This is a genomic window from Hymenobacter terrigena (assembly GCF_054776515.1).
On record NZ_BAAHBU010000004.1, the window covers coordinates 1 to 230,686 of the forward strand.

At 59.5% G+C, this 230,686-nt stretch carries 186 protein-coding genes, 3 tRNA genes and 1 rRNA gene (1 of these 190 cut by a window edge); 82 read left to right on the forward strand and 108 right to left on the reverse strand.

Features of this window, described 5'->3' with window-relative positions:
* The 10 genes from ACYU7Q_RS16615 to rpmH form a co-directional block, all read right to left on the reverse strand.
* A 16S ribosomal RNA gene (locus tag ACYU7Q_RS16615) occupies positions 1-83 on the reverse strand; the annotation flags it as partial.
* 659 nt (positions 84-742) lie between these two features.
* The gene (locus ACYU7Q_RS16620; protein WP_460610566.1) at positions 743-1,945 is read right to left on the reverse strand and encodes a serine hydrolase; all 1,203 of its coding nucleotides are present in this window, start codon (positions 1,943-1,945) and stop codon (positions 743-745) included.
* A 203-nt stretch (positions 1,946-2,148) separates the two neighbouring features.
* Positions 2,149-3,417 (reverse strand): hypothetical protein, encoded by a 1,269-nt coding sequence (locus ACYU7Q_RS16625; RefSeq protein WP_460610567.1) that lies wholly within the window; start codon positions 3,415-3,417, stop codon positions 2,149-2,151.
* Between the two features lie 69 nt (positions 3,418-3,486).
* Entirely contained in the window at positions 3,487-4,818 is a 1,332-nt protein-coding gene (locus ACYU7Q_RS16630; protein WP_460610568.1) for an APC family permease, read from the reverse strand.
* A 275-nt stretch (positions 4,819-5,093) separates the two neighbouring features.
* Positions 5,094-5,621: a DUF2480 family protein gene (locus ACYU7Q_RS16635; RefSeq protein ID WP_460610569.1), complete on the reverse strand. Its 528-nt coding sequence runs from the start codon at positions 5,619-5,621 to the stop codon at positions 5,094-5,096.
* Between the two features lie 81 nt (positions 5,622-5,702).
* A complete protein-coding gene (gene tsaB, locus ACYU7Q_RS16640) occupies positions 5,703-6,395 on the reverse strand; it encodes a tRNA threonylcarbamoyladenosine biosynthesis protein TsaB (protein WP_460610570.1) in 693 nt (230 codons plus the stop codon).
* Positions 6,396-6,400: 5 nt separating this feature from the next.
* On the reverse strand, positions 6,401-7,006 hold the full coding sequence (locus ACYU7Q_RS16645; RefSeq protein ID WP_460610571.1) for a hypothetical protein: 606 nt from the start codon (positions 7,004-7,006) through the stop codon (positions 6,401-6,403).
* Positions 7,007-7,081: 75 nt separating this feature from the next.
* Positions 7,082-8,776, reverse strand: a complete 1,695-nt coding sequence (locus ACYU7Q_RS16650) for a S41 family peptidase (protein ID WP_460610572.1) — start codon at positions 8,774-8,776, stop codon at positions 7,082-7,084.
* A gap of 30 nt (positions 8,777-8,806) precedes the next feature.
* Complete coding sequence (locus ACYU7Q_RS16655) at positions 8,807-9,256, reverse strand: ribonuclease P protein component (RefSeq protein WP_460610573.1); 450 nt, start codon at positions 9,254-9,256, stop codon at positions 8,807-8,809.
* Between the two features lie 158 nt (positions 9,257-9,414).
* Entirely contained in the window at positions 9,415-9,573 is a 159-nt protein-coding gene (gene rpmH, locus ACYU7Q_RS16660) for a 50S ribosomal protein L34 (RefSeq protein WP_046246180.1), read from the reverse strand.
* 143 nt (positions 9,574-9,716) lie between these two features.
* Between rpmH and ACYU7Q_RS16665 the strand changes: the two genes are divergently transcribed.
* On the forward strand, positions 9,717-11,450 hold the full coding sequence (locus ACYU7Q_RS16665; RefSeq protein WP_460610574.1) for a M61 family metallopeptidase: 1,734 nt from the start codon (positions 9,717-9,719) through the stop codon (positions 11,448-11,450).
* Between the two features lie 75 nt (positions 11,451-11,525).
* Here the strand turns inward: ACYU7Q_RS16665 and ACYU7Q_RS16670 are convergent, their stop codons facing one another.
* The 3 genes from ACYU7Q_RS16670 to ACYU7Q_RS16680 form a co-directional block, all read right to left on the reverse strand.
* The gene (locus ACYU7Q_RS16670; RefSeq protein WP_460610575.1) at positions 11,526-11,876 is read right to left on the reverse strand and encodes a hypothetical protein; all 351 of its coding nucleotides are present in this window, start codon (positions 11,874-11,876) and stop codon (positions 11,526-11,528) included.
* 37 nt (positions 11,877-11,913) lie between these two features.
* Positions 11,914-12,855 carry a carbohydrate kinase family protein gene (locus ACYU7Q_RS16675; protein WP_460610576.1) on the reverse strand — a complete coding sequence of 314 codons (942 nt, stop codon included), beginning with the start codon at positions 12,853-12,855 and terminating at the stop codon, positions 11,914-11,916.
* A gap of 110 nt (positions 12,856-12,965) precedes the next feature.
* Positions 12,966-13,039 (reverse strand) — tRNA-His (locus tag ACYU7Q_RS16680).
* 235 nt (positions 13,040-13,274) lie between these two features.
* On the opposite strand from ACYU7Q_RS16680, the gene ACYU7Q_RS16685 reads away from it, so the two are divergent.
* Complete coding sequence (locus ACYU7Q_RS16685) at positions 13,275-14,684, forward strand: DEAD/DEAH box helicase (protein WP_460610577.1); 1,410 nt, start codon at positions 13,275-13,277, stop codon at positions 14,682-14,684.
* Between the two features lie 87 nt (positions 14,685-14,771).
* On the opposite strand, the gene ACYU7Q_RS16690 is transcribed toward ACYU7Q_RS16685, so the two are convergent.
* Both ACYU7Q_RS16690 and upp read right to left on the reverse strand, forming a co-directional pair.
* Positions 14,772-15,224: a hypothetical protein gene (locus tag ACYU7Q_RS16690; protein WP_460610578.1), complete on the reverse strand. Its 453-nt coding sequence runs from the start codon at positions 15,222-15,224 to the stop codon at positions 14,772-14,774.
* 127 nt (positions 15,225-15,351) lie between these two features.
* Entirely contained in the window at positions 15,352-16,062 is a 711-nt protein-coding gene (gene upp / locus ACYU7Q_RS16695) for a uracil phosphoribosyltransferase (protein ID WP_460610579.1), read from the reverse strand.
* Positions 16,063-16,330: 268 nt separating this feature from the next.
* On the opposite strand from upp, the gene ACYU7Q_RS16700 reads away from it, so the two are divergent.
* The 9 genes from ACYU7Q_RS16700 (at position 16,331) to ACYU7Q_RS16740 (ending at position 25,361) form a co-directional block, all read left to right on the forward strand.
* Positions 16,331-18,343: a capsule assembly Wzi family protein gene (locus tag ACYU7Q_RS16700; RefSeq protein WP_460610580.1), complete on the forward strand. Its 2,013-nt coding sequence runs from the start codon at positions 16,331-16,333 to the stop codon at positions 18,341-18,343.
* Positions 18,344-18,486: 143 nt separating this feature from the next.
* On the forward strand, positions 18,487-18,753 hold the full coding sequence (locus ACYU7Q_RS16705; RefSeq protein WP_460610581.1) for a four helix bundle protein: 267 nt from the start codon (positions 18,487-18,489) through the stop codon (positions 18,751-18,753).
* Between the two features lie 57 nt (positions 18,754-18,810).
* Complete coding sequence (locus ACYU7Q_RS16710) at positions 18,811-20,655, forward strand: ABC transporter ATP-binding protein (RefSeq protein WP_460610582.1); 1,845 nt, start codon at positions 18,811-18,813, stop codon at positions 20,653-20,655.
* Between the two features lie 39 nt (positions 20,656-20,694).
* Positions 20,695-21,204 carry a hypothetical protein gene (locus ACYU7Q_RS16715; protein ID WP_460610583.1) on the forward strand — a complete coding sequence of 170 codons (510 nt, stop codon included), beginning with the start codon at positions 20,695-20,697 and terminating at the stop codon, positions 21,202-21,204.
* 65 nt (positions 21,205-21,269) lie between these two features.
* Positions 21,270-21,860, forward strand: a complete 591-nt coding sequence (lpcA, locus tag ACYU7Q_RS16720) for a D-sedoheptulose 7-phosphate isomerase (RefSeq protein ID WP_460610584.1) — start codon at positions 21,270-21,272, stop codon at positions 21,858-21,860.
* 200 nt (positions 21,861-22,060) lie between these two features.
* Positions 22,061-23,596, forward strand: coding sequence for a YifB family Mg chelatase-like AAA ATPase (locus ACYU7Q_RS16725; RefSeq protein WP_460610585.1), 1,536 nt, complete (start codon positions 22,061-22,063; stop codon positions 23,594-23,596).
* Positions 23,597-23,667: 71 nt separating this feature from the next.
* Positions 23,668-23,979, forward strand: coding sequence for a nucleotidyltransferase family protein (locus ACYU7Q_RS16730; RefSeq protein ID WP_460610586.1), 312 nt, complete (start codon positions 23,668-23,670; stop codon positions 23,977-23,979).
* A complete protein-coding gene (locus ACYU7Q_RS16735; protein ID WP_460610587.1) occupies positions 23,951-24,334 on the forward strand; it encodes a HepT-like ribonuclease domain-containing protein in 384 nt (127 codons plus the stop codon). The genes ACYU7Q_RS16730 and ACYU7Q_RS16735 overlap by 29 nt, the downstream gene beginning before the upstream one ends.
* Positions 24,327-25,361, forward strand: coding sequence for a quinone-dependent dihydroorotate dehydrogenase (locus tag ACYU7Q_RS16740; protein WP_460610588.1), 1,035 nt, complete (start codon positions 24,327-24,329; stop codon positions 25,359-25,361). Before ACYU7Q_RS16735 ends, ACYU7Q_RS16740 begins: the two co-directional genes overlap by 8 nt.
* Here ACYU7Q_RS16740 and ACYU7Q_RS16745 read toward each other — a convergent pair.
* Complete coding sequence (locus ACYU7Q_RS16745) at positions 25,303-25,989, reverse strand: DUF2306 domain-containing protein (protein ID WP_460610589.1); 687 nt, start codon at positions 25,987-25,989, stop codon at positions 25,303-25,305. The genes ACYU7Q_RS16740 and ACYU7Q_RS16745 overlap by 59 nt on opposite strands.
* 130 nt (positions 25,990-26,119) lie before the next feature.
* Positions 26,120-27,244, reverse strand: coding sequence for an acyloxyacyl hydrolase (locus tag ACYU7Q_RS16750; RefSeq protein ID WP_460610590.1), 1,125 nt, complete (start codon positions 27,242-27,244; stop codon positions 26,120-26,122).
* Between the two features lie 228 nt (positions 27,245-27,472).
* Between ACYU7Q_RS16750 and ACYU7Q_RS16755 the strand changes: the two genes are divergently transcribed.
* From ACYU7Q_RS16755 to ACYU7Q_RS16765, 3 genes are all read left to right on the forward strand, one after another.
* A complete protein-coding gene (locus ACYU7Q_RS16755) occupies positions 27,473-28,126 on the forward strand; it encodes a porin family protein (RefSeq protein WP_460610591.1) in 654 nt (217 codons plus the stop codon).
* Between the two features lie 205 nt (positions 28,127-28,331).
* On the forward strand, positions 28,332-28,931 hold the full coding sequence (locus tag ACYU7Q_RS16760) for a porin family protein (RefSeq protein WP_460610592.1): 600 nt from the start codon (positions 28,332-28,334) through the stop codon (positions 28,929-28,931).
* A gap of 135 nt (positions 28,932-29,066) precedes the next feature.
* The gene (locus tag ACYU7Q_RS16765; RefSeq protein ID WP_460610593.1) at positions 29,067-29,675 is read left to right on the forward strand and encodes a porin family protein; all 609 of its coding nucleotides are present in this window, start codon (positions 29,067-29,069) and stop codon (positions 29,673-29,675) included.
* A gap of 79 nt (positions 29,676-29,754) precedes the next feature.
* Here ACYU7Q_RS16765 and ACYU7Q_RS16770 read toward each other — a convergent pair whose 3' ends face one another.
* Complete coding sequence (locus tag ACYU7Q_RS16770) at positions 29,755-31,122, reverse strand: M20 family dipeptidase (RefSeq protein WP_460610594.1); 1,368 nt, start codon at positions 31,120-31,122, stop codon at positions 29,755-29,757.
* Positions 31,123-31,180: 58 nt separating this feature from the next.
* Entirely contained in the window at positions 31,181-31,759 is a 579-nt protein-coding gene (locus ACYU7Q_RS16775) for a hypothetical protein (protein WP_460610595.1), read from the reverse strand.
* Between the two features lie 483 nt (positions 31,760-32,242).
* Here ACYU7Q_RS16775 and ACYU7Q_RS16780 point away from each other — a divergent pair, with 483 nt between their 5' ends.
* Positions 32,243-35,761: a T9SS type A sorting domain-containing protein gene (locus ACYU7Q_RS16780; RefSeq protein ID WP_460610596.1), complete on the forward strand. Its 3,519-nt coding sequence runs from the start codon at positions 32,243-32,245 to the stop codon at positions 35,759-35,761.
* A gap of 202 nt (positions 35,762-35,963) precedes the next feature.
* Here ACYU7Q_RS16780 and plsY read toward each other — a convergent pair whose 3' ends face one another.
* The gene (plsY, locus tag ACYU7Q_RS16785) at positions 35,964-36,608 is read right to left on the reverse strand and encodes a glycerol-3-phosphate acyltransferase (RefSeq protein WP_460610597.1); all 645 of its coding nucleotides are present in this window, start codon (positions 36,606-36,608) and stop codon (positions 35,964-35,966) included.
* Positions 36,609-36,659: 51 nt separating this feature from the next.
* The gene (locus ACYU7Q_RS16790; RefSeq protein WP_460610598.1) at positions 36,660-42,266 is read right to left on the reverse strand and encodes a hypothetical protein; all 5,607 of its coding nucleotides are present in this window, start codon (positions 42,264-42,266) and stop codon (positions 36,660-36,662) included.
* A 287-nt stretch (positions 42,267-42,553) separates the two neighbouring features.
* Between ACYU7Q_RS16790 and ACYU7Q_RS16795 the strand changes: the two genes are divergently transcribed.
* Positions 42,554-43,585 carry an oxidoreductase gene (locus ACYU7Q_RS16795; RefSeq protein WP_460610599.1) on the forward strand — a complete coding sequence of 344 codons (1,032 nt, stop codon included), beginning with the start codon at positions 42,554-42,556 and terminating at the stop codon, positions 43,583-43,585.
* A 75-nt stretch (positions 43,586-43,660) separates the two neighbouring features.
* On the opposite strand, the gene ACYU7Q_RS16800 is transcribed toward ACYU7Q_RS16795, so the two are convergent.
* The 18 genes from ACYU7Q_RS16800 to ACYU7Q_RS16885 form a co-directional block, all read right to left on the reverse strand.
* On the reverse strand, positions 43,661-45,676 hold the full coding sequence (locus tag ACYU7Q_RS16800; RefSeq protein ID WP_460610600.1) for an alpha/beta hydrolase family protein: 2,016 nt from the start codon (positions 45,674-45,676) through the stop codon (positions 43,661-43,663).
* Between the two features lie 3 nt (positions 45,677-45,679).
* The gene (fbp, locus tag ACYU7Q_RS16805) at positions 45,680-46,690 is read right to left on the reverse strand and encodes a class 1 fructose-bisphosphatase (RefSeq protein WP_460610601.1); all 1,011 of its coding nucleotides are present in this window, start codon (positions 46,688-46,690) and stop codon (positions 45,680-45,682) included.
* Positions 46,691-46,792: 102 nt separating this feature from the next.
* Positions 46,793-47,179 (reverse strand): nuclear transport factor 2 family protein, encoded by a 387-nt coding sequence (locus ACYU7Q_RS16810; protein ID WP_460610602.1) that lies wholly within the window; start codon positions 47,177-47,179, stop codon positions 46,793-46,795.
* Positions 47,180-47,341: 162 nt separating this feature from the next.
* Positions 47,342-48,706, reverse strand: coding sequence for an MFS transporter (locus ACYU7Q_RS16815; protein ID WP_460610603.1), 1,365 nt, complete (start codon positions 48,704-48,706; stop codon positions 47,342-47,344).
* 70 nt (positions 48,707-48,776) lie between these two features.
* The gene (locus tag ACYU7Q_RS16820; RefSeq protein WP_460610604.1) at positions 48,777-49,433 is read right to left on the reverse strand and encodes a beta/alpha barrel domain-containing protein; all 657 of its coding nucleotides are present in this window, start codon (positions 49,431-49,433) and stop codon (positions 48,777-48,779) included.
* A 12-nt stretch (positions 49,434-49,445) separates the two neighbouring features.
* Complete coding sequence (locus tag ACYU7Q_RS16825; protein ID WP_460610605.1) at positions 49,446-50,456, reverse strand: PfkB family carbohydrate kinase; 1,011 nt, start codon at positions 50,454-50,456, stop codon at positions 49,446-49,448.
* A gap of 146 nt (positions 50,457-50,602) precedes the next feature.
* A complete protein-coding gene (gene uxaC / locus ACYU7Q_RS16830; RefSeq protein WP_460610606.1) occupies positions 50,603-52,036 on the reverse strand; it encodes a glucuronate isomerase in 1,434 nt (477 codons plus the stop codon).
* A gap of 148 nt (positions 52,037-52,184) precedes the next feature.
* Complete coding sequence (locus ACYU7Q_RS16835) at positions 52,185-53,837, reverse strand: UxaA family hydrolase (RefSeq protein ID WP_460610607.1); 1,653 nt, start codon at positions 53,835-53,837, stop codon at positions 52,185-52,187.
* 140 nt (positions 53,838-53,977) lie between these two features.
* Complete coding sequence (locus ACYU7Q_RS16840) at positions 53,978-55,513, reverse strand: tagaturonate reductase (protein WP_460610608.1); 1,536 nt, start codon at positions 55,511-55,513, stop codon at positions 53,978-53,980.
* 55 nt (positions 55,514-55,568) lie between these two features.
* Positions 55,569-56,681, reverse strand: a complete 1,113-nt coding sequence (pelA, locus tag ACYU7Q_RS16845; protein WP_460610609.1) for a pectate lyase — start codon at positions 56,679-56,681, stop codon at positions 55,569-55,571.
* A 73-nt stretch (positions 56,682-56,754) separates the two neighbouring features.
* Positions 56,755-58,557: a RagB/SusD family nutrient uptake outer membrane protein gene (locus ACYU7Q_RS16850; RefSeq protein WP_460610610.1), complete on the reverse strand. Its 1,803-nt coding sequence runs from the start codon at positions 58,555-58,557 to the stop codon at positions 56,755-56,757.
* 18 nt (positions 58,558-58,575) lie between these two features.
* Positions 58,576-61,797 (reverse strand): SusC/RagA family TonB-linked outer membrane protein, encoded by a 3,222-nt coding sequence (locus tag ACYU7Q_RS16855; protein ID WP_460610611.1) that lies wholly within the window; start codon positions 61,795-61,797, stop codon positions 58,576-58,578.
* Between the two features lie 44 nt (positions 61,798-61,841).
* A complete protein-coding gene (gene kduI, locus ACYU7Q_RS16860; RefSeq protein WP_460610612.1) occupies positions 61,842-62,684 on the reverse strand; it encodes a 5-dehydro-4-deoxy-D-glucuronate isomerase in 843 nt (280 codons plus the stop codon).
* Between the two features lie 72 nt (positions 62,685-62,756).
* Positions 62,757-63,527 carry an SDR family oxidoreductase gene (locus ACYU7Q_RS16865; protein WP_460610613.1) on the reverse strand — a complete coding sequence of 257 codons (771 nt, stop codon included), beginning with the start codon at positions 63,525-63,527 and terminating at the stop codon, positions 62,757-62,759.
* Positions 63,528-63,942: 415 nt separating this feature from the next.
* The gene (locus tag ACYU7Q_RS16870; RefSeq protein WP_460610614.1) at positions 63,943-64,896 is read right to left on the reverse strand and encodes a pectinesterase; all 954 of its coding nucleotides are present in this window, start codon (positions 64,894-64,896) and stop codon (positions 63,943-63,945) included.
* A gap of 408 nt (positions 64,897-65,304) precedes the next feature.
* On the reverse strand, positions 65,305-66,996 hold the full coding sequence (locus tag ACYU7Q_RS16875) for a sodium/sugar symporter (RefSeq protein WP_460610615.1): 1,692 nt from the start codon (positions 66,994-66,996) through the stop codon (positions 65,305-65,307).
* Positions 66,997-67,250: 254 nt separating this feature from the next.
* Positions 67,251-69,173, reverse strand: a complete 1,923-nt coding sequence (locus ACYU7Q_RS16880; RefSeq protein ID WP_460610616.1) for a glycoside hydrolase family 88 protein — start codon at positions 69,171-69,173, stop codon at positions 67,251-67,253.
* A 169-nt stretch (positions 69,174-69,342) separates the two neighbouring features.
* Positions 69,343-71,706 carry a glycosyl hydrolase family 28 protein gene (locus ACYU7Q_RS16885; RefSeq protein ID WP_460610617.1) on the reverse strand — a complete coding sequence of 788 codons (2,364 nt, stop codon included), beginning with the start codon at positions 71,704-71,706 and terminating at the stop codon, positions 69,343-69,345.
* Between the two features lie 399 nt (positions 71,707-72,105).
* Between ACYU7Q_RS16885 and ACYU7Q_RS16890 the strand changes: the two genes are divergently transcribed.
* The 3 genes from ACYU7Q_RS16890 to ACYU7Q_RS16900 all read left to right on the forward strand — a co-directional run bounded on the left by ACYU7Q_RS16890 (position 72,106) and on the right by ACYU7Q_RS16900 (position 80,008).
* Positions 72,106-73,152, forward strand: a complete 1,047-nt coding sequence (locus ACYU7Q_RS16890) for a T9SS type A sorting domain-containing protein (protein ID WP_460610618.1) — start codon at positions 72,106-72,108, stop codon at positions 73,150-73,152.
* A 270-nt stretch (positions 73,153-73,422) separates the two neighbouring features.
* A complete protein-coding gene (locus ACYU7Q_RS16895) occupies positions 73,423-77,211 on the forward strand; it encodes a beta strand repeat-containing protein (protein WP_460610619.1) in 3,789 nt (1,262 codons plus the stop codon).
* A gap of 187 nt (positions 77,212-77,398) precedes the next feature.
* Complete coding sequence (locus ACYU7Q_RS16900) at positions 77,399-80,008, forward strand: pectinesterase family protein (protein WP_460610620.1); 2,610 nt, start codon at positions 77,399-77,401, stop codon at positions 80,006-80,008.
* A 125-nt stretch (positions 80,009-80,133) separates the two neighbouring features.
* Here the strand turns inward: ACYU7Q_RS16900 and ACYU7Q_RS16905 are convergent, their stop codons facing one another.
* Positions 80,134-82,650 carry a TonB-dependent receptor gene (locus tag ACYU7Q_RS16905; RefSeq protein WP_460610621.1) on the reverse strand — a complete coding sequence of 839 codons (2,517 nt, stop codon included), beginning with the start codon at positions 82,648-82,650 and terminating at the stop codon, positions 80,134-80,136.
* 397 nt (positions 82,651-83,047) lie between these two features.
* Here ACYU7Q_RS16905 and ACYU7Q_RS16910 point away from each other — a divergent pair, with 397 nt between their 5' ends.
* Positions 83,048-84,079, forward strand: coding sequence for a LacI family DNA-binding transcriptional regulator (locus tag ACYU7Q_RS16910; RefSeq protein WP_460610622.1), 1,032 nt, complete (start codon positions 83,048-83,050; stop codon positions 84,077-84,079).
* Positions 84,080-84,149: 70 nt separating this feature from the next.
* On the opposite strand, the gene ACYU7Q_RS16915 is transcribed toward ACYU7Q_RS16910, so the two are convergent.
* From ACYU7Q_RS16915 to uvrA, 6 genes are all read right to left on the reverse strand, one after another.
* Complete coding sequence (locus tag ACYU7Q_RS16915) at positions 84,150-85,922, reverse strand: T9SS type A sorting domain-containing protein (protein ID WP_460610623.1); 1,773 nt, start codon at positions 85,920-85,922, stop codon at positions 84,150-84,152.
* Between the two features lie 234 nt (positions 85,923-86,156).
* Positions 86,157-86,987 carry a 50S ribosomal protein L11 methyltransferase gene (gene prmA / locus ACYU7Q_RS16920; protein WP_460610624.1) on the reverse strand — a complete coding sequence of 277 codons (831 nt, stop codon included), beginning with the start codon at positions 86,985-86,987 and terminating at the stop codon, positions 86,157-86,159.
* Positions 86,988-87,037: 50 nt separating this feature from the next.
* Positions 87,038-87,388, reverse strand: a complete 351-nt coding sequence (locus tag ACYU7Q_RS16925; protein ID WP_460610625.1) for a DUF6150 family protein — start codon at positions 87,386-87,388, stop codon at positions 87,038-87,040.
* Positions 87,389-87,494: 106 nt separating this feature from the next.
* Entirely contained in the window at positions 87,495-88,259 is a 765-nt protein-coding gene (tpiA, locus tag ACYU7Q_RS16930) for a triose-phosphate isomerase family protein (RefSeq protein ID WP_460610626.1), read from the reverse strand.
* Between the two features lie 87 nt (positions 88,260-88,346).
* Positions 88,347-89,228 (reverse strand): hypothetical protein, encoded by an 882-nt coding sequence (locus tag ACYU7Q_RS16935; RefSeq protein WP_460610627.1) that lies wholly within the window; start codon positions 89,226-89,228, stop codon positions 88,347-88,349.
* A gap of 190 nt (positions 89,229-89,418) precedes the next feature.
* Entirely contained in the window at positions 89,419-92,262 is a 2,844-nt protein-coding gene (gene uvrA, locus ACYU7Q_RS16940; protein WP_460610628.1) for an excinuclease ABC subunit UvrA, read from the reverse strand.
* Between the two features lie 168 nt (positions 92,263-92,430).
* On the opposite strand from uvrA, the gene ACYU7Q_RS16945 reads away from it, so the two are divergent.
* The 7 genes from ACYU7Q_RS16945 (at position 92,431) to ACYU7Q_RS16975 (ending at position 101,441) form a co-directional block, all read left to right on the forward strand.
* On the forward strand, positions 92,431-93,828 hold the full coding sequence (locus ACYU7Q_RS16945; protein WP_460610629.1) for an alpha/beta hydrolase family protein: 1,398 nt from the start codon (positions 92,431-92,433) through the stop codon (positions 93,826-93,828).
* 180 nt (positions 93,829-94,008) lie between these two features.
* On the forward strand, positions 94,009-95,493 hold the full coding sequence (locus ACYU7Q_RS16950; RefSeq protein ID WP_460610630.1) for an alpha/beta hydrolase family protein: 1,485 nt from the start codon (positions 94,009-94,011) through the stop codon (positions 95,491-95,493).
* Positions 95,494-95,603: 110 nt separating this feature from the next.
* Positions 95,604-96,656, forward strand: a complete 1,053-nt coding sequence (locus ACYU7Q_RS16955; protein ID WP_460610631.1) for a ComEA family DNA-binding protein — start codon at positions 95,604-95,606, stop codon at positions 96,654-96,656.
* A 158-nt stretch (positions 96,657-96,814) separates the two neighbouring features.
* The gene (locus ACYU7Q_RS16960; RefSeq protein ID WP_460610632.1) at positions 96,815-97,456 is read left to right on the forward strand and encodes a (2Fe-2S)-binding protein; all 642 of its coding nucleotides are present in this window, start codon (positions 96,815-96,817) and stop codon (positions 97,454-97,456) included.
* Between the two features lie 9 nt (positions 97,457-97,465).
* The gene (locus ACYU7Q_RS16965; protein ID WP_460610633.1) at positions 97,466-98,452 is read left to right on the forward strand and encodes an FAD binding domain-containing protein; all 987 of its coding nucleotides are present in this window, start codon (positions 97,466-97,468) and stop codon (positions 98,450-98,452) included.
* A gap of 13 nt (positions 98,453-98,465) precedes the next feature.
* Positions 98,466-100,802, forward strand: coding sequence for a xanthine dehydrogenase family protein molybdopterin-binding subunit (locus ACYU7Q_RS16970; protein WP_460610634.1), 2,337 nt, complete (start codon positions 98,466-98,468; stop codon positions 100,800-100,802).
* A 3-nt stretch (positions 100,803-100,805) separates the two neighbouring features.
* Positions 100,806-101,441, forward strand: a complete 636-nt coding sequence (locus ACYU7Q_RS16975; RefSeq protein ID WP_460610635.1) for a nucleotidyltransferase family protein — start codon at positions 100,806-100,808, stop codon at positions 101,439-101,441.
* A 6-nt stretch (positions 101,442-101,447) separates the two neighbouring features.
* Here ACYU7Q_RS16975 and ACYU7Q_RS16980 read toward each other — a convergent pair whose 3' ends face one another.
* A complete protein-coding gene (locus tag ACYU7Q_RS16980) occupies positions 101,448-102,722 on the reverse strand; it encodes an MFS transporter (protein ID WP_460610636.1) in 1,275 nt (424 codons plus the stop codon).
* Between the two features lie 131 nt (positions 102,723-102,853).
* On the opposite strand from ACYU7Q_RS16980, the gene ACYU7Q_RS16985 reads away from it, so the two are divergent.
* The 3 genes from ACYU7Q_RS16985 to nth all read left to right on the forward strand — a co-directional run bounded on the left by ACYU7Q_RS16985 (position 102,854) and on the right by nth (position 105,006).
* Positions 102,854-103,012: a hypothetical protein gene (locus ACYU7Q_RS16985; protein ID WP_460610637.1), complete on the forward strand. Its 159-nt coding sequence runs from the start codon at positions 102,854-102,856 to the stop codon at positions 103,010-103,012.
* Between the two features lie 298 nt (positions 103,013-103,310).
* Positions 103,311-103,949 carry an RNA polymerase sigma factor gene (locus tag ACYU7Q_RS16990; RefSeq protein ID WP_198069106.1) on the forward strand — a complete coding sequence of 213 codons (639 nt, stop codon included), beginning with the start codon at positions 103,311-103,313 and terminating at the stop codon, positions 103,947-103,949.
* Between the two features lie 379 nt (positions 103,950-104,328).
* Positions 104,329-105,006: an endonuclease III domain-containing protein gene (gene nth / locus ACYU7Q_RS16995; RefSeq protein WP_460610638.1), complete on the forward strand. Its 678-nt coding sequence runs from the start codon at positions 104,329-104,331 to the stop codon at positions 105,004-105,006.
* A 99-nt stretch (positions 105,007-105,105) separates the two neighbouring features.
* Here nth and ACYU7Q_RS17000 read toward each other — a convergent pair whose 3' ends face one another.
* Together ACYU7Q_RS17000 and gldB are read right to left on the reverse strand one after the other, a co-directional pair.
* Positions 105,106-106,308, reverse strand: a complete 1,203-nt coding sequence (locus ACYU7Q_RS17000; RefSeq protein ID WP_460610639.1) for a glycosyltransferase family 4 protein — start codon at positions 106,306-106,308, stop codon at positions 105,106-105,108.
* Positions 106,309-106,400: 92 nt separating this feature from the next.
* A complete protein-coding gene (gene gldB / locus ACYU7Q_RS17005; protein WP_460610640.1) occupies positions 106,401-107,423 on the reverse strand; it encodes a gliding motility lipoprotein GldB in 1,023 nt (340 codons plus the stop codon).
* 79 nt (positions 107,424-107,502) lie between these two features.
* Here gldB and ACYU7Q_RS17010 point away from each other — a divergent pair, with 79 nt between their 5' ends.
* Entirely contained in the window at positions 107,503-108,195 is a 693-nt protein-coding gene (locus tag ACYU7Q_RS17010) for a porin family protein (RefSeq protein ID WP_460610641.1), read from the forward strand.
* Between the two features lie 85 nt (positions 108,196-108,280).
* Here the strand turns inward: ACYU7Q_RS17010 and ACYU7Q_RS17015 are convergent, their stop codons facing one another.
* The 3 genes from ACYU7Q_RS17015 to ACYU7Q_RS17025 form a co-directional block, all read right to left on the reverse strand.
* Complete coding sequence (locus tag ACYU7Q_RS17015) at positions 108,281-109,888, reverse strand: Rne/Rng family ribonuclease (RefSeq protein ID WP_460610642.1); 1,608 nt, start codon at positions 109,886-109,888, stop codon at positions 108,281-108,283.
* A gap of 343 nt (positions 109,889-110,231) precedes the next feature.
* The gene (locus tag ACYU7Q_RS17020; protein WP_460610643.1) at positions 110,232-111,152 is read right to left on the reverse strand and encodes a tetratricopeptide repeat protein; all 921 of its coding nucleotides are present in this window, start codon (positions 111,150-111,152) and stop codon (positions 110,232-110,234) included.
* Between the two features lie 127 nt (positions 111,153-111,279).
* Entirely contained in the window at positions 111,280-111,621 is a 342-nt protein-coding gene (locus tag ACYU7Q_RS17025) for an HU family DNA-binding protein (protein ID WP_460611079.1), read from the reverse strand.
* 157 nt (positions 111,622-111,778) lie between these two features.
* Between ACYU7Q_RS17025 and mutY the strand changes: the two genes are divergently transcribed.
* From mutY to recG, 4 genes are all read left to right on the forward strand, one after another.
* Entirely contained in the window at positions 111,779-112,861 is a 1,083-nt protein-coding gene (gene mutY, locus ACYU7Q_RS17030; RefSeq protein ID WP_460610644.1) for an A/G-specific adenine glycosylase, read from the forward strand.
* Between the two features lie 141 nt (positions 112,862-113,002).
* Positions 113,003-113,437: a single-stranded DNA-binding protein gene (locus ACYU7Q_RS17035; protein ID WP_460610645.1), complete on the forward strand. Its 435-nt coding sequence runs from the start codon at positions 113,003-113,005 to the stop codon at positions 113,435-113,437.
* Positions 113,438-113,593: 156 nt separating this feature from the next.
* Positions 113,594-114,178: a gliding motility lipoprotein GldD gene (gene gldD, locus ACYU7Q_RS17040; protein WP_460610646.1), complete on the forward strand. Its 585-nt coding sequence runs from the start codon at positions 113,594-113,596 to the stop codon at positions 114,176-114,178.
* Between the two features lie 110 nt (positions 114,179-114,288).
* Positions 114,289-116,388, forward strand: coding sequence for an ATP-dependent DNA helicase RecG (gene recG / locus ACYU7Q_RS17045; protein WP_460610647.1), 2,100 nt, complete (start codon positions 114,289-114,291; stop codon positions 116,386-116,388).
* Between the two features lie 63 nt (positions 116,389-116,451).
* Here recG and ACYU7Q_RS17050 read toward each other — a convergent pair whose 3' ends face one another.
* Positions 116,452-116,679, reverse strand: coding sequence for a hypothetical protein (locus ACYU7Q_RS17050; RefSeq protein WP_460610648.1), 228 nt, complete (start codon positions 116,677-116,679; stop codon positions 116,452-116,454).
* A 361-nt stretch (positions 116,680-117,040) separates the two neighbouring features.
* Here ACYU7Q_RS17050 and ACYU7Q_RS17055 point away from each other — a divergent pair, with 361 nt between their 5' ends.
* Positions 117,041-118,495, forward strand: a complete 1,455-nt coding sequence (locus tag ACYU7Q_RS17055; RefSeq protein ID WP_460610649.1) for a hypothetical protein — start codon at positions 117,041-117,043, stop codon at positions 118,493-118,495.
* Between the two features lie 214 nt (positions 118,496-118,709).
* Positions 118,710-123,272, forward strand: coding sequence for a fibronectin type III domain-containing protein (locus tag ACYU7Q_RS17060; RefSeq protein ID WP_460610650.1), 4,563 nt, complete (start codon positions 118,710-118,712; stop codon positions 123,270-123,272).
* Positions 123,273-123,367: 95 nt separating this feature from the next.
* Here the strand turns inward: ACYU7Q_RS17060 and ACYU7Q_RS17065 are convergent, their stop codons facing one another.
* From ACYU7Q_RS17065 to ACYU7Q_RS17100, 8 genes are all read right to left on the reverse strand, one after another.
* Entirely contained in the window at positions 123,368-125,158 is a 1,791-nt protein-coding gene (locus ACYU7Q_RS17065) for an acyl-CoA dehydrogenase family protein (protein WP_460610651.1), read from the reverse strand.
* 173 nt (positions 125,159-125,331) lie between these two features.
* On the reverse strand, positions 125,332-125,466 hold the full coding sequence (locus ACYU7Q_RS17070; protein ID WP_460611080.1) for a 50S ribosome-binding protein YggL: 135 nt from the start codon (positions 125,464-125,466) through the stop codon (positions 125,332-125,334).
* Positions 125,467-125,476: 10 nt separating this feature from the next.
* A complete protein-coding gene (locus ACYU7Q_RS17075; protein WP_460610652.1) occupies positions 125,477-125,632 on the reverse strand; it encodes a 50S ribosome-binding protein YggL in 156 nt (51 codons plus the stop codon).
* 140 nt (positions 125,633-125,772) lie between these two features.
* On the reverse strand, positions 125,773-126,957 hold the full coding sequence (locus ACYU7Q_RS17080) for an acetyl-CoA C-acetyltransferase (protein WP_460610653.1): 1,185 nt from the start codon (positions 126,955-126,957) through the stop codon (positions 125,773-125,775).
* Between the two features lie 23 nt (positions 126,958-126,980).
* Positions 126,981-129,386, reverse strand: a complete 2,406-nt coding sequence (locus ACYU7Q_RS17085; RefSeq protein WP_460610654.1) for a 3-hydroxyacyl-CoA dehydrogenase/enoyl-CoA hydratase family protein — start codon at positions 129,384-129,386, stop codon at positions 126,981-126,983.
* Between the two features lie 107 nt (positions 129,387-129,493).
* Entirely contained in the window at positions 129,494-129,973 is a 480-nt protein-coding gene (locus ACYU7Q_RS17090) for a MarR family winged helix-turn-helix transcriptional regulator (protein WP_460610655.1), read from the reverse strand.
* 117 nt (positions 129,974-130,090) lie between these two features.
* The gene (locus tag ACYU7Q_RS17095; protein ID WP_460610656.1) at positions 130,091-130,975 is read right to left on the reverse strand and encodes a carboxypeptidase-like regulatory domain-containing protein; all 885 of its coding nucleotides are present in this window, start codon (positions 130,973-130,975) and stop codon (positions 130,091-130,093) included.
* 24 nt (positions 130,976-130,999) lie between these two features.
* Positions 131,000-132,799, reverse strand: coding sequence for an AMP-dependent synthetase/ligase (locus tag ACYU7Q_RS17100; protein WP_460610657.1), 1,800 nt, complete (start codon positions 132,797-132,799; stop codon positions 131,000-131,002).
* A 197-nt stretch (positions 132,800-132,996) separates the two neighbouring features.
* On the opposite strand from ACYU7Q_RS17100, the gene ACYU7Q_RS17105 reads away from it, so the two are divergent.
* From ACYU7Q_RS17105 to ACYU7Q_RS17120, 4 genes are all read left to right on the forward strand, one after another.
* Positions 132,997-134,154 (forward strand): formimidoylglutamase, encoded by a 1,158-nt coding sequence (locus ACYU7Q_RS17105; protein ID WP_460610658.1) that lies wholly within the window; start codon positions 132,997-132,999, stop codon positions 134,152-134,154.
* A gap of 7 nt (positions 134,155-134,161) precedes the next feature.
* On the forward strand, positions 134,162-134,407 hold the full coding sequence (locus ACYU7Q_RS17110) for a cytochrome b5-like heme/steroid binding domain-containing protein (protein WP_460610659.1): 246 nt from the start codon (positions 134,162-134,164) through the stop codon (positions 134,405-134,407).
* Positions 134,408-134,475: 68 nt separating this feature from the next.
* On the forward strand, positions 134,476-135,276 hold the full coding sequence (gene murQ / locus ACYU7Q_RS17115; RefSeq protein WP_460611081.1) for an N-acetylmuramic acid 6-phosphate etherase: 801 nt from the start codon (positions 134,476-134,478) through the stop codon (positions 135,274-135,276).
* Between the two features lie 105 nt (positions 135,277-135,381).
* Complete coding sequence (locus tag ACYU7Q_RS17120; protein ID WP_460610660.1) at positions 135,382-135,966, forward strand: hypothetical protein; 585 nt, start codon at positions 135,382-135,384, stop codon at positions 135,964-135,966.
* 113 nt (positions 135,967-136,079) lie between these two features.
* On the opposite strand, the gene ACYU7Q_RS17125 is transcribed toward ACYU7Q_RS17120, so the two are convergent.
* The 3 genes from ACYU7Q_RS17125 to era all read right to left on the reverse strand — a co-directional run bounded on the left by ACYU7Q_RS17125 (position 136,080) and on the right by era (position 138,926).
* Complete coding sequence (locus ACYU7Q_RS17125) at positions 136,080-136,349, reverse strand: hypothetical protein (RefSeq protein WP_460610661.1); 270 nt, start codon at positions 136,347-136,349, stop codon at positions 136,080-136,082.
* A 201-nt stretch (positions 136,350-136,550) separates the two neighbouring features.
* On the reverse strand, positions 136,551-137,879 hold the full coding sequence (gene der / locus ACYU7Q_RS17130; RefSeq protein WP_460610662.1) for a ribosome biogenesis GTPase Der: 1,329 nt from the start codon (positions 137,877-137,879) through the stop codon (positions 136,551-136,553).
* Positions 137,880-138,029: 150 nt separating this feature from the next.
* Positions 138,030-138,926: a GTPase Era gene (gene era / locus ACYU7Q_RS17135; RefSeq protein ID WP_460610663.1), complete on the reverse strand. Its 897-nt coding sequence runs from the start codon at positions 138,924-138,926 to the stop codon at positions 138,030-138,032.
* A 229-nt stretch (positions 138,927-139,155) separates the two neighbouring features.
* Here era and hemH point away from each other — a divergent pair, with 229 nt between their 5' ends.
* Both hemH and ACYU7Q_RS17145 read left to right on the forward strand, forming a co-directional pair.
* Positions 139,156-140,202 (forward strand): ferrochelatase, encoded by a 1,047-nt coding sequence (gene hemH, locus ACYU7Q_RS17140; protein WP_460610664.1) that lies wholly within the window; start codon positions 139,156-139,158, stop codon positions 140,200-140,202.
* 131 nt (positions 140,203-140,333) lie between these two features.
* Positions 140,334-141,527 (forward strand): T9SS type A sorting domain-containing protein, encoded by a 1,194-nt coding sequence (locus ACYU7Q_RS17145; RefSeq protein WP_460610665.1) that lies wholly within the window; start codon positions 140,334-140,336, stop codon positions 141,525-141,527.
* 12 nt (positions 141,528-141,539) lie between these two features.
* Here the strand turns inward: ACYU7Q_RS17145 and ACYU7Q_RS17150 are convergent, their stop codons facing one another.
* From ACYU7Q_RS17150 to glmM, 4 genes are all read right to left on the reverse strand, one after another.
* Positions 141,540-141,992 (reverse strand): YlmC/YmxH family sporulation protein, encoded by a 453-nt coding sequence (locus ACYU7Q_RS17150; protein WP_460610666.1) that lies wholly within the window; start codon positions 141,990-141,992, stop codon positions 141,540-141,542.
* Between the two features lie 86 nt (positions 141,993-142,078).
* Positions 142,079-142,768, reverse strand: a complete 690-nt coding sequence (locus ACYU7Q_RS17155; RefSeq protein WP_460610667.1) for a hypothetical protein — start codon at positions 142,766-142,768, stop codon at positions 142,079-142,081.
* Positions 142,769-142,943: 175 nt separating this feature from the next.
* Complete coding sequence (locus ACYU7Q_RS17160) at positions 142,944-144,113, reverse strand: cysteine desulfurase family protein (protein ID WP_460610668.1); 1,170 nt, start codon at positions 144,111-144,113, stop codon at positions 142,944-142,946.
* Positions 144,114-144,243: 130 nt separating this feature from the next.
* Positions 144,244-145,641 carry a phosphohexomutase domain-containing protein gene (glmM, locus tag ACYU7Q_RS17165; RefSeq protein ID WP_460610669.1) on the reverse strand — a complete coding sequence of 466 codons (1,398 nt, stop codon included), beginning with the start codon at positions 145,639-145,641 and terminating at the stop codon, positions 144,244-144,246.
* Between the two features lie 75 nt (positions 145,642-145,716).
* On the opposite strand from glmM, the gene mazG reads away from it, so the two are divergent.
* From mazG to ACYU7Q_RS17200, 7 genes are all read left to right on the forward strand, one after another.
* Positions 145,717-146,574 (forward strand): nucleoside triphosphate pyrophosphohydrolase, encoded by an 858-nt coding sequence (gene mazG / locus ACYU7Q_RS17170; RefSeq protein WP_460610670.1) that lies wholly within the window; start codon positions 145,717-145,719, stop codon positions 146,572-146,574.
* 285 nt (positions 146,575-146,859) lie between these two features.
* On the forward strand, positions 146,860-147,723 hold the full coding sequence (locus tag ACYU7Q_RS17175) for a MotA/TolQ/ExbB proton channel family protein (RefSeq protein ID WP_460610671.1): 864 nt from the start codon (positions 146,860-146,862) through the stop codon (positions 147,721-147,723).
* Positions 147,724-147,812: 89 nt separating this feature from the next.
* Entirely contained in the window at positions 147,813-148,445 is a 633-nt protein-coding gene (locus ACYU7Q_RS17180) for an ExbD/TolR family protein (protein WP_460610672.1), read from the forward strand.
* Between the two features lie 53 nt (positions 148,446-148,498).
* Positions 148,499-149,035 carry an ExbD/TolR family protein gene (locus ACYU7Q_RS17185; RefSeq protein ID WP_198069143.1) on the forward strand — a complete coding sequence of 179 codons (537 nt, stop codon included), beginning with the start codon at positions 148,499-148,501 and terminating at the stop codon, positions 149,033-149,035.
* Positions 149,032-149,859 (forward strand): energy transducer TonB, encoded by an 828-nt coding sequence (locus tag ACYU7Q_RS17190; RefSeq protein ID WP_460610673.1) that lies wholly within the window; start codon positions 149,032-149,034, stop codon positions 149,857-149,859. The genes ACYU7Q_RS17185 and ACYU7Q_RS17190 overlap by 4 nt, the downstream gene beginning before the upstream one ends.
* A 638-nt stretch (positions 149,860-150,497) precedes the next feature.
* The gene (locus tag ACYU7Q_RS17195; protein WP_460610674.1) at positions 150,498-151,490 is read left to right on the forward strand and encodes a PstS family phosphate ABC transporter substrate-binding protein; all 993 of its coding nucleotides are present in this window, start codon (positions 150,498-150,500) and stop codon (positions 151,488-151,490) included.
* Positions 151,491-151,544: 54 nt separating this feature from the next.
* A complete protein-coding gene (locus ACYU7Q_RS17200) occupies positions 151,545-153,179 on the forward strand; it encodes a tetratricopeptide repeat protein (RefSeq protein ID WP_460610675.1) in 1,635 nt (544 codons plus the stop codon).
* A 74-nt stretch (positions 153,180-153,253) separates the two neighbouring features.
* Here ACYU7Q_RS17200 and ACYU7Q_RS17205 read toward each other — a convergent pair whose 3' ends face one another.
* The 14 genes from ACYU7Q_RS17205 to ACYU7Q_RS17270 form a co-directional block, all read right to left on the reverse strand.
* Positions 153,254-154,306: an RluA family pseudouridine synthase gene (locus tag ACYU7Q_RS17205; protein WP_460610676.1), complete on the reverse strand. Its 1,053-nt coding sequence runs from the start codon at positions 154,304-154,306 to the stop codon at positions 153,254-153,256.
* Positions 154,307-154,379: 73 nt separating this feature from the next.
* Positions 154,380-155,021 carry an OmpH/Skp family outer membrane protein gene (locus tag ACYU7Q_RS17210; protein ID WP_460610677.1) on the reverse strand — a complete coding sequence of 214 codons (642 nt, stop codon included), beginning with the start codon at positions 155,019-155,021 and terminating at the stop codon, positions 154,380-154,382.
* Between the two features lie 41 nt (positions 155,022-155,062).
* Complete coding sequence (locus tag ACYU7Q_RS17215) at positions 155,063-155,743, reverse strand: OmpH/Skp family outer membrane protein (protein ID WP_460610678.1); 681 nt, start codon at positions 155,741-155,743, stop codon at positions 155,063-155,065.
* Between the two features lie 38 nt (positions 155,744-155,781).
* Positions 155,782-158,304 (reverse strand): outer membrane protein assembly factor BamA, encoded by a 2,523-nt coding sequence (gene bamA, locus ACYU7Q_RS17220; protein ID WP_460610679.1) that lies wholly within the window; start codon positions 158,302-158,304, stop codon positions 155,782-155,784.
* A gap of 18 nt (positions 158,305-158,322) precedes the next feature.
* The gene (locus tag ACYU7Q_RS17225) at positions 158,323-159,069 is read right to left on the reverse strand and encodes an undecaprenyl diphosphate synthase family protein (protein ID WP_460610680.1); all 747 of its coding nucleotides are present in this window, start codon (positions 159,067-159,069) and stop codon (positions 158,323-158,325) included.
* A gap of 132 nt (positions 159,070-159,201) precedes the next feature.
* Positions 159,202-159,957 carry a type IX secretion system protein PorG gene (gene porG / locus ACYU7Q_RS17230; protein ID WP_460610681.1) on the reverse strand — a complete coding sequence of 252 codons (756 nt, stop codon included), beginning with the start codon at positions 159,955-159,957 and terminating at the stop codon, positions 159,202-159,204.
* Between the two features lie 48 nt (positions 159,958-160,005).
* Positions 160,006-160,902, reverse strand: a complete 897-nt coding sequence (locus tag ACYU7Q_RS17235; protein WP_460610682.1) for a DUF6089 family protein — start codon at positions 160,900-160,902, stop codon at positions 160,006-160,008.
* Positions 160,903-161,041: 139 nt separating this feature from the next.
* Positions 161,042-161,935, reverse strand: a complete 894-nt coding sequence (locus ACYU7Q_RS17240; RefSeq protein WP_342297074.1) for an NAD kinase — start codon at positions 161,933-161,935, stop codon at positions 161,042-161,044.
* Between the two features lie 81 nt (positions 161,936-162,016).
* On the reverse strand, positions 162,017-163,471 hold the full coding sequence (locus ACYU7Q_RS17245) for a BamA/TamA family outer membrane protein (protein WP_460610683.1): 1,455 nt from the start codon (positions 163,469-163,471) through the stop codon (positions 162,017-162,019).
* A gap of 6 nt (positions 163,472-163,477) precedes the next feature.
* Positions 163,478-164,152 carry a CBS domain-containing protein gene (locus ACYU7Q_RS17250; protein ID WP_460610684.1) on the reverse strand — a complete coding sequence of 225 codons (675 nt, stop codon included), beginning with the start codon at positions 164,150-164,152 and terminating at the stop codon, positions 163,478-163,480.
* A 136-nt stretch (positions 164,153-164,288) separates the two neighbouring features.
* On the reverse strand, positions 164,289-165,071 hold the full coding sequence (locus ACYU7Q_RS17255; RefSeq protein WP_460611082.1) for an alpha/beta fold hydrolase: 783 nt from the start codon (positions 165,069-165,071) through the stop codon (positions 164,289-164,291).
* Positions 165,072-165,082: 11 nt separating this feature from the next.
* Entirely contained in the window at positions 165,083-165,679 is a 597-nt protein-coding gene (locus ACYU7Q_RS17260; protein ID WP_460610685.1) for an anthranilate synthase component II, read from the reverse strand.
* Between the two features lie 2 nt (positions 165,680-165,681).
* Positions 165,682-166,212 carry a CvpA family protein gene (locus ACYU7Q_RS17265; protein WP_460610686.1) on the reverse strand — a complete coding sequence of 177 codons (531 nt, stop codon included), beginning with the start codon at positions 166,210-166,212 and terminating at the stop codon, positions 165,682-165,684.
* A gap of 92 nt (positions 166,213-166,304) precedes the next feature.
* The gene (locus ACYU7Q_RS17270) at positions 166,305-166,766 is read right to left on the reverse strand and encodes a GatB/YqeY domain-containing protein (protein ID WP_460610687.1); all 462 of its coding nucleotides are present in this window, start codon (positions 166,764-166,766) and stop codon (positions 166,305-166,307) included.
* 134 nt (positions 166,767-166,900) lie between these two features.
* On the opposite strand from ACYU7Q_RS17270, the gene ACYU7Q_RS17275 reads away from it, so the two are divergent.
* The 3 genes from ACYU7Q_RS17275 to ACYU7Q_RS17285 all read left to right on the forward strand — a co-directional run bounded on the left by ACYU7Q_RS17275 (position 166,901) and on the right by ACYU7Q_RS17285 (position 170,836).
* The gene (locus ACYU7Q_RS17275; protein WP_460610688.1) at positions 166,901-167,614 is read left to right on the forward strand and encodes a pyridoxine 5'-phosphate synthase; all 714 of its coding nucleotides are present in this window, start codon (positions 166,901-166,903) and stop codon (positions 167,612-167,614) included.
* Between the two features lie 105 nt (positions 167,615-167,719).
* A complete protein-coding gene (mnmH, locus tag ACYU7Q_RS17280; RefSeq protein ID WP_460610689.1) occupies positions 167,720-168,748 on the forward strand; it encodes a tRNA 2-selenouridine(34) synthase MnmH in 1,029 nt (342 codons plus the stop codon).
* 165 nt (positions 168,749-168,913) lie between these two features.
* A complete protein-coding gene (locus tag ACYU7Q_RS17285) occupies positions 168,914-170,836 on the forward strand; it encodes a T9SS type A sorting domain-containing protein (RefSeq protein ID WP_460610690.1) in 1,923 nt (640 codons plus the stop codon).
* A gap of 72 nt (positions 170,837-170,908) precedes the next feature.
* Here ACYU7Q_RS17285 and ACYU7Q_RS17290 read toward each other — a convergent pair whose 3' ends face one another.
* Complete coding sequence (locus ACYU7Q_RS17290) at positions 170,909-171,904, reverse strand: AAA family ATPase (RefSeq protein WP_460610691.1); 996 nt, start codon at positions 171,902-171,904, stop codon at positions 170,909-170,911.
* A 309-nt stretch (positions 171,905-172,213) separates the two neighbouring features.
* Between ACYU7Q_RS17290 and ACYU7Q_RS17295 the strand changes: the two genes are divergently transcribed.
* The 3 genes from ACYU7Q_RS17295 to ACYU7Q_RS17305 all read left to right on the forward strand — a co-directional run bounded on the left by ACYU7Q_RS17295 (position 172,214) and on the right by ACYU7Q_RS17305 (position 173,588).
* Entirely contained in the window at positions 172,214-172,429 is a 216-nt protein-coding gene (locus tag ACYU7Q_RS17295) for a PID-CTERM protein-sorting domain-containing protein (RefSeq protein ID WP_460610692.1), read from the forward strand.
* An 84-nt stretch (positions 172,430-172,513) separates the two neighbouring features.
* Positions 172,514-173,089 (forward strand): exosortase X, encoded by a 576-nt coding sequence (xrtX, locus tag ACYU7Q_RS17300; protein WP_460610693.1) that lies wholly within the window; start codon positions 172,514-172,516, stop codon positions 173,087-173,089.
* Positions 173,082-173,588, forward strand: coding sequence for an XrtX-associated membrane protein (locus ACYU7Q_RS17305; protein WP_460610694.1), 507 nt, complete (start codon positions 173,082-173,084; stop codon positions 173,586-173,588). The genes xrtX and ACYU7Q_RS17305 overlap by 8 nt, the downstream gene beginning before the upstream one ends.
* On the opposite strand, the gene ACYU7Q_RS17310 is transcribed toward ACYU7Q_RS17305, so the two are convergent.
* Positions 173,585-173,857, reverse strand: coding sequence for a hypothetical protein (locus ACYU7Q_RS17310; protein WP_460610695.1), 273 nt, complete (start codon positions 173,855-173,857; stop codon positions 173,585-173,587). The genes ACYU7Q_RS17305 and ACYU7Q_RS17310 overlap by 4 nt on opposite strands.
* Before the next feature lie 158 nt (positions 173,858-174,015).
* Here ACYU7Q_RS17310 and ACYU7Q_RS17315 point away from each other — a divergent pair, with 158 nt between their 5' ends.
* The 4 genes from ACYU7Q_RS17315 to ACYU7Q_RS17330 all read left to right on the forward strand — a co-directional run bounded on the left by ACYU7Q_RS17315 (position 174,016) and on the right by ACYU7Q_RS17330 (position 179,035).
* Entirely contained in the window at positions 174,016-175,275 is a 1,260-nt protein-coding gene (locus ACYU7Q_RS17315; protein ID WP_460610696.1) for a site-specific integrase, read from the forward strand.
* A 22-nt stretch (positions 175,276-175,297) separates the two neighbouring features.
* Entirely contained in the window at positions 175,298-176,161 is an 864-nt protein-coding gene (locus ACYU7Q_RS17320) for a hypothetical protein (protein WP_198076012.1), read from the forward strand.
* A 130-nt stretch (positions 176,162-176,291) separates the two neighbouring features.
* On the forward strand, positions 176,292-176,717 hold the full coding sequence (locus tag ACYU7Q_RS17325; protein ID WP_460610697.1) for a helix-turn-helix domain-containing protein: 426 nt from the start codon (positions 176,292-176,294) through the stop codon (positions 176,715-176,717).
* Complete coding sequence (locus ACYU7Q_RS17330) at positions 176,711-179,035, forward strand: DUF3987 domain-containing protein (RefSeq protein WP_460610698.1); 2,325 nt, start codon at positions 176,711-176,713, stop codon at positions 179,033-179,035. Before ACYU7Q_RS17325 ends, ACYU7Q_RS17330 begins: the two co-directional genes overlap by 7 nt.
* Positions 179,036-179,293: 258 nt before the next feature.
* Here ACYU7Q_RS17330 and ACYU7Q_RS17335 read toward each other — a convergent pair whose 3' ends face one another.
* Together ACYU7Q_RS17335 and ACYU7Q_RS17340 are read right to left on the reverse strand one after the other, a co-directional pair.
* Positions 179,294-179,710, reverse strand: a complete 417-nt coding sequence (locus tag ACYU7Q_RS17335) for a hypothetical protein (RefSeq protein WP_198076015.1) — start codon at positions 179,708-179,710, stop codon at positions 179,294-179,296.
* On the reverse strand, positions 179,710-180,144 hold the full coding sequence (locus ACYU7Q_RS17340) for a hypothetical protein (protein WP_198076016.1): 435 nt from the start codon (positions 180,142-180,144) through the stop codon (positions 179,710-179,712). Before ACYU7Q_RS17340 ends, ACYU7Q_RS17335 begins: the two co-directional genes overlap by 1 nt.
* Positions 180,145-180,249: 105 nt before the next feature.
* Here ACYU7Q_RS17340 and ACYU7Q_RS17345 point away from each other — a divergent pair, with 105 nt between their 5' ends.
* A complete protein-coding gene (locus ACYU7Q_RS17345) occupies positions 180,250-180,495 on the forward strand; it encodes a helix-turn-helix transcriptional regulator (protein ID WP_198076017.1) in 246 nt (81 codons plus the stop codon).
* A gap of 806 nt (positions 180,496-181,301) precedes the next feature.
* On the opposite strand, the gene ACYU7Q_RS17350 is transcribed toward ACYU7Q_RS17345, so the two are convergent.
* On the reverse strand, positions 181,302-182,147 hold the full coding sequence (locus ACYU7Q_RS17350) for a hypothetical protein (protein WP_198076018.1): 846 nt from the start codon (positions 182,145-182,147) through the stop codon (positions 181,302-181,304).
* Positions 182,148-182,592: 445 nt separating this feature from the next.
* Here ACYU7Q_RS17350 and ACYU7Q_RS17355 point away from each other — a divergent pair, with 445 nt between their 5' ends.
* The 4 genes from ACYU7Q_RS17355 (at position 182,593) to ACYU7Q_RS17370 (ending at position 186,815) form a co-directional block, all read left to right on the forward strand.
* A complete protein-coding gene (locus tag ACYU7Q_RS17355) occupies positions 182,593-183,645 on the forward strand; it encodes a sensor histidine kinase (protein WP_198076019.1) in 1,053 nt (350 codons plus the stop codon).
* A gap of 9 nt (positions 183,646-183,654) precedes the next feature.
* Positions 183,655-184,422 (forward strand): LytR/AlgR family response regulator transcription factor, encoded by a 768-nt coding sequence (locus ACYU7Q_RS17360; RefSeq protein WP_198076020.1) that lies wholly within the window; start codon positions 183,655-183,657, stop codon positions 184,420-184,422.
* 154 nt (positions 184,423-184,576) lie between these two features.
* Positions 184,577-185,152 carry an RNA polymerase sigma factor gene (locus ACYU7Q_RS17365; RefSeq protein WP_198076021.1) on the forward strand — a complete coding sequence of 192 codons (576 nt, stop codon included), beginning with the start codon at positions 184,577-184,579 and terminating at the stop codon, positions 185,150-185,152.
* 85 nt (positions 185,153-185,237) lie between these two features.
* On the forward strand, positions 185,238-186,815 hold the full coding sequence (locus tag ACYU7Q_RS17370; RefSeq protein ID WP_198076022.1) for a c-type cytochrome: 1,578 nt from the start codon (positions 185,238-185,240) through the stop codon (positions 186,813-186,815).
* 196 nt (positions 186,816-187,011) lie between these two features.
* Here ACYU7Q_RS17370 and ACYU7Q_RS17375 read toward each other — a convergent pair whose 3' ends face one another.
* The 10 genes from ACYU7Q_RS17375 to mutS form a co-directional block, all read right to left on the reverse strand.
* The gene (locus ACYU7Q_RS17375; RefSeq protein WP_198076023.1) at positions 187,012-187,956 is read right to left on the reverse strand and encodes an alpha/beta fold hydrolase; all 945 of its coding nucleotides are present in this window, start codon (positions 187,954-187,956) and stop codon (positions 187,012-187,014) included.
* A gap of 385 nt (positions 187,957-188,341) precedes the next feature.
* A complete protein-coding gene (locus ACYU7Q_RS17380) occupies positions 188,342-188,743 on the reverse strand; it encodes a hypothetical protein (protein ID WP_198076024.1) in 402 nt (133 codons plus the stop codon).
* Between the two features lie 331 nt (positions 188,744-189,074).
* Entirely contained in the window at positions 189,075-190,652 is a 1,578-nt protein-coding gene (locus tag ACYU7Q_RS17385) for a hypothetical protein (RefSeq protein WP_198076025.1), read from the reverse strand.
* 64 nt (positions 190,653-190,716) lie between these two features.
* Positions 190,717-190,887: a hypothetical protein gene (locus ACYU7Q_RS17390; protein WP_198076026.1), complete on the reverse strand. Its 171-nt coding sequence runs from the start codon at positions 190,885-190,887 to the stop codon at positions 190,717-190,719.
* Between the two features lie 224 nt (positions 190,888-191,111).
* Positions 191,112-191,834 carry a hypothetical protein gene (locus ACYU7Q_RS17395; protein ID WP_198076027.1) on the reverse strand — a complete coding sequence of 241 codons (723 nt, stop codon included), beginning with the start codon at positions 191,832-191,834 and terminating at the stop codon, positions 191,112-191,114.
* A gap of 15 nt (positions 191,835-191,849) precedes the next feature.
* Complete coding sequence (locus ACYU7Q_RS17400; protein WP_198076028.1) at positions 191,850-194,393, reverse strand: N-6 DNA methylase; 2,544 nt, start codon at positions 194,391-194,393, stop codon at positions 191,850-191,852.
* A gap of 38 nt (positions 194,394-194,431) precedes the next feature.
* Complete coding sequence (locus ACYU7Q_RS17405) at positions 194,432-196,978, reverse strand: DEAD/DEAH box helicase family protein (protein ID WP_198076029.1); 2,547 nt, start codon at positions 196,976-196,978, stop codon at positions 194,432-194,434.
* Positions 196,979-197,519: 541 nt separating this feature from the next.
* A tRNA-Leu gene (locus ACYU7Q_RS17410) sits at positions 197,520-197,602 on the reverse strand.
* 90 nt (positions 197,603-197,692) lie between these two features.
* Positions 197,693-197,768, reverse strand: a tRNA-Gly gene (locus ACYU7Q_RS17415).
* A 131-nt stretch (positions 197,769-197,899) separates the two neighbouring features.
* On the reverse strand, positions 197,900-200,593 hold the full coding sequence (mutS, locus tag ACYU7Q_RS17420; protein ID WP_460611083.1) for a DNA mismatch repair protein MutS: 2,694 nt from the start codon (positions 200,591-200,593) through the stop codon (positions 197,900-197,902).
* 250 nt (positions 200,594-200,843) lie between these two features.
* On the opposite strand from mutS, the gene ACYU7Q_RS17425 reads away from it, so the two are divergent.
* The gene (locus ACYU7Q_RS17425; RefSeq protein WP_460610699.1) at positions 200,844-201,377 is read left to right on the forward strand and encodes an RNA methyltransferase; all 534 of its coding nucleotides are present in this window, start codon (positions 200,844-200,846) and stop codon (positions 201,375-201,377) included.
* Between the two features lie 46 nt (positions 201,378-201,423).
* A complete protein-coding gene (locus tag ACYU7Q_RS17430) occupies positions 201,424-201,834 on the forward strand; it encodes a hypothetical protein (RefSeq protein ID WP_460610700.1) in 411 nt (136 codons plus the stop codon).
* 74 nt (positions 201,835-201,908) lie between these two features.
* Here ACYU7Q_RS17430 and ACYU7Q_RS17435 read toward each other — a convergent pair whose 3' ends face one another.
* Entirely contained in the window at positions 201,909-202,679 is a 771-nt protein-coding gene (locus ACYU7Q_RS17435) for a TerC family protein (protein WP_460610701.1), read from the reverse strand.
* Between the two features lie 94 nt (positions 202,680-202,773).
* Positions 202,774-203,265 carry a YajQ family cyclic di-GMP-binding protein gene (locus ACYU7Q_RS17440; protein WP_241938204.1) on the reverse strand — a complete coding sequence of 164 codons (492 nt, stop codon included), beginning with the start codon at positions 203,263-203,265 and terminating at the stop codon, positions 202,774-202,776.
* Between the two features lie 104 nt (positions 203,266-203,369).
* Here ACYU7Q_RS17440 and ACYU7Q_RS17445 point away from each other — a divergent pair, with 104 nt between their 5' ends.
* Positions 203,370-203,828, forward strand: a complete 459-nt coding sequence (locus ACYU7Q_RS17445) for a GNAT family N-acetyltransferase (RefSeq protein WP_460610702.1) — start codon at positions 203,370-203,372, stop codon at positions 203,826-203,828.
* Here ACYU7Q_RS17445 and ACYU7Q_RS17450 read toward each other — a convergent pair.
* A complete protein-coding gene (locus ACYU7Q_RS17450) occupies positions 203,825-204,130 on the reverse strand; it encodes an Mpo1-like protein (RefSeq protein WP_460610703.1) in 306 nt (101 codons plus the stop codon). The genes ACYU7Q_RS17445 and ACYU7Q_RS17450 overlap by 4 nt on opposite strands.
* 111 nt (positions 204,131-204,241) lie before the next feature.
* Between ACYU7Q_RS17450 and ACYU7Q_RS17455 the strand changes: the two genes are divergently transcribed.
* Positions 204,242-204,721: a PaaI family thioesterase gene (locus ACYU7Q_RS17455; protein ID WP_460610704.1), complete on the forward strand. Its 480-nt coding sequence runs from the start codon at positions 204,242-204,244 to the stop codon at positions 204,719-204,721.
* Between the two features lie 192 nt (positions 204,722-204,913).
* On the opposite strand, the gene ACYU7Q_RS17460 is transcribed toward ACYU7Q_RS17455, so the two are convergent.
* Together ACYU7Q_RS17460 and ACYU7Q_RS17465 are read right to left on the reverse strand one after the other, a co-directional pair.
* Positions 204,914-205,921 carry an NYN domain-containing protein gene (locus tag ACYU7Q_RS17460; protein ID WP_198069175.1) on the reverse strand — a complete coding sequence of 336 codons (1,008 nt, stop codon included), beginning with the start codon at positions 205,919-205,921 and terminating at the stop codon, positions 204,914-204,916.
* A gap of 387 nt (positions 205,922-206,308) precedes the next feature.
* The gene (locus ACYU7Q_RS17465) at positions 206,309-207,049 is read right to left on the reverse strand and encodes a metal-dependent hydrolase (protein ID WP_460610705.1); all 741 of its coding nucleotides are present in this window, start codon (positions 207,047-207,049) and stop codon (positions 206,309-206,311) included.
* A 257-nt stretch (positions 207,050-207,306) separates the two neighbouring features.
* Between ACYU7Q_RS17465 and mfd the strand changes: the two genes are divergently transcribed.
* Genes mfd through ACYU7Q_RS17485 form a run of 4 tightly spaced genes read left to right on the forward strand, consistent with a single transcriptional unit; the run spans position 207,307 to position 213,419 of the window.
* On the forward strand, positions 207,307-210,726 hold the full coding sequence (gene mfd / locus ACYU7Q_RS17470) for a transcription-repair coupling factor (RefSeq protein ID WP_460610706.1): 3,420 nt from the start codon (positions 207,307-207,309) through the stop codon (positions 210,724-210,726).
* A gap of 9 nt (positions 210,727-210,735) precedes the next feature.
* Positions 210,736-211,422 (forward strand): DUF6624 domain-containing protein, encoded by a 687-nt coding sequence (locus ACYU7Q_RS17475; protein WP_460610707.1) that lies wholly within the window; start codon positions 210,736-210,738, stop codon positions 211,420-211,422.
* A gap of 8 nt (positions 211,423-211,430) precedes the next feature.
* The gene (locus tag ACYU7Q_RS17480; protein ID WP_460610708.1) at positions 211,431-211,883 is read left to right on the forward strand and encodes a GNAT family N-acetyltransferase; all 453 of its coding nucleotides are present in this window, start codon (positions 211,431-211,433) and stop codon (positions 211,881-211,883) included.
* Positions 211,884-211,940: 57 nt separating this feature from the next.
* Complete coding sequence (locus ACYU7Q_RS17485; RefSeq protein ID WP_460610709.1) at positions 211,941-213,419, forward strand: PAS domain-containing protein; 1,479 nt, start codon at positions 211,941-211,943, stop codon at positions 213,417-213,419.
* A gap of 73 nt (positions 213,420-213,492) precedes the next feature.
* Here ACYU7Q_RS17485 and ACYU7Q_RS17490 read toward each other — a convergent pair whose 3' ends face one another.
* Positions 213,493-214,197 carry a DsbA family oxidoreductase gene (locus ACYU7Q_RS17490; protein WP_460610710.1) on the reverse strand — a complete coding sequence of 235 codons (705 nt, stop codon included), beginning with the start codon at positions 214,195-214,197 and terminating at the stop codon, positions 213,493-213,495.
* Between the two features lie 312 nt (positions 214,198-214,509).
* Between ACYU7Q_RS17490 and ACYU7Q_RS17495 the strand changes: the two genes are divergently transcribed.
* The 4 genes from ACYU7Q_RS17495 (at position 214,510) to ACYU7Q_RS17510 (ending at position 218,566) form a co-directional block, all read left to right on the forward strand.
* Complete coding sequence (locus ACYU7Q_RS17495; RefSeq protein WP_460610711.1) at positions 214,510-215,508, forward strand: aldo/keto reductase; 999 nt, start codon at positions 214,510-214,512, stop codon at positions 215,506-215,508.
* A gap of 159 nt (positions 215,509-215,667) precedes the next feature.
* The gene (proB, locus tag ACYU7Q_RS17500; RefSeq protein ID WP_460610712.1) at positions 215,668-216,759 is read left to right on the forward strand and encodes a glutamate 5-kinase; all 1,092 of its coding nucleotides are present in this window, start codon (positions 215,668-215,670) and stop codon (positions 216,757-216,759) included.
* A gap of 1 nt (position 216,760) precedes the next feature.
* Positions 216,761-218,011: a glutamate-5-semialdehyde dehydrogenase gene (locus ACYU7Q_RS17505; protein WP_460611084.1), complete on the forward strand. Its 1,251-nt coding sequence runs from the start codon at positions 216,761-216,763 to the stop codon at positions 218,009-218,011.
* Between the two features lie 69 nt (positions 218,012-218,080).
* Positions 218,081-218,566 carry a YdeI/OmpD-associated family protein gene (locus ACYU7Q_RS17510; protein WP_460610713.1) on the forward strand — a complete coding sequence of 162 codons (486 nt, stop codon included), beginning with the start codon at positions 218,081-218,083 and terminating at the stop codon, positions 218,564-218,566.
* Between the two features lie 8 nt (positions 218,567-218,574).
* On the opposite strand, the gene ACYU7Q_RS17515 is transcribed toward ACYU7Q_RS17510, so the two are convergent.
* Together ACYU7Q_RS17515 and ACYU7Q_RS17520 are read right to left on the reverse strand one after the other, a co-directional pair.
* The gene (locus ACYU7Q_RS17515; protein WP_460610714.1) at positions 218,575-220,254 is read right to left on the reverse strand and encodes a T9SS type A sorting domain-containing protein; all 1,680 of its coding nucleotides are present in this window, start codon (positions 220,252-220,254) and stop codon (positions 218,575-218,577) included.
* A gap of 210 nt (positions 220,255-220,464) precedes the next feature.
* On the reverse strand, positions 220,465-220,911 hold the full coding sequence (locus tag ACYU7Q_RS17520; protein ID WP_460610715.1) for a DUF2141 domain-containing protein: 447 nt from the start codon (positions 220,909-220,911) through the stop codon (positions 220,465-220,467).
* A gap of 196 nt (positions 220,912-221,107) precedes the next feature.
* On the opposite strand from ACYU7Q_RS17520, the gene ACYU7Q_RS17525 reads away from it, so the two are divergent.
* The 3 genes from ACYU7Q_RS17525 (at position 221,108) to ACYU7Q_RS17535 (ending at position 223,557) form a co-directional block, all read left to right on the forward strand.
* On the forward strand, positions 221,108-221,560 hold the full coding sequence (locus tag ACYU7Q_RS17525) for an META domain-containing protein (protein ID WP_460610716.1): 453 nt from the start codon (positions 221,108-221,110) through the stop codon (positions 221,558-221,560).
* Between the two features lie 76 nt (positions 221,561-221,636).
* Positions 221,637-222,968: an NAD(P)/FAD-dependent oxidoreductase gene (locus ACYU7Q_RS17530; protein WP_460610717.1), complete on the forward strand. Its 1,332-nt coding sequence runs from the start codon at positions 221,637-221,639 to the stop codon at positions 222,966-222,968.
* 121 nt (positions 222,969-223,089) lie between these two features.
* Positions 223,090-223,557, forward strand: coding sequence for a DUF2721 domain-containing protein (locus ACYU7Q_RS17535; protein WP_460610718.1), 468 nt, complete (start codon positions 223,090-223,092; stop codon positions 223,555-223,557).
* Between the two features lie 159 nt (positions 223,558-223,716).
* Here the strand turns inward: ACYU7Q_RS17535 and ACYU7Q_RS17540 are convergent, their stop codons facing one another.
* Positions 223,717-225,237 (reverse strand): reverse transcriptase domain-containing protein, encoded by a 1,521-nt coding sequence (locus ACYU7Q_RS17540; RefSeq protein ID WP_460610719.1) that lies wholly within the window; start codon positions 225,235-225,237, stop codon positions 223,717-223,719.
* 639 nt (positions 225,238-225,876) lie between these two features.
* Between ACYU7Q_RS17540 and ACYU7Q_RS17545 the strand changes: the two genes are divergently transcribed.
* Positions 225,877-226,563: a hypothetical protein gene (locus ACYU7Q_RS17545; RefSeq protein ID WP_460610720.1), complete on the forward strand. Its 687-nt coding sequence runs from the start codon at positions 225,877-225,879 to the stop codon at positions 226,561-226,563.
* An 88-nt stretch (positions 226,564-226,651) separates the two neighbouring features.
* On the opposite strand, the gene ACYU7Q_RS17550 is transcribed toward ACYU7Q_RS17545, so the two are convergent.
* The gene (locus tag ACYU7Q_RS17550) at positions 226,652-227,245 is read right to left on the reverse strand and encodes a DUF4136 domain-containing protein (protein WP_460610721.1); all 594 of its coding nucleotides are present in this window, start codon (positions 227,243-227,245) and stop codon (positions 226,652-226,654) included.
* 196 nt (positions 227,246-227,441) lie between these two features.
* Here ACYU7Q_RS17550 and ACYU7Q_RS17555 point away from each other — a divergent pair, with 196 nt between their 5' ends.
* On the forward strand, positions 227,442-228,224 hold the full coding sequence (locus ACYU7Q_RS17555; protein ID WP_460610722.1) for a nitrilase family protein: 783 nt from the start codon (positions 227,442-227,444) through the stop codon (positions 228,222-228,224).
* 214 nt (positions 228,225-228,438) lie between these two features.
* Here the strand turns inward: ACYU7Q_RS17555 and ACYU7Q_RS17560 are convergent, their stop codons facing one another.
* A protein-coding gene (locus ACYU7Q_RS17560) for a T9SS type A sorting domain-containing protein (RefSeq protein ID WP_460610723.1) crosses the window boundary here: on the reverse strand, positions 228,439-230,686 show its 3' portion. The gene runs 59 nt beyond the window's last position; the window shows 2,248 of its 2,307 coding nt (coding positions 60-2,307); its start codon lies off the right edge, out of view — the gene reads right to left on this strand; its stop codon occupies positions 228,439-228,441.

A 230,686-nucleotide genomic window follows, 5' to 3' on the forward strand; every position in this document is an offset into this window, starting at 1 on the left:
TGGTATTGCTACCACCGTTCGACTTGCATGTATTAGGCCTGCCGCTAGCGTTCATCCTGAGCCAAGATCAAACTCTCCATTGTAAAATGTTTCTACACCATGCCGAAGCATGGCTGATGTCGAGTGCGAATCCGACTCGTATTGACGAGTTCATGTTTCGTGTTACGCTTGTAATTGCTGCTACTTGCCTTGCGACTTGTAGCCCTTACTATTTGTCTTTTCCAACCATTCAAAGAACGTGTGTCACTTCCAATTGAGGTGACCGTGTGGCCGTTACCAGCCTGTATTTCTCGCTTCGCTTTCCCCTCTCTTGCAATTGGGAGTGCAAAGGTAAGAAGAAGTTTTGAATTGGCAAGCGACGCAGTGAAAAAATTTATTTTCTCATTTCGCTTTTCAATCCGTTTCCGCCTCCTATCGAAGCGGGGTGCAAAGGTAAGGCACTTTTTTCGGCTTTCACAAGGCTTTCGAAAGTTAATTTTCTAGGGCTTTTGCGAAGCAGCACGGGTGGCAATACAAGTATGGCGCACGTGAAGTTCCTGACCTGTCAATTTTTCTGTGAAGCAGTTGCTGTGGCAGAACCCGATGCCCTGTTGGCGATTGGGAGTGCAAAAGTAGGAGGAATTTTTGGGGTAGCAAGGGGTAGTGAGCAACTTTTTCTGGGAGCAGACGTAGCGAGGACGATTTTGACGTGACGGAGCATTTGGAATCAGAGACTTATGGAGCGGCGGGATTTTAGAAAATTTTAGCGGATTAGCTCGGGGGCAAAGAATTCGGTGAGGTTGGGACGGTATTGGCGGGGGCGTTGGGACTCGTATTGCTGGATTTGGCGACCTAATTGGGCGAGGAATGGGAGGCCGATGCTGTCGTATTCGTAGGCGCCGTCGTTGATAATGCCGTCTTTATTGACGTAGAGGACGGCGCTGAGGAGGAATTCGGACTGGTGGAGGGAGTCGGCAAAGTAGGCGACATCGGCGAGGTAGCCGTGCGACATGCCGACAATGTTGTAGATGCGGAGGGCGGATTGGTGGGGGATTACGGGGTTGCGGCCGTAGTAGAGGTATTTTTTGTAGGCGTCGAAGTAGCGGGCGGGAGCATAGAGATGGAAGCCGGACTCGTGCGGGGCGGCGTGGAGGTAGCGGCGGAGGAAGGCGTAATCGGCGGGGATGAGGCGGAGGCGTTGGGCGGCGGGGACGGATTCTGGGAAGAGAATGCTTTGGAGGAGGGCGGTAATGTCGGGGAGCGGGAGGTGGTTGGCGGTGGTGAAATCGTACGGTTCGGGGATGACACGGCGGCCGGCCTGATGGGCGCGGCCTTTGAGGACGCGGCCGAGGGGGCTGGTGTAGGGCGTGGGATTGTACTGGGCGGGCTGCTTATATAAGGTATCGCCTTGGGGGGTATGGAAGCTGACGGGGTTGGTGTGGCGGTTAGCGGCGGTGTCGCAGGGGGCGAAGCGGCGGGTGATGCGGGCGTTGGGGTAGCCTAACTCTTGGAGGCGCTGGTTGAGGGGGCGCTGGCCGAGGAATTCGTAGAGACGGTTGTAGGCGACGTTGTCGCTTACTAGGAGCATGCGTTTGATGTAGTTGCCGACGGTGGCGGTGCGGTCGGAATCAGCGGGGGCAGCGAAGGGGACGGGAGTTTGGCAGCGATAGGCGGTGCCGGTGGCCATGATGGTGCGGCGAGTAACGTTGGGGTTGTGGAGGTCGTTGAGCTTTTCGAGGGAGAGAGCTACGACGGGGAGTTTAACCAGACTTGCGGGGTTGAAATATTGCTGGGGATTGAGGTGGTAGGTGTGGGGCGTGAAGGTGGGACGGTTTTGGGCGTCGCGATTGATTTGGGTGTAGATGATTTGGAGCTCGTATTGGGGGTTGGTGGCGACGCGGGATAATTGGGGGCTGGATTTTATCAGGGAGTCTAAGAGTGGGGAGTCGACGGGCGCTAAACTCACCCCCCGGCCCCCTCTTCCGTGGAGAGGGGGAGCCAGACGGCTGCTTGCAGCTAGGGTGATTAGGGTGGTTATTGATAGCAGAAAGGCTACTCCTATTATATAGTATAGGGAGGGGTAGGATTTATGGGGTGCCTTCATAGGATATAGAAATAAAAAGGGCCGTGATGTTGCCACCACGGCCCTGTGGGGCAGTTTTGAATTGCTTAATCGGCCAGGGGGACCAGGCGTTTGGCGAGGAGGAGGTTGGAATCCGTTTGGCGCCAGTTGTAACCAGTGCCGAAGGGGAGCGGTTTGGGTTTATTCACCGTGTCGCGGTAGGCGGCGGTAAGCTCGGGCTGGTATTGCTTGGCGAAGAGGTTGATGGGGCGGCGGTAGGTACCGTAGTAGTTGAACTGCCAGGCGCCTTTCTGGAAGTACTTCATGGCGATGCCGGAATCGTCTTGCAGGATGTAGCGGCTGCGGCGGAGGACGGTTCGGCGGACTTTATTGAAGTAGGACTTATGCATGAGGTAGGTGGCCGACTTCACGTAGGTGGTCAGGGGGCCGAGGTGGCGCACAAATTCCAGGGGGGCACTTTTGGCAGTGAGCTTCCAGTCGCTGAGGTCGGCAGAGAAGTAGTAGACGGTTTTGGGCTGGCCGTCAGGGCCGCGGAGCTTCATTTCGACTCCGGGGATGGATTTGGGGTCGGGGGTTTGGGTGGTGTCTTTGGGGGCGTCCTGGAGCTGGCCGGCAGCATCGAGCTGCACGGGGCGAATGGCAGTGATTTGGTTGCCGGTGCGGGCAGCGAAGAGCATCATCAATGGCAGGGCGCCGTCGAGCTCAACTGATTTCAGGTCCACGGCCATGTCGTTGGTGCGGAAGAAGCTGAAATTGAGCACCGACCAGAGCGAGGTTTTGACGGTGGGGAGCAGCTTGGGGTTTTCGAGGGAGGCGCGGGCGGGGACGCTGCCGACGGGCTCGAGGCCCATCAGGACGTAGGTTTGGCTGGTGGGGAACATCGTGAAGACGTTCAGGAAATCGGGGCCGCTGAAAGGGTAGAAGATGGTGGGGCTGTTGGCGTGCACCGAATCGAGTTCGGTGTTGGCCCACTTGGTCATGCGGGTGGTGTGGGTGGCGCGGTATTTCTCCCAGCTTTTATCCTGGTCTTTGGCGAAAGCCTGCCAGGCGGGGGTAGCGGCCAGCGTGGTGAGGTCGCTGTGCTGGCTGGGTTGCAGGCCGCCGAGGAAAAGGGCCACATCCTGAGCGTAGGCGGTATCCGGGGCGGTGAGGCGGTTGGGGCGTGGGGTGGCCTTGGTAGCCGAGGCGACCGGTGGTGCTGATGTGGTAGAATCGATGGCATCGGCCGTGGTGGCCATAGTTTCTTCCTTAGCAGCGGAAGCGGCGGTTTCGGTTTTGGTGTTCGACTCGGAGCAAGCTGAGAGCAAGAGCAAGGCGGCGGGCAGGAGCCGAAGCGCGGCGGTGCGGAGGGACATTATAGATGGTATGATGAAAAACGGTGGGCTGCTGAAGTGCCCAATGAAGCTGCAAGTTACAGAAGTGCCTTAGCCTTGGGCAGCGGCGGAAGAAACGGGCAGGCGCGCAGTGAGGAAATAGACCAGCGCGCCAATGGCCAAGGTGACCAAGCCATAGAGCGACTCCCAAGGCTTGTCGCGCAGAATAAAGAACAAGGTCCAGCCGCTAAGCGCAAGGAAAATAAGGGGGGTGATGGGGTATCCCCAGGCGCGGTAAGGGCGCGGCAAATCGGGCTGGCGGAAGCGGAGCACGAACAAACCCAGCACTGTGAGGAAGGTGAACAGGTTCAATACAAAGCCCGCGTAAACCAGCACGCCCTGGAAACTCGGCTTCAGAATAAAGGCCAGGGTGATTACAGTTTGCAATAAAAGAGCCCGCAGAGGAATGCCGGCGCGGCTTTTGGGAGCCAGGAAACGAAGGGCGGAGATGTCCTCCCCCATCGTTTGGACGATACGGGGGCCGGCAAAAACCATCGAGCTAATGGTGGAAACCAGTAGCGCCGCAATAACGCCGCCCATCAATCGGCCGCCGAGTGGGCCGAAAAGCGAAGTAGCCGCTACAAAACCGACTTCGACCTGGCCTTTTAAACCATCTATTGAAGTGGACCGCAAAAACACATAATTCAACCCCACATATAATAGGAGGACGACGGCGGTGCCGGCCAGCAGGATGCGGGAGAGGTTACGCCTGGGATTTTCGATTTCGCCGGTGACGTACACGGCGGCGTTCCAACCGGAGTAGGCGTAGCTTACATACACCAAGCTCACGGCAAAAGCGGGGCTGAGCAGGGACTGCCAACCGGCAGCATCGGGCAAGAAGCTAATGGTCTGTCCTTCTCCTACCACCATGCCTGCCCCGATAAAAACAACCAGTACACCAACTTTGAGGGCGGTAATGATGATTTGCAGACGGCTGCCGACGCGGGTGCTGCTGCCGTGAACGAAGGTGAGCACCAGCACCACGGCCACTGAAAGCCACTGCGGATGCAGGCCCGGCCATACGCTTTTGGCGTATTCGCCCAGGGCCAGCGCGGCCAAAGCCGTAGGGGCCGCAAAGCCCACCGTGGCCGACACCCATCCGGAGAGGAACCCCAACGCGGGGTGGTAAATCTGGCTTAGATAATGGTATTCGCCCCCCGAACGGGGCATAGCCGCCGCCAACTCAGCGTAGCTCACGGCCCCGCAGAGGGCAATGAGGCCGCCCACCAGCCACAGCATCAGCAGCGCGAAGCCGCTTTGGATGCCCATTACCTGAAACCCAAGGCTGGTGAAAACGCCCGTGCCCACCATGTTGGCAATGACGATGGCCGCGCCGGTGAGAAAGGTGATTTTGTAGGGACTAACCGGAGAGGAAGTGGGCATAAAGCAAGGTTGGCGGAAACCCAAAAGTACAGCCCGCTACCCTGTTCAAACAGCTTGCCCGCTCCTTCAAACACTCTGCCCGTGCTCTCAAACCCCTCCCCGCCCCTTCAAACACTGTTCCCGGCGTTACGAACACTCTTCCCGCTCCTTCAAACCCCCTCCCCGACCTTACGAACACTCTTTCCGCCCCTACAAACACTGTTCCCGGCATTGCGAACACTCTTCCCGAGGTCGGGGAGAGTGTTCGCAATGCCGGGAACAGTGTTTGAGATGCCTTATTCCACCACGCTGGCGGCTTTTGGCTTTTTGTAGAGCGGCACGGTGCTGCACGGCTCGCCGTACATGATGCTGCTGGTGACGGGGAGCAGCTTTTGCATGATGGCGACATAGGCGAAGGTGGGCACGGGCACGTTGCCGCAGCCTTTCACCACCACTTTAGCGTCGCGGTATTCTTCGGTATCAATGGCGGCAATGGCTTCTTCGAACAGCGACTGCTCCAGGGCGTTGAGGTTGCCGAAGACGTAGCGGTGGGCGTGGCCCTGGAGTTTGGTGGCGAGCAGCATGTAGGCCCAGGTGGGCACAATGGCATCGGCCGAGCAGATGATGGCGACGTTTTTGCCGTCGTACTGCGTCCAGTCGTTGGTTTTCACGAACTCGCGGAAGTCCTTTTCGCGCAGCATCAGGCCGTGGAAGAGGTTGTCTTTGATGTCGTACACCACCCGCTCGCCGGGGTGGAGCATTTCTTCCAGGTTGAGGGTAACAAGGCCGGAATTGGCAACGCGATTGACGAAGAGGGGTTCCATAATGTAGCGCGGACTTTTAGTCCGCGATGTGAGGATTGATGAAGGCGCCGTTGGCTCTGACTCGCGGGCTAAAAGTCCGCGCTACTTTGCTTTCGGTGTGGTCGTGTACACTTCTTTCAGATAAAACGGCTCGTAATACGCCACGTCCTGAAATTCCTGCCGGTGATACGCGGCGACGGCCAACGCCCCCACCGCTACCGCCGACGGCTCGATGCCCGTCAGGAAACCGGCCTGCGCCGAATCTCCCAACAGCGCCTGAAACTTCGCCGCACCGTGACCGAAGAATAACACGGAATGGTGGGCCAATTGTTCGGCCAGCGTATCGGCGTCGAGAATAAGGGGCGTAGGTGCGAGCACCTCCTGGCCATCGTGGGTGTAGAGCGCGGCGTAAACTTCCTGCCGCCGGGCATCCAGCATGGGACAGAACAGGTAATTCTCGGGACGGGCGGTGCCGGCGGCCACCTGTGCGGCCAGTGCCCGCAACGTACTCACGGCCACCAGCGGAATATTAAGCGCGAAGCACAGCCCCTTGGCGGCGGCGGCCCCAATGCGCAGGCCGGTGTAGGAACCGGGTCCGTCGCTCACGGCCACAGCGGCGAGGTCGGCCAGCTGGTGACCGGTGTTTTCGAGCAGCTGCTCGATGAGCACGGTAAGATGGGTGGAGTGCGACTTATCGAGCCGCAGCTCGGATTGGCCGACCAAGGAGCCGTCTTCGAGGCGGTGCAGGGCCACCGAGCAGACGGGCGAGGAAGTTTCGAGGGAGAGAAGAAGCATTTTGTTTACTCAGCGCTAAAATTCGGATTCTGACTGATGTAGTCTTCTATAACTTCGTCCAATGAGTAGTCTTCATCATCTTCAGAAAAATTATCGATGTATTGCGCTAACTCTTCCTTGGAAAAAGCCGGACTGATTAGGACTTCATAAATATGCTCCGCTAAAAGCTGTTCAAGAATTGATTTATAATTACCAATGAGAACAAAATCTACTTTCTCAGGCCCTTCGTCACAATTCCAAAACTCATAACGAATGACACTTCTGGCTTCTAGTGAAGTGTAGAACCATGCATCAGCATGCTGATTATGGCTCCAAGAAGTTGTGTGAGCCCGGAATCTCCAGAGAAACCCATTCTTGAAATCATCGATTCCAACTAGCTCCTCTGAAAAATCGGGTATTCCCCAAGCTTCCCGGTTGGCTTTAAAATTCTCCGCATTCTGATTCCGAATAAAAGCCGCTCTGCTTTTAGAAACTTCAGTTTCTAAAGTTTCTAATTGTTGCGCAAGCTTTAATCTCAATTTATTAAATTCGCCAACATTCTCTAACTCTGTTGGTGACTCAACAACAGATGCCAAAATGCTCGGCTGCTTAACAAGCTCTTCAATTGACATTTCTCAATTACTCATAGGAGACAAAAAAAGCAGGCACCTTTCGGCGCCTGCTTTTCTACTTAACGCAGCTCAAAATTACTTCGTCCCCGCCGATTTGCGGGCGCTGGCGGCCTGGCCCGTGGGTTTCAGCAGCGCGGCGTAGCGATTTGGGTCATTCAGGACGGCGATGGCGGCGATGATATTGGGGTCGTCGTCGAAGCCAGCTTCCGTCCGGCCTTTTTCGAAGTAGTAGCGCGACACGATTTCCTGCTCCAGCAGCTCCTTGATTTCGGGCTTGAAGCGCTGCAGGTCGTTGGCCTTGTTCACGGTCACTTTCTTGCGGATGGCTTCGAGCTCCAGCTTCACGTCGTCGTAGTGCTTTTCCTCTTTCACCTTCTTGCTGAGGTCGGTGAGGGCCTTTTCGGCGTCGGTGCTGTAGCTGATGTTCTTGCCCTGCAGGTAGGTTACGAACTTCTGGTAATCCACGTCCGAGAGCTTGAACTGACGGGCGGGCACGATGGTAGGGTGCTCGGCGCGGTAGCGGGTGGCGTAGTCGAAGAGGTAGCTTTTCTGGAGCAGAATGCGGGTAATGTCGGCGATTTCGCGGTCCTGCACTTCAATGTCGGGAGCCACGCCGCCGCCGTCGTACACGGTGCGGCCGGCGGTGGTTTTGAAGGCCGTGCGCAGCGAATCGGGGAATTTGCCCAGCGTGCCGTCGTCGGCGCGGTGCGCGTAGTCGATTTCCTGAATGCAGCGGCCGCTCGGGATGTAGTATTTAGCGGTCGTCACCTTCAGCTGCGAGTTGTAGCTGAGGGGGCGGGTGGCCTGCACGAGGCCCTTGCCGAAGGTGCGCTCGCCCACGAGCACGGCGCGGTCGTAGTCCTGCAACACACCCGACACGATTTCCGACGCCGACGCCGAACGGTTGCTCGTGATGATGGCAATCGGAATCTGGGTGTCGAGCGGCACGTCGAGGGCCTTGTAGGTCTTGTTCCACTCCGTCACCTTGCCCTTGGTGCTCACCACGTCGAGGCCCTTGTCGATGAAGAGGTTGGAGATATTCACGGCTTCATTCAGCAGGCCGCCGGGGTTGTCGCGGATGTCGAACACGATTTTCTTCGCGCCCTGTTCCTTGAGCTTGGTCACGGCGGCGCGCACTTCCTTGCCCGCATCTACGGTGAAACCGCCGAGCTGGAAGTAGCCCACGTCGCCGGAAATCATGCCCACGTAGGGCACGTTGTCGACCTGAATCTTATCGCGGGTAATGTCGATTTCGATGGGCTTGTCCTGACCGTAGCGCGTCACCATGAGCTTCACCATGGAATTGGCCTGGCCCTTGAGGAGCTTACTAATGTCGGAATTCGACTTTTTATCAACCACTACCCCGTTGATGTCGAGGATTTCGTCGCCGGGGAGCAGGCCGGCTTTCTGGGCCGGGTAGCCTTCGTAGGCACTTTGCACCACGGTTTTGCCGTTGCGCTTCACCACCGAAGCGCCGATGCCGCCGTACTGCCCGGTAGTCATGGTGCGGAAGTCCTCGATGTCGTCCTCCGGAATGTAGTTGGTGTAGGGGTCGAGCGAGCGCAGCATGGCGTCGATGCCCGTTTTCACCAGCTTGGCGGGCGTGACCTCGTCAACGTAATAAGTGTTGACTTCCTTGAAGAGCGTGGCGAAAATGTCCAGGTTCTTGGCAATCTCGAAGTACCGCTCATTATCGGAAGCGGCGCGGAACGATACCAAACCCAGCGTGCCCACGGCCAGGGTAGCGAGTAGCTTTTTACGGATAGTCATACAGAATACGGGTAGCGGGTCAACACGAATCTAAGGAGCCGGCGGTGAAGCGGGTGCTGCTTCAGTGGTCGTGCCCAGCAAACGATGGAAAGCGGAAATTAATTTTTTTTCCACCAACGTTAGCGGACTTTTTTCCTTCCCCGTGAAGATAATACCCAGCAGAGCGATTTCGTGCCCATTAGGTTGCTCCGTAAGCCGATATTTATTGAGCCGATACGCCTCACGAATGAGCCGCTTGAGCCGGTTGCGGTCGACGGCCCGCTTGAATGTGCGCTTGCTCACGCTGATGAGCACCTGCGGCGGGGCCGTGGTGGGCGCGGCCGCTTTTATCCAGACGATGCGCAGCGGGTAAACGCCGAAAGAGGAACTCTGCTTGCTAAAAAGCTCTTCGATGAGCTTCTTGCGGCACAGGTGCTCCTCTTTCGGGAAGGTATATTTTCGGGCCGCCAGCGGGCCACTGGTAGCGGTTGGCTCGTTCACGTTGCTTACCTGTTGGGCCGCTGTGGCGGCAGCAAAGCCCCATTATGGAAATGCCTAAAATAGCGAAGCCGCATTGCAGCGACAGAAATAACGCTGTCTCAGCAATGCGGCAATCTGCTAACCAGGCGCTCAGCGCGCTTGGCTAACGGCTATGAATACTAGCGCTTGTGCTTGCCTTCGTCGGATACGGTGAGGCGCTTGCGGCCTTTGGCACGACGACGGGCCAGCACGTTGCGACCGTTGGCGGTTTCCATACGGAGACGGAAGCCGTGCTTGTTAACGCGCTTGCGCTTCGAGGGCTGATAGGTACGTTTCATATCAAAAAATCTTAAAAAGACGAGTTTCGAGTTGGGCCGGCAAAGGTACGGGCTTTGTCTGGAAAAGACAAGGGCCTCAGCCACTTTTACGCGGGGCACGTTAGCGGGCAGTAGCTTTAGGCCCGTTTAACCCCGTTTTGGCGATGATTCACTACCGCGTTTCCTACGAAAATCCGCTCACGTTTTACCTGCAAATCCAGCTCACGCTGGACGTAGCCGCCGATGCCACCGCCCCGCTGGAGCTGCAGTTGCCCGCTTGGCGCCCCGGCCGCTACGAGCTGCAAAACTTCGCCCAGAAGATTCAAAAAGTGGTAGTTGAGGACGCCACTACCAGCCAGTCCCTCCCCTACCGCAAGCTCACCAAAGACCGGTGGGAGGTGCCCAACGCGGCCGGCCGCACCATTCGGGTGCGCTACAACTTCTACGCCCACCAGATGGATGCCGGCGGCTCCTGGCTCGATGAGACGCAGCTGTACCTGAACCCCGTGCAGGCGCTGATGTACGCCGAGGGCCGACAGCTGGAGGAATGTGAATTGGCGCTGGCGCTGCCGGAGAGCTGGCAGGTAGCGTGCGGCCTGAAGCAAACCGCGCCGAACGTGCTTTCCGCGCAGAATTTCGACCAGCTGGCCGACTCGCCGCTGATTGCCAGCCCCACGCTCACGCACGAGGAATACGAGGCCGGCGGGCTGCCTTTCCACGTCTGGGTGCAAGGCGAGGCGCTGGTGAACTGGCCGAAACTGCTGGCTGATTTCAAGGCATTTTCGGAAGAGCAGCTGACGATGTTCGGCGGCTTTCCGGTGGCGGATTATCACTTCCTGAACCAGTTTCTGCCCTACAAGCACTACCACGGCGTGGAGCACCACAACTCCACGGTAATTACGCTGGGGCCGGCCGAGCTGATTATGAGCGAGGGCCTGTACAAGGAATTGCTGGGCGTGAGCTGCCACGAGTTGTTCCACACCTGGAACATTAAGAGCATCCGGCCCGCCGAGATGCAGCCCTACGACTACAGCCGCGAGAACTACTTCCGCACCTGCTTCATCGCGGAGGGCATCACGACCTATTACGGCGAGTACCTGCTGGCCCGTAGCCACGTCCGCACGCCCGCGCAGTATTTTGAGGAGTTGAATATTGTGCTCCGCAAGCACTACGACGATGCCGGCGGCGAAAACCTCTCGCTGGCCGACGCCAGCATGGACCTCTGGCTCGACGGCTACAAGCCCGGGGTGCCCGACCGTAAAGTGTCGGTGTACCACAAAGGCGCACTGGCTGCTTTAATTCTGGATTTAACCATCCGACAGCTTTCCGGCCACACCCGCAGCCTTGATGACGTGATGCGGCGACTGTACGACGAATTCGGCAAAACCGGCATCGGCTACACCGAGGCCGACTACGTACGTATTGTGAACGAAGTGGCCGGGCGCGACATGCACGCTTATTTCGACAAGTTTATCTACGGTACCGCACCACTACAGGAACCGCTCGACCGGGTGCTGCACACCGTGGGCTGCCAGCTGCTGGTCGGCGAAAACGCATCCGCCTCGGAAGGCAGCTTCGGTTTCCGCACGGTGGTGAAGAACGAGCGGACGGAGGTAACCGCCATCTGGCCCAACTCGCCTGCCGCCACTGCTCTGACTGTGGATGATGAAATCGTAGCCGTGAACGGCCGCCGCGTGGACATGAACCTGCAATGCCTGCTCAGCAGCGGTGCGCCGGCCTATGAGGTAACGGTATTCCGCCAGAACCGGCTGCTGACGGTGACGCTGGCCGCTACGCCGGGCGTCAGCTTCGGGCAGCGCTACATGATTGATAAGCTGGAAACGGCCGATGCGGCGCAGCAGCGCGGGTTTCAGCAGTGGCTGGGGTGGGAGTTTTAGCCTGAATCCAAGACGCAGAAAAGCCCCGCTGGACGAATCCAGCGGGGCTTTTTCAATGCTCAGGAAAATGCTGACTTAGTGCTTTGAGTCGCCGCCTTTACCCACTTTGCCTTTGTCGACGGACATCGGTTTGTTGCCTTGCGGGTTGTTGCGGATATTATCTACGCCTTTGCCAGCGGTGTTGCCGTCGGTGGTGTTGCCGTGAGCCGATACTTTGGTTGTGTTCGGCGATTGCACTTGGGTGCTCTTCCGTTTCGTATTGGCCGCTGGGTTAACGGACGTTTTTTCGTTCTGAAGGTCGGTGTCTTTCTTAGCGAGTCCCATGGCGAGTTCAAGGTTAGGTGGACGATAGAAAGGTGTACCCTTCTGCGGTAAAAAAGTTGCGCCCCAAGGCAACGCGTTATTACGCATTTCCTTGGGGCGCATTTTTCAAAATCACGCGGCCGGAGCCGTGTCAGGTAGGCTAAGCCGGCACGTTGGCAATGGCCGAAGCGGGCACCACTTTCACCAACTCAGCAAACTGAGCTTCGCGGGCCTCCACTTCCTCGGCGCTCAGATTCAGCAAACGCTCGGTGCCGAATTTCTCGACGCAGAACGAGGCCATGGCCGAACCGTGGATGACGGCGCGCTTCATGTTTTCGAAGCTGATATCGTCCGTGGCGGCGAGGTGGCCGATGAAGCCGCCCGCGAACGTGTCGCCGGCACCGGTTGGGTCAAATACTTCTTCCAGCGGCAGCGCCGGGGCGTAGAACACCTTGTTCTTGTGGAAGAGCAATGCGCCGTGCTCGCCTTTCTTAATGATGAGGAATTTCGGGCCCATGGCCAGAATTTTCTTGGCGGCCTTCACCAGCGAGTATTCGCCGGAAAGCTGGCGGGCTTCTTCGTCGTTGATGCTCAGCACGTCCACCATTTCAATGGTGGCGATGAGCTCTTCGAGGGCAATGTCCATCCAGAAGTTCATCGTGTCCATCACAATCAGCTTGGGACGGTTCACGAGGCGCTGAATGACGAGGCGCTGCACCTGCGGGGCCAGGTTGCCCAGCATGAGGTACTTGCAATCCTGGTAAGCATCCGGGATGATGGGGTCGAAATCGGCCAGCACGTTGAGCTCGGTCACGAGGGTTTCGCGCGAGTTCAGGTCTTTGGAGTAAATGCCCGACCAGAAGAACGACTTCTCGCCTTCCTTGATTTGCAGGCCTTCCACGTCCACGCCGTGTTCTTCGAGCAGCAGAATATCGGACTGTGGAAAGTCATCGCCTACCACGGCCACCAGCTTCACCGGTTTCAGCGAGTAGGACGCCGAAAGGCTGATGTAAGTGGCGGCGCCGCCGATGATTTTATCGGTTTTGCCGAAAGGCGTTTCCAGGGCGTCGAATGCGACGCTGCCGATGACGAGCAGGCTCATGCAGGTAAAATGTGGTGAATAAAAACGGTTGGATTAAAGCCGCATTAAAACGGATTCAAAGCAAGCAACAAAAAAGTCCCCGGAAAATTCTCCGGGGACTTTTTCTGATGGGTAAATAATGGGGCTCGAACCCACGACCTTCGGAATCACAATCCGACGCTCTAACCAGCTGAGCTATATCTACCAGGTTTGTTTTGGTGGTGCAAAGATAGAAAAAGAAGCGGGAAGTGGCAAAAAAAGTTCTGGGAAGCCGCTGTGTTTTGTTTAGGAACGTCAGGCGGAGCGCCGCCGACGCATCTCGCTCGCGTCGTTCAACGGGCTGGGGTACTGCCGCCCGCGAGATGCATCGGCGGCGCTCCGCATAACGTTCTTTTATAACTGTGAAGGAAAACGCGCCGCAAAATCCCGACCTTTGCCGGATGGAACCCAATACCACCCCGTCGTTCAACGATTTCAAACTCAACAAACAACTGCTCACCGCCGTGGCCGAGGCGGGCTTTACCGAGCCTACGCCGGTACAGGTTCAGACCATTCCGCTGCTGCTGGCCGGGCACGATGTGCTGGGCATTGCCCAAACGGGTACCGGCAAAACGGCCGCCTTCGGCCTGCCGCTGCTAATGAAGGTAAAATACGCCCAAGGCAACAACCCGCGGGCCCTGGTGCTGGCCCCCACCCGCGAGCTGGCCATGCAGATTGAGAAGCACCTTAAGGCGCTGGCGGTGAACACTGACCTGCGCATTTTCGCCATTTACGGCGGCCTGGGGCCGAAAACCCAGATTGAAACCATCGCCGAAGGCCTCGACATACTGGTGGCCACACCGGGCCGGCTACTCGAAATTTACCTGAAAGGCGCCGTCCGGCTCACCGACCTGAAAACGCTGGTGATGGACGAGGCCGACAAGATGATGGACATGGGCTTCATGCCCCAGATTCGGCGCATCCTGGAAATCATCCCGCGCAAACGGCAGAATGCGCTGTTCTCGGCCACCATGCCCGACCGGGTGACCACGCTAAGCGAGGAATTCCTGGAATTCCCGGTGCGGGTAGAAGTGAGCCCGCCGGCCAAAACGGCGTCCACGGTATCGCAGGTGCTATACGAGGCGCCCAACCTGCTCACCAAAATCAACCTGCTGCATTATCTACTCTACCGCGACATCGACACGATGACGCGGGTGCTGCTCTTCTGCCGCACCAAGCAGCACGCCGACCAGGTGGCCCACTTTCTGGAGCGCAAGGCCCCGGCCGGCGAGGTGCGCGTGATTCATGGCAACAAGGGCCAGAATGCGCGCATGAACAGCATGGATTCGTTTAAGGCCGGGGAGGTACGCTACATGGTGGCGACGGACGTGGCCGCGCGCGGCATCGACGTGCCGCAGGTGACGCACGTTATCAACTTCGACGTGCCGATTGTGCACGACGACTACGTGCACCGCATTGGGCGCACGGGCCGAGCACAGCACATCGGGGCGGCCATCACCTTCGCCAACGAGGCGGAGATGGTGCACATCGGCGAAATTGAGCAGCTTATCAACCAGAAAATTGAACTGCTGCCGCTGCCCGAAGAAGTGGTGGTAGAGGAAACGCCCTTCGAGGAGCAGCAGAAAATGGGCCGCGAGCTCGACGACCGCCGCAAGAAGCTCGACCCGACCTTCAAAGGCGCTTTCCACGAGAAAAAGGAATGGATTAAGCCCGGCGTGACGATTGACAAGCGCACCGGCAAGCCCTTTGTGGAAGGCCAGAAAAAGAGCACCAAGGGCTCGAAGGCTTTTGTAGGCAAGAAGGGCGGCTCGAACCCCGGCGTGAAGGCACTGAAGCGGCGCGGAAGATAGAAGAGTTGAGTTTTGAGGGTTGAATGTTGAGTTAAATCGTTTCTTAGCTCAGCATTCAGCCCTCAGCCCTCAAAACTCAACCCTTTTCTAATGCCCGTGGTGAATCAAATGTCCGAAGTGGATGCTGGCGAAGGTGAGGGCCGAGCCCCAGAACACCGCGCTCAGGAACATGTGCAGCAGAATGCGCTGCCGCGGCACGCCCAGCAGTGTGGCGATGACCGTGCCACCAATGGGTGACAGCAGAATGGGCGTGAGGAAGGCAATGCCGCCCATCCCAAACTTGCGGAACACCTTGATGATATTGCGCGATTTCTTCGAAAAAATGGGTTCGCGGCGCAGGCGGCGCTGCTTCTGGCGGTGTTGCATCCAGACGCGGCCCACGCCGGAAAAGATGAACACACTGGTCATCATGCCGGCCACGGTGAGGGCCAGCGTGGGCCAGAAGTGCAGGCCCATGGAAGTACCGGCCAGTGGGCCGCCCAAAAACTTGACCGTGCTCAACAGGAACACGGACGCGCATTTAATGGCGGGGTGAAGCACGACGAAACGAAAAGGCAGGCGGCGGGTGAGAGGGAAACAACAACGCGGGGTGGGCGCATTGCAAAGATACCCCGTTTGGCGGGGCAGGGTTCCATTCTAGTGGTGCGAAGCGGCGCTTCGCACCACATCACAGCTTGCTGCCATAGGAAAGGTCGCCGGCATCGCCCAGGCCTGGCACGATGTAGGCGTGCTCATTGAGCTTTTCGTCGATGGCGGCTACCCACAAATTGGCTTCGGGGATTTCGCGGGCCACGTAGGCCAGGCCCTCGGGCGAGGCGATGACGGCGGCGATGTGCACCTGGCGCGGCATGCCGAAACGCAGCATGGCGCGGTAGGTTTGCACGAGGCTTTTGCCAGTGGCCAGCATGGGGTCGGCCAGGATGAGCACCCGCTCGTCGAGGCTGGGGGCGGATAAGTAATCGACCTGCACCTGTACCTGGGCGGTGCCTTCGATGCGATAAGCCGCCACGAAGGCACTGGGCGACTGGTCGAAATAATTCAGAAAACCTTGATGAAATGGTAACCCGGCGCGCAGCACGGTGGCCAGAACCGGGAAGTCGTGGAGCAGCTTGCCGGTGGTTTCGGCCAAGGGCGTCTGGATGGCTTTGTCGGTGTAGCTGAGGTGGGCGCTGATGCGGTAGGCGATGATTTCGCCCAGGCGCTGGAGGTTGCGGCGGAAGCGGAGGCTGTCCTTTTGCACGTCTTTGTCGCGCAGTTCGGCCAGGAAATGGTTGGCAATGCTGGGTTCGGCGCAGACAACGTGGATGTTGGCCAGGGCTTCGGTCGCATCGTGAGCGGCGGTGGCCGAAGCGGCGGAGGAAGGAAGCGGCGTGGCCATACAAACGGGATTTTGGTGAAGCATGCCAGGCAAACGGCTCGACCGGCAGCCCGAAGTTGGCACAAAAACGGGCGGTAGGCAAGAAAGCGGGCCGGAATTCGTCTTCGTCGCTACGGTCCTGCTACCGATTCGGGCAGGAACAGAGGCAGCGCCGTATTAGTCCTTTTCCACCCGCCAACGGCTTGCTGCGTAGGTTTGTTAAAAAATGGTGACGCCCGGCTTTTATCACGAAAGCAGAGCGTTGGTTTTATTCGGATTATCTGATTTTATGCATAAATCTCTGCTACTAACGGCTATTACGACGCTGCTGGCTGGTGCAGCGGTGGCCCAGACGCCGGCGGCCACTCCCGCTGGTGCCCCCGCACCCGCCGCGCCCACCGAAAAGTCGCCCTGGCTGATTTTCGACCAGCCGCTGGATACGGTAGCTACCCCAAGTACCAAGCGCCAACCCCGGGCAAAAACGGGGCGCAGCGCCTCCGCGCCCCGCGCCCCGCGTGCTACTGCGCCGCGCCCGGCCCAGGTTTCGCGCAACGGTTTTGAGGCCACGCAGGGCACGACTTACGTGCCGCTCGACCAAGATACTTACCGACTGATTGACCGCTACGCCATCAAGTTTGGCTCCGACTCGCTGCGCGACCCGCATACCAGCGTGCGGCCCTACACCCGAGCCGGGGTGGCCCATCTCGGCGAGCGCATCCTGAGCCCGGACAGCGCACAGGCCTACCGCGCCGGCAGCCTCTCCCGCGCCGACCGCTTCAACGCCCAATACCTGCTGAAAGACAACTGGGCCAACTCGGCCCAAGGCGCCGACCTCAACCAGAGTGCCCGGCCGTTCCTCAACTATTTCTACCGCGACCAGACCGATTTCTACCACGTTGACAACCCCGATTTCACGCTGCGCGTGAACCCGGTGGCGCTGCTGGCCATCGGCAAAGACAACAAGAACACCGACGGCGCGACCTACGTGAACACCCGTGGCGTGCAGGTTGAAGGCACGATTGACCAGCGCCTGGGTTTTTATGCTTTCCTGGCCGATAACCAGGAGGGTGTGCCGCAGTACGTGCGCAACCGCGTGGAGCGCGACACCATAGTCCCGCACGAGGGCTACTTCAAGCCCTACAAAGTGGCCGTGCTGGGCCAAAACAACCAGTATGACTTCTTTTCGGCGCGGGGCTACGTGACTTACGCGGCCACTAAGCACATTAATGTGCAGCTCGGGCACGACCGGAATTTCATCGGCAACGGCTACCGTTCGCTGATTTTATCGGACTACAGCGCGCCGTATTTCTTCCTGAAATTGAATACCCGCATCTGGAAATTCAACTACCAGAACCTGTTCGCGGAGCTGGCGGCCGAGAAGCGCAACGCCGACCAGGTGTACCCCAAGAAATACCTGGCGCTACACCACCTGAGCCTGGACGTGACCGACAATTTCAACATTGGCGTGTTTGAGTCGGTGATAGCCGGCTCGGCCAGCAACCGCTTCGAGCTACAGTATCTGAACCCGGTTATCTTCTACCGGGCCATCGAGCAGAACGTGGGTTCGCCGGATAATGCCATGCTGGGCCTCGATTTCAAATGGAATATCCTGCACACCGCCCAACTCTACGGGCAGGTAGTGCTCGACGAGTTCAAGCTGAGCGAAATCCGCGCCGGCAACGGTTGGTGGTCGAACAAGCAGGCCGTGCAGGTGGGCGCTAAATACATCGACGTGGCCGGGATTCGCAACCTCGATTTGCAGGCGGAGGTCAACTACATCCGGCCCTATACCTACCAGCACGTGTCGTATTACACGGCGTATACCAACTACCAGCAGCCCCTCGCCCACCCCATGGGCGCCAACCTGACCGAGGTACTGGGCGTGCTCAGCTACCAGCCCCTGCCCCGCCTGAACTTGGTGGCCAAGGCCATTTACACCGAGCAAGGGTTGGATTATGGGTACGATGCCGCGGGCAATATCATCACCGTTGGCCCACTGAGCAACGATGTTCCCGGAAGCGCCCTCACCACGGGCCGCCTGGCCAACTTCGGCGGCAACCCGCTCGTGCCCTACAACTCGCACCCGATGGACTACAACAACCGCACCGGCCAGGGCAATAAGAGTCGCCTGCTTCACACCGATTTCACGGCCACCTACCAGCCCCGCCTGAACCTGTTTCTGGACGCCAAGTTCATTGCCCGGCACCAGACCTACTCCCTCACCCCAGCGGCCAACGTGAACGAGGTGTACGCCTCGCTGGCCGTGCGCTGGAACATTGCCCAGCGCCTGCACGAATTTTAGTCATTTAACAATTATCATTTAACAGTTAACAGTTATTCTGATGATTGGCGGCAAGGCAAATGTGTTATATGAGAAGGCTTATGCCTTTGCCGTGCGGGTGGTGAAGGCTTACCAATTTCTCTCAACGGAGAAGCGAGTATGTTTTGTCGAAACAACTGCTGCGCTGTGGCACCAGTATCGGCGCAAATGTGACGGAGGCAAACGGTGCCATTTCAGACGCTGACTTTTCCGCCAAAATATCCATCGCCTACAAAGAATGTCTGGAAACCAAGTACTGGCTGAACCTGCTGCACGACACCGATTTTATTACCCCCAAAATGTTTGAAAGCATGTTCATCGATGCCGACGAGTTGGGCAAAATGCTTTTTACCACCCTGCGCTCTACCCGCCAGCTACGCAATGCCATTTAATCATTTACGTCGCTGAAACGACTGTTAAATGTTAAATGATAATTGTTAAATGAAAACATGAAGACTTATTTAAGAATCCTCCAGTACGCCCGGCCGCTGCTGGCCTTTCTGCCGCAGTACCTGCTGTACACGGTGCTCACCATCTTCTTCAGCATCGGCAACTTCACGCTGATTATCCCGCTGCTGAGCGTGCTGTTCGATAAAACAGACAAGGTGCCCATGCGCGCGCCCGACCACTTGCCGGCCTTTAAGCCCACCATTCAGTGGGTGACGGACACGTTCAACTACTTCTTTGCCGATGTGCTCACGGCCCACGGCAAAATGGGCGCGTTGGCCTTCGTGTGCGGCGTGGTGGTGGTGTCGGTGCTGCTGAGCAACGTGTTTCGCTACATGAGCCTGCGCCTGCTGGCCAAAGTGCGCGCCCGCGTCATCCGCAACCTGCGGCGCGACTTGTACCACCGCATCATCAGCCTGCAGTTGGGCTTTTTCGCGGGCGAGCGCAAGGGCGATTTGATGTCGCGCTTCACCGCTGACGTGCAGGAAGTGGAAACGTCGGTCGTGAACACCTTCACGGCCGTCATCAAGGAGCCGCTCACCATCATTGCCTATTTTCTGGTGCTGTTCCACATGTCGGTGCCGCTCACGCTGTTTACGCTGGTACTGCTGCCGGTTTCGGGGGGTATTATCGCTACCATCGCCAAGCGGCTGCGCACCCAAGCCAAACAGAGCCAGAAAACGCTGGGCTCGATGCTCTCCGTGATTGATGAGACGCTGGGCGGCATCCGGGTTATCAAGGCCTTTAATGCGCAGGAGTACATCAAGGGCAAGTTTGAGGAGCAGAACGACCAGTACGCCCGCACCTCACGCAACATCGACAACACCCGGGACTTGGCCTCGCCGTTTTCGGAGTTTGCAGGGGTTTCGGTGGTGGCCGGGTTGCTGTATTTCGGCGGCACGCTGATTCTGGGCGGGCAGTCGGCGCTCGACGGGGAGACATTTATTGGCTACGTGATTCTGTTTTCGCAGGTATTGACTCCCGCCAAAGCCCTGTCCAGCTCCTTTGGCAACATCCAGCGCGGACTGGTGGCCGGCGAGCGGGTGCTGAGCATCATCGACACTGAGCCCGCCATCCGCGACCGGCCCGATGCCACCGTGCTGCCGCCCTTCGAGCGCGAAATTGAATTCCACGACCTGAGCTTCAGCTACGGCGAAACGCCCGTACTCTACGACATCAACCTCCGCATCAAAAAAGGCCAGACCGTGGCCTTGGTGGGCGGCAGCGGCGGCGGCAAAAGCACCCTGGCCGACCTCCTCCCCCGCTTCTACGACCCCAGCGCCGGCCAGATTCTCATCGACGGCCACGACCTGCGCACCTGCTCCCTGCACTCGGTGCGCGACCAGATGGGCATCGTAACCCAGGAAAGCATCCTGTTCAACGACACCATTTTCAACAACATTCGCTTCAACACCGCCGCCACCGAGGCCGAGGTGATGGAAGCCGCCCGCATCGCCAACGCCCACGAATTCATTGTGGCCAGCCCCGAAGGCTACCAGACCGTCATCGGCGACCGGGGTTCGCGCCTTTCGGGCGGGCAGCGGCAACGCCTGAGCATTGCCCGCGCCATTCTGCGCAACCCGCCCATCCTCATTCTCGATGAAGCTACCTCGGCCCTCGACACCGAGAGCGAAAAACTCGTACAAGAAGCCTTGCAGCGCCTGATGCAGAACCGCACCTCGCTCGTCATCGCCCACCGCCTGAGCACCGTGCAGCACGCCGATGAAATCGTGGTGTTGCAGCACGGCCGCATCGTGGAGCGCGGCACGCACGATGAGCTGCTGCGGCGCGAGGGCGGCGTGTACCAGCGCCTGAGCTCGATGCAGACCAACGCCGCGCTGGTTTAAGAAACCCCTATCTTTCGTCCCAAACCAACTTTTTCCGCCATGCTCGCCCTCAAACGCATTGTCACCGTCGCCGTCATGATTTACCTGCTGCTGGCGCTGCTGTTCATTCTCGTTCCCGCCGTGCGCACCTCGGTGGCGGATATGGGCGCGGGCCTGTCGGTACCGGAAAAGGAACGGCAGTTTTTCTACGTCATGTTCGTGATTGGCACTGTAATTATGGCCCTGCACCTGCTCACCGAAAACCTCGACAGCGTGATGTTGCGCCGCACCGTGACCCAGCACGAAGGCAAAATAAACGAGCTGAAGGCCAAGCTCTACGACCAGCAGCAGCGCACCAGCATCACGCCTCCAGCCACCGGCCCGCGCACCATCGACGGCCGCAACCTCGATGCGCCCGTGGTGCGCGAGCAGCCCACGCAAAGCCAGGCGGCCGGCACCGTTAGCACCACGGAGAACCGGACACCTGACCACTTGCCCCAGCCTACTTTCCCCCAAACAGACCCCAGCCTGAGCAATACCCCGCCGGCCGACCGGCCGCCGCTGGCCTAATGCCTTATCTGTCATCCACTGCGCTCAGGATGACAGCCGATTTTTGTTATCCGATTACCCAAAAAGTGCCTGACGCCACCCTCCCCGACCTCATCCGCGCCGAGCTCACCGAAGCTCGCGCCGTACTCGACCGTTTCCTGGCCGACCCAGCTCACGTCGCCAGCATCGCCGCTGCCGCCGAGTTCATCGCCGCCAGCTTAAAAAATGGTGGCAAAGTCCTGACCTGCGGCAACGGCGGCAGCCTCTGCGACGCCCAACACTTCGCCGAGGAGCTCTCGGGCCGCTACCGCCAGAACCGCCGTGCCCTGGCTGCCATTGCCCTCACCGAAGCCTCGCACATGACCTGCGTGGCCAATGATTTCGGCTTCGAGTTCGTCTTCAGCCGCTTCGTGGAAGCCCTGGGCCGGCCTGGCGATGTACTGCTGGCCATTAGCACCAGCGGCAACTCGCCCAACATTTTGCGCGCCGCCGAGGCTGCCCGCGAGTTGGGCATGACCGTGGTTTCCCTCACCGGCAAAGATGGCGGCCAGCTCGCCGGGCTCAGCGATGTTGAGATTCGCGCGCCACACTCCGGTTACGCCGACCGGATTCAGGAAATCCATATCAAGGCCATTCACATCATGATTCTGATGATTGAGAAGCTGGTAATTGGCTAAAATCGATGCTGGCAAGCCCCAGCGGGGCGGCACTCATTCGCGCAAGTGTCGCCCCGCTGGGGCTTAACTGTTTGAAACAGCATAGCTGCTACCAAATATGCCGCCTCTCCGAGGCTTTGCAACGGATAGTTGCGGCTGTTTCCTAGCTTTACAGTCCAGTTGCTTTCCATCATCGCCATTCTATACTTCTACCCAACTCCATGCTTACCAAAACCTTCGGCTCGGCCGTGCAGGGCGTGAATGCCTACACCATCATCATCGAAGTGGTGGTTTCGGCAGGAACGGGGTTCAATGTGGTGGGCTTGCCGGATAACGCCATCAAGGAGAGCCAGCAGCGGATTGAGGCGGCGCTGAAGTTTCGGGGGTATCGCATGCCGCGCACCAAAACCGTGGTGAACATGGCCCCGGCCGACATTCGCAAGGAAGGCGCGGCTTACGATTTACCGATTGCGCTGGGCATTTTGCACGCCTCGCAGCAGCTGATGACGGAGCGTCTGCCGGAGTACGTGATAATGGGCGAAATGGCGCTGGATGGCGAGTTGAGGCCCATTAAAGGCGTGCTGCCCATTGCCATTCAGGCCCGCAAGGAAGGCTTCAAAGGCATCATCCTGCCCAAGGAAAACGCCGAGGAAGCAGCCATCGTCAACAACCTCGACGTGATTGCCGTGAGCAGCATGCAGGAGGCCATCGATTTCTTCGAGGGCCGGCTGGAAATCACGCCCACCGTGGTCGATACCCGCGACCTGTTTCAGCACACGGTGAACAAGTACACGGCCGACTTTGCCGACGTACAGGGTCAGGAAAACATCAAACGGGCGCTGGAAATAGCGGCCGCCGGTGGCCACAACGTGATTATGATTGGCCCACCCGGCGCGGGTAAAACCATGCTGGCCAAGCGCCTGCCCAGCATCCTGCCGCCCCTGAGCATGCAGGAGGCCCTGGAAACCACCAAAATCCACTCGGTAGCCGGCAAGCTGGCGGGCGGCGGCTTGCTGAGCACACGGCCCTTCCGCGCGCCGCACCACACCATTTCGGATGTGGCGCTGGTGGGCGGGGGCGGCAACCCGCAACCCGGCGAAATCTCGCTTTCGCACAACGGCGTGCTGTTTCTGGACGAGCTTCCCGAGTTCAAGCGCACGGTGCTGGAGGTGATGCGCCAGCCGCTGGAAGAGCGCCGCGTCACGATTTCCCGAGCGAAAATCAGCATTGAGTTTCCGGCAAATTTCATGTTAATTGCCAGCATGAACCCTTGCCCGTGTGGCTATTATAATCACCCTGAGAAGGAATGCGTGTGCGGCCCCGGCGTGGTGCAGAAATATCTGAACAAGGTGAGTGGTCCGCTGCTCGACCGGATTGATTTGCACGTCGAAGTCACGCCCGTGACGTTTGACCAGATGACGGAATCGCGCAAGTCCGAAACCAGCGCCGACATCCAGACGCGGGTAGACAAGGCCCGCCAAGTGCAGGAAAAGCGGTTTACGGATTACGTCGACATCCACTCCAACGCCATGATGCCGCCGCAGATGGTAAAGGACATCTGCCAAATCAGCGAAGACGGCCGCCAGCTACTGAAAACGGCTATGGAACGCCTCGGCCTCTCGGCCCGGGCTTACGACCGCATCCTGAAAGTGGCCCGCACTATTGCTGACCTGGCCGGGACTGACGAAATCGAAATTAACCACTTGGCCGAAGCCATTCAGTACCGCAGCCTCGATAGGGAAGGTTGGGCGGGTTAATCGGGTAATTACTCCGGGCTAATTCATTTAATTATTTCCGCTAATAATTCGGCAAGTGCGTAATTTGTGGCATGGCGCAATTACCCCATTCGCTGGAGCATATCAAGCAGGTATTAACTGCCTATTTTGCGGATAAACCTGTGCGCCGGGTGCAGGTATTCGGGTCGTATGCGCGAGGCGAAGCAACAGCGGAATCGGATTTAGATTTGATTGTGGAAATGGCTGCTCCGGCGGGTTGGGCTTACTTCAGCTACGCTGATGATTTGCAGGAGAAGCTGGGAATTAAAGTCGACTTGGGCAGTGGAGTATCCGATTACATCTACCGCTATATCGCCAATGACCTAAAAACGCTGTATGAGTCCAAAGAAAGACAGGCCGCGTGACCCCGACCGCGCCCGCCACATGGTGGAGGCCGCTAAATTGATTCTGGCATTCACGGCCGGTCGAACGTTTAATGACTTGCTGACAGATTTGCTTTTCCGCTCAGCAGTTGAGCGGCAATTTGAAATTTTGGGAGAAGCCAGTTCCCATATTTCCAGTGCGACGCAAGTTCTATGGCCATCCATCGAGTGGGTCCGTATCAAAAACTTTCGCAACCTACTAGCGCACGAATATTTTCGCACCGATTATGCGGAAGTGTGGAACATAGTGCAGAATCTGTTGCCAGCCTTACTGCCTACGCTGGAACAACTATTCGCCGACCTCGACCGGCAGTTTGGCCCCGATGCCCGTGTATAAATCCCTTGTAAAACCCCTCCTCTTCAATCTTGACGCCGAGCGCGCCCACCACCTCGTTTTCGACAATCTGCGCCGGGCGGCACGGGTGCCGGGCACCACGGCCCTGCTGCGGGCGCTGTATGACTTCCAGCATCCTAGTCTGGAACGCGAGGTTTTCGGGCTGAAATTCCCCAACCCGGTGGGGCTGGCGGCGGGGTTTGACAAGAACGCGGCGCTGACGGATGAACTGGCCACGCTGGGCTTCGGCTTCGTGGAAATTGGGACGGTGACGCCCCGGCCGCAGCCCGGCAACCCCGCGCCGCGCCTGTTCCGGCTGCCGCAGGACGAGGCGCTGGTGAACCGCATGGGTTTCAATAACGACGGGGCGGCCGTGGTGGCGGCGCGGCTGGCCCGGCGGCGCAATCGCCAACTCATCATCGGCGGCAACATTGGCAAGAACAAGGACACGCCCAACGAGCGCGCCGCCGAGGACTACGTGGCCGGCTTCGAGGCCCTGGCCGAGGAAGTCGACTATTTTGTGGTGAACGTGAGTTCGCCCAACACGCCCAATCTGCGTCAGCTGCAGGAAAAAAAGCCGCTGATTGAGCTATTGCAGCAGGTACAGCAGTGTAATCAGGCCCGCGCCACCCCGCGCCCGCTGCTCCTCAAAATTGCGCCCGACCTGACGGATTCACAGCTCGACGACATTCTGGAAATAGCCCGTGAAACCCGCCTGAGTGGCCTCGTAGCCACCAACACCACCATCAGCCGCGAAAACCTCAGCACCGAACCGGGCTACGTGGCCTCGCTGGGCGCGGGCGGTTTGAGCGGCAAACCACTGCGGGCGCGGGCCACGGAAGTCATTCGCTACCTGCACCGAAAATCGGATGGCGGGCTGCCAATTATCGGCGCCGGCGGCATCCACTCGGCGGCCGATGCGCAGGAAAAACTGGATGCTGGCGCTTCGCTGATTCAACTGTATACCGGCTTTATTTATGAAGGGCCGGCGCTGGTGAGCCGGATAAATCGGAGCCTGATACAAGGCTAGTCCGCTGCGTCTGCACGCGCTGGTGCCAGTAGCGGATGAGCGGCACCCCTAGCACCGTAGGCCAGAGGAAATTGTAGGGAAACGGGATGAAGTGCAGGCTGGTGACCGAAAACGCCGATACCGCCGCGATGTACGAGGCCAGAAATCCCGAAATGTGGTTCAGTAGCCACTGGTTTTTGGTCCAGCGGCCGGCATGGGCGTAGCCGCGCAGCTGGCGGAAGGCCGTGCCCGCGCCGAGGAAGCCGAACACGCCAACCGGAACATTGCGGGCGAAGATTGCATACCCCATCGTGCCCAGGAAAACCACCAGTCCCACGCCCGCCACAGCCCAATCAAACGCCGCCACGCGGGCATCCCAGGCCAGCTGTTTTAGAAACAAGGAGCGGTAGCCAAAGCCGGCCATATACAGGCTGAACACCGCCGTAAGCAGCAAAAACAGGCTGTGAATGTGCTGCGCGCCCGCTAGGGCCGTGCAGCCCGCCACCGCCATGGCCCAGAAAAACACCCGCCCCCAGCGCCGGTGCGCCGCCCCGCCCTTGCGCACGGCCAGCGCCACCGGGGCCACAAAAAAGCCCGTGAAGCCGGCGGCAATGTGTATCCAGCGGTTGATTTCGAAGAAGGTTTCCATGGCGCAGTCGGCAGGTGATGAATACTGTCGAAAGATGGCACACCACCCAACGTTGGTCGCGCAATAGGTACCCGAAGTGTCATCGATGGCTTCCGAAGCGGCGAAATACCTTTCCGAAAGCCTCCCTTCGTTAGCGTAAATCGATGGCCGGCTCGGGTCGGTGGCCGGGCAGCCGGGCTCCCACTTTAAACTCAATCACATCGGCCGCGCCGCGGTGGATTTTCAAATCAATGGCCCCGAATACGGCATCGGTGAAGTGGTACTTCAGTCCCAGCCGCTCGTAGTAGGCCGTGCTCGATTTGTAGGGCGCATACACGTAGAAACCCAGATGCGACACGAACGCCAGCCGGCCAAACAGCAGTTCGTGGCCGACGAATACACCCACCTTTTTCACGTCGGGCTGCTTGCCACCGGCGCGGGTGGTGTCTTCCAGGGTGGCCTTCAGGCTGCGGTCGTTGAAGCCTTCCACGCCCAGCAGCAGGTTCGATTTGCGGTTGACGCGACGGCCCACGGCCAGCGTCAGCGAGTTTACGAGGTATTTGTGCTTGTCGCCTTCGGTGCGCTGCTTGAAGCCCAAGCTGGTGCTCACGTTGATGAAATTGGTGCCGATTTCGGCCGGCAGCGGCCCGCCGGCATTGAACGTGGGGGCCGGCCGCAGCTCGTGGTAGTTCAGGCCCAGCACCACCGAGGGCAGGTTTACGCCGAAGTTGGGCTTGGTGGTGGCCCCGTTGGAGTAGTGGTTCAGGCCGGCGCCCACCAGCAGGCCCAGGTGCGGCGTGAGGGCGTAGTCGTACTCGAACCGGAACTGCAGCGTGGCGTTTAGGGCCGAGCTGGCGATGGTGTTTTTGTGGTTGGTTTCCTGATTATAGGGGTTGGTAAGGTAGGCCAGGCCCGCCCCTAGCCGGAAGCTGAAATCATGCTTCGGCCCGCGCGAAAACGTCTTGCTGATGTAGGGACTGGCCGCGAAAGCGTAACCCAGCACGGGGTTGTGAAAGTCGTAATACGTGAGCGCCAAGCCAATTTTCGGAAACTTGTACCAGGCGTGCCAGGGGGCGGCGCCGGTGGTCTGGCGCTGCAAATTGATTTCGAAGCCGGTGGGGTGCGACGCCACCAGATGTCGGATGGCATAGGTGTGCGCCATGATGATGCTGCCCTGGGCATAGGCACCCACTACAAAGGGCGCGTGCGGGGGGGCCGATGCCCCAGCAGTGTCGGGGGCTTGGGCAACAGCCTTGGGCGCGGCTAAGCTCCACATTAGCAGCGGCATTAGTGTCTTACTCACCTTTAAAATAGCGTCACCCATCATTCTTCTATACTGGACCGACGTCAAAAATAAGCCTCTGTAATGCTGATTGATAGATTCCAGACGAAAAAATAACCCTCGTTTTCCACAACCCCTGCTCCTTCGGGACCGGTATACACCCTGATTTTGAGTTGTGGCAACAGATTGTCTTCAGAATTCCTCTTATCATTTTTATCCCTCATGAAAAAAACAATCCTATCGCTGGCGTTGCTGGCTGGGCTAACCAGCGCGGCGCAAGCCCAAACCGGCCTCAAACTTGGCCTCAAAGGCGGCTTCAATGGCGCCACGTTCTCCGGAACCGACTCGAAAGGCTCGGAATACAAGGCAGGTTTCGCCGCCGGTGGCCTGCTTAACTACGGCTTCTCTGACCTGATTGCGGTGCAGGGTGAACTACTGTATTCGCAGAAGGGCGCTTCGATTGACGCGGCCAACAATACAACGTTCAAATCCACGCTGGGCTACATCGATGTGCCCATTCTCCTCAAGGTGACGGCCGGCAATGATGGCAAAGGGCTTTTCTTCGAGCTTGGCCCGCAGGGCAGCTTTGTGATTCACAACCGTGACTTTTACCAGGTAGGCAGCAACCAGACCACCGACAATACCAGCACCGATGCACTCAACAAAGCCGCAATCGGCTATGTGGCCGGCATTGGCTACCAGCTCACGAGCGGCCTCGGCCTCGGCATTCGCTACACCGGCGACGCGTCGCAGGTGTACAAGGATGGCGCTACCATCCCCTCCACCCTGGCTGGGATAACCAGCACCAACAAGGCTCCCAACGTGCACAATTCGGTATTCCAGTTCCAGGTGCATTACATGTTCGGCGGCAACTAGCCTTCGTTTTATCAGCCCGAAAGAGGTCCGGTTTCCACGTGAAGCCGGACCTCTTTTTTGTGCCGGTCCGGCAGGTTGGGTCTTTTCTATGGGCCCGGCGCTGCCACACCAGCAACTTATTTCCGGTGCGGTCGGTATATGCCCTCAACTCCATTTATGCAGCAGGCTTCCACCTGACTATCACTATCTTCACCATTTCTTCATAATGAAAAGAATCATTCTTCCCATCGCGCTGCTGGCCAGTACCATGGGGGTGGCGCAGGCGCAGCAGCCCGCCAATAGCATTGGTATCAAGGTCGGCTACGGCATCACCAGCCTGTCGGGTAGCAGCGGCAGCTACTCGTCGGTGACTCACTCGGCTTATCAGGCCGGCCTCATGGGCGACGTGTATTTTGGGGAAGTCCTTTCCTTTCACCCCGAAGCACTGTACACCAAGCAGTATTTCGACGCCAAGGACTTGCTCAACCAGAGCCGCGATATAGACTACATCAATGTGCCGCTGCTGGCCCGCTACCACGCCGACGGCCTGTTTTTTGAAGCCGGCCCGGAGGTCAACTTTGCGCTGTCGGGCAAAGACGAAGGCGGTGCCGACATCAAAAGCCGCGACGTAACGCCGGTGGCCCTCGACTACGTGGTGGGCCTGGGCTACGAGCTGCCGGTGGGCCTCTCGCTGGGCGTGCGCTACGACGGCGGCATCAGCCACACCTACAAGGATGCGGCGTCCAATGGTTTGGGCACCGGCAATCTGCGCTCCAGCACGTTCTGGTTTAATCTGGGCTACGCCTTTGGAGGTACAGGGCGCTAGGGAGCAACCTGCGACAACGCAAAAGCCCGGTTTCCGCAATGGAAACCGGGCTTTTGCGTTACGGACGGTGCGCGGGCTACCGGGCCGGCTGGCCGCCTGCCCGTAGCTTTGCGGCCTCATCCATCTACTTCGCTTATGAAAAAGACTCTTTTTACCCTCGCGCTGCTGGCCGGGCTCACGGGCGCGGCGCAGGCCCAGAACGTTTCGCTGGGTTTGAAGGCGGGCGCTACTTACTCCAACTTTGTGGGGGCCGATGCCAATGACTTAGGCTATAAGGACATTTTTGGCTTTCACGGCGGCATATTTGCCAATATTGGCATCACGGATATGTTTGCCTTTCAGCCCGAACTGCTGTACTCGCAAAAAGGGGCCAAGTCGCCTGCTCTCGCGGGGGGCGATGTTACCCGGCGCTTGCATTACCTGGATGTGCCGCTGGCCTTCCACGTCAATGCCGACGGGCTATTCTTTGAAGCGGGTCCGCAGGTAGGCTTTCTGCTGGCGGCCCAGGACAAGTATAACAGTTCCTCAACCACTCTCACCCGCTCCAACTTCAATACTCTCGACCTAGGCTACCTGGCTGGCTTGGGCTACCAGCGCAAAACCGGACCGGGCATTGGGCTGCGCTACAACGGTGCGTTCACCAACTACCGTCAGGCCGTCACGCTGGGCAATACCACCTACCAGAGCCGCATCCGCAACAGCGCGTTTCAGCTGTACCTCACGTATTCTTTCGGCGGGCGCTGAGCAGCAGCGCCTCCACAAAAAAGCCCGGCCTTCACGATGGAAGCCGGGCTTTTTTGATAATTATTCAACTTGCCAGCTGCTACTTGGCTGCCGCGTAGTTGCGGTAGAAGTGCGGGATGGTTTCGATGCCTTTCAGGAAATTGAAAACGCCGAAATGCTCATTGGGCGAGTGGATGGCGTCCGAGTCGAGCCCGAAGCCGAGCAGGACGGTATCCAACCCCAGTTCCGACTTGAACATGGCCACGATGGGGATGGAGCCGCCGCCGCGCGTGGGCACCGGGCGCTTGCCAAAGGTGGTTTCCATGGCATCGGCCGCAGCTTTATATGCCACCGAGTTGGTGGGCGTCACTACGGGCTCGCCGCCGTGGTGAGGGCGCACTTCCACCGTCACGCCCTGGGGCGCGATGCTTTCGAAGTGACGCTTGAATTTCTCGGTGATTTCGGCCGAAGTCTGGTGGGGCACGAGGCGCATCGAGATTTTGGCGTGAGCCTGCGAGGCAATGACGGTTTTGGCGCCCTCGCCGGTGTAGCCGCCCCAGATGCCGTTCACGTCCAGCGTGGGCCGGATGCTCGTGCGCTCCATGCTGCTGTAGCCTTTCTCGCCGTAGCTGTCGGGCAGGCCAATGCTCTTTTTGAATTCTTCTTCCGAGAACGGGGCTTTGGCCATTTCGGCGCGTTCGTCGGCGCTCAGCTCGTCCACGTTGTCGTAGAAGCCGGGGATGGTGATGTGGCCGTTGGCGTCGTGCAGGCTGGCAATCATCTCGCACAGGGCGTTGATGGGGTTTTGCACGGCGCCGCCGTAGAGACCGGAGTGCAGGTCGCGGTTGGGGCCGGTCACGGTTACTTCGTGGTAGCTCAGGCCGCGCAGGCCCACTTCAATGCTGGGCACGTCGTTGGCCAGGATGCCGGTATCGGAGATGAGAATGACGTCGGCTTTCAGCTTCTGCTTGTTGGCCTTCACGAAGATTTCGAGGTTATTGGAGCCGATTTCCTCCTCGCCCTCAAACATAAATTTGATGTTGCAGGGCACGCCGCCCTGGCCGTCGCGCATCATCATCTCGAAGGCTTTGACGTGCATATACACCTGGCCTTTGTCGTCGCAGGCGCCACGGGCGTAGATTTTCTCGTCCTTGATGACGGGTTCAAAGGGCGGCGAGGTCCACAGCTCGTAAGGGTCGGCGGGCTGCACGTCGTAGTGGCCGTACACCAGCACGGTTTTGGCCCCGGGCCCGGCCGCGAGGTATTCGCCGTACACAATGGGGTTGCCGGCCGTGGGGCAGATTTCCACGTTTTGCACGCCGGCTTCTTCGAGGCGGGTTTTGAGGTAGTCGGCGGCCTTAAGCACGTCGGCATGGAACTTAGGGTCGGCCGACACGGACGGGATGCGGAGCCAGTCCATCAGCTCATCGAGGAAGCGGGTTTGGTTATCGGCGAGGTAATTGGCCATGCGGAGCGAAGTTTGGGATGGGGTTGGGAATGCGGCGGTAAAAGTAGCGGGCTGGCAACTATTGCCGGGCATCCAGCACCAATTCCCGCACCATTACCTCGCCCAGCGCCCAGGCTGCGGCCCAGTCTTTCTCGGGGCTTTCGAAGGTGAGCAGGTAGAGCGTGTCGGTTTTGGCGTTGGCCAAGGCCAGCTGGTACACGATGCGCGGGTCGGCATCGGGCGGGGCGTCGCGGTAGCGCACCGTCCACTTGTGCCAAATGCCTTCGGTAGCAGCGGCCTTTTCCAGCACCTGCTGGCCCCGGCTGAAACCGGTGCGCATCATCAACAGCTCGGCGTACTCACTGGCGGAGCGCTTGGTATGGGCCGTGGCCTTGCGCACTATTTGCAGCGAAAGCCCGGTCTGAAACTCGCCGCTTTCGCCGATTTGCTCCTGGGTGAGGTAGTAGGTGGGCGCGCCCTTCTGGCCTTCGGCGCGGTAGTACCAGCCAGCGGGCAGCAGCGCGGCGGCCTTGCCATCGGGCAGCGCCTGCCAGGCAAAGCCGGCGGGCGGGGTGGCCAGCGGCGCATTGTAGCGCTGCGCGGCGGCCGGCCAGCATGCCAACGGCCCCATTAGCAGCAGGATTATCAGAAAGCGCATCCCTTAAAGGTAGTTGCTGTTTTCCCAAACGGACCTACAACAGCTGGCTTATATCTGGTTACCGCACGAAAGCCATATAACTACCTAACAGCCTAGCACATATGCAGCTATTCATCTTACTAAAATTAATTTTCAACGAGCAAACACCCTATTTCACCGTGCCAATCAATGCATTTAACGAGAATAAAACTGTACTTATTTAGGTCAGTCTAAATTTGTATGATTTGGCTGTTGCTGTTTTTTACCCAATTAAGTGAAACGTTCATATAAGCTTTAAGGTGGAAACAACCATTGGCTTAATTATCAAAATCTTATTCCCTTTTTGGGTCAGTACTAGCGAGTAGCACCGACCAACGTCAGCGGCCTTTTCGCGCAGTTTCTACATTCTTACTTATCACCCTCCTTTTCATGCAAAAAACACTACATTTCCACACCCATCAAATTCGCTTCTCAAGGCTTCGGCAGCAACCGCTGCTCGTGCTCTTGGGCTTACTTCTGTTCAGCACCGGGCTGTTTGCACCCGGCGCGTGGGCCCAAACGCCTACGCCGGGCCTCATTTTTAAGCCCGCCACGGCGGGCACGCCGGGCAGCGCGGTACTTGACCCCGACAACGACGGCTACGTATCATCCTCGGGTAAGGGATTTACAGTAGCCGACGGCGACGTCGGCAACGAAAGCGAGATTCCCTACCGCTACCTGCCGCAAGCCGTCACCAACGAGCCCAACGCCGACCTGCGCGTGGGCCCCAGCAACAAGTTCACTGACTTCGCCGACGTACCGGGCGGCGGCGGCTCGGTCGGCTTTTTTGTGGATGCCAAGGGCAACTATATGTTCCGCTTCCGGCTGGGCGGCGCGGCTCCCAACTCCAAGGGCTACAGCATTGCCATCGATACCGACAACAAGTTTGGCTTCAGTGGCCCCGAGGCCGACCCCAACGCCGTGGCCGGCAACCCCGGCTTCGAAATGGAAATTCTGCTGGCCTCCAACTTCGGCGTGCGACTGTACAACCTCGATGGCACGGCCAGCCCCACCGGCCCGGGCCCCGACAACTCCCTGCTGGAGCTGCCCTACGCGAGCTACGCCCAAAAGTCCGTGGCGGTGACCCGCAACAACGGCGACCTGGACGTTTTTTATGACTTTTACATTCCGCTGGCCACCATTCAGAATGCCTTTGGACCGCGCACGTTCTTCAACGGGGGCGGCACGGCCGCTCAGTTCTCGCTCAGCACGCCGCTGCGCATGGTGGCCAATACCATCATTGCGCCGCACAGCGTGACGCACTACCAGAACATCTCCGACATCTCCGGCGTGAACGACGCCTCCTACCCCACCGCCGACCTGGCCTTCATTCAGCTCATTGGCGGCGCCACGCCCACCAGCGGCACTGGCGTGCCCAACACGCCGGGCACCAGCCTGCCCGCCCGCACGGCCCCGCCGGTGGTGAAATCGCCGCTGCTGCAGGGTGCCACCGCGGTTAGCGGCACCTCCACCGAGGCGGGCGGCACGGCCATTACCGTGTATGTGAACGGCAACGCCCTGGGCACTACGGCCACGGTGCAGGCCGACGGCACCTGGACCCTGACGGGCGTGCCCGCGCTGGCTACCGGCGATTTGGTGAAAGCCACGGCCAAGGCCCCCAGCAAGTCGGCTTCGGCATTTTCCAGCGATGTGCGGGTGGGCAATACCCCGGCCTGCGCCACGGCGGCCCCGGCCGTCACCTGCTCCAGCGACCGTGGCGTTTACGGCACTGCGGCCCCCGGGGCCACGGTGTACCTGCGCTACCCCAACGGAGACTTGGTGCCTTTCGGCGGCAACAAGCAAGTCACGACCAACCCCGTGACGGCCAACAGCAGCGGCAACTTCTACTTCACCACCGGCGGCGGCAACCTCACCGACTGCAACAACGGCCAGTCCAACTCCCTGCTCGGCACCTACCTGGTGACGCAAGTAGCCAGCGGCACGAGCTGCGAGTCGTCGGCCACGACGGTGTGCGTGGGCGCGGTAACGGCGGCGGCTACGCCGGTGGTTACCACGGCCCGGCCCATCACGCCCAGCACCACCAGCCTGGTGGGCACGGCCACTTCCGGGGCCATCGTCACGCTGTTTGTGGATGGCAGCCGCTTTGGCAGCGTTACGGCCACCGGGGGCAACTTCACTTTTTCGGGCACGGCGCTGCCCACGCTCACCGCCGGCCGCGTGCTCACGCTGAACGCCACCATGAACGGCGCGTCGTGCGCGTCGGGGAATGTGACGCTGAACGTGGTGGTCCCCCGTACCGTGACCCCGCCCGTGGTAAACGCCCCGCTGAGCACCGGTGCCACCAGCGTAACCGGCACCTCGGTGGAAGCCCCCGGCTCCACCATCACCCTCACTACTTACTTGACTACGGACGGCACGGGCACCGCCACGGCCACGTATACCACCACCGTACAAGCCAACGGCACCTGGACCGTGACCGTGCCGGCCCGGGCGGTGAACACCAGCGTGAAGGCCACCGTGACCCCGGTGGACTACGGCACCAGCGGCTTTTCCAACGTGGTGCCGGTGCTCGACCGCACCACGAGCGCGCCCGTCATTAGCGGCAGCTACAACGAGAAGGACACTTCGGTATCGGGCACTTCGGGCGCGGCCGTGGGCAGCGTCATTACGGTGTACATCGATGGCGGCTTTCCCATTGGCACCACCACGGTACAGGCCGGCGGCACCTGGACCCTCACGGGCCTGAGCGACGGCAGCGGTACGGGCTCCAACACGGTCTACCCGACGCTCTACGCCGGCGGTCTGCTCACGGCCACCGCCACCGAAACCAACAAGTTGCCCAGCGCCCTCTCCACGGCCGTGCAGGTGGGCTGCGCCACGCTGGCCAGCAAAACCATCTCGGCGGCTCCTATTTGCGTGAATAACGTGGCCACGTTCACCGTTCCAAACGTGGAGCCCGGCATCGTGTACTCGCTGCAAAACGCCGCCACGGGCTCCGACCTGCCCACCGGCCTGTCGCGCTTGGCCACTGGCACCGGCACCAGCTCGCTGGCCCTCGTCACCGAAGTATTCGGCACCGACGGCACGTTCCCCATCAAGCTGAACGCCTTTTCGATTGGGGCCGTGAACTGCTCCACTACGTCCCCGGCGTTCTCGCTCACGGTAAACCCGCTGCCGCTGGCCCGGACCGTGTCGGCCCAGAACGCAAACATTGCCACCTACCAGGCCGCCCGCCCCGGCACCAACATCATCGTGCAGAGCTCGCAAACGGGCGTATCGTACCAGCTGGTCAACATCAGCGCGACGCCCAATGCCAACGTGGGCGCGCCCCAGAACGGCACGAACGGCAACCTGAACCTGCCCACCGGCCCCGTGCCGACGCAGGCCACCAGCACGACGTATGCCGTGGTGGCCACCACCACGCCGGGCTGCTCGCAGCGCGTGGGCACGCAAACCATCACCTACAGCGGCCCCCTGCCCGTGGTGCTGACGGCCTTTGAAGCCCAGGCCGTGGGCAACGATGTGCAGCTGACGTGGCGCACGGCCCAGGAAGAAAACAACGACCATTTCGAAGTGGAGCGCTCGGCCGACGGCCAACGTTTCGCCACGGTGGCCCTGGTGGCTGGGGAAGGCACCCGCAACCAGCCGCAGAGCTACCAGACCACCGATGCCCAAAGCAGCCGTTTTGGCCAGCAGCTCTACTACCGCCTGCGCCAGGTAGACATCGACGGCACCCAGTCGTTCTCGCCGGTGCGGTCGGTGCGTTTTGCCGCCGATGCCGCCGCCACGGCCGTGCTCACTCCCAACCCCACTTCGCAGGATGCCCGGCTCGACCTGCTGGCCCTGCCGGCCGGCCAGTACACCGTGAGCGTGTTGGCCGCCACCGGCCAAACGCTGCTCACCCAGCAGCTGGCCGCCGGGCAGGTGCACACGCTGCCGGTGGCCGCCCTGCCCGCCGGCATCTACCTGGTCCGCATCACGGGGCCGGCCTTTCAGAAGGCCGTCCGTCTGGTGAAGGAATAAGCAGTTACCACGCCCTGTTACGGCGTAAAAAGCCCCGCCTGCTTTGCTGCAGACGGGGCTTTCCGTTTGTGAATACCGGTTGCCAGGGGCTGATGGGGCGTTAATTCCAATATCAGGCCGACCATCATGAACCTGACCGCAGCAGTGGCATAAGAAACTCCTAGGAATAGGAAGTTTTAAATAGGCATTGGTAGCATCAATTCTACTTCGCCCACGGCAGCGGCACGCGGCTCTCGGTGCCGCTCCTGAGCCGGCCGATGTTAGCCCGGTGGGTGTAGATGAGCAGGGCCGCCAATAAGAACCCCACGTACACCAGAAACGGCTGCGCTGGCCGGAACTGGGGCAGCAGTTGCAGCAACGCGAAGCTGACGCCCGCCGTCATGCTGGCCAGGCTCACGTAGCGGAACAGCAGCAGCATCACAATAAACACCAGCATACACACGCCCACCGTGGCTGGGGCCACGCCCAGCATCATGCCTAGGATGGTGGCCACGCCCTTGCCGCCCCGGAACTGCGCAAACACCGGGTATATGTGCCCCACCACGGCCAGCGCACCGCAGGCCAGTCGGTAGTACAGCTCGTGCTCGGGCGCGATGGCACCCTGCGCCACCAGCCACTGTGGCAGAAAATAAGCCGCCACGAAGCCCTTGAGGGCATCAATGAGCAACACGAAAGACCCAGCCTTGGGGCCGAGCACGCGGAAGGTATTGGTGGCGCCCGCATTGCCCGAGCCGTGCTCGCGGATATCGGCCAGATTAAAGAAGCGCCGCCCCACCCACAGCGCTGTGGGAATGGAACCGAGCAGATAGGCGGCCAGGAGCGCCAGGGCAATGTAGAGGAAGTTCATGGACATAAAAGTAGCGTGGACTCTGCGAGTCCACGCTACTTCGAAAAGGCCCTAGCTGTCGCCGAAGGGGTCGTCCTCTTTTTTCTTTTTCTGCTTCTCTTCCTCCTTCTTCTTTTTCTCCTCCTCTTTTTTCGCTTTCTCCTCTTCCTTTTTCAGCTTTTCAGCTTCCTTGGCTTGGCGGTCGGCTTCTTTTTTAGCGTCGGCGGGGTTAGGAGTTGCATCGGCGGCCGGGGTGGCGGGCGGAGTAGTTGCGGCCGGGGCAGCACCAGCCGCCGGGGTGGTGGTGGCAGCAGGTGTAGTAGCGGCGGGCGTTGTGGCAGAAGGTGCGGCCGCAGCCGGAGCATCGGCCGTTTTCTCTTTGGCTTTTTCCTTTTTCGCGGGGGCAGCCACCGGCTCCTCCATCACGCCATCGCCGAAGGGGTCATTGTCCTTGGCTTTTTTCTTCTTCTTGGAAACCGGCTCAGCGGCAGCCTCGGCGGGGGCACTGCCGGGGTTAGCATTGGCATCAGCCTCGCCGAAAGCATCGTCGTTCTTGCCCTTTTTCTTCTTCTTCTTGTCGTCTACGGTATCAAACTTCTCGGCAGGCGGCGGAGCCGATGGGCGCGCGGCCAGCTTGCCGCTCTTGCCCAGGAAATCGCGCTGGAAGTGCGAGCGGAAGGCATCCACATCGGAGTAATCGCCCAGGAAGGCGCCGTAGCTGGTGGCCGTCTGGTAGTCGCCTTTGGCCTTGCCGCCCACTTCGGAATCGAAGGTTTCGTTCTGCGACTTGGCCAGCAGCAGGTTGTTGGCGTAGCGCAGGTAATACCAGCTCTGGGGCTCGGGCTCCAGGTAAATCTCGACGAGGTCGGTGCCGTTTTCGCGGCGGATTTCAATCAGGCCGTCAATCAGCGCATTCAGCGGCTGCTTGCCCACGCCGGCGATGCCAATCTGGCCCACCGAGTACCAGGCGCGCTTTTTCTCGTTCCAGCGCAGGTTCACCTTGCTCAGCAGCAGCGTGTGCATGAATTTGGGCGAGAGCTTCATGAGCGGGTCGGCGGTGCCTTTGCGCATGGTGTAGGCTTCTACGCCTTTGTCGCCGATGAACTGACCGATTTTGTAGAGCTCGTTGGTGGAGCCGTCCTGGGCCTCGGGCGAGTTTTTGGTGATTTTGGCAATCTCCGCGCCCATCGCATCAATGGCTTTTTGCGGCATGTTGATGTCGATGCCCAGCAGCGCGTCGATGGTGTAGCGGGAGCTGTCGGGGTTGGCCGTGCCCACGCCGCTGCCCATCATCTTGTAGTCCTTGCTGGAATTGATGAAGGACATCGGCCCGCGGAAGCTGAGCGTGTTGGTGGAGTCGGCGTAGGTGAGCGACGCACCCTCGTAGGCGTTTACGTCGGTGGGGTCGTTGCGCGAGATGCTGTACTGGCCCTTGCGGTCGTCGTAGCGCAGCTTGCCATCCACTTTAAAGATGGGCACGTCGGTGGTATTGGGCACCGTGGAGGCGTAGAGCGGGTACACTTTGTTGCTCTGGTCCGACATGAACAGGCCGGTCACGAGCGGGCTACCGTCCTCAGCCTTGATGTCTTTCAGGTTGAGGCTAAAGTTTTTCGGGTCAATGGAATCCTTCACCGGAATCCACTCGGCCGAAGCCCGGTCCTTGCCGAACTGCAGCTGCACCTGCCCATCAAACACGAAGCCGCGCCGCTGCGAGTTCAACTGCACCGCGCCCCGGTAGCCGATGCGTGGCGTGAGCTTGAACTTGGCGTTGGCCTCCACGTTGGCGCTGGCCACGGTAGCCGGGCCGGCAGGCGCGTCGGCGTTGTCGTCGGCTTTTTTGCGGCCCAGCAGGCCCTTGCTGCCTTTGCCGGTGCTGGCCAGCACGGCATTGGGGTCAGGCTCGAAGTTGGTGAAGCGCAGGGCCACCGAATCGCGGGCCGTTTTGAAGCTGTAGAGCGCATTGCCGGTGAAAGCCACTTTCGACAATACTTCGATGCTGCCCTTGTAAAGCTTGTGGAACTTAGCCAGCGAATCGAGCTCAATGCCCGCGTTTTTGAAACGCTGCAGGCGGCCGTTGGCCAGAATGTTCACTTTGCCCGAATCGGGGATTACCCAAGCATCGGCGGCGGCAATGTGGGGCACGCCGCCCACTTTCATCTGGTACTTGGCCAAGTCGTATACCCCGGAGGAAGCCTTGAATTTCAGGCCCTGCTGCTCGGGGTTGGTGGAGTAGAACGACGACTTGGTGGAGTCGGCGCCGGGCGCCACGCGCAACTGCACCAGCTTCTTCTTGAAGTCCCAGTGCCCGCCGCTGAGCGTGGTTTTGAATTTCGAGTAGGGCAGGTCGATACTAGCCTTGCTGCCTTCTTCGCGCTTGAAATCGGCAAAGCCGCGCTTCAGGTCGTAGTCGAAGGCCACGTCGTTGGCTGTGAGGGCCGGCTTGTTGGTTTCGCCCGATTTGACGCTGAGGGTGGCTTTTTTGCCCGAGTAGCTGTCCGATTTAAACGTGAACTCCGGTGACTTAATGAACGACTGTGGACCATCCAGACGGCCGTTGCCGCCGGCATTGTGCGGCGTGAGCAGGGCTGTGCCCTTGAAACTGTAGCCGCCGGCAGTGGGCGTTTTGCTCTTGGGGTCGGCCGCAGCCGAGTACAGCCGTATGGCCTCGCCCGAGCGTGGCGTGGTGAGGTACATCGAGTCCTGACGCACGTTCCAGTTCATGAGGTAGCCGGGCGGCAGGCTCATTTTCGGAATGTCGACGCCCTCGGCCTTCTTGGCAGCAATGGCCCCGGTCTTGCCCACGGTCACCACCGAGTCGCGGTAAAGTACGAACTGGTCGGAGGTAAACGTGCCGGTCTGGTACGTGATGGTGCCGTTGGCCTGCAGGCCCTTGCCGTCCATCTTCACCTTGTTAAACACGCGGCCCCGGCCCTTGTAGAGCGGGAAACCGTCTTTCGGCACGTCGTACACGAAGCCCAGTGAGCCGTCTTCCTGCACGGTGAGCTTGGTTTTGATGTCGGGGATAATACCGCCGCTGCGGAACGTGCCATCGAACCCCGATGCCGACTTGCCGATGCCGTTGAGCGAATCGAGCTTGAACGGCGGGATGTCGAACACCAGCGTCGAGTCGTAGGCCCCGCCCAGTACGTCCTGCTTGCCGAAGTACACGTTGGCCCCACTCTTGGAGTCAAAGGATGGGTACTGGCCCTTCTTTTTGCGGCCCGATTTGTTTTTGGGGTCGTTCAGGTAAAGGCGGCCGGTGGAGAATTTGCCCTTGTTGGTGAGGGCAAAGTCGGCGTGCTTACCGGTGGGCTTGCCCTTCGCATTCTTGGCCTCGCTTCGAATGACGATGGAGTCAATCTTGGCCATATCGACGTAAAAACCGTCGTAATCAAACTTAAAATCGCGCCCCTTGAAGCGCATGGCCGAGGCTACTACCGCGCCACCGAAATTGATGTTCCGGTTCTTGCCGATGCGGATAATGGCGCTGTCCGGCTTCACGTATACCGTGGCCGAGTCGTCGGAAAAGTTGAAGCGCTCCACGCCGCGCACCAGCAGCTCGTTGGTGTTCAGGTTGAGCGTGGCATTGCGGCCCGAGCCCGACAGCGACTTGATAGCGATGTGGTCGTAGTCCTTTTTGTCGCGGGCCGAGGCCACGTAGTGCGCGCCCTTGGGCAGGATGGTCACGTCGCCGGTCTGGGAATTCCAGGCCACGTAGCCGTCGCGGGCCAGGCCGGCCATGTCGGAGCGCATGTTGGGCACCGAGGTTTTCAGGTTGTCGGCCAGCTCGCTTACGTTGATGGTTTTTACGTCGCCGTGGGCCTGGCTATAGCCCACCAGCATCTGCAGCGGGTGCAGCCGGTTGATGCTTTTGAGCTGCTGGTAGCGGTTGTTGGTGAAAAACTCCTTGCTCTCGAAATCGGCCGAGCTCTGGTTTTTCGACGACAGCACCGCGAAGTCGATGGTGGGCTGGCGCAGGTTCCAGGTCAGGGCCTCCGTGCGGATGTCCATCTGGTGGTAGGAGTCGCTGTAGGGCGTGTTTTTGTACAGGCCTTCCTCGCGCGAAAGCTTGAGCTGCTGCTTGCCTTTCAGGTACTTGAGCTGCGCGCCGGGATGCGTGAGTGAGTCTTTGGCCCCTTCGTAAATGGTGACAGCGGCCCGGCTGGCCGTAATCACCGAGTCGCCGAGCACGTAGGCCCGCGAGGCCGCCTTGAACTTGGGCTTGCCGTCGAGGCTCACCGTGAGATTGGCCAGCGAGCCGTCGAGGGCTGCGCTGAGCACCTTGCCACCGGCCATTGAAATACCGCCTCGGTACTGAATATTCTCGCCCAGGTTTTTGATGCGGGCATCGTTGGTGAGCGAGATAAAGCGCGGGTAGCCGGTATCGGGCGCGCCGGGCTTACGCCGCACGCTCTTGTAGCTGAGGGCGCCTTTCACGGGCGCTTCCAGCACGGCGGGGTAAGTCAGGGTCACGGGCTGGGCCGTGAACTCGGGCTTGGTCATGTCGAAGTCGAAGCCCGCCAGCTCGGCCGTCACCAGGTTGGTTTTGATGGACCACACAAACTGCCCACCCGTGGCAATAAAGCGGTTGGAATTGGGCACGGCGGTGCCGCTCACCTTTTTTATAAACACCGAGTCGCCGCCGGTAGCCATAAACAGGTCGGCATCCTTCACCACGATTACCGCGCCCCGGGCGGGCGGCGGCGCATAGGCATCGTACACCGCCGAAGGCGTGAACGACGGGGCCGGCGCATCAAAATCAGAGGAAGCGGGCGTGGTTGCGGCAGCAGCGGGCTTGGCGGCGGCCGTGGCCGGAGTGGCTTTGGTGGCGGGCTTGGCCGCAGCGGTGGCTTTCTTGGCGGGCGCTTTTTTTACGGGCGCGCCCCAGCCGTCGTCATCGCCCCAGCCCCCGCCCGAAGGCGACGACCACATATCGGCCGTGTCCCAGCCGCTGCTCGATTTTTTCTTGGGCGCAGGCTTAGCGGCGGCTTTCGCAACGGGCTTGGCCGCCGCCGGCTTTTTGGCGGCCGGCTTGGGCGCGGCGGGCAGCGGCTCTTCCTTGGGAGTGGGCGTAGGCGCGCCAAATTCCAGGTTCGACTCGGGCGCCGCGATGGGCGAGTAAGCGAACGAAACGGTGCCGCCCACGGCGCGCAGCGTGTTGTAGCCCGAGCGGTAGAGGTAGCCGCCGGTGAGGAAGCGGTTGGTGCTGACGAGGAATTTCTCGGTTTCCTGCGGGGCTTCCTTATCCAGGGTCTGGTTCAGCACGTCGAGGTACTGGTCCATCTGCTGGTCGTTGAGCTTGGCCAGGTTTTTCCCGTTCACGATGCTGGCAAACAGCATCTCGAAGTGCGGCCGGGGTTTGAATTTCTTGGCCAGCATGGTTTGCGACAGCGCCACGATGCGGGCCTGCTGCGAGCTGGTGAGGCTGTTGGAGGCCCACAATTCTTTCAGACGGGCGGCCGTCACGCGGGCCGCCGCGTTGTTGGTGCTGGCCATCATGCCCTGCACGTCGTTGATGTACTGCGCGGGGTCGGTCGAAAGCTTGCCGGCCTGGTAGCGCGGCGCAGCCGCCGGAACCGCGCCGGCGGGCGCGGCCGGTTTGGTTTGCGCCAGCGCCGGCGCGGCAGCACCCAGCCAAAGCCCCAGCCACGCGGTAAAAACACCAATTGCTTGCTTCATAAAGTCAGTTAGTTCAATAACAATGCCCCGGTGGACCGGCTTTGGGCTACGGCGGGCCGCCCAGCCACACGCTGCAACTCAACGGGTAGTTTTTCAACGCAAACGCCTGGCCCGAAGGATAGTGCCCGGCGTAGCACATAAAAACCCGGTACAAGTTAGGCACAATCAAAAAAGCAATTTGCCAACGGCCGGGCTTAACGTGCTTTGCCTATTGATTATCACGTTTTTTCCCGTCAGTGTCCTCTTCCTTTTCTTCGCGCTAGCCCATCGGGTTTTACATTTGACGCATGACTTCCGCCTCCCCTATTCGCACCGCTTTGCTGGCCTACGGCATGTCGGGCAAGCTTTTTCAGGCCCCGTTTCTGGCGGCCCACCCCGGCTTCGAGCTCTACGGCGTGGCCGAGCGCACCGAGCAGCGCATGCACCACGACTATCCCGGCATTCGCAGCTACCCCAGCGTAGCCGAGGTGCTGGCCGACCCTACCATCGAGCTGGTGGTAGTAAACACGCCCAGCAACACCCACTTCGACCTGGCCAGCCAGGCCCTGCGCGCGGGCAAGCACGTCTTATTGGAGAAGCCCGTGGCCACGTCCGTCGCCCAGCTCCGGGAATTGCAGGAGCTGGCAAAGCAGCAAGACCGTCACCTGCTGGCCTACCAGAACCGCCGCTGGGACAGCGACTTCCAGGCCGTGCGCCGGGTGGTGGAAAGCGGCCAGTTGGGCCAGCTCTTCGAAGTACACATTCGCTACGACCGGTACAAGCCGGCGCTGCATTTCAAGAAATTCAAGGAGGAACCCGGCCCCGGCGCGGGCCTGCTCTACGACCTCGGCCCGCACATCATCGACCAGGCCATAAGCCTGTTTGGGAAGCCCCTCAGTGCGCAAAAAACCCTGGGCAGCTACCGCCCTGGCACGCAGGTCGACGACTTTTTCTCGCTGCACCTGCGCTACCCGGCCGGCCTGAATGTGTGGGTCAGCTCGGGCCTGCTCATCGCCGACCCGGTGCCGGCCTACGTGCTGCACGGCACCCAGGGCAGCTACCAGAAAGGCCGCACCGATGGCCAGGAAGCCCAATTACTGCAAGGCATCTCGCCCCTGGCCCCCGAATACGGCCATGAAAAGCCCGGTCAGGAAGGCCGCCTCACTCTGGCCGCGCCGGACGGCACCCTCACCACCACGCCCGACCCAGCCGTGCCCGGCGACTACATGGGGCTATTTGAGGCCGTGTTCCAGGCCATTCGAAATAAGGTCCCCTACCCTATCCGCAACGAGCAGCTGCTGTGGCAGAACGAGCTATTGGAACAGCCTGCTATGCCGTAAAGACGCATAATTGCGTCTCGTCGATGAACGGTAATGGCGCGGATGCTACGGACGACGAGACGCAATTATGCGTCTCTACTGGTTTTTCCCCACTACTAACCTGTCCCCCAGCGCACGCTGCAAATCCGGCAAATCGTAGTGCCGCAGCAGGCCCGGCAGCACTTCCGAATACACGTTTTTACTCGCCGGCTGTGTCAGCAACTGCTGGTATGAGGGCGGCATTTTATCTACCGTCAAACGCGTGATGGCGGGCCCTAGCACAGCGGCATGCAGCGCCGGCACCACGGCCCGGCCGCTGGCGCGCAGCTCCACGGGCGCGCCGGCCACGGGGTCAGTGTTGCGCACGAACATTTGCAGCATGTCGATATCGGCCAGGCGCTGGATGGGCAGCGGGCGGCCTTCGTGCAAGGCCAGCATGGCGTTGCGGTACTCGCGGTTGTAATACTTGGGGTCGATGGCAGCGGTGGGGTCGGCGGTTTCGCCCAGGCCGCGCAGGTCGGCCAACACCATGGCCGTGCCTTGTTGAAGGTAAGCCTGCACCTGGGCCGCACTGCTGTCGAGCACGGCCGCCTTGCCGCCATCGGCCAGCCAGATGAGGACTTTGGTAGGCCGCGCTACGCCGCCGGGCAGGGCCAGCAGCAACGGCAGCGGGGGCTCGCCCGGCCGGCGCAGCACGAACTTTTGCAAAGTCAAGCCTGCGCGGCGTAGGGTATCCAGCGGCCGGATTTCTACCCGCGGGGGCTGACTGTCATTGGCGATTGCCGGGGCGTAACTGCGCTGCTCCTGCCTTACTGCGGCCAGTATTTCGGTGGGCGCAGTCGGGCGGTGGGCGGCTAGTCGTTGGGCTTCGGTCAGATGTTGCGTATTCAGTGGGGCCTCATCCCGAAAGGCGGTATTGACCTGGCCAGTGGCCGTGCATTGCAGCTCTTTGGTGGTTGAAACAGGTAAGTTCCCCTCCCGGACCGGCGCGGCATCGCCGTAAAACCAGCGCCGGAACCACGCCACCGCCACCTCCCGCTTGGGCTGCGAAATGCCATGGCCGTCGTCATACGTGAATAAATCGAGCTGCTCCGGCTTGCCCAAAGCCTGATAGATACGATGGGTTTCGGCCGTAGCCGCTTCGATTTGGGTGTAGTCCACAAAATCGTAGCGGCCGGCCAGCACCAGCAGCGGCTTGGGGGCGAACATAATGGGCCAGTCGGCGATGTCGAGGCGGACGCGACCGGCGCCGGGCAGTTGCACGCAGCCGTCGGCGGGACCGGTTAGCTCCAGGTTTTTCTCGCCGCTGGCCACGTAGCTGCACAGCGCGGCCACTTTCATGCGTGGCTCCAGGGCCATGAAATAGGCGGTTTGGGTAGCACCGCCCGAGTTGCCGAGGCATCCCAGCCGGGCAGTATCCACCTCTGGGCGCGTGAGCAAATAATCGAGGCTACGGGCGTTGTCCCAGAACTGTTCACCGGGCGTGGTCTGGCCCAGCAGGGCGGCATCGGCATTCATAAGCGTGTGCTCAGTGGTGCCGCCCCGGGTGAGCGCCTTGCCGGCCGCATCGGTCAGCTGCATGCGCTCGCCCTGCGAGATGGGGTCAATGACCAGCACCACAAACCCATGCTGCGCGAGCAGAATAGCCGTCTTCTGGTACGAAACCGTGGCTTTCGATTCCTGCTCGTGCCCGCAAAACAGCAGCACGCCGGGCTTCTTCCCCTTGCCGGCCGGCACGTACAAATTGGCCGTGACGTGGTGGTGCGGCGTGCTTTCGTAGATGATTTTCTCAATCTGAAAGCCCGGCCGCTGCAGCTTGCCCGTCACCTGGGCCCGCAGTGGCGTGCGCGCCGGCAGCGGCCCCAGCACCCGCCGGAAACGCGCCCGCACGCTGTCGCGGTACTGCATTGCGCCGGCCGCCGATTGCGCGGCGTGGTCCAGCTCGGCCGCGCGGGGCGCGTACTGCGTGTGCAACTGCTGGTACAAGTAGGTGCTGAGAGTGGTCGGGGCTTTCCAGTCGAGCACGTTGGGGCCGGGTTGCTGGGCCTGCGCCGAATGCACAGCCAACACCGTCAGCCAGATGAGCAGCCCGATTTTCGCCCGCGCCGCCATGGCTCAGGAGGCAGCTACGGCCTGTAGTTCCTTCACCAAATCGGCGGAGCCCACGAAAAGCGGGGCGCGCTGGTGCAGGTCGGCGGTGGGTGGCACATCAAGCACGACATCGGCCCCGGTCACGGCCAGGCCGCCGGCCTGCTCGATGAGGAAGGCCAGCGGGTAGCATTCGTAGAGCAGGCGCAGCTTGCCGCCGGGCTTGTCCACGGTGGGCGGGTAGAGGTAAATGCCGCCCGTGAAGAGGTTGCGGTGATAATCGGCCACCAGCGAGCCCACGTAGCGGGCCGTGAGGCGGCGCTCCTTGCAGGTGGTGAGGTAAGTCCGCACAAACTCGGGGTAGTCGAACCAGTTGCCCTCGTTGCAGCTGAACACCGGTCCGTGCTGCGGAATCTTGATATCGGGGTGCGAGAGGAAGAATTCACCCAACGAATTTTCGTAGGTGAATCCCGTCACGCCGTGCCCTGTGGTGTACACCAGCATGGTGCTGGAGCCATACAGAATGTAGCCCGCCGCTACCTGCGCCCGTCCGCCCTGCAAGAAGTCCTCCTTACGGGCCGGCCCGCCGATGCGCGACACCCGGCGGTAAATGCCGAAAATGGTGCCGATGCTCACGTTCACGTCGATGTTGGACGAGCCGTCGAGCGGGTCGATGGCCACCACGTATTTGCCGTTGTCGTTGCCAGTCGAGATGATTTCCTCGTTTTCCTCCGAGAGCACCGCGCAGGCCTCGCCGCCGTTGGTCAGGGCGCGGATGAAGCGGATGTTGGCTTCCACGTCGAGCTTTTGCTGAGCCTCGCCCTGCACGTTCTGCCCACCCATGGCCCCGGTGATGCGCGAAAGACCAGCGCGGTTTACCTCGCGGTTCACGATTTTACCGGCCAGGGCAATGTCGCGCAGCAACTGGCTTAGCTCGCCCGTGGCGTACGGAAACTCAGCCTGCTTACGCATAATGTAGCGCTCCAGAGTGGTGCCAACGGGCGTGGCAAGGGCGTTTTCGGTAGTGGTCTGGGACATGGGGTGGGGCATGTGGCACGGACTCACAGAGTCCGCGTGTGGAAGGTTTGAAAGGAATAATGCTCGGGCGATGCGCGGACTCACAGAGTCCACGCTACAGCTCTAAGAGGCTTGCTTCTGGGCTTGCCAGAGCACTACCTGCCAGCCTTTTTTCTTGTCTTTGATTTGGACCACCACGTACTTGATGCGGGCCACACTGGTGCTGCCATCGGGCTTGGGCGGCGAGGTGATGCGGATGGTGCCGTTCACGACGGCCGTTTTGTCGCCGTTGTAGGCGCGCACGTTCAGGGCGTCTATTTCAATTTTGCCGTACTGGCTTTTGCCGTCTTTGATGCTCTGGATGTACTCGGCTTTGGTGTTTTCGTGGCCGTCGCCGTGGGTGTACACCAAGTCATCGCCCAGCACTTTTTCGAGCACGGCGTAGTCTTTCTTCACCTGAGCTTCAAAGCGCTGACGTTCGAGGGCTTCAATCTCCTTGACAATAGCCATATTTTGGGTCTTAGATACCTGAGAAAAGGCAAAGAGAGGCAAGGCCAGCAAAAAAGCCAGCAGCAACGACCTGGTTTTCATACAAGAAGAAATTGAGAATACTCGAACGGCGCGGCCTTCGCAGCCAATAGCAGGAAAGGTCGCGTCGTTTCGGAAGCGTGGTTATTCGTCGTCGAGCTTGATGGGCTCCATGCGCGGCACCAGCGTGAACATCAGCACCCAAGCCAGCAAATAAGCCGCGCCGCAGATGAAGAACATGATGTAGTACGCCTTGTCAATCTGGCCGATGCTTTCGAAGTGCACGAACATGCGCTTCTGCACCAGTGCCGTGAGGGCAATGCCGCCCAAACCGCCCGCCATGCCGCCAATACCCGTTACCGAGCCCACCGCCCGCTTCGGGAACATGTCCGACACGGTGGTGAAAATATTGGCGCTCCAAGCCTGGTGCGCCGCCGCCGCCACGCCGATAACCAGTACCGCCAGCCACATATTCATGCCGCCCAGCCACTGCGCAAATACAATGGGGAACACGCAGCAGGCAATGAGCAACATAGACGTTTTGCGAGCCTGAAAAGCCGGCATGCCGCGCTTGATGAAACCCAGCGGCAGGTAGCCGCCGCCCACGCTCCCGATGCTCGACAGGATGTACACTGCCGCTACCGGCAGGGCAATGGCCGTCCCCTTGAGGTGGTACTGCTTGCCCAGAAAGTCGGGCAACCAGAACAGGTAGAACCACCAGATGGGGTCGGTCAGGAACTTGCCCATCACGAAGGCCCAGGTTTGGCGGAAGCCCAGCAAGGTGGCCCAGGAAGCTTTGGGCTTTTCTTCCGTTACGCCTTCGGCCGGCAGGCCCACGGGAATGTCGGCATTGATGTAGTCGAACTCTGCCTTACTCAGGCGGGCGTGTTTGGCGGGCGTCTCATAATAAATCATCCACAGCACCAGCCAGATAAAGCCCAGCGCACCCGTGATGATGAAGGCCCACTTCCAGCCAATGGTTTCGGCGATGAGCGGCACGGTGAGCGGCGCCACAATGGCCCCCACGTTGGAACCCGAGTTGAAGATGCCCGTGGCCAGGGCCCGCTCCCGTTGCGGAAACCACTCGGCCGTGGTTTTGATGGCGGCCGGGAAGTTGCCGGCCTCCGTGATGCCCAGAAAGCCGCGCGCAATGCCGAAGCCGAATGTGCTGCTCACCAGCGCGTGCCCCATGGCCGCGATGCTCCACAGGGCCGTGGAGAGGGCGTAGCCCAGCTTCGTGCCCAGCTTGTCGATGATGCGGCCCGCGCCCACCATGCCCACCGCGTAGGCCAGCTTGAAGGCAATTTCGATGTTGGCGTAGTCGCCCGCGTTCCAGTGGAACTCGGCCTCCAGATAAGGTTTCAGCAGCGAAATAACTGCCCGGTCGAGGTAGTTAATGGTCGTAGCAAAAAATACCAGGCCGCAGATGGTCCAGCGGAATTTGCCCATGACGGCGTTGGCCGTAGCCAGCGGGGAATCAGGCGGGGCCTGAGCGGAAGATGTCATCATCGAGTTCGGGAATTTGAAACCAGGCACTACTCGGAATCAACCAATGGCGCGCATTGCGCACCATCGGGCACTATTTTTTCAGGGTTCTGACCACCTGCATCAGCTGGCCAATGCTGGCAGCCAGCGCGTCGGTATCGTCGGCATTTTTGAAGAGTTGCGAGCCCATGCCCACGGCGTTCACGCCCGCGCCAAACCAGGCCGAAAGGCTGGCCTCGGTGGGCTCCACACCGCCGGTCACCATGAGCTTGGTGTGGGGCATGGGGCCGCGCAGGGCCTTCACGTAGTCGGGGCCGACGAGATTGCCGGGGAAGATTTTCACCACGGCCGCGCCCAGTTCGCTGGCGTTGTAAATCTCGGTAGGCGTCATAGCGCCGGGCAGCCACGGAATGTCGTGGACACGGCACACCTCAGCCACCTCGGCGGTAGCCAAAGGCTGCACCACAAACTCGGCTCCGGCGGCAATGAACTGCTCGGCCTCGGCAGCTTTATAAATCGTGCCGATGCCCAGAATCATGTCCGGGCACTGCTGGGCCACGAAATCCTGCAGCTCGGTGAACACGGCCAGGGCGCGTTCGCCCCGATTCACGAACTCGAACACACGAATGCCGCCCGTGTAGCAGGCCTGCAGAATGCGCTGCGTATAAGCCGTGTCAGCGTGGTAAAACACCGGCACCACCGGGTAGAGGAGCAGCGCGGCAAGAGTTTCGGCAGGAGTATGGCGGGGCATGGTTGGTTGAATTTAGCGCAGTAGGCGGCCGCTGGTGTTGCCCTTCATGATTTCTTCCACTTCGGCGACGGTCACTAAGTTAACATCGCCGTGAATGGTATGCTTAAGGGCCGAAGCCGCCACGCCGAAGGTGAGGGCTTGCTGCGGATTGTTGTAAGCCAGCGAGCCGTAGATGAAGCCAGCCATGAAGGCATCGCCGCCGCCAATGCGGTCCACGATGGGGTTGATGTCGTAGGTGACGGTTTCCAGGAACTGCTGGCCGTCGTAGAAAATGCCTTTCAGGCCGTTGTGCGAGGCGCTGTGGGTTTTGCGGCGCGTGGTCACCACCTGCTTGATTTGCGGGAACCGCGCCATCACCTGCCGGGCTACGGACACGAATTTGTTGTCGGTACCGGGCTCGGGCACGATGTCGAACAGGTCCTCGGCGTCGTTCTCGGAGCATACCACGATATCGCAGCCCGCCACCAATTCCGACATCACGCTCTGGGCCGTTTGGCCGTACTGCCACAGGTTGCGGCGGTAGTTCACGTCGGCCGATACGGTGATGCCCAGACGGCGCGCGGCGGCAATGGCCTGGCGCGTGGCCTCGGCCGTGGCGGCCGAAATGGCGGGCGTGATGCCCGTCCAGTGCAGCCAGCCGGCATCTTTCAGGATTTCATCCCAGTTGAATTTGGCCGGGTCGAGGTGGGCGAAGGCCGAGTTGGCGCGGTCGTACACCACTTTGCTGGGGCGCATCCCCGCTCCTACTTCCAGGAAATACAGGCCGAGGCGGTCGCCTTCGTACACGGTGGCGTCCATGTTCACGCCCAGGGCGCGGAACTGCTGGGCGGCGGCGTGTCCAAAATCGTTAGCGGGGAAGCAGGTGACGTGGGCGGCAGGCACGCCCAGCCCGGCCAGCGAAGCGCCCACGTTGGCGTCGCCGCCGCCGTAGGTAATTTCGAGGTGCTGGGTTTGCGCGAACCGGTAATTCAGCGGCGGCGACAGCCGCATCATTATTTCGCCGAACGTGACAACTTGCTTCATTCTGGGGGTAATTGGGGACTTAAGAACTTGGTTGAACGTCATGCAGAGCGCAGCGAAGCATCTTTACTGCTCAACTAATCCTAATATTCGGCGAAGCGGTAAAGATGCTTCGCTGCGCTCTGCCTGACGTTCTTTTAACTCAGTAGCTACACAACTACGGCAGCGGCTTCCACCACTTTGCCAAAGCCGAAATACTCCTTGGCGTTGCCATAGCAGATGTTTTGCACGGTGCGGCCCAGCAATTCCATATCGGCCGGCAGCTCGCCGTTTTCCACGTCGTTGCCGAGCAGGTTGCAGAGCACGCGGCGGAAATACTCGTGGCGCGGATACGAAAGGAAGCTGCGCGAATCCGTGAGCATGCCCACGAAGCGCGGCAGCAGGCCCATGTTGCTCAGGGCGTTGAGCTGCTTCTCCATGCCGTCCTTCTGGTCGAGGAACCACCAGCCGGAGCCGAACTGCATCTTGCCGGCCACCGAGCCGTCGTTGAAGTTGCCAATCATCGTCGCAATCAGGTCGTTGTCGGCCGGGTTGAGGTTGTAGATGATGGTTTTCGCCAGCTTGTCCTGGCCGTCGAGGCGGTCGAGGAAAGTGGAGAGGGCGCGGCCCTGCGGGAAGTCGCCGATGCTGTCCCAGCCCGTATCGGGGCCGAGTTCGCGGAGCATGCGCGAGTTGTTGTTGCGCAGCGCGCCGATGTGGTACTGCTGCGTCCAGCCTTTTTCCCAGTCCATCTCGGCCAGCAAAACCAGCATGGCCGCCTTGAACTGATGGTTCTCGGCGAGCGTCAGCTCGCTCCCACCCCGGATTTTTAGGAAGATAGCGGCGGCTTCGTCAGCGGTGTATTCGGCAGCGTAGATGTGCTCCAGGCCGTGGTCCGACAAGCGGCAGCCCACGGTGGCGAAAAAATCGTGGCGGCGGCGCAGGGCCGTTTCCAGGTCGGCAAAGGTGTTAATTTCGACTTCGGCCGCGGCGGCCAGTTTGTCGAGGTAAGCGTTGTAGCTGCGGGCATCGTCTACGGCCATCGCCTTATCGGCGCGGAAGGTGGGCAGCACGTTCACGCCGAAACCGGCGGAGGCAATGGTCTGGTGGTGCTCCAGCGAATCGGCCGGGTCGTCGGTGGTGCAGAGGGTTTCGACCTGCATCTTTTTGAGCAGGTTTTGCACCGAATATTCGGGGGTCTGGAGCTTGGCGCTGCACTCGTCGTAGATGCGGCGGGCACTGTCCTTGTTCAGCAATTCGGTGATGCCGAAATAGCGCTGCAACTCCAGGTGCGTCCAGTGGTAGAGCGGGTTACGCAGCGTGTAGGGCACGGTTTCGGCCCATTTCTCAAACTTTTCCCAGTCCGAAGCATCGCCGGTGATGTAGCGCTCGGGCACGCCGTTGGCCCGCATGGCGCGCCACTTGTAGTGGTCGCCGTAGAGCCAGATTTGGGTGATGTTCTCGAACTGCTTGTCCTCGGCAATCTGGTCGGGCAGCAGGTGGTTGTGGTAGTCGATGATGGGCATCTGCTTCGCATACTCGTGGTAGAGCGTGCTGGCCGTGGCGGTCTGGAGCAGGAAATCGTCGTTGAGAAAAGGCTTCATAATCAATCAGGAAGGCAGAACCAAGGTTCCGATAAATTCGAATGATTTCAGGAGTCGAAGGTAGCCCGGGCCGGGGCGCGTTGCCCTCATGGACTGTCCTGATTCCGGTATTTATTAGCGAAAACGGTTGCGTAAATAGTTGGTGAGGCTACAGTGACACGCCGCGTTTCCACGGAATAAAATCGGTCTGGTCGTGGCGCACAGCGGCTACTTCCTCCCCGCTGGCCACGCGAATGACGTAGTCGAGAATGCGCTCGCCGGCCTGCTCAATGGTTTCCTCGCCGTCAATCACGGTGCCCGTGTTCAGGTCGATGATGTCGGGCATGCGCTTGGCCAGGGCCGTGTTGCTGGCGATTTTTACCACCGGCGCAATGGGGTTGCCGGTAGGCGTGCCCAGGCCGGTGGTGAAGAGGACGATATTCGCCCCCGACCCTACTTCGGCTGTGGTCGATTCCACGTCGTTGCCGGGCGTGCAGAGCAGGTTCAAACCCGGCTTGGTCACCAATTCGGGATAGTCGAGCACGGCTACTACAGGCGAGGAACCGCCCTTGCGGGCCGCGCCAGCCGATTTCATGGCATCGGTAATCAAGCCGTCGCGGATGTTGCCGGGCGAAGGATTCATATCGAAACCCGAGCCCACGGCCACCGCCGAGTCGCCGTAAGCCTTCATCAGGCTGCTGAAACGTTCGGCGGTTTCCTGGTTCACGCTGCGGTCCACCAATTCCTGCTCCACGCCGCACAGCTCCGGGAATTCGGCCAGGATAACCGAGCCGCCCAGGGCCACCAGCATGTCGGAAACGTGGCCCAGGGCCGGGTTGGCCGAGATGCCGGAGAAGCCGTCGGAGCCGCCGCATTCCAGGCCGATGTTCAAAGCCTTTAATGGCGCAGGCTCGCGGCGGGCCTGGTTGGCAATCATCAAACCAGCAAACGTCTGGCGCAGGGCGGTGCTGATGAGGGTTTCCTCGGTGCCAAGCTTCTGCTGGTCGAGGATGTAGAGCGGCTTGCTGAAGTTGGGGTCACGCTTCGCAATTTCATCTTGCAGCATGCTGGCCTGCGCGTTCTGGCAGCCGAGGCTGAGCACGGTGGCACCGGCCACGTTGGGGTGCGTGATGTAGCCAGCCAGCAGGCCGCACAGCGTCTGGGCATCCTGGCGGATGCCGCCGCAGCCGCCCTCGTGCGAGAGGAAGCGGATGCCGTCCACGTTCGGAAACGGGCGCGCATTGCGGGCCGCGTCTTCACTGGCTTCGAGGTCGGCGCTGAGGATTTCCTCCACCGTTTTGCCGGCCTGCATCAGTTCCACCAGCTTGCGGGTTTCGGGCTGGTAGCTTTTGCGGCGGCCGTAGCCGAGGTCGGTAATCAGGGCATCCTGCAACACTTGGATGTTGCGGTTTTCGCAGAACACCAGCGGAATAACCAGCCAGTAGTTGGCGGTGCCCACGCGGCCATCGGCGCGGTGGTAGCCCTGGAAGGTGCGGTCCTGCCAAGCGGTTACGTCGGGCGCGGTCCAGGCGGCGCGCTGGTGGGCGTGCTCGTCGTAGCTGTTGGTGGCGTGCTGAATATTGGCGGTGGTGAGGCGGCCGCCGGGGCGGATGGCCTCGCGGGCGGTGCCGACGAGCACGCCGTACATGGTCACGGGCTGGCCGGCCGTCAGGCCCAGGGGTGCCAGCTTGTGCTTGGCCGGAATGGCTTCGGCGGTGGTCACAAAGCCGTTTTCCCACGGCACTTCGGTGCCGATGGGCAGGTCGACGAGGGCGACCAGCACGTTATCGGCGGGGTGAATGCGGGCAACTTGGTGTTTCATATCAGCGGGTAATTATCGGAAAAATCGGGGGGCCAAGCGCAGCCGCAGCATCTCTGCCGCTTCGTTGCAGCGAAGGAGTTAATCTCAGGGCAGAGATGCTTTGGCTCACTCACTCAGCATCACGTTTTTCTTTGACTCAATCAGGAATTAACAACCGCAGCTTTCTTGGTAAAAAACCCGGCCAGCGTGGCCGGCACGCCTTCTTCTAACAGCTGCGTCAGGTAATAGCTTACTTTATCGGCAAAGCCCGGCAGGCGGGTAAGGTCGTGGCCCCAGAGGGCGGTATTGCTCAAAGCAGCAGCGGTCAGCTCTGCGGGCGAGGACTTGGCCCACAGCTCGGCGAAGTAGCCGGCGCGGTCGTCCTGAATGGTGTAGGGCTGGCCGTTGGCTTCGCCCTGGCCAGTGCTGGCCCCCGTGGGGGTGTTGCGCATAAACAGCAGGTAGGCCGCGAAGCCCAGCGCCATGTAGTGCGGCACGGCATTGTGCGTCTGGTAGTAGTGCAGCAGCGTGGGCACGTTGCGCATCTGCATTTTGGCGGTGCCCTGCATGGCGATGGCCAGCCAGCGGTGCTCCAGGTAGGGGTTGCGGAAACGGTCGAGGACCTGCATGCCGAAGCGCTGGCCCACTTTTTCATCCACCGAAACGGGAATGCCGGGCAGCAAATCGGCCAGCATCAGGTTGTGGATGAAGCGCGCCAGGTCTTCGTTTTCCAACGACTCGCGCACCGTGGTGCAGCCGGCCAGGTGGGCCAGTGCGTAGCTGAGCGTGTGCGTGCCATTGAGCAGGCGCAGCTTCAGCTCGCGGAACAGCGTGATGTCGGGCCGAATGACCACGCCGGCCGCGGCCGTGTGGAACGACAGCACCTCGCGCACCCGCTCGCCGCCTTCGATGGCCCAGAGCGAATAGGCTTCGGCCATGGTCAGCAGGTCGTCTTGGTAGCCCAGTTCAGCCTGCATGGCTTCGTAGGCGGCGGGCTCGGGGCGGCCGGGCACGATGCGGTCGACCAGCGTATTGCAGAAATCGTTGGCCACTTCGAGCCAGTCAATGAAGGCGCTGCCGAGGTCGTTGCGGTGGGCCAGCTCCAGCACAATGGCTTCGAGTTTACGGCCGTTGTCGGGTATTAGCTCGGTGGGTACGATAACCAGGCCACGGTTCACATCACCTTCGAAAGCTTTGAAACGAGCATACAGCACGGCCAGCAGCTTGCCGGGGAAAGACGTAGGCGGCGTGAGGTGAATGTCCTCGTTCACCAGCTGAATGCCGACTTCGGTAGTGTTCGAAATCACCACTTGCAGGTCGGGGCTGGCGGCAAATTTCAGTACTTCGGCCCACTGGCTTTTGGCCGAGAGCACGCGGCTGATGCTGGCGCACACCACATTTTCTTCTACCGGGTGGCCGTCGTCCACGCCGCGCACGCACACGGTGTAGAGGTTGTTCTGGCGCTCGAAGGCCGTGGCGTCGCCGCCGTCGGTGCTTTTCACCACCACAATGCGGCCGTTGAAGACGCCTTTGCGGTTGGCCTCGTCAATCATGAAATCGGGCAGGCCGCGCAGCAGCACGCCGGTGCCAAATTGCAGCACCTTTTCGGGCAGGGCAAACAACGCCGGAGTGGGCCAGGACACGGCAGCCGAAGTATGAGGAGTGGCCAGGGCCAGTTGTTGGGTGAGCGTGTCCATATCGATGGGGCTGGAAATAGGGTTGGTTGCTGAACGAAGCTAGAATTCGGGGCGGCTAGCGCCCTCCCGTACTCACCCGCTTCTGCCAGGCCGGATAGTCTTTTTTTAATAATTTTTCGGGCCAAACCCCGGCGTACAGGTAGCCGGCGCGGCGCTCGTTTTCAATCTCGGTGAGCTGGTAATGCACTTGGCTGTCGCGTCCCACGTAGATGGGCCGGTCGGTATCAAGCTCATAGAAGCGTGCCCACAGCACCGCGCCCGGCGTGGGCACGATGACGCGGTCAAGCACTTTTTTGGAAGATGGCAGCGTGACTTCCTGCACGGCGTAGCCCTCTATTTTCACTTTCTCGAACCACGCCACGGCGCTATCAATGGCCTTGCGCACGTCGGCCGAGGGTTTTTCAATGCCCATCAGAAACCGGACAATGTCCACCGATTCATCCCCGCTCAGCGAGGCCAGCTCGAAGGCGCGGGCCTTGGCCGGCTGCAGGGTTTTCTCGTCGTACTGGGCACACCAGGCCGTAAGCTGGCCCTTGCGTACATACTGCGTTTTCAGAATGCAACTGATGCCGCGCTCCTCGGCCTTGGCAGCCTGGGGCACCAGCTTGGCATCGAGGCCGGTGAAGGGGGCTTGCTGGCGGGCTACTTTGCGCAGCACCTCCAACACCCGCACCATGGCGTTGTCGTTGTAGGTAATCTGGTGGCGGTAGTTGCTGAAATCGGGGTAATACTGCGGGAAGCCGCCGTTGGCGTACTGCATTTTCAGCAGGTAGCGGATGCCGTTTTCAGCGGCCTGGCGGTAGGCGGGGTTGTTGGTTTTCTGGTACGCTTCGGCCAGGTAGCTAATTTCGCGGGTTGTGGCGTTGTTGTCGATGGTGGCGTCGTTGCGGTTTTTATCGCGCAGCGTGGCGGCCCGTTCATCGGCACTCAACGGGTAGCGGTAGTCCACCTTGTGGGTGCCTACGGCCTTGGGCCAGCCGCCCACGGCCCGCTGGAATACCAGCATCTTTTCGGCGATGGTATCCTGCACGACGGCTTGCAACGGCGCTGCCTGGGCGGCCCGGAAATGCTCCGAACCGCCCGTGGCTACCGCTTCCTGTTGGGTCGGCGTAGTTCCAAGTCCCACCTTGCCCAGCCCCGCCAGCAGGAGCAGTATTTGCAGCGTCATCATGCGTTGGAATGTGAAGGCAGGGCCTTCGTTGAGTTTAGTTGCGGCTTTTGCCTCAGGTTGGGGCCGCTGGTTAGTTGTAGCCCGGGTTCTGCGTCAGGTTCGGGTCGTTGTCGCGGGCAATCTGCGGAATGGGCAGCAGCTGCTTCGTAGGCGTGTAGCCGGCGGCCCAGTTGGTGGTCACGAAAGCCGCCGTGATGCTGGCCCGCCAGTCGATAACCGACGCACCAACCGGGGCGGCGCTCGAGCTGGGCGAAGGCCGGTAGAACGACCGCACCCAGCGCAGGCCCGTGGTGGAGCCCGGCGTGACGGTGTAGTACATTTTCAGGGGCACGTAGGCGAAGCGGCTGGCCGCCGTCTGGTCGGCCATGGACAGCACATCGGCCCGAGTCTGCGTGATTTTAGCGGTCAGCAAATTCCAACGCACCAGGTCGAACTTGCGGATGCCTTCGCCCCCAAATTCCAACAGCCGCTCATTCACAATGGCATCAAAGAAAACCTGCTTCGACGTGGCTGGTACCGTGGGGATATTGGCGTTGTTGTAGCCGCGGCGGCGCACTTCCATCAGGGCATTCACGGCCGACGTGGTGGGGCCGTTCAGTTCGTTTTCGGCTTCGGCGTACATCAGCAGCACGTCGGCGAAGCGCATCAGCACCCAATCGAAGCTCAAAGATTGGAGCGTGACGCTGGACAGGGCCGGCGAGCGCCAGTCGCGCCGGTATTTGCCATCGGTGGTGGCCGAAAGCTTGGCCGCGCTCTGCGTGTCGGTAGCGTCGATGACGTAGGGCGTGATGGTTACATCGCGGCGGGTATCCGTCGAGTCGAAGGCGTAGAAGTAGGTGGGCACGATGGTGATGGCCCCGCTCGACTGCCCGTAGGTGGGCGAAGCCGTCAGGCGCGGGCCATTGTAGTAACCCAGCTTGGTATCGGCGGCACTGGCGCCACCGGCACCCACGGCAAACATGATTTCGCGGTTGACGTCGGCGGCGTTCACCGCAGCCCCGTCCACGTTGGCGAGGCTGCGGAAGGCGGCGTCGAACTTGGGGTTGAGGTTGTGCTGGGTGCGGTTGTTCATCAGGTCCAGGCACTCAGCCCGCGCAATGCGGTAGTAGTCGAGGTAGTCGGCAGCGCGGCGCTCCTGGCCGTTCATGCCCATCGACCAGCCGCCCCGGAACAGCGCAGCCTTGGCCCGCAGGCCCTTCACCGCGCCTTTGGTGATGCGCTCGTTGTTCGGCGTGATTTCGGTACGCCAGGGCACCAGGTTTTCGGCCACGGCCAAGTCTTTGATGATGTGCGTGTACACCGAGTCCCGGTCGGTACGATAGAGTTTAAAATCTTGACCGGTAACCGAAGCCGTGCGGGGCTCGGGCACGTCGCCCCAGTTGCGCACCAGCTCAAAATAATACTGCGCGCGCAGCGTCAGTGCTTCACCGTAGAGACGCTTCAACGAGGCCTGCTCGGTGGCGGTGCCGCCGGTGTACTGCTTCATCTGGGGGATGAACTTGAGGCAGATATTGGCCCGCTCAATGCCTTGGTACAGGTTCACCCAGGGAGTGTACACTTCCTGGTTGGAAGGAATAGCCGAATAGCGGGTGATGCCGCGCCGGGTGGCATCGGATGCGCCAATGGCGCCCACCATTTCGTCGGTGTCATAGGGGTAGTAGCAGCTCAGGCGGTTGCCGTAGCCAGCATCGCCGGCCAGCATGCTATAGGCCCCCAGCACGGCACTGGTAGCCCCATCTACGGTGCTGAAGGTTTCGGCCGACGTGTTGTAGGCCGTGGGCGTCACTTCGAGATAGTCCTTGCACGAAATCAGGCTGACTCCGCTGGCGAGCAGCACGGCAGCGGTCAGCGGCCGGATAATTGCGTTTTTCATCAGATAATGCGGTGGGAATTAGAAGGAGATATTGACGCCGAGTAGGTAGGCTTTGCTGCGCGGGTAGCCGGCGTAGTCCACGCCGGGCGTCAGGGCGGTACCGCGACGGGTGTTCACCTCGGGGTCGAAGCCCGTATACTTGGTCCAGGTGTAGATATTATTGAGGGTGCCGTAGATGCGGAACTGGCTCATCTTAGCGCGCTGAATAATCGACTTGGGCAGCGAGTAGCCCACCGTAATGTTGCTCAGGCGCAGGAACGAACCATCTTCCACGGCCCACGAGTGCGGGATGAGCTGGCGCGGCGCAGCCCAGATGTTGGCATCCTTGTTCAGCGCATCCAGCGTGGCCACATCGGTGATGGCCTGACCCGTGTTCAGGTCGATGGTGCGGTAGCGGTTTTTCATCAGCTCCAAGCCGTTGGCGAACTGCCCGTTGGTGAGGTAGGTGGTGTACTCGATTTTGTTGTCGTTCCAGATTTTGTTGCCGTAGCTCCAGTTCATGAAGATGCTGGCATCAAAACCTTTGTAGGAAAACTGCTGGTTGATACCACCCGTGTTCAGGGGGTTGGCATTGCCGATAACCTGACGGTCGGCGTCGTTCACCGAGCCGCTGCCGTCCACGTCCTTCAGCTTCAGCTGGCCCGGCGATACGGCCGTGCCGATGATGGTGGCATCCGACGCCACGCCGTCCTTCAGAATCCAGGTTTTGGTGGCGGCGTCGTAGCTTTTGAAGTCGGCGGTGGTGTAGAAGCCATCGGTCACGTAGCCGTACATCAGGCCCACGGGCTGGCCCACCAGCAGGGCGTAGTCGGCCGGGATGGCCGTGCTGGCCCAGCCGGAGTATTGCAACGGGAACACCGCGCCGCCCAGGCTTTCCACCCGGTTGCGGTTGAAGGCGATGTTGGCGTTGGCCGTCCAGGAAAAATCGGGGGTGCGAATCACCGTGCCCGACACTTGCAGTTCGATGCCGCGGTTGGACGTAGCGCCCACGTTGGCCAGCTGCCGGGTGTAGCCCGAAGTAGATGGAATGGCCAGCGGCAGCAGCAGGTCGGTGGTCTTGTTATAGTACGCGTCGGCGGTCAGCTGCAGGCGGTTGTCAAACAGGCTCACGTCCAGGCCCAGGTTGCTCGAAGCCGTGGTTTCCCACTTCAGGTCGGGGTTGGCCAGGGCCACGGCCGAGGTAGCATTAGTTACCACGTGGTTCAGGGCGTACTGTGCACCTGAGCCGAAGTAAGTGTCGTACTGGAAGTCGTCGATGCGGTTGTTGCCCGACAGGCCGTAGCTGCCGCGCAGCTTCAGGTCCGTGATTTTGGTGAACTGCTTCATAAACTCCTCGCTCGAAATGCGCCAAGCCACCGAGGCGGCCGGGAAGTAGCCCCACTGCCGGCCCGGAGCAAACTTGGAAGAGCCGTCGGCTCGGAACGTAGCCGTCAGCAGGTATTTGTCGCCGTAGGAGTAGTTCAGGCGGCCAAAGCCGGAGAGCAAGCGCGAGTCGACGGGCCGGCCGGTGGTGGGAGCCGGCTGCAGGGCCGTGGCCGAGGGCAGCACGCCTTGGTTGATGTTGTTGAGTGCCTTCTCGGCCGTGATGGCGTCGGGCAGGAAGTTGGTCTGAATGGTGAGCGACTGCGTGTTCTGGATGTAGAGCTCGTGGCCAATCACACCGTCGATTTTGTGCTCACCCTTCTTGAAGGTGTAAGTCAGCACGTTCGAGTTGTTGAACGTGATGGGCTGCGCCGTGGCAATGGCTGCCGAGGGCTTGCCGGCCAGCGCACCGCGCACGTTGGGCGACTGCAGGCCGTAGAAGGTTTCGACGCGGTTGTTGTTGTTGTCGAAGCCCACCGTAGAACGGAAGGTCAGGTTTTTGGTGAAGCTGTAGCTGCCGTAGCCGCTGATGTTGAACAACCGGCGACGGTCGCGCTTGTACTCGTTATCAATGGCAATTAGCGGGTTGATGAGCTGCGTATTGGTGAAGAACGTTTCGTCCACCACTTCATCGCCGGGGGCAATGCCGTTGGCCAGCACCGCATCGATGGGCAGGTACTGAATGGCGCTGCGCAAACGCGAGGTAGTAGTAGAGCCCACGCTGGACGTCCCGTTGCCGCTGATAACTTGGTCGTTGAAACGCGTATTGAAGCCAAAGCGGAAATTATCGGTGGCTTTGGTGTCGAAGCGGAAGCTCACCAGGTTACGCACGTAGGCCGAGCCTACCTGAATGCCGTTTTCCTGGTTGTTGGTCAGGCTCAGGTTGTAAGTTGTACCCTTGTTGCCGCCCGATACCGATACGTTGTGGGTCTGGTAGAGCGCGTTGCGGCCAAACACCCGGTCCTGCCAGTCGATGAACGGCGCGTTTTTATATTGCGTCAGCGTATCGCTGTTGTAGCGCGAGCTGCCATAGCGCGACTTAAACGAGCTCAGGCCCGCACTGCCCGCCTGCGCGGCGCGCTCGAAGGAGTACTCCAGATAGTCGGCTGGCTTGAGCACGTCCAGCGTCCGCGTGATTTGGCGGATGCCCATGAAGCCGTTGTAAGCGGCCGTGGTTTTGCCTTCGCGGCCGTTTTTGGTGGTGATGATAACCACGCCGTTGGCGCCGCGGGCACCGTAGATGGCCGTCGAAGAGGCATCTTTCAGCACATCAATCGACTGAATATCCTGAGGCGAAAGCACCGACAGCGCGTTTTCTACCTGCACCCCGTCCACTACGTACAGCGGCGAGTTATCCTGCGTCACCGAGCCACCGCCCCGCACGCGGATGCGAATGTCGGCCCCAGGGGCACCTTCCGAAGCCGTTACTTGCACACCAGCCAAGCGGCCAGCCAGGGCCTCGGCGGCCGAGTTTACCGGCACGTCCTTGATTTGCTGGGCATTCACTGACGACACCGAGCCGGTAACATCTTTGCGGTCAACGGCCTGAAAGCCGATAACAACGACATCGTCCAGCTGCTTGCTGTCCGCCGCCAGCGTCACGTTGATGGTAGATTGGTCGCCCACGGTTACCTGCTTCGATACGTAGCCGACGTAGCTAAACCGCAGCTTGGCGCTGCCTTTGGGCAGGGTGATGGAATAATCACCGTTAACGCCCGTTGATGCTCCGTTGGTGGTGCCTTCTACCAGCACGGTCACGCCCGGCAGGGTTTCACCGTCGGCCGACTTCACAACGCCCTGAACCTGGCGGCTTTGCGCCGTCGCCAGCCCGATGCTCCCCAAGAGCAACAGCCAGAGCAGGAGAAGATGTTTTTTCATTACACTAAATAAATTTGGGTGGGAGTTTTTTATTAATCAGCTGTTTAGCGCAGCGTGTCGAGGGGCACGGCGTCCATGTCGGTGTACTCGCGGTTTTCGCCGGCCATGCCCCAGATGAAGGCGTAGTTGCTGGAGCCACAGCCGGTGTGGATGGACCACGGCGGCGAGAGAATGGCTTGTTCGTTGCTCACCCACAGCGGGCGGGTTTCGGTGGGCTCGCCCAGCAGGTGCAGCACCCGCTGGCCCTGGGGCATGTTGAAGTAGAGGTAAGCCTCCATGCGCCGGTCGTGGGTGTGCGAGGGCATGGTGTTCCACACGTTGCCAGGCTTAAGTTGCGTCAGGCCCATCACCAGCTGGCAGCTCTGGATGCCTTCCTGGTAGATGTATTTGTAGATGGTGCGCTCGTTGGCCGTTTCCATCGCGCCCATCTCCACCGGCGTGGCTTCGGCCTGGGTGCGGCGGGCGGTGGGGTGCACGGCATGGGCCGGGGCCGAAAGCAGGTAAAACTTCGCCGGGTTGGCCGCGTCGGCGCTGGCGAAGGTCACTTCCTTGCTGCCCATGCCCACGTAGAGGCAGTCCTGATTGCCCAGCTCGTACACCGTGCCATCCACGGTGATGGTGCCGGCGCCGCCCACGTTGAGGGCGCCCAACTCGCGGCGCTCCAGGAAAAAGTTGGCCTTCAGCGACTCCGGGCAGGGCAGCGTCAGCGCGGCCGACGTGGGCTGTGCGCCGCCCACAATCATGCGGTCGTAGTGCGTGTAGGTCAGCTCAATCTGGCCGGTCGTGAAGATGTTTTCAATCAGGAAATGCTCCCGGATACCGCTCGTGTTGAGGGTGGCAGTTTCGCGGGGGCCAATGGCAAAGCGCTGAGTCATCTGGGTAATCATGGGGTATGAATGTTGAGTGTTGAGTTATTCAGGGTTGAGTTTTGAATTCAACCCACAAAGCTCAACATTTCATTAGCGTCCCATCCAGCCGCCGTCGACGGTGAGGATGGTGCCGTGCACGTAGTCGCTGGCAGCTGAGGCCAGGAACACGGCCGGGCCGGCGTAGTCCGTTGGCAAAGCCCAGCGGCCGGCCGGAATGCGCGCGAGGATGGCAGCGCTCCGCTCCTCGTCCTGGCGCAGGGCGGCGGTGTTGTCGGTGGCCACGTAGCCGGGCGCGATGGCGTTCACGTTCACGCCGCGGCCGGCCCACTCGTTGGCGAGGGCTTTCACCAGGCTGCCCACGCCGCCTTTACTGGCCGCGTAGCCGGGCACGTTGATTCCGCCCTGGAAGGTGAGCAGCGAGGCCGTGAAGATGATTTTGCCGCTGCCGTTTTTCAGCATCTGGCCGCCAATGGCGCGGGCCAGGCGGAACGGCGCGTCGAGGTTGATGCTGAGCACGGCATCCCAGTCCTCGTCGGAATGCTCGGCGGCGGGGGCGCGGCGGATAATGCCGGCGTTGTTGAACAGAATGTCGATAACCGGAAAGTCGGCCTGCACTTCCTTGATGAAGCCCTGCAACTCGTCGAGCTTGCCGAAATCAGCCTCGTAGCCGCGGTACTCGCGGCCCAGGGCCTGCACGGCCACTTCGGTTTCGCCGCCGGCAGGCATGTGCATGGATACGCCGATGATGTCGGCGCCCGCCTCGGCCAACCCGAGGGCGATGGCTTGCCCGATACCCCGGTCGCAACCCGTAACGAGGGCGCGCTTGCCGGCTAAGCTAAATGCAGAAGAAAATGCAGTCATAAAAGGGACGATGTTGAGACGATAAAGCAGGACCAATAGGCCCAGAAATGCAGTTGGGGCCGGTCCTGCTTCTTAAAGGTTTGATGATGCCTCAGCCAAAAGCAAGAGTTGGACAATATTTTTTTGTGCAATCGTTGCCGGGAACGATGCCATGTACCTCTACCCTACCTATACCGCTGCCTGAAATTGCCTCAGCTCCTAAAAAACCAACAAAGTGCATTCGGCATATCCTCCCCATGCCAACGAGGTCGCAAATTGAACTTTACCAAGAAAACCGACTTGCTTGAGGTTCACCAATATTTCCCGTAAAATTCCCCAGTTCCGTCATCCCAAAGCAAGAAAAAGCCCCGGGAGCAAGCCGCTTTGGTGCGGCCCGACTCCCGGGGCTACCGGCAAGAAAATGCCAAAATGCGGCTTACTGCGGCACGCTGGGCACCCAGCCGCCGAGCACGGTTTCGCGGGTGTAGAAGGCGGCCTGCTGCGGCGTGAGTTGGTGCGACCACAGGATGCGCGCCTTGGGCGCGGCGCCGGGACCGATGGACTTAAACTCGCCGAAAAAGGCGTCCTGCTTGTTGCTTTCCTTGCCCCAGTGGTCCCAGCCTTTGGGGGTGATGAGGTTGCTCAGCTCGCAGTTGAGCAGCACGGCTTTGGCAGCGGGCTTCCAGGGGCGGGCTATGAAGAGAGAGCCGGGCGTACCGTCGCCCACAATCTTGCAGCGCTGCAGCACGAAGCCGTAGCGGATGCTATCGGGCGTGGACGGGGCCATGATAACGGTGCCGCCCGCCTTGCAAAACAGGGTGCAATCCTCGAACCAGGCCGTGGCCGAACCCAGGATGAAATCGGTGGTGCCTTCGATGTAGCAGTTCTTATAATACTGCCGGCTGCCGTAGCCATACGGGTACAGCGTGTCGCGGAAGCCCAGGAAGCGGCAGTTTTCGAACTGAGCTTTGTCGCCGTACACCCACATGGCCGGTCCCTGGCCCACGGTGCCAGCCGTGTTCTCGAAGGTGAGGTTGGCAGCCGAAAAGTCGTTGCCGAACACCCGGAAGCTGGCGGCTTCGGACGTGCCCAGGGGCTCGCCGTTGGCGGGGGTGCGGCCGTTGTAGTCGTCGTAGGTGAGCACGGTGGTGTTCACTTCCTCGCCCACCAGGCGCACGAAATTCTGTTTTTTAGCCAGGTTCAGCTTCTCTTTGTAAACGCCCTTGCGGATGAATATGGTGATGGGCGTGGTGTTATTTTTAGGCACCGCGTCGAGGGCGGCCTGAACGGTACGGTAGGCGCCGCTACCGTCCTGTGCTACTAGGAATTGCTTTTGAGCAAAGCCGGAAAAGCTCAGCAGTAACAGAGAAAAGAGGAAAAGTGCGCGCATAGGTAGTGGGTGGGAATTGAGAGAAGGGGCTAACGGCGCGGGCTGCGCGTCCGGACCCTGCTAATTTATGGAGTTATTCCCCACCAGTCCAAATCAACACCCCTTCAATCATTGTTCTTGCCTATTTGACTACAGAATAAGTCAATTTACTCCCCCTTCCATTTCTATTCCCGCGCTTGGGCTGTGGCCCTGTCGGGCTTGGACTCCTGCCCTTACCCGACGCGTCCCACCGCGGGGGCCGGGTAATCAACATAGAACACCGGGCATTTTTGTGGGCACCGCTGCTATCTCACCAATGAATAAAAAACACCGTGTCCCGCAGTGTTGCTCTATTATTGGAGCACTGCGGGACACGGTGTTTTTTGAAACCTGCGAGACACTATGTGCACCTCGCAAGCGGCTACTTCACTACCAGTAGATGGTATAGAGCGTGGTGAGAATGACCAGAATAACGGCCGTGCCGATGGCAAAGCTGGGCTGCGGCCTGAACATGCTGCGGTCGACTTCCAGGCCGTTGGTTTTCACGCCGCGGCTGGCCTCGTATAGGCTGATGATAATCATCCCAATAACGCAGAAGAGGAACACGAAACCCATCCGGTCGAGGAAAGGGATTTCATACACGCCGGTGGCGTTTTTGACAGCGAAGCCGAAGGGCGCGAGGAACGACAGGTTCATCATGCCGGGCAGGAACTTGAGCAGAATCGAAAGCAGGAAGCCGCCGATGGTGGCAAACAGCGCCGCGCTCGACGTCGTTTTCTTCCAGAAGAAGCCCAGGATGAACATGGCAAAAATACCCGGCGACACGAAGCCCGTGTACTCCTGAATGTACTGGAAACCGCCTTTTTTGTCGATGCCGAGGTGCGGCGCGATGAGCACGCCCAGAATCATGGCTACCACCACGGCGATTTTGCCGGTGCTCACCAGCGTCTTCTCGGAGGCTTCGGGGTTGATGATTTTCTTGTAAACGTCGAGGGTGAAAATGGTGGCGATGGAGTTGGCTTTGCCAGCCAGCGAGGCCACCACGGCGGCCGTGAGGGCGGCGAAGGACAGGCCCTTCAGGCCCACGGGCAGGATGTTGAGCAGCACCGGGTAGGCGCGGTCGGGGTTCAGCTCGCCGCCCGATACCATGGCCTTGCCGAATTCGCCAAAGATGTCCTGCTTGTAAAGCACGTAGGCCGCAATGCCAGGCAGCACCACAATCACGGGCATCAGCAGTTTGAGGAAGGCGGCGAACAGGATGCCGGCGCGGGCCGTGGGCAAATCGGCCCCGAGGGCGCGCTGGGTGATGTATTGGTTGCAGCCCCAGTAGTTCAGGTTCACAATCCACATGCCCCCGATGAGCACCGTAAGGCCCGGCAAGTCCATGTAGTTTTCGTTATCGCGCTTGAAAATCATCTGGAAATGGTCGCCGGCGTGCTGCGTCATCATGTTAAAGCCGTTGAGGACGCCCGAGGTGCCGTAGTGCTCTGCCACCAGGTTCAGGGCCAGGTAGGTGGTGGCCAAGCCGCCGAGAATCAGGAAGAACACCTGAATAACGTCGGTGAAGCCAATCACCTTCATGCCGCCGAGGGTGATGACGACCGCAAAACCGGCCAGCATGTACATGCAGAACGTCAGGTTGAGGCCGGCGATGCTGCTGATGGCAATGGCCCCGAGGTAGAGAATCGAGGTCAGGTTGACCACAATGTAGAGCGCCAACCAGAACAGGGCCATAATCATGGCCACCGTGCTGTTGTAGCGCTGGCTCAGGAATTGGGGCATCGTGGCAATATTGTTCTTCAGGTAAACTGGGATGAAGAACACGGCCACCACGACCAGCGTGATGGCGGCCATCCACTCGTAGGTGGCAATGGCCAGGCCCATTTTGAAGCCCGAGCCCGACATGCCCACGAACTGCTCGGCCGAGATGTTGGAGGCGATGAGCGAGGAGCCGATGGCCCACCACGTCAGCGAGCCTTCGGCGAGGAAGTAGTCTTTGGAATCGCCTTCAATGGTGCCGTCGTGGCCGGTTTTGCGCCGGTAAATCCAGATGCCGTAGCTGGACACGATGATGAAGTAGACGAAGAAAACGATGTAATCAATCGTAGCGAGCTGGTTCATTGAACGAGGAATGGGATTTAGAGCGACGTGACTTCCAGCCCCGACGGGCGCAGCGTGGCGAGGCTATGGTAAAGTAATGTTCCGGCAAAAAAACCGCTTCTGAAAGGAAAATCTTTGCTTTAGCTGCGTAATCGTTTTCGAAACCGGTGCCGATAGCCTCTCGGCTAGTGAGCCCTCACCGGAGCTGACTGCCCAAAACAAAGCCGGCCGGGAATTTCCCGGCCGGCTTTGCTAATCATATTTAACGGACTGCTTTACTTACCCAGCAACCACGTGGCCAAGTCCTTTCCGGCCTGGAAATTCTCGAACGAAGCCGGGATTTTGCGGCCGTCGGTGTATTCGTTGTACAACCACGGGTCGCCGAGGATAAAAACTTTGCCCTTGCCCAGGCGGGCCGTGGCCATAATCACCTTGCCGTTGTTGGTAACCAGCGGCTGGGCCGGCGCGGCCACCGATAGCACCGAAAGCTCCTTGATATAGGCCGTGGTGGCATTTTTGAACACGGCTTTGCCGGGGGTCAAATCCACTTTACCTTGCTCGAACTGCGAGCCCTGCACCATGTTCACGCTTTGGTCGGTGAATTGCACGCCGAAGTTCTTGGCCAGCTCGTTGAAGTGCTTGATTTCGCAGTTGGCCGTGTCGTTGGCGAGGAGCACGAGGGTGCCGCCGCCCTTCACCCATTCGGTGATGGCCTTGCTGTCGGCGGGCTGCACGTAGTTGGGCTTGGGCGACTCCTTGCGCGAGTCCGGGTCGACGATGATGTACACGCTCAGGGGCTTGAGGCTGGCGGCGGTGGGCGCCGTGGGCACGGCTACCGTTTTGGCGCCCAGCTCGCGGAACTCGTTGCCCCACAGCCAGAAGCCGCCGTGCGTGCGCTCCTCCCAGGTGTAGTGCCACTGCTCCTGTTCGCCGGTGAGCGGGTTTTTGCGCATCTCGTGGTTGAAATAGTAGTCCAGGCCCACGGTTTTGCCCTGGCCGATGGCATTTTCGGCGGCAATTTCCATCTCGGTGCTGGCCAAGATGAATGGGCCCACGCCTTTGTAGTCGTTTTTGCGCAGCGGCTCGGTGAGGTAGTAGTCGAACGAGCCGTCGCGGTAGGGCTTGCCGCCCAAGCCGCCCACGCTCACCGTGCCGTTGAAGGCCAGCGCGCCGCCGGCTTCGGTGGCCACGAAGGTTTTCAGGATGCCGTCGTAGCCTTTTTTGGCCACGGCTGCGTACTTTTTATCGAGGTAGCCCAGCCGCACGCCCTTGGCCAGCGCATACACGAACATGCTGCTGCCGGAGGCTTCGGCATAGTTGCCTTTGCGGCCCTCCTGGCCCATCACGAGGCTCCAGGTGCCGGTTTTGGGGTCCTGGTACTTGGCCAGGGCCGGAGCTAGGCGTTGCAGGGCCTTGATGAGTTCGGGCCGCTGCGGGTGGTTTTGGGGGAAATAATCGAGCACATCAACCAGGGCCATGGCGTACCAGCCAATGGCGCGGTCCCAGAAGCTGGGGCTTTGGCCGGTGGCTTTGTTGGCCCAGGGCTGCTCGCGGCTTTCGTCGTAGCCGTGGTAGAGCAGGCCGGTTTTGGGGTCAACCAAGTGCTTTTCAATCTGCGCAAACTGCTTGGCTACATCATCGAGCCCGGCGGGCTGGTTGAATACGCGGCTGTACTCGGCGTAGAACGGCGCGGCCATGTATAGGCCGTCGAGCCACATTTGGTTGGGGTAGGTTTTCTTGTGCCAGAAGCCGCCTTCCTTGGTGCGGGGCTGGGCATCGAGCTGCTTGCGCAGCAACTGCGCCGCCTTGATGTACTTGTCCTGCTCGGGCACCGACGACAGCTGGCTGAGCAGCAACAGCCCGCGGCCGGGCGTCACGTTGTCGAGCTGAAACTCCTCGGCTTTGTAGGTGCGGATGCTACCGTCCTTCTGCACGAAGCGGTTGAGGTCTTTCTGAATGTAGGTGTAGTAGCGCGCGTTGCCGGTGCGCTCCCACACCCGCTCCAGGGCGGTGTACATCAGGCCCTGCTCGTAGTTCCAGCGGCTCACCTTGCTGTTGCCGACGACGATGGAATCGGGATTCCACGAGATAAAGGCATCGGCCATGCGCTGGGAATAGGGCGCGGTTTGGGCATTGCCGGTTTCACTCAGCAGCGCCAGGCCCAGCAGCGGCAACAGGAGGCGGGTGGTTGGTTTCATTGGGGTGGGTATTTGGTATTCGATAATACAAGTAGAACGTCATGCTGAGCGGAGTCGAAGCATCTCTACCGCAATAGTAACTGAATACTTACACGGTAGAGATGCTTCGACAAGCTCAGCATGACGTTCTCAATTTGACGTTTTTTGACGTTCGAATTAGTTAAAAGACTTAGCGCTGCGCGACGCTGACCGTTTTCTTGGCCACTTTGTCGCCCAGCTGCACGTCTTTCTTCGCCAGCTTGGTGTTGGTGTTCACCAAGCGAATATCCTTGCTGCGGTCGCCGGTCACGCGCAGGAGCAGCTCCGCGCCGTTGGTGTAGCGGATGCCGTCGAGGGTGATGTTGCGGCTGTTCTGCACTTCCATCACGGGCGAGGTTTCGGTCGAGAGCAGGGTCACGTTTTTCAGGCGAATGTTCTCGGCTTCCTGGCATAGCAGGCCTTTTTTGCTTTCCAGCACCGCGTTTTCAATGCTGATGTCCTTGATGCTCATCTCGGGCAAGCCGCGCACCAGGATGCCAGTGGTGGCACCCTTGCAGGTGATGTTGCGGATGCGGAAGTTTTTGAACTGCGGCGTGCCTTCGTTCAGCGGCTTGGCGGCGATAACGGGCGGGGCGGTGCTTTCGCCGGCCAGCGGCACGGGGTCTTTGGCGGCGTAGTACATGTCGAACAGCACGGCCTCGCCGGCAATGTCGGTCATGTCCACGCCGTCCACGAAGATGTTCTCAACCACGCCGCCGCGGCCCCGGGCCGTTTTAAAGCGCAGGCCCACATCGGTGCCGATGAAGGTGCAGTTGCTCACATACATATTGCGCACGCCGCCCGACATCTCCGAGCCAATCACGAAGCCGCCGTGGGCGTGGTACACCTTGCAGTCGCGGATGATAAAGTTCTCCGTCGGCACGCCGCGCTTGCGGCCTTCCTCGTCGCGGCCCGATTTGATGCACAGGCCGTCGTCGCCCACGTCAAACGTGCAGCCTTCCACCAAGCCGTTGCGGCACGATTCGAGGTCGATGGCGTCGGTATTCTGGCCGTACCAAGGGTTGCGGGCCGTCACGTTGCGCACCGTAATATCCTCGCACAGCAGCGGGTGAATGGTCCAGGCCGGCGAGTTCTGAATGGTGAAGCTCTCCAGCAGCACCTGCTTGCAGCGCGTGAGGCTGAGCATGTTGGGCCGCAGGAAATCCCGGATATCGTCGAAATCGGCCGGGTTGAGGCTCTTGCGCGGCGTACCGGCCGCGGCCAGCATGTTGCCCTTCAGCGAAGCGGCCGAAGGGTACCAGTAGTCCTTCTTGTCGTTGAGCACGCCGCCCGAGGCCACCAGTTTCTGCCACTGCGTTTCGTTGAGCTTATTCTTTTTCACGGGCCGCCAGGCATCGCCCGCGCCGTCAAACGTGCCGTTGCCGGTGACGGCAATGTTGGTCAAATCCACGCCCGAAATCGGGGCCTGGCTGCGGATGGCCTCCTCCCCTTCCCAGGTGGTTTTGATGAGCGGGTACTGGCTGCGGTCGGCCGTGAACTGCACGAGCGCGCCGGTGGCGAGGTGCAGATTCACGTTGCTTTTCAGCACGATGGGGCCGGTCAGCCACAGGCCGCGCGGCACCAGCACGGTGCCGCCGCTCACGGCGCAGGCGTCAATGGCCTTGCGAAAGGCCTCGGTGTTCAGAGTCTGGCCGTCGGCTACCGCACCGTATTTGGCCAGGTTGAAGGTGTCCTTTTTAAATGCGGTTTGCAGCACTACGGGTAGGTCGGCGGCGAGCTTGCCATCGAACGCGGTGCGGGCGAGGTGGCTGGCCAGCGCCAGGTGCTGGGCCTGCACGTCTTCGGCCACAATCTGGGCCACGCGGGTCGCGCCGTACTCCGAGAAGTGCGTGTTGTCGTTCTTGGCGGGCGGCACGGGGTTGGGCTGGTAGTAGCCATTGAGGTAGCTCCAGAACAGCGGGCGGGTGCCGGTTTCGCCCATGGCCGAGTACATGGCCCAGCTTTTTTCGTGCAGGTCGATGAGCGGCACTTTCTGGGTTTTGGCCACTTCACGCACCACGCCGGGGTATTCGCCGTGGTCGTCCTTGCGCTTGCCGGCATCGTCGAAATAGCGGCGGCCAACGGGCGTGAGTAATACCGGGTTCGCGCCTTTGGCCTTGGCCTCCTGCACGAACTTGGTGAGGAGCTGGCGGTACAGCGTCTGGGCCGGGGCCGAACGGACGCTGTCCTCCGCCTTCGAGTCGTTGTGGCCAAACTGGATGAATACCCAGTCGCCGGGCTTGAGGTCCTGCACCACCTTGGCCCAGCGGCCTTCGCGCAGGAAGCTTTTGGTGCTGCGGCCGTTCATGGCGGTGTTGCGGACGACCACGCCGCCGTCGAAATACTGGCCGAACTCCATGCCCCAGCCGCGCTCGGGCTTGGTCAGGTCGGGCTTGTCGGCCATGGTGGAATCGCCAACCAGAAAAATCTGCGTTTTAGGGGCATCGACCGGGCGGAAGGCTGCCGTGAGGCAGGTGCCCAGCCCGGCCAGCAACGCGACCAAAGTTGATTTCATCGGAGAAAAAGAGAGAGTGGTACCGACCCGAAACAGGCCACGCAGGCAGTATCGCCCTATACAATATTAGGCCGCTTACCGACCGTTGCCCCCCTGTTCTCACCCGCTCGGGTGCTTTTTTTTGCGCAATCGTTGCCGGGAACGTTCTCGCATCGGCCCCATCTGGCAGCCGCCAAGTTCTCGCTGCTGCATTAACCGATGAATATTTTTTACTCAAGTGCTGCTGTCGCATTTGGCGCCAACGTTCCCGGCAACGATTGCGCAACTAAAGCCTAGCAGTTGCTTGTGTTTTACCGTATAAGTGGCCAGCTTGCACGAGAAATGGCCTGCTAAATCAAATTTTGGCCTGTTTCGGCCTCATTAAATCTCAACTTCTTAGTTTACTTAATTCCAATCCACATGAAAAACACGTTACTCTCCACTTTATGCTTACTGGGCGGCTTAGGACTGGCCGAATCGGCCAGCGCCCAAACGGCGGTATTTGTGCAGTACCCTTTCACGACTAACAACAGTGACAATGCCGCTGTGCGCTCCACTGGTGTTACGGCTAACACGCCGGTGCTGCACCGCCTCGTGCTCTCCGATGGTGGCTCGGCCGGTGGCTCAGTGGCCCCTTACTCCATCAAAGGCCAGGCCTTTGGCGCAGCGGCCGATGGCTCCGGTTTTAGTACGCTGGCTAGCTCGCCCAAAGGCATTGCCTACGAGCAATTCTCCATCACGGCCACGGCGGCTTTGCGCGTCGATTCGCTCGGCTTCAACATCCGCACGGCCCAAACCACCAACGGCCGTTTGTCGTTGCTGTGGTCATTGAACGGCTTCACCACGGACTCCACTGAGTTCAGCTACGCCAAAGGTCCTGCTACCAACTCCGGCAGCAGCACCAGCGTGTCGTCTACCCCCGGCGGCACGCTGCCGGCTGCACACAATGGCTCGTTCGGCGCGGGCATCACGGGCACCAGCGCTTCTACGGCTTATGCTTACCTGCCGCAAGACAACGCCCTCAACCCCAAGGATGATTTTCACTTTGCGTTCAACAACAGCGCCACGGGCCTGACCCTGGCCGCTGGCCAGACCCTGACGGTACGCATCTACCCCGCCATCGGCAGCAACACGGCTGGTCGGTACGCGCTGCTCCGCAATGTGACCTTCAAGAGCCGTCAGGCTTACGTGCCCATGTTCCTCGCTACCCGTCCCGGCTTGGTTTCTACTAATCTGGCTGCCTACCCCAACCCCGTGCAAAACCGCTTGAGCGTGCCCCACACGGCCGCCAGCCGTGATGCCCGCGTGACGGTATTCAGCACCACCGGGGCTCGCGTGGCCAGCTTCAGCGCGCAGCCCGGCACCACCGAAACGGCCGTGGACCTGAGCAACCTGAGCCGCGGCCTCTACCTGGTAGAGTACGCCGACGGTGCCCAGCGCAGCAGCGCCCGCATCACGAAAGAATAGCACGCAACTGCTTCGGTATTGCAAAGCGTCCCCGGGTTGACTGGGGGCGCTTTTGCTTTTGGGGACACGTGGCAGCCCCGCAACCGCCGATTGCAGACAACAAACTATCAATCAAGTCATATCAAGCATTATTGCCCCTCCCCGGCGTCGTTCCCGGGAACGATTGCACAAGTATTAGTCCGGGCTTCCTTTTTTTACGACCTGATAATTTGATACTTCGCTGTTGCTTTACTTTTCCACTTCATTTCAACCATTCAATTCCCACCGTACATGATACAACAAATACCCGTTTCCGTTCGGACCAAAGCGCCCGGCGGGTTTGGCTTTTTCCGGCGAGCTACTCCCCGGGTGCTCGCCTGCCTTTCACTCCTGCTGCCCGCGCTGGCCTGGGGCCAGGTCCAGAACCCCACCACCATTTCGCCCATTAGCCTGGGCACCGCGGCCTACACGCAGGATTTTAACACGCTGGCCAATACGGGCACCAGCTCGACGGTACCGGCAGGCTTCGGCTTTGCTGAAACCAACGTTGGCACCGGCACGACTGCCAACAACACGTACACGGCCATCACTATCACCTCCACGGGCTCAGGCAGCTCCGGCACCGGCGACACGTACAGCTACGGAAGCGGCACCACGGCCGCTACCGACCGGGCTTTTGGCAGTGTGCGCAGCGGTAGTTTGGCTGCTCAGTTTGGCTTTGCGTTCACCAACAACACGGGCGCTACCATCACCAGCCTGGCGGTGAGCTACACCGGCGAGACGTACCGCCTGGCGGGCTCAACCCCCGCCCGTGGGGCTTCCGACCGCCTGGATTTTCAGTACAGCACCGATGCCACTTCCCTCACCACCGGCACTTTCACAGATGTGAATACGCTGGACTACGTGGGGCCGGTAAACAACGTGACCAGCAGCACGGGCTACGATGGCAACGACCCAGCCAACCGCAGCGCCGTGACCGGTACCATCACGGGGCTGAGCATTCCGGCGGGGGCGACCTTCTACATTCGCTTCGTTGACTTCGATGCGTCCGGTGCCGATGATGGCCTGGCCATTGACGATTTTTCGATAACAGCTTCTTCCGCCGTTGCCTGCAACGCTGCGTTCAGCTACAGCAATGCCTCGTACTGCGCCAGCGGCAGCAACCCCACCCCAACGGTGACGGGCACCGCCGGCGGCACGTTCTCTTCGACCACGGGCCTCACCATTGATGCGACCACGGGCACCATCACGCTCAGCAGCAGCACGCCCGGCACCTACACCGTGACCTACACGGTAAGCCCCACTTGCAGCAGCACGGCAACCGTTTCGGTATCGGGCTCGCAGTCGGCCGCTTTCAGCTACGGGGCCACGGCCTACTGCCGCACGGTGACGGCCAGCCAGCCGGTGGTACTAGCCACCGGCAGCAGCGCCGGCACCTTTAGCTCCACTACGGGCCTGACCATTGATGCCGTCACCGGTGCTATCACGCCCTCGACCTCTACGGCCGGGACCTACACGGTGACCAATACCGTAGCGGCGGCGGGTAGCTGCGCTGCGGCTACGGCTACCACCACGGTAACCATCACGGCTCAGCCGACGGCCAACATCGGCTACGGGGCCAGCAGCTACTGCACCACTACCACGGGGAGCGTGGCGCTGGGCATCGGCACGGGCAGCACGCGTGGCACCATCACGGTGAACCCCACCACGGGCCTCACCATCGACGCCACCGGGGCTATTACGCCCTCGACCTCCACGCCCGGCACCTACTTCGTCACCAACACGGTGGCCGCCAGCGGCGGCTGTGCGGCGGCTACCGGCGGCACCACCGTCACCATCACCGCCCCGCAGACGGCCGGCTTCAGCTATCCAGCTACGGCTTACTGCACCAGTGCCACGGGGGCGGTTGCCGCCACGCTGGCTACGGGCGCTACGGCCGGCACTTTCAGCTCCGCTACGGGCCTGACTTTGAACGCTACTACGGGGGCCATCACGCCTTCGACTTCCACGGCCGGCACTTATACCGTGACCAACACGGTGGCCGCCAGCGGCGGCTGCGCGGCCACAACCTCCACGGCTACCGTTACCATCAACCCGGGCACTTCGGCGGCGTTTGCCTATAACGGCTCCACTTTCTGCCTCAGCGGCTCGAACCCTACGGCCACGGTGACGGGAACGACGGGCGGCACGTTCTCTTCGACTACGGGCCTCGCTATTAATGCGACCACGGGCACCATCACGCTCAGCGGCAGCACGCCCGGCACCTACACCGTGACCTACAGTGTGGCCGGGGCCTGCGCCAGCACCGGCACCGCCACGGTTACGCTGACCAATGCTCCTTCGGCAACTTTCAGCTACCCGACTGCTTCGTATTGCACCTCGGGTACGACTGCTCCGGTGCCGACTTTCCCGACGGGTAGCAGCGCCGGCACGTTCTCCTCCACCACGGGCCTGACGATTAATGCCGCCACCGGGGCCATTACGCTGGCTTCCTCCACGCCCGGCACCTACACCGTGACCAACGCCATTGCGGCTGCCAATGGCTGCTCGGCCGCTACGGCTACGGCTACCGTCACCATCACGGCACCGGCCACGGCCGGCTTCAGCTACGGGGCCGCCAGCTACTGCACTTCCGCTACGGGCACGGTGGCGGTGAACCTCGGCACCGGCAGCACGGCCGGCGCTTTCACGTCGACCACCGGCCTGACGCTGAACGCCACGACGGGCGCGATTACGCCCTCGACCTCGACGCCCGGCACCTACACGGTGACCAACACCGTGGCCGCCAGCGGCGGCTGCGCCGCCGTAACCGGCACGGCTACGGTCACCATCACAGCTCCTGCGCTGGCTAACATCGGCTACGGGGCCAGCAGCTACTGCACCACCACCGCGGGCAGCGTGGCGCTGGGCATCGGCACGGGCAGCACGCTGGGCACCATCACGGTGAACCCCACCACCGGCCTGACCATCGCGGCCAACGGAGCCATCACGCCCTCGACCTCCACGCCCGGCACCTACTTCGTCACCAACACGGTGGCGGCCAGCGGCGGCTGCGCGGCGGCCACCGGCGGCACCACCGTCACCATCACCGCCCCGCAAACGGCTGGCTTCAGCTACGGCGCTACGCCCACCTTCTGCGTGAGCAGCACCACCAACCCCAGCCCTACGCTGGCCACGGGCGCTACGGCCGGCACCTTTAGCTCGACCACGGGCCTGAGCATTGCTGCCAACGGTACCATCACGCTCTCGACCTCCACGCCTGGCACCTATACGGTAACCAACACCGTGGCCGCCAGCGGCGGCTGCGCCGCCGTGACCAGCACGGCCACCGTAACCATCGCCCCGGTGCCGTCAGCGGCCTTCAGCTACGCCAACGCGGCTTATTGCGCCAACGCCACGGCCGCCACGCCTACCGTGACGGGCGCTACGGGCGGCACGTTCACGTCCACCACAGGCCTGACGATTAACGCCAGCACTGGCGCCATCACGCCTTCGACCTCCACTGCCGGCACCTACACCGTGACGTACACGGTGGCCGGTACCTGCTCGGCGAGCAGCACCCGCTCGGTAACGATAAACGCGGTGCCGGCTACGCCCACTATCACGGTTTCGGGCACGCCGGCTACGGGCATCACGCTCACGTCGAGCGCGGCCACGGGCAACCAGTTTTATCTGAACAACGTGCTGATACCCGGCGCTACGGGCCAGACTTACCTCGTCAACTCCGGCACCAAAAATGGCTCCTATACCGTGACCACGACCAATGCCGCCGGCTGCACCTCGGCCTTCTCGGCCGTGACGACGGTAACGGTGACGGCCACCCGCTCGGCCGCCAACGGCCCGGAGCTTAGCCTCTACCCCAACCCCACCACCGGCCTGCTGCAGGTAGCGCTCACGGCCCCTACCAAGGCGCTGGAGTTGTCGGTACTCAACGCCCTCGGGCAGCGGGTGCTGGTGCGGAACGTGGCTGCCGGCGACCAGCACGCGGTGCTCGACCTGACGGCGCTGCCCACGGGCGTGTATGTGCTGCAAGGCCGCACGGCCGATGGTACGACCACGCAACGCTTCGTGCGGGAGTAAGCTCACCCGTAACTCATTGAAAAAGGCTCGCCTACCCGGCGGGCCTTTTTTTTGTGGCGCGGGCCAGACGTTTCGGGAACGTTGCCGGCAACGATTGCATAAATAAAGCCGCTGGTGCCAGCGTCTATTGGGCCGGGCCGTGGGTAATATTTGATAGAATTCTCACCCAACACCACACCCTGTTCCTATGTCCAACTTTTTCTCTACGCGCCTCTCCTGGCGTGGCTCGGTGGGCCGCTTCTGGATGCTGCTGGGCTTTCTGGTGCTGGCCGCGGCCGGGCGCGCGGCGGCCTACGACGTGACCGTGGCCGCCGATGGCACCGGCAACTTTACCACCGTGCAGGCCGCCATCAACGCGGCCCCCACGGCCCGCACCACGGTCTACACCATCTTCATCAAGAATGGTCGCTACCGCGAAAAAATCAACATTCCCGCTACCAAGCCCTTCCTGCAGCTGGTGGGCGAGAGCGTGGCCAACACCATTCTGACCTACGACGATGGGGCCAGCACGCTGGTGGGCGGCGTGGCCCTGGGCACCCAGAACTCGGCTAGCTTTTCGGTGAATGCCACCGACTTTTCGGCCCTGAACATCACCTTCGAGAACGCCTTCGGCGATGGCTCGCAGGCCGTGGCGGTGCTGGTGAACGCCGACCGCGCCGTGTTTAAGAACTGCCGCTTCCTGGGCAACCAGGACACGCTGTACGTGAAGGGCTCGGGCACGCCGCAGCACTACTTCCGCGACTGCTACATTGACGGCAACGTAGACTTCATCTTCGGTAGCTCGGTGGATATTTTTGATAACTGCGTGATTTACGCTAAATCCCGTACTACCAACGGCGCGTCGTACATCACGGCGGCCAACACGCCTCCCGGCCAGGCCTTCGGCTTTATCTTTCACAACGCCAAGATTCCGTCCAACACCGGCGCCACGCTCTATTATCTGGGTCGTCCTTGGCAGAACTCGACCGGCAGCGTGCCCCTGACGCAGAACAAGGTTGTGTTTATTAAGCCGGTGATGGGTTTCAACCAGATTCAGCCGGCCGGTTGGACTGTGTGGGATGCCGGCACCGACACCAACATCATCACCTACGGCGAGTTTCGACCCCGCTACTTCGGTGGCCGCAACGTGAACACCAGCCAGCGCGTGAGCTGGTCGCGCCAGCTGGCCGTGGCCGACACCGCCCAGTACCAGGCCAGCAGCGTGTTCAGCGCCTGGAACTACTGCGGCGTGGCCGCCAACATCTGCACCACCACCGCGCCCGACATCGCGGTATCGAACTTCCGCGCCACCAAAGGCGCTACCCAAACCACCCTGGACTGGAACATCAGCTGGGCCATGACGGGTATCAAGTACGACCTGCTGCGCTCGTCGGATAACGTGACGTTCAGCCAGATTAACACGGTGACGGCCGCCAACGACTCGACCTACAACTTTCAGATGACCGATGCGCTGCCCGCCGCCGGCAACGTGTACTACTACAAGCTGGTGGCTTCCAAGGCCGGCATGGCCAGCCACACCGCGCCCGTGGCCGTAGTGTCGAGCGTTGCCACCATCAGCACCAGCTCTAGCGCGCTGGGCACTTTCGCCCAGTACCAAACCGGCACCTCGGCGGTGCAGACCTACTCGCTCTCGGCCACCAACCTCACCGCTAACCTGACGGTGACGCCCCCGGCCGGCTATGAGATTTCGGCCAACGGCGGCGCCACCTGGTACGGCAGCACCGCGCCGCTCGTGCTCACGCCTACGGCCAATACCGTGGCCTCTACCACCATCAGCGTGCGCCTGAATGCGGCCACGGCCGGTACCTACGCCGGCAACATTACGCACACCAGCACGGCCGCCACTACGGTGAACGTGGCCGTGACCGGCTCGAAAGTGAACACGGCCGCTCCCATTTCCGACCCGCTGAAGTGGTGGTCGCTGAAAGTGAGCGACACCGACAGCGCGGCCATCCGCTCGGCGGCCACGTCGGCCAGCACGCCGGTATTCAAGCGCCTGGTGCTCTCCAATGGCACCACCGTGACGGCCTACCCGGCCCGTTCCACGCGCTACGGCCAGGCCTTTGCCGCCACGGCCGACGGCCTGTGGAGCACCACCTCCGGCGGCCCCGGCAGCGCCGTCGACCGCAAGTTTTATGAGCAGTTCACCATCACGGCCGGTGCCAACCGCGCCGTGCGCATCGACTCGGTGCTGCTGTGGTCGTCCTTCTACAACACCACCGGCAAACTGGCGGTCGTGTATTCGAAGAGCAATTTCACCACCGATTCGACCGACGTGACCGGCGGGCGCGGCCCCGGCGGCGTGCTGCCCGCCACGGCCAACGGCGCATTCGGGACGCCCATCGCGCTGGCCAACCAGAACACCGGCGCCAACCAGACCTACCGTTTCGCCCTCAACAACGCCCTGGGCACCACCCTGGCCGCCGGCCAGACGCTAACCGTACGCCTGTACTTTGCCTGCGCCAGCTCCAGCTCGGGCCGCTACGCCCTGCTGAAAGACGTGGTGTTGAAAGGCCAGGCCACCGTAGTAACCGCCACTCAGTCGGCCAAAAACGGCATGAGCTTGAGCGTGTACCCCAACCCTGCTGCCGCTAGCGCCACTGTGGCCCTGGCAGGCTTCCAGCACGCGGCCACGCTTACCGTCCTCAACGCCCTGGGCCAGGTGGTGCACCGCCAGGCCGTGGCCACCCCCGCCGCTCCGGTAGCCCTCGACCTGGCCAAGCTGGCCCCGGGTGTCTACCTGCTGCGCGTGAGCAACGCCGACGCCACCCTGACCGAGCGTCTGGTGCGCGAGTAGCTCGCCCCTCGGTTTCAGTATAGAAAAGCCCTGCCGGAAACTCCGACAGGGCTTTTTGTTTGCATTGAAGCTGGTGAGCTTGGGCAGATGCTGCCGCAACTCAACGGCGTGCCCCCGACCTCGGCTTATTTCCCTTTCACGGTGAGTGTGCCGCTGCCCAGAGCGGGCGCGCCGTCGAGGCTCAGGCCCTCGGCCGTGGCTTGGAAGGTGCCGCTGCCGTCGGCGGTGAAGAAGTGCAGCTCGGCCTCGCCTTTGGCGTTGGTGCGCACGATGGGGTTCCAGTAAAGGGTGCTGGTGCGTGGGTCGGCGGGCGGGTTGGTGAGCAGCGCATTGTAGCGGGGCTGGTAAAACTCGCGCGCCTCGGCAAAGCCGGGCATCTTCACAATGGCAATGCCCGGCGCGGGGCCTTTATCGGCACCTTTATAGTTGGGGTCGGCGCGCTTGGTATAAATGGCAATGACGCCGCCGCTGCTGCCAAAGATGGCCCCTTCCGCTCCCTTGAATATTTCGACCGACTCGACATCCGTAGCTGGAATGGAGGAGATGACGTCAATGTCAACCTTCATCCCATCCAAGATAAACTGCGGTGAGCCGGAACCCCGGATTTGCGCCGTCATATCCGGTGGGTTGCCGCTGATGACGAGGCCCGCCACCCGGCCCTGCAGCACTTGCAGTAGGTTCTGGGCCGATTGCGCCGAGGGTATTTCGCTAAAGTCGACCACCGTGCCGCCCGTGGCCCCGTAGAGGCGGCGTGGGTCATCGGCGGGCACTTTCAGGCGCTTGGCCGTCACGGCCACGTTGCCCAGGTTGATGTTGCGAATGGCCTTGTCGGGGTGCAGGTCGAGGTCGGCGGCCTGGGCCTGGCGGCTACGGCGCACAAAGGCCGCCACGCCCGCCGGGGCCGCCGCCAGCGAGGGCAATGGCGGCAGCACCTGGGCGGGCACGGCAGGGCCATCATCGGGCCGGATTAGCACGTTGCTACCGCCCTGCGCCCGCCGTGCCTGGAGGGTGATGATGGCCGTATCGCGCACCGGAAAGCCGGTGAAGCTGAAGCGGCCCGTGCCGTCGGTGGTGGCGGTGGTGATGTTTTTGGAAGGCCGTGTTTGCAGGAAAGTAAGCTGGCTGTTGGGCACGGGCCGGTTGCCGTGTTCGCTCACCACCTGGCCCACCAGCGTAAGGTCGTGCTCGGGCGGGAAGCGCACCACCGGTGGCTGGCCGGCCAGCACCTGCTTCCACACAAAGCGCCGCCAGCCCTGGGTTAGCAGCAGGTCGTCGAGGGCCTGATTGGTGCCGGCCGAGGGGCTGCGGAAGTAGTAGCCTGGGTTCTCCACGTAGCCCACCAGGTCGGAGGTCAGCAGCAGGTTCGAGGCGATGGTTTCGGCGTTGGGGTCGAGGGCGCTGAGCCCGGCATCGCTCACGCCAAGCGAGAAGTTGGCGGCCACCGGCTGGCCGGCGGCATCGGTCACGCGCACGGCCAGCTGCACCGGCGCGTGCGGCCCGTAGCTGGGCTGGTCGGGGGTAATGGCAATGCGCAGCCCGGCCGCCCCGTTCTGGGCAAAAGCCAGCCGCTCGCACTGCGGCGTGCCCTGCGCATCAAACAAGGTGAAGTGCACGATGCCGTTCGGGTAGCTCTTCTTGGGCATCCGCCAGGAGGCGGGCGCATCGGCGGCTAGGGTGCGGGCACCCGGGTAGGCCACCACGCCGCGCGCCTGGGTCATGAGCAGCACGGGGCCGGGGGCGGGCGCGCCGCCCGGGCCCCGGTAGCGGGCCTCTACCAGGAAGTTTTCGCCGCCGTCCACTACGTGCAGGGTGTAGCCGCTGGACTGCACGGCGGGCAGCGGGTAGTCGGCGGTACTGCCGTCGGGCAGGGTGAGGTGGGCGTGGTAGCGCTGGCCGGTGCCGGGCACAAAGGCAAAGCGCCCCATGCCCGCGTGCCGGCTGCTGAAGGACGGCACCACCACAGCATTCTTCTCATTCAGAATCTGGCCGCGCACATCGAGGCCCCGGCCGCTGGCATCGGTGGCTTTGCAGGCCACCACGGCGGGCAGCCCCTCCACGAGGTAGCCGCCCTCGGGCAGAAACTGCACGTCGGGGCGGGCGGCAGCAGCCGCCCGGGCGCGGGCAAAGGCAGTGGTGGGCGCGGCGACCGTGCGGGGTTCCTGCGGGCCAATGGGCGAGGCCGGCCACACGCTCAGCCGGCGGCTGTACACGAACTCGTCGCCGGCGTTACGCATCCAGTTGGTGTAGGCGCGCAGCACGTAGGTGCCGGCAGCCAGGGTGTCGGCAATGTCGAGGTCACCGGCGGCGCGGCCGCCCTGCAGGCGCAGGGTGCGGCGGGCCACCACCTGGCGCTCGGGCGAGAGCAAATCGACGTGCAGTACCTGGTTGAGCGAGTCGAGCCGATGGGCCGAGGCATCCACCACGTAGGCGCTGAACCAAATGGTTTCGCCGGTGCCGTACACCGGCCGGTCGAGGTGCAGGTATACTTTTTCCTGCCGGGCCACCGTATAGAACTCGGCCAGCTGCCGGGCAATGCGTGGCAGCAACCCGTCCTCGGGCGGGCGCAGCCGAAACGCGGTGAGGCCAATGGCTGCGGCCAGCCCGGCGGCCAGCACTCCTTTTTGCACACGCACTACTCTCATGGTTGAATTCAGTCGAAAAACTACCGGCCCCCACTCCCGGGCCGGGCGCTAGATTACCGCACAAAGATGGCGACGGCATGAAGCGCAGCCTACTTTTCGGGCTGGTTTTGGGCAGAGCCTTCCGCATCAGGCGCATTACGACCGGGCTTTTCACAGCACCTTAGCCGGAAATTTGGTACGCTTGTTATAGATTTGACCTGCTGAAGATTTCCTGAGTGCCTCCCGGCGGCGGCCACCACGCCCATTCGTTGGCAGCCAAGGCAGGGGCGGGCAGGTGGGCAAGCCCTGTGCTGGCCCAATCAGGGAACCATTCGGTCCCCCAATCCGGTAGTTAGCCCAGGGCCAATGGCCCCGGCGGCTGCGACCGATACTTGAACTTCCTTACCACCCTACGCGCTTGGACCCCGTCACCATCAAGGATATTGCGCACGCCCTGAACCTGTCGACTTCGACGGTATCGCGGGCCTTGCGCGACAGCTACGAAATCAGCCCCGAAACCAAGCGGCTGGTGATGGAATACGCCGAGCGCCTCAACTACCGTCCCAACCCCATTGCCCTCAGCCTGAAGGGCAGCAGCAGCAAGGCCATCGCCGTCATCGTGCCCCAGATTGCGAACAACTTCTTTTCGCAGGCCATCAACGGCATTGAGGCCATTGCCTACAACCGCGGCTACCACGTCATCATTTTCCAGACCCACGAAAGCTACGAGCGCGAGGTGGCCAACGTGCAGCAGGCCGTATCGCGCCGCGTCGATGGGCTCTTGCTTTCGCTTTCCAGTGAAACCTCCGACGTGAAGCACCTCAAGGCGCTGGTCGACCAGGGCATGCCGCTGGTGCTGTTCGACCGCGTGGCGGCCGGGCTCGACGTGACCCAGGTAGTAGCCGACAACTTTGGCGGGGCCTACGCCGCCACCTCGCACCTGCTGCAAACCGGCCGGCGGCGCATTGCCCACCTCACCATTCCGCTCTACCTCAGCATTGCGCAGGAGCGGCTGGCCGGCTACCGCGCCGCCCTGGAGCAGTACGGCGTGCCCTTCGATGAAAATCTGGTGCGCTACGGCACCTTCGGCCCCGACGAGGCCGGCACCCTTGTCGACGAGTTGCTGGCGCTGTCGTCACCCCCCGATGCCTTTTTCACGGCCAGCGACCGGCTGGCTCTGGGCTGCCTGGGTGCCCTGCGCCAGCGCGGCATCGACGTACCCGGCGAGGTAGCCCTGCTCAGCTTCACCAACTCGCAGTCGGCCCATCTCCTGAACCCGCCGCTGAGCACCGTGACCCAGCCGGCTCAGGAAATCGGCCAGCTCGCCGCCGAGCGCCTCATCGAGCTCATCGAGCGCAAGCACAAAAGCACCGGCCCCAGCGTGATGAAGCTGCCCACCACGCTGGTGGTGCGCGAGTCGTCGAGGCCGCTGCCCAAGCTGGTAAAATAGAAATCCAACACCATAGAAAAGGCCTGCTGAATATTCAGCAGGCCTTTTCTATATCAATTTTATGCAGCGCCTACTCGTGCGCGCATTTGGCGGTGAGGCTCACGTTGGCATCGGTGTACACCAGCAGGTAGTTGCCTTTGGCCAGATTGCCGAGGCTCACCGGTGTGGAAACACCGCCCACGGCGGGCGTGAGCGTGGCCACGCGCTGGCCCACGAAGTTGTAGACCGTGAGGCGGGCTGCCGCGCCGGCACGGGGGTGCTCCACGGTCAACTGCTCGGCGGCGGGATTCGGGAACACGTGCAGAGGCTCCAGCACCGCGCCGGTGGGCTTGGTAGCCGTTGCCACGGCCACGAGGCCGTTGAGGTAGTTTTCGAGGTTGGTGTAGCCGTTGGCGGCAATGGCCTGGCGGTCGGCGGCGTTGTTGGGGTTCAGGCCGTGGGTGGTTTCGTAGTCGTCGGTCATGCCGTCGTGGTCCGAGTCGGCGGGCGCAGGGCCGCAGGTGAGCGTGGGCCAGGCCCCCTGCGAGGTAGCGATGGGCGTGTGGGCCGGGAAGCCACCCTGCACGTCAATCAGGCCGCCGGTGCGGTTCTGCACCTCCGTGATGATGCGCTGGTCAACGGCATCGCGCACGGGCAGAATGCAGCCCACGCCTTGCAGCACCGAAGCGTAGGCATCGGTAGCCGACTGCGTATTGAGGGGTGCGACGTTGAACGGCACGTTGACTTTTGATTGCACGGTATCGGCCAGGGTGCCGCCCTGCATGGTGGCCCCACGCCAGTTGCGGGCGGTCACGAGGGCACTGCCATCCACGTAGTTGCCCGTCATGTAAATCTGGGCATAGGGCAGCAGCGGCGCGGTGGTTTGCTTGTAGGGGTTCACCGTTTTGGAGTGGCTGCTGGTCGAAGGCCCCCACTTGTAGTAGTTGTTCACGATGTTGTAGTTGCCCCCCTCGCCGCCGTACACGTTGTTCGAGCCCCAGTCGTAGATGACGTTGTTGCGAAAATCGCAGTTCTCGGAGCCGATGGCCGCGCCGTAGCGGGTGCCGTTCCAGCGCGGCGCGCGGCTGTTGACGTGGGCAAACAAATTATGGTGAAACGAGGCCCGCCGCCCGCCCCAGATGCCGCCGTAGCCGTGGTTCTCGTAGTCCGGGTCGCCGGTTTCGAAGTGGTAAGAGTAATTCAGCGGCTCCGAAATGAGGTTCCATTGCAGGGTCATCGAATCGGTGGCCGCACCGTAGAAGGTGAAGGCTTCGTCCTCGCTCCAGCTCATCGTGCAGTGGTCCACCACAATATTCTTGTGGTCGATGCTATCGAACGCATCCTCGTCGCCGTTGCCATTCGCTTTCCCAATGCCCGTCTGTTGCGGGTACCGGTCACCGAGGCGGAAGCGCACGAACCGCACGATGACGTTGTCGCCGGTCACCTGCACCTGACGGTCGGCCAGGCAGATGCCGTCGCCGGGCGCGGTCTGGCCCGCGATGGTGGTGTTGCGCGGAATGCTCAGGCGCGCCGTGAGGTGAATGGTGCCGCACACCCGAAATACAACGGTGCGGTACGGAGCCGCGGTGGCCGGCTGGCTCAGCGCGTAGCGCAGCGTGCCCGGCGTGTTGGTATCGGCCAGGCTCGTCACCTCATACACCGTGGTGGGCGTGGCTGCCCGGCCCCGGCCGCCGCTCGTGAACCGCCCTGCCCCTTCCACGCCGGGAAAGGACAGCTGCTGGGCCTGCGCCGGCGCACTAGCGGCCAGGCCGGCCACCGTGCCCACAAGGCCCAGGCCAACCCGCGCCACTGACCGGCCGGCGGCAAAACGAAGCGAAGAAAATGGAGCGGAGAATAAAGTCATTGCGGGAAATTTGGGGTCCGGTGGAGGAATAGCTTAGGCCGCGCCGCGCCGCAACAGAAGCGGCAGCCCGGCAATTCGGTATGATAATATTACGCCCGCAATGGCCCGTAATATGCCGCCAAGGCCCTTTTTATTCGCGCAATCGTTGCCGGGAACGATGTCGCCCGCCCCGCCCAAACGCAGCACGTCCTGCTTCGGGACCGAAGCAGGACGTGCCTTCATTCTACCCTCATGCTATTCCTTCTCAAACACCGCCGACACCCAGCTGCGCAGCGTGCGGTGGCGCTGGTAGCGCAGGCCATGCTTGCTAGCCTCGGCCTGGATTTTGGGCAGGTCTTCCTCGTAGAAGCCGCTGAACAGGATGGGCCGGCCGCTGGGCAGCAGGCGGGCGTACTCGTGCATGTCTTCCAGCAGCACGTTGCGGTTGATGTTGGCCAAGATGAGGTCGAAGGGCTCCTCGTTGGCGAGGGTTTCCACGCCGCCCAGGCGGCATTCAATGCCGTGGCAGTTGTTTTCGGCGGCATTGTCGCGGGCGTTTTCCACGGTCCAGGGCTCGGTGTCCACGGCCAGGACCTGGCGGGCGCCCAGCATTTCGGCCATGATGGCCAGAATACCGGTGCCGGTGCCCATGTCCAGCACACGCAGGCCTTTATGGTCCACATCAAGCTGGTTCTCAATCATCAGGGCCGTGGTTTCGTGGTGGCCCGTGCCGAACGACATACGCGGCATTATCACAATGTCGTAGTCGACGCCGGCCGGCTCGGGGTGGAATGGCGCGCGCACTGATACCCGCTCGGCAATGATGAGGGGTTGGAAATTCTTCTCCCACTCGGCATTCCAGTTCTGGCGGGTGATGACGCGGTGCGAATGGTTCAGTTCGCCCTGGCCCTCGTAGCGGCTCATGATTTCGGCCACCGCGTCGGGGTTGAAAATGTCTTCGGTGGTGTAGGCCTTGAAGCCGTCGTCGGTGTCCTCAAAGGTGTCAAAGCCCACTTCGGCCAGCTCGGCCACCAGAATGTCGGCCAGCTCGCGCGGAGCTTCAACGGTCAGTTCAATAAAATCCACTTGGTTGAATTAGGAGTTATAAATCATAGGGGGTTAACCCGTAACCTTCTTTAGTTGGTTTTGCAGCCCGCAAAGGAGCGCACCGTGGTGTAGTGAATACTGAAATCGGCGCGGCTGCGGTCCGTCACCACCAGCAGCACGTAGTCGGCAAAGTCGCGGGCGGGCGCATCGGCCCACAGGCCGGCTTTATCGGCAAACAGCTTGTTGTTCTCCTTGAAAACCAGCACATCGGCAAAGGCTTCTTCCGGCTCTACGTACACCGTGCCATAGCAGTAGCTGCGCCGGCCGGGGTCGGTTTCGAGGTACACCGAGCCGAAGATTTTGCAGGGCTCCAGCGGTCCGGCGGCCGGGCTTTCGGCAGGCAACAAGGCCAGTAAGAGGGTGAGAATGAAGGAGAGCATTCGGGAAGGGTTGAGTTTTGAAGGTTGAGGGTTGAGCGTGGGATGTCAAATGCAATGCCGCGTTGCGCGTTCAACCCAACACTCAACCCTAAAATTTCAACCCTGCTTAAAACGACTGAATAATCGTGGTGAAGTCCGCGGCTTTCAGGGCCGCGCCGCCGATGAGGCCGCCGTCCACATCAGGCTGCGAGAACAGTTCCTTCGCATTCTGCGCGTTGGCCGAGCCGCCGTAGAGAATGGTGGTACCGAGGGCGGCCTGGGCGTCGTAGGCGCGGGCAATCTGCTCGCGGATGAAGGCGTGCACTTCCTGCGCCTGGGCGCTGGTGGCGGTGCGGCCCGTGCCGATGGCCCAGATGGGCTCGTAGGCAATGACAACCTGGGCAAACTCCTCGTTGCTGAGGTGGAACAGGCCATCAGTGAGCTGCTTGCCGATGTAGTTGAACGTCTCGTCGGCCTCGCGGGTGTCCAACGACTCGCCCACGCAGAAGATGGGCTTGAGGCCGGCGGCCAGGGCGGCTTTCAGCTTCTGGCCCAGCAACTCGTCGTCCTCGCGGAAATACTGGCGGCGCTCCGAGTGACCCAGAATCACGTATTCGCAGCCCACCGAGGCCAGCATTTTGGCCGAAACTTCGCCGGTGAAGGCCCCGCTTTCTTTCTGGTGGCAGTTCTGGGCCCCGAGGTGGAAATTGGAAGCCTTGGGCAGCTGCTGCCCCACGCCGTGCAGGAACGGGAACGGCGGGCAAATCACGACCGTGGGCGCATTGGCCGCGCCAGTTTCGCCGGCCAGGCGGGTGATGTCTCCTACCAGGGCCAGGGCCTCGGGGTAGGTCAGGTTCATTTTCCAGTTGCCGGCAACAAGTTTTTGGCGCATAATCGAGCGGGTCAGGTAAGGGGGTTGGGACTAGCCACAAAGCTACGGGCCAAACCGCCGGCTGCGTACCCGCCCCGCGCCATGCAGCTACTCGGTGGCGCGCATGGCGTTGCGGGCGGCAATTTCGGCCTCGGCGGCGGCGGCGGCTTCGTCGCGCAGCTGCCAGGGCGTTTTGCGGCCGCCCAGCCGCGAAAGCACGAAGCCCGCAATGGCCACCAACGCAGCGCCAATCAGCGCGGCCCAACCCAGTTCGGGCACCTCGCGCAGCCGCACCACCCACACGGCCACCAGCGCCCAGGCCACCACCAGCGGAAACACCATGTCGCGGAACACCCGGCTCATAATCAACCCCAACGCCACTACTACCACAATCAGCCCCAGCGTAAGCGTCACCGAAGCGCCTTCGGCCGTTTGCCAGCCCAACTGGCGCAGCCCGATGGTGATGTTAATGACCGAGGCCACCGAAATCCAGCCCAGGTACAGCGACAGCGGCACGCCCGCCAGCGCCGGGGCCGCATCGACAAAAATGCGCCGCCGCGCCCGTCCGTACGCCACTATCAGGCAGGCGAGAATGAGCAGCATCACGCCCAAACTGGGCAGAATCAGCTCATAAGCAAACAAAACCACCCAGGCACCGGTGGCAATGCTGGCCAGCGTGAGCGGCTTGGCCAGGGCATCGGGCAGCGAGATGTGCCGCTGCGCGGGCAGCAATTGCCACACCGAATAGATGATGAGGGCCAGAAAAATCAGCCCCCAGATGCTGAATGCATAGCCCGCCGGCGTGAGCAGCGTGGGGTATTTGGCCGAAACCATGCCCATCGTTTGCCCGGCAAACGGGTGGGTATTGGAATAATAGTTGAGGGCAATGTTGCCGGCGATGGCCAAAGCCGTTAGCCAGCGCCACAGCCGGCCCGTGCCCGACCGATTAGCGGCAGCGTAGTGGTCCGGGGGCGTTGTAGCGGTGGGCATAAATCATGGGGGTGGGGTGAGGCGGGCGGCGAACTTACGTATTATTCCTTACGCAGGGTTCTACGTTTTTTAGCCCACTCCGACTCATGCCCGCCAGTTAGCAGCCAGCGCCTTGCCGACCAACGCGTTGGCAGGCATTTGCCTAATAATATGGCCCAACTGTTAAATACAGTTGGGCCATATTAGTGCCTCAGGACACCTTTTCCGCCAGGAAGCGGGCCGTGTGGTTGGTATCCTTCAGCTTCACCATGTCTTCGGGGGTGCCCTCGAAGAGCAGGTGGCCGCCGTTGAGGCCGCCTTCGGGGCCGAGGTCAATAATCCAGTCGGCACACTTGATGATGTCGACGTTGTGCTCGATGATGAGGACCGAGTTGCCCTGCTCGATGAGCGCATTCAGCGCGCCCAGCAGCTTGGCAATGTCGTGGAAGTGCAGGCCGGTGCTGGGCTCATCGAAAATGAACAGAATTTTATCCTGCTGCAGCGTCGCGCCTTTGGTGAGGAACGAGGCCAGTTTCACGCGCTGGGCCTCGCCGCCGCTCAGCGTGTTGGCCGACTGCCCGAGGCGGATGTAGCCCAGGCCCACGTCTTCGAGCGGCTTGAGGCGCTCGGCCACTTTGGGCTGAGTTTTGAAAAATTGTACGGCATCGGAAACCGTCATTTCCAGCACCTCGTCAATGCCTTTGTCCTGGAATTTGATTTCCAGAATGTCCTGCTTGAACTTGTGACCGCCGCAGCCTTCGCAGGTGAGGTAAATGTCGGCCATGAACTGCATCTCGATTTTCACCTGGCCTTCGCCCTGGCATACTTCGCAGCGCCCGCCTTCTACGTTAAACGAAAAGTGCGACGGCTTTAAGCCCCGCGCCTTGGCCAGCGGCTGTTCCGAAAACAGCGTCCGGATGGCATCGTAGGCCTTCACGTAGGTGACGGGGTTGGAGCGCGACGACTTGCCGATGGGGTTCTGGTCCACAAACTCGACGTGCGACACCTGCCCGTTCACGCCCGTCAGGCGGTCGAACTTGCCGGTGCTTTCGCCCGCGCCACCGCCCAACATTTTCATCAGGGCCGGGGCCAGGATGCGCTTGATGAGCGTGGACTTGCCCGAGCCCGACACGCCCGTTACCACCGTCATCACGCCCAGCGGCAGCTTCACGCTCACGTTTTTGAGGTTGTTTTCGCGGGCTCCGGTCAGCTCCAGGGCGTTGCGCCAGGGGCGGCGCACTTTGGGCACGGGCACTTCCATGCGGCCGCTCAGGTATTGGCCGGTGTAGGTTTCGGTATCCTGGAGCAATTTCTCCATGGTGCCCTGGAACATCAGGTTGCCGCCGCCGCTGCCGGCCTCGGGGCCGATGTCGATAATCTGGTCGGCGGCCTCCATCATCTTCTCCTCGTGCTCCACCACCACCACGGTGTTGCCCAGCTGCTGCAACGAGCGCAGAACGCCGATAAGCTGCTCGGCATCCTTGGGGTGCAGGCCGATTGAGGGTTCATCCAACACGTACATCGAGCCCACCAGCGCCGAGCCCAGCGAGGTAGCCAGCGAAATGCGCTGGCTCTCGCCGCCGCTCAGCGTATTGCTCAAGCGGTTCAGAGTCAGATACCCCAGCCCTACGCGGTTGAGGTAGCCGAGTCGGTTGGTAATTTCCGTCACCAGCCGTTCGGCCACTTTGGCGTCGTGTTCGCTCAGGCTCATGTTCTCAAAGAACTTTAACGCTTCCGAGATGGGCAGCAGCACGATGTCGGCAATATTCTTCCCGTCAATTCGCACGTACTGAGCGTCTTTGCGCAGGCGGGTACCACGGCAGTCGGGACAGGTGGTTCGGCCCCGGTAGCGGCTTTGCAGCACGCGGTACTGGATTTTGTGGGTCTGCTCGCTCACCCATTTGAAGTAGGAATCGAGGCCTTGGAAGTACTTGTTGCCGGTCCAGAGCAGGCGCTGCTCGGCCTGGCTGAGGTCATTATAGGGGCGGTGAATGGGGAAGTCGAAGCGGATGCCGTTTTTCAGCAGCGGCTTCAGCCACTCGCCCTGCTTCTCGGTGCGCCAGGGCGCGATGGCGCCTTCGTACACCGTCAGGCTCTTGTCCGGAATCACCAAATCCTCGTCGATGCCCAGCACCGAGCCGAAGCCCTCGCAGGTCTGGCACGCGCCGTAAGGGTTGTTGAAGGAAAAGAAGTTGACGCTGGGCTCCTCGAAGGTGATGCCGTCCAGCTCGAATTTGTCGGAGAAAGTCCGAACGTCGTCGCCGTTTAAATGCACCACGCAGGTGCCGTGGCCCTCGAAAAATGCGGTTTGCACCGAGTCCGACAGGCGGAACAGCAGGTCCTCATCATCCGGCCGCAGCACAGCGCGGTCCACCATGATGTACACCTCGCCTTTCACCTCGGGCTGGCCCTCCCCTATCAGGTCCTCAATCTGGGAAGTCACGCCATCAACCACCACGCGGCTGTAGCCTTTTTGCAGCAGCAAATCCAGCTCCTTGCTCATGGCGCGGGTCTTGTCGGGGCGGTGCAGCGGGGCCAGAATCATGGCCCGGGTCCCCTCGGGCTGGGCAGCCAGAAAATCGACCACATCGGCCACATTATCCTTGCGCACCTGCTCGCCGCTCACCGGCGAAAACGTCTTGCCCACCCGCGCAAACAGCAGTTTGAGGTAGTCGTAAATCTCGGTGCTGGTGCCCACCGTTGAGCGGTTGTTCTTGATGCTGACCTTCTGCTCGATGGCAATGGCCGGCGAAATGCCCCGGATGTAGTCCACGTCGGGCTTGTCCATGCGGCCCAGAAACTGGCGGGCGTAGCTGCTCAGGCTTTCCACGTACATCCGCTGGCCCTCAGCATAAAGCGTATCGAAGGCAAGGCTGGATTTGCCCGAGCCCGAGAGGCCCGTGACAACGATGAACTGGTTGCGCGGCAGGGCCACGCTGAGGTTTTTGAGGTTGTGAACCCGGGCGTTTTTGATGAGAATAAATTCGCGGGGGTCGAGATTATCAATGGCGTTGTCGGCGGGGGCCGAAACCTGCAAAGCGTCTTTTTTGGGCATAAACGAACTAACAGCGGAGAGGGGCCGGAAGGTTTCGGCCCAAAGCAATTGCTTGCTGCTACGAAGGTACGGGCGGGCACGAAGGCAGGAATAAATTGTTTTTCCATAATTAGAAATTTGTCTAATTATCTTCGTAACATTGCGTCATCACTCTTCAGCCCGCTTGTCATGCCCACGCTTACCCGCTTTTTCCTCGGCACGGCCTCTGCCGCGCTGCTCACTGCCACCAGCGCCTGCGCCCAGGCCGCCCGGCCCAGCCTTACCGGCGACTGGGCGGGCACGCTCGGGCCGCTGGAATTCACCGCCCACCTCACCGACCCGGCCGGTGGGCCACGCACGGCCACGCTGGATATTCCGGCCCAGCACGCCAATGGGCTGGTAATGCAGTTCACCGCGCCAGCCGACAGCGTATACCTGCGCCTGCGCCAGCCGGCCGCGCAGTTCGCTGGCCGCCGCTCGGCCGACGGCCAGCGACTAGAAGGTGAGTGGCAGCAGGGCCTGCGCTCGTTTCCGCTCACGCTCAGCCGCGCCGCCGCTGGCACGGCCAAGCCCGCTGTCGCCCCGCGTCCCCAAACGCCGCAACCGCCTTTCCCCTACCAGTCGGCCGAGGTAACCTTTAAGAATGAGAAGGCCGGCATCACGCTGGCCGGCACCTATACCGTGCCCGCCGACAAAGGCCCGTTTCCGGCCGTGGTGCTGCTCACCGGCTCCGGGCCGGAGGACCGCAACGAAACCATCCTCGGCCACCAGCCCTTCGCCGTTCTGGCCGACTACCTCACCCGCCACGGCATCGCCGTACTCCGCTTCGACGACCGCGGCGTGGGCCAGAGCGGCGGCACGCTGGCCGGCACCACCAGCGCCGACTACACCACCGATGCCCAGGCCGCGCTGGCGTGGTTGCGTGCCCAGCCCGGCATCTGCAAAAACCAGGTGGGTTTGATTGGCCACAGCCAGGGCGGCACGGCGGCCATTGGGGCCGCAATTCAGCCCGCGGGGCCGGATTTTCTGGTGCTGCTGGCCTCACCGGCGCTGCCGGGCGATGAGCTGATTGTGCAGCAGTCGCTGGCCCTGGCGCGCCTGCAAACCTCGGACGCGGCCCAGCTGGCTACCACTGAAAAGCTCCAGCGCGCCATGACGCAGATTGTGCAGCAGAACCCCGACAATACCCAAGCCCGCACCAAGCTGCTGGCTTATTATAATGGCATCAATCCGCAGCTGGCCGTCCAGGCCGAGCCGCAGTTGGCCATGCTGACCTCGCCCGACTACCGCCACCTGCTGGCCGACCGCCCCGCCCAAACGCTGGCCAAGGTCAAGTGCCCCGTGCTGGCCCTCGGCGGCAGCAAGGACCAGCAGGTGCCCGCGCCCGCCAACCTGGCCGCCACCGCCGCCGGCCTGAAAACCGCCGGCAACCGCGACGTGACCACCAAAGAATTGCCCGGCCTCAACCACCTGTTTCAGACCGCGCCCACCGGCAGCCCGGCCGAGTACGGCACCATCGAAGAGACGTTTTCGCCGAGTGCGCTGGCCGTGATGGGCGACTGGATTACGCTGCATACCAAGAAATAACATCTCCGCTACCTTCTGCTTATCCCCTTACCCAACGGCCGCTTCGCAAGAGCGGCCGTTGGCATTAGCGCCCGAGCCAATAAGTAGAAAATGGCAATTGCGATAAAAAACATTTGTTGTACTTTTCAACCCTCATTTGCCTTCTAACTGCCGCATCTGCCTTTTTTATATTCTGATTCCATGATAAGATTATTATTCACTACGCTGGTTTTTCTGGGTTTAATAATACAGGCCCCGGCCGACGCAACGGCTGCGGTGCCGGTACCCACCCCGCTCAACGGCCAATGGAAAGGCCCGTTGAAGCTGCTCGGCGGCGAAATTTCCATCATCATCACCATCGTGCCGCTCACCAATGGCACTTATTACGCCGCCCTCGATGCGCCCCAGCAGCGCATCAGCCGCATGCCAGTGGATGTGCAGCTAAAGGACGACAACCTGACCCTGCGCATCGAGCAGGCCGGCAGCAGCTTTGTGGGCAAGGTGCTGGAGGACGGGGCCACCCTGAGTGGAACCTGGAAGCAGCCCGGCCTGACGGCTCCCATGGTGCTCACGCGGGCGGCAGCCTCCACGCAGGCCGTCACCAAGTTCAAGGCCACGCCGCCCTACCGCGAATCCGACGTCACGTTCACCAACCCCGTTACCAAAAACCGACTGGGCGGCACGCTCACCATTCCGGCCGGCGAGGGGCCGTTTGCGGGCGTGGTGCTGCTGTCCGACTCCGGCCCGCAAACCCGCGACGTGGAGGTGAACGGCTACCGCATGTTTGGCCAGCTGGCCGACTACCTCACCCGCCACGGCATCGCCGTGCTGCGCTTCGACGACCGCGGCGTGGGCAAATCGACTGGCAGCTACGCCAGCGCCACCACCGCCGATTTCGTGACCGATGCGCAGGCGGCCATGGCTTTTCTGCGCACTCAGCCGTTGGTGGCCGCCCACCGCGTGGGCCTGCTCGGCCACGGCGAAGGGGCCAACGTGGCCCTGCTGGCCGCTGCTGCGCCGGGCCGGGCGCCGGCTTTTGTGGTTTCGCTGGCTGGCTATGGGCAGCTGGGAAATGAGGTGCTGCGCCGCCAGCAGGGCGAAATCATGCGCCTGATTGGGGCCGACCCGTCGCAGGTGAAGGCCGCCCAGGACGTGTACCAGCGCACGGTGGACGTCATCCGGCAGACGCCCGACAACGCGGTAGCCCGGCCCAAAGTGGCTTCGCTGCTGCTGGGGGCCAACATGGGCATCGACGCCAACATGGCCCGTGCCCGCGCCGTGCAGCTCACCTCGCCGTGGTCGCGCTACTTCTTCGATTTCGACCCGCAGGCTAAGCTATCCAACGTGCAATGCGCGGTGCTGCTGCTCAACGGTACTGCCGATTTGCAGGTCTCGGCTAAGCGCAACATGGTGCCGCTCTACAAGGCGCTGCGCCACGCCAAGCGCACGGTGGCCGAATACAAGCTCGACGGCATTAACCACTTATTCCAGCCCGCCCCGGCCCAGTGGCCGATGATAAACGGCGTACAGCAAGCTGTTTTCTCGCCCGAAGGCCTGAAAATCATCTACGCCTGGGTGGCCCAGGAAACCCGCCCGCCCGGCGGGCCGCTGCCCGTGACGGTGAAGCGGCCCGCCACCCAGCGCAAGGCCACCCGCACACCCAGCCTCAGCCGGGCCCGCAGCTAACTGGCTCGATATTTCGGCGTTAGCGCCCTTTTGCCTATACTTGCCCTCGCAAGCCAGGCTGCCTTTCCGTGTCCGGTGGTTTGCGACTCTTTCGCTCGCTCTTCTACCCAATGGCTGCTCTACCCCCGCCGCGCCCGGACCGGTCCTGGCTCAATTCACGTCCCATTCGCTGGGTTCGCCACTATTTTGGCTATTCGCGGGGCGAAGCACGCGGCATGGTGAGCATTTTGCTCCTGATGCTGGGCTTCATCATCGCGCCCATGCTCCTGCGCCCGGAGCTGCCGCAGTACCTGCCCGATGCCGACCAAAAAGGCCTGAACGAGTTGGCCGCGCAACTCAAGGAGCACCGCGCCACCGACCAGAGCTACGCCAGCCGCTACCCCAAGCGCGAATACAAGAAGTTTGAGCGCAGCAGCTCGCGCTACCCCATCGTGCCGCGGGTGCGGCTCACGCCCTTCGACCCCAACGCCCTCACGGCCGAAGGCTGGGAAGCACGCGGGGTGCCGCACTTCGTGGCCGCGCGAATTGAGAAATACCGCGCGGCGTCCGGCGGCTTCAAGGCGAAAGCCCAAATCAGAAAAATGTATGGGCTGGAAGATTCCGTGTACCAGCGGCTGGCCCCGTTCATGCAACTGCCCGACGAAGCGCCCAAGCGCGACTATGCCGCCAACAAGCCCGGCCCGGATGGTAAATTCCCGCCTTTCGCCAGCGCCGACGGCGCGCCCACCAAGTTCGCCCGCAAGCCGCGCAGCCTGCAGCCCTTCGACCTGAACACGGCCGATACCACGCAGCTGATGCAGATTCGCGGCATCGGCGCGGGCCGCGCCAAGTGGGTGGTGAAGTACCGCAACCAGCTCGGCGGCTACCTGCGCGAAGACCAGCTGGACGAGGTTTTTGTATTGAAAGACGCTCCGGATTTACGCGACAGCCTGAAGAAATACACCTTCGTCGCACCCGGCTACGCCCCCAAGACGGTGAATGTGAACACCGCCAGCTTCGATGAAATGTACCTGCAGCCCTACATCGGCAAGCCCCGGGCGCGCCTCATCGTGGCCTACCGGCAGCAGCACGGCCCCTTCAAAACAGTGGATGAGTTGAAGCAGATTCCCATTCTGAAGCCCGCCGATTGGGAGAAGATGCGGCCCTACCTGCGTTGCGAGTAAGCCCCGTTTCCACTATAATATTAGTGAGGTAATAAGTAACTTTAGGAATGAGATGTAACGTACTATTCGGTTGAGCCAACCAATAGGACGCCCACGCCGCCAGCCTAACCAATAGCTGCCGAAGCGGTTAGCAACACATTCCTCTTACTTCCCTTGCCATGACGGATAATTTCACGCCCGATGCGGCCGCGCTGCCCGACGGCCCGGCCCCGAACGACGGCCGCCGCTCGTTTATCAAACAGGCCACCGGCCTGCTGGGCCTGGCGCTGGCCCCGCCCCTCGTCAGCCAGGCCGAGCGGCTCACCGCCATGTCTAAGAAAGTGGAGGGTGTGAGCGAGATGCGCCTCAAGGTGAACGGCACGCTGCGTACCATTCAGGCCGAGCCGCGGGTGACGTTGCTCGACGCCCTGCGCGAGCGCCTCGACCTTACCGGCTCCAAAAAAGGCTGCGACCACGGCCAGTGCGGCGCCTGCACCGTGCTGGTGGACGGCCGCCGCGTGAACAGCTGCCTCACCCTGGCCGTGATGGTGCAGGGCAAGGAAATCACCACCGTGGAGGGCCTCGCCAAGGGCGAAGAGTTGCACCCGCTGCAGGCTGCTTTCATCGAGCACGACGGCTTCCAATGCGGCTACTGCACGCCGGGCCAGCTCATGTCGGGCGTGGCCTGCCTGAAAGAAGGCCACGCCAAAACCGACGCCGACGTGCGCGAATGGATGAGCGGCAACCTCTGCCGTTGCGGGGCTTACCCCAACATTGTGGCCGCCATCCGGCAGGTCGAGCAAAGCGGTTTCAAGTCTTAGGGTTTCGCTATGAATAACTTCACCTACCTCCAGGCCACGCAGGCGAAAGACGCCACCGCGGCCGTGCGCGACGATAAGAATGCCGCCTTCATCGCCGGCGGCACCACGCTGCTCGATTTGATGAAGCTGAATGTGGAAAACCACGACCAGCTGGTGGATATCAACATGCTCGCCTTCAAAGGCATCGAGCAAACGGCCGACGGCCTGCGCATTGGCGCGCTGGAGCGCATGAGCGACGTGGGCGAACACCCGCTGGTGGTGCAAAACTACCCGGTGGTGTCGCAGTCGTTGCTACTGGCGGCCTCGCCGCAGCTACGCAACATGGCCAGCATCGGCGGCAATCTGTTGCAACGCACGCGTTGCGGCTACTTCCGCGACACGGCCTTTCCATGCAACAAGCGCGAGCCCGGCTCCGGCTGCCCGGCGCAGGATGGCGAAAACCGCAACCTCGCCATCCTCGGCACCAGCAAATCCTGCATTGCCACCTTCCCCGGCGACCTCGCCGTGGCCCTCGCCGCCCTCGACGCCGTGCTGCTGCTCGAAAACGCCAAGGGCAAACAGCGCCGCGTGCCGCTGGTCGATTTCCACCTGATGCCCGGCAATACGCCCCAGAAGGAAACCGTGCTGGAACCCGGCGAGTTGATTGTTTCGGTGACGATTCCGGCCGCCGCGCACGCCCGCAAGTCGCTGTACCTGAAAGTGCGCGGCCGGACTTCCTACGCCTACGCACTGGCCTCGGCCGCTGTGGGGCTCGATGTGCAATCTGGCACCATTCGCTCGGCGCGGGTGGCGCTGGGCGGCGTGGGCACCAAGCCCTGGCGCTCGGTGGCGGCTGAGAAAATCCTGACCGGTGCACCGGCCACCGAAGCCACGTTCCGGGCCGCGGCGGCCGCCGCCGTGCGCGACGCCCAGCCGCGCGAGCAAAACCGCTTCAAAGTAGAGCTGGCCCAGAATACGCTGGTGCGCGCCCTTACCGATGTGGCCGCCAAATCCTAATCTTCCCCGAGCCATGTACGAGAACGAACCAGCTTTCTTCGAAACCTCCCCCACGCCCGGCGTGGTGGGCCAGCCGCTCAACCGCGTGGATGGACGCGACAAGGTGATGGGCCGGGCCAAATATTCGGCCGAATACCCGTTGCCCGGCCTCACCTACGGCGTGCTCAAAACCAGCGACATCGCCAAGGGCCGCATCCAAAATATTGACACCAGCGCCGCCGCTAAGGAGCCCGGCGTACTGGCCATCTACACCCACCTGAACCTGCCGAAACTGGCCAAAACGCCCAACGACCCGGAGGGCAAAAAAGCCATTGGCGCGCCCATGGGTTTCCTGCCGATGACCTCGGATGTGATTCATTACGCCGGCCAGCCGGTGGCGGTGGTGGTGGCTGACACTTTTGAGCGCGCCACCCACGCCGCCCGCCTGGTGCGCGTGACCTACGCCGCCGAGCAGCCCATCGCGGCCTACACCGACCCCAAAGCCCAGCTTTTCAACCCCGAGAAAATTCAGGACGGCAAGGCCGACGGCTACACCCAGCGCGGCGATGCCCGCGCCGCTATGGCCGGCGCCCCAGTGAAGCTCACAGCTGTGTACACCCACGCCATCAACCATCACAACCCGATGGAGCCGGGCTCCACCACCGCCATCTGGGAAGCGCCCGACCGCCTCACGGTGTACGAATCGACCCAGGGCGTGACGCGCACGCAGAAGTCGCTGTCGGCCTATTTGGGCCTGCCGCAGGACCAGGTGCGGGTTATCACGAAGTATTTGGGTGGGGGCTTTGGCTGCAAGGGCTCGTGCTGGCCACACACCGTGCTCACGGTGCAGGCCGCCAAGGCCCTGGGCCGGCCGGTGAAGCTGGTGCTCACCCGCCAGCAGCAGTTCACGAGCATGGGCCACCGCGAAGACCAGACCCAGACGCTAACCGCCGGGGCCACCAAGGAAGGCAAGCTGCTGGCCCTGATTCACGAAAAAACCTCCACCACGTCGCCGTGGGACAACTACGCCGAGGCCAACAGCAAAATCATCAATATGCTGTATGAGTGCCCCACGTTTGAGTCGCACTACGAGCTGGGCCGCGCCAACGTGATGACGTCCACCTTCACGCGCGCGCCTGGCGAGGCTCCCGGCTCATTCGCCATCGAGTGCCTGATGGACGATTTGGCCTACCAATTGGGCATTGACCCCATTGAAATCCGGCTGCGGAACTATGCCGAGAAAGACCCCAGCACCGGCCAGCCGTGGAGCAGTAAGGGCCTACGCGAGTGTTATGCCCGCGGGGCCGAGCTCTTCGGCTGGAGCAAGCGCAACCCCAAGGCGGGCGTCACGCGCGACGGCCGCACCCTGGTGGGCTGGGGCATGGCCACGGCCAGCTACCCGGTGCACAACTCGCAGGGCACCGCCCGCGTGCGCCTCTACGCCGACGGCCACGCCGTGGTGCAAAGCGGCGCCACCGACCTCGGCACCGGCACCTACACCGTGATGACGCAGGTAGCGGCCGACTCACTGGGTTTGCCGCCGGATAAAATTCGCTTCGAGCTGGGCGATACCAAGCTGCCCACCGCGCCCAACTCGGGCGGCTCGGTGGCGGCGGGCACGGTGTCGTCGTCGGTCTACATGGCGGCGCAGGACCTGTGGGAGCGGCTCACCAAAGTGGCCGTGAAGGACCCGAAGTCGCCCGTTTTCAAGGCCAGACCCGAAGACGTGGTGGCAGAAAAAGGCCGCCTACAATTGAAAACTAACCCAGCTAAGGGCGAGGATTTCATGGCCCTGATGAAACGAGCCGGCCTGGACGACATCGAAGGCACCGGGCAGGGCAAGTACGGCGCGGGCTACGAAACCGGCCGCCCCAGCAACCCCGCCGGCCCCCAGAACAACACGGAATCAGAAGCCAAGCACTCCATGCACTCCTTCGGGGCGCACTTCTGCGAGGTGCACGTCGACCCCGATTTGGGCACCGTGCGCGTCACGCGCTGGGTGAGCGTGCACGCCGCCGGCCGCATCCTCAACGCCAAAACTGCCCGCAGCCAGATTATCGGCGGCAGCATCTTCGGCATCGGCGCGGCCCTGATGGAAGCCACTGCCCGCGACCCGCACTACGCCCGCTACACCAACGCCGACCTGGCCGACTACCACATCCCCGTCAACGCCGACATCCCGGAGATGACCGTGGAATTCATCGACGAGCACGACCCCTACATCAACGCCATGGGCGTGAAGGGCATCGGCGAAATCTCAATGGTGGGCGTATCGGCCGCCGTGGCCAACGCCGTGTTTCACGCCACTGGCAAGCGCGTGCGCGACCTGCCCATCACCCCCGACAAAATCCTGGGCACGAAGGCCGTTTAAGCCATGATATCCGATTCAGAATCCCGCGCCACCGCGCCCGCTTTGGCCGGGTCGGTGGCGTTGCTGTTGCTGGCCGCCGGGGCCTCCACTCGCATGGGCCGGCCCAAGCAGCTCCTGCCCTACCACGGCCGCACCCTCCTACGCCACGCCGCCGAAACGGCTGTAGCCAGTGGTTGCGCGCCCATTGTGCTGGTGACTGGTGCGCTGCAGGAGGAGCTATTAACCGAAGTTTCGGGCCTGCCTATCCAATCCATTCACAACCCCGAATGGGAAACCGGCATGGCCTCCTCCATCCGCGCCGGCCTGAAGGCGGTGGCCGAAACCTCGCCCACCGCCGTGCTCATCATGCTCACCGACCAGCCCCTGGTGACGCCTGAATTGCTACAGGAATTGATAGCCCGGCAGCAGCAATCGCAAGCGCCCATCGTAGCCGCTGCCTATGGTGATACGCTGGGCGTCCCCGCCGTTTTTTCCTATACCCTGCTGCCCCAGCTGCATCAGTTGCAAGGGCGGCAGGGGGCCGGGCGGCTCATTGCCAGCCTAGGCGCGGCCGTGGGCCAAGTGCCCTTCCCCGCCGGCTTGCTTGATGTGGATACACCGGAGCAGTACGCAGCTCTGCTGAAAGGCCTCCCTAATTAGGCCAGCTTACTTCGTGCCCGATTCCAGCTTGCGCAGCTTATCGGCCCGCCAGGTGGTGATGGCCACCACCAGCAGCGTCATCAGTCCGCCGAACACCACCGAACGCACCGTACCCAGCAGCCGCGCCGCCGTGCCGCTTTCAAAGGCCCCGATTTCGTTGCTGGAACCGATGAAAATGTTGTTCACCGCCGATACCCGGCCCTTCATGTACTCCGGGGTGTAGATGTGGATGAGCGTGGAGCGCACAATCACCGACACGGAATCGAACACGCCCGTCAGGAACAACAGGAACAGCGACAGCCAGAAATTAGTCGAAAGCGCAAACGCGATGGTGGCCAGTCCGAAGCCCGCCACCGCCCACAGCAGCTTGCGCCCGGCCCGCCGCCGCAGCGGGAAATACGTCAGGAAGATGGCCATCAAGACCGAGCCAATGGCCGGTGCCGCTTCCAGCTGCCCAAAGCCCTTGGCCCCCACCTTCAGAATATCCGACGCGAACACCGGCAGCAGCGCCACTGCCCCGCCAAACAGCACCGCAAACATATCCAGCGACAGCGCCGCCAGCACCAGCTGGTTGCCGAAAATAAAGCGCAACCCGCTCAGTACACTGTCTTTCAGGTTGAGGCGCTCGCCTTCCATGGGCGGCAGCGGCCGGTTGGCGATACGCGCAAACTGAAACAGCGCCAGCGCCAGCAGCACCGTGCTCACCACGTAGGAATTGGTGATGCCCACGGCCGCAATCAGGTAGCCCCCAATGGCCGGCCCCAGCACCGACGAGCCCTGGTAGGTGGTGCTATTCCAGGTGATGGCGTTGGGCAGCAGTGCACGGTCGGGCAGCAGCTGCGGCATAAAGGAAAACAGCGCCGGCCCCATAAAGCCCCGCGCCAGCCCGCTCACAAAAATCACCCCGTACAGCGGCAGCGTGTACAGCGAATCCTTGGCCAACAGGTGAATGCCATAGGGGCTGGCGAATGCGGCCAGCGCCGCCGCGCACAGCACCAGCACCGCCAGCGCCACCACCACAATGTTTTTGCGACGCATCGAGTCGGCCACGTAGCCAGCGTAGAGCGACACCACAATGCTCGGAATGGCTTCTGACAATCCAATCAGTCCCAGCGCCAACGGATTGTTGGTGAGGTGGTAAATCTGCCAGCTCACCACCAGCCCCTGAATGCGCGTGGCCACCGTGAGCAAGGTGCGGGCCGACACCAGCCGGCGAAAATCGGGCACGCGCAGGGCCGCGTACGGGTCGTGAGCCGGCGAAGAATCAGCAGTAGGCAGCATAAGCACACAAAAACCGCCTGTACGGCGGCCAGCCACAAAGGTAGGCCCGCCCCAGTCTTGGCGGGTTGATTCGGCCGTCGCGTTTCGTCTACCTTGCCAGCTGACATTCACCGCGCTTTCAGTTCCCGCTCATGCAACATTCCGGCCTGGAAATAACGCCCCGCCCCGACTTGCCGGCCACTGTGGCCCGCTGCGCCGCCGCTATCAGTGCCACTTCCCACCCCGAGCAAGGCTACCAAACCGCCCTCTTTACCGACGAAGCCACTGCCTGCCACTGGCTCGCCCAATGAGCAGCACTACAGGCGGCCCAAATTTTTTACCTGCTTCGGAAACTTTTTTTCAAAAAAATACCTAGAGATTTTTCCTCAAAAATGCCCTAGATGAAGTTTTGAGGAAGGTTGCTCGAAATTTTCAAAAAGATTGTGGCATTTTTCCACCAATACCTCTTGCGTAATTAGATTGCCTTTCTCTACATTTGGTCTGATTCTAGCGGGGTAAATCCTACCGCCGCCCGGCGCTCCCAATTTTTTTCTCGGTAACTGCATACTATGGCCTAAAGCTCTACGTTCTCCTATTCCGTAGCCCTTTATGGACCTCATGCAACCGAGCGACTCCGCGCTCATCTCGCTCTACCTGGCCGGCCAGGAATCCGCCTTCGCTATCCTGCTGGAGCGGCACCGCAGTCGTGTGTTCACGACCATCCTCCTCATCGTGCGCGACGAGGACGTGGCCGAGGACCTGTTGCAGGACACGTTCATCAAAGCCATCCACACCATGAAAAGTGGCCGCTACAACGAGGAGGGCAAATTTGCGCCCTGGATTTGCCGCATCGCGCACAACCTCGCCATCGACTCGTTCCGCCGTGGCAAGCGCGTGCCCCACATCAGCCTTACCGATAACGAACGTTTAAACAACACCCTGACCATTGCCGATGACGGCCCGGACGATATTCTCGCCCGCGAAGAAACCCATACCCGCCTTCGGGCGTTAATCCAAGAACTGCCCGCTGCCCAAAAGGAGGTGCTGCTCATGCGCCATTACGGCGATATGAGCTTCCAGGAGATTGCCGACGCCACCGGCGTGAGCATTAACACGGCGCTGGGCCGGATGCGCTATGCGCTGATAAACCTGCGGAAGAAAATGACCGCGAATTCCCTGCATCACTATGATTCAAACCTTACCCCATTCGACACTGCTCCAGTATGTGTACAACGAATTGCCGGCTGAAAGGCAGCGCGAGGTAGAGGAGGCACTGCAGCACGACCCGGACTTGGCCGCGACCTGCGCCGACCTCCTTTTGGCCCAGCGGGCACTCGACGGCGTCCGTCGCGAACCCCGGCCCGAAACCTCCGAGGCCATTTTGCGCTACTCGCGCACTTTCTTGAGCAAGTCCTGAGCCCCTTCAATTTTTTGTGGCGGCCGCTCCACACCCCGCGCTGGCGCGGGTAAGAGGCTAGCCAACTCAGTATGTACGGTCATGCTGAGCGCCGCCGAAACAACTCTCCCGCAGCAGTAATCCTGTCAATTGGATTTACTATTGCGGACGAGATGCTTCGGCGGCGCTCAGCATGACCGTTTTATTTTTGCCCGTTCCTTATCTTTTGCCATGCGTCGCGCCGACCGTTTCCAGTATTTCCTCGACTACTTCACCACCAATTTCCCGGAGCCCAAAACGGAGTTGGTCTACAGCAACCCGTATGAGCTAATTGTGGCCGTAGTGCTCAGCGCACAGTGCACCGACAAGCGCGTGAACCTGGTGATGCCCGCGCTACTGGGTCAATTCCCTACTGCCGCGCACCTCGGCGCCGCTTCGGCCGATGACATTTTTCCCTTCATCCGCAGCGTTTCCTATCCCAACAACAAGGCCAAGCACCTGGCCGGCCTGGGCCGGATGCTCACCGAAGATTTCGGCGGCGAAGTTCCCAGCCAGATTGACGAGTTGCAGCGCCTGCCCGGCGTGGGCCGCAAAACGGCCAACGTGGTGGCTTCCGTGATTTACAACCTCCCCGCCATGGCGGTAGATACTCACGTTTTTCGGGTGTCGCACCGCATTGGCCTCGTGCCCAAAACGGCCACCACGCCCTTGGCTGTGGAAAAAGCGCTGGTGCGCTACATCCCGGAAGAACTAATCAATAAAGCCCACCACTGGCTGATTTTGCATGGCCGCTACATTTGCGTAGCACGCTCACCAAAATGCAGCATTTGCCCGTTGGCTCCCAGCTGCGCTTATTTTGAAAAGCATTTTGGCAAAGCGCTGTCTTATGTGCCCATCCCGGAGGCCTAAAGCTGAACAGCTACAACCGAGGTTTCAGCAGCCTTTTTAGTACACGAAGTTCAATTCTGGGTTCTAGAAAGCACAAACAGCTTTAGGCTTAGCACAAAATCAGGTGCTGGCTGCTTCCAGTAGCAGCTGCACTTGGGCGGCCATACGTTGACGGTCAAATTCTCGCGCCGCCAAAACGCGGCCATTAGCACCCACTTGGCTTAGCATTTCGGGCTGGTGCAGCAGATGCTGCAGTTGCGCGGCCAAGGCGCTGGCATCACCAGCCGGCACGTACCAGCCGCAGGCGTGCTCCTCGACCAATGTTTTAGTCCAGCCCGCGTTGGTCACCACTACCGGCGTGCCCACGGCCAGCGAGTCGTACAGCTTCGCCGGGGAGTTGGAATCCAGCACCGGTAATCCCAGAAACGAAACCACCGACACATCGGCCAGCGCAAACCAGCTGAACACCTCATGCCGCGCCTGCCCCCGCACCAGCCGGATGCGCCCCGGCCAGCGCGCCGCTGCCGCCGCAATCAGCGGCTCAAAAAATCCATGGCCCAGAAACAGCCATACCACCTCAGCATCGGCAGCGACCATCGCCTCTGCCGCTGCTACCAGCGTCGGGATATCATTGGCCCGCCCAAAGGTACCGGCATACAACACCACCCGCTTGCCGGCCAGGCCCTGCTCCCGCCGAAGCTTTTCTACGGCAGCGGGCGTGGCGCGGGCCGCTAGTTCCAGGTCGGTGCCATTGAGCACGGTAGTGACTTTTGCAGCCGGAATGCCCAAATCCGTTACGTAATGTGCCATATCGGGCGAGAGCGGCAGAATGTGCCGGGCACTTTTATACAGCCGTTTCTCCAACTGATAAAGCTGCTGACGGGCCAGCGCCGTGGGCACGGCCCCCATCGCAATGGGAAATGCCGGCCATAAATCCTGCACCTCAAACACCCAGGGCACCCGCCGCCAGCGTGCCACCTGCGCCGCTGCCCAGGCCGCAGTCAGTGGCGTGCTGATTCCCCAAATCACGTCCGGCTTATTAATCCGCAGCCCCTCACGCACGGCCCAACCCGCGTATTGTACGAAAGCCAGCGCCCGCCGCGCTGGCCCCATCTTGTTATCATAGCGCACATCGGCTTCGCGGATTTCTACCCCTTCCGGCACCCACGGAAACTCGTGCGTCAGACGCTGGCTCTTCCAGGCGGGCGTGGTCAGCAACGTCACCCGATGCGTTTTGGCGATGTGGGCCAGCAGCGTGTAATGCCGGCTGGTGGCCGGGCAGTCGGGGTTGGTGTGGTACTGGCTGAAAACGGCAATGTGCATACTACAATGGGTGAATGAGCGAGTGGGCGAATGCGCGAATCGGTGAACATCTATTCACTCATTCGCCCACTCGCTCATTCACCCATTGAGTGCTACCGTTTGGGCCGGTAGTGCGAGTCGTTGAGAATGCGCTGGGCATTCTTTTCAGCCATCAGGCGGCCCAGCGTCACGTCGGGATGCTCGGCCACGTACTTGCGGATGATTTGTAGCCCCACCCACTGGCCTACGCGGCCGGGGCAGGTTTTGTCGATTTCGGGCACGTTGGGCCGCTCACCCACATATTTCTGGAGCAGGAAAGGCGTGGTGTTGTACAGCAGGTTTTTCTCCAGGAAATGCCCCCACACCCGGCCTTCGTTGGCATTGAGGCCCACCATTTCGCGCCGGGTATAGCCCATTAGTACCGAATCGGGAGTGCAGGGCAGCACCAGACTGGCGAAATACAGCGACTTGCCGGCGTGCACCATGGCATCGAGCATGGTGTTGGCCGTCAGCTCGTGCTTGTTGTACTTGCTGGCCACATCCTGGGCCAGCAGCGGCATAAGACCGGCCGGCGTATAGCGGCGCAGCATATACTGCGGCAGGTCGGGCCGCTTGCTGGCCTTGGGGCCGATGAACCAGTCCAGGCTCATCACCAGTAGACTGTCATTCACGTAGATATCCTTAGCCAGAAAGCCACTCACGTAGGTCACCGTCGGCGGCACCCGGAAATCGGGGAAGTAGTAATGCACCCGCCGGAACATCTCGCCCAGGTTATGGCGTAGCGCGGCGCTATCTGGGAAGGCCGCAGCCGTTTCCCGGCCCACTTGCTGCAATGCCGGGTTGGTAGCCAGATGCACCAGAGTGCTATCCAATTGCTTTTCGGTAGCGGGCTGGCGCTGCAAATAGTAGCGGGCAAATGCCGGATTGGCATCCATAAACTGCTGCGCCTGCGCCGGCGTTTTCAGCTGAAAAAAGGCTGACTCCAGGCGCTTTACCCGCACGGGTACGGCAGCGGCATCTTCGGCCGCGTCGGGCCGGCAGCCTTCGGCCGGGCCGCTTTTGCAGCCCCCAAAGCCGAAGCTGATTCCTAAAAACAGGGGCAGCCACCGCCGCCAAGCAAAATTATTCGTATTCACGCACGTTACTTTGAAGTAAAATTAGCCAAAACCTGTTGGCCGCCGGCTGTTGCCGACGGCAATCGAACGATAAACTCGTATGAAAAAACTACTGCTCGCGCTTTTCACACTCGCCGCCACCATTGGCAGTGCTTCGGCCCAGGTCGAAATCGGTCTGAAGGTTTCGCCGTCCATTACCAGCTTGCGGGCCGAATCCACGTCTAAAAACAGCTTTGCCAGCGATGGCAGTCAGTTTGGCCTAAGCGGCGGGTTGGTAGTCGATTACTTTTTCGGCGAAAACTATGCTTTCAGCACGGGCTTGGAACTAGCGGGCAAAGGAGGCAGCATCCGCTACACCGACTACCTGAATAATGGCGTCGGCAACGGAAACCCCGTTCCCGTTTCGATGAAAATCAGCACACAATACTTGCAACTGCCACTTACGGTAAAGCTTTTTACTAACGAAATTGCGCCCGCTACGCGGCTTTACTTCCAGGTGGGCGGCTCGCTCAACGTGCCCATTGGCACGCGCATCAACAGCAACAAGTTTTATACCGACCCGGTCACCGGCACTGAAAACAAAGCTGGCGACTACATCTACTTCTTCGATGCCGATGCCCTCATAGCAGCGGGAGCCGAGTATACCGTGGGGAAAAGCACCAAGCTTTTTGCTGGTCTCGGCTACCATCGGGGCTTGGTTGATATCGACCATTATTTTGAAAGCAAACGCAACTTTTCAGACGTAACCATCAAAAACAGCTCGTTCGGCCTCGATTTAGGCATCAAATTCTAGGCCCTGCGCACGCCGCCAGCAAAAAGCCCCAGCTTCTGATGAAGCTGGGGCTTTTTGTTAGAACAGGCCATTGCCAAGCCCGACCTTAATCTACAATCTCAACCTCACGGTCCTGCAAACGGCTCATGGCGGCAGCCGACGAGCGCAGTTGGATTTCCTCACCCCGCTCATCTTCAATGCGGTAGTCGGTAAGGCCCAGGCTGCTGTCATTCACCACTTTCACCCATTTGTAGTACTTGAGGTACCACTTCATCTGGCGCGAAATCAGGCCTTTGGTGTAGTAAGCGTACAGGAACGGGTGCACCGACAGTGTGATGCCCGACTGGTTCTGGTTCACCAGCAGGTCGTCGATGCTATTATCAATGTCATCCGTCACCTGGATGGAGGCCGAAATCTTGCCCGTGCCGCCGCAGGTGGGGCACACCTCGCCAGTCACGATGTTCTCAGCCGGTCGCACCCGCTGGCGGGTAATTTGCAGCAGACCAAACTTGGTGATGGGCAGCACAGTGTACTTCGCCTTGTCGAGCTTCATCACGTCGCGTACGGCGTCCTCCACTTTCTTACGGCTTTCGGCCGAGCGCATATCAATAAAGTCGACCACGATAATGCCGCCCATGTCACGCAGGCGCAGTTGACGAGCCACTTCTTTGGCCGCCAGCATATTAATCATCAGCGCGGTAGCTTCCTGGTCGTTTTCCTGGTTGCTCTTGCTACCCGAGTTCACGTCGATGACGTGCAGAGCTTCGGTGTGCTCAATTACGAGGTAGCCGCCGCCGGGCACAGTCACGGTTTTGCCAAACAGCGTTTTTAGCTGCTTCTCAATCCCGGTTTGCTCGAAAATCTTAATTTTCGAGTTGTGCAGCTTCAGCAGCCCCAACTTGTCCGGCGCGATTTTTTGCAGGTAATCCCGCATCTCGTCATACATCGCCGGAGCATCCACGGTGATGCTGTCGAACGACTCATTCAGCATGTCCCGCACCATTGATGAGGTACGGCCCAGTTCGCCGAGCACCTTATCATTGGGCTTGGCGGTGCGCAACGTGGAGTAAAGTTGCTCCCACTTCGCCACCATGTCCTGCATGTCCTTGTCAAGCTCGGCCACTTCCCGGCCCTCCGCCACAGTGCGGATGATAACGCCAAAGTTCTCGGGCTTGATGCTGGCGATGAGCCGTTTGAGGCGGTCACGCTCGCCCTTGCTCACAATTTTTTTGCTGACGCTGATGGTGTTCGAAAACGGCATCAGCACGAGGTAGCGCCCGGCCATCGAAATGTCGGTGCTCACGCGGGGGCCTTTGGTCGAAATCGGCTCCTTGATGATTTGAACAACAATCTGCTGTCCCTTTTTGAATACGTTTTCCGCCTTCCCCACTTTGTCGAGGACGGGCTCAAACGTAAATTTTTCCAGCCCGGCGCTGGACGCCCGGCCGCTCTGTACCGTGCGTGCCCATTTCGTGAGGGAATGGTATTGCTCGCCGAGGTCGCCGTAGTGCAAAAACGCGTCCTTTTCGTAGCCAATGTCTACGAACGCTGCGTTCAGGCCGGGCATCACCTTTTTCACGGTGCCCAGGAAGATGTCGCCTACTGAGTAGTTGGTGTCGTTGCGGTCGAAGTGGTATTCAATCAGCCGCTTGTCCTGCAACAACGCTATTCGCTCGCCTTCCTGAGTAGAATTAATGACTAATTCATTACTCAAAGCCTTGATTTAGTTAAAGTAACCTGCCGGTAATGCCGTTGAAGGCCTACCCCGAAACCGGCAAAGGGAAGCCAGAACCTGATGGCTCTGGCTTCCCTCGCGAGCCACGGGAAAAGCATCTGGCGCGGCCCCACTCGGGAGGCTACGTGAGAGATAGGCGGCTGGCTCCCTTCCCGTTAGGAAAACTGCCGGCCGCCGCTACGCCCCGTGAGGCTTACTTCTTCTTGTGGCGGTTCTTGCGCAGGCGCTTCTTGCGCTTGTGGGTGGCAATCTTATGACGCTTTCTTTTTTTACCGCAGGGCATGATGCTTGGGGGTTAAGTTGGTGATTGGTTGTGTCGTAGCTATTTCAATTTGGCGATTTGCTCTTCTACCGAAGCGGCCAGCGCGGGGTCGTTGCTGAGGCTTTTGGCGGTGAGGAAAGCCTGCCTGGCTTCTTCCTTGGCGCCGGTGCGGGCCAAAGTTACGCCGAGGTAAAACTGTCCGTTCACATTTTTCGGATTGACTTTCACCAAATCCTGAAAACGCTTCACGGCTTTGTCGAACTGGTTGCTCTGCACCGCGAGTATCCCCATGTTATACAGGGCTTTCTCGTTGCGGGGGTCAGCTTCTAGCACTTCGCGCAGATAGGTTACGCCCTGCACGGGGTTCTCAGAGGCCATGTAGGCCATCCCGAGGTTAGTTTTGGCATCGAGGTTGCCAGGCTGTTCCTTCAGCACCTTGGTGTAGAGTTCCCGCGCCTTACCACCGAGCAGTTTCACCCGCTCGTCGGTAGCCGCAAAGCTAAACGCCTGAAAGTAGGCATCGGCGGCCTGTTGCCAGTGTTGGGCGCTGGGCTTAGCCAGGGCCACTTGCTCCAGGTAGTAGCCAGCACTGTCGAAACGCTCCACGTCGTTGTAGCGGCGGGCCAGGGTGGTGGCCACCGTGGCTTTGGCATCGGGCGTGGCAGCAGCCTTGTACTCGCCCAGCAACCGGGCCAGTTCCTGCCGTTGGGCGGGGCTGGTGGTGGTGTGCGGAGCGGCATTGGGGCCGTTGTTTTCGGTAGCAGTGGCGGGTACCGGCCCCGAGGAGGCCTCGGTTTTGGAGCCGTTGGTGGCCATGCCGCCACCGTCACGGTTGGCCGTGGCGGCCGCATCCCTGCTCAGTTCCGACTTGCTTTCTTTCGGCTTCATGATGCCCTTGGGCAACACGTATAAGCCGCCAACCAGCGCGAGCGCGGCGGCGACGATTACCAATTGATGCGGAGCGGTGCGAGTAGTAGCCATTAGCTGAAAAAAGCCGGCCGCCGGGCTTTCCCTTGCGGAAAAGACACCGGCGGCGCGGCCGGCAATTCATTGTTGTTAATAAACTGGCCAGAGGTTAATCCGCCGGCGAGTTTATTAACAAACAAAATTAGGCTTTGGCCGCAACGGCTTTCACCTTCTTGCTGTTTTTAATCTTAGCCACGAAGGTTTTCGACGGCTTGAAGCTCGGGATGTAGTGCTCCTCGATGATGAGGGACGTGTTTTTCGAGATGTTACGGGCTACTTTACGGGCGCGCTTCTTGTTTACGAACGAGCCAAAGCCGCGCACGTAAATGTTGTTGCCCTCGGTCATCGAATCTTTCACGACTTTGAAGAAGGCTTCAACAGTCATCAATACATCAGCTTTCTCGATGCCGGTCTTCGTGGAGATTTCGGCGATTACCTCAGCTTTAGTCACGTTGGTATGGTACTTAGAGTGGTTGGAAAAAATACAGTTTTAGGCAAAAAAGTCCCAAATTCCAGCGTAAGCCCTTGCCCGGTAAGCGGTTCGCCCTTGAATTGGGGCCACAAAGGTAACCCCATTTTTTTGTTTTACCAATCAACCTTCTCAAACTAGGTGTTGGCCCAAATTATTCGCTTTCAAAATTTTGACCGCAAAAACTCCTCAGCCTTCCTTCCTGGCCTCTGCCTTGCTGGCCTGGTATCCGCGCCACCACCGCGACCTGCCATGGCGCCATACCCGCGACCCGTACGCCATCTGGCTATCGGAAGTTATTCTGCAACAAACCCGTGTGGCGCAAGGCCTTCCCTACTACGAAACCTTCCTGGCAGCCTACCCTACCGTGCAGGATTTGGCCGCCGCGCCCGAGGCCGAAGTGCTGCGCTACTGGCAGGGCTTGGGCTACTATTCCCGGGCTCGCAACATGCACCGCACGGCCCAGCAGGTAGTGACGGAATACGCCGGAAAGTTTCCCGGCACCTACGCCGAATTGCTAAAGCTGCGCGGCATTGGCCCCTACACGGCGGCGGCCATTGCGTCGTTTGCCTTCGATGAAGCGGTGGCCGTGCTCGATGGCAACGTGTACCGGGTGCTGGCCCGCATTTTTGGACTGCACTCCGATATTGCGGCGCCCAGCTCGCGCAAGGAATTCCAAGCCGTGGCCGACCAGCACATCCCCGCCAGCACACCGGCCGATTTTAATCAGGCCATTATGGAGTTTGGGGCGATTCAGTGCACGCCGGCCAAGCCCGACTGCTTATTTTGCCCCATGCAACACCAGTGCTGGGCGTTTCAGCACGGGCAGGTGGCGCTGCTGCCGGTGAAAAGCAAGGCGAAGGCCTCACGCACGCGCTATTTCCACTACTTCGTGCTGCGCCACGGCGAGCAGACGTACCTGCGGGAACGCCGCGAAAAAGACATTTGGCAAGGGCTGTATGATTTTGCCCTGGCAGAAACGACGGTGCCCGAGTTGCCGCCGACTGAGCTGGCACGGCATCTGGATGCATTGGGCGCTACCCTGGACACCAGCCAAGCGGCCGAGCCCAGCGCCGCCTACCGCCACGTATTGAGCCATCAGAAGCTGGAGGCCCGCTTTCATCCTTTGGAATTGGTGCAGCCGCTCCCGGCTACTACGCTTCGGGACTTGGGCCTGCGGGCGTACTCGCTGGCGGAGATTGACGCCCTGCCCAAGCCCAAGCTGATTGCTAATTATATTGAGCAGAAGCTGTAATTCAGATACTCCTAATATTTTTAGATTTTTCAGCAAAAATTATTAGCAACAAGCATTGCTAATCCATTTTAAGCGCTTATCTTTGAAGCAAGAACAAGCCGGGTGGCTTTTTCGATTCTGTATTTCCTAACGTGCAATAATATGGCCGGAGTGAACAAGGTGATTTTGGTAGGCAACCTGGGCAAAGACCCCGAAGTGCGCCATTTGGAAGGCGGTGTGAGCGTGGCTCACTTTACCCTCGCCACCAACGACTATTACAAGGACAAGCAAGGCAACCGCGTGGAGCGCACCGAATGGCACAACATTTCGGCGTGGCGCGGCTTGGCCGATATGGCTGATAAATTCCTCAAAAAGGGCCAGCAAGTGTACATCGAGGGCAAGCTGCGCACCCGCCAATATCAGGATAAGGACCAGCAGACGCGCTACATCACCGAAATCATTGCCGATGAGATTTCGATGCTGGGCGGCCGGCCGCAAGGCGCCGCTCCGGCAGCGGGCGAGGCCAACGGCTCTGCCGCTACGGAGCCGCAGCACAGCTTCCGGCAGGAGCCGGAGTTGGACCAGCTTCCCTTCTGACTCCCGAATGGCGGACTGAGTGGCCTGTGGCTGCAACTGTCCAGAGTGATGATTGAGATGAAGCCCTGGCACTGTGCCGGGGCTTTTTTCGTTGCGGTGGCAGTTACCTTTGAAACTACGAAGGCTGGGCCGTTTGGGGCCGGGGCCGCTTTTTGCATGAAATACCTTTCAACCTTGCCGGTGCTGACCGGGCTGGTACTGCTGGCGGGCTGCTCGTCGGCTCCGGATTTTACGCCCAAGCCCAAGGGGTACAACCGCATTGACCTGCCGGCGCACCGCTACCGGCTGCTGCCGGCCGGCCACCCCTACGAGTTCGAATACTCGACGCAGGCCGTGATTAAGCGGGATTCGTCGTACATGGCGCAGCCGCACTGGCTGAACGTGTACTACCCCAAGCTGCACGCCAACGTGCAGATTACCTACATGGACGTGCAGCGCGACCGTCGCCTCTACAACAAGATGATGGAAGATGCCCGCAAGCTCACGGGTAAGCACGAAATCAAGGCCACGGCCATTGATGAGCGCATTTTGAAGACGCCGAGCGGGATGCGAGCCTCGGTGTTTGAGTTGCAGGGCGAGGTGCCGAGCCAGTTCCAGTTTTACACTACGGACAGCACCAAGCACTTCTTTCGGGGGGCGCTGTACTTCCGCACGGCCACGGCGAACGACTCGCTGGCCCCGGTGATTGAGTACGTGAAGACGGATATGGTGCGGATGCTTAACACATTGCGCTATAAATAATTATCAGACTGTTGCATTGCTTAATTGGTGAATTGACTTGGAAGAAATTGGCATTTTCGCAAACCGCCATTCAACCATGAGACAGTTCGGCCATTCAGCCATTTTTTCCCTTGAGTAATTTCTTCAATACCCGGCTCGAATTTTTGCGCTCGGTAGGCAGCCTCCAGCGGGCGCAGCTGCTGGGCAAAGAGTTGAACCTGTTCACTTACGGCGACCTGATTCAGCGCTACCCGTTCCGGTACCTGGACCGGACGCAGGTGTACAAGGTGGCTGACCTGAACGACGACCTGCCCTACGTGCAGGTGCGCGGCATGCTGCGCGGCAAGGAGCTGGTGGGCGAAGGGCCGAAGCAGCGCCTGACCGCGAAGGTGGGCGACGGCACCGGCGAGCTGGAGCTGGTGTGGTTTAAGGGCGTGAAATGGGTGCAGCAGTACACCAAGAACAACCAGGAATACATCGTTTTTGGCAAGCCGACGATGTTTAACGGCCGGCCGCAGATGGCGCACCCGGAGCTGGAGGAAGTGAGCGAAGCCAAGCCGGGGCAGAGCTTTCTGCAGCCGGTTTATAATACTTCGGAAAAGCTCAAGAACTACCACCGCGTTGACAGCAAAGCCATTATGCGGATGGTAGCGGAGCTGCTGCGGCTGGCCGTACCACACATTACAGAGTCGTTGTCGCCGGCTTTAATTGAGCGGTATGGGCTGATGAGCAAGGCGCAGGCTTTGCAGCAGATTCACTTTCCGCAGAACGCGGAGCTGCTGGCGGCGGCGCAGTTCCGGCTCAAGTTTGAGGAGCTGTTTTATGTGCAGCTCAAGCTGTTGCGGCAGCGCGACCAGCGCAAGGTGACGCTGGCGGGCCAGATTTTCAATCAGGTACCGACGCTGGTGGACTTTTATAAAAACCACCTCACGTTTGATTTGACGGGCGCGCAGAAGCGCGTTATCCACGACATTTACAAGGACTTCTGCACCGGGCGGCAGATGAACCGGCTGCTGCAGGGCGACGTAGGCTCGGGCAAAACCATCGTGGCCTTCATCGCCATGCTGATGGCGGCCGACAACGGCGCGCAAAGCTGCATCATGGCCCCGACCGAGATTCTGGCCGACCAGCACTACGTGGGCCTGAAAGTGTACGCCGATGCGCTGGGCATCAAGATTGGCAAGCTCACGGGCAGTACCCGCACGGCCGAGCGCCGCGTGCTGCACGAGGAGCTGCGCGCCGGCACCATGCACATGCTGGTGGGCACCCACGCGCTGCTCGAAGACGTGGTGCAGTTCCGCAACCTGGGGCTGACCATTATGGATGAGCAGCACCGCTTCGGAGTAGCGCAGCGCTCGAAATTGTGGCAGAAAAACCCGCACGTTATTCCGCACGTGCTGGTAATGACGGCCACGCCCATCCCGCGCACGCTGGCCATGACGTTGTACGGCGACCTGGACGTGAGTGTGATTGACGAGCTTCCGGCCGGCCGGAAGCCCATTGTAACGGTGCACCGCTTTGATGCCAACCGGCTGAAAGTGTTTGAGTTTATCCGCGACCAAGTAAAAATCGGGCGGCAGGTGTACATCGTGTATCCGCTGATTGAGGAATCGGAAACGATGGACTACAAGGACCTGACCGATGGCTACGAAAGCGTGGCGCGGGCTTTTCCGGAGTTCCAAATCAGCATCGTGCACGGGCGCATGAAGGCCGAGGAAAAGGACTACGAGATGCAGCGCTTCATCAAGCGGGAAACCCAGATAATGGTGGCCACCACCGTGATTGAGGTGGGCGTGAACGTGCCCAACGCCTCGGTGATGGTGATTGAGAGCGCCGAGCGGTTCGGGCTGTCGCAGCTGCACCAGCTGCGCGGGCGGGTGGGCCGCGGGGCCGACCAAAGCTACTGCATCCTGATGTCGGGCTTCAAGCTGAGCAAGGACGCCCGCACCCGCCTCGAAACAATGGTGCGGACCAACAACGGCTTCGAAATTGCCGACATTGACCTAAAGCTGCGCGGCCCCGGCGACCTGATGGGCACTCAGCAAAGCGGCGTGCTGGATTTGTTGATTGCCGACCTGGCCAAGGATGGCCGCATTCTGAGCGAAAGCCGGGCCGCAGCCCAGACTTTGCTCAGCGAAGACCCGAACCTGACCAATCCGGAGAATGCCAACATCCGCCACCACATCGAAAGTCTGCCGGCCACGGCCGTGAACTGGAGCCGGATTAGTTAAACGTTTGTGCTGAGCAGTGGGCAAAAAAAAACGACTTTATAAAAAGTCGTTGGGGTGTTCTGCCTAGAACATCTCAGCAATGAGTCCGCTACCGCTCTGCTGCGGCTGGGCCTGCTGTCGGGCGGGTTGGACAGGCTCGGAAGTAAGCACCTGATGAACCATGATAACCGAGGAGTCGGGTTTGGTAGTAGGTTCAACTGTTTTGGCTACGGTAACTGGAGTTGACTCCTTAACAAGCCTGCCGCCAATGATGAGGGCCGATAACAGCGTGAACTTGAGTAGTGACTTCATAGAGATAGTAGATAATTGCGTTTACAAAGGTAAACCAAAACTGAGGTTTGTTAAAAAAAAACGTTAAAAAGGCCAAATACCTCGGCTAAACAGCGCTATTATCTGTTGAAACCGAGCCGGGTACAGAAGTACGCTGTTTGGTTCCAATTGAACCCTGGAAGCGAACACGAAGTAAACGGTGTCCCTGTACGGAAGTGACGACGGGAGTGTTATGCTTGAAATAATTTTTTATTAACCACTCCCCCTATTTGCTAAGGTCTCAACTCGTAAAAAGCAAAGTCAAAAGGTAAAAGCCGGTACTTTTGGGCACACCTGACCGTTGAAATCCACTTTCCTTATGTTTCCAATACGCCAAAATTTTATGTTGCAGCGCGCAGTAATAATCGGGTTGATGAGCGGAGTCCTGCTGGGCAATGCGACATCGGCTGTGGCCCAGAAGGTAAAGTCGGCGCCCTTCAGCTACCTGCCGGAGCAGGGCACCGACCGCTACGACATGCGCGTGCCAAACAAGACGCTAACGCTGGCCGATGGCTCAGGGTTTGTGATTCTGGCCCACCAGAGTGCGGGCGGCTACGCGGTGGAGCGCTACGACGCCGACCTCAAAAAGCAATGGAGCACCACCATTCCGGTGGGCCCGGGCGAGACATTGGAAGCCTTCGGGCGCGGCTCGCAGCAGGCGCTGGTGGTGCTCCACCACAAGGATGACAATAGCCAGAACCTGACCGTAGTGCCCGTGAGCCTGCAAAGCGGCCAGAAGGGCGCGACCAAGCTGGTGATAAGCGCCCCAGCCCGCGACCGCCGCCCGGGCGTGAGCATCTCCCCCGATGGCAGCCGGCTGCTGGCCTTCCGCTACCTCACCAGCAACCAGCAGGTGAAGAGCATCGCGGCCACGCTTTTCGACCAGAGCTTGGCGCAGCTGGAAGAGAAAACGTACGATTTCCGGACGTTGAGCGACTTTTTCTCGCCGGCCGTGCACGTGGCGAATGATGGCACGCAGTACGTGACCCTCATCAGCGAGGGCATGAAAAAGCTGACCGTGCGCCGCTACCCGGCCGGGCCTTCCACCGAAGTGAAGGTGCTGGGCGTGCCGGTGGGCGGCGTGTTTGGCGGCCGGCCGGTGACGGTGCGCGATGCCAAATTCACGGTTTTGAACGATGGCAGCCTGTATGCCGCTGCGCTGTGCGCCGACTACCAGACCGGCGAGTACTACAGCCTGAAGGTGGTGAAATACGATTTCAGCGGCAGCGGCGACATGAAGTTTTCGCCGGAATTCCGCTTCACGCCGGCCTATCTGACGGAGGTGAGCAAAGCCAGCGGGCAAGAAGTGAAACGCCTCGATGACATATACCTGGGTGAGCTATTGCTGACGCCGGAAAAGCAGCTAGTGGTAGTGGCCGAAAAGCATTTTGAGGAAGGCGGCAGCGAGTCTCCGGTGCACGCCCGCGAGCTGCATCTGTTTGGCTACAACGAGTTTGGCGCGCCCACCTGGCACAGCATCGTAGCCAAAGACCAAGTGGCCCCGGCCGTAGATGCCTATACAGGCATTGGCTTTCGGGCGGCGGTGTTCGGCAGCACGGTGCAGCTGCTCACGCTGGAAAACATCAACAAGAAATCGGACCTCTACCTGCGCCGCGTGAATGCGCAGACCGGTATTGTGAGTGCCCCTGAGCGCCTCAAGCTGAACGTGGCCGACGACCAGCAGCTGGCTTACGTAAAGGATTTTACGGCCTGGTTAAACGAGAAAACCATCATCGGCGTGAGCCGGCCCAGCAAGAAATCGGCGGCCTTGCAGCTGGAGAAAATTGTGGTGAAATAAAGACGAGGGTATGCCATTGTAAAGCCTGAAAAACAGGGAGTCAGGCAAATTCACAATTGAGGTAGAATGGTGCAATCGTTCCCGACATCGTTCCCGGCATCGATTGCGAGAATATAGTTGAACAGAGGTATTGGGCTACGGTCGAGTTCGGTTGACCTTGCCGGGAAGTCTTCTTTGCTGAAGATGCATTATCCCACCCTCCGTTCTTCTTTACATGCTTAAATTTTTACTTGCTGCTGGCAGCGTCGCCATCCGGACGCGCCGCCTTGGTTTACATGTCGTCCTGCTCCTGCTGGCGGGCTTCGGACTGCTGCCTTCCGGCGCGTGGGCCCAGTCGGTACCCGTGGCGCAGTGGGCGCTCACCAGCAACAACGCGTCGACTTACACTGCGCCGGGCCTCAGCGCTGGTACTTCCACGCTGAAGCGGATGGCGGTTTCGAGTGGCCTGGCTACTACTCAGCCGGCGGTGCCGGCCTATTCCGCTGCCGGGCAAGCCACTGCCCCCACGGCCGATGGCCTGTGGTCGGCCGTGGGCGGAACCCTAAACCGCAAGTATTATCAGCAGTTCACTATTACAGCAGGCACGGCCAGCACGGTGCGGCTCGATACGCTGGTGTTTGCCGAATCCTATACCTACACGGCCAGCAATACCAAGCTGGCTATCGTGTACTCGAAAACGGGTTTTACGACCAACGACTCGACGGAAATATCGGGCACGGGCACGCTCAACAAAGGCGCGCTGACAGTGGCGGCCAGCGGCGGCTTTTCTAAAGGCATCGCCGTACTACAGAGCAATACCGGGCCCGTCAACCCTACTAATACCTACCGCCTGACCCTTAATGGAGCCACCGGCGTGACGCTAACGGCGGGCCAGACGTTGACTTTCCGCCTCTACAATGCCTGTGGCAGCGGCAGCAACGGCAAGTACGTGCAGCTACGAAACCTGGCTGCCGTGGGTCAGGTGCTGTCGGTGGCCGGTATCACGACCACCACGGCTCAAGTATCGTTTGCCACCCTGGCGGCTGGGGGCTACACCTACGCCATCGGCACCAGCCCGGCCGGGGGGACGGCCACGCAAACAACCGCGCCCAACGCCGCCAACAATTACGTGGCCACCTACACGATAAGCGGGCTTACGTCGGCCACGGCCTACACGGCCACCGTGACGGCCACCCCGGCGGGCTCGCCGGCCGGCCCGGCCGTGCCAACCATCACCAGTCCCACCTTCACCACCGCCAATGCCAGCTGCCCCGACGTGAGCAATGTGGCGGCGGGCGGCATCACCCAGACCGGGGCCAGCGTGAGCTTTACGCCGGGCAGCGGCAATACTTCGTTTGTGGTTACCTACACGCCTTCGGGCGGCAGCGCCACCACCGTTAGCCCCAACCCCATTGCCTCGCCGGTGGCGCTGAGCGGACTCACAGGCAGCACCGCTTACACTGTGACGGTGCAGAGCGTGTGTGCCAGCGGCTCGGGCACGGGGCAGGCCATCACGTTCACCACCCTCACCTGTGCCGACCCCAGCGGGCTGGCGGTGAGCGGCATTACCAATAATTCGGCCAGTGTGAGCTTCACGCCCGGCAGCAGCAACAGCAACTACGCGCTCAGCTACTATCCTACCGGCTCGCCCGGCGCGGCCGTCACGCTCAACCCCACGGGCTCGCCGGTGCCGCTGAGCGGCCTCGCGGCGGCCACCCCCTACACCGTGACGCTGCAAAGTACCTGCGCCAACGGTGCGGTAAGCAACGTGCTCACCCGCACCTTCACCACGCGCCTGGCCAGCTCGCCGGTGTTGCAGCAGTGGCCCCTGACGGCCAGCGCCAGCGACGACCCGGCTGCCCGCGCCGCCGGCGTGACGCCCAGCACGGCAGCGCTGTCTAACCTGGTGGTGTCGGATGGCAGCTCGAAAGACGGCGAATCCACTTTCCTGCCGGCGTATTCGTCGCTGGGCCAAGGCATTGCCCCCAACGCCGACGGCACCGGCTGGAACGGCACCGTGAACCTGACCCGCTACGAGGAATTTGCGGTGACAGCTGCCCCCGGCGGCAGCGTGCGCGCCGACTCGCTGGTGTTCAGCGCAGGCGGCTACGGCTCGACCATGAACGTGAGCGTGGCGTACTCGACCGACGGCTTTGCCACGGCCGGCACCTTCATCGCGGGTTCGCAGGCCACCCCGGTGGCCCTCAACAAAGTGAGCAGCACTGGCTACTCGGTACTGCGCCTGCCCCTGACCGGGCCGGCCGGAGTGACCATCGCAGCGGGTGCTACTATTTCGTTCCGCCTCTACTACGCCCTGGGCACCAGCAGCGCCCGCCACGCCCTCACCAAAAACCTGTACGTGACCGGAGTAGCCACGGCGGCCTGCCCGGCGGCTACGGCAGTTAGCGTTAGCAACGTGACGGCCGTCAGCGCCCAGCTCAACTTCACGCCGGGCGCAGGCAACACCAGCTACACCGTGGCCCTGACGCCGCAGGGCGGCAGCAGCACCACGGTGACGCCCGCGCCAACGGCCTCGCCGGTGATGCTTACGGGCCTCGACGCCTCGACTACCTACACGGCCACGCTGCAAACCAACTGCGGCGGCACGCCCGGCTACGTGCAAAGCGTGAGCTTCACTACGCCGGCCGCCAACTCGGGCGTGCTGCAACAGTGGCTCCTCACGGCTGATAACGCCGACAACACCGCCGTACGCTCGTACGCCGTAACGGCCAGCACGCCCACCTTCACCGGCCTGGTGGCCTCTACTAACACCACCAGCAGCTCGCCACCCATTCCGGCCAACTCCACGACCTACGGCCAAGCGTTTGCGCCAGCCGGCAACGGCGGCGGCTGGTCGGGTTCCGTCAGCTCCGGCACGCTCGGGGGTGCGCTGTATGAAGACTTTACCCTGACGGCGGCCAGCGGTAGCAACCTGCGGGCCGATACGCTGGTGTTTTCGGCCGCTTACTATAACACGAATGCCGGCTACGTGGCCGCCGCGTATTCTACCGACAACTTCGCTACCAGCACCTTCGTGCTGGGCACGCTGGCCGCGCCCGTGGCTGCCACCAACTACAATACTGCCAGCAGCATGGCTACCTATCGGGTGGTACTGGGCGGCATTACCCGCGCCAGTGGCCAGACCTTGAAGGTGCGCCTCTACTTCGGGGCGGGCACCAGCAGCAGCGGCCGCTACGCACTGCTGCGCAACGCGTACTTCTCGGGCGAAGGCTTCGTCAATAACCTGCCGAATCTGACCATTGGCGACACCCGTAGTGTGGTCAGCGGCACTACCTATGGCAACGTGACGGTGCTGCCTGGCGGTGCGGCCACCCTCACCGGCCTGCTCGTGGCCCAGGGCAACATCCTGGTGCAAAACGGCGGCGTGCTCAACACGGCCTGCCAGCCCATCGCCGGTACCAACTTCACGCTGGCGGCCGGCGGCGAGCTGCAAATCTGCGACCCGGCCGGCATTGCCGCCAGCGGCAGCACCGGCGCGGTGCAGGTCACGGGCACCCGCTCGTTCAGCCCCGATGGCATCTATACCTACACCGGCACCTTTACCAACGGAGCCAACCCGCAGTCGGGCTCCGGCCTGCCGGCCACGGTGCGCTCCCTCAAAATCAACCTGGCCGCAGCTTCCGACACGCTCCAGCTCAACAGCGACGCGACCGTAAATACTGGCCTCGTACTCAGCCGGGGCGTGCTCAAAGGCTACCTGCCCGATGGCTCGGGCGCGCACTTGCTCACGCTGGGCCGCAACGCTACCATCAGCGAAACTGCTACCAGCTTCGTGCTGGGCCAGGTGCAGTCGGCTACGCTCAGCTTCGTGGCCGATGGCAATTCCACCGGTTTCGGTGGACTCGGGCTTAGCCTCACGGCGCACACGGCAGGTAGCGCGGCCCTGCCCGGCAACACGTACGTGGTGCGCACTACGGGCACGCCGGTCTACGGCGTCACGCCCACTATGGGGGTCAATGCGGGCATCACCAGCCGCAGCATCCGTCGCCAGTACCGTGTGGTGCCTACTGTCGAAACCGGCCTCAACATGGACTTGGTGTTTGGCTACTCGCCCAGCACCGCCGAGTTGAACGGCATTCCCGCCGCCAACCTGCAACTCTTCAGCCGGCCCATTGCCGGCGGCCTGTGGAGGCCCGAAGGCGGTAGCGCCAGCGCCAACACTATCACACTCACCGGCCTCACCCACCTCTCCGACTGGACGCTGGGCAACAAGGCCGCGCCGCTGCCCGTCACCCTCACCCTCTTTGATGCCGAACGCCAGGGCCAGCAAATTGTACTTACCTGGGCCACCGCCACCGAGCAGAATAGCAAGGGCTTCAATGTGCAGGTGTCGACCGATGGCCACGAGTTCCGCACCGTCGGTTTCGTGGCCAGCATCAACGCTAATAGCACCCAACCGCAGGCCTACCGCTTCGTGAATGCCCCGGCCAATCCCACCGGCACGCGCTACTACCGCCTGCAGCAGGTTGATATGGATGGCAGCAGCACCTACACTGCGCCCAAAGTGGTAGTATTTGCCCCCGCGGCCGTGCTGGAGGCCAGCCCCAACCCCTTCACCGACGTGCTCTACCTGAACACCCACGCGACGGAGGCCAGCCGCACTACCGCCGTCTTCACCGATGGCGTGGGCCGCACAGTGCTCAAGCAGGTGCTTGAGGTACCGGCGGGCGCGGCTCAGCTCACGCTCGGCGGCCTGGGCCAGTTACCGCAGGGCCTTTACATACTGCGCTTCACTCTCGACAAGCAGCTGCGCTACCTCAAAGTGGTGAAAGAGTAACCACCCTTAGCGCTGAAACAAAAAGGCCGCTCCTGAATCCAGGAGCGGCCTTTTTACTTTCTCAAATTCCTCGCTTTGCTCGGAATGACCGATGCTTAAACAGCGTACTCATTGGCCGTAATCAGCTTGGCAGCGATACGGCGACGGGCTTCTTTCACGTTCAGCAGCTCCGTTTTAGTGAAGCGCTTGAGGCCCATGAGCAACAGGCGCTGCTCGTCGCCTTCGGCCATGCTGCCGATGGCGTCTTTGCCAGCTTTCTCCACGATGTCCACGGCATCGGCCAGGTACACGCGGGCGATGTCGGCTTCCACCGCCATGGCTTCTTCGCCCTTAGCGGCGGCTTCCTTTTCCACACGGAGTAGGGTGCTCTCGGCGATGTAGGTTTTGATGGCCATATCAGCGATGTTCATCAGCAGCTCCTGCTCTTTGGCGAGGGTGGCGGTGAACTTCTGCACGGCCGAGCCAGCCACCATTAGGACGGCCTTTTTCAGGTTGGCGATGGTTTTCAGCTCCTTGCTGAACAGGCCGGTTTCCTCGTCCTGGCTCATGCTCGGGATGCTCAGCAGCTCCTGCTGCACGGCTTGGGCAGGGCCCATCAGGTCGATTTCGCCTTTCAGACCCTTCTTCAGAATCATGTCAACGGCCAGCAGGCGGTTGATTTCGTTGGTGCCCTCGAAGATGCGGTTGATGCGCGAATCCCGGTAGGCGCGGTCCATCGGGTAGTCGGCCGAGAAGCCGTAGCCGCCGTAAATCTGCACGCCCTCATCCACCACGTAGTCGAGCACTTCCGAGCCTTCTACTTTCAGAATCGCGCACTCCACGGCAAACTCGCGGGCTGCGCCCAGCAGGGCCTCGTTGGCACCTTTGCCTTCGGCGATGAGTTGCTGCTCCATGCGGTAGATGTCGGAACCCGCGCGGTAAATGGCCGATTCCACGGCGTAGATGCGGATGGCTTGCTGCGCCAGCTTGTAGCGAATGGCGCCAAACTTCGAAATCGGCATCTTGAACTGCACCCGCTCGTTGGCGTATTTCACGCTCAGGTCAGCAGCCATTTTGGTAGCGCCCAGGCAAGCCGCGGCCAGCTTGATGCGGCCAATGTTCAGCACGTTGAAGGCGATGAGGTGGCCTTTGCCAATCTCACCCAGCACGTTTTCCTTCGGCACCTGCGCATCGGTCAGGAACACCTGCCGGGTCGAAGAACCCTTGATGCCCATCTTGTGCTCCTCGTTGCCGAGGCTCAGACCGGGCGTGTTTTTCTCCACGATGAAGCCGGTGAACTTGTCACCGTCAATCTGGGCAAACACAATGAACACGTCGGCAAAGCCGGCGTTCGTAATCCACATTTTCTGGCCGTTCAGCACGTAGTGCGTGCCTTCGGCGTTTAGCACGGCCTTGGTTTTGGCACCCAACGCATCGGAACCGGAGCCGGGTTCGGTGAGGCAATACGCGCCCATCAGGGTGCCGTCGGTAAGGCCAGGCAGGTATTTGGCCTTCTGCTCATCGTTGCCAAAGTACAGAATGGGCAGCATGGCGATGCCCGTGTGGGCCGCAAACGCCACCGGGAACGAGTGGCCGCCGCCCACACCTTCCGTCACTCGCAGGGCCGTGGTGAAGTCCATGTCCAGCCCGCCGTACTGCTCCGGAATGCTCACGCCAAACAGGCCGAGTTGGCCGGCTTTCTCCATCAGGCCGCGCATGAGGCCCTCCTCGTGGTTGTCGAGGCGCTCGAGCAGCGGCTGCACCTCGGCGGCCACAAAATCCAGACAGGTCTGGTGCATCATGACCTGCTCTTCGGTAAAGTCGGCCGGGGTAAATACGCTCTGGGCATCGGTCGGCTTGATAATGAATTCGCCGCCCTTCAGGCTGGCTTGCTGCGTTACTTCCATGACGGTTTGGGGTGGGGTGTGGAGTTGAAAAGTGTTAGGCTAGCCTACTAGTTAGATAAACAAAAAGGCCTGCGGTTTAGTGTTGCAAGATAAGAAAAAATGTTAGGCACGCCTACTATATCAGCGAAAGAAAACCCCGGTTGCGCGGGGTATTTCTTGATGTGGGTAGCGGCCTAGTTGAAGAAACCGTACCAAGCATCTACTAACGGACCAATATTTATGGCTGCGACCTCGGGTTGCTGCCGAAGCCAGGTTTCTACGGCTTGGCGGTCAGTTTCCGACGTTTTCCGTCTTGAATCAGATTGCACGAAAAAATCATTAAGCCCACCACCCGTTTGATTCAATTGTATCGATTAGCCGGGCGCCAAAATCATCCTCCGCTTTGCTGTCAGGCAATTTCAAATCGAACTTTACAGAGAAGCCCATTTCCTGAAACTCCCGAAGCCGAAGCTTCTTTCGTAGTCGCTTTTTCATGCTATCTATTTGTCGTCTATTATTCTATCTGTCATCCTGAACGCAGTGAAGGACCTTATGATGATTGACTGGTTCGCAGTAACTCAACTAACAGCAACGCGATAAGGTCCTTCGCTGCGCTCAGGATGACGAATGGAAAGTTACTTCAGCAACTCGTAGATGCCGGCGACGCCCTGGCCGCCGCCCACGCAAGCCGTGACCATGCCGTACTTCTTGCCGCGCTCGCGCAGCTCGTCGAAGAGCTGGATGCTGAGCTTGGCACCGGAGCAGCCCAGCGGATGGCCGAGGGCAATGGCGCCGCCGTTCACGTTCAGCTTCTCGGGGTCGATGCCGAGCTCGCGCACCACAGCCAGCGACTGCGAGGCGAAGGCTTCGTTCAGCTCAATCAGGTCGATGTCGTCGAGCTTGAGGCCGGCTTGCTTGAGCACTTTCGGCACGGCTTTGATGGGGCCCATGCCCATGATGCGCGGGTCGACGCCTTCGGTGGCATAGTTCACCATGCGGGCGATGGGCTCAAGGTTCAGCTCCTTCACCATGCGCTCCGACATCACGAGCACGAAGGCCGCACCGTCGGAAGTCTGGGACGAGTTGCCGGCCGTGACGGTGCCATTGGCGGCAAACACGGGGCGTAACTTGCCCAAAGCTTCTATCGAGGTATCGGCGCGGGGGCCTTCGTCGGTATCCACCACGTAGGAGCGGTTTTTCTTCTTACCGGTGGCCTGGTCCACGTAGGTTTCCTCTACCGTGATGGGCACGATTTGCTTCTTGAACTTGCCGCCTTCGATGGCTTTGATGGCCTTCTGGTGCGAGTTGTAGGAGAATTCGTCCTGGTCCTGGCGGCTGATTTTGTAGTCGTTGGCCACGGCTTCGGCGGTGAGGCCCATGCCCATGTAGTAGTCGGGATGCGCCATCGCCAACTTGTAGTTGGGCACGGTTTTCCAGCCCACGGTGGGCACCATGCTCATGCTCTCGGTGCCGCCTGCGATGATGCAGTCGGCCATGCCCGAAGAGATTTTGCTCACTGCCATGGCGATGGTCTCCACGCCGGAGCCGCAGTAGCGGTTAACGATGAGGCCGGACACGTTGATGGGCAGGGCCAGTAGCGAAATCAGGCGGCCCATTTGCAGGCCTTGCTCCGCCTCGGGCACGGCATTGCCGACGATTACGTCGTCGATGCGCGTAGGGTCGAGGGCCGGAACCTGGGCCACCAGGTGTTTGATAACGGCAGCGGCGAGGTCGTCGGGCCGGGTGAAACGGAGGCCGCCACGGGGGGCTTTGCCCACGGCCGTACGGTAGCCTGCTACGATATATGCGGTGTTAGACATGGTCTTTATCGAATCAGAATGAATTAATTGCGCAGCGGCTTGCCCGTGGTCAGAATACTCTGAATCCGCTCCAGCGTTTTGCGCTCGCCGCACAGCGACAGGAACGCCTCACGCTCCAAATCCAGCAGGTACTGCTCGCTCACTTCGGTGGGCGACGACAAATCACCGCCGCACATCACATAAGCCAGTTTATCGGCAATGAGCTGGTCGTGGGTCGAGATGTAGTTGCCCTGCTGCATGGCGTACACGCCGGTTTTGAACATGGCCAGCGCGCCTTTGCCGTGCACCTTGATGTTGGTTTTCTGCATCGGCTGGGTGTAGCCGGCATCGGCCAGGTCGAGGGCGGCCGATTTCGCGGCGGCGATAACGCGGTTGCTATTCAGCACTACTTCGTCGCCCCGGCGCAGGAAGCCCAGGTCAAACGCTTCGGCGGCGGAGGTTGAAACCTTGGCCGTGCTGATGGTCATGTAGGTGTTGCGCAGCAGGTTGAATTCGGGCTCGCCTTCTTCGTACTTAGCTGCGGTGCGCAGGGTCATTTCCTTGGTGCCGCCGCCGCCGGGAATCAGGCCCACGCCGAATTCCACGAGGCCGATGTAGGATTCGGCCGCCGCTACTACACGGTCGCAGTGCAGGTTCAGCTCGCAGCCGCCGCCCAACGTGAGGCCGTGCGGAGTGCCCACCACCGGAATGCTGCTGTAGCGCATCCGCATCATGGCCTGCTGGAACTGCTGAATCATCATGTTCAGCTCGTCAAAATCCTGGTCGAGCGCCTGCATGTACACGAGGCCTAGGTTGGCACCGGCCGAGAAGTTCGGCGCGTCGTTGCCGACCACAAGGCCACGGTAGCCGGCTTCGGCCATTTCCACCCCTTTCAGCAGGCCCTGGATAACATCGGTACCCAAGGAGTTCATTTTGGAGTGGAACTCCACGTTCAGGATGCCGTCGCCGAGGTCGATAACCGAAGCGCCCGAGTTTTTCCACAGCACTTTGCCGCTGGCCCGCAGGTTGTCGAGAATAATGAAGTTCTCCACGCCCGGAATGACCTGGTAGCTCCGGCTGGCTTGGTCGTAGAACTTGCGCACGCCGTCTTCTACCTTATAAAAGGTTGCATTGCCGGCGGCCAGCATCTCCTCCACCCACGGGGCGACGGTGCGGCCGGCTGCTTTGGCCAGGTCCACCCCAGCTTGCACGCCCAGCGCGTCCCAGGTTTCGAACGGGCCCAGCTCCCAGCCGAAACCGGCGCGTAGGGCGTCGTCAATCTTATAAAGCTGGTCGGAAATTTCCGGCACCCGGTTGCTCACATAGGCAAACAAACCGCCGAAGCTCAGGCGGTAAAACTCGCCGGCTTTGTCCTTGCCGCTCACCAATACCTTGAAGCGGTCGGCCAGCTTCTCGATGGTTTTGGTCATTTCCAGCGTGGCGAACTTCACCTTCTGGCTCGGCTTGTATTCCAAGGTATTCAGGTCCAGCGCGTGGATTTCCGACTTGCCGCCCTCCCCTTTCACTTTCTTGTAGAAGCCCTGGCCGGTTTTATCGCCCAGCCACTTGCTCTCGCCCATCTTCTTCACGAAATCAGGCAGCACGAATACGTCTTTGGCCTCGTCATCCGGCAGGCCCTGGGCCAGGCCGTTGGCCACGTTGATGGTCGTATCTAAGCCCACCACGTCGGACGTGCGCAGTGTGGCCGATTTCGCGTGACCGATTACCGGGCCGGTCAGCTTATCGGTTTCTTCCACGGTCAGGCCCAACTTCTGCATGGTCTGCATGGCGTCGAGCAGGGCCCATACGCCCACGCGGTTGGCAATGAAGCCGGGCGTGTCCTTGGCCAACACCACCGTTTTGCCCAGGTACAGGTCGCCGTAGTGTTCCAGGAAATCCAGCACCTCCGGCTTGGTGCCCGGCGTCGGGATGATTTCCAGCAGCTTCAAATAGCGCGGCGGGTTGAAGAAGTGCGTGCCCGCGAAGTGCTGCTTGAAATCTTCTGAGCGGCCCTCGGCTAGCAGGTGAATCGGGATGCCCGAGGTATTGCTGGTAATCAGCGTACCTTTTTTGCGGAACTGCTCCACCCGCTCATAAAGGCTCTTTTTGATATCAAGCCGCTCAATAACCACCTCAATTGTCCAATCGCAGGTGGCAATGTCTTTCAGGTTATCATCGAAGTTGCCGGTCTTGATGCGGCTGGCATCGGCCTTGCGATAGAGCGGCGACGGATTGGCAACGATTGCGGCCTGCAACGCGGCATTCACAATGCGGTTGCGCACGACCGGAGCCTCCAGTTTTAGGCCTTTTTTCTCTTCGTCGGGCAGCAGCTCTTTGGGGGCGATGTCGAGCAGCAGCACCTGCACGCCGATGTTGGCGAAGTGGCAGGCAATGCGCGAGCCCATAACGCCGGAGCCGAGCACGGCCACTTTCTTAATGGTTCGATTCATCCTCTTTTGGGGTGATGAGGTGGGTGGTAATGAATTTCTGGCAAGAGTAAGAAACCGTCATGCCGGGCTTGTCGAAGCATGACGTTCCATTCCATGGATTGCGAGGCTTAAGAAGCCGAAGACTCGGTGCGCAACGGCTTCAGCACGAACTCTTCGAAGAGGGTTTTGCCCTCAATCATGCTCGTAATCTGAGCCGAGACTTTGAAGAAAACATCGAGCTGGCTCTGCGGGATTTTCTCGCGGATTTTCAGGTTGAAGTGGCGCACCGTCTGGCGCGAAACCTCCTTTTTCTCCAGGCCCAAATCGGTCAGAAAAATGCGAACCGAGCGTTTATCCACCGAGTCGGCCTGCTTATAAATCAGCCCTTTTTCCTCCATACTGCGCAGGATGCGGGTGAGGCTGCGGGTTTCAAGCCCCAGCAGCGGGGCGATTTTGGTGGCCGGCGTGCCGCGCTCCTGGTCGATATTGAGCAGCACAAAGCCAATGCTGGTCGTGATATCGTTTTGCGCAGCCTGGGTGTTGTACATCCGCGAAATCGCGTGCCAGGCCACTTTAATGTTGTAATCGACGGTTTCTTCGGGTTTCATGGGCGGGCTGATAGTGCGGTAAACTTACGAAAAACTTGTTAGGCTTGCATACTATATTACAAAAAAAGAGGCACTCTTGGGGAGTGCCTCTGTCAGACGTCCTATACACCGCGCCAGCTACGGCACAATAAACGCAACCTGATTGGTTGAAGCGGCCGTCAGGCCATTGTAAACGATGCGTCCGGTGAGTGGGTCGACGTAAGACGTCAGGACGGACGGCGCGCCATACGCTACAACGTATACTGCTGTTCCACTCGCAAAGCCGGCGCTGTTGAAGGTAGCTTTTGAAAAACTAAAGCTCAATGGGCTAGCAGTCGTCGAAACAGCAGTCAACAACGTGCCGTTGGCGGCCGTGGTACCAGGACTGCTGCTGGCGTATATTGCCAAACGAACAAAAGCGCCTTGAGCACCGGGGTTAGAGAACGGGATGTTCAGGGTTACCGAAGTGGTGGTCGGGTTGCTGACCGAAAGGGTGCCAAGCGTGGTAGTAGAAGGGGCCGAAATACTGCTGGTGCCGAGAAAAGTCGGCTGGTCGCCGCCTACGTGGCCGACCCCGAGGCGACGCACGGTACCCAGGCCCGTGCGGCTGTAGCTTATATTATAGGTGCCATTGCGCAGGTTAGTAAACTCGTAGCGTCCATCAGCATTGGTTGTGGCAGTGGCAGCCGGCGTCACGCCTTCCAGCGTAACCGTGACCCCATTTTTAGGAAGTGCAAAGCCGTATTCATCGACGGGGGCTACGAAGCCATAGAGCGTACCCGTCAGGTTTTGGCCGGAAGTGCCGGCAGCCCCGGTAGCACCAGTGGCACCGGTAGCACCTGTTGCGCCGGCGGGGCCTGGGTCGCCGTCCTTGCCTTTGCAACCATTGAGTAGAAGTGCTGCACTTAGGGCGAGGCAAGCAAATTTGGAAAGGTTTAACATTAAAAAATGAAAAAAGGGTGAATAATAAACCGTAAAGTTATGAAACAGCAACGCCCATCCAAAATTGAACGGGCGTTGCATGACGCAAGCAGCACTACCAGTTGCTTAGTGGGCTGCCCGCTCGTGCGGCTCCTTCTCGGCCCGCGCATACATCCCCTCAATCACCTCCTTATGGTTTTCGGTGATGACCTTGCGCTTCACCTTCATGGTAGGCGTCATCTCGCCGCTTTCTACCGTCCATTGCTCGGGCAGAAGGGTGATTTTTTTCACCTGCTCCCACTGGGCAAAGCTTTGGTTGTATTTCTTCACCAAGCCCTCGTAGAGGTCCACGATTTTGGGATTTTTCACCAGTTCCTCGGGCGAGCCATCGGGCACGCCGTTGCGCTTGCACCAGCCTTTGAGGTCGGAGAAAGACGGAATAATCAGTGCGGAGGCATACTTCTGGTCGGCCCCCACCACCATGGCCTGCTCAATGAGCGGGTCTTCCTTGAGTTTGCCTTCGATGACCTGCGGGGCAATGTACTTGCCGCCCGAGGTCTTGAACATCTCCTTCTTACGGTCAGTGATTTTCAGAAATTTGCCGTTCACTAACTCGCCAATATCGCCGGTGTGGAACCAGCCTTCCTCGTCGAATTCCTTAGCCGTGAGCTCGGGCTGGTTGTAATAGCCCTTCATCACGGAGGCCGATTTGGTTAAAATCTCGCCGTCGGCGGCGATTTTAACCTGCACATTGTCGATGAGCGGGCCGACGGTGCCAATCATGTTGTTCTCCGGCTCGTAGCCACCCACGGCAATCACGGGCGAGGTTTCGGTGAGGCCGTAGCCCTCCATCACCCGAATACCTGCCGCCCAGAACACGCGGGCCAACCGCGGCTGCAACGCCCCGCCGCCACTCACGATACAGCGCAGATTACCGCCCAAGGCCTCACGCCATTTATTAAAAATGAGCTTATTGGCCAACGCCAGTTGAGCATTATATAGGAAGCCCTGGTCCTTTTGAGTATCGTATCTCAACCCCAAATCCAGGGCCCAGAAGAACAGGCTTTTCTTGATGCCTTCCAGTTCGTGGCCCTTCTGCACGATTTTATCATACACTTTCTCCAATAGACGGGGCACGGTAGTGAAAATTTCGGGCTTCACCTCGCGTAGGTTGTCGGCGATGACATCCATGTTTTCGGCGTAGTAGATGCTCACGCCGTTTATCATGTAGAGGTAGGTCACCATGCGCTCGAAAATGTGGCAGAGCGGCAGGAAGCTGAGGGCCTTGTCGTTTTTAGTGACGGGCACGAAGCGCTGCGAATTGCGGCAGTTGCTCAGGATGTTATCGTGCGTGAGCATTACGCCCTTGGGCTTGCCGGTGGTGCCGCTGGTGTAGATGAGGGTAAGCAAATCGTCGGGCTCGACGGCAGCTTTCAGCGAATCCAGGTCGGCGGCGTTGCCCTTTTTGCCCAGTTCCAACAGCTCGCTAAAGTGGCGGGCGCCTTCGATTTTGTCGAAAGTGAAGATGTTTTCGGCGGGGATATCCAAGCCCTGCGTGGCTTCCTTCACTTTGTCGAACAGCTTCTTATCGGCCACAAACACGGCCCGCACACCCGCATCGGTGAAGATGTACTTGTAGTCCTCAACGGTAATACTGGGATACATCGGCACGCTGGTGGCGCCAATTTGGGAGATGCCAAAATCGGCCATCATCCACTCCGGACGGTTCATGCTGATAATGGCCACTTTATCGCCGCGCTTGAGGCCGAGCGACACAAGGCCGAGCGACACCAGATTGACCTGGTCCTGAAGCTGCTGGCTGCTGATGGGCACCCATTTACCGTCGATTTTGGAGGCCAGGGCGTCGGACTTGGGCGACTCGGCAATTTGGTGAGTTAGGATATCAAAGGCGCGACGAACGTCCATGGGTGGGGCGGATAAGGCGTATGGCGTGAAATTCAGCTTAAATAAAGCGCTTTTTTTGGGGCTGCGCGATGGCGCCCTAACCACATCCGTGGCCTTGCACTTACGGCTAAAAACCAAATTGACCGCGAAAACGCTCAAAAAGCCCCAAAATCCGGCTTTTTTCGGTGTAATTTTGGGCTCTAGCATTCCCGCTCCCAATGAATCTGGCCCTGTTTTTTGACCCGCTGCCGGAAACGCTCACCGAAGCCTCGCCCGCGCCTACCACGCTGGCCGCCTACGCCACCCGCTTCACCGAAACGTTCCCCGACTGGCGCACCGCCGACCTGGCCCTCATCGGCCTCGATGAGTGGCGCGGCAGCGCGGCCGGCCCGCCCAACGCCCGCCGCCACGGCCCCAACGAAGTACGCCAGCGCTTCTACCAGCTGCAAAAAGGCTCGGGCATGCTGCGCCTGGTCGACCTCGGCAACCTGCGCCCCGGCCTCACGCTGGAAGACACCTACCAGCGTCTGCGCGAAATCATCGGGGCGCTGCTGGAGGAAAACACGGTGCCCATCCTGCTCGGCGGCAGCCACGATTTGGACTACGGCCAGTTTCTGGCCTATGAGGCCCAAGACCGCACCATCAACGTGACGATGGTGGACTCGCGGCCCGACATGGCCGAGCCCGGCCCCGGCACCCCGCCCGAGGAAAGCCACCTGCGCCGCCTGCTGGTGCACGAGCCCAACATCGTGTTCAGTCTGGCCCACCTCGGCCACCAGCAGTACCTCACCCCGCCCGAGGTAATGGTAGCCCTCGAAAAGCTGCATTTCGACACCATGAGCGTGGGCGAGGTGCGCGCCGACCGCCGCCTGGCCGAGCCGCTGGTGCGCCAGGCCGATTTTATGAGCGTGGACATTGCCGCCATCCGCTGGCAGGATTCGCCGGGCTATTACCCGGCCAACCCCTTCGGGCTGGGCAATGAGGAAGCCACGCAGCTGTGCTGGTACGCCGGCCACAACGAGCAGCTTAGCTCCTTCGGCCTCTACGGCTACCGTGCCGACGTGGACCCCAATGGCCTGGCCGCCGCCACCATTGCCACCATGCTCTGGTACTTTGTGGAAGGCTTTTACCACCGCAAGCCCGAAACCGGCTTCGGCACCTTCCGCTTCCTCACCTACACGGTGGTGCTGCCCGGCAACCCCGACAAGCTGGTATTCTACAAATCGCGCCGCGCCGAAAAATGGTGGATGGAAGTGGAGCGCCTCGGCGACAATGCTACCAAGCGCGTGGTGCCCTGCACGTACGAGGATTACCTGAACGCCTCGCAGGGCGACCTGCCGCAGCGCTGGATTCGCCTGCAGGCGTTGCTAAGCTAGATTTTTGATGGAAACAGTGCCCTTGCCCACTTACACAAATCGCCAGCTGGCCCTGCGCAACGGCCAGGACCGCGACGAAATCTGGGTGGCGTACCAGGGGCAGATTTACGACGTGAGCCGCTCGCGGCTGTGGCGGCGCGGCAACCACTACGAGCACTGGGCCGGCCAGGACCTCACCGCCGAGCTCGACAAAGACGCCCCGCACACGGCCAACGTATTCGACAACTTCCCTGTTGTGGGGCAATTGCTGTAGAACATGCGCTTGCGTGTTCGCTGCCTTAACTTCTTTTTTGAACAAGCCAACGCATGTTCTATCCTATGATGACCACCGAAGCACCCTCCGAATTCAACCACCTCGAAACCCTCTCCACCACCGAGCTGCTGGCCGGCATGAACCGCCTCGACCACACCGTGCCCGATACAGTGGCCAAGGCATTGCCCCAGATTGAGCGGCTGGTAGAGGCCATCGTGGCGCGGCTGGGCGCGGGCGGGCGGCTGTTCTACATTGGGGCAGGCACCAGTGGGCGGCTGGGCGTGGTCGATGCCTCGGAGTGCCCGCCCACGTTTGGCGTGCCGGCCGGGCTGGTGGTGGGCATTATGGCGGGCGGCGACGGCGCCATTCGCCAGGCCGTGGAAGGCGCGGAAGATGATGCCGAACAGGCCTGGATTGACTTGCAGCAGCACAACGTAAACTCCAAAGATGTGCTGGTGGGCATCGCCGCCTCGGGCCGCACCCCCTACGTTATTGGCGGGCTCAATCAGGCGCGGGCGGCCGGGCTGGCCACCGGCTGCGTGGTTTGCAACGCCGACTCTGGGGTGGCCGCCGCCGCCGAGTTTCCGGTGGAAGTGGTGACTGGGCCGGAATTCCTCACCGGCAGCACGCGCCTTAAGGCAGGCACGGCGCAGAAGCTGGTGCTGAACATGCTCACCACGGCCACCTTTATCCGTTTGGGCCGCGTGAAAGGCAATAAGATGGTGGATATGCAGCTTTCCAACGAAAAGCTGGTGCACCGCGGCGAAAAGATGCTGATGGACGAATTGGGCATTGCCGAGGCCGAGGCCGCGCAACTGCTGAAGCAACACGGCAGCGTGCGCGCTGCGCTGGAGGCGGCCAAGCAGTAGCAAATGCTTCAGCTTGGGCCTCACAAGCTTAATTGTTTCGGGCGAACGATTCGGGCTTTTCGGCGTTTCTAGGAACGCACAGGCTCCAGCGTGTGCAATACGCCTATGCACACCATTGAGCCTCATTACAACTGGATTGAGCAATACTCGGCTTCCGACGACCCGCGCTCTCCGCTCTTCGAAGCCGAAAACAGCCTCGACACCTACACCAATACCATCTACGGCTACTACATCCACCCGCAGTGGGACAGCCTGGGGTCGGACACGCTGTTCTTCAAAATCCTCTTTGCTGATTACGAGCTAGGCATTGCCGTGCTCGAATTCATCGGCGAGTGGAACGATGCCATCGAAAACGACATCATGGAATTAAAGCGGAATATCATCGATATTCTGACCCACGAGGGCATCCGCAAGTTTATTCTCATCGGCGAGAACGTGTTCAACTTCCACGGCTCCGACGATTCGTACTACGAGGAGTGGTACGAGGACGTGGAAGACGGCTGGATTGCGGGCGTGAACTTCCAGGAGCACGTGCAGCGGGAGATGAAGCAATACAACGTCGATAATTATGTCAATTTCGGCGGCCAGCTCGACGATTTGCCTTGGCGCACCTACGAGCCGCGCCGCCTTTTTGAAGTCGTGGATAACCTGCTGAATCGCCGGCTGGGAATGCCCGAAACCGAGTTGTAGCACCGTAGCACAAGCCATACCGTTCGCAAAGCACGCGCCACCAGTGCGCAGCATAAACGCAAAAAAGCCTCTCCGTTGCCGGAGAGGCTTTTTTTACGCTAAAGCAGCAAAAATTACTTCTTAACTTCTTCGGTCGTGGTCGTGGTGGTGCCGGCAGCGGGAGCAGCAGCGTCCATTTTGTCAGCGTTGTCCTGGATGGCTTCGCCTTTGGCATCAGCCGAGTCACGTACGGCGTCAGCCTTGTCTTCCATGGCATCAGCTTTGGCTTCGCCAGCTTCTTTCACGTTTTCACCAACCTGCTCCTGAGCATCTTCTTTCTTGCTGTCGCACGACGAGAAGGTGAACGAACCGAGGGCCAGGGCGAGGAACAATACTTTTTTCATCTTGGGGTTTGTTTTAAATGTGGTTGATTTTCAAGCAACTTTTGAGGCTTTAGCCGAAGCTTAACTTCAAATTCGGAGCTTTATACTCCTGCTTAAAAAAAGGTAACCCGAGAAGCCAAGATTTTATGAAGTATTTATGAGGAGCAGCCTTTGGCCGCACTCTGCTCTGCTTACTTCTTGCGGAATACAATTCTGCTCTGCTTACTTCTTGCGGAATACAATACCAATCGGCACCCCCGTGAAGTCGAAATGCTCGCGCATCCGGTTTTCGAGGTAGCGCGTGTAGTTGGTCTGCACGTACTGCGGCAGGTTGGCGAAGAAGGCGAACACGGGGTTGTGCGTGGGCAGCTGCGTCACGTACTTGATGCGAATCATCTTGCCCTTGAGCGCGGGCGGGCCGTACTTCTCAATCTCCTTCAGCATCACATCATTGAGCTGCGAAGTCGGGATTTTGCGGCGCTTGTTGTGGTACACCTCAATGGCCGTCTCGATGGCCTTGTGCACGCGCTGCTTGTTCAGCACCGAGATGAAGATGACCGGGATGTAGGAAATCGGCGCAATCTTTTCGAGGATTTTCGCCTCGAACTCCTTGGCCGTATTGGTGTCTTTGTTTTCCACCAAGTCCCACTTATTCACCAGAATGACAATGCCTTTGCGGTTTTTGTCGGCCAGGGTGATAATGTTCACGTCCTGGGCTTCGATGCCGCGGCTGGCGTCGAGCATCACGATGCAGACGTCGGCTTCTTCTAAAGCGCGCAGGCTGCGCATGTTGGCGTAGAACTCTACGTCCTCGCTCACCTTGGCCTTGCGGCGCAGGCCAGCCGTGTCGACCAGGATAAACTCTTTGCCGAAGGCATTGTAGCGGGCCGAAATCGAGTCGCGGGTAGTGCCGGCGATGTCGGTCACGATGCTGCGGTCTTCGCCGAGCAGCAGGTTCACGAGGCTGGATTTGCCCACGTTGGGGCGGCCCACCACGGCAATGCGCGGGATTTCCGACTCCGGCTCTTCGATGCCGGGGTCGTCGAAGTGGCTCACCACGGCGTCGAGCAATTCGCCGGTGCCGTGGCCGTTCTGGCTGCTGATGGCGAAGATTTCGCCGTCGCCCAGGCCCAGCGAGTAGAACTCGCCTACGCCGTTGGCGCGCAGGTTGGTATCGGCCTTATTGGCCACCATATAGATGGGCTTTTTGCCCATGTAGCGGCGCAGTACGTGCGCAAATTCCTCGTCGAGGCCGTGCACGCCGGCTTCGGCATCCACCATGAAGAGCACCACGTCGGCTTCTTCAATGGCCAGCTTCACCTGCTTATTGATTTCGCCCTCGAAAATATCTTCCGAATTGTGCACGTAACCGCCCGTGTCAATCACGGTGAAGTTTTTGCCAATCCAGTCTCCGTAGCCGTAGTGACGGTCGCGGGTGACGCCGCTCTCGTTGTCCATGATGGCCTTGCGCTGGCCCACGAGGCGGTTAAAAAGCGTGGATTTACCCACGTTGGGCCGCCCAACAATGGCGACCGTGTTTTGCTTTGACATGATGTGTGGCCCCAGCCGCCGACCCGACCTAGATTCGGCAGTGCCCGGGGTTATTTAAATTATAGATGGTCGGAAATATGGTAGCGCGGACTTTTAGTCCGCGAGTTGTAATAATTGGTTGGTTCGCGGACTAAAAGTCCGCGCTACAGCTTATTGGTACCCGAACCGGCTAAGCGCTTTTGCGTCGGTGCGCCAGTTCTCGTTCACCTTCACGTGCAGCTCCAGGAACACCTTTTTGAGGAAAAACTTCTCCATTTCCTCGCGCGCCCAGGTGCCTACTTTCTTCAGCGCCTCGCCGCCCTGGCCGATGACGATGCCCTTCTGGCTGCTGCGCTCGACGTAGATGATGCCGCGAATGCGGATAATAGCGTCCTCTTCCTTGAACTCCTCGATAACAACTTCGCAGCTGTAGGGAATCTCCTTTTTGTAGAGCTTGAAAATTTTCTCGCGCACCATTTCGGCGGCAAAAAAACGCTCCGGCTTGTCGGTTAGTTCGTCTTTCGGGTAGTAGGCCGGGTGCACGGGCAGGCGCTCCAGCACCAGTTGCAGCACGCCATCGGTGCCGAAGTGGTTGAGGGCCGAAATGGGTAGGACTTCGGCAGCATTGGGGAGCTGTTCTTTCCAGTAGGCCAACTTGGCTTCCACTTCGGCCTGGTCGGCTTGGTCAATTTTATTGACGAGGAGGATGATGGGCGTGTCCACCATTTTGCGCAGGCGTTCCACGACGGGCTCTTCGTCGTGCTTTTCGTAGATATCAGTCACGAAGAGCACCACATCGGCATCTTCCAGCGACGAATACACGAAGCTCATCATGGCGTTGTGCAGCTCGTATTTGGGCTGAATGATGCCGGGCGTATCGGAATAAATCAGCTGAAAGTCATCGCCGTTGAGGATGCCCAGGATGCGGTGGCGCGTGGTCTGGGCCTTGCTCGTGACGATGCTGAGCCGCTCGCCCACCAGCGCATTCATCAGCGTGGACTTGCCCACGTTGGGCTTGCCAATGATGCTCACGAAGCCGGCGCGGTGGGGTTTAGTTTCGGGGTTCACGATGGATGGGTTTGATAATCAGGGCCGCAAAGGTACGGCTTTCGGGGCGGAAAAGCTAGGGCAGGGCCGAAATCGGACCAGTGGCGGACTGGTATGAAACCATGCTGCGGGCCGGCTGTTTGCTGGTCAAGCGCGTGTAGCGTGGACTTTTAGTCCGCGTCTGGAATGCTCCTCTTGCGGACTAAAAGTCCGCGCGACACTCCGCCGCCGGCTTCCGAACTTTGCCCCAATGAATTCTCCCGCCACCCCTACCCGCCGTATTGGCGTGCTCCTAGTCAACCTCGGCACGCCCGACTCGCCCAGCACGCCCGACGTGCGCCGCTACCTCAACGAATTCCTCACCGATGGCCGTGTGATTGACATGCCGGCCGCCCTCCGCTATCCGCTGTTTCAGGGCCTCGTGGTGCCGTTGCGTGCTCCGAAATCGGCTAAAATCTACCAGCAGCTCTGGGACGATGAGCGGGGTTCGCCCCTGCTTTTCCACGGCCTCGATTTGCAGGCTAAGCTGAAAGAAGTGCTGGGCAAGGACTACGTGGTAGCCTTCGGCATGCGCTACCAGCAACCCAGCATCGAGAAGGCGCTGGAGGAGCTGCGCGACGCGGCCGTGGACCGCATCATCGTGCTGCCGCTGTTTCCGCAGTATGCTTCGGCCAGCACGGGCTCGGTGCAGGAGAAGGTGATGGACATCGTGAAAGACTGGTGGATAGTGCCGACCATCAGCTTTATCAGCACCTTTGCCGATGACCCTGGCTTTATCGCCAGCTTCGGGGCGCGGGGCAAGGCCGAAATGGCGAAGCACCGCTACGACCACATCGTGTTCAGCTACCACGGCATCCCGGAACGGCACGTGCTCAAGGGCAGCTTCAAAGGCTACTGCAAGCTGGGCACCTGCTGCGCCAGCTACAATAAGAACAACCGCTACTGCTACCGGGCCCAGTGCTTTGCCACCTCGCGCCTGCTGGCCCAGGAGCTGGGCCTGCGCGACGACCAGTACACCGTCACCTTCCAGAGCCGCCTGCAAAGCCGCCTGCGCGACCCCTGGCTCCAGCCCTACACCGACGAGGTTATCAAGGAACTCCCGGCCAAGGGCATTAATAATGTATTGGCCTTCTCCCCCGCCTTCGTGGCCGACTGCCTCGAAACGACCATTGAAGTGGGCGAAGAATTCAAGGAAATATTTGAGCAGGCTGGCGGGAAGCACTGGCAGCTAGTACCTTCCCTGAACTCGGAGCCGTATTGGGTGGATGCCGTAGCCGATATGATTCGGCAGAATTAGCACGCAACTAGTTGAAGAGCCCCCGAAGGCGCTGTTGAGCTAAGCTCGGCAGCGCCTTCTCTTATTTTCATATTTCTATTAACGCGCTTTGTGTAACTTTAAGGTTTCGTTCTCAGCAAATTCCCACCCAAATGCGCTTTCATTACACTTTAGCACTTGCTTTCGGGCTGCTAGCCGGCGCTCCGGCCCAAGCTCAGCAAGCCGTTAAAATTCTATTTGATGCCACCAAAGCCCAAACGGCTGGCAACGCCGATTGGGTGATTGATGCCGACGTGGCCGGCAGCCCCCAGCGCCTGCCTACGCCGGCGCAAAGCACCGTGACGGCCAGCACGCCGGAAACGTACTGGACCGGCGCCCTCTCCTCCTGGGGCATTGCCCTGGTGAAGCGCGGCTACCAGGTCGAAACCCTACCCGGCAGCGGCCGCATCACCTACGGCGATGCCACGAACGCCCAGGACCTGCACAACTACGCCGCCTATATCGTGGACGAGCCCAACACGCGCTACACGGCAGCCGAGAAAACGGCCATTCTGAACTACGTGCGCAACGGCGGCGGGCTGTTCATGATTTCAGACCACACCATTTCGGACCGCAACGGCGACGGTTGGGACTCGCCCGCCATCTGGAACGACCTCATGGCCTCGGCCAGCCCGGCCAATCCCTTCGGCATCACCTTCGACCTCAACAACCTTGTTTTCACCACCGGTGTGGGCGCGGCTACCGCCCCAGCCGATTCGCTCCTGCACGGCCCCGCCGGCAACCCCGTGGCCATGGAATACCACAACGGCGCCAGTCTCACCCTCGACCCTGCTGCCAATGCCAGCGTGCGCGGGGCCTTGTTCAAGCCCGGCGCGGCCACTACCGGCACCACCGGCGCCATCGTGGCGCGCGCCCGCTACGGCCGGGGCCGCGTGGTGGCCCTCGGCGATTCGTCGCCGCCCGACGACGGCACCGGCGCGCCCGGCAACAGCCTGTACGACGGCTGGGCGGCCGAAGCCAACGGCGACCACGCCCGCATCCTGCTCAACGCCACCATCTGGCTGGCCACGCCCAACCGCACTGCCACCGCCACGCGCCGCGCCACCGATGCCGATTTCAGCATCTATCCCAATCCCGGCACCGACGCTTTTTTCATCAGCGGCAACGTGCTGCCGGTTGAAATCCGCTGCCATAATGCGGTGGGGCAGGAATTCGTGGTAAGCAGCACGGCGGCCGGAGCAGGTGCGCTGCGCATCGATGCTACTGGCCTGGCCCCGGGGCTCTACGTGCTCAGCCTCCGCCTGCCCAATGGGCAGGTGCTCACGCGCCGCATTGCGCCGCAATAACCTCCGGCCGGCTTAGGAAGCCCGGCGGCGGCTGTAGAAGCTGTCCGCATCGAATGAATCCTGCTCGTAGAAGCGCGGATTGGCGGTGGCGGGCTCTTTGCCCAGCGCCCGTAGCATGGCTTCTTCGTACTCGCGGGTAATCTGGATATCGACGTAGTGCGGGTAGTTCAGCACGGACTCGGCATTGAGCGCGGACACGAAGACATTGTCCCCGTCCTCATCCAGCGCAGCAGCCCCAATGGGCAGCAGAATGTGGCTTTCGTGCTCATTGATGTTGAAACGCGGGTCCAGCTCTACGTCCAGGTAGCGCACCTTCATGGCTTCGGGTTCCACAATTAGCTCGAACACCGTGCCCAGGGCCTGGCCATCGGAGCCGCGCACGGTCCAGCCGCGCACGTCGGGGTTATCGTCGGCCACTTCAAAATCGGTCAGGTCGCGCAAGCGGCGCAGGATGGGGGTTTCCATTTGATGGGCTGTTGACTGTTGGTTATCCGTTATCAATTTGCTATCTATTTCTACTGCTATTGACAACGACTAATCCACACTAAAAATCATTTTTTCGGCTCGCTGAGTACGCGTACAGCAGCCGCAGCCTGGGTCAGGAACTGCTGATTCTGGCGTTGCTCAGCCGCCGTGGCACTGCGGCCAGATAGCTGCCCGCCAAGGCTTACCAACGCATTGGCCTGCTCTTCCAGCTCGGGATAAGCCTTCTGCTGCATGGCCCGGATAAGGCCGGCCGCCGCCACAAAACCGGGGCGCAGGCTGGTATTGGGCTCGCCGAGGCGGGCCGTGGCGCTGGTCAGATTGTCGCGCTGCTCGGTGGTGGTGGGGTCGCGCAGGTCGTCGCGGTCGGTGAGCGACACCAGCACGCCGGTTAGTTTTTGCAGGCCATTGCGGGCATAGTCGGGCGCGGCCGGGTCGGAAGCAGCCTGGGTAGCCAGCGCGGCGGCCGTTTCGGAACTGCCGTCGGAAGTGGCGGCATCATGGGTGGTATCGCCCTGCGGAATGGCATCAATGGCGGCGCGGCGCGTGGCCTGGTCTACGGCCGCGGCGGCGGCCAGTGTGTCCGGGGCAGTAGCGGGAGTCGTCGCTTCCGGGGTGGCAACCGGCGGCGCAGGCTCATCGGCCGGGTCGGGGCGCAGGAAGAAATAAGCGGCCGCCGCTACCACCACGGCCGCTAGCAGCACCAGCAGCCAGGGGCTGGGAGCCGATTTTTTGCGTTGAATATTGATGTCAGCCATGCAGAAATAAGTTGTCGGCCTAGTTTACGGAAGGAGCCGAAAAGTAGTCATCACCGAGCAATGCGGCTGACGCAATTCCACGGCTCAATTCTCGCCTCAATGCATAAAAAAAGTCCGGCTGCATCTGGAATGCAGCCGGACTTTGCAATTCAATCAGCCGAAAGCAAGACCTCTGCTACACCGCCACCGGCCGGTACAGTTTAGACAGTACGGCCACGGCGTAGTCCACCTCGGCTTCGGTATTCATCTTGCTCATCGAAAAGCGCACGGTGGCACGGCTGGGGTCGCAGCCTAGGGCTTCTAGGACATGCGAGCCGGCCTGCGCCCCGCTCGTACAGGCCGAGCCGCCCGAAGCCGCCACCTTGCTGATATCGAGGTTGAACAACAGCATCTCGCTGATGGCCGACGGTGGCAGGCTCACGCTCAGCACTGTGTAGAGGCTCTTGTCGGCGTATTCCGACAGGCCATTGAACTGCACGTCCTCCACCTCGGCCCGCAGCTTTTCGATGAAGCGGGTTTTCAAGGCCTGCACCTGCGCGTGGTGCGCCGCCAGGTCGCGCACCGCAATTTCCAGCGCCTTGGCCAGGCCCACGATGCCGTACACATTCTCGGTGCCCGAGCGCACGTTGCGCTCCTGTGCGCCGCCGTGGATGAGCGGGCTCACCTGCAAGCCGCTGCGGGTATAGATAAAGCCCACGCCCTTCGGCCCATGAAATTTATGGGCCGAACCCACCAGAAAGTGGTTTTTCAGCTGCTGCACGTCGTGCCGGTAGTGGCCCATCGTCTGCACCGTATCGGTGTGGAAGATGGCATCATACCGGGCGCAGATGTCGCCAATGGCGGCAATGTCGTTCAGGTTGCCGATTTCGTTGTTGGCGTGCATCAGGCTCACGAACGTGCGCGACTGCGTGGCCAGCAGCTCTTCCAAGTGGCCCAAATCCAGGGCTCCCTGTGCGTCGTGCTTCACGTAGTGCAGCTCAATCTCGCCGCTTTTGGCCAGCGCCTGCAAGGGGTGCAGCACGGCGTGATGCTCCAGCGGCGAGGTGATGGCGTGCTTCAGCCCCAGCGTACGCACGCTGCCAAAGGCAGCGTAGTTGTCGGCCTCGGTGCCCCCGCTGGTGAAAATAATTTCGGCTGGCGCGGCATTGAGCAGGTGTGCTACCGTCTTGCGGGCGTTTTCGATGGCAGCGCGCACCTGCCGGCCCGGCCCGTGCAGGCTGCTGGGGTTGCCGTAGTGCTGGCTCAGAAAGGGCAGCATAGCTTCCAGTACTTCGGGGTCGAGCGGCGTAGTGGCGGCGTTGTCGAAGTAAACGAAGGCAGGGGTGGTGGGGGAAGTTGCACTCATAGAATCAAATAAAAAGCCAGAAGCCGGGCGTGGGTGCACCCGGCTTCTTCGGAGTTAACACGATACAAACTTCGGGTTTTTGGCCCACATCTGCCGCCCTTATATACCAGGCAATAAGGTTGGTGCTTGCCTAGGCCTTCAAGGCGATAATTTCCTTGATGTCGCCAATGATTTTCTGGGCCAGATAATCGGCCGTCGCATTGGAATCTGACTCGGCGTAGATGCGAATAATCGGTTCGGTATTGGACTTGCGCAGGTGTACCCACTCCTTATCGAACTCAATTTTCACGCCGTCAATTGTATTCACCGGCTGCTTAGCGTAGCGCTGCTCCATCTTGGTCAGCACGTCGTCGGTGTTAATTTCGGCCGTCAGCTCAATCTTATTTTTCGAGATAAAATAGCTCGGGTACGAGTTACGCAGGCGGCTCACCGTCAGGCCCGTTTTGGCCAGATGCGTTAGGAACAACGCAATGCCCACCAAAGCGTCGCGGCCGTAGTGCAGCTCGGGGTAAATGATACCCCCATTGCCCTCCCCGCCGATTACGGCGTTGGTTTCCTTCATTTTCGTCACCACGTTCACCTCGCCTACGGCGGCGGCCGAGTAGCTGCCGCCGGCCTTCTCCGTCACGTCGCGCAGGGCGCGGGTGCTGCTCAGGTTGCTCACGGTGTTGCCGCCGCCCAGGCTTTTCAGCACGTAGTCGGCCACGGCCACCAGCGTATATTCTTCGCCGAACATCTCACCGTTTTCGCTCACCAGCGCCAGGCGGTCCACGTCGGGGTCCACCACAATGCCGAGGTCGAAGCCGCCTTTTTCCAGCACTTTGGCGATGTCGCGCAGGTGTTCAGGCAGCGGCTCGGGGTTGTGGGCAAAGTCACCGGTCGGCTCGCAGTGTAGTTTCTCAATGGTTGTCACGCCCAGCGCTTCCAGCAGCTGCGGCACGGCAAAGCCCCCCGAGGAATTCACGGCATCCACCGCCACCCGGAAGTTGCGGGCCTTAATAGCTGACACATCCACCAGCGGCAGCGCCAGAATGGCCTTGATGTGCTTCTTCAGGAAGTTATTGTCCGTGGTATACTGCCCGAGCTTGGTCACGGGCGCAAAGTCAAAATCTTCGCTCTCAGCCGACGCCAGCACCTGCTGCCCGTCGGTTTCGGAAATGAATTCGCCGGTTGCGTTCAGCAGTTTCAGCGCGTTCCACTGCTTGGGGTTATGCGAAGCCGTGAGAATAATGCCGCCGGCCGCCTTCTTGGCGGGCACGGCCATTTCCACGGTGGGCGTGGTGCTCAGGCCCAAGTCGCACACGTCGAGGCCGAGGCCTTGCAGCGTGGCCGCCACCAGACGGCTCACCATGTCGCCCGAGATGCGGGCATCGCGGCCGATAACAATCAGCTTGCTGTCGGTACTCTGGGTTTTAACCCAAGTGCCATACGCTGCAGCGTACTTCACCACGTCGAGCGGCGTGAGGCCCTGGCCCACTGGCCCGCCAATGGTGCCGCGAATGCCGGAAATAGATTTTATTAAAGTCACGGAGGTAGTTAATTTGAAAGACCAAAATTAGGCATTAGCAACCGGTTGGCGGCACGGAGTTTTATCTTTGGAATAATGGAAAATACCTCAACTTCGCCTACTGCCCTGCTTACCAGTGCGCGCCGGCCCGCGCAGCTCGAAGCCTTCGGTCGCCTGCTCGACGTGCTCGACCGTCTTCGCACCGAATGCCCCTGGGACAAAAAGCAGACGCTGCAAACCCTGCGGCACCTCACCATCGAGGAAACCTACGAAATCAGCGACGCCATTTTGCGCGACGACCTGCCCGACCTCAAAAAGGAGCTCGGCGATGTCATGCTCCACCTGATTTTCTACGCTCGCATCGCCGCCGAAAAAGGCGCCTTCGATATTGCGGATGTGCTTAATGCCCAGTGCGAAAAATTAATTTACCGCCACCCCCACATTTACGGCGACGTACAGGCCGACGACGAAGAGGCAGTAAAACGCAACTGGGAGCAACTTAAGCTCAAGGAAAAAGGCAATACCACCGGAGTTCTCGGCGGCGTGCCTACCTCGCTGCCCGCACTGGTGAAGGCCATGCGCATTCAGGAAAAAGCCCGGGGCGCGGGCTTCGACTGGGAGCAGCCCGAGCAGGTATGGGACAAAGTGCAGGAAGAATTAAACGAGTTCGGAGCCGAGTACAGCCACGGCAATCCCGACCGGATGGACGCTGAAAAAGCAGCCGATGAGTTCGGTGATTTGCTCTTTTCACTGGTCAATTTTGCCCGCTTCGCCGGCATCAATCCCGAAGAAGCACTAGAGCGCACCAACCGTAAGTTTATCAGCCGATTTCAGTATCTGGAAACGGCTGCTGCGGCCAATAATGAGCGTCTTGCCGACCTCTCCCTGACCCAGATGGATGTGTATTGGGAGGAAGCCAAACGCCGCCCAACTCAACCCCAAGGCAAGGTTTAGCGTTGGGGAAACTTCATCCAACTTTCATTGCCATTCTGGTGGGTGCAGGCAAGTTTTCTTTGGTCAGGCCACGCTTTTTGGTTAGGTTTGCCCAACTAAGACGGCTCGTCGGGTAGTTTAGACTTTGGTAAGTGCTATTTTAATCTCCTCATTACGGGATTATCGATTGTCTTTTTGCCCCTGCCTGCTCCCCTAACCAACTTTTTGCATTTTCTTTACCCACTCAATTCAACTACTTCACTCAATAACCTCAAACACTCCGGAACAATGGAACAGAAAAATGCCATGAATACGAGCCCCCGGCCCGCCGCTACGGCCGCTAAAGCCGAAGCCAAAAGCAGCGGTGGTGCCTCGCTGTTCTCCGTCCTGGTTATCATCCTGGCCTTCGTCATCAGCTATTGCGTTTACAAATTCGTGTTCGGTGATGCCAGCCACTTCCAGGGCGGTAACAACGAAAACAACCCCAACCCCGGCGATTACCTCGGTGTGGTATTCAAAGGTGGCTTCATCGTACCCTTCCTGATGACCATGTTCCTGTGCGTTATCACCTTCTCGATTGAGCGCATGCTCACCATCGCCAAGGCCAAGGGTTCGAAAGGCATCGAAAGCTTCGTACGCACCGTGCGTCAGAAGCTGAACGCCAACGACATCAACGGCGCCCTGGCTGCCTGCGACGCCCAGAAAGGTTCGGTTGCCAACGTGGTGAAAGCCGGTCTGATGAAGTACAACGAGATGACTCGTGAGCGCAACATGACCACCGACCAGAAGGTACTGGCAATCCAGAAAGAAATCGAGGAAAGCACCGCTCTGGAGCTGCCCATGCTGGAGAAAAACCTGGTTATCATTTCGACCATCGCTTCGATTGCAACCCTGACCGGTCTGCTCGGCACGGTATTCGGCATGATTCGCGCCTTCGCCGCTCTGGCGCAGGCCGGTACTCCCGACGCCGTAGCTCTGGCAAACGGTATCTCGGAAGCACTGATTAACACGGCTCTGGGTATCGGTACCTCGGCCCTGGCCATCGTGGCTTACAACTACTTCACCAGCAAAATTGACGAGCTGACCTACAGCATCGACGAGGCTGGCTTCAGCATCATCCAGACGTTCGCTGGCCAGCACGGCCAGACCACGGCTACCCAGACGGTTTAATCCCGTTTGCGCAGCTACCGGCTGATGCACTAAAACGCGGGGCGATTCGTTCTTCGGAATGAGTCGCCCCCTTTTAACCCCACCTCGCAATGCCCAAAGTAAAACCGCACCGTACCTCGCCGTCGCTCGATATGACGCCGATGGTGGACCTGGCTTTCTTGCTGGTGACATTCTTCATGCTCACCACCAAGTTTGCCCCCGAAGAGACTGTGGTGGTGGACACGCCGTCATCGACTTCGGAGCTTAAATTGCCCGAGAACAATGTAATTACGCTTACCATCGATAGCAAGAAGCGCGTCTTCTTTGGTGTGGATGCTCCGCAAACCAAGATTCAGGCATTGCAGAAAGTAGGCGCTAAATATGGCGTAAACTTTACCGCAGCTCAGGCCAAGGAGTTCAGCAATTTGCCCAACTTTGGCCTGCCCATCAGCCAGCTTGGCTCTTACCTGAACATGGCCAAGGAAGACCGCAAGCAGGTGAATGCCCAGCAACCCGGTGTTCCGCTCGACTCGCTTAATAACCAGTTGATTGACTGGGTACTGGCGGCTCGCACGGCCAACCAGGCCATTTTCCACAAGCCTACTTACATCGCTATCAAAGGCGACGGTAATGCTGATGTACCCACGGTGCAGCAGGTTATCAAGGTATTGCAGGAGAAGGATATCAACCGCTTCAACCTCATTACGGACATGGAGAACAAGCCCGTAGCCGCTGCCAAATAATATTGGTTGCTCCTACTGCTTCAGTTTCTAATCTCCTCACTTAACTAAATCCCATGGCAGAAATTCAAGGCAAAGCCGACTCCGGTGGAAAAGGTGGGAAGAAGCGGGCCAAGAAAATGTCGACCAAAATCGACATGACCCCAATGGTGGACTTGGCCTTCCTCCTGCTCACCTTCTTCATGCTGACCACCACCTTCGCCAAGCCCAACGTGATGCAGCTCACGATGCCGGTGAAGAAAACCGACGATGTGGAGGACACGAAAATCAAGGCCTCGCAGGCCATGACCATCATCCTCGGCAAAGACAACAAGGCGTATTACTACTTCGGTCTGAATACGCCCAACGACAAAACCGTAGCCAAGCCCGAGTTGAAGGTGACAAACTTCGCTGCCAATGGCATTCGGCAGGTCCTGTTGGACCGCCAGCGCCAGAAGCCGGAGCCCATCATCCTCATCAAAGCCACCGAAGACGCCAAGTATAAAAACATGGTGGACATTCTGGACGAGATGAATATCACGAACCAGAAGAAATACGCGCTGGTGAAGGTACCCAAAGACGACCTGGACCTTATTAAAGACTCAGCCCTATGATGGACAATGCGCAAATTGCCAAGGCCAGCTTAAACGACATCGTTTTTGAAGGCCGTAATAAGGCATACGGTGCTTACGTACTGCGTCGCTTGTATCAGCGGCACGTTACCCGGGCACTGATTATTGCTACGTCGGTATTCGCGCTCCTCGTGTTTTTCCCGCTCATCGCTCAGTATCTGAAAGACAAGATGCCGAAAGAGCCCGCGAAGAACCTCAAGGAGAACGTGCTGATGGACGCTCCTCCCCTGGATGAGACGAAGCCGCCGCCCCCCCCTCCTCCCCCCGAGGCTCCGCCACCCCCTCCCCCCAAGCTTACCACTATCAAATTCACCCCTCCGGTGGTGAAAAAGGATGAGGAAGTGAAGAAGGAAGAGGTTCCGGACCAGGAAGAGCTGAAAGACAAGACGGTAGCCACCGTAACCGTAAAAGGTAACACGGATGCTCCCGACCTTTCTGAACTCTCCGGCACCGGCGACAAAGTGGTTGAAGAAGTAGTTGAGAACAAAGTCTACACCTACGTAGAACAGATGCCTCAGCTGCCCGGTGGTGGTGGTAACGCCGCTATCGTGAATGCTATCCAGAAGGCGGTGAAATACCCCCCGCTGGCGCTTCGCAACCAAGTTGAAGGTCGCATCTTCGTCAGCTTTACGGTGAACCCGCAGGGCGACGTTTCGGATGTGAAAGTGGTAAAAGGCCTTGGTTCGGGTCTTGACGAGGAAACGATTCGGGCGGTGAAAACCCTGCCTAAGTTTATCCCCGGTAAGCAGAACGGCCGTGCAGTAAGCGTTTCGTTTACGGTACCGATTACCTTCAAAATTCAATAGGTTTTAATTCGGAGCTGATTCGAATTAGTAAAAACCCTGGATTGAGCTTCATGGCTCGGTCCAGGGTTTTTTATTACACGCATGCCCTGTACAAGGTGAGGAATCTCGCTATTCCAAATACCATTAATAATGGCACATCGTTGTAAGAGACTTAACTCATAGAGGGCTAATGACGTTTCCTAAATAACTCGTTCACGAAGCAGGTAACGGCATACATCCGTTGAAAGCCTGAAAACGCTGGCTTCTATGAAAAGCAGCTATTTTTCAGCTTTTTTGTAGGCCGGTTCAAAAGCTTCATTCTGGCAAGTCGAACCTTTACCCACCTTTTCTGGGTTTATTATATATTCATTCCTGAATTCTCCTGTTTATGCTCAACCTACCAACTACCGAGGAGCGGCTCGGCAAGTCGCCCCAGCGGCTGGTGCGTTACTTTGTGCTCCTGATGGCCTTGGTTTACATGGGGCTCGGAATATGGCTATGGTGGTCGGCTAATAGCCCTTCTGCCGGTACAATCATTCAGCTAGGCCCAATAGCCCGTCGGGTTTTAGGTACCGTTTTCATCCTGTATGGACTGCTCCGTTTTAGTCGGGGTTATCAAGCACATTTTCGCAAACAACCAACTTCAGATTCTGACGATAATGACTAAGCGCGCTCACTTTTTAACTGCTGGCGTTATGGTGCTGGCCGGAGCTATTACCATTGCCTCCTGCAATGGCCCAGGCTCGCCAGGAGCCCAGGATACGCCCACCAGCGGGAATGTCGCAGTGAGTGTCGATGAAACATTTGCGCCCATTCTGCAAGCGCAGATAGACACGTTTGCCAAGCTTTATCCGAATGCTCACGTCAAGATGAGCTTTCAGCCGGAGGAAAAGGTGATGCTGGACCTCATCAACGATAAGGTGAAGCTGGCCGTGGTATCGCGGGAGTTGAATGCGGAAGAGAAAGCCGACTTTGCCAAGCAAACCATTGTGCCGCGCACTACGCGCATTGGCATCGATGGCCTGGCTATCGTTCTCAATCGCAGCAATCCCGATTCGCTGCTGACGGTGGCACAGCTGGCAGATATTTTCACGGGCAAAACCAGCAACTGGAGCCAAATCAGCGGCAAGAAGGGGCTAGCGGCTATCAATGTGGTATTCGATGCGAACCGGAGCAGCACGACGCGTTTCGTGCGCGACTCGGTGACGCATGGTGCCGCCCTCACCAACCGGGTTTTTGCCGCCACCTCGAACCCCGCCCTACTGGATTATGTTGCAACCCACCCCAGCGCCATCGGGGTGGTGGGCGTGAACTGGATTTCGGACCGGGACGACCCCGCCGCTATGAAGTTTGCCAACAAGGTACGGGTGGCCAGCATCACGGCCCGTCCCAATCCCAAACCGAACGATTACATCCAGCCCTACCAGGTGTATCTGGCGGAAAAGACACCGGAACAACTGGCCCAAGACCCGGATTTGCAGAATTACCCGCTCCGGCGCAACCTTTACGTCATCAGCCGGGAAGCGCGGGCAGGATTAGGCACAGGGTTTGCATCTTTCGTGGCAGGCAAGAATGGGCAGCTGATATTCCAGAAGTCGGGATTATTACCGGCTCAGATGCAGGCCCGAATTATTACCACGCCTAAACTGTAAACGCGTTTTTCGCGTAACATTTTCTCATTGCTTTTTCATCCTTTTTCTTCTCCTATGAGTTTCAAGCCCTGGAAACAGCCGCTGCTCGCTGCCGTTGCGATGGTGGCAGGTACTACGGCGGCCACCGCCCAAAACGTGCAAACCGCCCAACGCGACATTGAGTTGGGTCGGTATAACGAAGCCCGTGCCATCCTGCGCCCCGGCTCCACGCCCGAAACTGCTTTCGAGCTGGGCCGCCTGTATCAGATGCGTGACATGCCGGATTCGGCTGCGTACTTCTTCAACAAAGCTGCTGGCTCCACTCCTTTTGGTCAGGTAGCTGCTGGCCGTGCATTACTGGCGAAAGGCCAGGTTGCTCCGGCAGAGGCTCAGTTTGATGCCGCCGCCAAGGCGACCAAGAACAAGGACACCAAGGTGTTGACAATGATAGCCCAGGCCTACGGTGAGTCTGATGGTAAGAATACCGGCAAGGCTCAGACGTATCTGGATGCTGCTCAGGCCGCATTCAAGAAAGATGACCCGGCCCTGATGGTAGCCCGTGGCGATGTGTTCTTGCACTCCGACCAAGGCGGCGGCGAGGCCATGACCAGCTTTGACCGGGCCATTGCGGCCAACCCCAGCTACGCCCAGGCTTACTACAAGAAAGGCGCTTTGAGTGTGCGTTCGCGCAACTTCAACGCGGCCCGTGAGAGCCTGAACAAGGCTGTAGAGCTCGACCCCAGCTATGCTCCGGCTTACCGTGAGTTGGCGGATATGTACTACTACGCGGGTCAATATGACCTGGCACTGAGCAGCTTCCAGAAATACACTAGCCTCGCCGAGAAATCGCCGGCTACCGATGCGCAGTACGCGTCGTTTCTGTACCTGACCAAGAAGTACCCAGAGGCGCTGACGGAGGTAAACAAGGTGTTACAGGTTGACCCGAACAACCTCACCATGAACCGCCTGAAGCCATACCTGTTGTATGAAACCGGTGACTTTGCTGGTGCTTCAACGGCCATGGATACATACATGAAGGTTGCTCCGGCCGATAAGGTTATCCCGGAGGACTTGGCTTACAAGTACAAAATCATGAGCAAAACCGGTAAGGGCACAGAGGCCATTGCCGGCATCAGCGAAATCATCAAGAAAGACCCCAGCAAGGCTTGTGACTTCCAGAATGATTTGGCGGCCATCTATGCCAACCAGAAGGATTACAAAGGCGCAGCCCGCGTATACAGCTACAAGCTGACCAATTGCAAAGGCGACTTGACTGACCAGTTCCGTTTGGCTACCGCCCTCACTGGCGACAAGCAGTACACCCGTGCTGACAGCGTTTATAACATCATCCTGACGGCTAAGCCCACGTATGGACCTGGCTACCTGGCCCGGGCTAAGGTAAATTCGTACCTCGACCCCGAAGCCAAACAAGGCTTGGCCAAGCCGTACTACGAAAAATACATCGAGCTTTCGAAAGCTGAGGGCGCTGACCCCACGAAGTTCAAAGAAGGCGTGGTGGAAGCCAATGGCTACCTGGGCGTGTACAGCTTCCAGAAAGGCGACAAAGCCGCCGCCAAAGGCTATTTTGAGCAAGTGTTGGCTATGGACCCGGAGAACGTAGGTGCTAAGAACAACATCAAGATTCTCAGTGCTCCTACCAAAACCACCACCAAGACCGCAACGAAGACCACCACGGTTAAGAAGAAGTAATTGCTCTGGCAATTATTGTAAAAAGGCCCCTTCGCAGTTGCGAAGGGGCCTTTTTTTGCAGTGAATTATGGTCTTTAGTTAGCCCAGGCTCGCCATTTTTCCAACACAGCAGCGAAGTCCTCCGGCAGTTCTGCTTCAAAGAGCAAGTGTTCGCCGGAAGTGGGATGCACGAAGCCAAGGGAGCGGGCGTGTAGCGCCTGGCGCGGCATCAACTGAAAAGCATTTTCTACAAATGCGCGGTAGGTTCCATTATTCTGGCCCACGCGAATCCGGTCGCCCCCGTAGGTTGCATCGGAGAACAAGGGGTGGCCGAGGTACTGCATATGGGCGCGAATCTGGTGGGTGCGGCCGGTTTCGAGTACGCAACGCACCAGGGTTACGGGGCCGAAGCTCTCCAGCACCTCATAATGCGTCACAGCGGGCTTTCCTTGCTCGCCACCGGGATAGACGGCCTGCACCTTGCGGTCGCGCACGCTGCGGCCTATATGGCCCGTTATGGTGCCGGTGGGGCCGGGCGGGGTACCCCACACCAATGCCAAATAGCTGCGCTGGATGGTATGGTGGAAAAACTGCAAGGACAGGTGTGTCATGGCAAATTCGGTTTTGCCGATAACCAACAAGCCCGAAGTGTCCTTGTCGATGCGGTGTACAAGTCCGGGTCGGATTTCTCCATTACGCCCCGTAGGCAGGTTGGCGAGGTGATGCGCCAGCCCGTTTACCAGCGTGCCCTGCCAGTGGCCGTATGCCGGATGCACGACCAAGCCGGCCGGCTTATTCACGATGAGCAGTTCCGCATCCTCATAGCGAATATCGAGCGGCATTTCTTCCGGTATCACTTTGCCTTCCCGCGGCGGCTCAGGCAATGTGACGGTAATAACATCCTGCGGCTTCACCCGGTAGTTGGGCTTTACGGGCACTCCGTTTACCTCCACAGCCAGCGCCCGAATGGCTTCCTGCACCTTGTTGCGCGAAGTGTTGCGCAGCCGGTTGTGCAGAAACTTATCTATCCGCAGCATCTCCTGGCCACGGTCTACTACAATGCGATGGTGCTCGTAAAGCTCATCGCCCCCGCCCTCGTCGGCCTCACTGTCGAGCAGCTCATCCCCTTCAAATTCGTCGTCTATCATTTCCCAAAGTAGTGGTATATGAAAAAAGCCGGAGCGAGTGCTCCGGCTTTTTTAGGCAGGCGGCGGTTGCCGCTTACTTCTTGGTTTTGGTCTTGCTCTTGTTCACACCAGGTGCCACCGGAGCGGTGGTAGCCGGCGAGGCCGGACCCGATTTGATGGGAGCCGCAGCGCCGGGGGTGATGCCCATTTTCTTCAGCACGAGGTCCGAGATGTCACCATCCTTGGGAGCGTGCAGCAGCAGCGGGCTACCGCCACCATCCGAATTGAACACGTAAGTGAAACCGTTCTCGTCGGCTACGAGGTCAATGTTTTTCTGCAGTTTGTCCAACGCAGGCTTCAGCAACGTCTGCTGCTTCTGCTGCAGCGACTGCTCGGCGGTGCGCTGGAACTCCTGAATGGACTGCTGCAAGCGCTGCAACTCCTTTTCAGTATCCGCTTTCACCACTTCGGTCATGGTGCCCGATTTCTGCTGGTAGTCCTTCACTTTGGTTTCGAACTCGGAGCTTTTGCTTTTCAGCTGGGCGGCAAGCTGGTCGTTGTAGGTTTTGAGCTCCGACTCAATCTGCTTGCTTTCGGTCATCTGGGATAACACGTACTGAACATCGGTGTAACCAATTTTCAGGGGGGCCTGGGCCTGCGCAGAAGTGGCAGCCAGGGTTCCGGCGGTCAGCAGAGCGGCGGCGAGCGTCAGACGAAAGATTTTCACGAGATTCATCAAAAAGGAAAAGGGTCAGAAAAATATTGGGGCAAAGGTAATTACTTCTTATTAGTCGGACGCGTAGGCTTGGTTACCGGCTTGGTACCAGGCGCAGCTTCGGGCGTGCCCGAGTCCGATTCAAAGTTAGGGTCTACCGGAGTCTTGGGCGGGGCCACCGTCTTCACTGCGCCTTTGGGGCCGGGCTGGTTGCGGTCTTCAGCACCCAGACCCAGCTCTTCGAGCACAAATTCGGTGTAATCGTGCGCCGGATTAGTGTAAAGCATGGTCAGGTCACCGGATTTATCAAAGACCACGGCCAGCGCCTTCTTCTTGGCCACCTTTTCCACGGCCTCAAACACCTTATCCTGCACCGGCTTGTTCAATTCCTGGCGCTTCTTAAACAGCTGCCCTTCGTAGCCAAACTGTTTGTTGCGGTAGGCTTTCAGTTCTTGCTCCTTCAGCAAAATTTCGTCCTGCCGCTTCTTCTTCATGGCCTCCGTCAGTACTACTTCTTCGTTCTGATAGTTCCGATGAAGCTTGTCGAGGTCCTTCTGCTGGGCTTCAATCTCTTTCTGCCAGGTATCCGACAGCAGGTTTAACTCCTGCTGAGCTTTGGCATACTCCGGCATTTTAGCCATAATAAACTCTGAATCGACCCAGCCAAACTTCTGGGCGTGGGCTTTCGGGGCAACAACAGTCAGCAACAACAAGGCCAGTAGCAGGCCGCCAAAGTTCTTCATACGGGAGGAAACGTGAAACTCCGCTCGCTAGTGCCTTGCTAGCGAATTTGCTGGCCAATGATGAAGTGGAAGTGGTTGGGGTCCTGCTTGGTGCCGGCGGGCGTGCCCACCGGCGGAATGACGGAGTCGAAACCGTGGCCGAAGTCAAAGCCCAGCAAACCAAAGGCCGACATGAAGATACGAGCACCTACCCCAGCCGAACGATATAGCTTGTAGGGGTTGTAGTTCTGGTAAGAGTCGAACGCATTACCGGCTTCAGCAAAGCCCAGCACGTACACCGTAGCGGCCGGGTTGAGGCTGACGGGGTAGCGCATTTCCAGCACGTATTTGTTGAAGGCGATGCCGCCGGCCTGGTTGGCCTGCGCCGTAGGAATGGCGAAGGCTGCATTGGGGTCGTCGTAGCCGCGCAGGCCCACGTAGTCGGTACCCACCAGGTAGTTGCCGCCGCCGTTGTAGCCCAAGCCCGCACCGCCCATCTTAAACCGCTCAAAAGGTCCAATCTGGCGGTTCGAGTTATAGGTACCCAAGTAGCCGAAGTGTGCCCGGGTGTTCAGCACCAGCTTGCCCACAATTGGGGTAAACCACGAAGCATCGAACATCCATTTGTGGAATTCAATCCACTGGTTGTTGCTGGGGTGGTCTGGGTTAAGCAACGAATAAGGCGGCGTGAGGTTCACGCTTAGACTCAGCGACGAACCCCGACGTGTGTAAGTCGGGTTGTCGATACTGTTGCGAGCTAGCGTGGTATTCAACGTAATGTTGTTGAACGTGCCCGTAGCTGCGCCGGCAATAACCGCATAGTTCTGCGTCTGGTATTGGCTATACGACAGCGAGTTGCTGAGCGTAAAGTAGTCATCCGGCACCCGCAGCTGGCGGCCCAGGCCTACTGTGGCACTGTTCACCTTAATGAACTGGTCCGAGGCGGCATCTAAGGCCGCGCCGGTGCGCTGCACACTGTGGTTCAGGCTGAACGAGAACGAGTTTGGCCGCCGGCCACCCAGCCAGGGCTCGGTAAACGACAGCGAATACGCCTGGTACTGCAGACCGTTGGCCTGCACGTTGAGCGACAGGCGCTGCCCGTCGCCGGCAGGCACTGGCGTCCAGTTGCGCAACGTACCGGCTTTGCGCAGCGAAAAGTTGTTGAACACCAAGCCCACCGTGCCAATAAAGCCGGCATAACCACCCCAGCCGCCCGAAAGGGTCACTTGGTCCGAAGGCTTCTCTACCACCGTGTAGTTGATGTCAACTGTGCCATCGGCCTGATTGGGAATGGGATTGATGCCAATTTTTTCAGGGTCAAAATAGCCCAAGGTTGCAATTTCCCGCTGGGAGCGAATGAGCAGTTCCCGGTTGAATTTATCGCCGGGCAGCGTGCGCAACGTACGGCGCAACACATGGTCGCTGGTTTTGGTATTGCCCGAGATGTTAATGTCTTTGATGTGCGCCTGCACGCCTTCGTTCAGGCGCATTTCGATATCAATTGAGTCGCCTTCAACCTTGGTTTCCACCGGGTCGATGGTGAAGAACAGGTAACCGTCGTTGAGATACAGCGAAGAGATGTCCTGCCCGGTCGGGTTGTAGTTCAGCCGCTTATCCAATATCTCTTTGCTGTAAGTGCTACCCGGCTTAATGCCCAGTACGTTGGCCAGCGTCTTGTCGTCGTAGAGGTAGTTGCCGTTCCACGTAATGTGGCGGAAGTAATATTTTGGGCCTTCGTCTACCTTAATGCGCAGGGCTAGGCCTTTTTCGTCGCGCGTCAGCGTATCGCTCACAATGGTCGCGTCGCGGTAGCCCTCAGCGTTGTAAAACTCCAGTAGCTTCTTTTTGTCCTCTTCGTATTCGCTACGTTGGAACTTACCGGGAGTCAGGAATTTATAAGGCTTACGCTCCTTAGTTTTCTTCAGCTTGCCTTTCAGCTTACGGTCGGTAAAGGCTTTGTTGCCTTCAAAGGCAATTTCGTGGATGCGCACTTTCGACCCTTTATCCACGTCAATGCGCAGGGCCACGCTATTCGACAAGCTCGAATCGGCCACCTGCACAATGTTCACCTTGGTATCTAGATAGCCTTTGTTAACGAAGAACTTACGCACTTGCGTCCGTGCGTTGTTCATCAGGGCATCCGTTACCACCTTGCCCCGAATTAGCGTAATCTTCTTGGTCAGGTCCTCGGTTTGGCCCTTTTTAATGCCCGTGAAAGTGAATTTCGACAGGCGGGGCCGCTCCTTCAGATTATAGTCAAGGAAAATCTTATTGCCCTCGATGCGGGCTACCGTCACGCTCACGTCGCCGAGGATGCCTTGGGCCCACAGCTTGCGAATGGATTTACCAATTTCTTCGCCCGGAATGCTGATGGGGTCGCCCACGCGCAAGCCAGTCAGGCCAATCAGGGTATTGGGGTCGAGGTAACGGGCACCGCTGATAGTGATGCCACCCAACTCATACTTTTTGGGTTCATCGGCTCCGGCAGTTCCCGGCTGTTGCGCCTGCGCGTGAATCGGCTGAGCTACCAAGCCTGCCAACACAGCCACCACAAGCGCACACTTGATAAAAAAATTACGCACAATAAACATTACAAAGGTTTAAGATACAGTGATTTGCTCACTGGTTTTACCAAACCGCCGCTCACGGCGCTGATACGCCCGAATGGCCTCCTGGAAATGCTCCTTCCGAAAATCCGGCCACAGCAAATCGGTGATGTACAACTCAGTATAGGCCAGCTGCCATAGCAAAAAATTACTGATTCGCTGTTCGCCACTGGTTCGGATAAGAAGTTCCGGGTCCGGCATTTTAGCCGTTACCAAATAGTTCGCCACCGTAGCCTCGGTCACTTGGCTGGGCTGGAGGTGGCCGGTGGCTACATCAGCAGCCATCCGTTTAGCTGCCTGGGTAAGGTCCCAGCGGCCGCTGTAGCTTAGGGCGAGTACCAGCGTCATGCGGGTACCGTCTTTGGTTAGCTCCATTGCCTCGGCCAACTCACGCTGGCAATTTTTAGGCAACGTAGCCAAGTCGCCAATGGCTTCCAGGCGAATGCTATTTTTCAGCAGCGTAGCCGTTTCCTGCCGAATGGTGTGCACCAGCAATTGCATCAATGCCATCACCTCCAGCGCCGGGCGATTCCAGTTCTCCGTCGAAAATGCATACAGCGTCAGAAAGCGCACGCCCAATTCGGCCGCTTCCTCCACGGTTTCGCGCACAGCCGTGATGGCGCTTTGGTGACCAAACACGCGCAAGCCTCCGCGCTGCTTGGCCCACCGCCCATTGCCATCCATGATGACGGCTACGTGGGCGGGAATATTTTGAGTATCTATTTCGGCCTTGCCGGTCATCTTTGCGGTTTCGCTAAAAGAGCCCGCAAGTTACGGAAATGGTTGCATTTAGCAGTTGAACACCAATACTGGCTTTCCACTATATACCGCTCCTGTTTATACTGAAACCATTTATCAGAATGAGGCTAACACCTACTTTAGCAGCCTCTTATTTTTCTTATACTGGTCGGGACAGCGTATTTTATAGAACGTATAGGATAAGCTGACCCCGCTATAATAATACCAGTCCTGGTCATGAACATTTACCAACAGCGGGTCTTGCATACTCAAATGGTCGAGTTGGTCGGTAAATGTTTTGCGCGCCCCTACTTCTAGGCCCAGATTGAGGTGTTCCGAAAGCGCATACTTTATGCCCACTCCGGCCGGAATAGCCAGCCCTAACATGCTGCCTTTCTGATTAAAGCTTGCCTGTAGAAGCGGGTTATTGGATACCGTAGTGGTATTGGCATAAAATCCGGCCAAGCCGGCGAACAGATACGGGGTGAAATGCACCTTATCGGTTCGGTAATGATAATCCATGAAGTTATACTCCACTACCGCCGATGCTTCGAGCACGCTGCCTTTGGTATTGGCTTGTCGGTAATTCTGGAGCGGAGGCACTCCCCCATTCACGCCCGTCACGTTATCATCGGCACCTCGCAGGAAGCCAGCCGTGAAACCTCCTCGTAAGGTGATGGGCACCGATACATCCTTGCGGTAGAAAGCAGTAAAGGCCGGTCGGCTATTTTGCAGCTGAAAATCGGGAGATATTTCGCCCCGATAATTGGTAGCGCCAATACCGATGCCTATTTCGCTGGTGTTTTGAGCATTAGCCGAAACACAAAAAAACGTACTCCCCGCCTGCACAAAGCAAGCGAGGAGTACGTTTTTGAAACCTGAATTCGTCATTTAATAATTGCTGACTCGGAAGAAGAAACCTAAGCCAGCAGTCGCTGGCTAGCGGAATTTGGGGTTCTTGATACGGGGCGTCAAGATGTAGTTCAATGTTACACCTGTTACGATGTACCAGTCAGTTTTATTGCCTGAGTCGCCACGCTGGCTTCCACCTGGAGTATTCTGACCCGTGAAGTTATTAAATTCTCCCGTCTGGCTCTTAGTAATAGTGTTGCCAAAATACGTAGCAGCGGGACCAGAAAGTTGCGACAGGGCAGCGTACTTACCGCCTACGTCATCGATATAGTCGGTGAACGTTTTGCGCCATCCGATTTCGAGGCTTGCATCAAAGTTGCGGTTGATACGATAGCGGATACCGCCACCAAAGGGAATTGAAATCTGGGTTTTGCTATACGCAGTGGCTTGGCCTTCCGTTTTGAGGTCGGCCAAAGATACATAGCTCCCGTCGGTGTAAAGGCCTTGGGGATTGTTGTAGAAACCAGCTACGCCAGCGAAAACGTAAGGCACGAAGTCCGGGCGCTTGAGGTAGTTATTGCGGTTTTCGATGAGGTCAACAATAGCAACAGCAGAAGCTTCAAAAATATCGTTCCGGAAGTTCATGTTGCGGTTGTAACGGAACCGCGAATCCGCACCGTTCTGGTCAGCTGCCAAGGCGTCATCGCCCGAAATACGGCCGTACGTCAAACCGAAACGGCCCGACAAACGTGGATAGAAGCGACGGGTGATGGAAACACCAGCTCCAACACGGGTAGCGCCCAAGCGCAGGCTTGAGAAATTCGTGCTCGGCGTAATATCGCCGAAGTAGTTCATCGCGTTCAGGCTGAAACCGATGGAGTTATACTGCTTGCGCTTGCTGAACTGCTGGGCATCTGCATCCGGCGTAGCCACCAAGGCCAATCCGAGCACAAAGGCCGTGGAATAGGTGAAAATATTTTTCATAAGGCAACTAAAAATGAGGAGACTTGGTGCAGTGGTTGAGGGCAGTGCGGAGAGCGCACAGTTTCAGACGGTGACAAAAGTAGGGCTAATCGGGAACTAAAAAAAGTTTCGACAATTTTTTCAAAAAAAAACTCTGTTTTCAGACCTGAATGCCGGCGGGATTGCGACGGTCGAGGCCCCAATTCAGCTTGCTGCGCAAGGTACTGAGGAAGTTAACGTGATTGAGTTTCACTAAACGAGCATTAAAAGCTTCTCGGCGAACGGCAATCTGAACGGACGCTTCGACGGGTAGGGAGCGGGAATCGAGTGCCAGCATGTAGCTGGAGCTGCGGCCTTCAATTTCGAAGGAAATCACGCTCTGGTCCGACACCACCAAGGGGCGAACATTCAGATTGTGGGGGCATACGGGAGCAATGATAAAATTGTTTGTCTGGGGTAGCATTACCGGGCCGCCACAGCTGAGTGAGTAGCCGGTGGAGCCGGTGGGCGTAGCTACCACGAGTCCATCGGCCCAGTAGGAGTTGAGGTATTCGCCGTCGATGTAGGTATGCACGACAATCATGGACGAGGTGTCGCGCTTGAGGACGCTGAACTCGTTGAGACCGAAATTGAGGCTGCCGAAGACGTCGGGGTCGGTGTCGACGCGAATCAGGCTGCGTTCTTCAATGGTGAAATGGCCTTTGAAAAGGGCATCGATGGCTTGGGAAATGCGGTCGGGGGTGATGGTGGCCAAAAAGCCCAAGCGGCCGGTGTGGATGCCGAGAATTGGAATCTGGAGGCTGCCAACATAGGTGACGGTGTCGAGCAGGGTGCCGTCGCCGCCGATGCTGAGCACGAACTGGACGCCGCGCAGCGAGTCGCCGCGGTGGAACTCGGTGGTGCCTTCGGGAAGGCGCAGGCGGTTATCGAGGAAGGTGCGGAAGGCTTCACCAATGCGGACTTCGGCCCGGCGGGCGGCCAAATCGTCGAGCAGGGCCTGAATGGCCGGGGCGGCTTCGTCGTCGAAAGGCTTACCGAAAATGGCGATTTTCATGCGGAGGAGAAAGCGGATTACGTAATCAGGCGAGCGGGTTTACGTAACAAATAAATAATCAGAGTGACGAGAACGAAGCGCCTAAATCGGGAATTCGGCCCGAAAAAAGTAGCCGGTTTGTCCTAGTCCGTTGAGCGTGTACTCGGCAGTGAACACCCGGTCATAATAGGTGACGAGGTGCAGGCCGACGCCGACGGCACTCAACAGCTGATTGGGCAGGCGGTTTTGGGGCAAGGGATGAGGGGCAACGACGTAACCGGCATCGGCAAAGATATTGAGGTAGAGGGCGAGCGGGATGGTGTTGACCTTTGGATTGTCGATGGATTGCAGCCGGATGGGCTGGGGCCGCAACAGCGGGTACGAGACGCCCTGCTGCACAAGTGCATAGTGCCGACCGTCGATAACGTACTGGTCGTAGCCGCGTACCAAGTCATCGTAGCCGAGGGCGTGGCTGTCGGCGTAGGCAAGCTGGCGCGTGAGGCGGGCCTGCCCGGTGAGGCCGACGCTGTAGTAGAACTGGCGGCCCAGGGCCAGGTAGCGGGTATAATTGAGGTGCAGGGTGGTGATGCTGGGCGTGGTGCCGTCGAGGAAAACGCGGTGCGTGAGCGCGGCCTGGGCATACTTTCCGGTGAGTGGGTAAGCGAAGGTGTTGCGCTGATTGCGGGTGCTGGTGAGGTTCAGGTCGAGGTATTCGCGCTGGGTGCGGCCGAGGTAATAGGTGGGGTTGTGATAATTGACGGAGTCGCTGATTTGCTCGCGATGGTAGGAAACATTGATGGCCGTGAGAAACTGGACGGTGTGCCGGAAGCGCAACCCGCCCGTGACGTAGAAGCGCTGGATAGGAAAGCCATCATCGGCCCGGAACGGGGTGAGGCGGTCGGCCAGGGTCCGATAGTCGAGGGAATGGCTTTGGTAGTAGGACGCGCCCACGCCGAGGCCCAGCCGCCGGTAGTGGCCCAGGCCGGGCGCTTCGTAGAACAACTCATACTTGCGGTTGAAACCCAGCTGGAGATTGGCGATGAGCTGCTCGTTGCGGCCACGAAAATTGCTGCGCACAACGTGTACGCCGTAGTCGACGCGCCGCCAGCGGTCGGAGCGGTCGAGCCAGGAGCGCAGGTTGCGGTCGGCCAGCGAGAGAATGGGCACCGGGAAGGTGTACCATCGCTCCTGCACCCCAAACACGATAAGTAGCCGGCCGCCGGTACAGCTGGCTTGCACTACCACGGCATGAAAGAGCTGAAGGTTGAACAGCCGGCGGCGGTTGGATTCGAGACGAGCCGGCAGGTCGGCCAAGGCGAGGGTATCGCCTTCGTGAAAGTCGAGCTCCGCCCGTAGAATACGGTCTTTCGTGACGGCGTTGCCCGCGAAAAGAATGGTGCCGACGGGTGCCCGCTCAATACCGGGGCAGGGCACTATCCGCACGAGCGTATCGGTGGGCGCTACCACGGGGCGCAAGGCATGGGGCAGCGTATCGGCCTGAGCCGGCCCTAGACTGGCCAGCAGCAGCCGCAACGAGAGAAGGATTCCGAACAGCACCCGACTCTACACGCTCAGGTAGCGCAGGAGGGCATCGTAGCGCTCCTGCTCGTCGTCGTTGGCAACGGCGGTACCGCTGAACTGGGCCGTAACGACGTAGCCAAACCGCTCCAGCGTGGCCGTGATACGGGCCAGATTATCGGTATTCAATTTCAGGGTTAAGCGGATGCGGTGGGGGTCGACTTCATCCTGGGCAACCAGGGCACTCATTATTTTGGCGTTGTTTTCCTCGACGTAGCGGCTGATTTGGGTGAGCGAGTAGTCGCGCTCTTCCATGGTGAGGACGATGATGCCGCCCTGGCCGCCGGCCGGCTGCTGCCCAAAGGCCGCCAGCGCATCGGCGATGGTGACGACGCCGGCGTATTCGTGGCGCTCATCGACGACGGGCACAAGCTGGATTTTATTTTCAATGGCCAATTCCATCACGCGGTAGAAATGCTGGTCGGGCCGCACGAAGGCATCGGCGTAGCCCAGGGGCATTTCGGAGAGGGGCGTTTCGGGGTCGTCGAAATCGGCGAGGTCGGCTTCGGTGACGAGGCCGCGGTAGTGCCGGTTGTCGAGCACGGGCAGTTGGGCCACGTGAAACTCATCGAGCCAGCGCGCTGCCTTGCCCGCCGAATCGGTGCCCTTCAGGGGCGGAATCATTTCGTTGAGGAGGTCTTCGGCAAGCAGGGCGGGCATATCTGTAGAAGTTTATGAGGGATGAGTAATAGATGCCGATTTGAGTAAAAAGGAATAAGAGAAAGGCATAAAATATCACCGCGCGGGTGATGGAATGATTAACAACAATCGGGCCGGCAGAAAGGATAACTGCTTTTTAGGCAGCCAGAGCGGGGGTGGTTTCGGTAATACGCAAAAACCGGCGCAGGTAGGCGTTGAAGCCGGCGGGGCGCTCCATCATGGGAGCGTGGCCACAGTGGTCGAGGAAGCGCAGCTCAGCATGAGGCAGCAGGCGCTCGAACTCGTGGGCCACGGGCGGCGGCGTAATGGTGTCATTCAATCCCCAGACCAGCAGCGTGGGGACGGTAATTTTAGCCAGCTCCTTGCTCAGGTTGTGGCGCTGGGCCGAGCGCGCGATGGATATAATGCGCAGGCATTTGGCGTTGGAATTGGTGACGTTAAACACCTCATCGACCAGCTCCTGGGTGGCTACTTTGGGGTCGTAGAAAGTATAGCCCACCCGCTCCTGCACGTAGGCGTAGTTGCCGCGCTTGGGGAAGGAGCCGCCCATGCTGTCCTCGAACAGGCCGCTGCTGCCGGTGAGCACCAGGCGGCTGACGCGGGACGGATTTTTTAAGGTGTAGACCAAGGCGATGTGGCCGCCGAGGGAATTGCCAAGCACGGTGAACGTGGCCGGTAACGCAAGCGCCTTCACGAAGCCTTCGACGTAGGCGACCAGGCCCGGCACGCCGGCCTGCGTGAGGGGCATGTCGTAGACGGGCAGCAGCGGGATGATGACCCGGTAGTCGGGCGCGAATTCCTGCACCACGTCCTGCCAGTTGCTCAGGGCGCCGAACAGGCCGTGCAGCAGCAGCAATACCGGCCCCTGGCCTTCATCCACAAATTCATACCCGTGCTGATGCTGGCGGCGCAATTCCATCTCGTTTTTCCTCAATTACCGGCGGTTTTGGCAATGATACAACAGCGGAGCCAATTGCCCAAAATTGCCAGCCCGTGCGGGGTGAGCAGGGCTTCGGGATGAAACTGGACGCCGTAGAGCGGCAACGTGCGGTGGCGCAAGGCCATAAGTTCGGGGGAGGAGCCGGTGGTGTGGGCCAGGGCTTGGAGCACGGCCGGCAAGGGCTCGCCGAGAATAAGCGAGTGGTAGCGCGTGATGGGCTGCACGGCAGGTAGGCCGGCGAAGAGCGGGTCGGAGGCATCACAGCGCATGTTGGTGACTTTGCCGTGCATGGGACGGGCCGCCCGCACCACTTTGCCCCCGAAAAACTCGCCCAGCGCCTGGTGGCCCAGGCACACGCCCAGCATGGGCAGTTGCTGATGAAATGCCTTGATGACAGCGGGCATCACGCCGGCTTCGGCCGGCGTGCCGGGACCGGGTGAGAGCACGAGGCCGTCGAACTCGGGCACGTTTAAATCGGGTAGCGGCACGTCGTTGCGGCGTACCACGACTTCGGCCCCCAGCTGGCGCAGGTAGTCAGCCAGAGTGAAGGTGAAGGAATCGAAGTTATCGAGCAGCAGCAGGCGCATGGTCAGCTTTTAACAAAGGCTGTTCGCATTCGTCCCAACAGGTCCTGCGCCACGGGCAGCACGTAGCCCGTGATTTGCAGGGCTAGCGGAGTGGCCTGCCGCACAATGGGCAGCACCTGCGAGCCCGCCACCAGATTTGGCGAGAGCAGATGCAGGCCGGCCAAACCGGTGCCGTGGAGCAGCAAGCTCAGGCCGAGTATCCACTTGAGCACGCCGGCCGCGCCGCCCATCAGGTTATCGAGCACGCCCAGCGGGGTGAGGTGGACGGCGGTTTTGAGCAGGCCGCCCAGCAGATGCACGCCCCACATAATGGCCACGAACACCAAGGCGAACGAGAGCAGCGGCAACATTCCGAAGGCGTCGCCTACGTACTGCCGCACCAGCGGCACAGCCGCCGAGAGCAGGCTCAGCCCGCCCACCACGCCCAGCACGAAAGCCAGCAGCGACACCACCTCCAGCACCAGCCCGCGCCGGTAGCCCTTCACGGCCCCGATGCCGAGCGGGAGGAGCAATAGAATGTCGAGGGCAGTCATTTTGGGGTAAGAAGGCAGAAGGGTACGGGGGTGAGATGGTTGAAGGGAACGGGCGCATTGGCTCAGCCCGCCCCCCTCCTACCCTCTTACCCTTACAGGTTCGTGTTATTCAGCAAATGTCCCAGCACGTCGGAGATGCGCTTGCCGTCGGCTTGGCCGGAAAGCTCGCGGGCAGCGACGCCCATTACTTTGCCCAGGTCGGAAGGGCCGGTGGCACCTACGCGCTGGATGATGTGGACCAGCTTCTCCACCAAATCGGCTTCGGTGAGCTGGGCGGGCAGGAATTCCTCGATGATGGCGAGCTCGGCCAGCTCGGTTTCTTCGAGGTCGGAGCGGAACTGCTCCTTATAGATGGCGGCGGCGTCGCGGCGCTGCTTGGCGGCTTTGTTGAGGAGCTTGAGCTCGGCTTCGGGCGTGAGGCCGGCTTCGCTGGCGCCCTCGGCGGTTTCGGCCAGCATGATTTGCGATTTGATGCTGCGCAGGGCGGTGAGGCGCACTTTGTCTTTGGCGAGCATGGCTTGCTTGATGGCAGCGTCGATGGTGGTTTTGAGCATAGTAGTTAGGGCTTGGGGGTATGAGAGCGTGTGGGTAGGAGGGTAAACGGGCGCAGGGGCAAGCGAAGACGTAAATTTGGCCCGAAGCTACGGCCGTTTTCCCTCCTACCCCCACATCCTCCTACCCTAACCCCATGACCAAGCTCAGCGTCAACATCAACAAACTGGCCACCCTGCGCAACGCCCGGGGTCACAACCGCCCCGATATTCTGCAGGCCGCCCGCGATATCGAGCGCTTCGGGGCCGAGGGCATCACCGTGCACCCGCGCCCCGACGAGCGCCACATCCGCTACCAGGACGTGCGCGACCTCAAGCACATCGTGACCACCGAGCTGAACGTGGAGGGCAACCCCACCCCCGATTTCGTGGCCCTGTGCCGCGAGGTGCGCCCCGAGCAGGTGACGCTGGTGCCCGATGCGCCCGATGCCATCACCTCCAACGCGGGCTGGGACGTGGTGACGCACCAGCAATTTCTGCGCGAAGTGGTGGCCGAACTGAAATCATTTGGGGCCCGTGTCAGCATCTTCCTCGACCCCGACGTAAACCTGGTGGAGGCCGCCACCAGCACCGGTACCGACCGCATCGAGCTCTATACCGAGGCCTACGCCGTGCAGTACCTCACCGACCGCGAAGCCGCCGTAGCCCCTTACCGCGCCACGGCCGCCCGCGCCGGCCAGTTGGGCCTGGGCGTGAACGCCGGCCACGACCTCGACCTCGACAACCTGGCCTGGCTGCATCAGCAGCTGCCCGAATTGGCCGAAGTGAGCATCGGCCACGCCCTGGTGTGTGATGCGCTGTACCTCGGCCTCGAAAATACAGTGCAACTCTACCTGCGGCAACTGAAGTAGCCCCGGCAGCATTTTCCGGCCTGTTTAGGGGGCTAAGCAGCACCTGCCACCGGTGCCTCCCAGGTTCCGCCGGTTCTTTTCTTTTTAAGCGCGTACACATCCACCATGCCCCGCCACACTCTCTCCGAATTCGATGCCCTCCCCTATCCGATTCTCGACGTGCGGGCCCCGATTGAATTTGCCCAGGGCCACGTGCCGGGCGCGCTCAACCTGCCGCTGTTTACGGATGAGGAGCGGGCGCGCATCGGCACCGCCTATAAGCAGGTGAGCCAGGAGCGGGCCGTGCACCTGGGCCTGGAGTTTTTCGGACCGAAGATGTCGGGCATGGTAAAGCAGGCCCAGAAGCTGGTGCCCAGCAAGGAAGTGCGCCTGCACTGCTGGCGCGGCGGCATGCGCAGCGGCGCGGTGCTGTGGCTGCTGGAGCTGGCCGGCTTCAAAGTGCACCTGCTCGACCACGGGTATAAGGACTACCGCCGGGCCGTGCTGGCCTCGTTTGCAGAGCCCCGGCAGTGGCGGGTGCTGGGCGGCCTCACCGGCAGCGGCAAAACCGACGTGCTGCACCAGTTGGCCGCCACGCCCGGCCAGCACGTCCTTGACCTCGAAGGGCTGGCCCACCACAAGGGCTCCGCCTTTGGCAGCATTGGGCAGCCGGCCCAGCCCACACAGGAGCAGTTTGAGAACAACCTGGCCGCCGCCCTGGCCCGCCTGCCCACTGATGCGCCCATCTGGGTGGAAGACGAAAGCCGACAGATTGGCCGGCTCACCATTCCGGCTGCGCTGTTTGCCCAGCTGCACGCTGCCCCGCGCTTCGTGCTGGAAGTACCCCGCGCCGCCCGCGTGGCCAAGCTGGCCGCCGAATACGGGGCCGAAGACCCCGCCGAATTAGCAGCCGCAATCGAGCGCCTGCAAAAGCGCCTCGGTGGCCTGGCCACCAAGCAGGCGCTGGCCGCCGTGGCCGCCGGCGACTTCCCGCTGATGGTGGAGTTGGTGCTCGATTACTACGACAAAACCTATACCTACGGCCTGTCCCCACGCCCCGGCGAGCCGCCTCTCACCTTTGTGCCCGTGGCTGGCTGCGAGGCCGCTGCGAATGCGGCGGTGCTGCTGCAAGCCGCCGCCATTGAAATGCCATAAATGTCGCGGTAAAATTCCCGCCAGTCGATAATCCGGCTAAGTATCCGGCGCTATTGCGTAATTTGTCGGCTGAATCAGGCTAATGCCTTATCGGATTAGTTATCCGATTTCATGCTTACCCACCATCTTTTTATCATTTTTTACTCCCCATTTTTCTCACTTTTCATGTTAACAAACTTACAGAACCGGCTTAAACGCGCCGGGCGGCTGCTGCCGCTAGCGTTGCTGCCGTTCGCGGCTCACGCCCAATTCAATTACGTTCCTACCAACGCCGTAAATACGGCCGGTACCTACACCGATTTAGGCACCTCGGGCACAGTCATCACGACAGCCAACACCGACGACGCCAACTCCGCTGCTCAGCCAATTGGCTTTACGTTCACTTACAACGGCACTGCTTTCACGCAGTTTGTGCTCAACACCAACGGCCTGATACGCCTCGGTGCCGCCGCACCTTCGGTAGCAAACATCTTTCTCTCTCAGGACCAATCCCCGACGCAAACAGCTGTTGACCCCGTCAGCAGCACCAACGCGGCGAACGTAAACCTGATTATGCCCTTCAACACGGATTTGGTATCGGGCACCAGCCCTGCTGAATACCGGGTAAGCACCACGGGTACGAGCCCCAACCGCGTTTGCACCATTCAATGGGCTAACGTGAGCGACAAAACCGGAACGGGCACCGACACTGCTCCGACCCAGTACACCAACTTCTCTTTTCAAGCCAAACTGTACGAAACCACGAACAACATTGAATTCGTGTACGGCCCGGCTACGGCGAGTACCAACGCAGCAACGAGCCGCTTTCCCACAGTTGGGATTAAAGGTGCTGATGCCGCAAGCGCAGTGTTGGGCAACAAAACCACCGGCGCCGCTGCCTGGAGCACTACCGTGTTCATCAACGGCCCCTACACCACCACGACCCATAATTTCCGCAATGCGACCTTGCCCGATTTGGGCCGTACTTACCGCTTTGTAGCTGCCCCGCTCTGCGCCGACCCCACGGCCGCCACCATCTCTGCAACCAACAACTCTATTACTCTCACCTTTACTCCCGGCGCCAGCAACGTAAGCTATAACGTTACCTACTCGACCGGGGGCACTGCTCAAACCTTAACTCCCACGGCCACCGCCTCCCCCATCACCATCACCGGCCTGCTGCCGGGCACTACCTATTATGTTACGCTGCAAAGCGTGTGCTCCAGCGGCAGCAGCGGCGGAGTGCTGCGAGGCAGCGTTGCCACTACTGGCACGCCTCCAGCAGCAACTTACGCTACCCTCCCTTACACCGAAAGCTTCGAAGGCCCTTGGGTAAATGGTTTGAGCACGCGCGACCTGCCCACGGCGAACTGGCGTAATTCTCCCGCCACCGGTGACAATTCCTGGCGCCGAGATGACGATGGTGCTTCTGCCAACTGGCGTTACCTGCCCGGCGGAGGCGATTACACGCCGGCTTTTAGCACCGGTGCACATTCGGCCCGCTTCCACACCTACGGTACCCCGGCACCAACCGCAACCAACGGGGTGCAGCCTAGCAAACTAGACTTGTACGTAAACATGAGCGGCAGCAACAGCAAGGTCTTGAACTTCGACTACATCAATCCGACTGGTACCGACAAACTTGATGTATTGTTGAGCACCGACGGTGGCGCTACGTTTGCTACTTCCCCCTTGCTGACGGCTACCACCAGCGTGGCATTTTCCACTAAATCGGTAACCATTCCCAGCACATCTGCTACTACCGTTATTCGTTTTCAAGCCACTTCCGACTTTGGCGATGACGACCTGGGCATCGACAACCTGCGTCTGAGCGTGGTAACCGCCACCAGCAACGCTGCCCTGGCCGCTACCGTGAGCCTGTACCCCAACCCTACACACCAGAGCTTCCAGCTCACGGTGCCCACCGGCCTGCGCGCCGCCTCGGCCACGTTGAGCAACTCCTTGGGCCAGGTGGTGCAGTCGCGTCAGCTGAACCTGCCCGCCGCCGGCACCACCGATTTTAACGTGAGCAGCCTTGCTCCCGGCGTATACACGCTGACGCTGAAATCGGGTGCTGACCTGGTAGTGAAGCGCGTGGTAGTGGAATAATTCCTGCCACTCCACACCCATAAAAAAGGGCTGACCGCGTGGTCAGCCCTTTTTTTGTGCCGCTGCATTTGTTTAGCTAATGGGCACCTTGCGCAGAATGGCCTCAATTAAATCCTGGGTCCGAATGCCATCGGCTTCGGCCTCATAAGTGAGCAGAATGCGGTGGTTGAGCACATCGGCAGCCACCTCCTTAATGTCTTCGGGCAGCACATAGTCGCGGCCTTCGAGGTAAGCCACGGCTTTGGAGGCGCGGTGCAGGGCAATGCTTGCCCGGGGACTGGCCCCAAACTGCACGGCCTGGGCAAATTCAGGCAGGTCGTAGTCGGCGGGCCGCCGGGTGGCAAACACCAGCTCAATCAGGTAATTTTCCAGTGTGTCCGAAATCTGCACCTGGTTGATTTGCTGGCGGATGCCGAAAATATCGTCCTTGGTCAGAATGGGCTGCACGTCCTCTACAAAGCTGAGGTTGGCCATGCGGCGCATCACCTCCAGCTCATCGGCCTTCTTAAGGTAGTCGACGTGCACCTTCAGCATGAAACGGTCCACCTGGGCCTCGGGCAGCGGGTAGGTGCCTTCCTGCTCCACGGGGTTTTGGGTAGCCAGCACCAGAAACGGCAGGTCGAGCGGGTACGTGGTATCGCCGATGGTGACCTGCTTTTCCTGCATGGCTTCGAGCAGGGCGCTCTGCACCTTGGCCGGCGAACGGTTGATTTCGTCGGCCAGTACGAGGTTGGCGAAAATCGGTCCCTTCTTCACCTCAAAGACCGACTGGTTCTGGTTGTAAATCATGGTTCCGACCAGGTCCGAAGGCAGCAAATCAGGCGTGAACTGCACCCGCTGAAAATGCAGGTGCAACACCTTGGCCAGCGTCGAAATGGTGAGGGTCTTGGCCAGCCCCGGCACCCCTTCCAGCAGGATGTGCCCGCCGGTGAACAGCCCAATCAGCAAACGGCTGAGCAAGGGCTGCTGCCCCACCACCACCTTGCCCATCTCCGCAAATACTTGGCGGATGAGCGGATGATAATCGATGGGGGACGCCGGCACGGAAATATCAGAAACAGGATTCATACGTAAGATAACGGGCAAAACAGTGTCCGCAAGGTAGGCACAAGGCCGGCGCCTTCGGATAGCAAAGCACTCTATTCTTTCAGCCCCGCCAGGCTTCCCAGTCTATCACCTTAGCCCATCTAAGCAAGGCTTTTTCACAAATTAATTCATTGACAATAAGATATTAAATTCACTTTATAGGCACTTCACAGCAGAGCCAATGTATAATTTAACATCATTCAGAGGTATAATTAAAAGATTCTTCTACTTTTACACTCTCCTACTTTCACGTGCATTTATCAAACTTACCCACTGTTTGGCATCACACTTATGAAGTTACTTCTCCTCAAGCGTTTATTGCCAGTGCTAGCCCTGGTAATTACCTCCAGTGCTATTGCCCTAGCACAGCCGAATAACGGCGGCCCCGGTGCCGACCCAGACCCGAACCCTACGGATACTCCCATCGACGGCGGCGTGTCGCTGCTGCTGGCCGGCGGCGTGGCCTACGGCATCAAGCACCTGCGGGAGCGGCGCAAAAAAGCCTAACCTTTCCGGCATTACCCCGAAGAGTTCCCGAACTGTTCGGGGTAATGCCGTATAGTCAATTCACTCCGGCTTATATCCGGTTCTATGCCTGCTTATTCCGCCATTCGTGATTCTGGCAGCCGGTTGCTACTGCGCTTTTTGCTGATAACCGGGTGCATGTATTTGCTCTGGTTTTTTGGTTATGAGCAATGGCTGGCGCTGGATGGGCGCCTGGATACGGCCCTGTGTGCCAACATTGCCCGGGCCAGCGTCCGTGTGTTGCAAACCGTCGGTTTCGATGCGACCGTGGCGCCGAACAATCCCTACCTGCTGCTGATGAGCGGCCACCCCTCCGTCATTGTGGGTATTCCCTGCAATGGGCTGGTGCTTTACGCGCTTTTCGGAGGGTTTGTGCTGGCATTCCCCGGTCCCTGGCAGCGCAAACTGTGGTTTATTCCGGCAGGCATCGTGCTTATCTGGATACTAAACGTGGTGCGCGTAGCGGCGCTGGCCATCAACCACCATTACGCGCACCAATCCGTCGATTTCAACCACCATTACACCTTCACCTTTGTGGTGTACGGCTGCATTTTCGGACTGTGGATGCTGTGGGCCAAGCGTCTGGCGGTCCGCGACGACGGCCCACGCCCCGCACCGCCAACTACATTTGCCAGTGCCTGATGCTCCTTCTGTTCAGCTCATAGCCCGCTCCCAACAAGCCGGGCGCTGGGCACTCGTGGCGCTGCTCCTGCTGGCGCTGCTGCTCATCGGGGTTTACGATGACCAAGCCCTCACCTTTTTAACGGTAACATGGCAGCGGCTGCTGGCGGCCAGTGGCCTGGACCGCATGGCCACGGCCATGCAGCAGGGCATCAATGGCGGCATCACCAAGCGCCTGCTGCCCGCCGTGGCCACCTACGCGGCGCTTTACCTCGGCATCTGCCTGCTGCTGCTGCGGCTGGTGCTGGTGCCAGCCCAGTGGCGTATGGCAGTGAAGCTTTATGCCGGCACGCTGGCCGTGTACGTGGGCATTGTACTGGTAGGCAAGCTAACCGGCGATGCGGTGTGGGCATACCGGCTCAGCCGCCAGATTCTGGACTTCGTGATAAGCCCACTGCCGGTAGCGGGCCTGTATGTGCTTTTCCGGGCAGGATTTGGCCCACAGGCACCCCGTGTTTAGAGCATTGTATGCTCACCGATTTGGTTATTAGCGACTGCGGTGCTGGTCCGAGCATAAATCAGGAGTCCACGTCCCAACTGGGCCTGAACGCCATGAATGTCGAGCGTAGCACCATCGCCATGTTTAAAGGCACCTGTATAGCGCAGGAGCAGTTCAGTTAAATCATAAAAAAGCCGGTTCACTTTGCGAAGTGAGCCGGCTTTTTTATGATTTGAACTTTGTACCGGAGACGGGAGTACACCATTCAGTAAAGCAACGAAGGCTTTCATATACAAAACACGCCCTATTGTCCCAAAACAGCATAATCAACAAGTCGTCTCTCATTCTTTACTTTACTTTTTACGGTCTTATAAGGAATGTTTGTCCCCTATGTTGCCCCCCATTCCCCGATTAACCTTAACTTTACTGGAGCATACAAGCTCTAGTTATGGCTACAGTTTCTTTTGAACTCAAAGACCCTAAGTCGGAAAAGCCGACTGCAATCCGTATCCTTTTCAACCGACAGGATGGACGGCCCAGAATAAAAATCTATACGGGCGATAAGATTCTGCCAGCGTATTGGTCGGCAGGAGATATTCAACGCGCTATAACCAAGGCGCGAGGGATGGATGATGACGTGAAACGCGCTAACGAACTGATTAACCTCAGTAACGAGCGGATGGGCAAACGACTCCTAGATTTTTGGGGAGAGTGCCGTGCCAAAGGCTATTTACCCACTGATGCCGAACTACGTGCTGTTGTTGAGCCGGAAGCCACACAGGAAGTATTGGCTGAGCGGCCACGCCCATTACCTGATTTTTTGGCTTATAAAGAGCGCAAAGCCCGCACCCTACGTCCTAACACAATCAAGGCCATTGGCACGCTCTATAATCATCTGCAACGCTATGAAGAGGCTATTGGCAGGCCATTGGAGTATTTACACTTCACAGTGCAGTTCTGGCACGACTTCACCAGCCACCTGCTCGATGTGGGCAATCTGGTTGACAATAGTATCGCCAAGCATTTAGCCCATTTCAAGCCTTTTCTGAGCGATGCTTTTGAACAAGGTCGGAATCCCTTACAGGACTATAAACGCTGGCGGTGGAAGCGACGCGACCCCGACGTAGTGGCACTGACCCGCGAAGAGCTTCGTGACCTTGCAGGCGTGAATCTAACTATGCTGCCGGATGCTGCACGGTTAGAAAACGCCCGGGCACTGTTCTTAATTAGTTGCTATACTGGCCTCCGCTTTTCCGATGTAGCAGCACTCAAGCCCGAGCACCAAAAAGGCGAGTGGTTGCAACTCACAGCACAGAAAACAACTGAGAAGCTGACTGTGCCTCTACGGGGCAACTTAGCTCTGCCGCTGTTAGCCGATTTGTGGGCTGGGAAAATACGTGCCATTTCCAATCAAAAACTTAATAAGTATATCAAAGACGTGGCGCGTATGGCCAAGCTGAACGCCCCTACTGAGCAGGTAGAATACCGGGGCAGCCAACGCACAAGCACCACGCTTCCCAAACACGAAATTATCAGTTCGCACACAGGCCGCAGAACATTTGTGACGCTTTCGCTCGAAGGGGGCCTATCGTGGGAGACAATAATGAAGGCCACGGGCCACCGCGACTTCAAATCATTCCGCCGCTACATTCAAGTAACACCCGAACGGCTGTTGGCCGACTTTGCGCGAGTTTGGGCTGAACAGTAATCAGTTAACGCTCTCAACACCTATGGACATTTCAGTCAAGAGCCTTTGGTATAAAACCATGCGAGAACTGGGCCAATCCCCAGAGTATTATTCGCCGGAGATGCGGCAAAAGTATGCTGTACTCAAAGAGCAATTAGAAAGCGGGACTGATGGCCCTGATTTCCCCTGGGATGAGTATGAACGGTTAGTGGAAAAAGATTGGCACAGCAGGCTGCATGAAGGCGGAATGGCTAAGCGTTTTTTCCTCGAAATTAAAGCAGAGCTTGCGGCCTACACTGATGAAGTCAATCGCTTCAATAAGTACCCTCTGACTCGTGCCAATGAGCACAAACAGCTTGTCATCATTAACCGACTTGAGAAAAAAAAGGCGCTACTGGACGCCCAAATGGATTCACTGGACCGAATAATAAAGGCTGAACAGGAGTTGTTTGGCCTGCACTTGCCCCCATCTGCTCCGTCAACGCCAGCAAGTAGTGCATCCATCATTATCACCCTGGAGAGCCTGTGTTATGGCGAGGACATTCAAAGCCAAGAGGACCTAGCCAAAAAAATTGACAAAGTCTGGGGGCACGTAAAGGGCAAACTCACAAGAGTTGCCAATTCTCCCGCAGCATGTGCAGGGGTTTATAAGTTGCTCGTATGGTTAGGCAAGCTCCATTATGAAACTCCATCGAGCGATTGGAAGGCCGCGATTCAGGAGCGGTATGGGGTAATCATCCCTAAAGGCGTTGACGGCTACCGCATAGAACCAGCACCAAATTCTAAGCCTTTCACACGTGCCGTATGGCAGGCATATTCCTTTATAAAAGCAACTTATCCTGGTTGGGTTGCTGGCAAGAATTTACCACCAGTTTACCGCAATTTGCCAACGCTGGGGAAAGGGTAAGAAAGGCCCTTAATGTTGTACTGTAAGCGCAGCCAAGAGCAACTCAGTTCGGGCTTTCAACGCAAGCACCAACATATTAATGGCTACTGTAAGCCAAAATCACCAATCACCTTTGGGGCAAAGCCCTGCCTTGACGGCCTATACTGGAGGACCCGATTTTAACAGCTCAATTGCTGACTTGGCAGCTATTTTCTCTCAGTTCCAGTTTGTTCTTGAGCAGCGCGTTCGGCACATCGCCCGCGAAGAACACACACAGTTACTAGCTGAAATGGCCGCAGACGCTGTCTGCATGGACCGCAGTGAGGACAATTTGACGGTCAACCAGACTGCCGACATTCTTGGTATTCGTCCTCAAACCGTGTATGAATGGATTCAAGTTGGCAAGCTGAAAGCTCACCGTATGGGTAAGGGCAATCGCACCCTACGCCTCAAGCGAGGGGATGTGGATGCTGCGCTACAGGCACAGATTCAGCCCTGCGGGCGTCGCAAATACGCGCGTCGCGTCAATGTTTCACTTATGCGGAAGGATACCAAGGCAGGGGCAGCAGTATGCTAAATCGTGATGAGGTTTTCCGACGCACTAACAACGGGCGCGACGTTTTCTGGCACTACTTCGGCCAGGAACCCAAGGCAGGCCGCAACTTTCAGAATCCGTTTGTAGGCAAGCAGCAAACTCCTTCGTTTAACCTCTACCCCAATGAGGCAGGCGAATGGCGCTATAAGGATTTTGCTACTCAGGATGAGGGCTCTTGGCTTGACTTTGTGATGAATCTGCATGAACTTAACATGCCCGAAGCTCTAATCCGCATCGTGCAGGACTTGGGGCTGACGGACGGTGTGCATTACGAGGCGAAAGAGCCTCAGCCCTCTGTGGTGGCACACCGCAATACGGCGCGGCTTTTCCACGCGACGTACCGTGCTTTCACCGGCGAGGAACTGGGATATTGGCAACAGTACGGTATTGGTCCCGGTATTTTGGGAAAATACGGTGTTCGGGCGGTAGAGCAATACAACGGTACACGGGCAAATCAGACAGCCTATACCATTACCGCCCGTACTAACAACCCAATTTTCGCATATGATATAGGCGAAGGTTTTGTTAAAATGTATGCGCCTTATGCGGCCAACAAAGCCTACAAGTTCACCTGGCCTACCGGGCAGCCTACTGGCTATGTCTTCGGCTTGACAGAATTGAGTTCCCGGCAGTCCGTCATTTTACTGGCGGCAGGAGAAAAGGATGCCATGGCCTTGAGCGCCCATGGCTACGCAGCGGTCACCGTTGGCAGTGAGAATGTTCTGATTCGACCAGAATTGGTTACCGAATTAAAACGTCGTTGCGACGAATTACTCATTTGCTACGATGCCGATGAGACAGGCCGCCGCCGCGCTGTCGAACTAGCCGAGGAACATGGGCTTCGCTGGGTTGAATGGCCTGCCGAATTGCTACCGTATGGCAAGGATGCCGCCGATTTCTTTCGAGCCGTTCATCGCCAAGAACTCTCGCCAGATTTACTGCGGCATGCCATTGACAATGCACGCTCACCACTACCAGAGGCAAGTGTAATTGATGAGCAACAAGCTGTAGAACACACCCTACCCACGTTTGCGCTTGATGCCTACGAGCAATTGCCCGATTTCCTACGACGGGCTTGCGCTCCATTTGAAGGGCACGAAAAGGCAGTGATGCTGATGAGCTTGTTGGGCATATTATCCGGCTGTTTTTCAGGTGTAGGCGGATACTATGACCAACGCCGTTTCGGGTTGAACCTGTTCACGTTCGTTATTGCTCCGGCTGCAAGTGGCAAAGGAGTGATGAGTTTCGCGCAACGTGTGGCACGTCCTTACCACAAAAAGCTGCTGCACAAAAGCAACGAGGCCCGAACCGCCTACGAAGCCGAATGGCAAGCCTACAATGCCGCTGGCAAAGGCAAAGCGATACCTCCTTCGTCTACCCCGCCTCCGCATCAAATGCTTTACCTGCCTGGAGATACCACTGCTGCTGCGCTGATGCAAGCCTTGGCCGATAATGATGGACGTGGCATTATCTGCGAAACCGAAGCAGATACTCTCACTTCGGCCATGGGAGGTGAACACGGTAAGTTTGGTGACAAATTGTGCAAAATGTTCCAGCATGAGCCTACTCCCCTCATGCGTAAGGGTGATAAGTTGTATTTGGAATTGGAACGCCCGACCGTATCGATTGCACTAACCGGAACGCCTGGCCAACTACCCCGCCTCATGCCGAACGCCGAGAACGGGCTAACGAGTCGCTTTCTGTTCTATTCCTTTTTCCAGCCTCACATTTGGCGCAGCGGTGCTCCTAATGGCCGGCGCCCGCTTGAGCCATACTTCGACGAAATGGGCGAAGAATTAATTCGCATGATTGAGGCCACTCCAACGCTGGACGAAATGGGCACGGGAGGGGTTAATATCACCTTGTCCGAAGCAGATTGGAACCGTCTCGATGTAGCAGGGCAGGCCGGACTACTTGAGGCCGTTGAGGCCGCTGCTGACGCAGGTGCCAGTTCCGCGTATCGACTGGGTCTGATTGCCTTCCGAGTTATTGGGCTTTTAACAACCTTGCGCTGCTATGAGCACGGCGAGGTTCCGAGTGGCCAAATGCAAGCAGACGCACAAGATGTCACGACTGCCCTGCATATTATGGAAGTTGCCCGTGCTCATGCCCTGCACGTTTTGGCTACTTTGCCCGCAACTAAGTCGGCGCGTCCGGTGGGGAAACACATGCAAAAGGCGGGGCTAGTTGCTCAAGCAGTTTCTATGAAACGAGAAGGCATGAGCGTTCGTCAAATCGGCAAATCCCTGAACGTTCCACATTCAACGGTACAGGATTGGTTTAAGGCCGAAGCTGCATAGTGTACGGAAATACGTTGTCCGAAAAACCGGACAGCGAACAAACCGGACAGGCCATCGCCTCACTTTGTCCTTCAAACTCAAATCTGTATCAACATAAGCCCGGCCATTCGCTGGGCTTTTTGTTGATATGACAAACTCGACTGCATATCCTCCATGCCGGCGGAAAGCAAGGCCAGGCTGGACTTGGCCGATGTAATGTGCTGCGTAAAGCCCCAGCAGCGCCTTAGAGAAACAGCACAGGCTAGGCACTTCTAGTGCTCAGTCATCGTCATCCATTTGGTCACCTTCTTGGTACTCTTCGAGTTCTTCCATCCCAATCTCCTCTCCCTCTACCTCATAGATGAGTTGCATTATTTCTGAAGAGAAGCTGGTAAACAAGATTCGTTTCGTAATACGAAGTCCCGGATAATAACTACTGGGCTCGCGGAGCATCGAATGCAATTCGTCTCCTGACACAGGGTAGCTCCCCGTTAAAGCATAAAACCGCTTTACTTGCTCGTAGGCAGCATCTTGTGTCTCTCCCCAGTGTGCGTACTCTTCCCGCAGTTGGTCAGTCGCTTCGGGAAGGTTATGCATCGCTGCCCAGTATCGCTTGCGCATGGCCTTATTCATGCGTTGATTCCAGTAGATGATGAGACTCAAATTGGGGCTGAGGTGAAAGGGTTCTAGTCTCATTACACAAAAAATGAAGAAGACAAGGGCTGCATACCACCCAAGTTTGGTGAGGCTTCGTAACGGTACCGCTCGATACCCAGGGCGTAGGCAATGGTGACCTGCCGAGTTAGGCCGGAATGGCTCACGGTGATGCGCCGCGCATCGACACGCAGTTCCAGAGCTTCGACCAATAGGATGTCACCCAGTGCCGGTAGCAAGCCGCTCACTTGGTACAGGCCGGTCAGCGCCTGCGGCACATAAAAAGCGCCTTGTTCGATGTGTCCCAAAACGGATGAGGAAGCAAGTGCCGTATAGGCCAAGTCCTTTATTGGAGCTTCTTCTGCCAAACGCCCCCGGTGCTCCCACTCCTGTACAAAATCGGCTACACGAGGTGACCACTGCACGCTAACCATGAGGTCATGAGCTAGAAGCCAAGATTCATCTAAGTGAAGCATATTAGGAGTAATGAGCAATGAACAGGGACGCAAAAATACGCATTATAATCAAAATGCCACATTTATGATGCGTTTTGCACTTAGGTTGCAGCGGAGCTTGCCACCGTGAAATATGCAGCCGGCATCAGGGCTTTTGGCCACCACCTCCGGAGGCTACGACGAGCGCGGAAGCTCACGCAGGAGGCCCTGGCAGACTACGCCGACATTTCCCGCCCTACTGTGCAGCGCATTGAAAAGGGAGAAACTGCGGCTACACTAGAAGTGATGCTTGCCTTAGCTAATGCCCTGCAATTACCCTTGCGCGAATTAGTCGATGCGCCTGGCATTGATAGCATTGACCCAATACCGTAATAGCAGTTCGCTTTTCCGCTAGCCATTTCTGAAGGACAGCGATGCACACCCGGGGGCTAAGTGGTAGAAAGGCGGGGGTGGTCAGGCCCAAAAGAAACGAAAATGTCCGACCGGGTGGGGTCATTTTCGCACAGAGCCAACCTATTCGCATACGAAAAGCCTCCTACACTCCCTAAGAGTTGTGAAAGGGCGAGGAAACGGTGCGTAAACAGCCCGGTTATTCTTCGATAGAATAACCTAAATGGCCTCTATAGGCTCCTTTTCAACCTTTTTCAAAGGATGCGCTCAGAGTTGCGCACAACCTCGCGCAGAAACTAGCATAGTGCCACTCGAATGATTCGAATGGGTGACGCTCCCACAATAAAATTCTATGAGCACCCTACACACACGTAGCTGTTATGCTCACAACTAAGGCCTCTAATGTTTCCCAAAGAAATAAAAGGAGTCAAAACGGCGTATCCAGCCTTATCACCCTTTTCAACTATCATAAAATCTGATTGTTGTCAATAAATTTCAATAGGCAATCTACTGCAACTGCAAATGTCAGCTGAATCATCAATTACCAGCTTGAGCAAGTCAAAGAATCAGTCAATTACCCATTATTTTGACTATTATCATTCGACTTGCTTATAATACCTCTCGCCTCTTGTCCTTACTATATCAGTGCGGTAAGGACTCGCATCCAAGTATCCTGAGTTGCCTTAATCAATGAACACGGGCGTAACAGCCACCTTCACACCATTTGACTACTTCAATTGAATGTAGCGCGTTTATACTACCACCGTTTTCGTAGACTATTCCATGCCCTAGAGCGGGCTGCCGAAGAGGGCGTGGGCCCGTTGCCGTCCGGCGCCAAGGGAGGGGGCAATCAACCCCGGGGCGACGCCGATTTCTTGCAAGGCTTGTTCATTCCAGCAAGAGGCAGGGGCCGTCACCCAGACAACCCGCGCATTGCGCTGAAGCAGGGCCTTGAACAACGGGTAGCAATACCCGAAGTCCAGGTGGAAATTGCTCACGTCGAGCAGAAGGGGCTGGTCGGAAGGCAGCCCCTCGACGAACCGGGCCAGGGTGTCTTGCTGGCGCATGGCAATCGTCCCGTACATCCGGGCCTCAAAGGGCGCGCGCCGGGTAATCTTGCAGGGCAGGGGAAAGGCAAAGTATTGCTCCAAGTCTTCCACGTACTCCTGGTGCTGACGGGCCGGAAATTTGCGGCGGACCACCCCGAGCACGGCTTCCACCACGCGGTGTTCGGGCGTTTGGGGCCCGGGCGACCAGAAATGAAAGGCGTTCTGCTGGCTGTCCCGGGCGACCGTGTTGTACACCGTGACCCCGTCCGTCCCCGGGCGGGGGTGAGGGTCCAAGCGAAGCAGGTCCACCGGGTCCAGCGCCGCGAAAAACTGGCCCAGTTCCCGGGCCGTGAGGGGTACGCTGTCCGCGGCCAGCACCGGGCCCTCGTCCAGGGCCTGCGCCACGGTCAACGAAACCTGCCCCGCGCCGTTGGCCGCTTGGATGCGAACCCGGCAACCCGGCATAAAGGCTGGATAAAAGGCACCTTCGTACCGAAAGTGCTGGGGGAGGGCAGCGGGCGGTTCCCGCTCCGGCAAACAAGCGGATAGCCAGGCAACCGGCAGAAGGAACAGCAGACGTTTCATGTAGGAGGCGCGGGGCGGATGGCCACCGTAGGGGCTGTATAAGCCAAGACTGGGGTACGGAGAGAAGAATAACGAACAATAGTAGTTTCTAATGCTCCTTACCGTGAACCGCTGCCCATGGCCGCTTATCTAGCTTAGCTAAGTGAACCGACTGTCCGGATAAAGTTTAAAAAACTCGTCTACGATTGAAAGTTTACGAAACGCGCATTGGAGATGAGTTTCGTGAACGTCTTTGGAATAGATGCCTTCATCCGCGCGGAAGTCTTATTGGGTAACACAGTCGTGATAGGCTAGTCCCATTTGGTATGCGAAACGAGCGGACCAACTGGCCCGCTCGTTTCGTTCCCAGCCATCCAGACAGTTCGGACGGCCCGCCGGACCCGCTACCCCTTTTCAACTCTGAGGAGTATTTCCCGTTGAACGGAGCAGACCGTCGACTCGCCCTATGCTCTTACTTTCCCGCATTTCCTGGCTGCGCATGGTAGCCGCTTGGGGCGTTTTTGCCTTCCTCATGCTGTTGGTTGCCTACGGGCAGGCCATCACGGGTACCGGGCCGGTGTTGTGGCGCACGCTGCTGCTGGGGCCCTTGCTCTACGGGCTGATTGGGGCCCTGCTCACGCCGGTGGTGTTTATGCTCGCAGCGCGCTTCGACCTCACGGCGGGGCGGGCCCGCTGGCTGCCCTATCTGCTGGTGCACGCGGCCGCCAGCGTGGTCATCACGGTGGCGTACCGGGCCTTGTTCATGGCCACGCTCTACCTGGTGGGCGGCTCGGACGCGCCCGTGTCGTGGGCCACGATTCTGGCGGGGTTCAATTTCTGGATTCCGCTCTACTGGATGCTGCTGTTCGTGGCCTACGCCCTGGACTACCACGACAAGTGGCAGCGCCGCAACCTCGATGCCGTGCGCCTGGAAATGCAGCTGGTGCAGGCCCAGCTGCACGCCCTCAAGCAGCAGCTCAACCCGCACTTTCTCTTCAACACCCTTAACGCCATTGCCACGCTCATCGGCGACGAGCCCACCGCCGCCCAGCGCATGATGGCCAAGCTCGGCGAGTTCCTGCGCCTCGTGCTCGACCACACCGACGCCCAGCAGGTGCCGCTGGCGCAGGAGCTGCACTTTGTCGAACTGTACCTGGACATCGAGCAAGTGCGCTTTTCCGACCGGCTGGCCGTGACCTACGACGTAACTCCGGCCGCGCTCCCGGCCCTGATTCCGCACCTGCTCTTGCAGCCCCTGGTCGAAAACGCCGTGCGCCACGGCCTAAGCGCGGGCGGCACCGGCCGGCTGCACATCGCCGCCGACCGGCAGGGCCAGCAGCTGGTGGTGCAGGTGCGCGACTCCGGCCCCGGCCCCGCGCAGGCCGGCCCCCGGGGCGTGGGCCTGGAAAACACCGAGCAGCGCCTGCGTGCCCTCTACGCCGACCGGTACGTGCTGCGCCTGCTGCCCGCGGACGGCCAGGGCACCGTAGTCCGCATCGAATTACCCTTTCTCGTTTAAACGTTGGCCATGGACCCCATTCGTACCCTCGTTGTGGATGATGAGCCGCTGGCGCGCCGGCGCATTGCCCAGCTGCTGGCCGACCAGCCGGGCTTCGCTATCGTGGGCGAGTGCGGCACCGGTGCCGAAGCCGTGGCCGCGCTTTCCCACGGGCCAGCCGTGGATTTGGTATTCCTCGATGTGCAAATGCCTGATTTCAACGGCTTGCAGGTCCTGCAACAACTACCGGCTCAGCCGTTGCCGTTGGTCGTATTCGTGACGGCCTACGACCAATACACCTTGCAAGCGTTTGAGGCCCACGCCGTGGACTACCTGCTCAAGCCGCTGCACCCCGACCGTTTCACCCGCTGCCTGACGCACGTCCGCCAGCGGGTCAGCCAGGTGGCCGCGCCGGCGTGGGAGGGGCTGGTGCAGGCGCTGCCCGCGCCGCCGGTGGCCTTTTCGACCCAGCTGCTGGTCAAACAGCCCGGCCGTTTCTACTTCGTGCCCGTCGAGCAGGTGCACTACCTCGAAGCCACCGGCAACTACGTGACGGTGCACGTGCCGGGCGCCACCCACCAGCTGCGCGCCACGCTGACCCAGCTGGCCCGGCAGCTCGACCCGGCCCGCTTTCTACGCATTCACCGCTCCCTGATAGTGAATACCACCCACATCAAAGAGCTGCGGCCCTGGACGCACGGCGAGTACCTGCTCACGCTGCACGACGGTACGCACCTGACGTCCGCACGCAGCTGCAACGAAGGCATTCAGCAGTTCCTGCGGCAATTCGTCTCCTAAGTCCAACTATTAGCCGGACCAATCGCCTCAGACATAGTGCTATTCGTCCCGCTAAAAGGCCACTTCGTCACGGAGAATAGCCGTTGCCTAACTTTTGCCCGTATGAGCGAGGGTCGCGCTTTATGAGTGGCGCGGCTTCGCTTACCCGGCCTACATGTCTGCTACTACTACCCCGCTACCTGGTGCTGTTCCTTTCCTTCCGGCCACGGCCGAGCAAGCGTTAGTAGAGCGCCTGCTGGCCCGTGACGAACGCGCCCTGGGGCAGTTGTACGAGCAGTACGCCCGGAACCTGTTCACCGTCATTCTGCGGGTGGTGCAGGACGAGGCGCTGGCGCAGGATGTGCTGCAGGAAGGCTTGCTGAAAGTCTGGCTCAGCATTGGCAGCTACGAGGCCACGCGGGGCCGCCTGTTTACCTGGATGGTGCGGGTGTGCTGCAACCAGGCCATCGACGCCCTGCGCAGTCCGCGTTACCGCTTCCACCGCCGCAATCCGTCGCTGGAAGCCGCCGGGGCCCAGTACGCCCCGGCCCCCACGGCCTTTCATCCCGAGCACATTGGCCTGCGCGAGCTCATCGTTCAACTCAAACCCCGGCAGCGGGAGGTCATCGACCTGCTCTACTTCGGGGGCTGCACCCAGGCCGAAACGGCGGAGCAGTTAGCCATTCCCCTGGCTACGGTGAAAACCCGGGCGCGGGCCGCCCTAGTGGTGCTCACCCGCCTAGCCCGCTAGCGGCACCGGCTGGCCAATTAACCCGTCTTTTCTCTCATTTTTTACTTCATTCTCTGACCCGATGGCCAACCTGTACCGCTTTCGAATGCCCGCCCTCCTTGTTTCGGGCTTAGCCGTGGTGGCGGCCGCTGCCTGCCAGGGCAGCTCCGACACCAAGACCAGCACTGAAACCGCCATCACCCAAGCGGCGACGGACACCGCTGGCACTGGGGCCACGCCGGTTGCGCTGCGCACCGGCAACGCCGAGGCCGGCCGCGACGTGTACCGCAACGAAACCTTCGGCGACGAAGGCTTCTGGACCGATGCCGTGCGCATGCCCCAGGGCATGAAAGCCGCCAAGCTGACGGTACTCGACGCGCTGAAAGCCGGGGTCAGCTTCGACGTGGACGCCATGCCGGCCGACCTGAAAGCCGCCTTCGCCAGCGAGCTGAAAACCGACCACTCGCCCGCCCACGCGCCCAAACTCAACGACCCCGCCACCCTGGATGCGCTGGTGAAGGCCAACGCCGTCATCGGCATGGTGCCCAAGGGCGGCAAAGTGGGCGTGACCTGCGCCCTGTGCCACGCCATCACCGACAAGTCCATGTACGAGCTGACGGGCAAGGGCACGATTGGCCGGCGCATCGACGGCCCCACGCCGCACGGCCTGAACGTGGGCAAGCTGCTGGCCACGGCCGCCAACTCGCGCGCCCTGTTTCCCACCTTGCAGCTCCAGCAGCCCGATGGCAGCACCATTGGCCGCGCCCCGAAGGGCCTGACCGCCAAATCGACCGAGGCCGAAGTAGATGCTTACCTCAGCAACCCCAAGTTCTACCCCGTGGGCACCTTCGACGACTCGCCCGATGGCAACGGCAACTCCGTGCACATCACGCCTTTCTTCCGGCAGGATTTGGCCGCGCCCTACGGCTCCTCGGGCCAGAACGATAAGCTGGACGACTTCAACAACACGGTCTACACGGCCCTGTTCGACCAGAGCAACCTGCTCTCGCCCGGTGGGCGGCAGTTTATGCACGCCCTCGGCGCAGCGGGCGGCGACTCCATCGTGGCCGGCTACGCGAAGGTGCTGGCCGCCACGGGCGTCACCGGCTACCCGTTCGTGACGGCCCACCTGCAGGGCAAAGCCGGCGACCCGCCCACGCCCACCGGCAAGCGCGTGGACGAGCAGAAGCTGCGCGACCTGAACGCCTACGTGTCGAGCCTGCAAGCGCCCAAGGGCGTGGTGCACAATGCCGCGCAGGTGGCTACTGGCCGGGCGCTGTTCATCGCGCAAAACTGCACCTCCTGCCACAACACCAACCAGGGCGTGGCCGTGCAGTCCAAGCTCGTGCCGATGAACGTCATCTGGCCTGGCTACGCGCCCAAAGTGCTGGCCCAGCGCCAGGCCCCGCTCACGCCCATTCAGAATGCCCCCGGCACCTTCGATGACAAAATGGTGGTGGTGGATGCCAGCCCCGGCGGCGGCATGCGCGGCAACGCGCTGCCCCTGCTGCTGGACCTGGCCCGCAAGCCCGTGTTCCTGCACGACGATTCCGTGCACAGCCTCGAGGAGCTGCTGAACCCCAAGCGAGGCAAAACCGCGCCGCACCCGTTCTACGCCGTCACCCCAGCCGAGCGCACCGCGCTGATGGCCTACCTGAATAGCCTGGATACCGACAGCAAATAAATCATTACCCATCAAGTTATTGCCTTGTTAGAGGCGCGTCTAATTCGGTTGTTCCCCATTCTCCCTTCTCATGAGTTACTTCAAAGCCGGACAGGACGGCTAGGCGGGTGCTCAAACCAAAAAAGCCCCGGTCCTGCGAAGGGCCGGGGCTTTTTTTGGTGTGGTAGCGGGAGCCGCCCACTGGCTTACGGCCGGTTTACTCCCCGGGCGACCGCTGCGGTTTTCGCCGCGCCGACAGCAGCCACAGGCCGCCGGCCAGCAGCGCCACCGCGGCCCCCACGACGGCGGCTTTGGCCAACCCCGGGGCCGGCCCTTCTGGTCTCACCCGGGCAATGGAAGCGTCCGTGAAGGGCTGCCGGTTGGTGACGGCCAAAATCAGGCGCGCGGCTTCGGCGGGCTGGTCCCACTGCGGAAAGTGGCCGCAGTGCTCAAACCAATATAGGCGGGCGTCGGGGAATTTCGCCAGCGCCAGGGCCGACTGGCTGGGCAGGCACACCCGGTCCTGCCGGCCCCAGCCAATGACCAGGGGCGCGGGGATGCTGCCCTTGGGCGCGGGCCGCTGCACTTCGCCGTGCGCCAACTGGTCGAGCAACTCGTCGAAGGCGGGCGAGTGGGCGAAGCTGTACATCTCGTCGCGGGCCAGCTGCGCGTCCACGGCCCAGGGCCGGGCCGAAAACTGCGGCAGCAGCACGGTGCGTCCCACGGCCGAACCGGCCAGCGCCGGCATCACCGGCTGCAGGGCTGTCACCAGCTTCCCGGACAGGGACACCGAGTGATAGAAAACCGGAATCTGCCAGCCCTGCCAGAACCCGCCCGGGTCCAGCGACACCACCGCGCCGAGCACGCCGCCGCGCCGGGCCAGCTCCAGCACCAGCCGCGCGCCCATCGAACTGCCCACGGCGTCGATGCCGAGCAGGTCGTGTTGGGTGAGAAAGTCCGTCACCGCATCGGCCAAGGTGGCGATGGAGTGGATTCCTTTCAGTTTGGGGGTATCGCCGTGGCCGGGCAAGTCGACGGCAATGACGTCGCGCTCGGCCGCCAGCGGGTCGAGGATGGCGTTCCAGGACCGCCAGCTGCCGCCGATGCCGTGAACCAGTAAGAGGGGGCGGCCGGTGCCGCGGCGAACGAAGTGCAGGTCCATAATTGAAGAAGGGAAAAGTGTAACCCCTTAACGCAGGACCGTGATAAACGACTCACCGCATTGGTCCGCCTGATGTTTAAGAAAACGGTGGTTATTCTTAGCAAGAATAGCCAAACACGTCTCATTTGGCTAAAATCGCGTATTTATTAATTATGCGCGCAATATCGCGCACAACTGGTGCCTCATTATATTTACTAAGTCCCAATGGGCACTTTCACTATCACCTCTAGAAGCATTACTAGCAGCTCTGTATTCAAACTTTCTATATACTAATAATGACGTGTCTACTACTGATGCTAGTCAAGCCTATAATGAAAGCCAACGAAATGGTATTCGATTGGCCTGATGCTTTCGTACAATAGCAGTCGCAATGGGAAAAATATATTTATTTAAATATTCCAATAACTAAGTAAACAATTATAGTTGTAAGCCCAGCAAGAAGGCATAGGGCTGCGCTCATTAGCAACCTGTACCTGGTTTTATATGCCATTCTCTTGTGCTCTTTAAATACCTCTATATCAGCCATATCTATTACCTGGCTATTCGGAAGCAATCCAAGGAAACACTGAATTACAGAAGCAGCAAAAAACAATATTACAAGCAGCTTAACACCTTCAGCGTTTTCTAGCACTTTATCATAGAACACGCTAAGCCCCAATAAAGCAGAGCTTATTGTCAATATTTGCCTAGTAATATCATTGATAACAGCTAGGTTATCCTTGATTGACTCAGCCATCCATTCAACATAGAACTCCTCCTCTTCTGACAACTTTTGTCCCGTCTGCATACTATGGCATTTATTAATGGACGTTGGGCGTTATTGCTCAACCTTATTAGTAGCACCGCATTCTTTACATTTTAAGTACAAGTACTTCGGACTGCTTGAGCTGCTATTTATCGGTTTTTTAGGTGTCCACGCAAAAACAGTTTCCTCTCGGCTAGTGTCTTTAGTGCGGTAATCATTTTCCTCTCCACATCCGTGGCATTTGTACTTTGGCATCTTTCAAGTAGGTTTATTGAATTAATGTGCAATAAAGGAATAAAATACTGATTGACTTAGCCTATGCTACTTTTTATCGTCTAGCCGGTTCGAATCCAATAAAATGTTATTTGCTTAGTTAGGATAACACAACTACTCCAACAGCAGCAAATAACAGCGGAAAATAACGGCTATCAAACCGAGCTGTGTCCTTTAGAACTCTTTGTATATCAGCATCGCTTAGCACAATAGACAGGGGATTATATAATGGTGAGTATACACTGACTAACTGACAAAAGAAGCCTGTATGTAGGTCAGTGGCGTCAAATACCATGTCTATTACCACAGCCCCTCGCAACGATGCACGCGCTATCCAAACGTATTTAGGCAAAACTAAACCAGCCGTCTGCCGACGTTTTTGAGCACTTCCCACTTGACTTTGGAGAAGCTCTTCTTTGTATTTATTACTGAAAGACAAATAAATATCCCAAACTAATGGTGCTTTTGGTTCTGTTGGCAAGAGAATAGGAAGTAGAATACTAAATAAGTCATTAAATGGAGCAGCTTGCTGGTAAATCTGTTCGTATTGAATCCGGATTTCACTCACGAGGGGCACGGCAGCAGCCATCAACCATGCTTGCTCACGTACATCCCAATTACTGTTCTGAGGCCAAGCTGTTTCCAACATTCCGGTTTCTTCGTTGAAACCCAATCGGGAATAAGGACCGATACCATCGTCATGAACATACATGCGTTTGATTCCGTCGGATAGCAAGACCATGCTGTTTCCTGAAAAATCATAATCTGGTTCGGGAGAGCGGTAGCCGGTGGCTGTCACCAAATGCCCACCGAGGTTTTCAAACTTGATAAATAGAAGTACTGGCAGCCCCATACGTAAGTAAGCATGAATGAATGCTTTTGCCTCTCGTAACTGCTGGCCTCGCTCCTCCTTCTCTAATTCGTTTGGATATTTATATGTATTGCGCAGCTCTGACACCAGCCCTACAGACCGAATGGCGTTCAGAATCTGAAAAGTATCGAGTCCTTTGTTGGGAAAGCTGCGGCCACTGTGATTGAACAGGTTACCAGCTGCCTCGGTGATGTAGTAAGGTGAAGGCAGTGCCGTTTGGAATAGAAAGGCTGTTTTATGAAATGCCATCCATAAGGCGGTAGTGGCACATGCGCTCACATTGGTATCCTGCTGCTGGAAAATCAGAGTACTGACGGTGAGCGGCTGTCCCAGCAGGTTTAGATGATAGGGGCGCTGCACGGGGTAGTGGCGCTCCTTCTTATCGCCGTTTTGATAAGGACGTAGCAACGTGGCTCCTATAGGAGCAGGCAGTGGTTTCACTACAATATAGCCTATATAGGAGGCCCAGATAAGATGCTGCGGGTCGCCAAGGGCTGCCGTTAGCTCCTCCTCAGCAAACGCCTGCCTAAAGAAATGGATTCGCTTGCACCACCGCTCGTAGCGGGTGAAGCACAGAGCGTAGTAGTTAGCATAATCCGTCAGATATGACTGGCTCATGTAGGGCACCTCGACCAAGATGGTTTGCGCATTCCAGCCATCATCCTTAGGCCCTAGGTACTCGCGGAAACAGGCATAGTGCTGGCTGTGGCGAGTATCTGCCGGCGTTACCCAGTCGTTGCTAAGGGCTTCGGCTAAAGCATCTTCTGTGTAAGGAACGATTTGGTGAACTATCTGGGTAGCGGGCATCGGAAGGGAGAAAAAAAAACGGCGCCCCAATAATGGAGCGCCGTTCAAAAGTAGTAAGTACTGATTAGAAAGAAACCGGTACGTGTAGGCGAGTGCGGTCGATAACGGCCTTTTCCTGAAGCGATTTTACCTCCCGGAACGTTTGCTCTACGCGTTGCTGGTATTTGTGGCTTTGCAACTGCGCCTTCACCCGGCTCAGGTCGAGGGCAGTGCTGGACTTCGGGGAATTTGCCATAGGGAGAAGGAAAAGAGAATTACGAAAATGGAGTGCAAAGGTACGCATTACCTGGCGATAAATGCGTTACGGGAAGCAAGTAACGAATAAACCGCCGAAAACCAACCGCATTACAGTAGGCTTACGGTCAGCAACCAAGCGGGTTCAGCGACTGCAACCCGTTGTACGAATACCCCCGGTGACTGCCGACTGACAATTCATGAAAGCAGAGTAACAGTACTGTGTTATACCTCTTCAGCATAAGCTGTGCAGAGGCTCTCGAACAAGGACTTCATTGCTTCGAAGTGCTCATGCTCCCGTAGTGACTCTATATCGAATTGGAGGCAGCAAGCAATATCATGGGCTGAGAAATAGTTGGCATGAATCAATACCTCTCGAATCTGGTCCTCATCCAACGAATATTCACGTTCTTCAGGGTTGTGGCTTTCAAGCAAGAACTGGCTTAGACAGCTATGAAGTATCGGGCGCATCAATTCTTGGATGACCGCAAGCTGACGCAACACTTCAGCAATTTGTATGTCAGCTGCCGGCTTAGTCTGGTAGAAGATGTTTCCGTTGGAGTGGGCGATACTGTTACGGTCTTTTACCAGCTTAGTGAACTTGCCGATGTGTTGTTTCTCACAGTCTATAAGCCGCATGAACTTAAAGACGTTACTCTCCTGGGCTTTGCTGAAGACGAATGGCGAAGTAGCTTCCAGCATCACCTCCTCATCTTGATGGAACAGTAGAGCATTGGCGAATAAGCTTTGGCGACTGGTACGGATTTGCCACAGCGAACAATACACACCACTCATAAACAGCATGTGGTAGGCCAGTAAGGCAAATTGGTATTGGCCGGCTTCATAGTTGCTCGCAAAAGCATCCCAAAGAAAGCTCACGTAGTCCTGTTCGTTCTGATGCTTGAACGAGTTGGGTAGATAGTCCATAATTGGGGTAGCCTCTTCCATGATATGGCCTCCCAACTAGCTAACAGATTCTACTTGTTGAACGGCTGCGCCCCACACCCGTCCGATAGCAGACTGTATCCGCGTATCCATTCGCTCAATCAGTTCTCGGTTGGCGGCCACTAGCCGCTGCTCGGCTTCGATTTCAGCCACCAGCTGGCGCTGGATAGTAAGGTCGGGAAGGGGAAGCTGATATTCTTTGAAGAACCCACTCTGTACGCTTTCAACTGTTACGCCTGGCTTGATAGCGCGTCGCAGAATGTTCTCGCTTTCGCTTTTCATGAAGTAGAACAAAAACTCGACATCAAGCCCTTCTTTTTTGGGTTTAAAAGCCGTAATATCCTGATTAAAGCACATATCTTTGGTTGTCAATGCCAAAGGCAAGGCGTGCTTCAGAATACTAGAGCGTACAACACATAAAAGCGTATTGGCTGGCACTAGACGAGTTGCGCTTGATGCAACAGCCTCATTACTCACATGGTCTTCCGTATCAACCAGGAAGTCGCTTTTCATGTCTTTAGGCGAAACCCACGGAATACTTCCAGACCAGAAGGCTGCTTCTGCCTTAGAAGGTGTACCGCCGGAACTTGTAGCATAGTACTCCCCTAACTCCACCACGGGCCATTCCGGCTGCACGGCGATACGGGGTTGGTATGCAGTCAGCACCTGCTTTGCCCCGTTTATTACCCGCTGGTAACCCGTTATTTCCGCCACAATTTCCTGCTGCACCACCAGCGGAGGCAGGGGGATTTCTAGGGTACAGAGGGCACTCTTTGAAATTTCCTTAAATGTGCCGCCTGTAGCCATTGCTTCCATTTGCGGCACCAATTGCGTCATCATCAGAGCCACGAACTCAGGAATAGCCCGTGCTTCATCCACAATGCTGATATTTTTGAAGCCCTGATTAGTAGCCAACGGTACACGGGCAATGCCAATGCGGCCAATTGTAGCGCGGGTAGAAACTATAACGGTATTCAGGGGCAATACTTTAGCCGATGAATTGCGCAAGCCCTCCTCACTAATAGTGCGCTTTGTGTGCGTAATATCAGTGATAAAGTCATTCTGGGGTAAGTCTGCTAGTGTGGCCCAATTAATGCCGCCGTTCCAGTAGGCTTCTTCTGTTGATGAAGGGGTACCGCCGCTATCAACTTGAAATACCTCCTTGTTACCTAAGCTAACTAACTCAAAATCGGTAATCCGCGCACTACCATCTCGGTATCGCTCCCCACTAAGATTCCAGTCAACGTTTTCACCGATTCGGCTTTTCTCCACGAGGTGCAGCCCGTCCAGTTTAGAAGTCGTAGGTCCAATAGCAGTTTTGCGCAGGTGGTGAAACCAGGCTCGGAGCTTGGCCTTAGCTTCGGGCAGTTCCGACCCAATAGTTTCGCGCCGCTGGGCTCCCAGGCCAAAGCCGTCGTTAGTGATTTTGACAAACAGCACTTCCTGAGCGTGTCGAGCTAGGCGCTTATCGAGAATCAGCACCGAAGTTTTCACGCCGCTATACGGCTGAAATACGCCAGCCGGCAGGCTCACTACGGCTACTAGAGAGGTACGCACCAACTCCTTGCGTAGTGCCCGGTAGGCGGTGCCACTTTGGAAAATGATACCCTCAGGCACGATGATAGCCGCCCGGCCTTGAGGCGAGAGATGTTCAGCAATGTAGTCCACGAACAGCACTTCGGAACGATTGGACTGTATTGAAAACTGCTTGTGAGGTCGAATAACACCTCCGCCCTTCGGCGACATAAAGGGTGGATTTGCCAGAATTACGTCGAAGGTATCGTTCCAGTGCTCTTCGCTCGTGAGAGTATCATATTCTTCTACCGACGGATTGGGGAAGCCGTGCAGGTATAAGTTGGCTAGCGAGAGGCGCACCATGTCAGGCGAAATGTCGTAGCCCTGGAAGTTGCTCACCAGACGGGTACGCTCGTCGGGCGTGAGGGTATCACCGGGGCGTTGCTTCTGGTTGTTGGCTAAGATATGCTTGTAGGCCGAAATCAGGAAACCGGCAGTGCCGCATGCAGGGTCGAGCACGGTTTCATTTTTCTGCGGGTCGATGACATCCACCAAAAAGTCAATCAGGTGGCGCGGGGTCCGGAACTGCCCTGCGTCGCCCTGCGCACCCAACACCGAAAGCAGGTATTCGAAGGCATCGCCTAGGCGTTCGGAGTGGTCATAGCTGAAGGAATTGATTTCCTTGAGGAAGGCCCGCAACGTTTCGGGGTCGCGGTAGGGCAAGTAGGCATTCTTAAAGATGTCGCGAAACAGCGTGGGTATGCCGGGGTTCTCGTTCATCTTAGCAATGGCCTCCGAATACAGGTTAAGTATATCCTGCCCACCCATGCCGGGTGCCATGAGCTGTGACCATCCAAAGCGGGCATAAAGCCCCGCAAAATACTGGCGCTTACCGCCCAACAATTCTGAGTTGGCGTCCATGTCGTCCATGAACTTGTAGATGAGGGCAATGGTAATCTGTTCTACCTGCGACTTGGGGTCGGGCACTTTGCCCACCAGAATGTCGCGGCAGGAATCTATTCGGCGTTTGGTTTCGGTATCGAGCACGGGGAAACAGAAATGAGAAGTAGGAACGTGTTGCTGGCTTACAAAAAGCGGTTCAGCGGCACATAGTCTTTAATGTAGTTGGAAATGCGGTTGCGCCAGCCCTGGGGTACGGCTTCATAGTCCATCATGCCAAAACTGGGGTTGGTGTAGAGGCCGTTAAGATTCTTATCGTCGAGGATAGTGCGTAGGTGTCCATCGGTGATATAAGCTTTGAAGAAGTACTTCATGGCTACAATATGCTCGGCATCGGCTGGTTTGTAGTCTAGCACAAACCGGTCGAACTCTTCTTCTAACAGCTCATCCTTTGATTTGAAGGACGGAATACGGCCGAAAGCTTTTTCCAGCACTTCGCGCACGGTCAGCCGTCGGTCGAGGCCCGCCGCCCGGCGCAGCTTTTCAAGGTTAAAATATTCCTGGGGCTTATCGAAGAATACTTTAATCAGGTGTTCGGTGGCCTGTTGCCACTGGCCGGTTTCTACTTGGCGGCGTAGCTCATCATCGGCCTGCACTTGTTCCTCAAATTTCTCGAAGAACATCCGGTCAATCTTCATTCCTTCCAAGCCGATATGCTGCTCCTGTAAGGTGCGTACCGCGTCGGGGTCGAGGTGCTCATAGTTGCCGACCGTGGGTTGCCCACCGCCGAAATCATCATCCCGTTTGGCACTGGTGGTGCGAGCCGGCAGTTTCAGTACCTCGTCGTAGTTGAACCGCTCTTCGAAGTATTCACAGTTGGCAAAGAAGTCGAAGAGCTTAAACCGGGTTTTGTTGGGCTCGCGCATCAGCTCCTTCTGGTCCTGGTCGAACAGTTGTTCGAGGAAGTTGTGCTTACGAGTCCCCCGGCCCTTGATTTGCACAAAATCGGAGGGGGAGAAAATGGGCCGCATCAGCGCCAGATTCAGAATATCGGGGCAATCGTAGCCGGTCGTCATCATGCCCACCGTCACGCACACGCGGGCCTTACTGGTTCTGTATTCAGGCAGAACGTTAGCTGTGCCCAGCAGCCGATTATTGGCGAAGTTGATGGTGTACTGCTGTGCTCCCGGCACTTGGGAAGTTACCTGCACCGCGAAATCGGACTGGTAGCGACCAGGGTAGAGCGTATCGGCCATTTCATTGAGTAGCTGCGCCAACTTAGCCGCATGCGCCTGGCTCACGGCAAACACAATGGTTTTTCCAAACTCCCCGCTCACAGGGTCGCGTAGTCCGTGCCGCATCAGGGTTTCACAGAGCACCCGGTTGGTACCTTCCGAAAAGAACTTCTTTTCAAAATCGCGCTGGAAGTAGGTTTCTTCGTCGTCGTCGTTTTCCGTTTCACTGGCATCCAGCACGGCATATCCTTCATCTGAAAGCAGTTGCGTAGTAATATCGGTGCGAGCATCCACCACCACGGGATTTATCAGGAACCCGTCGCGCACACCATCCAACAGCGAGTAGCGAAACGTTGGCTGGCCCGATTCACAGCCGAATGTGCGGTAAGTATCCAGCATCATGCGGCGCTCCAGTTCACGCGGGTCGCGGCTTTTGGATTCCGCCGCGTCGAAGCGTTTGAGGTAGTCGCGGGGCGTGGCCGTGAGGCCCAGCTTATAACCGATGAAATACTCGAACACAGCCCGCGCATTGCCCCCAATGGAACGGTGGGCTTCGTCAGAAATCACTAGGTCGAAATCAGTCGGCGCGAACAGTCGCCGATACTTCCCATTAAACAACAGCGATTGTACCGTTGTCACCACGATTTCGGCCTTACGCCATTCGTCGCGCTGTTCCTTGTATATGATTGATTTAGCGTCGTCCTTCAGCAGCTTTACAAAGGCTTTATTAGCTTGGTCTTCCAGCTCCAGTCGGTCCACAAGGAATAGCACCCGCCGTGCATTGCCGGTGCGCAGAAATAGCTTGATAATAGCGGCTGCCGTGAGCGTTTTACCGGTGCCAGTAGCCATTTCAAAGAGAAAGCGGTTCTGTCCTTCATCCACTGCTACCTGCAACTGCTGAATGGCCCGCATTTGGTAGGGCCGCAAAAACCGCAGATGATTCTTCTCAATAAAATCCGGCCGCTCCGCTTCGTTCTTCCAGCCGGCTTCGTTGGCATAGTTCGGCAGCTGCGTGAGGGTGATGTAATCCTTGCCAACTACTTCGGCCACCAACTTTGTGGGGTTCGGCTCAAACTTCTTGTAACCCGCCACGGAGTCTGGTCCCGGAAACCGTGAAATAACGTAGGGACTGCCCTGGGTCAAATCCCAGAAGTAATGCAGATTGCCATTGGAGAGCAATACAAAACGGCAGTTCTGGGCACGCGCATACTTGCGGGCCTGCTCTTTACCCACAAGCGGGTCCTTATCCTCAGCCTTGGCTTCCAAAACGATTAGCGGGGCGCTTCTCTCATCCAGCAGCAGAAAATCAATAAAGCCGTTCTGTGTGCTCTCAAAATCATCACCCAATGCAGATACCTGCGACGTGGTAAGTTTGACATTCGGCTCAAGCACAATGTTGGCTTTGCCTTCATTGGAATCGAAGAAGCGCCATCCGGCTTCCTCCAATAGCTTATTGATTTTTATTCGGGCAGTAGCTTCTTTATTAGCATTAGCCATAGAGTAGATAGGCAAAGGTTAGTCGGGTACAGCTCTGTATGCTCAAATTTAGGTTCGAACTGCCGAGTTCAACACGAATTGCGCGCCATAATGAGCCAAGTACAAGTTACGCAAGTCAACCAAGCAACACTTCGTATCATACTCGGTCAACTCTATTCCCAGTCTTGGCACCGATGCCGACCGAGCGGTATATCCAGTGCTGATGTCTGCCTAGTTCAGTTCTATGGCACACACTGTGGAGACAATACCGATATGGTTTCCATCTTTATCCTACAATACTGGCAACTGTAGGTTAGCAAGAAATCACATGTGTAATTAAACGTGTAATTGAAAAACAAAACAGCCATCTGGCATCAAGAATAAATTACTGTTAATCAATGAGTTAGCGGCAAGATTCAAACTCGCGACTCTTAGCCTGGGAAGCAGTTGGGTTGAATCCAATGGCGGATTGAGGAATAAACGCATTTAACTACTTTGCCCCCTATGCTGTCCCCTAATACATAAAAAACCCCCTCTATGCTATAATAAAGGGGGTTTTGCGTACCGGAGACGGGACTCGAACCCGTAAGCCCGTGAAGGCAAGGGATTTTAAGTCCCTCGTGTATACCATTCCACCACTCCGGCATACTTGGCGAACGCCAAAACTACTCTAAAAAATCTGGACTCTGTTTAAACAAAAAACGCTGCCCGAAGACAGCGTTTTTTCGAACTTTTTGGAGCGGGAGACGAGGTTCGAACTCGCGACCTCGACCTTGGCAAGGTCGCGCTCTACCAACTGAGCTACTCTCGCTTGAGGTTCAGAACAAGTGGCCTTGTGCTGAATGGTGCGACAAAGGTAGGGCGCTTTTTTGGAGATGCAAGTAGCCGGTGTGGAAATTTTCGCCCCTAAGGCCTTTCAGCTTCATTTTCAGGCCGAAAAATTTAACCTTTCCCTAACGTCAGCTTCAATTCGTTCAGCTTCATCAGCGCTTCGATGGGCGTGAGCGTGTTCACATCGAGGTGCTGGAGCAGCTCGCGGATGCGTTCCAGGGCGGGGTCGCTAGGCTCGAAGATGCTGAGTTGGGCACGGGGCGCGGTAGCCACGGCCGTGGTGGCCCGGGGTTGCGGTGTGGCGGGCTGCCGGGGCGGCGGCACCGCGATGCCGGACCGAGTTGAGCTGCCGTTGGGCTCGATACCGGCCAGCACGTCATCAAACTCCGTTGTCACGCCGTCCTCAGCCCCCGCGCTGGTGCGCTCCACTTCGAGGTGGTGCATGATTTCGTTGGCGCGCAGCACTACGCTGGTGGGCATGCCGGCCAGCCGGGCTACGTGGATGCCGAAGCTATGCTCGGAGCCGCCGGGCTGCAGCTTACGCAGGAACAGGATGCGGCCGTCGGCCTCCTTCACGGCCACGTTGTAGTTGCGCACACGGGCGCAGTCATCGGCCAGCTGGTTAAGCTCGTGGTAGTGGGTAGCGAAGAGAGTTTTCGCCTTGGCTTTGGGGTTGTTGTGCAGGTGCTCCACAATGGCCCAGGCAATGCTGATGCCGTCGTAGGTGCTGGTGCCGCGCCCGATTTCATCCATCAGCACCAAGCTTCTAGCCGAGAGGTTGTTGAGGATGGAGGCGGTTTCGGTCATCTCCACCATGAAGGTGCTTTCGCCCTTGCTCAGGTTGTCGGAGGCGCCGACGCGAGTAAAAATCTTGTCGATGATGCCCACGGTGGCCGCATCAGCGGGCACAAAGCTGCCGATTTGGGCCAGCAGCACGATGAGGGCCGTCTGGCGCAGCAGGGCTGATTTGCCGGCCATGTTGGGGCCGGTTATCACCACAATTTGCTGGTCATCCTGGTCGAGGCAGATGTCGTTGGGGATGTAGCTTTCGCCGGGCGGCAACTGGCGCTCGATGACGGGGTGGCGGCCGGCTTTGATGTCGAGCAAGGTACCATCATTTACCACGGGCTGCACGTAGCGCTGCTGCCGGGCCGTGAGCGCGAAGCTGGCCAGGCAGTCCATCACGCCAATGGCACGGGCATTTTGCTGAATCTGGGGCACGAAATCGAGCGCCGCCAGCACCAAATCGTTGTAGATGCGCTGCTCGATGACAAAGAGCTTTTCCTCGGCGTTGAGGATTTTTTCCTCGTAGGTTTTCAACTCTTCGGTCACGTAACGCTCGGCGTTCACCAGCGTTTGCTTGCGAATCCATTCGGCGGGCACCTTGTCTTTGTGGGCGTTGGTGACTTCGAGGTAGTAGCCAAACACCTTGTTATAAGCCACTTTCAGCGACGAGATGCCGGTGTTGCGCTGCTCGCGCATTTGCAGCTGTAGCAGGAAATCCTTGCCCGAAAAGGCCAGCGCCCGGAGCTCGTCCAGCTCGGCATCAATACCGGTGTTCAGCACGCCGCCCTGGTTGGTGAGGATGGGCGCATCGGGTTTGATTTTGGCGAATATTTCCTGGCGCAGGTTGGCACAGGGGTTGAGCTGTTCGGCCAGCTTCACGAGGGCTTTCACGCCGGAGGCGGCCAGCCGCTCGCGCATGGGCGCCACGGCCTCGAGGGCGCGGGCCAGCTGCAGCAGCTCGCGCGGGTTCACGCGGCGTACGGCCACCTTGGAAATCAGGCGCTCCAGGTCGTTTATCTGGCGCAGATGCTGGGTGAGGTCGCCGAGCAATTCCTCATCAGCTACCAGCGCGGCCACGGTGTCGAGGCGGCGCTGAATCTGGCTTACTTCCTTCAGGGGCAGCACTATCCACTTGCGCAGCAGGCGGGCTCCCATGGGCGTAAGCGTCTGGTCGAGCACGTCGATGAGTGGCACGCCGCCGGGGTGCTGTGCCTGTACCAGCTCCAGGTTGCGCACCGTGAAGCGGTCGAGCCACACATATTTATCCTCTTCCAGGCGGCCGAGGCTGGCAATGTGCTGGATGTCGGTGTGCTTGGTTTCGGCGAGGTAGTGCAGAATGCAGCCGGCCGCAATCACACCTTCCTTCAGGTTATCGACGCCAAAGCCTTTGAGCGAGGTGGTGCGGAAATGGCGCGTGAGCGTGTCGTGGGCGTAGTCGGCGCCAAAAACCCAGTCATCGAGTGCATACGTGCAATAATCGGGGCCAAAATGCTGCTCAAACTCGCCCCGGCTTTTCTTACAGAACAGCATCTCGGCGGGGCTGAAATTCTGCATCAGCTTGCCGAGGTAATCGAGCGTGCCCTGGGCCGCCAGGAACTCGCCGGTGCTGATATCGAGGAAAGAAATACCGGCTTCGGTTTTGCCAAAGTGAATAGCGGCGAGGTAGTTATTGGAGCGACGCTCGAGCACGTTGTCGTGCATGCTCACGCCGGGCGTCACCAGCTCGGTGATGCCGCGTTTCACGAGGCCCTTGGCTTCCTTGGGGTTTTCGAGCTGGTCGCAGATGGCCACGCGCTGGCCGGCGCGCACCAGCTTGGGCAGGTAGTTGTCGAGCGAGTGGTGCGGGAAGCCGGCCAGGGCCACTTCGCTGCTGCTGCCGGCGCCGCGCTTGGTGAGGGTGATGTCGAGAATGCGGGCGGCCGTGACGGCGTCCTCGCCAAATGTCTCGTAAAAATCGCCGACCCGAAACAGGAGCACCGCGCCCGGGTGCTGCTGCTTGAGCTGGTAATACTGCTTCATCAGCGGCGTTTCAGTCACGGCCGGAATGGGCACGGTGAAGTGGTCGGGGCCGACGGATTTGATGACGAATTCTTTTTTGGGTGCAGGCAAGGCAACGGCGCGCGACCTTTGTGGTGCGCAGATTTGTGACGTGAACGAGGAGAGAACAGCAGCTTTCGCAGTTGCGAACGCGGCTCGATGAAGCTCATCAAACCAGCTTGCCACCCTATTTTAAACCGACAAAGCGAACCGCAAAGTTCGCGCTATTTCCATGCGAAAACTCACAATGGCCGAGCTGAACCGGGCCTCGGTCGATGACTTCAAAAGTACGCCCAAAAGCCCCGTGGTTTTGGTGCTCGACAACGTGCGCAGCATGCACAACGTGGGGGCCATTTTCCGCACGGCCGATGCGTTTGCCCTCGAAAAAATCTACCTCTGCGGCTACACGCCGCGGCCGCCGCACCGCGAAATCACCAAAACCGCGCTGGGCAGCGAGGAGTCGATGGCCTGGGAATACGCCGCCGAAACCGTAACTGCCGTGGCCGCTCTCAAAGCCGCCGGCTACCATATTGCTGCCGTGGAGCAGACCACGGGCAGCGTGTCGCTGCCGCAGTTTCGGCCCGAGCCCGGCCGCCCGCTGGCCCTTGTAATGGGCAACGAGGTATTCGGGGTGGACGATGCCGTTTTAGCCCTCTGCGACGTGGCTGTCGAAATCCCGCAGTTCGGCACCAAGCACTCGCTGAACGTGGGGGTGGCAGCCGGCGTAGTGCTCTGGGATGCGCTGGTGAAGCTGGGCGTGGTGTAGCCGGCAACCATTGGCGTGCTGCTCGGTTTTCCTGCTTTCGCCCGCCATGCCCGTTCCTGAATTTTCCCGCCCCGATGCGGCCCTGCTGGCGCTGCGCCCCGTCATTGCCAGCGAAACGACCGATGCGGATGGCACCGTCGGAGCCTTCCTGCACGCCACGCTACGCCCGGTACTCAAGCTGCAAAACAACTTGCTGCTGGCTGTAGTGGCCGATTTCGTGCGCGACCACCACATGGCCCTCCGTCCTACCGACCAGCACCATCAATTAACCGAGCTGCTCAGCCGCAACACCAAGCTACGCTACACCGTGGTGGGCCTGATAACCGGCATGTTCACCGCCGAAGAATACGCGTTCTACCGCCAGCACCGTTCGGAGCTAAACCGTCGCGTGCTGGAAATGGCCCAGCGCCGCGTGCTCGACCAAGCCAATCAAGTGCTGTCGCTGGCCCTTGTGTAGTGGCCATTGCAGCAAAAAGGCGCAGCAGCGACAGTACGTTCTGTCACTGCTGCGCCTTTCACAGTGAAAAGCTTCTAGTCGTACTGCGAGTCGCGCAGGTGCACCGGCTTGGTTTTTTTGCGCAGGCGCAGGTTCAGCATCTCCACCGTCAGCGAGAAAGCCATGGCGAAGTAGAGGTAGCCTTTTTCGATTTCCTTGTGGGCGGCTTCCATCACCAGCATGAAGCCAATCATGATGAGGAACGACAGGGCCAGCATCTTGATGGTGGGGTTGTTGTTCACAAAATTGGCTACCACGCCGCTGAAGCTCAGCATGATGCCCATGGCGCAAATCACGGCCGCAATCATCACCAGCACGTTGTCCACGAGGCCCACGGCGGTGAGGATGGAGTCGAAGCTGAACACGATGTCAATCACCACGATTTGCAGGATGATGCTCATCATTGAGGCACCCTTGCCACCCACGGTTTCCTCTTCCTCCTCGCCCTGCAGCTTGGTGTGAATCTCGGTGGTGCTCTTGTACATCAGGAACAGGCCGCCGGCCAGCAGAATCAGGTCGCGCCCGGTCACGCCAAACGGCTGGTCCAGCCACGGGAAATCGGGCAGGTTGAACAGCGGGTTGCGCAGGCTCACAATCCAGGAAATACTCAGCAGCAGGCCAATGCGGAACAGCAGCGCCAGCAGCAGGCCGATGGTGCGGCCCCGCGCCTGCTGTTCTTTCGCCAGCCGGTTCACCACGATGGAAATGAAGATGATGTTGTCAATCCCCAGCACGATTTCCATAAACGTGAGGGTGAGCAAGCTAACCCAGGTAGCGGGGTGGGCAAAAGCCGAAAAATCGTACATTAAGTAACTGCTGGGAGTGGTATCTGGGGTTGTGAAAAAGCTTAATCGGAGCAAGCAGCCCGGCATTACAGCTTTCCCACCTTATTGCCTCGCGCTAGGATTTCATGTTCACGAATTGCAGCGGCAGGCCGATATCGGCTTTGCGAAGCACGGCAATGGCCGCCTGCAAATCATCAATTTTCTTGGATGTCACGCGCACTTGGTCGTCCTGCATCTGGGCCTCCACCTTCACCTTGGCATCCTTGATGGCCTTGATGATTTTGCGGCCGAACTCCTTATCCACGCCGGCGCGCACTTTGATAGTTTTCTTGATGAGCTGGCCGCTGGGCTGTTCTTCGGCCGTAAAGTCGAGGCTGGTGCCGTCGATGCCCTGCTTCACCACGCGGCCGAGCAGGATGTCTTCGAGCGCCTTGATGCGCATCGAGTTTTCGGACGACAGAAGGATGGTGTTTTCCTTTTTGTTGAGCTCGATGCCGCCCTTGGTGTCGCGCAGGTCGTAGCGGGTTTGCAGTTCTTTTTGGGCCGTGTTTACCGCGTTTTCGAGGGTTTGCGGGTCAACTTTGCTCACGATGTCGAAGGATGCCATAGCGGGTGGGGCGTAGTTTTGAGAAGATTAAACCGGCACTGGCCGGGCCGTAAAGGTAACGCCCCACACCGGCCCAGGTTGCGCCCCCGCTTCACGTTTCCCTCATGAATCCGACTTCCGCCATCCAGCCGCCGCGCACGCCCGCCGAGTGGGCCGCCTACTATGCCCTGCGCTACGCCGTGCTGCGCCAGCCCTGGCAGCAGCCCCCCGGCTCGGAGCGCGTGCCGGCCGATGACGAGCCGGGCACCATCCACGCCCTGCTACTGGCCGCAACCGCCGGGCCGCCGGCCGCGCTGGCCGTGGGCATGCTACAGCCCACCGGCAACGGGCAGGGCCAGATTCGCTTCATGGCCGTAGCGCCGGAGGCGGCGGGCCAGGGCCTGGGCCAGCGCGTGGTAGCGTATCTGGAGGGACAGGCGCGGGCCGCGGGCATGCGCGAAATCGTGCTCCATTCCCGTGAAAAGGCTGTCGGATTTTATAAAAAGCTAGGGTATGCAGTGGTCGAGCCGTCGCACCTGCTGTTTGGCGAAATCCAGCACTTTCTGATGCGGAAGCCGCTCTAGAACTTCTCGCGGCCGCGCCACAGGTCGAAATACATCCGAAAATCGCCCAGCAGCGAATACCACGGGTGTTGGAACGTGGCCGGCCGGTTGTGTTCAATAAAGAAATGGCCGACCCAGGCAAAGCCGTAGGCCGCCACTACCCCGGCCGCCAGCCAGTTCCAGTTGCCGGTGCGCAACAGCATTACCAGGCAAAGGATGAACAGCGTGGTGCCAATGAAGTGCAGCACCCGCGTCCCGCGTCGGCTGTGCTCGCGGAGATAACGCGGATAAAACTCGGCGAAGGTGAGCGGCTGCGTGGACATGGGTGCAATGAAAAAGAGGTGATACCACGGCTTTTCGCCCCTGAAAATGCCGTTCCTGGCAAATGAAGCAAATTTTTCGGCAAACTTGCCGCAGCAACTCCCGCCCTCGCCATGTCCGATAAAGCCCCTGCCCTTCCCGACCTCGCCACCATGGTGGCCGCCTACAACCAGATGAACCACTACGGCCGCACCAACGGCATGGAGCTGACGGTGAGCACGCCCGGCCAAATCGAATACCGCATGGTCATCCGCGACGAGCACCTTTCCTCGCCCAACACCTGCCACGGCGGCGTGCTGGCCGGCCTCATGGACGCCGCCCTCGGTGCGGCCGCCCTCTCGCTGGCCTTCACCAAAATGGAGCTGGTGTCCACCGTCGAATTCAAAATGAACTACCTGCACGCCGTGCACCTGCACGATGAGCTAGTGGCGCGCGGCATCGTCGACCACAGCGGCAACTCGCTGGTGGTGAGCAGCTGCGTGGTCTACCGCGTGAAGGCGGGCCTCAACGATGTAGCCGTGGCACGCGGCCTGGGCACTTTCAACCGCTACCCGGCTTCCAAGCGTGATTTTGCGGAACTGCTGATGGGGTAATTTTCGCCTGTCATTGCGAGGCCGCAGGCCGTGGCAATCCGTCCTCTCCATGCGACCAACCTTGAGATGTGACACAGCTTTTTTCAACAGCAAGAAGCCCTAGCACTGCGAAGTGCTGGGGCTTCCTGGTAAAAGAAAAAGTCTGGTTATTACAGGACGGATTGCCACGGCCTGCGGCCTCGCAATGACAGGCTATAGCTCGGCCGTGGCGTGCACGCCTACGGGCTCGTACTCGTCGTCGCCGTCGGTCATTTGCGGGGCGGGCACTTTGCGCACGTTGCGGGCGCAGTCCTCGTCGCGGTGGTTGCGGCCCACGGTGAACTCCACCCAGTCGCCTTCGCGCAGGTCATTGAAATCACCTTCGGTCAGGTCAGCGTAGCTGAAGAACAGGTTGTTCGGGGGCATTACCACGAAACCAAAGCCGTTTTTCAGGTTTTTGATGGTGCTCATGCCGAGCGTGCCCACGGGGCCGGCGGCGGTGGGGCCGGTGGGACGGGCCAGCTTGGGCGCGGCAGCGGTGCTGGGCGCAAAGGCAGCGGGCTCGGCCTGGTTCACGAACATGGCTTCTACCACTTCGTCCTGCTGCTGCAGGCCGCGGTCAATCACGTCGTGCATGGCCACCGGGTAGGTCACTTGCTCCAGCAGCTGCTGCGAGGCGCGCGTCACGCGGGTTTCGCCCTTGAAGTCTTCGTATTTGAAGTCCCAGTTCAGCAGCATCACGCGGGTGCCCACGGTGTTGAGCTTGCGGATGAGGGGCACGTAGTCGGAGTCGCCGGCGATGAGCACGACCACATCGAGGGTTTTGTGCAGGGCCAGTTCGAGGGCTTCGAGGCTCAGCCACACGTCGATGCCTTTTTCCTGCAGGCGGCCGTCGCGGGTTTTAAGGGCCATGTAGTGTGTCTGCACGCCCAGGTTCATCAGAATATCGTCGAGCAGGCGGTCATGGAACAGGCGGTCCTTGTCGCGGGCTTCGGTGGCCGAGAGGCGGCCGCGGAAAAAATGGGCATCGGTGATTTGCGCCAGGCGCACGTCAACGTCTTCTTCTTCAGCTACCTGATGGCGGATGTACTCGTGCAGACCTTCGAGGCTAATGCGGGCCTTGCGCTCGTGCTGGAAATAATAATAATCGCTAATTTTTAAGAAATAGTTGCCGTCATAGAAGACACCAACCCGAATCAGGGGGCTGTTCATCTGGTTCATGGGGATGCGTTAAGTAAAGTTAGAGAAGTGTTTTGAGTGGGACTAAGGGTGTGAATCAAGTAGGAATGCCGGAACCACACGCGACAAAATGCTCGTCACCCGTTCCAGCATTCAGTATAACATTAGTAGGGAAACCCCGACGAGACAGTCCGCTAATAGGCGGCAGCCGGTGGGATTAAAAGGTAGCTTAATTGATTTTAAAGAATGCCAGTTGGCGAAAACGATTGAAAACGCAGAATAATAACACGGTTCAATGCCAAATCGACCCTAATTTACCAGCATATCTGCTGCGAAGCTAACGGTCTTAGCTGACTTATGCAACAGTGCCCACAATGAAGCGGATGGCGTTTCTGGCACCGTAGGGCCATCCGGCGGAGCCGGGCCTGGCTAAAAGCCCATGTGCCCCACCACCAGCCCCAGTACCAGCAGCGCATAGCCCACGCAAATGCCCACTTCGAGCAGGTTGCCGCTGGCCGAGCCGGTGCTGATAAGCGGAACTTTAAACGGGAACTCCGAGATGGGCAAAAACCACCTCACACCCGATTTGGTGAGGGTATCGGCCACCAGATGCGAGGCGTAGCCGGTGCCCGCGTACAGGGCTACGCCGCGCCAGCCGAGGTGCTGGTCGGCGAGGTAGCCGATGTAGGTCCAGAGCGCGGTGGCCCAAATGGTGTGCGTCCAGGAGCGGTGCGCGGTGAAGGGCGCCAGCGCCACGAAGGTGCCCAGCAGACTAAGCCACAATTGCTCGGTGTAGAGGCCGGCCACCACCGTGCCCAGACCTGTGAACAGCAGCGCCAGCCGCCGCGTGGAGCCGCCCTGCATGCCCACGCCAATGAGCCCGAAGGCCAGCGCGCCGGTGTAGAACAGGCGCTGCTCGGCCCCGGGGCGCAATTGTAAGTAAGCGAAGGCCGCCAGCGCCAGAGCGCCGGCCACAAACGCCCAACGCACGTAGTTCTGGGTGAAGCCCAGGCGCTTGCTGAGACGGCTTTCGGGGTGGTCGAGGTCGGGGGCGAGGCTGGAAAAGCCGGCCAGCGCAATGCCGGCCAATGAAAACGGAATGCCCGGGGCCAGCCCGGCCACGGCCACGCCGGTGATGAGGCCGATGGCCAGGTGGGAAGAGCCGCGCATTAATTTGAGGTTGCTGGTTGCGCCAGTCATGCAGAGCGCAGCGAAGCATCTTGCTCGCCATCACTAATCCTTTTTCAGATGATTGAATTACTTGCTGCGGGCAAGATGCTTCGCTGCGCTCTGCATGACCAGAAGGCCGCGAAGCTACGGGCAGCCTAGGAAACCTTCGCCACCTTTGCCGTGTATTTACCCCGCTGCCCGACCGGAAATCTATCCGGCCGGGCTACTTCATTTGCCCTGTCCTAGCCTGATTCCTTGTGCAAGTAGCTGATTTTCTTCGTTTATATCGCCTCTCCCCCGAGCTTCAGGTGCTGGCCTCGCGCCTGCGCGAAGCCACCAAGCCCGACCCCAGCCGCCTGCGCCTACACCTGCGCGGCCTGGTAGGTAGCCAGGATGCCGTGGTGGCGTCGGCCGTGGCCCACGCCCAGCACCCGCACGTGTTCATCATGCACGACAAGGACGAGGCCGCCTATTTTCTGGCCGATTTGCAGCATTTGCTGCCGGAGGGCCCGGAAGTGCTGTTGTTCCCCAGCTCCTACAAGCGGCCGTATCAGTTCGATGAGACGGAAAACGCCAACGTGCTGATGCGCGCCGAGGCCCTGAACCGCATTAATACTACGCGGGCGGCCAGCACAACTAACAGCGTGTTTATCGTGACTTACCCCGAGGCGCTGACCGAGAAGGTAATTAACCGCCAGAGTTTGGTTAAAAACACGTTCAACGCGAAAGTGGGCGACAAGCTGGACGTGAATTTCCTGGGCGAGCTGCTGGGTGAATACGATTTTGAGAAAACGGATTTCGTGTACGAAGCGGGGCAGTACGCGGTGCGCGGCGGCATTGTCGACGTATTCAGCTACGCGAATGAATTGCCGTTTCGCCTCGAATTATTCGGCGATGAAATTGAGAGCATCCGGACCTTTAATCCGGAGACGCAATTATCGGTGGACCCGCGGCCCAGCATCAGCATTATTCCGAACGTGCAGACCAAAATGCTGACCGAAACCCGCGAGGCATTCTTTGATTTTCTGCCCCGCACGGCTTGCATCTGGATGAAAGACGTGCGCCAGACGCTGGACGTGGTGACGGAATTATTCGAAAAAGCCGAAGCAAATTTTCAGCAGATGCTGAGCGAAAGCGGCGGCATGCAAATCGTGAGCAAGCCGGGCGATTTATTTGAATCGGGCAAGAATTTCAAAAAGCTGCTCGATGAATTTGCGGTGGTGGAATTCGGCAAGCGGTTTCATTTCAAAAACGCGGATACGTTCCAATTCAGCGCCAAGCCGCAGCCGAGTTTCAACAAGGAATTCGAGCGCATGGTGAAGAATATCAAAGAAAATCAGCTGCGCAATTTCACCACCATAATTACCGCCGATACCGTGCGCCAGGCCGACCGCCTGCGCACGATATTTGACGAATTGGACAACAACGTGCAATTCCAGCATTTGCTGATGGCGCTGCGGGAAGGCTATGTGGATGAGCAACTTGAGCTGGCCGTTTACACCGACCACCAATTATTTGAGCGCTACTACCGGGCGCAGGAAGCGCGCAAATTCTCGAAGAAAAAGGCGCTGACCTTGCGCGAATTAAAAACGCTGCAACCCGGTGATTACGTGACGCACCAGGACTATGGAATTGCGCGTTTTGCGGGCCTGACGCAGGTGGAAATAAACGGGCAGATTCAGGAGGCCATTCGCCTCGTTTATCGGGACGATGACTTGCTGACGGTGAGCATTCACTCGCTGCACAAAATTGCGAAATACAGCGGCGCGGAAGGCTCGCCGCCTACAATGAGCAAGCTGGGCTCGCCGGAGTGGGAGAATAAGAAGAAGTCAGTAAAGAAGAAGGTGAAGGACATTGCGGCCGACCTTATCCGGCTGTACGCCAAGCGCAAAACCGCACCGGGCTTCGCCTTTTCGGTCGATGGCTTTTTGCAGGCCGAGCTGGAATCGAGCTTCATTTACGAGGACACGCCCGACCAGGCCAAGGCCACCGAAGACGTGAAAAACGACATGCAGCAGCCCCACCCAATGGACCGGCTGGTGTGCGGCGACGTGGGCTTTGGCAAGACGGAAGTAGCCATCCGGGCGGCATTTAAGGCCGTAGCCGATGGCAAGCAGGCGGCCGTGCTGGTGCCCACCACCATTCTGGCCATGCAGCATTACAAAACCTTCCGCGACCGGCTGGCCACGCTGCCGGTGACGGTGGAATACATCAACCGTTTCAAATCGACGAAGCAGATAAAGGAGACTTTGCAGCGCGTGGCGGAGGGCAAAACTGACATTCTCATTGGCACGCACCGGCTCACCAATAAGGACATTAAGTTTAAGGACCTTGGCATTCTGATTATTGACGAAGAGCAAAAATTCGGCGTCAAGACCAAGGACAAACTCAAGGAATTGAAGGTGAACGTGGACACGCTCACGCTTTCGGCCACGCCCATTCCGCGCACGCTGCACTTCTCGCTGATGGGCGCGCGCGACTTGAGCGTGATTGCCACGCCGCCGCCCAACCGCCAGCCGGTGAACACGGAGCTGCACGTGTATGATGAAATCCTGATTCGGGACGCGGTGGCGCGGGAGTTGAAGCGCGGCGGGCAGGTATTTTTCGTGCACAACCGCGTGAAGGACATTGAGGAAATGGCCGGCACAATTCTGCGGTTGGTGCCGGATGCCAAAATCACCTTCGCCCACGGGCAGATGGACGGCGAGATGCTGGAAAAGCGCATGATGAAGTTCGTGGAGGGCGAATACGACGTGTTGGTTTCGACCAACATCATCGAAAGCGGACTGGACATTCCCAACGCCAACACCATCATTATCAACCGCGCCCACCTGGCCGGCCTGTCAGATTTGCACCAGATGCGCGGCCGCGTGGGCCGCTCCAACCGCAAGGCGTACTGCTATTTGCTGACGCCGCCGGTGGCGCAATTGCCCGCCGATGCGCGCAAGCGCCTGAGTACATTGGAGGAGTTTTCGGACCTGGGCGCGGGCTTCAATGTGGCCATGCGCGACCTCGACATTCGCGGGGCGGGCAACTTGCTGGGCGGCGAGCAGTCGGGCTTCATCAATGACCTCGGCTACGAAACCTACCACCAGATTCTGGACGAGGCCGTGACGGAGCTCAAGGAAACCGAATTCCGCGACCTGTTTCTGGGCGATGCCAATAGCCAGCAGCGCCTGCAAATGGCGGCCGGCGCGGGCCGCGTGCAGGAGTGCAACGTGGAGACGGACCAGCAGGTACTCATCCCCGAGAAGTACGTGAGCAACGTGTCGGAGCGCCTGCAGCTCTACGCCAAGCTCGACCGCGCCCAGAAGCCGGAGGATTTGAGCAAGCTGCTGGCCAGCATGGTGGACCGCTTCGGGCCCATGCCGCCCGAGGTGGAGCAGCTGGCCGACATCGTGCGGCTGCGCTGGCAGGCTTGCAAGGTAGGCTTCCATAAAATCACCCTCAAACGCGACACGTTGAAAGGCTACCTGCCCGCCGACGACGACCACAAGGCCTACTTCCAGGGCGAGCAGTTCGGCACCATCCTCAACTACGTGCAGACGCACCCGCGCACGGCCAAGCTGAAGGAGCACAAGGCGCAGCTGGTTGTGACGTTTGAGGAAGTGCGGTCCATTCAGCAGGCCAAGCGCGTGCTGAACGAGCTGGGCAGCGAGGAAGCCGTGACGGCGTAATTTGATGGTATGAAACTCCTGCTTTTCGCTTTGCTGCTGGGGCTACTGCCGCAACTGGCGGCGGCTCAGGCCATCCTAAATCAGCCGCTGAAGCATGAGCTGGACAGCATCTACGCCGTGGACCAGAAGTGGCGGAGCCTGCTGTTTGACCCGCACCAGCGGCACCGGCCCGACTCAATGGCCCGCGCGTTGGGCGTGACGCGGGAGAGCCTGTCCACCTACGTTCCACGCCAGATGATGCGCACGGATTCGACCAATCTGGTGCGGGTGAAGCAGATTCTGAAACAGTACGGCTACCCCGGCAAGACCCTGGTGGGCGAGCCCACAAACGAAGCCGCCTGGTACGTTATTCAGCACTCCGACGACATCGACCAGTACCTGCCGCTCATCAAAAAGGCCGCCGGCAAGGGCGAATTGCCGTTTTATCTCTACGCCCAGATGCTGGACCGCCAGCTGATGCGCGACGGCAAGGCGCAGCTCTACGGCACGCAGGCTTTCGGCTACAGCGTGCTGAACCCGAAAACCGGCCAGCGCGAGGCCCTGCCCCCCTTCGTGTGGCCCATCAAAGACGCGGGCGGGGTGAATGAGCGCCGCAAAAAAGCCGGCTTCCCGACTACCGTGGAGCAGAATGCCGCTAATTTGGGCATCCGGTACCGCGTGCTGACGCTGAAAGACGTCGAAAAAATGCCCAAATAGAACCCGCTATGACTATTCGCTGGCACTGCCTTCCCTTCGAAGCCCTCCCAAGCCTGATTCTCTACGACCTGCTGCGCCTGCGCTCCGAGGTGTTTGTGGTAGAGCAAAACTGTGCTTTTCAAGACATTGACCGCCAGGACATGGATGCCCACCACCTGCTGGGCTACAACGAAGCCGGCGAGCTGGCCGCCTACGCCCGCCTTTTCGACGCAGGCAAGAGCTACGAGCAGGCCAGCATTGGCCGCGTGCTGGTGGCGCAGCCGTTTCGGCAGTACGGCCTGGGCCGCGAGCTGATGCGGCAGGCGCTGGCCTTTTCCGATGCCTTATTTGGGCGGCAGGCCAATAAAATTGGGGCGCAGCAGCATCTGGAGCGGTTTTACAACGAATTTGGCTACGAGCAGTCGGGGCCGATGTACGTAGAGGACGGCATTCCGCACATTCCGATGGTCCGGCCCGCATAGACCACTCGCCAAAATCTGCGTATTGCGCACTTTGCTATCGCCCTTATCTTTTGAGCTATGCCCACCCCTTCCGCAGACCTGCTGCCCATTTTTAGCGCCTTGCCCAGCGCCAGCTTGCTGCTTTCGCCCGAATTTGTGATTGAGGCGGCCAGCGATGCCTACCTGAAGGCGACGACCACGCAGCGCGCCGACCTGATTGGACGCTACGTGTTCGACGTATTCCCGGACAATCCCAATACTTCGGGGGCCCGCTCCGTGCGTGATGTGCGCGCTTCGCTGGAACAGGTGCTCGCGACCGGCCAGCCCCACGAGCTGCCGCTACAACCCTACGACCTGCCCGACCCCGCGCACCCCGGCCAGTTCATCGAACGCTACTGGCAAACCCGCAACGTGCCCGTGCTCGATGCGCAGGGCCGGGTGACGCACCTCATTCACGACGTCATCGACATCACGGCGCAAACCCAGGCTGCGGCCCAGCTGCACGAGTCGCGGACGCGCGAACAGGCCGCCCACGAGGCCGCGGAATGGCAGCGCGGCGAGCTGGCCCGCATTTTTGAGCAGGCCCCGGTGGCCATTGCCACCTATCGCGGCCCCAACTTCGTGATTGAGCTGGCCAACCCCAAGGTGCTGGAGCTCTGGGACCGTACGCCGGCGCAGGCTATCGGCAAGCCGCTGTTCGACTTGCTACCCGAAATTACCGGCCAGGGCTTCGACGACCTGCTGAACGAGGTGATGGCAACCGGCGTGCCCCACGTAGCCAACGAAATGCCCTCCACCATTGTCCGCAATGGCCAGCCCGAGACCGTATACTGGAATTTCGTGTACCTGCCGCTGCGCGAAGACGATGGCACCATCACGGGGGCCATGGTGGTAGCCACCGAGGTAAGCGAGCAGGTGCAGGCCCGCCAGCAAATCCAGAACCTCAACGACAAACTGGCGGCCGTGAACCGCGCCCTGCACGAGAGCAACGCCGAGCTCCTCGCAAACCAGGAAGAAGTGCTGCAAGTGCAGCAATTGCTCGAAGCGCGCGTGGGCGAGCGCACCAAGCAGCTCGAAAGTGCCCTCGCCGAAGCCGAGCAGCACCGCGCCGCCGTTGCCCAACAGCAGCGCCTGCTGAGCCAGATTCTGGGGCAGGTGCCGGCCAGCATTGCCACCCTCACCGGCCCCGAACACCGCTTTTCGTTCTTCAACGAGCACTACCAGGAACTGTCCGGCGGCCGCACCCAGCTGGGGCGCACAGTGGCCGAGGTGCTTCCGGAAGTGGTGGAGCAAGGCTTCACCGGCCTGCTCGACCAGGTGTACGCCACGGGCGTGCCCTTCCAGGGCCGCGACACACCCGCCGAACTCTACGACCCCACTACGGGCCGCCCGGAACTCCGCTACGTCGACTTCGTTTATCAGCCGCTGCGCAGCGAGCAAGGCGTTACGCTGGGCATTCTGGCCTTTATCGTGGACGTGACCGACAAAGTGCGGGCCCGCCAGCAGGCCGAGGCCCTGCAGGAGCAGCTGCGTTCCGGCACGCAGCCAATCCATTAGCAATTAGCAATTAGCAATAAAAAAGCCTCAGCAAAAGATGCTGAGGCTTTTTTACATTTATAGGGCTTTTTTGCTACACTTCGCAGCCGTCGGGGCCGCAAGCATCGCCGTCGGCCATCATGGTCAGGGCCGGTTTGGCGGGCTTGAACTCGTCGTACACCTTTTCCAGCACCTCGGCAAATAGTTCGCTGGGCTGCGCGCCCGATACCGCGTACTTGTCCTCGAACACGAAAAAGGGCACGCCGCGCACCCCAATTTGCTGGGCCTGATACTCATCAAGGCGCACCGCATTGGCGTAGGTGCCGGCCGTGAGGGCTTCGCGGCTTTCGGCGGCGTCGAGGCCCACTTCGGTGCCGAGTTTCACCAGCGTGTCGAGGTCGCCGATGTTCTGGCCTTCTAAATAGTAAGCGGCCATGAGGCGCTCCTTGGTGGCATCCTGCCGGCCGTGGTGCGCGCCGAGGTGAATGAGCTGGTGGGCCAGGAAGGTATTGGCCGGAATGGCTTTATCGAACCGGTAATTGAGCCCAACCTCCTTGGCGACGTTGGTCATGTAATCGTTCATTTTGCGGCCTTCCTCTACCGAAACGCCTTTTTTCTTGGCCAGCGACTCGTGGATGCTTTCGCCGGGAATGGGTTCGAAGTCGGGCGTGAGCTGGAAGCTGTGCCACACCACTTCCACCTCGTCGCGGTGCGCGAAGCCCTTCAGGGCGTTTTCAAACTTGCGCTTGCCGATGTAGCAGAACGGGCATACGACATCGGACCAGATTTCAACTTTCATATCGTTGGGGGTTTTGAAGCCAGGGAAGCAGCTACAAGAAACGGACGGGGCGAAAAGTTTCGGGGGTGGGCCGGGGAGGTTAGAACTGTTATTGAAAAGAAAGAATGTCATGCAGAGCGCAGCGAAGCATCTTTACCGCCCAACGCAATCAAAAGAATTACCATTGAGGTAAAGATGCTTCGCTGCGCTCTGCATGACGGCCTGACGAACGACATCCAAATCAACCCCTATTCACAACCTTCGCCCCCAAATTCCGGTTAACAACGCCGGCCCCTACGCGGCCTTTTCCCTTCTAACCGACTTCAATCCCTCATGGAATATCAAAAACTAGGTTCGTCCGATGTCTCTGTTTCGCGCATCACCTTTGGCAGCTGGGCGGCCGGCGGCTGGATGTGGGGCGGCACCGAGCAGAACGATGCCGTGGGCGCCATCCACGCCAGCTACGAGCTAGGCGTAACCAGCATCGACACCGCGCCGGTGTACGGCATGGGCCTCAGCGAGGAAATCGTGGGCGAAGCCATCAAGACGCTGCCCCGCGACAAGGTGCAAATCCTCACCAAATTCGGCATGCGCTGGGATTTGGCGCAGGGCGATTTCGCCATGAAAACCCAGGACAACAACGGCCACGACCTCGACGTGTACAAGTACGCCGGCCGCGCCAGCATCATCAAGGAATGCGAGGACAGCCTGCGTCGCCTCGGCACCGACTACATCGACCTTTACCAGCAGCACTGGCCCGACGTGACCACGCCGATTGACGAAACGATGGAGGCCGTGAGCCGCCTCATTGAACAAGGCAAAGTGCGGGCGGCGGGCGTGAGCAACTACTCGGTGGCGCAGATGCAGGAAGCCGAAAAAACGCTCAATATTGTTTCGAACCAAGTGCCCTACAGCATGGTGCGCCGCGATATTGAAGCCGACGTGGTGCCGTATTGCATTGAGCACAACAAGGCCATTCTGGTGTATAGCCCTTTGCAGCTGGGCCTGCTAACCGGCAAGATGAAGCCCGGCCAGGAGTTCGGCGAGGGCGACTTGCGCAACGGCAACCGCTTTTTCACGCCCGAAAGCGTGAAGCGCGTGAATGCCTTTCTCAACAAAATTCGCCCACTGGCCGAAACCAAAAACGCCACCCTCAGCCAGCTCGTGCTGCGCTGGACGCTGGCGCAGCCTGGCATATCGGTGGCGCTGGTGGGCGCGCGCAACCGCGAACAGGCCGTGCAGAATGCCCGCGCCATGGATTTCCAGCTCACATTTGAGGAAGTGGATTTCATCAACAAGCAGCTGCGGGAGCTGGCACTCGCCACCGCCTAACCGCCCCTGTCAAACCAAACGAGTTGCCCCCGGAACCCAATTGGGTTCCGGGGGCAACTCGTTTGGGTCAGACGCGAACTGGTTGCCTTCTGAGCTGAACCAGTTGTTATTGGAAAGCAGCGGCAGGTACATCTTTGCAGGGCTATTAACGCGCTGCCCATGCCCCTGCCCTATCGCCGCCTCGTCGTCAAAATCGGCTCCAACGTCCTCACGCAAGACAACGGCCTGCCCGACCTCGCGCGCATGGCCCACCTCGTGGACCAGATTGCGGCCCTGAAAGCCCAGGGCCGGGAAGTCGTCGTGGTGTCGTCGGGCGCGGTGGCGGCGGGGCGCAGCCTCATCACCTTGCCGGCCCAGGCCGATGCCGTGCGCAGCCGCCAGCTATTGGCCGCCGTGGGCCAGGTGAAGCTGCTGAGCACCTACGCCGAGCTGCTGGGCGCTCACGGCCTGCTCTGCGCCCAGGTGCTGGTGACGAAGGAAGATTTCCGCGACCGCCAGCACTACCTGAACATGCGCAACTGCTTCCAGGAATTGCTCCAGCAGCAGGTCATTCCCATTGTGAATGAGAACGATGTCATTTCCGTGACGGAGCTGATGTTTACCGATAACGACGAGCTGGCCAGCCTCATTGCCGCGCAGCTCGCTGCCGATGCGCTCATCATTCTCAGCAACGTGGACGGCATTTTTACCGGCGACCCGCGCCTGCCCGGCTCGGAGCTGATTCGGGAAATTGCGCCGGCCGACACGGGCTTCGACCAGTTTATCACGGCGCAGCGCTCGCAGTTTGGGCGCGGCGGCATGCTCACCAAGTGCCACATGGCACACAAGGTGGCCAAGCTGGGCATCAGCGTACACATTGCCAACGGCAAAACGGCCGGCATCCTGCCCGGCGTGCTGGCCGGCACGGCGCTCAGCACCTGGTTCCGGCCCAGCAAAACGGCCTCGGGCAAGAAGAAGTGGCTGGCCCACGCGCACAGCGCCGTAAAGGCTACCGTGCGCGTGAATGCCGGGGCTCGCGTCGCTCTGACTACGCCCGGCAAAGCCGTGAGCCTGCTGCCGGTGGGCATTCTCGCCATCGAAGGAGAATTTCAAAAAGGCGATATTGTGCAGATTGCCGATGAAGCCGGCCAGGCGCTGGGCCTCGGCATTGCCGAGTACGGCCTGGAGAAGGCCCTGGAGCGGCTGGGGCATCAGCACCAGCGCCCGCTGGTGCACTACGACTATCTGTTTTTGAACCCTGACCTTGCCTGACGTGGACCTGAGCCTGCAATTCGAAGCCACCCAGCAAGCCAGCCGCCAACTGGCTGCCTTCGCCCCCGCCGCAACCGATGCCTTGTTGCGCGACCTGGCCGATACGCTGGTGACCGAAACCAGCTTCCTGCTGGCCGAAAACGCCCGCGACTTGGCCCGCATGCCCGAAACCGACCCGCGCCACGACCGCCTACGCCTCACACCCGAGCGCCTGGCCGGCATCGCGGCCGACCTACGCACCGTGGCCGGCCTGCCCTCGCCGGTGGGAGCAATCCTCAGTGAGAAAACCCTGCCCAATGGCCTGCACCTAAGCAAAGTGCGGGTACCGCTGGGCGTGGTGGGCATCATCTACGAAGCCCGGCCCAACGTCACCATCGACAGCCTGGCGCTGTGCCTGAAAACCGGCAACGCCTGCCTGCTGAAGGGCGGCTCCGACGCCGCGTTTTCCAACGCGGCGCTGCTGGCGGTGGCCGCGCCCGTGCTGGCCCGCCACGGCCTGCCACCCGCCGTGGCCACGCTGCTGCCGCCCGAGCGCGCCGCCACGGAGGCGCTGCTCACGGCCGTGGGCTTTGTCGATGTGGTGATTCCGCGCGGCAGCCAGGCGCTCATCAACTACGTGCGGGAACATGCGCGGGTGCCTGTCATCGAAACCGGGGCCGGCGTGGTGCATACGTTCTTCGACGAAACCGGAGATTTAGCCAGCGGCGCAGCCATCATCGCCAATGCCAAAACCCGTCGCGTGAGCGTGTGCAATGCGCTGGATTGCCTGCTGATTCATGCCAACCGACTGGCCGATTTACCCGCGCTGCTGGCCCCGCTGGCAGTAGCTGAGGCTCAGCTTTTTGCCGATGCCGCTGCCTATGCCGCACTGGCCGGGCACTACCCAACGCCGCTGCTGGCCCCCGCCACACCGCAGCATTTCGGCACGGAGTTCCTCGCCTTGAAAATGGCCGTAAAAACCGTAGCCTCCCTGAATGAAGCACTGAGCCATATTGCCGAATTCGGCTCGAAGCACAGCGAAGCCATTATCTCGGAGGATGCCGCCAACCTCGAAGCCTTCCTCAATGCCGTGGACGCGGCGGCCGTGTACGCCAACGCCTCTACCGCCTTCACCGATGGCGGGCAATTTGGGCTGGGGGCCGAAATTGGCATCAGTACCCAAAAGCTGCACGCCCGCGGGCCGATGGGCCTGGAAGAACTGACGAGCTACAAGTGGCTGGTGCGCGGCACCGGGCAGGTTAGAACTACTTAACACCACCTCATGCAGCGCGCAGCGAACCGGAGGCCGACATTAGCCAGGCATGACAGTCAATAATCTCCCATGATTCCTTTCCTCACTTTCCGCGCCGTGCTGGAGCCGGGCGGCCCCAGCTTCATGCCCACCCAAACCATCGTGGTACCGGCCGAAGTGCTCGAAGCGCTGGGTGGCAAAGCTGCGAAGCGCGTTATCGTCACCATTCACGGCCACGCGCTACGGCTGGGGCTGCTGCCGCTGGAAGGCGGCGGGCGCTACCTCATGCTCAACAAAGACGTGTGCAAAGCCGTGGACATCGCGCTGGGCCAGGAGCTGGAAATCAACATCGAACCCGACCCAAACCCCGACCACGTGGACCTGCCCGACGAGCTGGCCGAAGCCCTCGCCGCCTGGCCCGAAGCCGAAACTGCCTTCCACAACTACAGCGGCGCGCACCGCCGGGCCATGGCCCGGCTGGTGGACGAAGCCAAGCAGCCCGCCACCCGCGCCCGCCGCGCCGTAACGCTGGTGGAACGACTGGGTCGCGGGCTGCATCCGTTTCGGGGCGACTGAACGCCTATCTAGCGCTTTTCGATGCGCTGCACCGCGCTGCCTACTTTCAGCACGTACAGCCCGGCGGGGATGCCCGCCAGCGAAACGTCCTGAAGCTGCCCGCCGGCCAGGGTTTCGTGCCGCAGCAGCTGGCCCGTCAGGCTCAGCAGGCGCACTTCGCAGGGTACGGCCGCCACGGTGGTCAGGTCGAGGGTGAGGCGGTCGGTGGCGGGGTTGGGGTATACGCTGATGGGCTCGTAGCCGGCTTTGCGGCTCACGGTCACGACCGGTGAGTATTCGGCGCTGCCATCCAAATCAACCTGCCGCAGGCGGTAGTAGCTCAGGCCGCCCAGCGGTGCGGCATCGGTGGCAATGTACTCCGTGGCGGTAGCCGAATTGCCATGCGCCGCCACCTCGCGCACGGCGCTGAACGCCTCGCCAGTGGCGCTGCGCTCCACCACAAACTTGGCACTGTTGCGCTCCGTGGCCGTACTCCAGCGCAGCTGTACGGTACCTTTCACAGCTTCGGCTGCGAACGAAGTGAGCTCGACGGGCAGCGGCCGCAGCGAGCAGAAAGTAGTGCTGGCACCTACGCTACCGGTTTGCGCGTCGAAGCCCGTGGCATTGCCGGAGTCACAGAAATCGAGCCGGCCCACCACGCCAAAGGCCCCCGCGTTGGAGGAATAGCCAGCGGAGGTGAAACTGCCCCGGTAGGGCGCAGCCGGCCCCGTAATTACACCGCTGCTCATGTTCGTAAAGTTGGCGGTGGTTGAAACCACGCCGGCATTGCTCACGGTGCCGTAGTTCACCAGTTGGCCCGTCACCCGGAACGTGGCTCCGCGGCTGTTGGTCAGCAGCGAGTTGGCGCTGATGTTGCCCATGCCCTGCGTCAGGGTCATGGCCCCGCTGTTGGTGATGGTGGTGTTATTGCCCATGCCCAGGGCACCGTCGAAAGTAGCCGTGGCGCCCGCGTTGTTGACAAAGCTATTGGGGCCGGTGCCGGGGAAATTGAAGCCCCGCGTCCAGGTCGCGCTGTTGTTGATGGCCAAGGCCGTACCAGGGTTGAGGTTTGCCGTCCAGGTACCGCTGAAGTGGTTGATGGTGAGGCTGCCGGAGTAGTTCAGGTCGGAGGCCGTCCAGTTGCCCCGGTTGTTGATAACGGTGGTGCCGGTGGGCGTGAGATAAGCCGTCCAGCTGCCGTTGTTGTTGATGGTACCACTGGCCAGGCCGTTAATCTGGCTGCCCCAGTTGGCGTAGTTATTAATCACGATGCCGCTGGCGGCGAACCGGTTGCCCACGTACCCGTTCCAGGTGGCATTGGTCACCGTGGCGCTGCCGTTGTTGATGGTGACCGGGGCATTCAGGGTAATGTTCTGCGACGAGACATCGCCCAGGTTGGTTATGACCGTGCCGACGGCGCCACTTTTCACCAGCACCGCCCCGGTTATGTCGCCCCCGTTGTTGATGATGGTCGTGTTGTTGCCGTCCACGGTTATTGTGCCCTCATACTTCACATTGAAGCGAATGGAGAGGCTTTCGCCGGCCCTCAGGTTGAAGTCGCTTTTCTTCTCCGAGTTGCCCACGCTATACGTCTGAGCGTGGACTTGTTCGGCAGCACCGGCTACGGCCAGCACCACCCCAACGTGCCCCAAAAGGCGAGCGCCCCGCATGAAAAAACCACGACGGGAAGTAAGTAAGGTTTGCATCATAAGGCTTAAGAAAAGATTAATAAAAATTTATTTAATCCAAACCTAAGCATAACAATTGTCTATAACTGCATCAAGAATTTATTTAAAAATGTAAATACAATTAAGAAATGTACTCTATGCTATATAGGCCATTATCCTCATTAAAAATTCATAAAAAAAGCCGCTGCATTCGCAGCGGCTTTTAAAGCAAGCGCTTGGTTGTCTTTGGGGTTAGTCTTTGAGCACAATGCTTACCACTTTGCCGGGCTCATCCACGGTGAACTTGCATTCATCGAAACCGGGTGCGGCCACGGTGGGGCGCACGTTGTTCGAGAAAGCGTAGGGCTCGGTGGGAATGCCGAGGAAGTTTTTGTCGACTTTATCGTTGTTATTCAGGTCTTGGGTGATGGCCACGGCCCATTCGCCCTTGGGCAAGTCAACGGGCAGGGTAAACTCGCTCTTGCCCATGGGCTTTACCGACTTGGAAAACGCCCATTTGCCGCTTTTCAGAAAGCCTTCGCGGGTGTTGTAGAAGTACAGCCGGACGGCGGCGGTGGTGGATACCAGCGACGAGACGACCACCGTGACGGAGGAGGTTTCGGCGGGCGGCGGGGCGGGTACGGCGGCTCCCAACAGGCTGCTGCCAATCAACAACGAGCAAAGCGATAACACATTCATAAGCGAATAATTGACAGGTGACGGGTGGACGAGGATACAGCCCCAACGCCCCTGCTTACGCAAAGGGTTCGATAATAACTGATTTCGCCCGGTTAAATCGTCTATTCGCCGACGTTATGCGGCCCTGGGCTGCAATACCGGCCAACTTATTTGTTTTCCTGCTACTATTGTGTTCCCACGCTTGCTTACTACGCTGATGACTGCCCGCCGCCTTTTTCCCCTGGCTTTGCTGATGACTTTCGCGCTGGCCAGCTGCGAAAAGGACGAAGCAGCCCTACCATCTCAGCCCACCGCGCTGCTGCAAAGCCACTGGCAGCTGACGCAGATTGACAACTTTCCGGTGGTGGCGTCCAGCTACTCCGAAACCAGCAAGGCTTACCTCGAATTTGTGGCGCTGGGCACCTGCACCGTGGGCCTGGGGCCGTGCAATAATTTCAGTGGCCGCTACAGCCTGGCGGGCGGTGGGCAGCAGCTGCACATCACGCCCCAGATTGCGACCCGCGCCGCCTGCCCCGTGCAGGACCTGGAAACGCGCTACCTCGACAACCTGGCCCTGACGGCCCGCTACGAAATCAGCGGCGACGAGCTGCGGCTGTATGATGGCACGGCACCCGCCCCGCGCCTGTTGTTTCGGCGCACGGCGCAGTAGGGCGGGCAACCTGCGGCCGGCAAAGTAGGTAAGCAGCCCAATGGTGGGCCACCGTCTGGCCCGCATCTTTACGGCCATGGAAGGGTTAACGAAAATAGACGACCTCGGCAAGCCGCGCGTGGTGATTGTGGGCGGCGGCTTCGGCGGCCTGGAGCTGGCCAAGGCCCTGGCCAATGCGCCCGTGCAGGTGGTGCTGATTGATAAGCAGAATTACCACGCCTTTCAGCCGCTGCTGTACCAGGTGGCCACGGCCGGGCTGGACGAGGGCGACATCGTGTCGCCGTTCCGCAAAATCCTGAACGGCCAGGAGAACTTCTACTTCCGGCTGGCGGAGGTTACCAGCGTTAATCCCGAGGAGCAGGTGGTGGAAACCAGCATCGGCCTCATTCGCTACGATTTTCTGGTGCTGGCCACGGGCGCGAATACCAACTACTTCGGCGATGCCGAAATGGCCAAAAACGCCGTTGCCATCAAGACCGTGGAAGATGCCCTGGAGCTGCGCAACACGGTGCTTTCTAACTTCGAGCAGGCCCTGCAGCTCGGCGATTATGAGCAGCTGAACAGCATGCTGGACTTCGTGATTGTAGGCGGCGGCCCCACGGGCGTAGAGATTGCGGGGGCGCTGAGCGAGCTGCGCACCCACGTGTTCCCGAAGGATTACCGCGAAATCGACTTCAAGGAAATGGACATCCACGTGGTGCAAAGCGGGCCAGTGCTGCTGAAGGGCATGTCGGCCAACGCCTCGGCCAAGTCGCTGGAATACCTCAAGAAGCTGGGCGTGCAGGTGTGGCTTGATACGCGGGTGAAGTCCTACGACGGCTACACCGTGACGCTCAACAACGGCCAGCAACTCATTACGCGCACCCTGATTTGGGCGGCGGGCGTGACGGGCGCACCCGTCGTGGGCCTCAACGCCGACTGCCTGCTGGCGGGCAACCGTTACCTGGTGGACGGCTACAGCCGCGTGCACGGCTACGAGAACATCTTCGCCATCGGCGACATTGCGATGATGAAAACCGAGGCCACGCCCGAGGGCCACCCCATGGTGGCGCAGCCCGCCCTGCAACAAGGCGACTGGCTGGGCCGCAACCTGAGCCGCCAGCTCAACGGCCAGCTTATGGAGCCTTTCGTGTACCACGACAAGGGCGCAATGGCCACCATCGGCCGCAACCACGCCGTGGCCGATATCAAGCTCTTCGGCCGCGAGTACCACCTCAGCGGCTTTATTGCCTGGCTGGCCTGGAGCTTCATTCACGTCATTTCGCTGGTTAGCTTCCGCAACCGCATGGCCGTGTTTCTGAACTGGAGCTGGAACTACTTCACCCAGGACAAGGGCCTGCGCTACATCATCGGCAAAACCAAGGCCCCGCTGGTGGAGCAGGACATGGAAGAGAAGGCCATCGTTTAATGGTTAATGAGTAGTGGTTAATGATTAATGGACGGCTGTCATCGTCGTTTGTCATTCTGAGCCTGCAAAGGAGGGCGGCCGCTCATTAATCATTAACCACTACTCATTAACCATTAAAAAAATGCCCCTTACCGGCACGCTCAGCATCCTCACCGATATGTTTGCGCCGGCGGTGCTGGTGTCGGCCTGCGCCTCCCTCATCCTCACCACCTCGCAGCGCCTGAGCCGCAGCGTGGAGCGGCAGCGCGAAGTAGCGCGGCTGCTCCACCATCACCAGCGCCACCAGCCCGCCCCGGAGCCCACCGAGCGCACCCACCTCCGGCTGCAATTGTCGTTTGCCATCCGGCGGGTGCGGCTGCTCCAGCAGGCCATGACGGTGCTGCACCTCACGCTGGGCGTGTTCATCGCCAGCATCCTCAGCATCGGCGTGTTCGAGCTCACCCACAGCGCGGCCACCTGGGTGGTGGCCGCGCTCAGCGTACTGGGGGCCGGGCTGCTGCTCGTGGCCAGCGTGCTGCTCATCCGCGAGTCGCGCCTCGCCCTGGCCGATGTGGCGGAAGAAACCGAGTACCTGACGCGGCTGGAGTAGCGGGGAAAGCGTTACCCTCTTCAAACACGCCAATCGCATTTCTTGCCTCACGTCCTGCCGCAGCCGAGGTAGCGCTGAAGTGCGTAGCAACTGATTTAGAAGGAGAATGAAATATTTTTTTAACTTCCCTGTCCTTCCTTATCAACTATCATTTATCAATCAATAGTCGTATGCTTTAGAGGCAGAATCAACAACAGCTAATACGCCTTCATTTTCAATACCTATTCGTATTGCATGATTAATCCGAAGGAAGCTGGGGATTTCAAATGCCTTGATAGGTTTACCATCAATAATTCTACGGCGAATTCTACACACCGAAATGAGGCTCGCACTATTTAAATTATAAGGAAACCTAGTAACTTGTGAACCATAAGTTGGGGTCAAAATCTTATTTCTCAATCGCAAAACATTCAGTATTGTAGAAACAAACCATTTATCAAGGCATTTTAGTTGCTCATCATCTGTAACCAAAGGATAATAACTCATTACTCCTTTAAAAGTAAGTTTCTTGAAATTACCCTTAATATAATTTGCCAATGCAAATTCAGTTAGGTCTCCGTAAACAAACCTCCTTATTTGGTGAATTGATGATGCAAAAGCGCCCTCATCATCATTCGAAGGGTTACATTTCGCGTTTTGCGGCTTTGTCTTTAGTGGTTCAATTAGATTTTTAAATAACAGGTGTGCTATTTGGCTCTTTATACTAATCACAGATGAATCCTTAATACTAATAAAATTATGGGATATTTTATACCCCAAAAAATCAACAGCCATTTTCTTTTTAGCTATTTCAGCAGTGTAAGCATTTGTTGACAACAAGCTGATACCGTGAGATTTTTTTGCATTGATAGCCACACCTGATGCCATACTAAAATCATGCATGACATTGAATGCATTACAAATTTTTTCATAGCTATCAGACCAAATCAAAGTATCATCAGCATAACGAGCAAACCTAACACCCAATCTTTCCAGAGAACTATCTAATTCTCCACATGCTGCATTTGCTAAAAATAATGATATTGATGTGCCCTGCGCAAAACCCCTGCCTTTTCTTGTATGCAAGAATGCTTTAATAATCAACAGTTCGGATTTTGAAATAGCCAAACTATTTTTCTCAAGCTGTTGAAATAAGAAATCATGGTTAATTGAATTAAAAAAGTCCGAAAAATCAAACTCAGCAACAAACATTCTAGGGTATTTCTTCAAATCATAGGATATGTCTTGAATTGCAAAATGTGCATTTCTATCATCTCTGTATGCGTATGAGAAGCCACTAAATCGATGTTTATTTTTACTCAGCAATTGACTAAAAACCTTTTTTGACACAGCATCATCCGGTATTTCATAAGAACTCACTAAACGAATTTTGCCGTTTCCTTTTGGAACACCTCTTACGAATGGCTCATGAGGAATATATGTATTATCCTTTAATCTTTTATAAATGGTTTTTGCCAGATATTTACTATGCTTTAATACGTAAAAAGGGTTAAAAAGCTTTGATTCATTCCATTCAGATGGTGTATGAATCTGCTTTTCGGGTGGGCTTATTAATCTGAATTCATTTTTTCTCTGCTCAACTACCATGTAGTTATGGTAAGATTGAAATTTTTCAACTTTCCGAACAGCTACCTGACGAATAAATTCCTCAAGTTCATGATAAGATTTAAATACAGTCATTGATTCTTGTTTATGAAAACAGGTGTAAAAACAAAGCCCTCATCCAAAATTTGCATTTTGAATGAGAGCTTCCGCGGACACAACTCATTAAAAGTAAGTTATCAATTAACATTCGGGCTGATAACCCTAGCGCACCACAACAGTTTTAACCCGTGCTTGAGATGTCCACTTGCCTTCTAAGACTTGAGGCAAATGTATGTATCAAAAGTTATGACTCCATTATCTTCTATTATCTTAAATTTTGATTCTCCCGAATCCTCCCTACCTTCCCGCACTCCTTTCCACCACACTCCCACCCTTAACCCCCATTCTACCCGCTGCCGCCGGGATGCTCCATTCCCCGGCCGCTGTGCTCTCCGACCCCGCTACCGTGCTTGCCAGCCCGGCGGGGAGGCTAACCACCCCGGCAATATGACATGACGTCACGGCAATGATGCTCGCCACCTCGGCAGCATGACATGACGTCACGGCACCCATGCTTGTCACCTCCGCCGCTATCATAGCCAGCTTGGCTGGCATAATAACCAGCACCGCCGCATCGTTCGCGGCGACGGCAGGCATCGTTGTCGGCCCAGCAGGCATGGTGCGGGCGGTTTCTTTCCTTGTTTTTCCAATTCCCACCATTCACCGATTACCCTCATGAATGATAAGCAACGGGCCAAGCTGGCCATGTTCCAAACCACGCTGCTGGTGCTGAAGGCCCACGCCGACACTTACGCCGCCAACAAGGCCCTCGCGGCCGCCGTGGCCACCTTCCGGACCGAAGTCGACCTCCTCGACCCCGAGCACCAGGCCCAGCGGCCCGAGTCGGGCGGCCTCACCGCCGTGAAGAAGAAAACCCGCCTGCGCGTGGCCGCGGCCGCCCACAACATCGGGGCCGCCCTCTTCGCCTTCGCCGCCGACCCCGCCCACGAAGACCTGCCCCTGCAAGCCGCCGTCGACTACACCCAGCGCACCCTGGAGCGCAAGTCCGACGCCGACCTCGTGCGCCTCGGCCGCCTCATCTTCGACAAAGGCACCGAGCACGCCAAAGACCTTATCGACCTCGACATCACCGCCCAGGACCTCACCGAGCTGCGCGACGCCCTCACCCAGTTCAAGAGCGAGCAGGCCGCCCCCCGCGCCGCCCGTTCCGAAGCCGCCGCCGATACCAAGGAGCTGGACCGCAACTTCCGCGAAGCCCAGGCCCTGCTCGCCACCCAAATCGACCGCCAGGTGGCCCGCTACGAAACCAAAGCGCCGGAATTCTTCGTGGCTTATGAGTCGGCCCGCAAGCCCAATGCCACGGCCGGCCGCCACGAGAAAACGGTGCCGGCGAAAGTTTAGGGGCGCTTTTCAGGGTAAAAACAGAACGTCCTGCCGCGCGAAGCCTCTTGCTCCGCCCGGCAGGACGTTCTACTTTCTTACTCCCCGCTCAGGAGCCCGTTTTCGCTTTCGGAAATTTCTCCAGAATGTCCTTGGCGGCTTCGGCGAACTGCTTGCCCAGGCGGGCGGGGTCGTCGACGGGGTCGGCCATGGAGCCGCGCCATACCAGGTTGTTGGTTTTGGCGTCGATGAAATCGAGCACCAGGGTGCCTTCGCGGTACTGCTCGGTGTGGGTGGTCTGGTAGTAGGCCGGCGAGTACCAGTAGCCGTAGTTCACGGGCAGCAGCGCGCCCCGGTAGCGCACCAGGTAGGGGTAGGCGTAGCCGGCCGGTGGTGGGTTGGTGACGGTGCGCTCGGCTTGCTCCACAAACAGGTGGGTGGTGAGGTAGAAATCGGGGTTGCGGTCTACCTCGCGGATGCCGCGCTTGCTCAGCTCGTCGGCAATGGCCTGGCGAATGCGGCTCTGGGCAATGGGGCTGTTGAGCAGCGGGTTTTGGTCGCCCTGGGTTTTCACCTCCGTATCGGCCCAGGCAAACGAGTGGTATTGGTTGAAATTGACGCCGGGCTGTTGTTCCACCGTCACGGCGGAAGTGCAGGCGCTGAGCCACATCAGCAGCAGCGCCCAAAGAAAGGAATGTTTCATAGCACGGGGATTGATGAACGGAAAAGCATTGCATGGGCTTACCCACCCCACCGGGTAAAGGTTATTGCCCAGCTTACTGCCTGGTGGCCTTGCCAGGGCACTTTCAGCGTCCGCCAGCCCCCGCCTCGCCACCCTCCCGGAGCCGCGTGCCCACGCGCCGCGCCGTAGCTTACGGGCCGCAAAAGCATTCCTCCCCATGGCCGACCTCACCGTTTCCTTCATCCAGACCGCGCTGCACTGGCACGATGCCGCCGCCAACCGCGCCGCCTTCGACCAATACCTCGCCCAGCAAACCATTCCCGCCGACCTCATTGTGCTGCCCGAGATGTTCACCACCGGCTTCAGCATGGATGCCGCCGCCCAGGCCGAAACCATGCAGGGCGAAACCGTGGCCTGGATGCGCCAGCGCGCCGCCGACCACAACGCCGTCATCACCGGCAGCGTCATCATTGAGGAAGACGGCAATTTTTACAACCGCCTGCTCTGGGTGCGCCCCGATGGCAGCCTGAGCTGCTACAACAAGCGCCACCTCTTCACGCTGGCCGGCGAGCAGCACACCTACACGCCAGGCCACGAGCGCCTGGTGGAGGACTGGCGCGGCTGGCGCATCTGCCCGCTGGTGTGCTACGATTTGCGCTTCCCCGTCTGGAGCCGCAACCAGCCCGCGGCGCCCTACGACCTGCTGCTCTACGTGGCCAACTGGCCCGCCGTGCGCCGCGCCGCCTGGATGACCCTGCTCCGCGCCCGCGCCATCGAAAACGTGGCCTGCGCCCTGGGCGTAAACCGCACCGGCGAGGACGGCAAAGGCCACGCCTATTCCGGCGATTCGGCCCTGCTTGATGCCAAAGGCGACTATTTGGTGGAAGCCCACAATCAGGACGGCATTTTCACCCACACCCTGAGCCGGGCCGAGCTGGATGATTTCCGCAGCAAGTTCACCGCGCTCAATGATGGCGACGCATTTGAGTTGGTTGGGTAATAACGCCCGTCATTGCGAGGTGCAGCCGAAGCAATCCGTCCTGTCAAAACCAGACACTTTCTTTTACCAGAAAGCCCCGGCACTTCGCAGTGCCGGGGCTTTCTGGTTTTGAAAAAGGCTTTATCACATCTCAGGGTTGGTCGCATCGAGAGGACGGATTGCCACGGCCTGCGGCCTCGCAATGACAGACGTTACACGGCGATGCCCACTGCCCCTACCGCACCAGCAGGCGCTGTACGGCGGCGGCTCCATCGGTTCCTTCGGCGCGCACGAGGTACACGCCGGCGGCCAGGCCAGTGAGGGTAAGCGTGTGGCGGCGCTGGGCCCCGTCGGCGGCCTGCACCACGCGGCCCGTGAGGTCGAGCACCGAAACGCGGGTGGGCAGGGCGGTTTCGACGGTGGCCGTGGCCGTGGCGGGGTTGGGGTAGATGCTCAGGGCCAGGGCGCGGGCGGCCTCGGTGCGGGTGGCCGTGACGGTGCGGTTGCGGGTGCCATAGCTCAGCACGCCGCCGGCCTCGGTGCCCACGAAGAGCTCAGGCACACCGTCGCCGTTGATATCGGCAGCAGCCAGGGCGCAGTGCGAGTAGTCGCCCAGGCCCAGGCGGGTGGGTTCGTAGAGCGCGGTGAGGGGGTTGTATTGCAAATCGGTGCGCTCGGCAAACAGGGCGGGCGGCTGGTTGCGGTAGTCAGAAAACAGGCGCAGGTAGCCGGTGGCATCGGCCGTGAGCAGGTCGGGGCGGCCGTCGCCGTCGAAGTCGGCCACGGTGGGGCTCAGGTTGGCGGGCCGGTCGCCGGAGGCGGTGCGGATGTGGCCGTAGTCGTTGTTCACCAATACAAAGGCGCTATCGAGCGGGCCCCGGCCGCGGTTGCGGAAGTAGCGCAGGGCCATGCCCGGCTCGCGCACCTCGTTGGTGCCGATGAGCAGGTCGACGTAGCCGTCGTTGTCCACGTCGGTGAAGCAGGGCATGTCGTCCTTCGTGTAGGGTATCAAACCGGTGCCGGTGGTGGCGAACTGGGGCTTAAAGTCGACCGCGTTGGCCGCGTTGAAGGCTACGGGCCGGCCAGCGGCAGCCGTGTTCAAAATGTAGTAGATGATGTTGGTGCCCCGGTCATAGGCGGAGTAGGCCAGGTCGAGGGCCCCGTCGCGGTTCAGGTCCACGAGCACGGGCTTGATGCTTTCCAGGCTCTGGGCGGCCAGACCCAGGTAGTCGCTGGTCACAAACTGGAACACCGGCCGGGCGCGGGTGCCGGCGTTGCGGTAGTAGGTGAGGTTGGCGCGGTACACGTTGTTCACGCGGTCGGCCCGGTTGCCGATGAGCATGTCCGGCAGGCCGTCGCCGTCGATATCGCCGAAGGTGGGCGCGGCGGCTTCGCTCACGTCAATCATGTCGTTTTGCAGGAAGCCGGCCGGCTGGCTGGTGTACACCGGCGCCCCGCTGGCGGCCGAGTTGGTGAAGAGCTGGATGTGGTTGCGCATGCTCACCAGGTCGGCCACGTTGTTCACCATGTTGGGCGCCACCACCAAATCCAGCTTGCCATCGAAGTTGGCGTCGAACGAATAGCCGGCCGGAAACACCGGCACCCGCGCCGGCGTGGCCGCCGACGGGAAGCTGGCACTAACGCCCGCCTGCGTTATCACCGGTACTGCCGTGGTGCCCGAATTGATTAGGCGCGCCAGCTCGGGGCAGTTGTCGCGGCCGTCGAGCAGGTCCTGGTCGCCGTCGCCGTCCAGGTCCACCAGCAGCAGGCTGTGGCCGCCGGTGTGGGTGGGCCGGGCCGCCGTGAAGCATTGCTGGCCGTTGAACTTGAATTCGGCGCAGCCGCCGCAGGCCTGGATATCGGCCCAGTGGTCGGTGGTGAGCGTGAAGGTGAGGGCGCTGCCGCAGGTGCCCGGGCTGGTATTGATGTACTGCTCGATGAACGACGAGCTGATGAAATCATACGTCATGATATCAAGCTTGCCGTCGCCGTTCACATCCTGAATGGCGGGCAGGTTGTAGCCGCCAATGGTGAGGTTGGCCGTGCCCGTGAAGCTGCCACCGAAGCGAATCTGGTTGGTGGTCAGCGAAAAGCTGGGCTGGCCGTTCACCAGCACATTGCGAAACACCCGGATTTCGCCGCCGTTGATGAAGGTGAACAAGTCGGCGCGGCCGTCGCAATCGTAGTCGCGCAGCAGGGCCCAGCCGCGGAGGTCGCTGGGGAACAAGCTTTCGTACTGCGGCGCGTACTGCCAGCGGCGGCCGTTGGGGGCCGTGGGCGCGGCCACGCTCAGGAAAGTGTAGCAGCGGCTGCTTTCGTGGTCGAAGGCGAACAGGTCCTGCTGGCCGTCGTTGTTCAGGTCGATGGAACTGAACTGGGGCGTGTTGAAGCCGCCGGCCCAGGCATTGCGGAGCGTATCGGTGCCCTGCACCACTTTGGCCGTGGCCCGGCTCTCAAACCCAAAGGCCGCACTGCCCGACTGG

Bases quoted from the DNA above. Each gene is read 5' to 3' on its own strand.
- ACYU7Q_RS16945 (WP_460610629.1), top strand. From the start codon at position 92,431: ATGCCCACGCTTACCCGCTTTTTCCTCGGCACGGCCTCTGCCGCGCTG.
- ACYU7Q_RS17255 (WP_460611082.1), bottom strand. From the start codon at position 165,071: ATGGAATTGCGCCGCCAGCATCAGCACGGGTATGAATTTGTGGATGAA.
- ACYU7Q_RS16825 (WP_460610605.1), bottom strand. From the start codon at position 50,456: ATGAAGCAAGTTGTCACGTTCGGCGAAATAATGATGCGGCTGTCGCCG.
- ACYU7Q_RS17155 (WP_460610667.1), bottom strand. From the start codon at position 142,768: ATGGCTGACATCAATATTCAACGCAAAAAATCGGCTCCCAGCCCCTGG.
- ACYU7Q_RS17180 (WP_460610672.1), top strand. From the start codon at position 147,813: ATGCCCAAAGTAAAACCGCACCGTACCTCGCCGTCGCTCGATATGACG.
- ACYU7Q_RS17085 (WP_460610654.1), bottom strand. From the start codon at position 129,386: ATGAATCGAACCATTAAGAAAGTGGCCGTGCTCGGCTCCGGCGTTATG.
- ACYU7Q_RS16750 (WP_460610590.1), bottom strand. From the start codon at position 27,244: ATGTGGAGCTTAGCCGCGCCCAAGGCTGTTGCCCAAGCCCCCGACACT.
- ACYU7Q_RS17385 (WP_198076025.1), bottom strand. From the start codon at position 190,652: ATGCCCGCTACCCAGATAGTTCACCAAATCGTTCCTTACACAGAAGAT.
- ACYU7Q_RS17525 (WP_460610716.1), top strand. From the start codon at position 221,108: ATGACTGCCCGCCGCCTTTTTCCCCTGGCTTTGCTGATGACTTTCGCG.
- ACYU7Q_RS17010 (WP_460610641.1), top strand. From the start codon at position 107,503: ATGAAAAAACTACTGCTCGCGCTTTTCACACTCGCCGCCACCATTGGC.
- ACYU7Q_RS17380 (WP_198076024.1), bottom strand. From the start codon at position 188,743: ATGCAGACGGGACAAAAGTTGTCAGAAGAGGAGGAGTTCTATGTTGAA.
- ACYU7Q_RS17095 (WP_460610656.1), bottom strand. From the start codon at position 130,975: ATGCAACGCCCGTTCAATTTTGGATGGGCGTTGCTGTTTCATAACTTT.
- ACYU7Q_RS17510 (WP_460610713.1), top strand. From the start codon at position 218,081: ATGATTCCTTTCCTCACTTTCCGCGCCGTGCTGGAGCCGGGCGGCCCC.
- ACYU7Q_RS17080 (WP_460610653.1), bottom strand. From the start codon at position 126,957: ATGTCTAACACCGCATATATCGTAGCAGGCTACCGTACGGCCGTGGGC.
- ACYU7Q_RS16760 (WP_460610592.1), top strand. From the start codon at position 28,332: ATGAAAAGAATCATTCTTCCCATCGCGCTGCTGGCCAGTACCATGGGG.
- ACYU7Q_RS16840 (WP_460610608.1), bottom strand. From the start codon at position 55,513: ATGGACACGCTCACCCAACAACTGGCCCTGGCCACTCCTCATACTTCG.
- ACYU7Q_RS17365 (WP_198076021.1), top strand. From the start codon at position 184,577: ATGTCTGCTACTACTACCCCGCTACCTGGTGCTGTTCCTTTCCTTCCG.
- ACYU7Q_RS16795 (WP_460610599.1), top strand. From the start codon at position 42,554: ATGACTTCCGCCTCCCCTATTCGCACCGCTTTGCTGGCCTACGGCATG.
- ACYU7Q_RS16735 (WP_460610587.1), top strand. From the start codon at position 23,951: ATGAGTCCAAAGAAAGACAGGCCGCGTGACCCCGACCGCGCCCGCCAC.
- ACYU7Q_RS17375 (WP_198076023.1), bottom strand. From the start codon at position 187,956: ATGGACCTGCACTTCGTTCGCCGCGGCACCGGCCGCCCCCTCTTACTG.
- ACYU7Q_RS16775 (WP_460610595.1), bottom strand. From the start codon at position 31,759: ATGCGCTTTCTGATAATCCTGCTGCTAATGGGGCCGTTGGCATGCTGG.
- hemH (WP_460610664.1), top strand. From the start codon at position 139,156: ATGAATTCTCCCGCCACCCCTACCCGCCGTATTGGCGTGCTCCTAGTC.
- ACYU7Q_RS17370 (WP_198076022.1), top strand. From the start codon at position 185,238: ATGCCCGCCCTCCTTGTTTCGGGCTTAGCCGTGGTGGCGGCCGCTGCC.
- ACYU7Q_RS17425 (WP_460610699.1), top strand. From the start codon at position 200,844: ATGCGAAAACTCACAATGGCCGAGCTGAACCGGGCCTCGGTCGATGAC.
- upp (WP_460610579.1), bottom strand. From the start codon at position 16,062: ATGGCCACGCCGCTTCCTTCCTCCGCCGCTTCGGCCACCGCCGCTCAC.
- ACYU7Q_RS16965 (WP_460610633.1), top strand. From the start codon at position 97,466: ATGAATAACTTCACCTACCTCCAGGCCACGCAGGCGAAAGACGCCACC.
- ACYU7Q_RS16700 (WP_460610580.1), top strand. From the start codon at position 16,331: ATGCATAAATCTCTGCTACTAACGGCTATTACGACGCTGCTGGCTGGT.
- ACYU7Q_RS17480 (WP_460610708.1), top strand. From the start codon at position 211,431: ATGACTATTCGCTGGCACTGCCTTCCCTTCGAAGCCCTCCCAAGCCTG.
- proB (WP_460610712.1), top strand. From the start codon at position 215,668: ATGCCCCTGCCCTATCGCCGCCTCGTCGTCAAAATCGGCTCCAACGTC.
- rpmH (WP_046246180.1), bottom strand. From the start codon at position 9,573: ATGAAACGTACCTATCAGCCCTCGAAGCGCAAGCGCGTTAACAAGCAC.
- ACYU7Q_RS17545 (WP_460610720.1), top strand. From the start codon at position 225,877: ATGAATGATAAGCAACGGGCCAAGCTGGCCATGTTCCAAACCACGCTG.
- ACYU7Q_RS16900 (WP_460610620.1), top strand. From the start codon at position 77,399: ATGTCCAACTTTTTCTCTACGCGCCTCTCCTGGCGTGGCTCGGTGGGC.
- uxaC (WP_460610606.1), bottom strand. From the start codon at position 52,036: ATGAAGCCTTTTCTCAACGACGATTTCCTGCTCCAGACCGCCACGGCC.
- ACYU7Q_RS17430 (WP_460610700.1), top strand. From the start codon at position 201,424: ATGCCCGTTCCTGAATTTTCCCGCCCCGATGCGGCCCTGCTGGCGCTG.
- ACYU7Q_RS17185 (WP_198069143.1), top strand. From the start codon at position 148,499: ATGGCAGAAATTCAAGGCAAAGCCGACTCCGGTGGAAAAGGTGGGAAG.
- ACYU7Q_RS16915 (WP_460610623.1), bottom strand. From the start codon at position 85,922: ATGACTTTATTCTCCGCTCCATTTTCTTCGCTTCGTTTTGCCGCCGGC.
- ACYU7Q_RS16765 (WP_460610593.1), top strand. From the start codon at position 29,067: ATGAAAAAGACTCTTTTTACCCTCGCGCTGCTGGCCGGGCTCACGGGC.
- ACYU7Q_RS16800 (WP_460610600.1), bottom strand. From the start codon at position 45,676: ATGGCGGCGCGGGCGAAAATCGGGCTGCTCATCTGGCTGACGGTGTTG.
- ACYU7Q_RS17060 (WP_460610650.1), top strand. From the start codon at position 118,710: ATGCTTAAATTTTTACTTGCTGCTGGCAGCGTCGCCATCCGGACGCGC.
- ACYU7Q_RS17000 (WP_460610639.1), bottom strand. From the start codon at position 106,308: ATGCACATTGCCGTTTTCAGCCAGTACCACACCAACCCCGACTGCCCG.
- ACYU7Q_RS16675 (WP_460610576.1), bottom strand. From the start codon at position 12,855: ATGAGCCTGCTCGTCATCGGCAGCGTCGCATTCGACGCCCTGGAAACG.
- ACYU7Q_RS17020 (WP_460610643.1), bottom strand. From the start codon at position 111,152: ATGGCTACTACTCGCACCGCTCCGCATCAATTGGTAATCGTCGCCGCC.
- ACYU7Q_RS17530 (WP_460610717.1), top strand. From the start codon at position 221,637: ATGGAAGGGTTAACGAAAATAGACGACCTCGGCAAGCCGCGCGTGGTG.
- ACYU7Q_RS17555 (WP_460610722.1), top strand. From the start codon at position 227,442: ATGGCCGACCTCACCGTTTCCTTCATCCAGACCGCGCTGCACTGGCAC.
- ACYU7Q_RS16630 (WP_460610568.1), bottom strand. From the start codon at position 4,818: ATGCCCACTTCCTCTCCGGTTAGTCCCTACAAAATCACCTTTCTCACC.
- murQ (WP_460611081.1), top strand. From the start codon at position 134,476: ATGACCACCGAAGCACCCTCCGAATTCAACCACCTCGAAACCCTCTCC.
- ACYU7Q_RS16645 (WP_460610571.1), bottom strand. From the start codon at position 7,006: ATGTCAATTGAAGAGCTTGTTAAGCAGCCGAGCATTTTGGCATCTGTT.
- ACYU7Q_RS17075 (WP_460610652.1), bottom strand. From the start codon at position 125,632: ATGAAAAAGCGACTACGAAAGAAGCTTCGGCTTCGGGAGTTTCAGGAA.
- ACYU7Q_RS17065 (WP_460610651.1), bottom strand. From the start codon at position 125,158: ATGGAAGTAACGCAGCAAGCCAGCCTGAAGGGCGGCGAATTCATTATC.
- ACYU7Q_RS17285 (WP_460610690.1), top strand. From the start codon at position 168,914: ATGTTAACAAACTTACAGAACCGGCTTAAACGCGCCGGGCGGCTGCTG.
- ACYU7Q_RS16715 (WP_460610583.1), top strand. From the start codon at position 20,695: ATGCTCGCCCTCAAACGCATTGTCACCGTCGCCGTCATGATTTACCTG.
- ACYU7Q_RS17490 (WP_460610710.1), bottom strand. From the start codon at position 214,197: ATGAAAGTTGAAATCTGGTCCGATGTCGTATGCCCGTTCTGCTACATC.
- ACYU7Q_RS17320 (WP_198076012.1), top strand. From the start codon at position 175,298: ATGGACATTTCAGTCAAGAGCCTTTGGTATAAAACCATGCGAGAACTG.
- fbp (WP_460610601.1), bottom strand. From the start codon at position 46,690: ATGTCCCAGACCACTACCGAAAACGCCCTTGCCACGCCCGTTGGCACC.
- gldD (WP_460610646.1), top strand. From the start codon at position 113,594: ATGAAATACCTTTCAACCTTGCCGGTGCTGACCGGGCTGGTACTGCTG.
- ACYU7Q_RS16985 (WP_460610637.1), top strand. From the start codon at position 102,854: ATGCAACATTCCGGCCTGGAAATAACGCCCCGCCCCGACTTGCCGGCC.
- ACYU7Q_RS17355 (WP_198076019.1), top strand. From the start codon at position 182,593: ATGCTCTTACTTTCCCGCATTTCCTGGCTGCGCATGGTAGCCGCTTGG.
- ACYU7Q_RS17175 (WP_460610671.1), top strand. From the start codon at position 146,860: ATGAATACGAGCCCCCGGCCCGCCGCTACGGCCGCTAAAGCCGAAGCC.
- der (WP_460610662.1), bottom strand. From the start codon at position 137,879: ATGTCAAAGCAAAACACGGTCGCCATTGTTGGGCGGCCCAACGTGGGT.
- ACYU7Q_RS17215 (WP_460610678.1), bottom strand. From the start codon at position 155,743: ATGAAGAACTTTGGCGGCCTGCTACTGGCCTTGTTGTTGCTGACTGTT.
- ACYU7Q_RS17050 (WP_460610648.1), bottom strand. From the start codon at position 116,679: ATGAAGTCACTACTCAAGTTCACGCTGTTATCGGCCCTCATCATTGGC.
- ACYU7Q_RS16885 (WP_460610617.1), bottom strand. From the start codon at position 71,706: ATGAAATCAACTTTGGTCGCGTTGCTGGCCGGGCTGGGCACCTGCCTC.
- porG (WP_460610681.1), bottom strand. From the start codon at position 159,957: ATGACGAATTCAGGTTTCAAAAACGTACTCCTCGCTTGCTTTGTGCAG.
- ACYU7Q_RS17350 (WP_198076018.1), bottom strand. From the start codon at position 182,147: ATGAAACGTCTGCTGTTCCTTCTGCCGGTTGCCTGGCTATCCGCTTGT.
- ACYU7Q_RS16855 (WP_460610611.1), bottom strand. From the start codon at position 61,797: ATGAAAAAACATCTTCTCCTGCTCTGGCTGTTGCTCTTGGGGAGCATC.
- mazG (WP_460610670.1), top strand. From the start codon at position 145,717: ATGGAAAATACCTCAACTTCGCCTACTGCCCTGCTTACCAGTGCGCGC.
- ACYU7Q_RS17120 (WP_460610660.1), top strand. From the start codon at position 135,382: ATGCACACCATTGAGCCTCATTACAACTGGATTGAGCAATACTCGGCT.
- ACYU7Q_RS17090 (WP_460610655.1), bottom strand. From the start codon at position 129,973: ATGAAACCCGAAGAAACCGTCGATTACAACATTAAAGTGGCCTGGCAC.
- ACYU7Q_RS16685 (WP_460610577.1), top strand. From the start codon at position 13,275: ATGGAACCCAATACCACCCCGTCGTTCAACGATTTCAAACTCAACAAA.
- ACYU7Q_RS16725 (WP_460610585.1), top strand. From the start codon at position 22,061: ATGCTTACCAAAACCTTCGGCTCGGCCGTGCAGGGCGTGAATGCCTAC.
- ACYU7Q_RS16810 (WP_460610602.1), bottom strand. From the start codon at position 47,179: ATGGCTATTGTCAAGGAGATTGAAGCCCTCGAACGTCAGCGCTTTGAA.
- ACYU7Q_RS17270 (WP_460610687.1), bottom strand. From the start codon at position 166,766: ATGCTCAAAACCACCATCGACGCTGCCATCAAGCAAGCCATGCTCGCC.
- ACYU7Q_RS17195 (WP_460610674.1), top strand. From the start codon at position 150,498: ATGACTAAGCGCGCTCACTTTTTAACTGCTGGCGTTATGGTGCTGGCC.
- ACYU7Q_RS16975 (WP_460610635.1), top strand. From the start codon at position 100,806: ATGATATCCGATTCAGAATCCCGCGCCACCGCGCCCGCTTTGGCCGGG.
- ACYU7Q_RS17550 (WP_460610721.1), bottom strand. From the start codon at position 227,245: ATGAAACATTCCTTTCTTTGGGCGCTGCTGCTGATGTGGCTCAGCGCC.
- ACYU7Q_RS16745 (WP_460610589.1), bottom strand. From the start codon at position 25,989: ATGGAAACCTTCTTCGAAATCAACCGCTGGATACACATTGCCGCCGGC.
- ACYU7Q_RS16895 (WP_460610619.1), top strand. From the start codon at position 73,423: ATGATACAACAAATACCCGTTTCCGTTCGGACCAAAGCGCCCGGCGGG.
- ACYU7Q_RS17455 (WP_460610704.1), top strand. From the start codon at position 204,242: ATGTCCGATAAAGCCCCTGCCCTTCCCGACCTCGCCACCATGGTGGCC.
- ACYU7Q_RS16925 (WP_460610625.1), bottom strand. From the start codon at position 87,388: ATGCTCTCCTTCATTCTCACCCTCTTACTGGCCTTGTTGCCTGCCGAA.
- ACYU7Q_RS17335 (WP_198076015.1), bottom strand. From the start codon at position 179,710: ATGAGACTAGAACCCTTTCACCTCAGCCCCAATTTGAGTCTCATCATC.
- ACYU7Q_RS17275 (WP_460610688.1), top strand. From the start codon at position 166,901: ATGACCAAGCTCAGCGTCAACATCAACAAACTGGCCACCCTGCGCAAC.
- ACYU7Q_RS17465 (WP_460610705.1), bottom strand. From the start codon at position 207,049: ATGCGCGGCTCTTCCCACCTGGCCATCGGCCTCATCACCGGCGTGGCC.
- ACYU7Q_RS16625 (WP_460610567.1), bottom strand. From the start codon at position 3,417: ATGTCCCTCCGCACCGCCGCGCTTCGGCTCCTGCCCGCCGCCTTGCTC.
- ACYU7Q_RS16875 (WP_460610615.1), bottom strand. From the start codon at position 66,996: ATGAACCAGCTCGCTACGATTGATTACATCGTTTTCTTCGTCTACTTC.
- ACYU7Q_RS17360 (WP_198076020.1), top strand. From the start codon at position 183,655: ATGGACCCCATTCGTACCCTCGTTGTGGATGATGAGCCGCTGGCGCGC.
- ACYU7Q_RS17125 (WP_460610661.1), bottom strand. From the start codon at position 136,349: ATGAAAAAAGTATTGTTCCTCGCCCTGGCCCTCGGTTCGTTCACCTTC.
- ACYU7Q_RS17035 (WP_460610645.1), top strand. From the start codon at position 113,003: ATGGCCGGAGTGAACAAGGTGATTTTGGTAGGCAACCTGGGCAAAGAC.
- ACYU7Q_RS17390 (WP_198076026.1), bottom strand. From the start codon at position 190,887: ATGGCAAATTCCCCGAAGTCCAGCACTGCCCTCGACCTGAGCCGGGTG.
- ACYU7Q_RS17435 (WP_460610701.1), bottom strand. From the start codon at position 202,679: ATGTACGATTTTTCGGCTTTTGCCCACCCCGCTACCTGGGTTAGCTTG.
- ACYU7Q_RS16730 (WP_460610586.1), top strand. From the start codon at position 23,668: ATGGCGCAATTACCCCATTCGCTGGAGCATATCAAGCAGGTATTAACT.
- ACYU7Q_RS17205 (WP_460610676.1), bottom strand. From the start codon at position 154,306: ATGATAGACGACGAATTTGAAGGGGATGAGCTGCTCGACAGTGAGGCC.
- ACYU7Q_RS17200 (WP_460610675.1), top strand. From the start codon at position 151,545: ATGAGTTTCAAGCCCTGGAAACAGCCGCTGCTCGCTGCCGTTGCGATG.
- ACYU7Q_RS17450 (WP_460610703.1), bottom strand. From the start codon at position 204,130: ATGTCCACGCAGCCGCTCACCTTCGCCGAGTTTTATCCGCGTTATCTC.
- ACYU7Q_RS16650 (WP_460610572.1), bottom strand. From the start codon at position 8,776: ATGACTATCCGTAAAAAGCTACTCGCTACCCTGGCCGTGGGCACGCTG.
- ACYU7Q_RS17225 (WP_460610680.1), bottom strand. From the start codon at position 159,069: ATGACCGGCAAGGCCGAAATAGATACTCAAAATATTCCCGCCCACGTA.
- ACYU7Q_RS16820 (WP_460610604.1), bottom strand. From the start codon at position 49,433: ATGCCCCGCCATACTCCTGCCGAAACTCTTGCCGCGCTGCTCCTCTAC.
- ACYU7Q_RS17260 (WP_460610685.1), bottom strand. From the start codon at position 165,679: ATGCGCCTGCTGCTGCTCGATAACTTCGATTCCTTCACCTTCACTCTG.
- ACYU7Q_RS17395 (WP_198076027.1), bottom strand. From the start codon at position 191,834: ATGGAAGAGGCTACCCCAATTATGGACTATCTACCCAACTCGTTCAAG.
- ACYU7Q_RS16980 (WP_460610636.1), bottom strand. From the start codon at position 102,722: ATGCTGCCTACTGCTGATTCTTCGCCGGCTCACGACCCGTACGCGGCC.
- ACYU7Q_RS17340 (WP_198076016.1), bottom strand. From the start codon at position 180,144: ATGCTTCACTTAGATGAATCTTGGCTTCTAGCTCATGACCTCATGGTT.
- ACYU7Q_RS17110 (WP_460610659.1), top strand. From the start codon at position 134,162: ATGGAAACAGTGCCCTTGCCCACTTACACAAATCGCCAGCTGGCCCTG.
- ACYU7Q_RS17405 (WP_198076029.1), bottom strand. From the start codon at position 196,978: ATGGCTAATGCTAATAAAGAAGCTACTGCCCGAATAAAAATCAATAAG.
- ACYU7Q_RS17475 (WP_460610707.1), top strand. From the start codon at position 210,736: ATGAAACTCCTGCTTTTCGCTTTGCTGCTGGGGCTACTGCCGCAACTG.
- ACYU7Q_RS17515 (WP_460610714.1), bottom strand. From the start codon at position 220,254: ATGATGCAAACCTTACTTACTTCCCGTCGTGGTTTTTTCATGCGGGGC.
- ACYU7Q_RS16865 (WP_460610613.1), bottom strand. From the start codon at position 63,527: ATGACTGCATTTTCTTCTGCATTTAGCTTAGCCGGCAAGCGCGCCCTC.
- ACYU7Q_RS16835 (WP_460610607.1), bottom strand. From the start codon at position 53,837: ATGAAACACCAAGTTGCCCGCATTCACCCCGCCGATAACGTGCTGGTC.
- ACYU7Q_RS17265 (WP_460610686.1), bottom strand. From the start codon at position 166,212: ATGACTGCCCTCGACATTCTATTGCTCCTCCCGCTCGGCATCGGGGCC.
- ACYU7Q_RS16880 (WP_460610616.1), bottom strand. From the start codon at position 69,173: ATGAAACCAACCACCCGCCTCCTGTTGCCGCTGCTGGGCCTGGCGCTG.
- ACYU7Q_RS17310 (WP_460610695.1), bottom strand. From the start codon at position 173,857: ATGAAAGCCTTCGTTGCTTTACTGAATGGTGTACTCCCGTCTCCGGTA.
- ACYU7Q_RS16890 (WP_460610618.1), top strand. From the start codon at position 72,106: ATGAAAAACACGTTACTCTCCACTTTATGCTTACTGGGCGGCTTAGGA.
- ACYU7Q_RS17290 (WP_460610691.1), bottom strand. From the start codon at position 171,904: ATGAATCCTGTTTCTGATATTTCCGTGCCGGCGTCCCCCATCGATTAT.
- ACYU7Q_RS16870 (WP_460610614.1), bottom strand. From the start codon at position 64,896: ATGCGCGCACTTTTCCTCTTTTCTCTGTTACTGCTGAGCTTTTCCGGC.
- ACYU7Q_RS17535 (WP_460610718.1), top strand. From the start codon at position 223,090: ATGCCCCTTACCGGCACGCTCAGCATCCTCACCGATATGTTTGCGCCG.
- ACYU7Q_RS16770 (WP_460610594.1), bottom strand. From the start codon at position 31,122: ATGGCCAATTACCTCGCCGATAACCAAACCCGCTTCCTCGATGAGCTG.
- ACYU7Q_RS17315 (WP_460610696.1), top strand. From the start codon at position 174,016: ATGGCTACAGTTTCTTTTGAACTCAAAGACCCTAAGTCGGAAAAGCCG.
- ACYU7Q_RS17100 (WP_460610657.1), bottom strand. From the start codon at position 132,799: ATGGACGTTCGTCGCGCCTTTGATATCCTAACTCACCAAATTGCCGAG.
- xrtX (WP_460610693.1), top strand. From the start codon at position 172,514: ATGCCTGCTTATTCCGCCATTCGTGATTCTGGCAGCCGGTTGCTACTG.
- ACYU7Q_RS16665 (WP_460610574.1), top strand. From the start codon at position 9,717: ATGATTCACTACCGCGTTTCCTACGAAAATCCGCTCACGTTTTACCTG.
- ACYU7Q_RS16790 (WP_460610598.1), bottom strand. From the start codon at position 42,266: ATGAAGCAAGCAATTGGTGTTTTTACCGCGTGGCTGGGGCTTTGGCTG.
- ACYU7Q_RS16935 (WP_460610627.1), bottom strand. From the start codon at position 89,228: ATGCCCACCGCTACAACGCCCCCGGACCACTACGCTGCCGCTAATCGG.
- ACYU7Q_RS16815 (WP_460610603.1), bottom strand. From the start codon at position 48,706: ATGATGACATCTTCCGCTCAGGCCCCGCCTGATTCCCCGCTGGCTACG.
- ACYU7Q_RS16670 (WP_460610575.1), bottom strand. From the start codon at position 11,876: ATGCGCCCCAAGGAAATGCGTAATAACGCGTTGCCTTGGGGCGCAACT.
- kduI (WP_460610612.1), bottom strand. From the start codon at position 62,684: ATGATTACCCAGATGACTCAGCGCTTTGCCATTGGCCCCCGCGAAACT.
- ACYU7Q_RS17495 (WP_460610711.1), top strand. From the start codon at position 214,510: ATGGAATATCAAAAACTAGGTTCGTCCGATGTCTCTGTTTCGCGCATC.
- ACYU7Q_RS17485 (WP_460610709.1), top strand. From the start codon at position 211,941: ATGCCCACCCCTTCCGCAGACCTGCTGCCCATTTTTAGCGCCTTGCCC.
- ACYU7Q_RS17330 (WP_460610698.1), top strand. From the start codon at position 176,711: ATGCTAAATCGTGATGAGGTTTTCCGACGCACTAACAACGGGCGCGAC.
- ACYU7Q_RS17445 (WP_460610702.1), top strand. From the start codon at position 203,370: ATGAATCCGACTTCCGCCATCCAGCCGCCGCGCACGCCCGCCGAGTGG.
- ACYU7Q_RS16905 (WP_460610621.1), bottom strand. From the start codon at position 82,650: ATGAGAGTAGTGCGTGTGCAAAAAGGAGTGCTGGCCGCCGGGCTGGCC.
- ACYU7Q_RS17210 (WP_460610677.1), bottom strand. From the start codon at position 155,021: ATGAATCTCGTGAAAATCTTTCGTCTGACGCTCGCCGCCGCTCTGCTG.
- ACYU7Q_RS17240 (WP_342297074.1), bottom strand. From the start codon at position 161,935: ATGAAAATCGCCATTTTCGGTAAGCCTTTCGACGACGAAGCCGCCCCG.
- ACYU7Q_RS16710 (WP_460610582.1), top strand. From the start codon at position 18,811: ATGAAGACTTATTTAAGAATCCTCCAGTACGCCCGGCCGCTGCTGGCC.
- ACYU7Q_RS17440 (WP_241938204.1), bottom strand. From the start codon at position 203,265: ATGGCATCCTTCGACATCGTGAGCAAAGTTGACCCGCAAACCCTCGAA.
- ACYU7Q_RS17235 (WP_460610682.1), bottom strand. From the start codon at position 160,902: ATGAAAAATATTTTCACCTATTCCACGGCCTTTGTGCTCGGATTGGCC.
- ACYU7Q_RS16970 (WP_460610634.1), top strand. From the start codon at position 98,466: ATGTACGAGAACGAACCAGCTTTCTTCGAAACCTCCCCCACGCCCGGC.
- ACYU7Q_RS16755 (WP_460610591.1), top strand. From the start codon at position 27,473: ATGAAAAAAACAATCCTATCGCTGGCGTTGCTGGCTGGGCTAACCAGC.
- ACYU7Q_RS17150 (WP_460610666.1), bottom strand. From the start codon at position 141,992: ATGGAAACCCCCATCCTGCGCCGCTTGCGCGACCTGACCGATTTTGAA.
- ACYU7Q_RS17520 (WP_460610715.1), bottom strand. From the start codon at position 220,911: ATGAATGTGTTATCGCTTTGCTCGTTGTTGATTGGCAGCAGCCTGTTG.
- ACYU7Q_RS16950 (WP_460610630.1), top strand. From the start codon at position 94,009: ATGATAAGATTATTATTCACTACGCTGGTTTTTCTGGGTTTAATAATA.
- ACYU7Q_RS17460 (WP_198069175.1), bottom strand. From the start codon at position 205,921: ATGAACCAGATGAACAGCCCCCTGATTCGGGTTGGTGTCTTCTATGAC.
- ACYU7Q_RS17105 (WP_460610658.1), top strand. From the start codon at position 132,997: ATGAATCTGGCCCTGTTTTTTGACCCGCTGCCGGAAACGCTCACCGAA.
- tpiA (WP_460610626.1), bottom strand. From the start codon at position 88,259: ATGCGCCAAAAACTTGTTGCCGGCAACTGGAAAATGAACCTGACCTAC.
- ACYU7Q_RS16960 (WP_460610632.1), top strand. From the start codon at position 96,815: ATGACGGATAATTTCACGCCCGATGCGGCCGCGCTGCCCGACGGCCCG.
- pelA (WP_460610609.1), bottom strand. From the start codon at position 56,681: ATGACGCTGCAAATACTGCTCCTGCTGGCGGGGCTGGGCAAGGTGGGA.
- ACYU7Q_RS17145 (WP_460610665.1), top strand. From the start codon at position 140,334: ATGCGCTTTCATTACACTTTAGCACTTGCTTTCGGGCTGCTAGCCGGC.
- uvrA (WP_460610628.1), bottom strand. From the start codon at position 92,262: ATGCCCAAAAAAGACGCTTTGCAGGTTTCGGCCCCCGCCGACAACGCC.
- ACYU7Q_RS17295 (WP_460610692.1), top strand. From the start codon at position 172,214: ATGAAGTTACTTCTCCTCAAGCGTTTATTGCCAGTGCTAGCCCTGGTA.
- ACYU7Q_RS17190 (WP_460610673.1), top strand. From the start codon at position 149,032: ATGATGGACAATGCGCAAATTGCCAAGGCCAGCTTAAACGACATCGTT.
- mutS (WP_460611083.1), bottom strand. From the start codon at position 200,593: ATGAAGCAGTATTACCAGCTCAAGCAGCAGCACCCGGGCGCGGTGCTC.
- ACYU7Q_RS17055 (WP_460610649.1), top strand. From the start codon at position 117,041: ATGTTGCAGCGCGCAGTAATAATCGGGTTGATGAGCGGAGTCCTGCTG.
- ACYU7Q_RS17540 (WP_460610719.1), bottom strand. From the start codon at position 225,237: ATGACTGTATTTAAATCTTATCATGAACTTGAGGAATTTATTCGTCAG.
- ACYU7Q_RS16955 (WP_460610631.1), top strand. From the start codon at position 95,604: ATGGCTGCTCTACCCCCGCCGCGCCCGGACCGGTCCTGGCTCAATTCA.
- ACYU7Q_RS16990 (WP_198069106.1), top strand. From the start codon at position 103,311: ATGGACCTCATGCAACCGAGCGACTCCGCGCTCATCTCGCTCTACCTG.
- ACYU7Q_RS16635 (WP_460610569.1), bottom strand. From the start codon at position 5,621: ATGGAACCCCTCTTCGTCAATCGCGTTGCCAATTCCGGCCTTGTTACC.
- nth (WP_460610638.1), top strand. From the start codon at position 104,329: ATGCGTCGCGCCGACCGTTTCCAGTATTTCCTCGACTACTTCACCACC.
- ACYU7Q_RS17250 (WP_460610684.1), bottom strand. From the start codon at position 164,152: ATGCCCGCCCTGCTTGCCGAAGACCTCCTCAACGAAATGATTCCGCCC.
- plsY (WP_460610597.1), bottom strand. From the start codon at position 36,608: ATGAACTTCCTCTACATTGCCCTGGCGCTCCTGGCCGCCTATCTGCTC.
- ACYU7Q_RS17160 (WP_460610668.1), bottom strand. From the start codon at position 144,113: ATGAGTGCAACTTCCCCCACCACCCCTGCCTTCGTTTACTTCGACAAC.
- ACYU7Q_RS16850 (WP_460610610.1), bottom strand. From the start codon at position 58,557: ATGAAAAACGCAATTATCCGGCCGCTGACCGCTGCCGTGCTGCTCGCC.
- mnmH (WP_460610689.1), top strand. From the start codon at position 167,720: ATGCCCCGCCACACTCTCTCCGAATTCGATGCCCTCCCCTATCCGATT.
- tsaB (WP_460610570.1), bottom strand. From the start codon at position 6,395: ATGCTTCTTCTCTCCCTCGAAACTTCCTCGCCCGTCTGCTCGGTGGCC.